Origin of the sequence: Mesorhizobium sp. WSM3862, from assembly GCF_002294985.1 — a bacterium.
Lineage (GTDB): Bacteria > Pseudomonadota > Alphaproteobacteria > Rhizobiales > Rhizobiaceae > Mesorhizobium.
In genome coordinates this window covers 333,252-563,937 of record NZ_NSGE01000004.1, presented here as the reverse complement: position 1 = coordinate 563,937, position 230,686 = coordinate 333,252, and the positions used below count along the sequence as shown (strand labels likewise).

The 230,686-nt window shown below is 64.4% G+C and carries 203 protein-coding genes, 1 tRNA gene and 1 pseudogene (2 of these 205 only partly in view); 109 read left to right on the top strand and 96 right to left on the bottom strand.

Features of this window, described 5'->3' with window-relative positions; all coding sequences use genetic code 11:
* The 10 genes in view from CK224_RS15070 to CK224_RS15025 are tightly spaced (at most 58 nt apart) and all read left to right on the top strand, a layout consistent with a single transcriptional unit that may run on beyond the window.
* On the top strand, positions 1-566 hold the 3' portion of the coding sequence (locus CK224_RS15070; protein WP_095782295.1) for an ABC transporter ATP-binding protein. 541 nt of this gene lie to the left of the window's left edge; the window shows 566 of its 1,107 coding nt (coding positions 542-1,107); its start codon lies beyond the left edge, outside the window; its stop codon occupies positions 564-566.
* Positions 559-1,572: an ABC transporter ATP-binding protein gene (locus CK224_RS15065; RefSeq protein ID WP_095782294.1), complete on the top strand. Its 1,014-nt coding sequence runs from the start codon at positions 559-561 to the stop codon at positions 1,570-1,572. The genes CK224_RS15070 and CK224_RS15065 overlap by 8 nt, the downstream gene beginning before the upstream one ends.
* 51 nt (positions 1,573-1,623) lie before the next feature.
* Positions 1,624-3,264 carry a dihydroxyacetone kinase subunit DhaK gene (locus tag CK224_RS15060; RefSeq protein ID WP_095782293.1) on the top strand — a complete coding sequence of 547 codons (1,641 nt, stop codon included), beginning with the start codon at positions 1,624-1,626 and terminating at the stop codon, positions 3,262-3,264.
* Between the two features lie 10 nt (positions 3,265-3,274).
* Positions 3,275-3,874: a dihydroxyacetone kinase subunit DhaL gene (gene dhaL, locus CK224_RS15055; RefSeq protein ID WP_095782292.1), complete on the top strand. Its 600-nt coding sequence runs from the start codon at positions 3,275-3,277 to the stop codon at positions 3,872-3,874.
* Positions 3,874-4,263 (top strand): dihydroxyacetone kinase phosphoryl donor subunit DhaM, encoded by a 390-nt coding sequence (gene dhaM / locus CK224_RS15050; RefSeq protein WP_067003489.1) that lies wholly within the window; start codon positions 3,874-3,876, stop codon positions 4,261-4,263. The genes dhaL and dhaM overlap by 1 nt, the downstream gene beginning before the upstream one ends.
* A 19-nt stretch (positions 4,264-4,282) precedes the next feature.
* The gene (locus CK224_RS15045; protein WP_067003487.1) at positions 4,283-4,585 is read left to right on the top strand and encodes an HPr family phosphocarrier protein; all 303 of its coding nucleotides are present in this window, start codon (positions 4,283-4,285) and stop codon (positions 4,583-4,585) included.
* 41 nt (positions 4,586-4,626) lie between these two features.
* On the top strand, positions 4,627-6,201 hold the full coding sequence (gene ptsP, locus CK224_RS15040) for a phosphoenolpyruvate--protein phosphotransferase (RefSeq protein WP_176477928.1): 1,575 nt from the start codon (positions 4,627-4,629) through the stop codon (positions 6,199-6,201).
* Positions 6,202-6,208: 7 nt separating this feature from the next.
* The gene (locus CK224_RS15035; RefSeq protein WP_095782290.1) at positions 6,209-6,640 is read left to right on the top strand and encodes a hypothetical protein; all 432 of its coding nucleotides are present in this window, start codon (positions 6,209-6,211) and stop codon (positions 6,638-6,640) included.
* A gap of 26 nt (positions 6,641-6,666) precedes the next feature.
* Positions 6,667-7,653, top strand: a complete 987-nt coding sequence (gene dhaK / locus CK224_RS15030) for a dihydroxyacetone kinase subunit DhaK (protein WP_095782289.1) — start codon at positions 6,667-6,669, stop codon at positions 7,651-7,653.
* 58 nt (positions 7,654-7,711) lie between these two features.
* Positions 7,712-8,737 (top strand): nucleotidyltransferase family protein, encoded by a 1,026-nt coding sequence (locus CK224_RS15025; protein ID WP_095782288.1) that lies wholly within the window; start codon positions 7,712-7,714, stop codon positions 8,735-8,737.
* Positions 8,738-8,753: 16 nt separating this feature from the next.
* On the opposite strand, the gene CK224_RS15020 is transcribed toward CK224_RS15025, so the two are convergent.
* Genes CK224_RS15020 through CK224_RS15010 form a run of 3 tightly spaced genes read right to left on the bottom strand, consistent with a single transcriptional unit; the run spans position 8,754 to position 10,458 of the window.
* Complete coding sequence (locus CK224_RS15020; protein WP_095782287.1) at positions 8,754-9,740, bottom strand: serine kinase; 987 nt, start codon at positions 9,738-9,740, stop codon at positions 8,754-8,756.
* Complete coding sequence (locus CK224_RS15015) at positions 9,737-10,171, bottom strand: lasso peptide biosynthesis B2 protein (protein ID WP_095777037.1); 435 nt, start codon at positions 10,169-10,171, stop codon at positions 9,737-9,739. Before CK224_RS15015 ends, CK224_RS15020 begins: the two co-directional genes overlap by 4 nt.
* Positions 10,171-10,458: a PqqD family protein gene (locus CK224_RS15010; RefSeq protein ID WP_067324253.1), complete on the bottom strand. Its 288-nt coding sequence runs from the start codon at positions 10,456-10,458 to the stop codon at positions 10,171-10,173. The genes CK224_RS15015 and CK224_RS15010 overlap by 1 nt, the downstream gene beginning before the upstream one ends.
* A gap of 583 nt (positions 10,459-11,041) precedes the next feature.
* Between CK224_RS15010 and CK224_RS15005 the strand changes: the two genes are divergently transcribed.
* The 3 genes from CK224_RS15005 to CK224_RS14995 all read left to right on the top strand — a co-directional run bounded on the left by CK224_RS15005 (position 11,042) and on the right by CK224_RS14995 (position 15,114).
* Complete coding sequence (locus CK224_RS15005; protein ID WP_067003469.1) at positions 11,042-12,949, top strand: propionyl-CoA synthetase; 1,908 nt, start codon at positions 11,042-11,044, stop codon at positions 12,947-12,949.
* A 122-nt stretch (positions 12,950-13,071) separates the two neighbouring features.
* Positions 13,072-14,151, top strand: a complete 1,080-nt coding sequence (locus tag CK224_RS15000; protein ID WP_095782286.1) for an acyltransferase — start codon at positions 13,072-13,074, stop codon at positions 14,149-14,151.
* 228 nt (positions 14,152-14,379) lie between these two features.
* On the top strand, positions 14,380-15,114 hold the full coding sequence (locus tag CK224_RS14995) for a metallophosphoesterase family protein (protein WP_348628389.1): 735 nt from the start codon (positions 14,380-14,382) through the stop codon (positions 15,112-15,114).
* 30 nt (positions 15,115-15,144) lie between these two features.
* Here the strand turns inward: CK224_RS14995 and CK224_RS14990 are convergent, their stop codons facing one another.
* From CK224_RS14990 to CK224_RS14965, 6 genes are all read right to left on the bottom strand, one after another.
* Entirely contained in the window at positions 15,145-17,526 is a 2,382-nt protein-coding gene (locus CK224_RS14990; RefSeq protein ID WP_095782285.1) for a polysaccharide biosynthesis tyrosine autokinase, read from the bottom strand.
* A 167-nt stretch (positions 17,527-17,693) separates the two neighbouring features.
* A complete protein-coding gene (gene galU / locus CK224_RS14985) occupies positions 17,694-18,590 on the bottom strand; it encodes a UTP--glucose-1-phosphate uridylyltransferase GalU (protein WP_067003460.1) in 897 nt (298 codons plus the stop codon).
* 72 nt (positions 18,591-18,662) lie between these two features.
* Complete coding sequence (locus tag CK224_RS14980) at positions 18,663-19,613, bottom strand: glycosyltransferase family 2 protein (protein WP_095782284.1); 951 nt, start codon at positions 19,611-19,613, stop codon at positions 18,663-18,665.
* A complete protein-coding gene (locus tag CK224_RS14975; RefSeq protein ID WP_095782283.1) occupies positions 19,603-20,547 on the bottom strand; it encodes a glycosyltransferase family 2 protein in 945 nt (314 codons plus the stop codon). The genes CK224_RS14980 and CK224_RS14975 overlap by 11 nt, the downstream gene beginning before the upstream one ends.
* A complete protein-coding gene (locus CK224_RS14970) occupies positions 20,547-21,536 on the bottom strand; it encodes a glycosyltransferase family 2 protein (protein ID WP_095782282.1) in 990 nt (329 codons plus the stop codon). Before CK224_RS14970 ends, CK224_RS14975 begins: the two co-directional genes overlap by 1 nt.
* A gap of 25 nt (positions 21,537-21,561) precedes the next feature.
* A complete protein-coding gene (locus CK224_RS14965; protein ID WP_095782281.1) occupies positions 21,562-22,734 on the bottom strand; it encodes a glycosyl transferase family 1 in 1,173 nt (390 codons plus the stop codon).
* 195 nt (positions 22,735-22,929) lie between these two features.
* On the opposite strand from CK224_RS14965, the gene CK224_RS14960 reads away from it, so the two are divergent.
* Together CK224_RS14960 and CK224_RS14955 are read left to right on the top strand one after the other, a co-directional pair.
* On the top strand, positions 22,930-24,426 hold the full coding sequence (locus CK224_RS14960; RefSeq protein ID WP_095782280.1) for a lipopolysaccharide biosynthesis protein: 1,497 nt from the start codon (positions 22,930-22,932) through the stop codon (positions 24,424-24,426).
* Between the two features lie 81 nt (positions 24,427-24,507).
* Positions 24,508-25,530 (top strand): phosphoribosyltransferase, encoded by a 1,023-nt coding sequence (locus CK224_RS14955; protein ID WP_095782279.1) that lies wholly within the window; start codon positions 24,508-24,510, stop codon positions 25,528-25,530.
* 121 nt (positions 25,531-25,651) lie between these two features.
* Here the strand turns inward: CK224_RS14955 and CK224_RS14950 are convergent, their stop codons facing one another.
* The 8 genes from CK224_RS14950 to CK224_RS14915 form a co-directional block, all read right to left on the bottom strand.
* Positions 25,652-26,731, bottom strand: a complete 1,080-nt coding sequence (locus CK224_RS14950; RefSeq protein WP_095777109.1) for a glycosyltransferase — start codon at positions 26,729-26,731, stop codon at positions 25,652-25,654.
* Between the two features lie 71 nt (positions 26,732-26,802).
* Positions 26,803-27,246 carry a hypothetical protein gene (locus CK224_RS14945; RefSeq protein WP_095777108.1) on the bottom strand — a complete coding sequence of 148 codons (444 nt, stop codon included), beginning with the start codon at positions 27,244-27,246 and terminating at the stop codon, positions 26,803-26,805.
* Positions 27,247-27,257: 11 nt separating this feature from the next.
* Positions 27,258-28,703 (bottom strand): GMC family oxidoreductase, encoded by a 1,446-nt coding sequence (locus CK224_RS14940; RefSeq protein WP_095782278.1) that lies wholly within the window; start codon positions 28,701-28,703, stop codon positions 27,258-27,260.
* Between the two features lie 105 nt (positions 28,704-28,808).
* A complete protein-coding gene (locus CK224_RS14935) occupies positions 28,809-30,140 on the bottom strand; it encodes a UDP-glucose/GDP-mannose dehydrogenase family protein (RefSeq protein WP_095782277.1) in 1,332 nt (443 codons plus the stop codon).
* Positions 30,141-30,274: 134 nt separating this feature from the next.
* Positions 30,275-31,147, bottom strand: coding sequence for a glycoside hydrolase family 16 protein (locus tag CK224_RS14930; RefSeq protein ID WP_095782276.1), 873 nt, complete (start codon positions 31,145-31,147; stop codon positions 30,275-30,277).
* 130 nt (positions 31,148-31,277) lie between these two features.
* The gene (locus tag CK224_RS14925; protein WP_067003728.1) at positions 31,278-31,670 is read right to left on the bottom strand and encodes a hypothetical protein; all 393 of its coding nucleotides are present in this window, start codon (positions 31,668-31,670) and stop codon (positions 31,278-31,280) included.
* 127 nt (positions 31,671-31,797) lie between these two features.
* Positions 31,798-32,814: a glycosyltransferase gene (locus CK224_RS14920; RefSeq protein WP_095782275.1), complete on the bottom strand. Its 1,017-nt coding sequence runs from the start codon at positions 32,812-32,814 to the stop codon at positions 31,798-31,800.
* Between the two features lie 56 nt (positions 32,815-32,870).
* Positions 32,871-34,028, bottom strand: coding sequence for a nucleotidyltransferase family protein (locus CK224_RS14915; RefSeq protein WP_095782274.1), 1,158 nt, complete (start codon positions 34,026-34,028; stop codon positions 32,871-32,873).
* Between the two features lie 501 nt (positions 34,029-34,529).
* Here CK224_RS14915 and CK224_RS14910 point away from each other — a divergent pair.
* The 6 genes from CK224_RS14910 (at position 34,530) to CK224_RS14885 (ending at position 40,357) form a co-directional block, all read left to right on the top strand.
* On the top strand, positions 34,530-34,682 hold the full coding sequence (locus CK224_RS14910; protein WP_082953851.1) for a lasso peptide: 153 nt from the start codon (positions 34,530-34,532) through the stop codon (positions 34,680-34,682).
* Positions 34,683-34,841: 159 nt separating this feature from the next.
* Positions 34,842-35,141 (top strand): PqqD family protein, encoded by a 300-nt coding sequence (locus tag CK224_RS14905; RefSeq protein ID WP_067003437.1) that lies wholly within the window; start codon positions 34,842-34,844, stop codon positions 35,139-35,141.
* The gene (locus CK224_RS14900; RefSeq protein WP_067003435.1) at positions 35,125-35,541 is read left to right on the top strand and encodes a lasso peptide biosynthesis B2 protein; all 417 of its coding nucleotides are present in this window, start codon (positions 35,125-35,127) and stop codon (positions 35,539-35,541) included. The genes CK224_RS14905 and CK224_RS14900 overlap by 17 nt, the downstream gene beginning before the upstream one ends.
* 3 nt (positions 35,542-35,544) lie before the next feature.
* Positions 35,545-37,464 carry a lasso peptide isopeptide bond-forming cyclase gene (locus CK224_RS14895; RefSeq protein ID WP_095782273.1) on the top strand — a complete coding sequence of 640 codons (1,920 nt, stop codon included), beginning with the start codon at positions 35,545-35,547 and terminating at the stop codon, positions 37,462-37,464.
* Positions 37,461-38,450, top strand: coding sequence for a serine kinase (locus CK224_RS14890; protein ID WP_095777022.1), 990 nt, complete (start codon positions 37,461-37,463; stop codon positions 38,448-38,450). The genes CK224_RS14895 and CK224_RS14890 overlap by 4 nt, the downstream gene beginning before the upstream one ends.
* 8 nt (positions 38,451-38,458) lie before the next feature.
* A complete protein-coding gene (locus CK224_RS14885; RefSeq protein ID WP_095782272.1) occupies positions 38,459-40,357 on the top strand; it encodes an ABC transporter ATP-binding protein in 1,899 nt (632 codons plus the stop codon).
* Here CK224_RS14885 and CK224_RS14880 read toward each other — a convergent pair.
* Positions 40,328-40,594 (bottom strand): exopolysaccharide production repressor exox, encoded by a 267-nt coding sequence (locus CK224_RS14880; RefSeq protein ID WP_095782386.1) that lies wholly within the window; start codon positions 40,592-40,594, stop codon positions 40,328-40,330. The two genes, CK224_RS14885 and CK224_RS14880, sit on opposite strands and share 30 nt — an antisense overlap.
* A gap of 606 nt (positions 40,595-41,200) precedes the next feature.
* Between CK224_RS14880 and CK224_RS14875 the strand changes: the two genes are divergently transcribed.
* From CK224_RS14875 to CK224_RS14865, 3 genes are all read left to right on the top strand, one after another.
* The gene (locus tag CK224_RS14875; protein ID WP_095782271.1) at positions 41,201-41,878 is read left to right on the top strand and encodes a sugar transferase; all 678 of its coding nucleotides are present in this window, start codon (positions 41,201-41,203) and stop codon (positions 41,876-41,878) included.
* A gap of 175 nt (positions 41,879-42,053) precedes the next feature.
* Positions 42,054-43,241 carry a polysaccharide biosynthesis/export family protein gene (locus tag CK224_RS14870; protein ID WP_095777021.1) on the top strand — a complete coding sequence of 396 codons (1,188 nt, stop codon included), beginning with the start codon at positions 42,054-42,056 and terminating at the stop codon, positions 43,239-43,241.
* Between the two features lie 106 nt (positions 43,242-43,347).
* Positions 43,348-44,442: an acyltransferase gene (locus tag CK224_RS14865; protein WP_095782270.1), complete on the top strand. Its 1,095-nt coding sequence runs from the start codon at positions 43,348-43,350 to the stop codon at positions 44,440-44,442.
* A gap of 112 nt (positions 44,443-44,554) precedes the next feature.
* Here CK224_RS14865 and CK224_RS14860 read toward each other — a convergent pair whose 3' ends face one another.
* The gene (locus tag CK224_RS14860; protein WP_095777019.1) at positions 44,555-45,838 is read right to left on the bottom strand and encodes an O-antigen ligase; all 1,284 of its coding nucleotides are present in this window, start codon (positions 45,836-45,838) and stop codon (positions 44,555-44,557) included.
* A 630-nt stretch (positions 45,839-46,468) separates the two neighbouring features.
* Between CK224_RS14860 and CK224_RS14855 the strand changes: the two genes are divergently transcribed.
* Genes CK224_RS14855 through CK224_RS14840 form a run of 4 tightly spaced genes read left to right on the top strand, consistent with a single transcriptional unit; the run spans position 46,469 to position 51,879 of the window.
* A complete protein-coding gene (locus tag CK224_RS14855; protein WP_067324214.1) occupies positions 46,469-47,398 on the top strand; it encodes a TIR domain-containing protein in 930 nt (309 codons plus the stop codon).
* Between the two features lie 5 nt (positions 47,399-47,403).
* Positions 47,404-48,150: a bifunctional DNA primase/polymerase gene (locus tag CK224_RS14850; protein WP_245425940.1), complete on the top strand. Its 747-nt coding sequence runs from the start codon at positions 47,404-47,406 to the stop codon at positions 48,148-48,150.
* Complete coding sequence (locus CK224_RS14845) at positions 48,147-50,306, top strand: glycosyltransferase (RefSeq protein WP_095782269.1); 2,160 nt, start codon at positions 48,147-48,149, stop codon at positions 50,304-50,306. Before CK224_RS14850 ends, CK224_RS14845 begins: the two co-directional genes overlap by 4 nt.
* 7 nt (positions 50,307-50,313) lie before the next feature.
* The gene (locus CK224_RS14840) at positions 50,314-51,879 is read left to right on the top strand and encodes a glycosyltransferase (RefSeq protein ID WP_095782268.1); all 1,566 of its coding nucleotides are present in this window, start codon (positions 50,314-50,316) and stop codon (positions 51,877-51,879) included.
* An 88-nt stretch (positions 51,880-51,967) separates the two neighbouring features.
* Here CK224_RS14840 and CK224_RS14835 read toward each other — a convergent pair whose 3' ends face one another.
* The 3 genes from CK224_RS14835 to CK224_RS14825 all read right to left on the bottom strand — a co-directional run bounded on the left by CK224_RS14835 (position 51,968) and on the right by CK224_RS14825 (position 54,687).
* The gene (locus tag CK224_RS14835; protein ID WP_095782267.1) at positions 51,968-52,549 is read right to left on the bottom strand and encodes a DUF1349 domain-containing protein; all 582 of its coding nucleotides are present in this window, start codon (positions 52,547-52,549) and stop codon (positions 51,968-51,970) included.
* Positions 52,550-52,561: 12 nt separating this feature from the next.
* Positions 52,562-54,001 carry an aldehyde dehydrogenase family protein gene (locus tag CK224_RS14830; protein WP_095782385.1) on the bottom strand — a complete coding sequence of 480 codons (1,440 nt, stop codon included), beginning with the start codon at positions 53,999-54,001 and terminating at the stop codon, positions 52,562-52,564.
* Between the two features lie 200 nt (positions 54,002-54,201).
* Positions 54,202-54,687, bottom strand: coding sequence for a hypothetical protein (locus CK224_RS14825; protein WP_095782266.1), 486 nt, complete (start codon positions 54,685-54,687; stop codon positions 54,202-54,204).
* A gap of 164 nt (positions 54,688-54,851) precedes the next feature.
* Between CK224_RS14825 and CK224_RS31285 the strand changes: the two genes are divergently transcribed.
* The gene (locus CK224_RS31285; protein WP_176477927.1) at positions 54,852-55,037 is read left to right on the top strand and encodes a hypothetical protein; all 186 of its coding nucleotides are present in this window, start codon (positions 54,852-54,854) and stop codon (positions 55,035-55,037) included.
* A 66-nt stretch (positions 55,038-55,103) separates the two neighbouring features.
* Here CK224_RS31285 and ugpC (CK224_RS14815) read toward each other — a convergent pair whose 3' ends face one another.
* From ugpC (CK224_RS14815) to CK224_RS14770, 10 genes are all read right to left on the bottom strand, one after another.
* Entirely contained in the window at positions 55,104-56,171 is a 1,068-nt protein-coding gene (gene ugpC / locus CK224_RS14815) for a sn-glycerol-3-phosphate ABC transporter ATP-binding protein UgpC (protein WP_095782265.1), read from the bottom strand.
* Positions 56,172-56,174: 3 nt separating this feature from the next.
* On the bottom strand, positions 56,175-57,023 hold the full coding sequence (locus CK224_RS14810; protein ID WP_095782264.1) for a carbohydrate ABC transporter permease: 849 nt from the start codon (positions 57,021-57,023) through the stop codon (positions 56,175-56,177).
* Entirely contained in the window at positions 57,023-57,946 is a 924-nt protein-coding gene (locus tag CK224_RS14805) for a sugar ABC transporter permease (protein WP_095782263.1), read from the bottom strand. Before CK224_RS14805 ends, CK224_RS14810 begins: the two co-directional genes overlap by 1 nt.
* 276 nt (positions 57,947-58,222) lie before the next feature.
* A complete protein-coding gene (locus CK224_RS14800) occupies positions 58,223-59,500 on the bottom strand; it encodes a sugar ABC transporter substrate-binding protein (protein ID WP_095782262.1) in 1,278 nt (425 codons plus the stop codon).
* Between the two features lie 25 nt (positions 59,501-59,525).
* Entirely contained in the window at positions 59,526-60,728 is a 1,203-nt protein-coding gene (locus CK224_RS14795; RefSeq protein WP_095782261.1) for a PLP-dependent transferase, read from the bottom strand.
* Positions 60,725-61,456: a FadR/GntR family transcriptional regulator gene (locus CK224_RS14790; protein WP_095782260.1), complete on the bottom strand. Its 732-nt coding sequence runs from the start codon at positions 61,454-61,456 to the stop codon at positions 60,725-60,727. Before CK224_RS14790 ends, CK224_RS14795 begins: the two co-directional genes overlap by 4 nt.
* A gap of 134 nt (positions 61,457-61,590) precedes the next feature.
* Complete coding sequence (locus tag CK224_RS14785; RefSeq protein WP_095782259.1) at positions 61,591-62,307, bottom strand: DUF2161 family putative PD-(D/E)XK-type phosphodiesterase; 717 nt, start codon at positions 62,305-62,307, stop codon at positions 61,591-61,593.
* Between the two features lie 62 nt (positions 62,308-62,369).
* Positions 62,370-62,720 (bottom strand): hypothetical protein, encoded by a 351-nt coding sequence (locus CK224_RS14780; RefSeq protein WP_245425938.1) that lies wholly within the window; start codon positions 62,718-62,720, stop codon positions 62,370-62,372.
* 129 nt (positions 62,721-62,849) lie between these two features.
* Positions 62,850-62,925: transfer RNA gene (locus tag CK224_RS14775), tRNA-Ala, on the bottom strand.
* Positions 62,926-63,101: 176 nt separating this feature from the next.
* Complete coding sequence (locus CK224_RS14770; protein ID WP_095782384.1) at positions 63,102-63,497, bottom strand: TIGR02300 family protein; 396 nt, start codon at positions 63,495-63,497, stop codon at positions 63,102-63,104.
* Positions 63,498-63,691: 194 nt separating this feature from the next.
* Here CK224_RS14770 and aroA point away from each other — a divergent pair, with 194 nt between their 5' ends.
* Positions 63,692-65,050 carry a 3-phosphoshikimate 1-carboxyvinyltransferase gene (gene aroA, locus CK224_RS14765; RefSeq protein WP_095782258.1) on the top strand — a complete coding sequence of 453 codons (1,359 nt, stop codon included), beginning with the start codon at positions 63,692-63,694 and terminating at the stop codon, positions 65,048-65,050.
* A gap of 254 nt (positions 65,051-65,304) precedes the next feature.
* Positions 65,305-65,955, top strand: coding sequence for a (d)CMP kinase (gene cmk / locus CK224_RS14760; RefSeq protein ID WP_095782257.1), 651 nt, complete (start codon positions 65,305-65,307; stop codon positions 65,953-65,955).
* A 9-nt stretch (positions 65,956-65,964) separates the two neighbouring features.
* On the opposite strand, the gene CK224_RS14755 is transcribed toward cmk, so the two are convergent.
* A complete protein-coding gene (locus CK224_RS14755; protein WP_245425936.1) occupies positions 65,965-66,960 on the bottom strand; it encodes a bile acid:sodium symporter family protein in 996 nt (331 codons plus the stop codon).
* Here CK224_RS14755 and CK224_RS32510 point away from each other — a divergent pair.
* A pseudogene (locus tag CK224_RS32510) lies at positions 66,952-67,053 on the top strand (cytidylate kinase); the annotation flags it as partial. The gene CK224_RS14755 and the pseudogene CK224_RS32510 sit on opposite strands and share 9 nt — an antisense overlap.
* Before the next feature lie 203 nt (positions 67,054-67,256).
* Positions 67,257-68,954: a 30S ribosomal protein S1 gene (rpsA, locus tag CK224_RS14750; protein WP_095782256.1), complete on the top strand. Its 1,698-nt coding sequence runs from the start codon at positions 67,257-67,259 to the stop codon at positions 68,952-68,954.
* A gap of 77 nt (positions 68,955-69,031) precedes the next feature.
* Here rpsA and CK224_RS14745 read toward each other — a convergent pair whose 3' ends face one another.
* The 4 genes from CK224_RS14745 to CK224_RS14730 form a co-directional block, all read right to left on the bottom strand.
* Positions 69,032-69,739 (bottom strand): SDR family NAD(P)-dependent oxidoreductase, encoded by a 708-nt coding sequence (locus tag CK224_RS14745; RefSeq protein WP_067003394.1) that lies wholly within the window; start codon positions 69,737-69,739, stop codon positions 69,032-69,034.
* Positions 69,740-69,923: 184 nt separating this feature from the next.
* Positions 69,924-71,504 carry a 5-guanidino-2-oxopentanoate decarboxylase gene (locus CK224_RS14740; RefSeq protein ID WP_095782255.1) on the bottom strand — a complete coding sequence of 527 codons (1,581 nt, stop codon included), beginning with the start codon at positions 71,502-71,504 and terminating at the stop codon, positions 69,924-69,926.
* Positions 71,505-71,705: 201 nt separating this feature from the next.
* Positions 71,706-72,377 (bottom strand): TetR family transcriptional regulator C-terminal domain-containing protein, encoded by a 672-nt coding sequence (locus tag CK224_RS14735; protein ID WP_095782254.1) that lies wholly within the window; start codon positions 72,375-72,377, stop codon positions 71,706-71,708.
* Complete coding sequence (locus CK224_RS14730; protein ID WP_095782383.1) at positions 72,347-73,219, bottom strand: dimethylarginine dimethylaminohydrolase family protein; 873 nt, start codon at positions 73,217-73,219, stop codon at positions 72,347-72,349. Before CK224_RS14730 ends, CK224_RS14735 begins: the two co-directional genes overlap by 31 nt.
* Positions 73,220-73,430: 211 nt before the next feature.
* Here CK224_RS14730 and CK224_RS14725 point away from each other — a divergent pair, with 211 nt between their 5' ends.
* From CK224_RS14725 to CK224_RS14695, 7 genes are all read left to right on the top strand, one after another.
* Complete coding sequence (locus CK224_RS14725; RefSeq protein ID WP_067003385.1) at positions 73,431-74,246, top strand: ABC transporter ATP-binding protein; 816 nt, start codon at positions 73,431-73,433, stop codon at positions 74,244-74,246.
* A 55-nt stretch (positions 74,247-74,301) separates the two neighbouring features.
* A complete protein-coding gene (locus tag CK224_RS14720) occupies positions 74,302-75,096 on the top strand; it encodes a transporter substrate-binding domain-containing protein (protein WP_067003384.1) in 795 nt (264 codons plus the stop codon).
* A 201-nt stretch (positions 75,097-75,297) separates the two neighbouring features.
* Complete coding sequence (locus CK224_RS14715) at positions 75,298-75,963, top strand: ABC transporter permease subunit (protein WP_141245817.1); 666 nt, start codon at positions 75,298-75,300, stop codon at positions 75,961-75,963.
* Positions 75,963-76,772, top strand: coding sequence for an ABC transporter permease (locus tag CK224_RS14710; protein WP_095782252.1), 810 nt, complete (start codon positions 75,963-75,965; stop codon positions 76,770-76,772). The genes CK224_RS14715 and CK224_RS14710 overlap by 1 nt, the downstream gene beginning before the upstream one ends.
* 116 nt (positions 76,773-76,888) lie before the next feature.
* Positions 76,889-77,890 (top strand): Ldh family oxidoreductase, encoded by a 1,002-nt coding sequence (locus tag CK224_RS14705; protein ID WP_095782251.1) that lies wholly within the window; start codon positions 76,889-76,891, stop codon positions 77,888-77,890.
* A gap of 379 nt (positions 77,891-78,269) precedes the next feature.
* Entirely contained in the window at positions 78,270-78,722 is a 453-nt protein-coding gene (locus CK224_RS14700) for a DoxX family protein (RefSeq protein ID WP_095782250.1), read from the top strand.
* Between the two features lie 158 nt (positions 78,723-78,880).
* Positions 78,881-79,864: a complex I NDUFA9 subunit family protein gene (locus CK224_RS14695; protein ID WP_095777001.1), complete on the top strand. Its 984-nt coding sequence runs from the start codon at positions 78,881-78,883 to the stop codon at positions 79,862-79,864.
* 26 nt (positions 79,865-79,890) lie between these two features.
* Here the strand turns inward: CK224_RS14695 and CK224_RS14690 are convergent, their stop codons facing one another.
* A complete protein-coding gene (locus CK224_RS14690; RefSeq protein WP_095782249.1) occupies positions 79,891-81,261 on the bottom strand; it encodes a cytochrome P450 in 1,371 nt (456 codons plus the stop codon).
* Positions 81,262-81,441: 180 nt separating this feature from the next.
* On the opposite strand from CK224_RS14690, the gene CK224_RS14685 reads away from it, so the two are divergent.
* The 3 genes from CK224_RS14685 to CK224_RS14675 all read left to right on the top strand — a co-directional run bounded on the left by CK224_RS14685 (position 81,442) and on the right by CK224_RS14675 (position 85,878).
* Complete coding sequence (locus CK224_RS14685) at positions 81,442-82,023, top strand: NADPH-dependent FMN reductase (protein ID WP_095777000.1); 582 nt, start codon at positions 81,442-81,444, stop codon at positions 82,021-82,023.
* Positions 82,024-82,270: 247 nt separating this feature from the next.
* On the top strand, positions 82,271-84,742 hold the full coding sequence (gene gyrB / locus CK224_RS14680) for a DNA topoisomerase (ATP-hydrolyzing) subunit B (RefSeq protein WP_095782248.1): 2,472 nt from the start codon (positions 82,271-82,273) through the stop codon (positions 84,740-84,742).
* A 218-nt stretch (positions 84,743-84,960) separates the two neighbouring features.
* Entirely contained in the window at positions 84,961-85,878 is a 918-nt protein-coding gene (locus CK224_RS14675) for a hypothetical protein (RefSeq protein ID WP_095782247.1), read from the top strand.
* 76 nt (positions 85,879-85,954) lie between these two features.
* On the opposite strand, the gene CK224_RS14670 is transcribed toward CK224_RS14675, so the two are convergent.
* From CK224_RS14670 to CK224_RS14625, 10 genes are all read right to left on the bottom strand, one after another.
* Positions 85,955-87,352 (bottom strand): NAD(P)(+) transhydrogenase (Re/Si-specific) subunit beta, encoded by a 1,398-nt coding sequence (locus CK224_RS14670; RefSeq protein WP_095782246.1) that lies wholly within the window; start codon positions 87,350-87,352, stop codon positions 85,955-85,957.
* A gap of 1 nt (position 87,353) precedes the next feature.
* Positions 87,354-87,776 carry a proton-translocating transhydrogenase family protein gene (locus CK224_RS14665; protein ID WP_067003367.1) on the bottom strand — a complete coding sequence of 141 codons (423 nt, stop codon included), beginning with the start codon at positions 87,774-87,776 and terminating at the stop codon, positions 87,354-87,356.
* Positions 87,776-89,044, bottom strand: coding sequence for a Re/Si-specific NAD(P)(+) transhydrogenase subunit alpha (locus CK224_RS14660; protein WP_095782245.1), 1,269 nt, complete (start codon positions 89,042-89,044; stop codon positions 87,776-87,778). The genes CK224_RS14665 and CK224_RS14660 overlap by 1 nt, the downstream gene beginning before the upstream one ends.
* Positions 89,045-89,130: 86 nt before the next feature.
* Positions 89,131-89,355 carry an aa3-type cytochrome c oxidase subunit IV gene (locus tag CK224_RS14655; RefSeq protein WP_067003362.1) on the bottom strand — a complete coding sequence of 75 codons (225 nt, stop codon included), beginning with the start codon at positions 89,353-89,355 and terminating at the stop codon, positions 89,131-89,133.
* A gap of 272 nt (positions 89,356-89,627) precedes the next feature.
* On the bottom strand, positions 89,628-89,777 hold the full coding sequence (locus CK224_RS14650) for a DUF3096 domain-containing protein (protein WP_067003359.1): 150 nt from the start codon (positions 89,775-89,777) through the stop codon (positions 89,628-89,630).
* Positions 89,778-89,926: 149 nt separating this feature from the next.
* Entirely contained in the window at positions 89,927-90,847 is a 921-nt protein-coding gene (locus CK224_RS14645; RefSeq protein WP_245425934.1) for a hypothetical protein, read from the bottom strand.
* 223 nt (positions 90,848-91,070) lie between these two features.
* Positions 91,071-93,386 (bottom strand): EAL domain-containing protein, encoded by a 2,316-nt coding sequence (locus tag CK224_RS14640; RefSeq protein WP_095782244.1) that lies wholly within the window; start codon positions 93,384-93,386, stop codon positions 91,071-91,073.
* 255 nt (positions 93,387-93,641) lie between these two features.
* Positions 93,642-97,145 carry an indolepyruvate ferredoxin oxidoreductase family protein gene (locus CK224_RS14635; protein ID WP_280952265.1) on the bottom strand — a complete coding sequence of 1,168 codons (3,504 nt, stop codon included), beginning with the start codon at positions 97,143-97,145 and terminating at the stop codon, positions 93,642-93,644.
* 175 nt (positions 97,146-97,320) lie between these two features.
* Positions 97,321-97,848, bottom strand: coding sequence for a hypothetical protein (locus tag CK224_RS14630; protein ID WP_067003352.1), 528 nt, complete (start codon positions 97,846-97,848; stop codon positions 97,321-97,323).
* On the bottom strand, positions 97,841-98,449 hold the full coding sequence (locus CK224_RS14625; protein WP_067003350.1) for a CGNR zinc finger domain-containing protein: 609 nt from the start codon (positions 98,447-98,449) through the stop codon (positions 97,841-97,843). Before CK224_RS14625 ends, CK224_RS14630 begins: the two co-directional genes overlap by 8 nt.
* Before the next feature lie 95 nt (positions 98,450-98,544).
* Between CK224_RS14625 and CK224_RS14620 the strand changes: the two genes are divergently transcribed.
* The 4 genes from CK224_RS14620 (at position 98,545) to CK224_RS14605 (ending at position 103,133) form a co-directional block, all read left to right on the top strand.
* Complete coding sequence (locus CK224_RS14620; RefSeq protein WP_095776991.1) at positions 98,545-99,450, top strand: branched-chain amino acid ABC transporter permease; 906 nt, start codon at positions 98,545-98,547, stop codon at positions 99,448-99,450.
* A gap of 243 nt (positions 99,451-99,693) precedes the next feature.
* Positions 99,694-100,299, top strand: coding sequence for a TRAP transporter small permease subunit (locus tag CK224_RS14615; protein WP_067003346.1), 606 nt, complete (start codon positions 99,694-99,696; stop codon positions 100,297-100,299).
* The gene (locus CK224_RS14610; protein ID WP_176477926.1) at positions 100,296-102,092 is read left to right on the top strand and encodes a TRAP transporter large permease subunit; all 1,797 of its coding nucleotides are present in this window, start codon (positions 100,296-100,298) and stop codon (positions 102,090-102,092) included. The genes CK224_RS14615 and CK224_RS14610 overlap by 4 nt, the downstream gene beginning before the upstream one ends.
* A 12-nt stretch (positions 102,093-102,104) precedes the next feature.
* The gene (locus CK224_RS14605) at positions 102,105-103,133 is read left to right on the top strand and encodes a zinc-dependent alcohol dehydrogenase family protein (protein WP_095782242.1); all 1,029 of its coding nucleotides are present in this window, start codon (positions 102,105-102,107) and stop codon (positions 103,131-103,133) included.
* Between the two features lie 83 nt (positions 103,134-103,216).
* On the opposite strand, the gene CK224_RS14600 is transcribed toward CK224_RS14605, so the two are convergent.
* Entirely contained in the window at positions 103,217-104,326 is a 1,110-nt protein-coding gene (locus tag CK224_RS14600) for a TRAP transporter substrate-binding protein (protein ID WP_095782241.1), read from the bottom strand.
* 245 nt (positions 104,327-104,571) lie between these two features.
* Between CK224_RS14600 and CK224_RS14595 the strand changes: the two genes are divergently transcribed.
* The gene (locus CK224_RS14595; protein WP_095782240.1) at positions 104,572-105,345 is read left to right on the top strand and encodes a gamma-glutamyl-gamma-aminobutyrate hydrolase family protein; all 774 of its coding nucleotides are present in this window, start codon (positions 104,572-104,574) and stop codon (positions 105,343-105,345) included.
* A gap of 6 nt (positions 105,346-105,351) precedes the next feature.
* Here CK224_RS14595 and CK224_RS14590 read toward each other — a convergent pair whose 3' ends face one another.
* The 5 genes from CK224_RS14590 to CK224_RS14570 all read right to left on the bottom strand — a co-directional run bounded on the left by CK224_RS14590 (position 105,352) and on the right by CK224_RS14570 (position 109,570).
* Positions 105,352-105,744 (bottom strand): hypothetical protein, encoded by a 393-nt coding sequence (locus tag CK224_RS14590; protein WP_067003333.1) that lies wholly within the window; start codon positions 105,742-105,744, stop codon positions 105,352-105,354.
* A gap of 131 nt (positions 105,745-105,875) precedes the next feature.
* A complete protein-coding gene (locus tag CK224_RS14585; RefSeq protein ID WP_067003331.1) occupies positions 105,876-106,859 on the bottom strand; it encodes a 2-hydroxyacid dehydrogenase in 984 nt (327 codons plus the stop codon).
* Positions 106,856-107,878, bottom strand: a complete 1,023-nt coding sequence (locus CK224_RS14580; RefSeq protein WP_067324144.1) for a LacI family DNA-binding transcriptional regulator — start codon at positions 107,876-107,878, stop codon at positions 106,856-106,858. The genes CK224_RS14585 and CK224_RS14580 overlap by 4 nt, the downstream gene beginning before the upstream one ends.
* Before the next feature lie 59 nt (positions 107,879-107,937).
* Entirely contained in the window at positions 107,938-108,822 is an 885-nt protein-coding gene (locus CK224_RS14575; protein ID WP_067003709.1) for a DMT family transporter, read from the bottom strand.
* 340 nt (positions 108,823-109,162) lie between these two features.
* Positions 109,163-109,570: a DUF2000 family protein gene (locus tag CK224_RS14570; RefSeq protein ID WP_067003707.1), complete on the bottom strand. Its 408-nt coding sequence runs from the start codon at positions 109,568-109,570 to the stop codon at positions 109,163-109,165.
* A gap of 33 nt (positions 109,571-109,603) precedes the next feature.
* On the opposite strand from CK224_RS14570, the gene CK224_RS14565 reads away from it, so the two are divergent.
* Entirely contained in the window at positions 109,604-110,455 is an 852-nt protein-coding gene (locus CK224_RS14565; RefSeq protein ID WP_095782238.1) for an AraC family transcriptional regulator, read from the top strand.
* 180 nt (positions 110,456-110,635) lie between these two features.
* Here the strand turns inward: CK224_RS14565 and CK224_RS14560 are convergent, their stop codons facing one another.
* Positions 110,636-111,106, bottom strand: coding sequence for a MarR family transcriptional regulator (locus tag CK224_RS14560; protein WP_067003705.1), 471 nt, complete (start codon positions 111,104-111,106; stop codon positions 110,636-110,638).
* A 358-nt stretch (positions 111,107-111,464) separates the two neighbouring features.
* Here CK224_RS14560 and CK224_RS14555 point away from each other — a divergent pair, with 358 nt between their 5' ends.
* From CK224_RS14555 to CK224_RS14530, 6 genes are all read left to right on the top strand, one after another.
* On the top strand, positions 111,465-112,526 hold the full coding sequence (locus CK224_RS14555) for a GTP-binding protein (protein WP_067003322.1): 1,062 nt from the start codon (positions 111,465-111,467) through the stop codon (positions 112,524-112,526).
* A 264-nt stretch (positions 112,527-112,790) separates the two neighbouring features.
* Complete coding sequence (locus CK224_RS14550) at positions 112,791-113,765, top strand: WD40 repeat domain-containing protein (RefSeq protein WP_095782237.1); 975 nt, start codon at positions 112,791-112,793, stop codon at positions 113,763-113,765.
* Positions 113,766-113,954: 189 nt separating this feature from the next.
* A complete protein-coding gene (locus tag CK224_RS14545; RefSeq protein ID WP_095782236.1) occupies positions 113,955-115,331 on the top strand; it encodes an aspartate aminotransferase family protein in 1,377 nt (458 codons plus the stop codon).
* 11 nt (positions 115,332-115,342) lie between these two features.
* Positions 115,343-116,749: a glutamine synthetase family protein gene (locus CK224_RS14540; RefSeq protein ID WP_095782235.1), complete on the top strand. Its 1,407-nt coding sequence runs from the start codon at positions 115,343-115,345 to the stop codon at positions 116,747-116,749.
* A gap of 89 nt (positions 116,750-116,838) precedes the next feature.
* A complete protein-coding gene (locus CK224_RS14535) occupies positions 116,839-118,074 on the top strand; it encodes a putative DNA modification/repair radical SAM protein (RefSeq protein WP_066995928.1) in 1,236 nt (411 codons plus the stop codon).
* Between the two features lie 2 nt (positions 118,075-118,076).
* Positions 118,077-119,543, top strand: a complete 1,467-nt coding sequence (locus CK224_RS14530; protein WP_095782234.1) for a UdgX family uracil-DNA binding protein — start codon at positions 118,077-118,079, stop codon at positions 119,541-119,543.
* Positions 119,544-119,834: 291 nt separating this feature from the next.
* Here CK224_RS14530 and CK224_RS14525 read toward each other — a convergent pair whose 3' ends face one another.
* The 4 genes from CK224_RS14525 to CK224_RS14510 form a co-directional block, all read right to left on the bottom strand.
* The gene (locus tag CK224_RS14525; RefSeq protein ID WP_095782233.1) at positions 119,835-121,094 is read right to left on the bottom strand and encodes a glycerate kinase; all 1,260 of its coding nucleotides are present in this window, start codon (positions 121,092-121,094) and stop codon (positions 119,835-119,837) included.
* On the bottom strand, positions 121,091-121,594 hold the full coding sequence (locus CK224_RS14520) for a heme-degrading domain-containing protein (protein WP_095782232.1): 504 nt from the start codon (positions 121,592-121,594) through the stop codon (positions 121,091-121,093). The genes CK224_RS14525 and CK224_RS14520 overlap by 4 nt, the downstream gene beginning before the upstream one ends.
* Before the next feature lie 75 nt (positions 121,595-121,669).
* Positions 121,670-122,983, bottom strand: a complete 1,314-nt coding sequence (gene guaD, locus CK224_RS14515) for a guanine deaminase (RefSeq protein ID WP_095782231.1) — start codon at positions 122,981-122,983, stop codon at positions 121,670-121,672.
* A 2-nt stretch (positions 122,984-122,985) separates the two neighbouring features.
* Positions 122,986-124,212: a urate hydroxylase PuuD gene (locus CK224_RS14510; RefSeq protein WP_066995941.1), complete on the bottom strand. Its 1,227-nt coding sequence runs from the start codon at positions 124,210-124,212 to the stop codon at positions 122,986-122,988.
* Positions 124,213-124,363: 151 nt separating this feature from the next.
* Here CK224_RS14510 and CK224_RS14505 point away from each other — a divergent pair, with 151 nt between their 5' ends.
* The gene (locus CK224_RS14505) at positions 124,364-125,284 is read left to right on the top strand and encodes a LysR family transcriptional regulator (protein WP_066995946.1); all 921 of its coding nucleotides are present in this window, start codon (positions 124,364-124,366) and stop codon (positions 125,282-125,284) included.
* Positions 125,285-125,320: 36 nt separating this feature from the next.
* On the opposite strand, the gene CK224_RS14500 is transcribed toward CK224_RS14505, so the two are convergent.
* Positions 125,321-126,157 carry a PhzF family phenazine biosynthesis protein gene (locus CK224_RS14500; protein ID WP_095782230.1) on the bottom strand — a complete coding sequence of 279 codons (837 nt, stop codon included), beginning with the start codon at positions 126,155-126,157 and terminating at the stop codon, positions 125,321-125,323.
* A gap of 247 nt (positions 126,158-126,404) precedes the next feature.
* On the opposite strand from CK224_RS14500, the gene dps reads away from it, so the two are divergent.
* Entirely contained in the window at positions 126,405-126,893 is a 489-nt protein-coding gene (dps, locus tag CK224_RS14495) for a DNA starvation/stationary phase protection protein Dps (RefSeq protein WP_066995949.1), read from the top strand.
* A gap of 31 nt (positions 126,894-126,924) precedes the next feature.
* On the opposite strand, the gene xdhC is transcribed toward dps, so the two are convergent.
* The 4 genes from xdhC to uraH form a co-directional block, all read right to left on the bottom strand.
* Entirely contained in the window at positions 126,925-127,923 is a 999-nt protein-coding gene (gene xdhC, locus CK224_RS14490; protein WP_095782229.1) for a xanthine dehydrogenase accessory protein XdhC, read from the bottom strand.
* Positions 127,924-127,985: 62 nt separating this feature from the next.
* Positions 127,986-130,349 (bottom strand): xanthine dehydrogenase molybdopterin binding subunit, encoded by a 2,364-nt coding sequence (gene xdhB / locus CK224_RS14485; protein WP_095782228.1) that lies wholly within the window; start codon positions 130,347-130,349, stop codon positions 127,986-127,988.
* On the bottom strand, positions 130,349-131,827 hold the full coding sequence (xdhA, locus tag CK224_RS14480; RefSeq protein WP_095782227.1) for a xanthine dehydrogenase small subunit: 1,479 nt from the start codon (positions 131,825-131,827) through the stop codon (positions 130,349-130,351). Before xdhA ends, xdhB begins: the two co-directional genes overlap by 1 nt.
* A gap of 3 nt (positions 131,828-131,830) precedes the next feature.
* Positions 131,831-132,205, bottom strand: a complete 375-nt coding sequence (uraH, locus tag CK224_RS14475) for a hydroxyisourate hydrolase (RefSeq protein WP_066995957.1) — start codon at positions 132,203-132,205, stop codon at positions 131,831-131,833.
* Positions 132,206-132,381: 176 nt separating this feature from the next.
* Here uraH and puuE point away from each other — a divergent pair, with 176 nt between their 5' ends.
* From puuE to CK224_RS14405, 14 genes are all read left to right on the top strand, one after another.
* Positions 132,382-133,806, top strand: a complete 1,425-nt coding sequence (puuE, locus tag CK224_RS14470; protein ID WP_095782226.1) for an allantoinase PuuE — start codon at positions 132,382-132,384, stop codon at positions 133,804-133,806.
* 10 nt (positions 133,807-133,816) lie between these two features.
* The gene (locus tag CK224_RS14465; protein WP_095782225.1) at positions 133,817-134,677 is read left to right on the top strand and encodes a bifunctional allantoicase/(S)-ureidoglycine aminohydrolase; all 861 of its coding nucleotides are present in this window, start codon (positions 133,817-133,819) and stop codon (positions 134,675-134,677) included.
* Entirely contained in the window at positions 134,674-135,165 is a 492-nt protein-coding gene (locus tag CK224_RS14460; protein ID WP_066995966.1) for an ureidoglycolate lyase, read from the top strand. Before CK224_RS14465 ends, CK224_RS14460 begins: the two co-directional genes overlap by 4 nt.
* 19 nt (positions 135,166-135,184) lie before the next feature.
* A complete protein-coding gene (locus CK224_RS14455) occupies positions 135,185-135,778 on the top strand; it encodes a nucleoside deaminase (protein WP_066995970.1) in 594 nt (197 codons plus the stop codon).
* Between the two features lie 83 nt (positions 135,779-135,861).
* Positions 135,862-137,847 (top strand): CocE/NonD family hydrolase, encoded by a 1,986-nt coding sequence (locus CK224_RS14450; RefSeq protein WP_095782224.1) that lies wholly within the window; start codon positions 135,862-135,864, stop codon positions 137,845-137,847.
* Positions 137,848-137,996: 149 nt separating this feature from the next.
* Positions 137,997-139,583, top strand: a complete 1,587-nt coding sequence (locus tag CK224_RS14445; RefSeq protein ID WP_095776969.1) for an ABC transporter substrate-binding protein — start codon at positions 137,997-137,999, stop codon at positions 139,581-139,583.
* Between the two features lie 17 nt (positions 139,584-139,600).
* Positions 139,601-140,560 carry an ABC transporter permease gene (locus CK224_RS14440; RefSeq protein ID WP_067324105.1) on the top strand — a complete coding sequence of 320 codons (960 nt, stop codon included), beginning with the start codon at positions 139,601-139,603 and terminating at the stop codon, positions 140,558-140,560.
* Positions 140,561-140,571: 11 nt separating this feature from the next.
* Positions 140,572-141,399 (top strand): ABC transporter permease, encoded by an 828-nt coding sequence (locus tag CK224_RS14435; protein WP_066995982.1) that lies wholly within the window; start codon positions 140,572-140,574, stop codon positions 141,397-141,399.
* Complete coding sequence (locus CK224_RS14430; protein ID WP_095782223.1) at positions 141,399-143,054, top strand: ABC transporter ATP-binding protein; 1,656 nt, start codon at positions 141,399-141,401, stop codon at positions 143,052-143,054. Before CK224_RS14435 ends, CK224_RS14430 begins: the two co-directional genes overlap by 1 nt.
* Before the next feature lie 92 nt (positions 143,055-143,146).
* Positions 143,147-143,986: an alkaline phosphatase family protein gene (locus tag CK224_RS14425; protein WP_095782381.1), complete on the top strand. Its 840-nt coding sequence runs from the start codon at positions 143,147-143,149 to the stop codon at positions 143,984-143,986.
* 270 nt (positions 143,987-144,256) lie between these two features.
* Entirely contained in the window at positions 144,257-144,823 is a 567-nt protein-coding gene (locus CK224_RS14420) for a sigma-70 family RNA polymerase sigma factor (protein ID WP_095782222.1), read from the top strand.
* The gene (locus CK224_RS14415) at positions 144,820-145,488 is read left to right on the top strand and encodes an anti-sigma factor (RefSeq protein ID WP_095782221.1); all 669 of its coding nucleotides are present in this window, start codon (positions 144,820-144,822) and stop codon (positions 145,486-145,488) included. Before CK224_RS14420 ends, CK224_RS14415 begins: the two co-directional genes overlap by 4 nt.
* Positions 145,478-146,917, top strand: coding sequence for a S8 family serine peptidase (locus CK224_RS14410; protein ID WP_095782220.1), 1,440 nt, complete (start codon positions 145,478-145,480; stop codon positions 146,915-146,917). Before CK224_RS14415 ends, CK224_RS14410 begins: the two co-directional genes overlap by 11 nt.
* Before the next feature lie 127 nt (positions 146,918-147,044).
* On the top strand, positions 147,045-147,584 hold the full coding sequence (locus CK224_RS14405) for a GNAT family protein (protein WP_066996000.1): 540 nt from the start codon (positions 147,045-147,047) through the stop codon (positions 147,582-147,584).
* Between the two features lie 42 nt (positions 147,585-147,626).
* Here the strand turns inward: CK224_RS14405 and CK224_RS14400 are convergent, their stop codons facing one another.
* Positions 147,627-148,649, bottom strand: coding sequence for a substrate-binding domain-containing protein (locus tag CK224_RS14400; protein ID WP_066996003.1), 1,023 nt, complete (start codon positions 148,647-148,649; stop codon positions 147,627-147,629).
* A gap of 358 nt (positions 148,650-149,007) precedes the next feature.
* Between CK224_RS14400 and CK224_RS14395 the strand changes: the two genes are divergently transcribed.
* The 5 genes from CK224_RS14395 (at position 149,008) to ugpC (CK224_RS14375) (ending at position 155,521) form a co-directional block, all read left to right on the top strand.
* The gene (locus CK224_RS14395) at positions 149,008-150,363 is read left to right on the top strand and encodes an ABC transporter substrate-binding protein (RefSeq protein ID WP_095782219.1); all 1,356 of its coding nucleotides are present in this window, start codon (positions 149,008-149,010) and stop codon (positions 150,361-150,363) included.
* Between the two features lie 173 nt (positions 150,364-150,536).
* Positions 150,537-151,550 carry a sugar ABC transporter permease gene (locus CK224_RS14390; RefSeq protein WP_066996012.1) on the top strand — a complete coding sequence of 338 codons (1,014 nt, stop codon included), beginning with the start codon at positions 150,537-150,539 and terminating at the stop codon, positions 151,548-151,550.
* Between the two features lies 1 nt (position 151,551).
* Entirely contained in the window at positions 151,552-152,706 is a 1,155-nt protein-coding gene (locus CK224_RS14385; protein ID WP_066996015.1) for a carbohydrate ABC transporter permease, read from the top strand.
* 4 nt (positions 152,707-152,710) lie between these two features.
* Positions 152,711-154,375 carry an alpha-glucosidase gene (locus tag CK224_RS14380; RefSeq protein WP_095782218.1) on the top strand — a complete coding sequence of 555 codons (1,665 nt, stop codon included), beginning with the start codon at positions 152,711-152,713 and terminating at the stop codon, positions 154,373-154,375.
* A gap of 33 nt (positions 154,376-154,408) precedes the next feature.
* Complete coding sequence (ugpC, locus tag CK224_RS14375; protein ID WP_095782217.1) at positions 154,409-155,521, top strand: sn-glycerol-3-phosphate ABC transporter ATP-binding protein UgpC; 1,113 nt, start codon at positions 154,409-154,411, stop codon at positions 155,519-155,521.
* Between the two features lie 105 nt (positions 155,522-155,626).
* On the opposite strand, the gene CK224_RS14370 is transcribed toward ugpC (CK224_RS14375), so the two are convergent.
* The 6 genes from CK224_RS14370 to CK224_RS14340 all read right to left on the bottom strand — a co-directional run bounded on the left by CK224_RS14370 (position 155,627) and on the right by CK224_RS14340 (position 161,377).
* Positions 155,627-155,857 carry a DUF680 domain-containing protein gene (locus CK224_RS14370; protein ID WP_066996024.1) on the bottom strand — a complete coding sequence of 77 codons (231 nt, stop codon included), beginning with the start codon at positions 155,855-155,857 and terminating at the stop codon, positions 155,627-155,629.
* Positions 155,858-156,004: 147 nt separating this feature from the next.
* Positions 156,005-156,211, bottom strand: coding sequence for a DUF680 domain-containing protein (locus tag CK224_RS14365; RefSeq protein ID WP_066996029.1), 207 nt, complete (start codon positions 156,209-156,211; stop codon positions 156,005-156,007).
* Positions 156,212-156,838: 627 nt separating this feature from the next.
* Positions 156,839-158,383, bottom strand: a complete 1,545-nt coding sequence (locus tag CK224_RS14355; RefSeq protein WP_066996035.1) for a DegQ family serine endoprotease — start codon at positions 158,381-158,383, stop codon at positions 156,839-156,841.
* A 191-nt stretch (positions 158,384-158,574) separates the two neighbouring features.
* A complete protein-coding gene (locus tag CK224_RS14350; RefSeq protein ID WP_170950293.1) occupies positions 158,575-159,321 on the bottom strand; it encodes an MBL fold metallo-hydrolase in 747 nt (248 codons plus the stop codon).
* A complete protein-coding gene (locus CK224_RS14345; protein ID WP_066996041.1) occupies positions 159,321-160,487 on the bottom strand; it encodes a diphosphate--fructose-6-phosphate 1-phosphotransferase in 1,167 nt (388 codons plus the stop codon). The genes CK224_RS14350 and CK224_RS14345 overlap by 1 nt, the downstream gene beginning before the upstream one ends.
* Before the next feature lie 122 nt (positions 160,488-160,609).
* Positions 160,610-161,377, bottom strand: a complete 768-nt coding sequence (locus tag CK224_RS14340) for a L,D-transpeptidase (protein WP_095776964.1) — start codon at positions 161,375-161,377, stop codon at positions 160,610-160,612.
* Positions 161,378-161,607: 230 nt separating this feature from the next.
* Between CK224_RS14340 and CK224_RS14335 the strand changes: the two genes are divergently transcribed.
* From CK224_RS14335 to xylB, 3 genes are all read left to right on the top strand, one after another.
* A complete protein-coding gene (locus tag CK224_RS14335; protein WP_066996047.1) occupies positions 161,608-162,231 on the top strand; it encodes a LysE family translocator in 624 nt (207 codons plus the stop codon).
* Positions 162,232-162,341: 110 nt separating this feature from the next.
* A complete protein-coding gene (locus CK224_RS14330; RefSeq protein ID WP_095782216.1) occupies positions 162,342-163,667 on the top strand; it encodes a tetratricopeptide repeat protein in 1,326 nt (441 codons plus the stop codon).
* Between the two features lie 82 nt (positions 163,668-163,749).
* A complete protein-coding gene (gene xylB / locus CK224_RS14325; protein WP_095782215.1) occupies positions 163,750-165,204 on the top strand; it encodes a xylulokinase in 1,455 nt (484 codons plus the stop codon).
* Positions 165,205-165,401: 197 nt separating this feature from the next.
* On the opposite strand, the gene CK224_RS14315 is transcribed toward xylB, so the two are convergent.
* The gene (locus CK224_RS14315; RefSeq protein WP_095782379.1) at positions 165,402-165,764 is read right to left on the bottom strand and encodes a nuclear transport factor 2 family protein; all 363 of its coding nucleotides are present in this window, start codon (positions 165,762-165,764) and stop codon (positions 165,402-165,404) included.
* A 111-nt stretch (positions 165,765-165,875) separates the two neighbouring features.
* Here CK224_RS14315 and xylA point away from each other — a divergent pair, with 111 nt between their 5' ends.
* From xylA to CK224_RS32505, 4 genes are all read left to right on the top strand, one after another.
* Positions 165,876-167,201 (top strand): xylose isomerase, encoded by a 1,326-nt coding sequence (gene xylA, locus CK224_RS14310; RefSeq protein ID WP_066996058.1) that lies wholly within the window; start codon positions 165,876-165,878, stop codon positions 167,199-167,201.
* A gap of 185 nt (positions 167,202-167,386) precedes the next feature.
* The gene (locus tag CK224_RS14305) at positions 167,387-167,590 is read left to right on the top strand and encodes a hypothetical protein (RefSeq protein ID WP_066996194.1); all 204 of its coding nucleotides are present in this window, start codon (positions 167,387-167,389) and stop codon (positions 167,588-167,590) included.
* A gap of 86 nt (positions 167,591-167,676) precedes the next feature.
* On the top strand, positions 167,677-168,252 hold the full coding sequence (locus tag CK224_RS14300; RefSeq protein WP_348628388.1) for a TIGR01458 family HAD-type hydrolase: 576 nt from the start codon (positions 167,677-167,679) through the stop codon (positions 168,250-168,252).
* Entirely contained in the window at positions 168,252-168,437 is a 186-nt protein-coding gene (locus CK224_RS32505) for an HAD hydrolase-like protein (RefSeq protein ID WP_348628387.1), read from the top strand. Before CK224_RS14300 ends, CK224_RS32505 begins: the two co-directional genes overlap by 1 nt.
* On the opposite strand, the gene CK224_RS14295 is transcribed toward CK224_RS32505, so the two are convergent.
* Entirely contained in the window at positions 168,418-169,398 is a 981-nt protein-coding gene (locus tag CK224_RS14295; RefSeq protein ID WP_095782214.1) for a GlxA family transcriptional regulator, read from the bottom strand. The genes CK224_RS32505 and CK224_RS14295 overlap by 20 nt on opposite strands.
* Positions 169,399-169,526: 128 nt before the next feature.
* On the opposite strand from CK224_RS14295, the gene CK224_RS14290 reads away from it, so the two are divergent.
* The 12 genes from CK224_RS14290 to CK224_RS14235 all read left to right on the top strand — a co-directional run bounded on the left by CK224_RS14290 (position 169,527) and on the right by CK224_RS14235 (position 187,187).
* Positions 169,527-170,444, top strand: a complete 918-nt coding sequence (locus tag CK224_RS14290; protein WP_066996067.1) for a 3-keto-5-aminohexanoate cleavage protein — start codon at positions 169,527-169,529, stop codon at positions 170,442-170,444.
* Between the two features lie 95 nt (positions 170,445-170,539).
* Positions 170,540-171,163, top strand: a complete 624-nt coding sequence (locus tag CK224_RS14285; RefSeq protein WP_095782213.1) for an HD domain-containing protein — start codon at positions 170,540-170,542, stop codon at positions 171,161-171,163.
* Positions 171,164-171,165: 2 nt separating this feature from the next.
* Positions 171,166-172,293: a carnitine 3-dehydrogenase gene (locus CK224_RS14280; protein ID WP_095782212.1), complete on the top strand. Its 1,128-nt coding sequence runs from the start codon at positions 171,166-171,168 to the stop codon at positions 172,291-172,293.
* 4 nt (positions 172,294-172,297) lie between these two features.
* Complete coding sequence (locus tag CK224_RS14275) at positions 172,298-173,461, top strand: acyl-CoA dehydrogenase (protein WP_095782211.1); 1,164 nt, start codon at positions 172,298-172,300, stop codon at positions 173,459-173,461.
* A 64-nt stretch (positions 173,462-173,525) separates the two neighbouring features.
* Positions 173,526-175,604: an acetate--CoA ligase family protein gene (locus tag CK224_RS14270; protein WP_066996197.1), complete on the top strand. Its 2,079-nt coding sequence runs from the start codon at positions 173,526-173,528 to the stop codon at positions 175,602-175,604.
* Positions 175,597-176,379: a carnitinyl-CoA dehydratase gene (locus tag CK224_RS14265; protein WP_095782210.1), complete on the top strand. Its 783-nt coding sequence runs from the start codon at positions 175,597-175,599 to the stop codon at positions 176,377-176,379. Before CK224_RS14270 ends, CK224_RS14265 begins: the two co-directional genes overlap by 8 nt.
* Before the next feature lie 124 nt (positions 176,380-176,503).
* Positions 176,504-177,445 (top strand): alpha/beta hydrolase, encoded by a 942-nt coding sequence (locus tag CK224_RS14260; RefSeq protein WP_095782209.1) that lies wholly within the window; start codon positions 176,504-176,506, stop codon positions 177,443-177,445.
* 278 nt (positions 177,446-177,723) lie between these two features.
* The gene (locus CK224_RS14255) at positions 177,724-179,994 is read left to right on the top strand and encodes a hypothetical protein (RefSeq protein ID WP_176477924.1); all 2,271 of its coding nucleotides are present in this window, start codon (positions 177,724-177,726) and stop codon (positions 179,992-179,994) included.
* The gene (locus tag CK224_RS14250; protein ID WP_095782207.1) at positions 179,991-183,716 is read left to right on the top strand and encodes a hypothetical protein; all 3,726 of its coding nucleotides are present in this window, start codon (positions 179,991-179,993) and stop codon (positions 183,714-183,716) included. Before CK224_RS14255 ends, CK224_RS14250 begins: the two co-directional genes overlap by 4 nt.
* 200 nt (positions 183,717-183,916) lie before the next feature.
* Positions 183,917-184,594 carry a ribulose-phosphate 3-epimerase gene (gene rpe / locus CK224_RS14245; protein WP_066996092.1) on the top strand — a complete coding sequence of 226 codons (678 nt, stop codon included), beginning with the start codon at positions 183,917-183,919 and terminating at the stop codon, positions 184,592-184,594.
* A gap of 261 nt (positions 184,595-184,855) precedes the next feature.
* The gene (locus tag CK224_RS14240; RefSeq protein ID WP_067324052.1) at positions 184,856-185,599 is read left to right on the top strand and encodes a GntR family transcriptional regulator; all 744 of its coding nucleotides are present in this window, start codon (positions 184,856-184,858) and stop codon (positions 185,597-185,599) included.
* Between the two features lie 61 nt (positions 185,600-185,660).
* Positions 185,661-187,187: a malonyl-CoA synthase gene (locus CK224_RS14235; protein WP_095782206.1), complete on the top strand. Its 1,527-nt coding sequence runs from the start codon at positions 185,661-185,663 to the stop codon at positions 187,185-187,187.
* 192 nt (positions 187,188-187,379) lie between these two features.
* On the opposite strand, the gene nagA is transcribed toward CK224_RS14235, so the two are convergent.
* From nagA to CK224_RS14215, 4 genes are all read right to left on the bottom strand, one after another.
* Entirely contained in the window at positions 187,380-188,540 is a 1,161-nt protein-coding gene (gene nagA / locus CK224_RS14230) for an N-acetylglucosamine-6-phosphate deacetylase (protein WP_095782205.1), read from the bottom strand.
* The gene (locus tag CK224_RS14225) at positions 188,537-189,568 is read right to left on the bottom strand and encodes an SIS domain-containing protein (RefSeq protein ID WP_095782204.1); all 1,032 of its coding nucleotides are present in this window, start codon (positions 189,566-189,568) and stop codon (positions 188,537-188,539) included. The genes nagA and CK224_RS14225 overlap by 4 nt, the downstream gene beginning before the upstream one ends.
* Positions 189,565-190,344 carry a GntR family transcriptional regulator gene (locus CK224_RS14220; protein WP_067324046.1) on the bottom strand — a complete coding sequence of 260 codons (780 nt, stop codon included), beginning with the start codon at positions 190,342-190,344 and terminating at the stop codon, positions 189,565-189,567. Before CK224_RS14220 ends, CK224_RS14225 begins: the two co-directional genes overlap by 4 nt.
* Positions 190,345-190,434: 90 nt before the next feature.
* Positions 190,435-191,316, bottom strand: a complete 882-nt coding sequence (locus tag CK224_RS14215) for an N-acetylglucosamine kinase (protein WP_095782203.1) — start codon at positions 191,314-191,316, stop codon at positions 190,435-190,437.
* A 200-nt stretch (positions 191,317-191,516) separates the two neighbouring features.
* Between CK224_RS14215 and CK224_RS14210 the strand changes: the two genes are divergently transcribed.
* The 6 genes from CK224_RS14210 to CK224_RS14185 all read left to right on the top strand — a co-directional run bounded on the left by CK224_RS14210 (position 191,517) and on the right by CK224_RS14185 (position 197,815).
* Positions 191,517-192,425, top strand: coding sequence for an N-acetylmuramic acid 6-phosphate etherase (locus tag CK224_RS14210; RefSeq protein WP_095782202.1), 909 nt, complete (start codon positions 191,517-191,519; stop codon positions 192,423-192,425).
* A 52-nt stretch (positions 192,426-192,477) separates the two neighbouring features.
* Positions 192,478-193,737: an ABC transporter substrate-binding protein gene (locus tag CK224_RS14205; RefSeq protein ID WP_095782201.1), complete on the top strand. Its 1,260-nt coding sequence runs from the start codon at positions 192,478-192,480 to the stop codon at positions 193,735-193,737.
* Between the two features lie 228 nt (positions 193,738-193,965).
* Positions 193,966-194,895, top strand: coding sequence for a sugar ABC transporter permease (locus CK224_RS14200; protein WP_066996121.1), 930 nt, complete (start codon positions 193,966-193,968; stop codon positions 194,893-194,895).
* Between the two features lie 8 nt (positions 194,896-194,903).
* Complete coding sequence (locus CK224_RS14195) at positions 194,904-195,743, top strand: carbohydrate ABC transporter permease (protein ID WP_095782200.1); 840 nt, start codon at positions 194,904-194,906, stop codon at positions 195,741-195,743.
* Positions 195,740-196,801, top strand: a complete 1,062-nt coding sequence (locus CK224_RS14190) for a Gfo/Idh/MocA family oxidoreductase (protein ID WP_095782199.1) — start codon at positions 195,740-195,742, stop codon at positions 196,799-196,801. The genes CK224_RS14195 and CK224_RS14190 overlap by 4 nt, the downstream gene beginning before the upstream one ends.
* A 15-nt stretch (positions 196,802-196,816) precedes the next feature.
* Positions 196,817-197,815 (top strand): ABC transporter ATP-binding protein, encoded by a 999-nt coding sequence (locus tag CK224_RS14185; RefSeq protein ID WP_066996130.1) that lies wholly within the window; start codon positions 196,817-196,819, stop codon positions 197,813-197,815.
* A 181-nt stretch (positions 197,816-197,996) separates the two neighbouring features.
* Here the strand turns inward: CK224_RS14185 and CK224_RS14180 are convergent, their stop codons facing one another.
* The 5 genes from CK224_RS14180 to CK224_RS14160 form a co-directional block, all read right to left on the bottom strand.
* Positions 197,997-198,842 carry a fumarylacetoacetate hydrolase family protein gene (locus tag CK224_RS14180; RefSeq protein WP_095782198.1) on the bottom strand — a complete coding sequence of 282 codons (846 nt, stop codon included), beginning with the start codon at positions 198,840-198,842 and terminating at the stop codon, positions 197,997-197,999.
* 239 nt (positions 198,843-199,081) lie between these two features.
* Positions 199,082-199,813: an SDR family oxidoreductase gene (locus CK224_RS14175; protein WP_095782197.1), complete on the bottom strand. Its 732-nt coding sequence runs from the start codon at positions 199,811-199,813 to the stop codon at positions 199,082-199,084.
* A gap of 187 nt (positions 199,814-200,000) precedes the next feature.
* Positions 200,001-202,376 (bottom strand): aldehyde dehydrogenase family protein, encoded by a 2,376-nt coding sequence (locus CK224_RS14170; RefSeq protein ID WP_095782196.1) that lies wholly within the window; start codon positions 202,374-202,376, stop codon positions 200,001-200,003.
* A 166-nt stretch (positions 202,377-202,542) separates the two neighbouring features.
* Positions 202,543-203,592, bottom strand: a complete 1,050-nt coding sequence (deoC, locus tag CK224_RS14165) for a deoxyribose-phosphate aldolase (protein ID WP_095782195.1) — start codon at positions 203,590-203,592, stop codon at positions 202,543-202,545.
* A 140-nt stretch (positions 203,593-203,732) separates the two neighbouring features.
* Complete coding sequence (locus tag CK224_RS14160; protein WP_095782194.1) at positions 203,733-204,560, bottom strand: ferredoxin--NADP reductase; 828 nt, start codon at positions 204,558-204,560, stop codon at positions 203,733-203,735.
* 220 nt (positions 204,561-204,780) lie between these two features.
* On the opposite strand from CK224_RS14160, the gene CK224_RS14155 reads away from it, so the two are divergent.
* Together CK224_RS14155 and CK224_RS14150 are read left to right on the top strand one after the other, a co-directional pair.
* Complete coding sequence (locus CK224_RS14155) at positions 204,781-206,853, top strand: hydantoinase/oxoprolinase family protein (RefSeq protein WP_095782193.1); 2,073 nt, start codon at positions 204,781-204,783, stop codon at positions 206,851-206,853.
* Between the two features lie 2 nt (positions 206,854-206,855).
* Positions 206,856-208,562: a hydantoinase B/oxoprolinase family protein gene (locus CK224_RS14150; protein WP_095782192.1), complete on the top strand. Its 1,707-nt coding sequence runs from the start codon at positions 206,856-206,858 to the stop codon at positions 208,560-208,562.
* Here the strand turns inward: CK224_RS14150 and CK224_RS14145 are convergent, their stop codons facing one another.
* The 6 genes from CK224_RS14145 to CK224_RS14120 are packed head-to-tail and all read right to left on the bottom strand — an operon-like array spanning position 208,563 to position 215,624.
* Positions 208,563-209,024, bottom strand: coding sequence for a MarR family transcriptional regulator (locus CK224_RS14145; protein ID WP_095782191.1), 462 nt, complete (start codon positions 209,022-209,024; stop codon positions 208,563-208,565).
* Complete coding sequence (locus tag CK224_RS14140; RefSeq protein ID WP_095782190.1) at positions 209,021-209,605, bottom strand: amino acid synthesis family protein; 585 nt, start codon at positions 209,603-209,605, stop codon at positions 209,021-209,023. Before CK224_RS14140 ends, CK224_RS14145 begins: the two co-directional genes overlap by 4 nt.
* Positions 209,598-210,479 (bottom strand): hypothetical protein, encoded by an 882-nt coding sequence (locus tag CK224_RS14135; protein ID WP_095782189.1) that lies wholly within the window; start codon positions 210,477-210,479, stop codon positions 209,598-209,600. Before CK224_RS14135 ends, CK224_RS14140 begins: the two co-directional genes overlap by 8 nt.
* A complete protein-coding gene (locus tag CK224_RS14130) occupies positions 210,479-212,020 on the bottom strand; it encodes a 6-hydroxynicotinate reductase (protein WP_095782188.1) in 1,542 nt (513 codons plus the stop codon). The genes CK224_RS14135 and CK224_RS14130 overlap by 1 nt, the downstream gene beginning before the upstream one ends.
* Positions 212,017-214,770 (bottom strand): molybdopterin-dependent oxidoreductase, encoded by a 2,754-nt coding sequence (locus CK224_RS14125; RefSeq protein ID WP_095782187.1) that lies wholly within the window; start codon positions 214,768-214,770, stop codon positions 212,017-212,019. Before CK224_RS14125 ends, CK224_RS14130 begins: the two co-directional genes overlap by 4 nt.
* On the bottom strand, positions 214,767-215,624 hold the full coding sequence (locus CK224_RS14120) for a xanthine dehydrogenase family protein subunit M (RefSeq protein WP_095782186.1): 858 nt from the start codon (positions 215,622-215,624) through the stop codon (positions 214,767-214,769). Before CK224_RS14120 ends, CK224_RS14125 begins: the two co-directional genes overlap by 4 nt.
* A gap of 224 nt (positions 215,625-215,848) precedes the next feature.
* Between CK224_RS14120 and pncA the strand changes: the two genes are divergently transcribed.
* On the top strand, positions 215,849-216,463 hold the full coding sequence (gene pncA, locus CK224_RS14115; RefSeq protein WP_095776932.1) for a bifunctional nicotinamidase/pyrazinamidase: 615 nt from the start codon (positions 215,849-215,851) through the stop codon (positions 216,461-216,463).
* 58 nt (positions 216,464-216,521) lie between these two features.
* Positions 216,522-217,922 (top strand): sodium:proton antiporter, encoded by a 1,401-nt coding sequence (locus CK224_RS14110; protein WP_095782185.1) that lies wholly within the window; start codon positions 216,522-216,524, stop codon positions 217,920-217,922.
* A 90-nt stretch (positions 217,923-218,012) separates the two neighbouring features.
* Here CK224_RS14110 and CK224_RS14105 read toward each other — a convergent pair whose 3' ends face one another.
* The 8 genes from CK224_RS14105 to gcvA form a co-directional block, all read right to left on the bottom strand.
* Entirely contained in the window at positions 218,013-218,741 is a 729-nt protein-coding gene (locus CK224_RS14105; RefSeq protein ID WP_095782184.1) for an ABC transporter ATP-binding protein, read from the bottom strand.
* On the bottom strand, positions 218,734-219,462 hold the full coding sequence (locus CK224_RS14100) for an ABC transporter ATP-binding protein (protein WP_095782378.1): 729 nt from the start codon (positions 219,460-219,462) through the stop codon (positions 218,734-218,736). Before CK224_RS14100 ends, CK224_RS14105 begins: the two co-directional genes overlap by 8 nt.
* Positions 219,459-220,421: a branched-chain amino acid ABC transporter permease gene (locus tag CK224_RS14095; RefSeq protein ID WP_095782183.1), complete on the bottom strand. Its 963-nt coding sequence runs from the start codon at positions 220,419-220,421 to the stop codon at positions 219,459-219,461. The genes CK224_RS14100 and CK224_RS14095 overlap by 4 nt, the downstream gene beginning before the upstream one ends.
* Positions 220,418-221,299: a branched-chain amino acid ABC transporter permease gene (locus CK224_RS14090; RefSeq protein WP_095782182.1), complete on the bottom strand. Its 882-nt coding sequence runs from the start codon at positions 221,297-221,299 to the stop codon at positions 220,418-220,420. Before CK224_RS14090 ends, CK224_RS14095 begins: the two co-directional genes overlap by 4 nt.
* Before the next feature lie 107 nt (positions 221,300-221,406).
* Positions 221,407-222,711 carry an ABC transporter substrate-binding protein gene (locus tag CK224_RS14085; protein ID WP_095782181.1) on the bottom strand — a complete coding sequence of 435 codons (1,305 nt, stop codon included), beginning with the start codon at positions 222,709-222,711 and terminating at the stop codon, positions 221,407-221,409.
* 258 nt (positions 222,712-222,969) lie between these two features.
* Positions 222,970-224,361, bottom strand: a complete 1,392-nt coding sequence (locus CK224_RS14080; protein ID WP_095782180.1) for a hypothetical protein — start codon at positions 224,359-224,361, stop codon at positions 222,970-222,972.
* A gap of 100 nt (positions 224,362-224,461) precedes the next feature.
* Positions 224,462-225,766 (bottom strand): nicotinate phosphoribosyltransferase, encoded by a 1,305-nt coding sequence (gene pncB / locus CK224_RS14075; RefSeq protein ID WP_095776925.1) that lies wholly within the window; start codon positions 225,764-225,766, stop codon positions 224,462-224,464.
* Between the two features lie 298 nt (positions 225,767-226,064).
* Positions 226,065-227,048 carry a transcriptional regulator GcvA gene (gene gcvA, locus CK224_RS14070; protein ID WP_095776924.1) on the bottom strand — a complete coding sequence of 328 codons (984 nt, stop codon included), beginning with the start codon at positions 227,046-227,048 and terminating at the stop codon, positions 226,065-226,067.
* 214 nt (positions 227,049-227,262) lie between these two features.
* Here gcvA and speB point away from each other — a divergent pair, with 214 nt between their 5' ends.
* From speB to CK224_RS14050, 4 genes are all read left to right on the top strand, one after another.
* Positions 227,263-228,318 carry an agmatinase gene (speB, locus tag CK224_RS14065; RefSeq protein ID WP_095782179.1) on the top strand — a complete coding sequence of 352 codons (1,056 nt, stop codon included), beginning with the start codon at positions 227,263-227,265 and terminating at the stop codon, positions 228,316-228,318.
* Positions 228,319-228,507: 189 nt separating this feature from the next.
* Positions 228,508-229,308 carry a transporter substrate-binding domain-containing protein gene (locus CK224_RS14060; RefSeq protein ID WP_095782178.1) on the top strand — a complete coding sequence of 267 codons (801 nt, stop codon included), beginning with the start codon at positions 228,508-228,510 and terminating at the stop codon, positions 229,306-229,308.
* An 88-nt stretch (positions 229,309-229,396) separates the two neighbouring features.
* Positions 229,397-230,065, top strand: coding sequence for an amino acid ABC transporter permease (locus CK224_RS14055; protein WP_066999196.1), 669 nt, complete (start codon positions 229,397-229,399; stop codon positions 230,063-230,065).
* Positions 230,062-230,686, top strand: the 5' portion of a protein-coding gene (locus CK224_RS14050) for an amino acid ABC transporter permease (RefSeq protein WP_095782177.1). 20 nt of this gene lie beyond the right edge of the window; the window shows 625 of its 645 coding nt (coding positions 1-625); the start codon lies at positions 230,062-230,064; its stop codon lies beyond the right edge, outside the window. Before CK224_RS14055 ends, CK224_RS14050 begins: the two co-directional genes overlap by 4 nt.

Sequence of the window (230,686 nt, the reverse complement as noted above, 5' to 3'; positions counted from 1 at the left end):
ACCGCATCCACGCCACCACCGTCTATGTCACGCACGACCAGATGGAAGCGATGTCCATGGCCGACAAGATAGCGGTGATGAACCACGGCGTCATCGAGCAGTTCGGCAGCCCGCGCGAAATCTACGACCGGCCGGCCACGATGTTCGTCGCCGATTTCATCGGCTCGCCGCCGATGAACTTCTTGCGCTTCGGCGGCGGGCTCGCGAGGGGTTCGAAGGAGATCGTCGTGCAGGGCGCCAGGGTGACGGTCCCGGAAGTGCGCGAGGATATTGCGCCGGCCGACATGGCGCTTGGCATCCGCCCCGAGCACATCCGCTTCGATGATGCTTCGAAGCTGCGCGGCGCGATCTACGGCACCGAATATCTCGGCACCACGCAGATCGTCGCGGTGGAGACGGCTGACGGCATCATCAAGGCCCGGGTGCCGGCCGGACTCCATCTGAATACGGGCGAACAGGTAGGGCTGGCATTGAGCAGCGCGCGGCTGTCGCTGTTCGAGAAAGGCACTGGACGCGCGGTGAAAACCGCCATGTACGATCAGGCAGTGGAGGCGCGCCATGGCTGACGTGCAGATTCAGGGTGTGACCAAGAGCTTCGGCGAGACAGTCGCGGTCAGCGATCTCGACCTGCAGATCAAGGACGGCGAGTTCGTCGTGCTGCTCGGCCCGACCGGCGCCGGCAAGACGACGACGCTCAGGCTGATCGCAGGGCTCGAGCGGCCGGACAGCGGCACGATCCAGATCGGCGGCCACGATGCGACGGGGCTGTCGCCGGCCGAGCGCGACACGGCCTTCGTCTTCCAGCAATATTCGCTCTACCCGCATCTTTCGGTCTTCGACAACCTCGCCTTCCCGCTGCGCTCGCCGGCGCGGCGTTTTCCGGAGCAAGCGATCCGCCGCCGCGTCGAGGAAGTCGCGCGGATGGTGCGCATCGACCACAAGCTCAACAGCCGCTCGACCAGGCTGTCGGGCGGCGAGATGCAGCGCGTCGCCATCGGCCGCGCCTTGGTGCGCAAGCCCTCGATCTATCTGATGGACGAGCCGCTGTCCTCGCTCGACGCCAAGCTGCGCGCCGATCTCAGGCTCGAGCTGAAGCGCATCCAGTCCGAGCTCGGCGCCACCATGCTCTACGTCACGCATGACCAGATCGAGGCGATGACCATGGCCGACCGCATCGGCATCCTCTCCGAGGGCGTGCTGGTGCAGATCGGCACGCCGCGCGCGATCTATTCCGAGCCGGCAAACCTTCATGTCGCGGCCCGCCTCGGGCAGCCGGCGATCAACCTTCTGCCGGCAGGGCTGCTGCCCGACGGCGCCGCGCCCACCGGCACGACGACGATCGGCGCGCGCACCGAACATCTCGTGATCGAAAAGGCGGCGAACGGCCATGCCGACGGCGTCGTCGACTGGGTCGAGCATCTCGGCGACCAGAACCATCTGCATGTCACGGTGGGCGCCAAGAAGCTGGTAACGCTGACCGATCCCGACACGTCGCTCGCAAAGGGGGACAGAGTGACGATCCGCTATCGCTCGCCGCTTTATTTTGGGTCGGACGGGCAAAGATTGATGTAGCCGGCGCACCCGCACTTTTTTGACGACCGCAGATACGACTGGACGAAATCCATGAAGCACTTTTTCAATCGCAAGGACTCGATCGTTACCGAAGCGCTGGACGGTTTTCTGGCCACTGCCGGCTCCGGCACGCTGGCGCGGCTCGACGGCTATCCCGAGATCAAGGTCGTGCTGCGCGCCGACTGGGACAAGGCGAAGGTGAGCGTCGTTTCCGGCGGTGGCGCGGGGCATGAGCCGTCGCATGCGGGCTTCGTCGGCGCCGGCATGCTGACGGCGGCAGTCTCCGGCGAGATCTTCGCTTCGCCGAGTGTCGAGGCGGTGCTGGCGGCGATCCGCGCGACGACCGGGCCGGCCGGCTGCCTGCTGATCGTCAAGAACTACACCGGCGACCGCCTCAATTTCGGCCTCGCCGCAGAAAGGGCCCGCGCCGAGGGCTTCGCGGTCGACATGGTGATTGTCGGCGACGACATCGCGCTGCCCGATATCGCGCAGCCGCGCGGCGTCGCCGGCACGCTGTTCGTGCACAAGATCGCCGGACATCTTGCCGAATCCGGCCATGACCTGGCCTCGGTCGCGGCGGCAGCGCGGGCGGCGGCGAAGGACATCGTTTCGCTCGGCATCTCGCTCTCCTCCTGCTCGATCCCCGGCCAGACCCACGAGGACCGCTTCGGCGCCGACGACTCCGAGCTCGGCCTCGGCATCCATGGCGAGCCGGGCGTGGAGCGCATAACCCTGCAGAGCGCCAGTGCGCTCGTCGCCATCATGGCCGACCGCCTCGCGGCCCGGCTCGATGCCGGCAGCCGCTATGCCTTGCTGATCAACAATCTCGGATCGGTACCGCCGCTCGAAATGTCGCTGATCGCCAATGCCGTGCTGGCCTCGCCGCTGGCAAAGGCGGTGAAGCTGACGATCGGTCCCGGACATCTGATGACCGCGCTCAACATGAACGGCTTTTCGCTGTCGCTGATCAGGCTCGAGGCGGAGCGCGAGGCGGCGCTGCTGGCGCCGGTCGGCCCGCATGCCTGGCTGCCGGCCAGCCCGGTGCGCCCGCCGGTCGTGGTGGCCACAGCCCAGCCGGCAGGTCGCGACATCGCCAAAGCGGCCAGCCGTGACGCCGGCGCCGAGCGGCTGATTGCTGCGGTCTGCGAGAAGCTGATCTCGCTCGAGGAGGCTCTGAATGACCTCGACGCCAAAGCCGGCGACGGCGACACGGGATCGACGGTGGCGACCGGCGCACGCAGCGTGCTCGACCGCGTCGACACGCTGCCGCTTGCGGACAAGGCCGCAACTCTCGCCACAATCGGCGATACATTGGGAACTTCCATGGGCGGTTCCAGCGGCGTGCTTTTGTCGATCTTCTTCACGGCTGCCGCGCAGTCGCTCAACGGCGGCGCGCCGCTCAGCAAGGCGCTGCTCGCCGGCCTTGACCGCATGACCTTCTACGGCGGCGCGAAGCTCGGCGACCGCACAATGGTCGACGCCCTGGAGCCGGCTCTGAAGGCGCTCGACACGAACGGGCTGGAGGCGGCTGCTTCGGCCGCGCGGAGCGGCGCGCAGGCGACGGCGGCGATGCAGAAGGCGAAGGCCGGTCGCTCGGCCTATATCGGCCGCCAGCTTGACATAGCGGATCCGGGCGCGTTTGCAGTTGCCGAGGCGTTCGCGGCCGTGGTGGCCATGTTCGCCCCGGCATGAAGGACAGGCGATGGCCGCACCCGATTTCTCACAATTGATCGCGGCGACTGCGGATACGATCGCGGCGCATGCCGACGAGCTGACCGCGCTCGACCAGGCGATCGGCGACGGCGACCATGGTCTGAACATGAAGCGCGGCTTCGATGCGGTGCGCGCCGAAAAGGCCGCAATCGCGGCAAAACCGCTGCCGGACGCGCTTAAGGCGATCGGCACCAAGTTGGTGATGACCGTCGGCGGAGCCTCCGGCCCCTTGTTCGGTACTCTGTTCATGGCGCTCGGCAAGGAACTGTCCGGCACGCCCGACCGCGCCGCGCTGACAGCGGCGCTGGGTAAGGCGATCGAGGCGGTTTCGGCGCGCGGCAAATCGCAGCCGGGGCAAAAAACGATGCTCGACGTGCTGCAGCCGGTGTATGAGGCACTGGCGCAGGGCAAGACGGCTGGCGCAATCGCAGACGCCGCCGACAGGGCGGCCGAGGCCACCGTGCAGATGAAGGCCTTGCGTGGGCGCGCCTCTTTCCTGGGGGAGCGCTCGATCGGGCATATGGACGCCGGGGCGCGGTCGACCGCGCTCTTGGTGCGCGCAGTCGCTGAAGCGATCGAGGGTTCTTGATGAGCAATGTCGGTATCGTCATCGTCTCGCATTCGCCGCTGGTCGCCGAAGGCACGGCCGACATGGTGCGCCAGATGGTGGGCGACGAAGTGCCGCTTGCATGGTGCGGCGGAAACGGCCATGGCGGGCTGGGCACCAGCGTCGAGGCGATCATGGGCGCGATCGAAAAGGCCTGGTCGGAAGCGGGCGTCGCCATCCTGGTCGATCTCGGCGGCGCCGAGACCAACAGCGAGATGGCGGTGGAAATGATCGGCGAGCCGCGCTCCCGCAGAATAGTCGTCTGCAACGCGCCGATCGTCGAGGGCGCGGTGATGGCGGCGACGGAATCTTCCGGGGGTGCCTCGCTCAAGGAAGTGGTGGCGACGGCGCATGAATTGTCGCCGTCGTGAGTGAACGGGAATCGACTGAATGTCCGCATCCGCCGAAGCCACGGTTCTGATCACCCACGAGGTGGGCCTGCACGCGCGCCCTTCGGTGAAGTTCACCAAGCTCGCCAAGTCGTTCGCGGCCGAGGTGGAGGTGGCAGTCGCCGCCAACGGCCCCTGGTTCGATGCCAAGAGCATCGTCAAGGTCATGGCGGCCAAGGCGCCGAAAGGAACCGTGCTGCACATAAGGGCGCGAGGCGACGGCGCAAGCAACGCGGTCGAAGCGCTGGTCGGCCTGGTGCAGCGCGATTTCGACGAGGATGCGGATCATGCCCGCTCCGCTTGAGCCGGGTCTGCCGCCCTCTCAATCCGCAAGGAATGCGGGCCATGCGGATTGAGGGCATCCCTGCCTCTCCCGGCTACGCCGAAGGGACGCTGTTCAACCTCGACCGTCCACCGGCTGCTTATGTGGCCAAGGCGAGCGAGGCGGAGGAGAAAGCAGCGCTGAAGGCGGCCATCGGCAAGGCGGTGAGCCGGCTGACCTCGCTTGTCGAGACGGCCGATGGCGATGCCCCCGGCATCCTCGAATTCCACATCGCCATGCTGGAGGACGTCGCGCTGAGCGCGCCCGCCTTCGCGGCGCTCGGCTCCGGAGAGCCGGCCGACGCTGCCTGGCGGCAAGCACTGGATGCCGAGATCGCCGGCTATGAGGCGTCCGACCAGGACTATTTCCGGGCACGCGCCGCGGACTTGCGCGACATCCGCGACCAGGTGCTGCGAGCGCTGAGCGAGGATAGCGAGACCGCGGCACCCCCGGGGTCCATCCTCTATGGCAGCGATATCGCGCCGACGCGTTTCCTCGAAACCGACTGGAGCAGAGGCGGCGGCATTGCGCTCGGGGCCGGCAGCACCGCCAGCCATGTCGCCATGCTGGCACGCTCGCGCGGCGTGCCGATGGTGGTGGGGCTTGGTGCCTTTGCGGACGAGCCCACCGGAAACGCGCTGCTCGACGCCGAGCATGGCGGCATCGTGCTCTCGCCCTCGCCGAAGGAGATCGAGGCGTTCCGGCAATCATCCTCCTCCTTCGCGGCGCGACAAGGCCAGGCGCAGACTTTTCTCGCCCAGCCGGCGGCGACCAAGGCCGGCACGTCGGTGCGGGTGCAGGTAAACATTGCCTACCCTTCCGATGTCGACGGCATCGACATTGCGACCTGTGATGGCGTCGGGCTCATGCGCACCGAATTCCTGTTCGGCAAGGCCCTGCCGGACGAGGAGACACAGTACCAAGCCTACCGCAAGGTGCTGGAATGGGCCGGAGAAAAACCGGTGACCATCCGCACCATCGATGCCGGCGGCGACAAACCGATCCCCGACTTCACCGTCGAGGAGACCAACCCGTTTCTCGGCCTGCGCGGTATCAGGCTGTCGCTGGCGCGGAGCGACATCTTCCGGGTGCAAATCCGGGCATTGCTGCGCGCCGCCGCCCACGGCAATCTGAAGGTGATGTTTCCGATGATCGCCAGGGCCGAAGAGCACAGGCAGGCCGCCGCGTTATTTGCGGAGGAGGAGGCCGCTCTCGCGTCGCGCGGTGTTGCGCACAAGCTGCCGCCGCTGGGCATCATGGTCGAGGTCCCTTCGGTGGCCATCGCGCCGGAGGCTTTTGCCGACGTTGCCTTCTTCTCGATCGGCTCCAACGACCTGACGCAATATGTGATGGCAGCCGCGCGTGACAACGCCGCCGTTGCACATCTCAACGCTGTCCGCCATCCGGCTGTGATGCGGCTGATCACTTCGGTCGCGGCCTTCGGGCGCGAGAAAGGAATTCCGGTCAGCCTCTGCGGCGATGCCGGCGGCGATCCGGCCGCCATTCCGGCGCTGATTGAGGCTGGCCTGCGCGACCTATCGGTGGCTCCGGCGCAACTCGCCATGGCCAAGGCGGCCATAGCGGACGTTCCGGTGTAAGCACAGCATGGCCAAGCCTGCCAAAATACAAGAAGCCGGCGCGGAAGACGCGATCCGCGCGTATAAGACCATCCTGTCGCAAGTCATCGACCAGCGGCCTTCCGGCATGCGCCAGCGACTTGCCGATGCGCTCGGCAAGCATCGCAGTTTCGTCACGCAAATCTCCAGCCCGGCCTATTCGATCCCCATCCCGTCGAAGCATTTGCCGGCTATCTTTTCCGTCTGCCATTTCAGCCCGGCCGAGCGCGACCAGTTCCTGGCCGCCTATCACCAGGCGCATCCGGGCAAGCTGCCGGCGGCTTCGGGTCAGCGCAAGACGCGCCACGTCTCGCTCATCGTGCCGGATTTCGGCGACGACAAGCAGAACGCAGCGCTCGACCGAGCGATCAACGAATTCATCCAGAAGATCACCAGCATCGCCGGCAGGGGCAGCGGCTGAGCGAGGACCTATTCGGGAGGACTGCCATGAAGAAGTTTCTGAATTCGGTGGACACGGTCCTCACCGAAAGCCTTGATGGCTTCGTCGCCGCGCATTCCGACATCCTCGCGTTCGGCGACGAGCACAAATTCGTTCGCCGCAAGACGCTGAAACCGGGCAAGGTGGCGCTGATCTCGGGTGGCGGCTCCGGCCACGAGCCGCTGCATGGCGGGCTGGTTGGCCACGGCATGCTCGACGCCGCCTGCCCCGGCCAGGTCTTCACCTCGCCGACGCCCGACCAGATGCTCGCGGCCGCGCAAGCCGTCGACACCGGCGCCGGCTGCCTGTTCATCGTCAAAAATTATGAAGGCGACGTGATGAATTTCGACATGGCCGCCGAAATGTCGGACGGCGTTCTGCAGGTGGTGACCAATGACGACGTCGCGGTCGAGAATTCGTCCTACACCACCGGTCGGCGCGGCGTGGCCGGCACGCTGGTGGTGGAGAAGATCGTCGGCGCCGCGGCCGAGCAAGGCATGCCACTGCCCGAGCTCAAGGCGCTGGGCGACCGCGTCAACGCCTCGACGCGCTCGATGGGCGTGGCGCTGACCAGTTGCACGGTGCCGGCTGCGGGCAGGCCGACCTTCGACATTGGCGACAACGAGATGGAATTCGGCGTCGGCATCCATGGCGAGCCCGGCCGGCGGCGCGATGAGCTGAAGAGTGCCGACGCCATCGCCGAGGAGATCTGCACGGCAATCCTCGGCGATCTTGGTGACCGCGCCTGGGGACCGGCGCTGCTTTTCGTCAACGGCTTCGGCGGCACGCCATCGATGGAGCTTTATCTGATGTACAACAGCGCGCGAAAAATCTTCGAGAAGAGAGGCGTGACGGTAACCCGCTCGCTGGTCGGCTCCTATGTCACCTCGCTCGACATGGCAGGCTGCTCGATCACGCTGACGATGCTCGAGGATGAGACGACGGCGCTTTGGGACGCTCCGGTGCACACGGCGGCGCTGCGCTGGGGGATGTAGCGTCGCGCGGGCTTTTCTGCGACCATGGTCGCCTGTTGTTCGCGATATTGCCCGGTTGATGCTGCTCCCGCTTTCACCTGCCGAAGAAAAGCTGCTGCTCAAATTTGCCGATCCGGAGGCGCCGTCCGAGCGGGGCGGGGCCCTCTCGGCAAGCAGCCTCATTGCGCTGCTCGCCAATGCCGAGTTCCACGGCGTGCTGCCGATCATGCTGCGCAAGCTTCGGGAAATCGGCGAGGCCGATCTGCCGAACGATGCCGCCCTGCGGCAAAAACTCTCCGGGCTTCGCGATCAGGCTACACTGGCGACCGGGCAGTCGATGCTGCTGCAATATCACGGCGACCGCATCATGAAGGCCTTGGCCGCGAAAGGCGTTGCGGCTCGCATCGTCAAGGGCCCGGTGTTCGCGCGCAAGCTTTATCGCCATGCTGCCGATCGGCCGTTCACCGACATCGACATCCTTGTCGATCCGGCCAGCATCGGCGAGGCCAACAACGTGATCGCCGAATGCGGCTTCACGCTTGCCAGCGGCGAGGCCGAATCGCATGAGTTGCAGGAGTTCAAGTGGCTGGAGAAGGAGAACTCCAGTCTGCTGATCGAGCTGCACGGCAATCTGGTGCATGACACCGGCATGCGGCGGCGCCTGTCGCTCGGCTTCCGCGAGTTGCAGATCATTGACGGCGGCGAGGCCGACACGCCGGCGTCGCTGCTCACCATCGCCATCGTTCATGCCGCTGGAGGCCACAAATTCCACCGGCTGCAGCTCTGTATCGACGTGCTGCAAGGTGTGCGCGCTCTGCAATCGCCGGAAGCCGAAGCGCGCCTTCTCGAAGCCGCGCGTATGACCGGCATCGAACTCGAGCTGGCGACCGTGCTCAATGTGACCGGGCGGCTGTTCGACGAGCCGCGCGCGATCGCCCTTGCCAACCGCATCAAGCCCGATCTGTCGATACGGCTCGCCAAATGGCTGATCACCGGCAACATGCTGCTCAGGGTCAATTCGCGGGACAAGATGCGCTCGCGCCTTAGCCGCGACGCCTTCCGCTGGGTCCAGCGGCTTGCCCGGCCAAGGCCCTATCCGGCCTGAAGGCCCGTTTGGAGATCTACTCCTCCACCGCGCCGCGGATCAGCCCCGCCGCATCGGCTGGGGTTGAGCCGACCTCCAGAGTGAAAGTGGGGACGGCCCTGACCAGTGCCGCGATCGACGCCATCCGCCGTTGCTGCATCGGCAACAGGCCGGTCAGGCCGGTCCTGACATTGTCGGTGGCAAGCGCGACCATCGCATCGGTCCTGGCCAAGCGCGTGAGCCGGGTGTGGCCGTCGGTCGAGCGCGCCAGATGCAGCAGCGCCGAGACCGGCCTGGGACGGACGTCCTCGATGCGAACGATCTCGGCGAGACGCTCCAGCGAGACGGCCTGCTCGCCCTCGGCGTCCCATCTGTCGCCAAGGCAGGGCGAGAGGAATGGCAGCATCGCCGCGGTGTTGCGATGGATTTTCACCTTACGCGGCATGCCCCAGGCCAGGGTGCCTTCAGATGTTGCGCCGAGGATCATCACATCGTCCGAGCATAGGCCGAAGCCCTGCGATGCCAGCGCCATTGAAGTCGTCGACTTGCCAGTGCCGCTTGGCGCATGGATCAGCACGAGCGTCCCACTATCGGGCAGCGTCAGACCGGCGGTATGGAGCATGTACTGCCCGCCGGAATCGAGCGCGGCATCCAGCACCATCATCAGCAGCGTCCATTTGACCTTGCTGTCGGGATGAACGCGGATTTCGGCCGAGCCCTCGTCGGCACGGATCGAGGCCGTCTGGAGGCCGGGAAAGACCAGATGGACGACGTCGCCGGCGTCGATGATGCGGCAATGGCCGTCCAGCGGCACTTCGCCGTCGAAGGCGAGCTTCCCCTCCGGGTTTTCGGGCAGCGCCGACGTTTCGAGGATATCGATGTGAAAGCCGGGTTCGACCGCTTCATTGACGCGCAATGTGCCGAGCACCAGATCGAAGCTCGGCCAGAGCTCGGCGCGCTCTGCCGATATGCCGATGACTTGGCCGTTGAGGTCATAGCAAACGGTGGCTGCGGCGCCGGTCAAGCGGCGCGCGCCTTCACGCTGCCGCCGGGGTGGCGATAGATTTCAACCATGTCGGGAAGGCTGTCGCTGACCACCGGCTTGCCGTCGAGGCAAACCCAGCAATGCGCCGAAAGGCGCGGCTCATGCATCGATTTGGCATCGACACCGAAATGGAGGTCGGGGTTGAAACCCGCCATCCGCAGGAAGCGGAAACCGAGCAGCCCTTCCCTCAGGCATCTGCGATCACGCATCACCCAGGGATGCCGAACCGTGCGGTTGACGCGGCTGACGACGTAGCTCCATGGCAGGCCACGATAGGGTGTGGGCAATTGCAGCGGCGCCAATTTCAGCACGCTTTCGAAATCGCGCCGGGCGACCAGTACCGGTATCAGCCGGGCGCTGAGCCACAGATGAGTGCGGAACAGGGCGCGCAGGAACGGTCCGCCGGCCATCACGCGCCCGGGTCGGCAAGGATGCCTTCGGCCACCAGCTCGGCGGCCAGCGCCGTCATATCGTCGCCGAGCGTCGCCTTGTCGACCTCGAATTCTTCCGACAGCAGATCGACGATGTGGTCGAGGCTGCGGGCGCCGTCGACCTTGTCGAGGAACGCTTCAGTGGTGCCGTTGCAGGTGTAAAGCTGGCCGCTGCGCGCCAGAAGCACCACGGCGCCGTCGCCGACATGCTGCACGGAGGCGTCGTCCGCCATCCGCAGAACCGTTTCAAAGGCGATTTCAGCCATACGCCCGCTCCCTATGCCGAACTGCAATTAGCGCGGCATGCCGTCGCTGTCCATTGCCAAGCGGGCAACGCTGCGTGTCAGACGGCCGGCCTATCGGGCCACTCGGGCCCGCAACGATGCTCGACAGCTTCCCGCGCCTGACCGGAACCGGTTTTTCGTAAGTTCTTTTCGTCAAAACTTCCCGGAAAGACTATCCAACTCGCGCGAGAATGATGGCGAGCTGGAACCACTATCTAGCTGCCGTTCGCGCCAGGGTTGCCATCTTTCCCATAAGTAAGCTAAGAGTCTGCCGGCTTTTTGGGAGTGGACAGTATGCGTTACAACTGGGATCGCGCTCCGACGGCATTCGAACGCCATCGGAAGGCATTGGCGGCCGCCATTCTAATAGCCGGCGGTGTCGGGCTGATGCTGGCAGCACTGCCGCTCTAAGCCGAATTCACTTGCTGACGTCATAGCGCGCTCCGATCCGGGAGCGGCTGGATCCGTTTGCCGGCAACGCCGACCAAAATGCGAGGAGACATGGCCGGCCAAAGCGGCTTAGGCTATTGCCATACGACGGAATGTTCCTGGGGAGGAAAAGTCGATGGCCTCACGCTACCACGAAGTCTATGAGGGCTGGAAACGCGACCCCATAGCGTTCTGGGCCGAAGCGGCCAAAGCGATCGACTGGTATTCGCCAGCCGAAAAAGTCTTCGATCCGGCGGCGGGCGTGTATGGCCGCTGGTTCACCGGCGCCACCTGCAACACCTGCTTCAATGCCATCGACCGCCACGTGGCGGGGGGGCGCGCCGACCAGCTGGCGCTGATCCATGACAGCGCGATCACCGGCACGATCCGGAAATTCACCTATGCCGAACTGAAGCGCGAGGTGGTCGCGCTCGCCTCTGTCCTCAAGAACCGTGACATCGGCAAGGGCGATCGCGTGATCATCTATATGCCGATGGTGGCGGAAGCGGCGATCGCCATGCTCGCCTCGGCCCGCATCGGCGCCGTGCATTCGGTGGTGTTCGGCGGCTTCGCCTCGCATGAGCTCGCGACCCGCATCGACGACGCCAGGCCGAAGCTGATCATCACCGCCTCCTGCGGCCTGGAGCCGGGACGCGTCGTCGCCTACAAGCCGCTGCTCGACAAGGCGATCGAGATGTCGAAGCACAAGCCCGATGCCTGCCTGATCCTGCAGCGCGAGCAATTGCACTGTGAGATGAAGGACAATTACGACATCGACTATGCCGATGCGGTCGCCCGCGAGCGCGCCGCCGGCGCCAATGTCGACTGCGTTCCGGTCTTGGCCACCGACCCGCTCTACATCATCTACACCTCCGGCACGACCGGGCAGCCGAAGGGCATCGTGCGCGACAATGGCGGTCACATGGTCGCGCTGAAATGGACGATGGACAACGAGTTCGGCGTCAACCCCGGCGAGGTGTTCTGGGCGGCCTCGGACGTCGGTTGGGTGGTCGGCCATTCCTACATCGTCTATGGGCCGCTTCTGCATGGCTGCACCAGCGTGCTCTTCGAAGGCAAGCCGATCGGCACGCCGGACGCCGGCACCTACTGGCGGGTGATCTCGGAACACGGTGTGGTGGCGCTGTTCACGGCGCCGACCGCCTTTCGCGCCATCAAGGGGCAGGATCCGCGCGGCGAGTTCGTGCCGAAATACGATCTGTCGAAATTCCGCACGCTGTTCCTCGCCGGCGAGCGCGCCGACCCCGAGACCATCAAATGGGCGGAGCAGAAGCTCAACCGTCCGGTGATCGACCATTGGTGGCAGACCGAGACCGGCTCGCCAATGACCATCAACCCGGCCGGGCTCGGGCTTTTGCCGGTGAAATACGGCTCGCCGGGCGTGCCGATGCCGGGCTACGATATTCGCATTCTCGACGATGCCGGCCACGAGGTGCCGCGCGGCACGCTCGGCAATGTCGTGGTCAAGCTGCCGCTGCCGGCGGGCTGCCTGCCGACGCTCTGGAACGCCGACGCCCGCTTCCGCCAAGCCTATCTCGAGGAGTTCCCCGGTTTCTACAAGACGGCCGACGCCGGCATGATGGACGAGGACGGCTATCTCTACGTCATGGCCCGCACCGACGACATCATCAACGTCGCCGGGCACCGCCTCTCGACGGGCGCGATGGAGGAGGTGCTGGCCGCGCATCCGGACGTCGCCGAATGCGCCGTGATCGGCGTCGCCGACGCGATGAAAGGCCAGGTGCCGCTCGGCTTCGTCGTGCTCAACGCCGGTGTGGCGCGCGACACCGGCGCCATCGAAAGCGAGGTGGTGGGCCTGGTGCGCGAGCGGATCGGACCGGTCGCAGCCTTCAAGACGGTGGTGACGATCAAGCGGCTGCCGAAGACGCGCTCCGGCAAGATCCTGCGCGGCACGATGCAGAAGATCGCCGACAAGGAGGAATGGACGATGCCGGCGACCATCGACGATCCCGCGATCCTCGACGAGATCACGGCGGCGCTCAAGGGGCGCGGCATCGGGATCTAGCCGTCTCGCGGGATCGCAACGCGAGGCAGCCTAGCGAATTCATCCTGCGCTGCAATCGACTGTTGTGCAATGCAGCAGCACCCCCTAGAAGTCTGCCCGGGGGGCCGTTCCGAAGGCACGGCATGGCTCAGCACAAGACCACATTCGGCGGCGTCGACATTTTGCGTTTCCTCGCCGCCGTCATGGTGATGTTCTATCACTACGGCTTCTGGGTATGGGCGTTTCCCGACGGCGTGTCGGCGCGCTCGACCGGCGGCATCGCTGCCCATCCCGAAATGGCGTTTGTCGGCTCCGGCTGGGTCGGCGTTCAGGTGTTCTTCGTCATCAGCGGCTTCGTCATCGCATTCAGCGCCGAGAATTCGACGCCGCTGAAGTTCTTCGAGGCCCGTGTCAGACGGCTGGCGCCGGCGGTCTGGGTCTGCGCGCCCATCTCCGCGATCGTGCTGCTGATGGTCGGTCTTTCCTGGCCGACCGATGCCGTGGTGCGACTTGCCCGCACGGCGCTGTTCGTGCCGTTCGAGCCATGGGTCGACAGTGTCTACTGGACGCTCGGCATCGAGATCGCCTTCTACAGCATCGTCTGGACCCTGCTGCGGTTCGGCCGATTCGACCTGATGGAAGCTGTCGCCGTCATCATCGGTCTGCTCAGCACGCTGTTCTGGTGTCTCTATTTCGCCTTCGGCTGGACCGATCTCGCGGAGGCGCGCTGGCTGCAGCTCACCCTGGTGCATCACGGCGCGTTCTTCGCGGTCGGCGTGCTCATCTGGCTGATGCGCTTCAAGGCGGTGACAGCGGCACGGCTCTGCTTCTCGGCGCTGTTTCTCGCCAGCGGAGCGCTGCAGATCGTAAGCTCGGTCGACGTGCACAGCATCAAGGTGGAAGCGGCGATGCCCTATGCGCCGCCGATCATCATCTTCCTGGCCGCGGTGGCGCTGATGGCTTGGTCGCTGCGCCTCAACCTTTCCTGGCGCGGCTGGCGCCGGATCGGGCTGATGACCTATCCGCTCTACCTCATCCACGATGTCGTCGGCGCGGCGCTGCTCGGCGTCCTGATCCGCGCCGGCGTGCCATACCTGGTTTCGATCCCGATCGTCGGCATGGCCATGATCGCGGCAAGCTGGCTGGTGGCGGCCGAGGCCGAGCCGCGCGTCCGCATGCTGCTCGACCGCACGCTTTTCCGCTATCGGCTCAAAGCGGCCTAAAGCGCATCGCGCTGAAACGGATTCAGGCGACGCTTTCGGGGTATTGATGCACGTCGTTTTGCCAAGACCGCTGCGCCTTTTTGGCGATGTGCATCGAGCAGCCCGGTGTGGAAATGCTTGCATTCGACATGATATCGAGGCTTGGTCCACGCTGCGTGGCATGACCCTAGCTTGAGTACCGAGCCTCAATCCGTGAGCCTGTTCCAACGATCGAGACGACCCCGGCCCTTGCCGCGCGAACGGCTGATGATGGACATGCGCGACACGGTGGTCTACGCGATCGGCGACGTGCATGGCTGCTACGACGAGTTGCGCACGCTGGAGCAGAAGATCGAGCTCGACGCGCTGCAGTTCCGCGGCCGCAAGATCATCATCATGCTCGGCGACTATGTCGACCGCGGGCCCAATTCGCGGCGCGTGGTCGAGCATCTGATGGCACCGCCGCCAGAAGGTTTCATGCGCGTGTGCCTTGCCGGGAACCACGAAGTGGCGATGCTCGCCTATCTCGACGGCCATCTGTCACTGGAGCCGTGGCTCCGCGTCGGCGGACGGGAAACGCTGTTCTCCTACGGTATCGATCCCGACCGCCTGGCCGATCTCTACGGATCGAGCGAAGAGGTAGACGAGCGTATCCGCGAGGCCATTCCGGCCACCCACGTCGCCTTCATGCGCACGCTGCCGGTGATGATCTGTTCGGAGCGGTTCCTTTTCGTCCATGCCGGCATCCGGCCCGGCATCGCGCTCGAAGCGCAGGACGAGGCCGACCTGCTCAACATACGATCCGAGTTCCTGGCGGCGGCTCACCGCCTCGATCGCTGGGTCGTGCACGGACATACGATCGTGGACGTTCCGACGCTCGACGGGCGGCGGCTCGGCATCGACACCGGCGCCTTCCAGAGCGGCCGGCTGACCGCCCTCAGGATCGTCGGCAAATATGGGCGGCTGCTGTCGACCGGAGAATAACCGCCGCGGCTTTTCGTCGGATAAACTGCTTTAGGCGGCCTGCTTGGCGCGCGATTCCGACTTCTCGAGGTAGTAACTCGAATAGCGGTCGAAGAACTTTTCCGAACCGCCGAGAGAGCCGTATTTCGCCAGCTTCTTCAGCTCGACCTTGTTGAGCACCGCGCCGGTGATCTTTTCGGCGATGTAGGGTTCGGACTCCAGCATCGAGCGCACCATGGCGCGTGGCGTGCGGCCCCACTCGGTGACGAGCACGAAGCCGTCGACCAACGGCGCGAAGGCCTTGGCGTCGACCACCGGGCCGAGCGGCGGTAGGTCGACGATGATGTATTCGAACGTCTCCTTGGCGTTCTCGATGAAACGCCGCATGCCGGCGGAGCCGAGAAGCTCGCTGGTGTGCGAGAACTGGCCGCGCACCACGGCCGGGATGATCGCCAGCTTGGTCTGGCGGTCGACCTTGCCGACCGACTGCCAGGTCTGTCCATTGACCACCGCCTCCATCAGCCCGTGCTCCGACTCCATGCCGAGGCTGCGGCTGAGGCCCGGATTGCGCAGGTCGCCATCGATCAGCAAAGTCTTGGCGCCGTTGGCGGCGAGCAGACCGGCGAGGTTCGCCGCAACCGTCGACTTGCCTTCGCCGGGCAGGACGGAGATGACGCCGATCACCCGGCTGCCCTTGTCTTCCATCACCACGTCGAAAGCGATCTTGGCGTTGCGGAGCGTCTCGGCGAACATCGAGGCCGGCGCATCGAGGCTCACCCGCATGCGCGCCCGTTTCTCGGCGGCCGACAGGCTGGTGACCTTGCCGTCAGCCGGCAAGTCGTCCGGCTTCGACTCCTTGGCCTTGCCGCCACCGATCGTCGGCAGATAGCCGAGGAACTTCAGGCCGACACGGTCGCGAATGTCCTCGCCTGTCCGGAAGAAGCGCTCGTTGAATTCGTTCAGGCCTCCGCAGCCGGCGCCGAGCATGAGGCCAAGCACCAGCGAGAGCGCCAGCACGCGCAAGGTGCGCGGAGCCGAGGCGGTGAGAGGCATCGACGCGTCAGAGATGATGCGGACCTTGCCGACCGGGAATGACTGCTGCTGCGACGCTTCCTCGTAACGGCTAAGGAAAGTCTGATAGAGCGTGGTCAGCGCCTGCGCCTGCTGATCGAGCTCCTTCAGCCTGACCTGCGACTGGTTGTCGATCGAGCTCTTGCCTGCCTGGGTGGCGATCTTCTCCCTAAGGGCGGTCTCGCGCGCCTGCGCCACCTGATAGTCGTTTCGATAGCTTTCGGTGATCTGTTTCAACTGTCCGAAGATCTGCGCCGAGACGTCTGCCTTCTCCTTGGCCAGCGCAACCGCCTGCGGGTGATCCTTGCCGAAGTTGTTCTCGACGTCCTGCAACCGTTTGGCGATCGCGAGATAGCGGGTTTTCAGCGCGATGATGACCGAGCTGCTCGGCTGATCGGCCGCTATCGCCGAATCGTTGAAGGCGCTTTCGGAGCCGCTGTCGACGATCGCCTTGTACTGCTGGTAGCGGGCGCTGGCGCGGGCTGTATCGGCCTGCGCGACGATGAGCTGGGCGTTCAGGTCGGCGAGTTGCTTGTCGCTGAGCAACTGGCCGTCGCTGTTTGCGGAAAGCCCGTGCTCGGCCCTGAACTTCTCGACCGCCAGCGCAGCTGCCTGCGAGCTTTCGCGCAGTTCGGTCAACCTGCCCTGCAGCCAAACGGCCGCGCGCTCGGTGGCGTCGAAGCTGGCGTTGAGCTGGTCGGCAAGGTAGGCGTCCGCATAGGCCTTGGTGATGGCCGTGGCCAAAGCCGGATTGGTCGACTGATAGCCGATGCTGATGACATTGCTGCGGCCGTTGCGATCCGCCATCAATCCGGTCTGCAGCACGAGAACCGCGTAGTCATGGGTCGCCGCCTTCATCATGGCTTCGCGCGTTGCGGCATCGACATTCTCGATCCCGGGGATTTCGTTGCCGCCGCCGCTGCGGAAATAGCCGACGATGCCGCGCAAGAATCCGATTCCCTTGGCCAGAGCCGATTGCGGCGGGTTCATGAATTCCTGGTTCTGGTCCAGCTTCAGCTTGTCGACCACCTCCGATGCCAGCCGCGCCGAGTTGAGTATCTCGATCTGGCTGAGGATCGTCGCGTCCGTCTGCTGCGTGGCACTGACAGCCGAAATGTCGTCCACGACCTTGTTCAGGCCGTCGTCGATCAGCACGCTCGCAAGGGAGGTGTATTGCTTGGGCGTCGTCTGGAGATAAATCACACCCAGGAACAGACCGATGACGGCGCAGACCGCCACCACCTTGGCCTGCCGGGCGGCCATGCCAAGCAGACGCTCGATGTCGATGAAGTCTTCACCCTTTTCCGGTTCGGTGCTGGGCAATGGCATCCTCTTGTCGAGAGGAAAGTTGGCATAATTCATCGTCGGTCCAATTCCAGGTTGCAGGCGCTACCGGCCTTCGAAGAGGGTCGTCGTTACCAGAAAAGGCCACGCAACATTCGTGCCACGGAGCGCCTGGCCTAGAAGGCCAAGCGCTTGCGCGGCTGTCGCGCCATCGCGATTTCGCATATGCACCCAAAATTTGGGCATTATGCGGCTACTTCCCGGCGCTCGTGCGACCGGACGAATTGCTGCAGCATTTCGAAGACAGGTCCTTTCATGTCGTCGCGCGCCAGAGCAAAGGCGATGGTGGCCTCGATGAAGCCCTCCTTGGAGCCGCAGTCGAACATGCGGCCGTTGAAGGGCTGGGCAAAGAAAGGCTGGCTTTCAGCCAGTCGAACCATGGCGTCGGTAAGTTGGATCTCGTTGCCGGCGCCGCGTTGCTGGGTGCCGAGCAGGGCGAAGATCTCCGGCTGCAGGATATAGCGGCCGTTGATGTAGAAGTTCGACGGCGCGTTGGCAGGGGCCGGCTTCTCGACCATGGCGGTTACTTCGAAGCCCGAGGCCACCTCGGCGCCGCGGCCGACGATGCCGTATTTGCTGGTTTCCGAAGGATCGCAGCGCTCGACGGCGATGACGTTGCCGCCGGTCCGCTGATAGAGGTCGACGGTTTCCGCCAGGCAGCCCGGCGCGCCGAAGGACACCATGTCGGGGAGCAGCAGCGCGAAGGGCTCGTTGCCGATCACGTCGCGTGCGCACCATACGGCATGGCCGAGACCGTGCGGCGACTGCTGGCGGATGAAGGAGGTGGCGCCGGCCACCGGCAGCAAGCTTTCCAGCGATTGGAGCTGCGCCTTCTTGCCGGTCTGCTCGAGCGTCCCGATCAGTTCAGGGTGCAGGTCGAAATAGTCTTCGATGACCGCCTTGTTCCGGCCGGTGACGAAGACGATGTGCTCGATGCCGGCCTCGAACGCCTCGTCCACGGCATATTGCACGACCGGCTTGTCCACGACGGGCAGCATTTCCTTCGGCATCGACTTGGTCGCCGGCAGGAACCGCGTTCCGAGCCCCGCCACCGGTATGACTGCCTTCCTGACTTTCTGCATCGCTTATTCCTTCTGAGGATATCGCTTTTTTTACCTATCGCTGGCTATGAAACCGCATTCCATGCGCCTGCTTCACCTCCCCGTGCCCACGGCAAACTGTGCCGCAACCCTTCTCAGCCGAACCGCGATCGGCATCGACATATGCCGGACCGCGGCCGGATCGCTGAGCGCCGTGCGTATCGCCTTCAGCGGCGCACGCGCCTTGATGTGGTGCACCAATGACAGGAACGAGGCCGCCTTGCGCAGGCTGCGGCCGCGTCTGGCGAAAGCCGCCTTGGCGCCGTCGTCCATGAAATGCTCGGCCGCGAAGGCGGCATCGGCCTCGGCCATCGCCTCGACATGATGCAACTCGAGCACGCGCGAGATCGAGCCGGTGCGGATATGGTAGACATAGCCGACGGTCGGCTCGACCACGCAGCGGCCGCCTTTGGCCAGCGCGCTCGCCAGAAGAATGTAGTCTTCGCCGATGCGCAGCTTCTCGTCGTAGCGGAGCTGATTTTCGTCCAGGAAACGGCGCTGGAAGATCGGCTTCAGATAGCCGAGGTTGAAGCGCGACTCGAAAACGATGTTGCCGGCGATATAGTCGGTCAGCGAGATTTCGCCGAGCCCTTCGAGATACCCGGTCGGGAACATCATGTCTTCGGGCGTGCCGTCTTCGCGCACGACCTGGACATTGTCGACCGCGATCTCGGCACCCGCCTTCTCCGCCCGCGCGATCATGGCCGCCAGTCTGCCGGGCAGGACGGCATCGTCGGAATCGAGCACGGCGACCCAGCGGCCGCGGGCCAGATCGAGCCCGGCATTCCTGGCGCCGCCAGGGCCGCGGTTGGCGGGAAGAGCGACCACCCTGACGATGTCCTGAGGATAAGCGCGCGCGACATCGAGCGTGCGGTCGTTCGACCGGTCGTCGACGACGATGACTTCGATCGCGACATCGCGCTGGGCCATCGCGCTGGCGATCGCCCGGTCGAGAGTTGCCTCGGCGTTGTAAGCGGCGATGACGAAGCTGACGTCAGGCTGCACGCTTTTCCCCTTCCTGCGGAGTGATGCCGTACTGGCGGATTTCGCGGACTCCGACCAAACCGCTGACGACGCCGAGATGCATAATGCCGCGCAGCATGCTGCGGTTCCGTCGCACCGGGCTGACTGCGGCCAAAAGCGCCATAGCGAAGCAGTAGCCCGCCTTCGCCGAGGCGAGACCGACCTGGCAGACGCGGCGCAGGCCGCCGGTGTTGCGCCCGATGAGATGGCCGTGCGTCTGCCCGAAGCGGAAGCGGCGGCGGCGCAGCCAGCCGAAGGCGGCCCTCGAGCTCGGCACCACCTCGTCGACAAAGGCCTGAGGAGCAAAGGCGATGCGCCCGCCGGACTTGACCACTGAATCGAAGAATTCGGTGTCCTCGCCGCCGGTCTGGCCACGCGCCAGGCTGAAGCGCCGGTTGCGCAGGCTTTGCTCGGTCATCCTGAGCAGGACATTGCAGGTGTAGCCGGTGCGGATCTCGCCGCGCACCCAGACGGGCAAGGTCGAGTGGAAATCGCCTTTGCGCATCCAGTCCGGTGCGTCCTGGCGATATGTCGCGCGGACCGGCCCGAGCACAGCCGTCGCGCCGGTCGCCTCCGCGGTCGACACGAGTTCGACGAGCCAGCCCGGCGAAGCCGTCTCGTCGTCGTCGATGAAGGCGACGAGGTCCGAGACGCTGGCATCGAGGCAGGCGTTGCGAGCGATCGAGATGTTGCGCGCCGGCGCGTGGCGATAGCGGATCGGCAGCTTCAGTTCCTGCGCCAGCGCCTTCACCAGCGGCTGCGCGCTCGGCTCGTCGTCATTGTCGGCAACGACGATGCCGATCTCGAAACCGGCGGGGTTCTCCAGCGCGGCGATGGAGCGCAGCGTGTCGGCAAGCTCCGGCCTGCGGAAAGTGCAGATGCAGATGTCGATGCTGCCGCTCTTCTTCGCAGCCATCACGCCGCCTCGCGAGACGGCTGCGGGCCGAGGAGCTGCAGCCAGAAGCCCATGGACCAGCCCAGATGCATGACCATCACCGACACGCCGGCCAACGCGATGGCGGGGTTGCGCTGGCTGATCGCGGTCCGGATGCCGTAACCGAGGCAGACACCCGCCCACACCAGAAACGGCACGGCCGCCAGCACAAAGATCGGAGACAAGAGCGCCATCAGGACCACCGGAAACACCAGCAGCGGGATCATTTGCCGCAACTTGGGCATCATGCGATGCTTGAGCACGTTCCTGGCGCGGCCGCGGCCATAGCCGAGATATTGGAAAAACAGGCTCTTCAAGGTAGAGCGCGGATAATAAACCATCTGCGTCTTGCCGCTCATCCAGATGCGGTAGCCGGCCAGACGGAGGCGGTGATCGAGCTCGGCGTCCTCGTTGTGGCTGAAGCTCTCGTCATAGCCGCCCACCGCGCGGAACGCGGCAATGCGCATCAGCGCATGGTGGCCGTGGTCGACCCATTCGCCGGCCGACATGTGGCGGTGCTTGGAGCCGCCGGTGCCGAGCCTGGAATTCTGCGCCGCCGCCACGGCCTTCTGTACCGCCCCCGTGCCGCTGGTCAGCATCGAGACGACGACCGAATCGGCACCCGTGGCATGCGCTTCCTCGACCAGCCTGTCGCAATAATCGGCCGGATACCCGCCATGCGCATCGATGCGGATAAGATAGTCGGCGTCGTCGCCGAAGGCCGCCACCGCAAGGTTGATGGCCGCGCTCTGGATGCGCTTCGGATTGGCGATCAGGATGACGCGCGGATCCTCGGCAGCGAGTTCTTCGACGATCCCCTGTGTGCCATCGGTGCTGCCGCCGTCGGCCACGACGATGCGCGCGCCGAGCCGCGCCGCGGCCGGCCGCAGCCGCTGGAGCAGCCCGCCGATATGAGCGGCCTCGTTGAGGCACGGGATGACGATCAGGCTCGATGCCGTCGTGCGCGTCATCGGGTTTTGTCCATTCTTAGCCATCCTATGCCAGCGCCTCGGTCGCAAAGCTCCCGCGACCGGCGGTCAGGCCGCGCAGCTTGTCTACGAAAGCCAGGCAATCGCTGCGGTCGTAGCTCCAGGTCCGCGGATTGCGTGCCAGCACCCGCGACTTCAGCTTGCCGTAGTGTTCCTGACCCATTCGGCCGAGCGCGGTGTCGAGTCCTTCGGACGTGGCCTCGGACAGAAGCACACCGATGTCCTGCTGCTTCAGGAACCGGCCGGTTTCGGTGCTCGCCATCGAGATCGGCACGGCGCCGAAGCGGCAGCCTTCGTAGAGCCGGTTGGGAAGCAGCCATTCGGAATTCTGGCCCTGCTCGAAGAAATCGATCGCCCAGGAGAAATGCACCTCGCGGTAGATCGCCGCCATGTCCTCCGGATTGCGGTAGGGACCGCGGAAGGAAAGCCAGGGCTCGGCTTCGACAAAGGCATGAAAATCCGGGAATTCGGAGAGCGCGGGACGCCCCCTGAGCACCACTTCGAAGCGTCCGTCTTGCCGGCGGGTGAACTCGGCCAGGAGTTCCAGCGAGCGCCGGCAGCGCAGCGCGCCGAACCAGCCGATGCGCCAAGGCGGCGCCGCCGGACTGTCGTCCTCGCGGCGATGATCCGCCGGCACGGGCATGGTGTCGAAATATTTGTTCTCGATCAGCTCGACCGGTGCCGCGATTTGCCCGAACGGCTTGAAATAATTGGCGACGAAGGCCGGAGAGCTGGTCACCAGAAGCTTCACGTCGCGGGCCAGATGGCGTTCGGCGCCGCGCAACGTCTTGCCGATCAGGTCGTTGCGCAACACCAGCCGATGGATGTCCAGGCACTCGTAGACGATCGGCACGCTGGCGCCGAAAGCGCGCCTGGCGCGGCTGGCAAGCGCCAGCATCTCGAGATTGCGCGCGATGATCAGGTCGGGTCGCGCCAGGCCCGCGAATTTGGCGCCGATCGACATGGCGGCCTTGGCAACTGCGCCGATGCGCTGGGCGAATCGGCCATCGCGCGTCGGTCCGAGGTCGACGGGCTTGATGCCTTCGATCTCGGCGATCGGATTGGAGGTGCGACGGAAGCCCGCCAGGGTTATCCCGGCGCCGCCTGCCCTGAGCATTTTTATCCTCCGGCGCACCGCCGGGTCGGATATGTCATGCACAAGGTACAAGACATGCAGCATGAAACTCGACCGCTTTTGGGCCCGCCACCCAAGAGGGGATGCTAGTACAGCTTTTGCTGCATCGCAACATTTTTGGTGCAGCGTAGCAATCGGCGCACATTTTTTGTTGCGCTGCAAAAACCTCTTGCGGTAGTTTGTGCATGGCGGCGGGCGCCGGTCGCGATGATGACTGGCGCAAAATCAGGAATCCAGAATTTGGAAACCAGTGCATTCGATCCGCCCGAGGGCTCCCTGCGCAGATCGGTCGGGCGCGGCGCCGTCGTCACCGCGATGGCGCAGGGCGTGCGGGTCGCCACCCAAATCGTGTCGGTCATCGTGCTGTCGCGGCTTTTGTCGCCGCAGGATTTCGGCGTCGTGGCGATGTGCGCGCCGGTGCTCGCCTTCATCGCGCTGTTCCAGGATTTCGGCCTGACCCAGGCGACGATCCAGAAAACCGGCATCCGGCACGAGGAGGTCAACTACCTCTTCTGGATCAACACGGCGGTGAGCGTGATCCTGGCCTGCGTGCTTGCTGCGGCGGCTCCCCTGGTCGCCACCTTCTACGGCGAGCCGCGCGTCACCGGGCTGGTTGCCGCCTTCGGCCTGCAGATCATGGCCTATGGTCTCGGCGCCCAGCATCTGGCGCTGCTGACGCGCCGCATGGAATTCAGCCGGCTCGCCGTCATCGACGTCGCCAGCGCCGTTACGGGCCTTGTGGTCTCGATCGCCTGGACCTTCATCGACCGCTCCTATTGGGCGCTTTTTGCCGGCACGCTGACCGGCGCCGTGTTGCCGACGCTTTGCTACTGGGTGTCATCGCGCTGGCGTCCGGGGCTGCCGCGCAAGGTCGAAGGCATCAGCCAGCTGATCAATTTCGGCGCCGGCATCACCGGCTTCAACTTCGCCAATTTCTTCGCCCGCAATCTCGACAATGTGCTGATCGGCAAATATTGGGGCGAGGCGCAGCTCGGCCTCTACGACCGCGCCTACAAGCTGCTGCTTTTCCCGCTCAGCCAGATCACCAACCCGCTGTCGAAGGTGATGGTGCCGGCACTTTCGCGGCTGAAGGACGAGCCGGACCGTTATCGCAGCGCCTATCTGCGCGTCATGCCGCTGATCCTCCTGGTGGCGTTGCCGGGCGTGGCCTTCGCCACCGCCATGTCGGATACGCTCATTCCTTTCGTGCTCGGCCCGCAATGGCGGGAGAGCGCCAACATTTTCCTCGCGCTGGGCTTCGCCGGCCTGCTGCAGCCGCTCAACAATCCGGCCGGATGGCTGTTCGTCAGCCAGGGCCGTTCGGGCGATTTCATGCGCTGGGGCATCATCACCGCCGTCACCTCGGTGCTGGCCTTCGCCATCGGCCTGCCTTATGGCGCGCTCGGCGTCGCGGTCGCCTATGCGGTCAGCGAATATCTGCGGACGCCTTTCCTCTGGCTCTATGTCGGCAAGGCCGGGCCGCTGCGGGCGAGCCATGTGCTGCACGCAGCCGCCCCCTTCGTGCTCGGCGCGCATCTGGCGCTGGCCCTGGTCTGGGTCGCCAAGCCGATGCTGCCGGCGCAGCCCATCATCGCTCTCGCAGGCGGCGCGGTGCTGTCCTATGTCGTCACCATCATCGTCGCGCTCGCCTTCGGCGCCGGCCGCGAGGCGCTTCGGGAGGCCCTGCGGCTGATCCCGGCGCGCGGGTTTTCCCCCGCGCCCAGCGAGGCGAAATGACCTTGCCGGCGCAAACCGCCAGGCATTCCGGCCGCGGCCGGGCAGCCCAAAACTGCTGATTTTTGAGGGTTAGGCAACAGCATGAATTACCGATCGATCTCAGACATGAACGACGCGATCGCGCGGAACCTGCACCGGCTGCCGCGCGACATCGACCTGGTGGTCGGCGTGCCGCGAAGCGGGATCCTCGCCGCGACGCTGGTCAGCCTGACGGCGAATATCCCGATGACCGATCTCGACAGCTTTCTCGCCGGCAAGATCTACACCTCGGGGATCACCAAGCGGCGTGCGGCGCTCGATCGGCAGCATTCCGAAATGCGCAAGATCCTGGTGATCGACGACAGCGTCAGCGGCGGCAACGCCATGCGCGATGCGCGCAGCAAAATCGCGGCTGCCGACATCCCGGGCGATTTCGTCTACGCGGCCGTGTTCGGCCTGCTTTCGCAGCACAAGGAAACCGATATCGTCTTCGAGGTCGTGCCGCATCCCAGGATGTTCCAGTGGAACTTCATGCATCACGTCTTCCTCGAGCAATGCTGCGTCGACATAGACGGCGTGCTTTGCCTCGATCCGACGGCGGACGAGAATGACGACGGCCCGGCCTACGAGAAATTCCTCACCGAGGCGCGGCCGCTTCTCGGGCCGACGCGCAAGATCGGCTGGCTGGTGACCAGCCGGCTGGAAAAGTACCGCAAGCTGACTGAAGCCTGGCTGGCCAAGCACGAGATCAAATATGACCATCTCGTCATGCTCGACTTGCCGAGCAAGGCCGAGCGGCAGCGGCTTGGCGCGCATGGCAGCTTCAAGGCCGAGTTCTATCGCAAGTCGGACGCCATCCTGTTCATCGAGAGCGAGCACGAGCAGGCGCTCAAGATCGCCAAGCTATCGGGCAAGCCCGTGCTGTGCGTCGAAACCAACATCGTGAGCTTTCCCGACGCGTTTTCCTTGCCGGCGCTGGAGCAGGCGGCCCGCAACCTGCCGGCACGGCTCAGGCAGATCAATTCGCCCGAAGGGCGCAAGAAGGTCATCAAGACCGCCGCGCGCGCCCTGCTTGGCGAACGCGTCTATGAACTGCTGAAGCGCCGGGTCAAAAGACCAGCGTAAGCAAAACCTTACGCGGATTTAAGGTGCCTCGCGCCGAATCGAATTCAGTCGACGCTCGTTTGAGTCGTTGTTTCGATGTCTGTCGCGCCCAGAACCGCTGCAGATTTCTGGGCGAAATGCATTAAGCAGCGCGCCGGGCGCGCTGCCGGGCAGCCCTGTCCAGCAAGGCGAAGAAGGTGGCGAACTGGCGCTCGGGATCGAGTTCCGGGCGCTGCGAGAACGTGAGCGCGGCTTCCGAGACCCGCTGATACTCCTCGCGATCATTCCACAGCCGCCTGAGCGCCGTGACCCAGTCCTCGAGCGGCGCGTCATAGTCCAGCACGACGCCGCCCGAGCCGATCGCTTCGGGCAGGCCGCCGCGCCGCGAGCCGACGACGGGAATGCCGCTGCAATGGGCCTCCGAGGCAACGCGACCCCACGCCTCTTCCCATTTGCTCGGCGCCAGCAGGATCCTGGTGCGGCCGTAGAGAGTTTTCATGTCGTCGGTGCGGTTTTCGAGCTTGATATTGGAGAACGGCGCGATCGTTTCCGCGATGCGGGCGCGGTGATCGTCATCCAGCTTCCAGCTCTCGACGAACAGGAAAGGGATCTCCCGGCAGGCGGCCGCGATCCGCACCGCCAGCTCGAAACCCTTTTCCTCGTAGGGATTGATAAAGGTGACGTACTCGCCCGTCGTCGGCGTGCTGTAGGAGGCCGGATTGATCGTCGGCGGGATCACCGTGGAATCGATGCCGAACTCGCGCTTGTAGGTGCGCGCCGTGAACTCGGAATTGGCGATGTAAGACGCCGAGTTCAGCTCGCGCAGATCGCCCCCGAGTTCATGGAATTCAACATTCCTGAGATAGACCACCAGCGGCACGCCCTCGGCCTCCAGCGCCTTGCCGAGCGGAACCGATTTGTGACACTGCACCACCGCTACGTCCGGCTGCAGCTTCTTTACGGCAAAGGCGACCGCTTCCCAGGGGAACCAGGCGCGCACCACCGGATAGCCGGGGAAATTGTCGACGACGGCGCGCTGACCGAGGAGCTTCATCTTGGCGCGCGCCTTGTATCCGAACATGCCCTGCCCGAACAAAGCCGCAAGCACCGATGCCTCATGACCGTGTTCGATCAACTGTTCCGCCAGATGATGGGTGCTCGACTGGACGCCGCCGCTGAATTGCGGCGGATAGCCGTTTCCGCCTGCGAAGAGAACTTTCATGGTTCGGCTCCTTGTCACATTTTTCTTGGCCAGTTTTCCTGGCTTGCCGGCAAACATGCCGGCGGGCAGTGTCAGGCAGTCTGCTGCTCGAGATTGGCGAACGGATTGGTGCATGGATGCCAGCCGGTGAAGCGGATCGGATCATGGGGCGAGCTGCGCCAGGCATAATCGGTCAGCATGTGGAACTCGGCGATGACCCAGCGCTCGAAATTGCCGACATCCTGCTGCTTGCGCCTGGGCAGCAATTCGCGCGCCCTGTCGAGCCTCACGGTCTCCAAAAGCGTCACCGCGTCCGCCAGCTTTTCGCTCGGGAATATCCACGGGTTGCGGTTGCGGAATTCGAGCACGAATTGCTGCAGGTGCTCGATGCGCATGTTGAGCGGGCCGAAGTATTTCTCGAGCGTGATGCGGACCAGATCTTCATCCGAGAAGGACGATACGGCCGCAGCGGCGATGCCGGTCGAAGCAATGCCGCCGGCAACAACGGCCAATGCGGTGCGTCGCGTGATCTTCATCGACCCCTCCTTCATGCCAGCCGGCTCGCCGCCCGCAGCGAAAGCGCCGCGGCGGTCAGGCTTGGGTTGGCGCAGGAACAGCTCGGATAGGTGCTGGTACCGACGACGACGAGGTTCCGGAGCTGGTGGTGGATCATGTCGCGGTCGACCACCGAGTCGGCCGGGCCGGTGCCCATCCGCAAGGTGCCCTGCACATGCGATTCGGTCGGCCTTATGCCGCGATCGAATATCTGCTCGACCGGAAGAGGCTTGAGCAGCGCCGGCAGCCTCTCGAGCGCCTTGGCCATGCCTTTGGTTGCATAGTCGGAGGCTCCCTTGAAGCTGACGAACGCGTTCTCGTTCTTGTCGAGGATCACCCGGTTTTCCGGGTCGAGCAGGTTTTCGGTGACAATGACCAGCGGCAGCGCCTGCCGCAGCCGCCCTTTCTCGGCTCGCATGCCGTGCTGCCAGCGGTTCTCGAAATAGACCAGCGCCGCCGCGTGCTCGGCGCGATGCGGGCCGTCATAGAGGCCGAAATTCAAACCGGTGGTGATGGTGCTGCCGTCGAAATTGTCGACGCCGTCGAGATAGACCTCGTAGTTCCAGCCATAGGATTCGTGCAGGCCGAGCCCGACGAATTCGCCGCCGAGCCCCGAGCGCAACATGATTGCAGGGCTCTGGATGGCGTTGGCGCCAAGGATGACGAGTTCGCCGCTGACCGAATACTCCTTGCCGTCGCGCAGGAAGGCAACCGAACGCACCGAGCCGGCTGAATGGTCGAGCCGCCGCACTTCGGCGCCCAGGCAGACCGATACATCCGCGTGCTGGAAGACGTGCATCAAACCATTGTTGGCGGTGAACTTGGCGTCGGCCGGGCACAGCCAGCATCTGAGGTTGGCGCAGCATGAGTTGCGCTGCGCCGTCGCGACGCGGGCGCGGGCGGTCGGCATGACGAAATGCTGCTCCGGCTGCGCCGCCTTCATCATGCGGTCCGGCGTCGACATGCGGTGCGGCGGCTGCGGAAACGGCCGCGAACGCGGCAGCATCCGGGCCATGTCGGGGTCGCCGGAGATCGACATGACCTCTTCGGCGTCGCAGTAAAACGGCTCCAGCGCGTCATAGCTGATCGGCCAGTCGTTGCCGACGCCGTATGTGCTCTTCAGCCTGAAGTCGTTGGGATGGAAACGCGGCGTCTGCGCGAACCAGCAGTTGGTGCCGCCGCCAAGGCCGATCGTGTAGTTCCACGGCTTGTCGGCATTGTCGGTCTTATAAGTGCTCTCGTCGTCTATGTCGGTGTTGGCGTTCTGGTCAAGCTGCCATTCATGCGTGTTGTGGCGGCCCCATTCCAGCACCAGGACCCGGGCTTTGCGCCGCTTCAGGAACTCATGCAGGAAAAAGGCTGAACCGAACCCGGAACCGATGACGACGAGGTCGAAATGCTCGTGGGCGATTTGTTCGGGCCGAACGTCCATCACCATCAGATCGAATCTCCCGAAACACGCACGATCATTCGGCCCCCCATCATTGTCGGTCCCTTTGTCGTTCGCCGGAGCCATCCGGCGGGAAGCTGGCGGCGGACACTGTCATGCCGCCATCCTGCCGATCGAGTGGTATTCGATGCCGTAGCGGGCGATGACCTTCGGGTCGTAGAGGTTGCGGCCGTCGAAGATGACCGGTGTCGACAGCGCGTCCTTGAGCGCGTCGAAGGAGGGAGCCCTGAAGCTCTTCCATTCGGTGCAGATGAGAAGCGCGTCGGCGCCGCGCAAGGCCGCTTCCTTGGTCCCGCACAAGAGAAGGTCCTCGCGCTGGCCGTAGATGGCCTGGCACTCCTGCATGGCCTCCGGATCGTAAGCCTGCACCTTGGCGCCGGCGGCCCACAGCGCCTCCATCAGCGTGCGCGACGGAGCCTCGCGCATGTCGTCGGTGTTCGGCTTGAAGGCCAGGCCCCACAGCGCAAACGTCTTGCCCTTGAGGGCGCCCTGGAAATAGCGGTTGACCTTGTCGAACAGCACCGATTTCTGCGCGTTGTTGCGATCTTCGACGGCGCGCAGCAGCTTGGCGTCGAACTTGACGCCCTCGGCGGTCTTGATCAGCGCGCGCACATCCTTGGGAAAGCAGGAGCCGCCATAGCCCAGGCCGGGATAGATGAAGTGGTAGCCGATGCGCGGATCGCTGCCGATGCCCTTGCGCACCTCCTCTATGTCGGCGCCCAATTGCTCGGCGAGGTTCGCCATCTCGTTCATGAAGCTGATCTTGGTCGCCAGCATGCAGTTGGCCGCATACTTTGTGAACTCGGCGCTGCGGACATCCATCACGATCATCTTCTCGTGGTTGCGGTTGAACGGCGCGTAAAGCTCGCGCATCACCGCCTCGGTGGCCTCGCTCGACGTCCCGACGATGATGCGGTCCGGCTTCATGCAGTCGGCGACTGCCGAGCCTTCCTTGAGGAATTCCGGATTCGAAGCGACGTCGAAAGTCAGGTCCTCGCGGCCGCGCGCCTTCAGCGTCTGGGCGACCCTTTCCTTGATCTTCTCGCAGGTGCCGACCGGCACGGTGGACTTGCCGACGACAATCTTGGGCGCGTCCATCTCGCGGCCGATGGCCTCGGCGACGGCAAGCACGTACTTCAGGTCGGCCGAGCCATCCTCGCCAGGGGGCGTGCCGACCGCGATCATCTGGATCTGGCCATGCTTGACCGCCGCGGCCGCGTCGGTCGTGAAGCGGATGCGGCCGGCGGCGTGGTTCTCCTTGACGAGAGCTTCCAGTCCTGGCTCGAAAATCGGGATGAAACCCTGGTTGAGCCGCTCCACCTTCGCTTCGTCGATGTCGACGCACACCACCTCGTGCCCGACTTCCGCAAGCACCGCGGCCTGGACGAGACCGACATAGCCAATTCCAAACACTGTCAAATTCATTTGGTTCTATTCCTGTTTAAGGCCGGGCCGCAAAGACGGCCCGGCCAGTTAAGATGTCCCCCAGGCCCTGTATGAGGCCTAGATATTCGGCATGATCCGCATCCCAAAACCAGTTCCTACTTTGGGGGACATGCCTAGTTGCTGTTGGTTATGGTGCATGCCAGCGACTCCGGAAACTGGCACGGCTGGCCGAGCGCTGTGAAAGCGATGCGCTTGACCTGCATGGTCACCTTGCGGCCGGGATCGGCGAAGGCGCCCATCCAGTTGGTCAGTTTGTCGCTGCCCCACAAGCTGAAGAATATTTTTTGCGGATTGGTCGGCAATTCGTCCGGGTTGGTCACCTCGTTGACCAGCTTGCCGTTGACATACCAGCGCAGCCGGTCCTTCTCCCAGACGAACCCATAGTCGTTGAAGCCCTTATCGGCGCCGCCTTCGACGTCGACCAGCTTGCCGTTCTTCGGCTTGCCTTGGATGTAGCTATTCACCTGGACTTTGGTCGGGTCCTTGGTGAGGACCTCGAAGTCGATCTCGTCCCAGGGCTTTTTGTCCTGCGGTCCGATATAGGTGAAAAAGGCGGCATTGAGGCCGGATCCGGTATCGGTCTTCATCCGGGCCTCATAGACGCCGTAGCCATAGCGCTGCTTGGTCTGGACCTCGGCGCAGGCGAACTCGCGATCCTTCAGCTTGCGCTTTTCGAAGCTCAGCGACAGCACGCCGTCCGAAAGCCGGACAAGGTCCTTCGACCATGTGCAGTTCTGATGATTGCCGTTGCTCCAGCCGTCGGAGACGAACCAGCGCGAACGGTCGAAATTCGAAAAATTGTCGACGAAGGACGGCGCGCTCTGCATCTCCTCGGCATGCGCCTTATGGGGCGGTGTCACAATAGCGGCCGCGGCCGCAAGCAATGCGCCGGCGAGCCGGAGCTTAAGCGTCTTCGACCTGTTCGAATTCGCGCGCGGCATGCTGCAAGCAGCCGCGGTGGAGGTGTCGTTCGGATATGCGTTCATGACAAACTTACCTTTGTGCTGTCCGCCCCAACCCAAAGTCATTCCTGGCCCGCCTCCAGAGAGCCGCTTCTGATCCTCCGCCTCTTACTCCTCTAATGTTTTGCAGCTATGACCGCGCCTGGACGTGCTGTCAGCCTCTGCCCGCAGACCTTGCCTGTGCGCCCTGCGAACCGGGTTGCCCGACACTTTCGTCGACAATCGCGTCGAGCGAATGACGCAGTTCCTTCATCAGACCTTTCTGGCGCGTGAGTTCGGCGATGCGCCGCTCGTAATTCAGGATCGCGCCGGTCATCGTGTTGACATCCGACGACTTGTCTGTCGACGCTGAGCCGTTCTCCATTGCCTCGACCAGGAAAGCGGCGTTGGTCGCCGTCGACCGATAGCGGTTCTCCAGACCGGTCTTTTCCGCTTCGATCTCGGCAGAAATCTGGTCGAACAGCTTCGCCAGACGGTCGAGCCGCTGGAGATCGGTCTGCCGGTCACGAGCCGGATCCCTGGATCTGAAGCCAAAAATCGAAGCCATTCGATCGGCCTTTCGAAATTGCTGCACCGCAGCATAGCTTGCCATTCTCGGGGCAAGTAGGCAACCTCGTAGTTTCGGAAAGCGGATTTTTTTGGGAACGGCGCCCGCGCTGACCGCCTTTGTCGGATCATTCCGTTGCGGCACTTGTTGCCGGCAACAGGAAGCGCATCGGCGGCACCTGCTGCTTCGCAGCAATGCCGGCGCGGCGGAGCAAGGCGTCCAGCTTGTCGGCCGCCACGCCGCGAACGATCGGGATCAGATTGGACTGGCTGGCCAGGGCATAGGCGGCAGCCGATGCCAGGCCGCGCTCCGCCTTCACGTCGAGGAAATTGCGCAGCCGGTATTTGTCGCGCACATGGCGCTCGTGGCGCCGCAACGCGGCCTTCGAGCCCTCCGGCAGGTTGCCCAGCGCCAGCAAGGCCAGATCGGCATCGGCAAGCCGCTTCAGATCCTGCGTCCTGTGGCGGCCGCTCAGCGAGTCGGCGCGAACGATCGCGCCATAGCCGCAGGACTTGATGATCTTGAAACGCGCGCCGCGGGCGACCGCGCGCGCATAGAGCTCGTAGTCCTCGCCGAGCCGCAGGTTTTCATCGTAGCTCAGCCCGTGACGATCGAGGAAGGCCCGGCTGATCACCGGCTTGAGGAAGCCCAGTTCGCCGCGCAGCACGCGGCGGCGAGAAATGTTGCCTTCGATGAAACGCTCGAAGTCGAGGAATTGCGGTTCTGGCGCGAAGGACGGAGCTGCGACCTTGGTGGGGTCGGTCGCGGCATCGTCCCTGATCAGCATGATGTTGTCCGCCGCGAAATCCCAGTCGGCGTTGGCAAACAGCCGGCGGAAACGCCCTTCGAGGAAGAAATCGTCGGCGTCGAGGATGCTGATGAAAGGCGAAACGGAAGCCTTGATCGCGGCGTTGCGCGCAAAGGACGGACCATGGTTGACGTCGAGACGCATCACCTTGAGCCGACCGCTGCCATCATCGGCGGCGCGCGCCACGTTCTGTGTGTCGTCGGTGGAGGCGTCGTCGACCACGACGACTTCCGCCACCTCCGGCTCGCGCAGAGCCGAAGCGATGGCGACCGGTATGGTCCGCGCCGCGTTGCGGGCGGCGATGATGACGCAGACCCTTGGGGTCGTCACGGCCATGATTCACCTTTCGATTGCATGAGTGACCGCCCACCTATGAATGCAAAACCGAATCTTCATGCGTTGCCCCGCACCGGCGCGGCCGCGGCCGGCCGCTCGAAGATCCGCCGGCTGAGATCGGCGGAAGCCGCCCAGCCGGCCTCCGCCAGATAGCGCACCGGCTCGCGACCGCAGAGCTCCCACAGCACCGTTCGCCGCTGCGGCCAGCGCAACGAGGACAGCCAGGGCGCGATCACCATGTGGAAGAGGTCGGCATTGTCGATGCGCGCCAGGATCCGGGTGGCGCGGTCCGAAAGCAGCGTGCCGGTACCGCCAAGCAGAACATCGGCCGCGCGCAAAGCAAGCAGCAGCGTGTCGGCGAGGCCCTGCTCAGCGGCATGGTCGAGCAGTTTCTGCTGCTCGGCTTCGTTCAGCCGGCCGGCCGCGGCTCTGACGTCGCAGACATAGCCGGCGCAGGGCTCGCGGTTGAAGAAGGCTTTGGCGACGCTGATGCAGGACAAGAGCAACGTGTCGGACGCCGATATCAGGGGCATGGAGGCGCCCGCAACCTTGACCTCGCGCTTGCGGCGCAGGAAGCCGTCGATGTCGCGCGGGCTCGGCGAGCCCGGCTGCTGCAGCCGATAATGGAGATCGACCGTTGCGGCCCGCACGCCATCGTCGCGGACCATGTGCTGCTCGCCGAGGAAACGCACCCACCAGACCGACCGGGACTTGCCGGCGACCTCGTAGCCGGCCGAGCGAAGGGCTTCGCGGGCGGCAGCGAAGCCGGACGGGCAAACCAGAATATCGACGTCGCCGGACGGCTTCATGAAATGGTCGCCGTAGAGCAGTTGCTGCTGGAGCGGTCCCTTCAGGAAGACGCAGTCGATCTGTCTGTCCTGCAACACCTGATGGATGGCGATCGAATCGCCGATGCAGGCGGCATTCATCGACATGGTACGCCGGCGATAACCATCGAGCCATGCGAGCAATTCGGGAGGCGTCGCGCCGGTGGCCCCATGCGAGAGGGCCTTGAGCAAAAAGACCGCGACCTTGTTCAACCTCGCAATATCGGCAACGTCGGCCACGCAGATTGCCGGAGCCGGCATACCGCCATGGTCGACCGCTCGCGCTGTCGGATTGAAGAACAGCCGCAGACAGGCCTGCACATAGGCGACTTCGTCGGCACTGCCGGTCGCACGCAGCCTGTCGTAAGAAGCGTCCTGCACGGTCATGCCCGTTGTCGTCTCTCCGCAAAACCGCCCGCGGCGGCGTTTATACCGCAACTGCGAAGAAAAGCATCGCCAAAAAATCAGGAGCCCCATCCAGGCCCTTCCCAAGCCGCCTCGCGCCTGCAACCTGAGCGTTCATATTCGCTCATGGCCGATCACTTTTGAAGACAAATCCGGTGGCGGCGAGGCGAGCCGGCATTCGCTATTTTCTGAAGTATTTTCTTCGCGATTCCCACATAGCCACTTAAGCTTACGGACTTATGCCAATCAAATCATACGCTTACTTAGACGGCAAAAAGGCGATGTTGAACGTTCGAGCGGTGTTCGCCCGAGATGCAAAAGCCGGCGGCGTCATCACTGACGCGGGCCTGCGCAACCAAGAATTGATTACTGCCTGGTAAATCAGGCTTGACTCATAAATGTTGCCGTGCAGCAATTGCGATGCAGCATAGCAATATGCTGGCGGCATTCCGACGCCGCTTCCAGTCTTAATTGGAGAATAGAATGGAACAGAATGTTGAAAAGCAAGAGTACGAGACCCCAAGCCTGACGGTTCACGGTTCGATCGAAACGATCACGCAGGGTGCCTCCGGGACGACGGCGCTTGACGCGGCATTTCCCGCGCACACACCGGTCGGTGAGCTCACCTTCTCCTGAGCTTGTAGCGCCCGGAGTTGTCACAGTTGGGGCTCCGGGCGTTCCCTTTCCTCGAACACTGAGCCGGGGCCTCCTGCCCGGGCTACCTGGACTCCCTAAGGATCGCAGGCAACCGATCCCGGTCGAGGTCACGCAAGCGTTCAACAATGAGGTTTTAGGATGCACTGGAACCCATCGAACCATGACCGCGTGGTCGCGAGCGGCGATGCCGTGGCTTGTGAATTCGGCAACGGACTGGCGCTGCTCCATCTTAAATCCAACATCTACTACAGCCTGAACGGCGTCGGCGCCTACATTTGGGAGCTGATCCAGGAGCCACGACCGATCCCCGACATAACAAGCGCGGTGCTCGCCCGCTATGATGTCGATACAGAACGCTGCAAGGCCGATGTCGAGGGCTTGCTCAAGGGACTGATCGAAGCCGGGCTTGCGAGGTTCCACCATGAGGAACTGGCCTAGGGTCCTCTCGCTTAGCGGGCCGGAGGCGCTGTTTCTGGCGCGCTGCCTGGCAGTGGTCAGCCTCGTGCGGTTGGGGCTTACGCTTTCGTCCTATAATCGCATGCGCGCTCTGGTGACTCGACTGGAAGCGAGGAATGACGCTGCCATCGCCGATCTGCGGCGCGTCGCATGGGGCGTTGCCGCTGCTGCGCGATACGTGCCGGGCGCCAGCTGCCTTACCCAGGCGCTCGCCGGACAGTATCTGCTTGCCCGCCAGGGCAAGGCCTCCACGATCAGCATCGGCATCGCGCGCGACCCCGGCGCCGATCTCAAGGCGCATGCCTGGCTGATCAGCGGCGACCACATCGTGCTTGGCGGCTCCATCAACGGCTTTGCCCATCTTGTCGATCACGGACACTAGGCGATGAGCGGCGTCGCCGGAATTCTGCTGAGACAGGATGGCAGCCCAGCGGCGGCGGCCGACATCCAGCAGATGCTGGCGCGCATGCGCCACCGGGCGCGCGACGGCAGCTCATGGTGGACGGACAAACACGCAGCACTAGGCCATGCCTGGCTCAACACGACCGGCGAGCAGGGCTCAGGCCCGCTGACAATGGCCGGCGGCAAGCTCGCCATTACGGCCGATTGCCGGCTGGACAACCGCGAGGAGCTTCTGGCACGGCTCGGTGTGCGCGACCGATCGGCCGCCGACGCCATGCTGCTGATGCACGCCTATCTCAAATGGGGCGAGGCCTGTCCGACCTACCTGCAAGGCGATTTCGCCTTCGCGATCTGGGACGCCGAGCGCCGGGCGCTTTTTTGCGCGCGTGACCATTTCGGCGTCAAACCTTTCTACTACCACTGCGCCGACAGGCGCTTTGCCTTCGCATCGGAGATCGGCCCACTTCTGGCGCTGGACGGTGTCGGCAGGGCGCTCAGCGAGCATCAGATTTCCGGCTTCCTCGCCGGCCTGCCGGACGATCCGCAATCCACGCTCTATGCGGAGATCTTTCGCTTGCCCGCTCGGCACAGCATGACGGTGACCAACAATCAGGTCGTGCTGAGCCGCTACTGGGAGATTGAGCCGTCACAAAGGCCGCTGCGTTCGGATGCAGCGGACGAGTTCCTGCATCTTTTCGCGCGATCGGTTGAAAACCGGATGCGGGGCAATCCGTCCGTCGGTGCCATGCTGAGTGGTGGGCTCGATTCGTCCTCGATCGCCTGCATGGCCGGACTTCAAGCTGCGGCGACGCAGAAGCCGAAGCTCAAAACTTTCTCGCTGGTCTTCGAGAGGGGGTCTTCGATGGACGAGCGGCCCTTCATCGATGCAGTGCTGGAGCAATATGGGCTCGACGGCACGCTGATCGCGGTCGGCAACTATGCGCCCTTCGCCGAGTTTGATCGCATTCTGGAGGAACAGGAAGGGACCTTCCTGGCGCCCGGTCTGTCCTTGACCCGCAGCGTCTATCGCACCGCGAGCGCTAAGGGCGTCACAGTGCTTCTCGACGGCCACGGCGGTGACGAGGTCGTATCGCAAGGTCATGGGTATCTGCATGAGCTCGCCCATCGCGGCAGGTGGCTGGAGCTGTGGCGCGAGCTGCACAGTGCCGCCAACACCTATGGCGACGGGATGCTGCCTCTGTACTTCAAGTTCCTCGCCGCCTACGGGCCGGCCTGGCGGATTGCCAGGATGAGGGCGAAGGCCAGGCGCCTTCTCGGAAAACTGCGGCGCAGACCCTCCCATGCACCGCGCGCGGCGTGGGCACGACTGGTCAATCCGGAGCTTGCCAGGCGTACCGATCTCGCCGAACGTTTCCATTGCGCGGCCTATATGCCCGCCAATGTCAGCACCAGCGAAGCGCTCACCCATCGCTGGCTTTTGTCCACCGGGCTGGTGCCCCATGCTTTCGAGGTTCTCGACAAGGCCGCCGCCAATTTCGGCGTCGAACCGCGCTATCCGTTCTGGGACAAGCCGCTGGTCGAATTCTGCTTGGCATTGCCGGGCGAGGAAAAGCTGCGCAACGGCTTCGGCCGCCATGTGCTGCGCCGGGCGATGGAAGGCGTGCTGCCGCCGGCGGTGCAGTGGCGGCGCGACAAGATCGATTTCACCGCCAGCCTGGTCAAAGGCATGATCGTCAACCATCGCGATCTGCTGGACCGGCTGCTGGTGTCGGACAACGACTTGATCGCCCCCTATGTCAATCTGCCCGAGGTGAACGCGGTCTATGCGCGCATGCTGCAGCGGCCCGAGCAGGCGACGCTGCCCGACGTCCAGCATATCTGGCGTTCGGCCTCACTGTCGCTATGGCTGCGGCAGGTCCAACAGCATGGAAGCCCTGCATGAACTCTCCAGCCGCTTCTCTTGCCGCGAGGCCCGGCTCCGCCATCGAAGCGGCCCCTCGAAACGGGCGTGCCCGTCGGTTCTACAAGGCGTACGGCCTGACGATCGGGTCGGAGGTGGCTTTGCCGGAACTGGAACCGACCGCGCCGGCAACACCGGACATCGAGATCGCTGTTGGGCCGATCGATTTTCCGGAGGCTGCATTGGCTAACGCCGCGGCCTTTCGCTTCGAGCCGACACGCCAGTACCTGTCCTGGCAAGCCGTCGGCACTTTCCTGATCAGCGATGCCTCCCGGATCGATGTCGATCCGGCGCCGGGCGTCGATGATCCGCTGCTTGCCTTCCCACTTTTGGGTCCGGTGCTGGCGCTCACGCTGCATCAGCGCGGTCTGCTCGTCCTGCACGCCAGCGCGATCGCCGTTGGCGGGCAAAGCGTGATCTTCATGGGCGACAAGGGTGCCGGCAAGTCGACCACGGCGGGCGCGATGATCCGCGCCGGTCACCTTCTGCTTACCGACGATGTCGTGGCGCTGGACCTGTCCGATCCTTCACGGCCGATGATCCTGCCCGGCTTTCCGCAGCTCAAGCTTGCAGCGGATGCCGCGAAGGCCATCAGGATCGGCCGAGCGGAAGTGCGGCCGCAGGTGCATCCGCAGATCGAGAAGGCGCAGCATCGCCTGCGAGACGGATTCTCCGGCGAGGCCGTGCCGGCGGCCCGGATCTATGTGCTGGAGCGCGACGGGCAGGCGGCGATCACACCGCTAAAGGGCGCCGCCGCCCTGCCGGCGATCATCAAATTTTCCTATGTCACGCGGTTCGGCCGGCAGGCGCTGGTCGGCGATTTCGCGTCCACGCATCTCGGTCAATGCGCGCAGCTGGCCGGCCGGATCGGCGCCAGCCGGCTCGAAGTGCCGGCAGGTCTGGAGCGGATCGACGAGGCCGTCACCCTGATCGAGCGCGATCTGGCCGCCGGTTCTCGGGCAAGGTGAGCAGCGGCATGGCCTGGTCCTCGAAACTTCGCCTGACACTTTTGCGGGATGTGGCCGGCTTCGGTGGTGTCATGGCGCATATCGGCGGGCAGCGCACGCTGACGGCGCTTGCCTTCCTGGTCCTCGGCAGTCTGACCGAGGGCCTCTCGATCCTGCTTTTGATCCCGCTCTTGCATCTGATCGGCAGTGCCGACCAGGATTTCGCCGTGCGCGTACCGGGCGCCTTGCGCTGGCTGGTGCCGGGCGGCACGCTCTCGCTGGCGACGGTGCTCTGCCTGCTCGTCGCGCTGGTGGCGCTGCAGGCGATGTTCAACCGCTTCAAGTCGCTCTACATGGCGCGGCTGCTCTACGACTTCGTCAACCGGGTGCGCATGAACCTGTTCGAGAGCATCGGCAAGGCGCGCTGGGGCGTCTTCACCCGCATGCGCAGCTCCGATCTCGACCACGCCATGACCGGCGACATCGACCGCGTTCAGGCCGCAGCCTTCTCGCTGCTGATGCTCGCCCAGACGGCGCTGCTGCTTGCCGGCTATCTCGTGGTGTCGCTGTTCATCTCTCCGGTGATGACGTGCTTCGCCATCCTGATCGGCGTGCTCTTGTTCATCGCGCTGCAGCCCTTCCGTGCGCGCGCCACCGCCTACGGTCGCGTGCTGACCGGCAGCCGCCAGGACCAATACCGCACGGTGTCGGAGTTCCTCGGCGGCATCAAGGTGGCCAAGAGCCTGAATGTCGAGGCGAGCTATTTCGCGCAACTCCGCGCGACGCTGGACAAGATGAAGGCGGACAATGTCGCCTATGTCCGCAACAGCACCATCGGCACCGCGCTTTTCCAGGTCGCGAGCGTAATGGGGCTCAGCCTGTTCATCTACATCGCGCTGGTCCGCTTCCATCTCTCCCTTGCGGAAATCGTCGTGTTGCTCCTGGTCTTCATGCGGGTCGCGCCCCGCTTCATGGACATGCAGGTGCAGGCGCAGCAGATGCTGATCAACCTGCCGGCCTACACCGCCATGCAGGCCCTGCAGGCGCGCTTCGATGCCGAGCGCGAGATGGAGCCCGGCGATGCCGCGCAGAACGCAAGGCTGTCGCTCGACGGGGGCCTCGATATCCGCGACGTCTCGTTCGCCTATGGCGCCGGCGATGGAAGGCCGGTGGTGAGCGGCATTAGCTTCGGCCTTCCCGCCGGCGAGGTGACGGCGCTGATCGGCCCGTCCGGTTCGGGCAAGAGCACGATGGCCGACATGCTGCTTGGGCTGCTCGAGCCGAGCCAGGGCAGTATCCTGGCGGACGGTGTCGAGATCACCGCGCAAAACCGCAGGGCCTGGCGCGGCCAGGTGGCCTATGTGCCGCAGGACGTATTTCTGCTGCACGACACCATCGGCGCCAATCTGCGCCTGGCGGCGCCGCAGGCCAGCGACGAGGAGCTGTGGGCGGCGCTGCGCAAGGCTCATGCGGCCGACTTCGTCGAGCGGCTCGACCGGAGGCTCGAAACGGTGGTGGGCGATCGCGGCGTCAGGCTTTCCGGCGGCGAACGTCAGCGCATCGCGCTGGCACGGGCGCTGCTGCGCGAACCCTCGCTGCTCATCCTCGACGAGGCGACGAGCGCGCTCGACTGGCAGAATCAGTCGCTGATCGCTCAATCGATCGAGGAACTGCGCGGCAAGATGACTATCCTCACCATCGCGCATCGGCCGTCGATGATCGCCTTTGCCGACTGGGTCGTGGCCATCGAGGGCGGCCGCATCGTCGAGGTCGGGCAATATCAGCGGCTGAAAGCAAAGTCGGGCAGCCGGCTGGCCAGGATGCTCTCCGGCGAACGGGCCGAACGGGAAACCGCAACATTGGCCGACAATACGCCGCCCCCGGCGCCGGCTGAAAGATCAGCGGAGGCTGCCGCGCCGGGCGGTTAGCTTTTCGCCATCGGGCACCTTGATGCCGCGGTCGGCCTGCCGCGCCTTGTCGGCGGGTATCGGCCCGCTCCTTGCGATCGTGGCGAACACCAGAACGAAGTACCCCACCTGAATGACGACAGCGCAAATCACGGCGCGCATGATGATGGTGCCAAGCGATTCGCCGTCGAGCCAGGACCAGCCGACTACAACAGCGAGCGTGAATATCATCCCGACGATGAACTTTGGCAAAGACATGCTCGTCGGCCCGTCAACCGGCACGCGCATGCAAAGGCTGTGGCTTACCCACCCGCGTAACTCCCCGTTTCGCCAGAGAGCTATTTCTGGCTGCCCAATCAGGCCGGTTGCTTCCGACCTTTCCGACCCATCCAGACTATGACAGCAACAGTTTGCCACTCTATTAAGGCGAGACCTTTGCGGCAAGGCCAAATGCACATGAAGCCAAGGGTTTCGCGGCATCGACTCTGCCATGCTGCGGCGCACACCCCTGCATCGCCACCTATTCACTATAGCGAAATCCTCGACAGTAGAATCCGAAACATTAACCAGTATTTAATGCGATGAACTTACCTGAACGAGTGATTCTTACGACCTGCAACCGCCGTTCGTCTGCAGCAAAGAATGCATCGCCCAAAATCAGCCCGAAAGCTGTACTACATTTCCCAAAAAACCTCTCACCTTGTCATAAACATGCCACAAAGGCCAAAATTTGGGCACGGCAGGTTTATTATTTGGTCAATTCATGACGCGAACATTTCACGCGAATGGGAAATTGTGTGTTGCGCTGCAGCATTTTTTTGGTATCGTGCCATAAACCATCCGTTCAACGTATGGAGCTTTTGCATGAGGGACGTCGCCAAGCCGGCTAATGCGGGTTTTTCGCAGGCTGGCATTGATTTTCCACCCCCCATCGGCGGTCTGCTCAAACGCAGTTTCGATATCGTCGGTTCCCTGGCGGGTCTGGTCCTGCTCAGCCCGCTCTTCCTGATGGTCGCCCTGCTGGTCAAGCTTTCCGACCGCGGCCCGATCTTCTACGGCCACAAGCGGATCGGTCGCGGCGGAAGGATTTTTGCCTGCCTCAAATTCCGCACCATGGTGCAGGATGGCGAGAAGGTGCTCGCCGCGCACCTGGCCGCGAGTCCGGATGCCGCCGCCGAATGGGCGGCGACGCGCAAGCTGAAGGACGATCCGCGCGTGACGCGTGTCGGCGCGGTGCTGCGGAAGCTCAGCCTCGACGAGCTGCCGCAAATCATCAACATCCTGCAGGGCGACATGAGCCTGGTCGGGCCCCGCCCTGTCGTACGCGACGAGCTCGAGATCTACGGCAGCGCCGCAGTCTATTATCTGAAGTCGCGCCCGGGCCTCACCGGGCTGTGGCAGGTGAGCGGGCGCAACGACGTGTCCTACGACACGCGCGTCGCCTTCGATCGCCACTATGTCGAGAACTGGTCGATGGTCGAGGACATTCGCATCATCGTCAAAACCGTGCCTGCCGTGTGGATGGCGCGCGGCAGCTATTGACCGCCAGGCCTGTCCCGCCAATCTCGGGACAGGCGTCCGGCAGTAATCTCATCGGGCGGATGGGGCTAACGCGGATCGGAAACGTTCATTGAAAAACCACCCCCTCGGATTCCTTTCCAAGGCGCCCAGCCGATTTGCGGCCGTGGCGCTTGCCCTGTCTCTTGCGATTCCCACCATGGCGGTGGCTGGAGACTATCGTCTCGGGCCGCAGGACAAGCTCAACATCCGCATTGCCGAGTGGCAGACGGTCGACGGCACGTTCCGCGACTGGTCATCCATCAACGGCGACTATTCGGTCGGCCCCGCCGGCACGCTCTCGGTACCGTTCGTGGGCGAGATGCAGGCGGCCGGCAAGACGACCTCGGAGATCGCTGCCGCGATCGGTCTCGCGCTGCAGCGCAAGCTGGCACTGCCCGACAAGCCTGAAGCCTCGGTCGAGATGGCGCAGTTCCGGCCATTCTACATTTCGGGCGAAGTGCAGAACCCTGGCCAGTTCCCCTACGTGCCGGACCTTACGGTACTGAAGGCGGTGAGCATCGCCGGCGGCATCCGGCGCAACGCCGATTACGGCCCTCAGCTCGGCAAGGACCTGGTCACCGCCAAGGGCAGTTTCGATATCTATGACGACCAGCGGCTGCGGCTGATCATAAAGCGTGCCCGCATCGACGCAGACCTTGCCGGCAAGACGAGCTTCGAGATTCCGAAGGAGGCTGCGGACGACCCGAGAACGCAGGCCATCGTTGCCGACGAGATGCAGATCCTCACGGCCGACCAGAAGGCGCTGAAGCTGAAGCTGGACGCGCTCGATGACCTGAAAGGCGTGCTCGAAGGCGAGATTGAATCGCTGCAGAAGAAAATCGCCAATCAGCAGCAGCAAGTGGATCTGGCGCAGCAGCAGCTCACCAGCATCGGTCCGCTGGCCCAGAAGGGCCTTGTCGCCAATGCGCGACTGCTCGATTCGAAACAGTCGGTGGCGGACCTGCAGGGCAAGATCCTGGATTATGAGACGGCCATCCTCACCGCCAAGCAGTCGATCAGCAAAGCTGATCAGGACGCCATCGATGCCCGCAACACGCTCAATTCCAACCTGGCCGCGAGCCGGCAGCAGGCCGAGGCCGACCTGAACGAGGCGACGCTGAGGACTGCCATGCAGAAGGGCCTGATCGCCGCGGCCTCGGATCCCGCAATGGCGGCTGCCATAACAGGCGGCCAGGAACCGGCCCTGCTGTATTCGCTGGTGCGTGTTGCCGACGGCAAGACCAGCGAGATCGACGCCAAGGAAGACACGCCGGTGCTGCCGGGCGACGTCATCAAGGTGAAGCTGGCGCCGAGTGCCGGCGGCCCACCCATGGCCAGCCAGTAGCCGGGCGCCCGGGCCTCGCTCAGCGCGGTCCGCGGGAGGAACAAGTCAGGCTCGTTCGCGCCAAGGTGCGGGCGAGCAATCTGTTTGGACCGCTTGAAGGCATAGAATGCAGCCTGCCGCTCCGCGTCACGTCTACCTCAACCTCGACGCCATCCGCGGCGTGGCGGCGATCAGCGTGATGCTCTATCACTTCTCGCCCTTTCTGGCCGACGGCAAAGTGCTGCCGTCGAGCTATCTTGCGGTAGACCTGTTCTTCCTGCTCAGCGGCTTCGTCATCGCCCACGCTTACGACCGCAAGATCGAGAACGGCATGGGCTTCGGCACCTTCCTGGCCATCCGCTTGATACGCCTCTACCCGCTCTACCTCGCCGGCACGTTGCTCGGCTGCTTCTATCTGCTGGTCAAGAACAGGCTGATTGCGACGGAATACATGCCGTTGTCGGAGATCGGCACGCAGCTCACGACAGGCATGCTCTTCATTCCGCTGGTCGGCGATGCCTACCATACGATCTTTCCGCTCAATCCCGCTTCGTGGTCGCTGTTCTTCGAGCTGATCGTCAACATCGCCTATGCCGCCGTCTTCTTCCTGCTGTCGAAACGTGTGCTGACGGTGCTGGTAGCCGTCAGCCTGGTGCTGCTGATCGTCGCCTCGGCACTTGCCGGCACGCTCGATTTCGGCATGACCGGCAAGACCATCATTAGCGGGCTCCCGCGCGTGTCGTTCTCCTTCTTCCTCGGCGTGCTGCTCTGCCGGTCGATGGCGCGCTACCAGGACAGCCTCGGCTTTCTGCGGCGCGGCTGGTGGGTCGAGGCCGCGATCCTGCTTACGCTGATCGTCTTCGCCATCGCGCCTGCGGGTGCTGCCGGGCGTGTCGCCTACGACCTCGCCTCTATCGCCGTCGTGTTCCCGCTGATGGTGGTGACCGGCGCGGTGGCACCGACGGCGCCGCGACTGGCTAGCTTCTATGGCTGGCTGGGGCGGGTCTCCTACCCGATCTACATCATCCATACGCCGATGCTGATGATCATCGCGGGGGCCGGCAAGGCCGCGTCGGTCGATCCGTTCGCGCATCATCCCTGGTTCGGAATCGTGATGGCCGCTGCGGTCATCGTCATTGCCGACATTGCCACCCGCATCTATGACGAGCCGGTGCGCCGCTTCCTGCAACGGCAAATGCAGCGCTCGCGAGCCGTGGCCTAAAGCGCGTCGCAATCCTTCAGATTTGCTCCGTGCTCTTTTAGGCTTTTGGTCTTACGCATGTCCTTGACCCGAAACCGGTTCTCGCTTTCGGGGGACTAGGCGAAAACCGCGATCAGACCGGCGCCGGCATGTGGCCGTTGGCCGGCTTTTCATCCTGGACAGGAATGGCAACCCGCCGTCGCCGGGCAACCGGCAGCGGGTTCAGCTTGAACAGGCCATAATAGACGATGAAGGAGGCCATGAAATAAGGGCCGAGGATCTCGACCTCGAAGAAGGAGCGGATCAGCATCAGCCCGACGGCGCCGGCGAGCACCACCGAATCGGCGCTCCAGACCCCGAACACCACCTTCGAGATATGGCCGTAGAAGGCGCGCAGGATGATCAGCGCCAGCATGGTGACGCCGACGAAGCCGATCTCGACCAGGGTCTCGATATAGGTGTTGTGGAAATGGAAGCCGGTGCGGGTCGTGATGTAGAACTCCGCCCACAACCGTTCCGGATCTGCGAACCCTTGCACCCAGTAGGCGGCATAGCCGTAGCCGAGCAGCGGGTGCAGCTGCGCCGCCTCCCAGCCCTGCTGCCAGAGATAGGTGCGGCCGGTCAGCGTCGAATCCTTGCCGAAGATGCCGAGCACGACGTCCAGCAGGCCGAGGTTCAGCGCGGCCACCACGCCGGCTACCAACGCGCCGCCGCCGACCACGAACAGCACGCGGCGGTAGCGCCGCGACAGCACCCTGCTCATGGTGAGCAAGATGACGATGCCAAGCACCGCCGGCAGCGAGGCGACGGATGTCGCCGAGTGGGAGATCGCCAGCATGTATGCCGACATCAGGATGATCGGCGCGGTCCAAAAGAAGCTCAGCCAGTTGCGCCGGTAAAACATCAGGAAGACGAAAGACAAAAAGATGCCGAACGACGAGAAGAACCCGACCTGGTTCTTGGAGGCGAAGGCGCCGACGAAATTGAAGGTGCCGTCCATTATGTCCAGCGCGTAAGCGTTGACTTTCAGCGAGTAGAGCAGGACGACGAATATACCGATCAGCGATCCCAGCACCAGCGTCCGCACGCTGATGGTGCGGGCCGCGATATAGGCACAGACGATATGCGAGGAATATTGCACCGCCGCACGCGCGCTGATGCCGGCGGCCTGCGACCAGAAGACCGACAGGCAGACATAGGTCGCAAAGAGTATCGGCAGCCAAGCGTTCGAGAGCTTCCAGGTGAAACGCCGGTAGTCGACGAAGAACAGCGGCAGCCAGACCGCGTAATAGGCGAGGATCAGGACCTGACCGAAATTGCTGGAATAGGCAAAGGCAAGAACGGAAACCGCGACGGCAAAGGCGCCATAGGCCTTGTTTGCCTCCGGATCGAGCAGAATGGATTTTGGAATCTTCATGCCGGATTTTTCGTCCGTTCAGCCTTGGAGCAATTCCAGGAAAAGTGTGTGACTGTCTTTCGTCGGGAATTGCGTAAACAACAGTTAGCGCGGTTCAGTGTCTGGTCGCCGGCACGAGCCGATGTTCGGCCCTACCGGGTTCATTGTGCACTGCAGCATAATCTATCGCCCTATCGCCGGTCGCTCAACCGGAAATGTTGCCACGGGCAAAGAGGCGTTATCACAGGCATATTGCACAGCGAAAAGGCCGGAATGGGGCGGCCTGTTGCTCGTTGGCGGATGATCCTTCCCGAAAATCGATTTCGATTATCGGCTCATGCGAGAACAGGTCCCCGAGCAATCTGCCCAGGCGTCCGCCGCGTTCTTCCGAGCGGAGGAGCGTTGGCCTTTGTTCTTCGGCGTCGTCGCCGACTTTGCAATCTTGAAGTGTTGTCTTGATCATGGTGCAGTCGATGACGACCGGGAGGTGGCGAAAGCTCGACATCACCACCGAGCGCGAGCTGTTCCTGCAGTTCTTCCAGCACCGCGCCGGAGGTGTGGCGGCAGCCGTGCCATGGTAACGCGGTCGTTGCAATGAGATAGGACAACCGCCTACGCTGTGAGGACTCTTATTGCGCTGGAGAGAAACGAATGGCCAAGCCGCGAATCTTCCTGGGCTCGTCAGGAAAACAGAAGAAACTGCTGCAGGCGCTGCAGCGTGGCCTTGAAGATATTGCCAATGTCGAACCCTGGACGACATCCTTCAATCCCGGGACGACAACACTGGGGCGTCTCCTCGAGCTGACGCGCGAGGTCGACTTCGCCGCTTTCGTGTTCGCCCAGGACGACTGGACGAGCGCGAGCCAGCCGGAATCGACCACCACTGTTCCCGCCCAGGCTTCCCCGCGAGACAATGTGGTTTTCGAGGCCGGCCTGTTCGGCGGGGTTCTCGGCATGCGCCGGACGTTCATCCTGCATGCGAATGGTGCCAAGCTTCCCAGCGATCTGCTCGGCCTGACGTCGGTACGCTACGGCGAGGCAGCGACCGCCGCGGAGACCAGAGCGATCAATCAAAAACTGCGAAATGCCATCGAAAATGAGGGGCGAGTCGCCCGCATAGAGGGGTTTTGGTGGCAGTTCTCCCTGTCAGAGCGCACAGCAAGGGAGCCTTCCGCGGTCAGTCTGCTCAGGATCTCGCGGGACCGCAACGGCGCGCTGGAACTGAACGGCCGCTCATGGCAGGAGAATGGCAGCCTGTCAGCCAGATACTGGAGCGAGGCGTCGAAGGAGAAAGGAGAGTCTTCGGGCATCTTCTACTACTGGAACGGGGAACGGCCGTTGGACGCCAACGCGCCGCAGCTGCACGGGACAGGCGAAATCCGGCTGGAATCCGCCGAGCGCGCGTCCGGATATTTTACGACACGTTCGGACACGAATCCGGAGGTGAATGCACGAACGTCCGGCGTCTATCTGCGCGCCGATCCGCAGGACTTAACCATCCTGGACGGGAACGACAATCAGCGGCGCGTGGAGTTGATCGCAGAACGGCTAAGTCACTGGAAGTCGATCAAGAATGTCTGACGACAGTGCGGGCGGTCGCGGCGAAGGCGCCGGCGCTTGACGAACGGACCGTTCGGCCCAACAGATTGTCGGGAACGTCTCGATCCCGGAACATTTGGCGGATGCAGGCTGGGGCACTGACCGACTATGCCATAAGGCTGTTCGAGCGCGGCTATATCTGCCTGCCGCTTCGTGCCGGCGGCAAGCATCTCGACCTCGCGGCCATGGAGTATGATCCGTTGCATCTGCGGACGTTGCGCAAGGACTTGAAGGAACTGGCGTTCACCTCCATCACCTTCCAACTGGCGCAGAAGCCGCCGGGCCGCAGCGACGTCGCACGCTGGTTTGGCGACTTTGCCGGCAATGTCGGCATATTGGGGGGATTTGCGAACCTGATGATCCTCGATTTCGATGACGACGCCGGCTATCGTGCCTGGCGGTCCAGTCACAAGGCAATTGCGAACGGCACACCAATAGCAAAATCGCCGAGCGGATTTCATGTCTATCTAAGAACGCGGGAACCGGTGGTCTCTTCCAGCCTCCATTTCGGCTTGCGCCGGGTGGGTCACGCGAAGGCGCTGGGCGGTTATGTCGTGGGCTGCCCGTCGGAGCTGAAGGACGGCTCCTCCTACAGCTGGATCGAAGGCCAGTCGCCATTCGACATGGAACCTCAGGTGGTGGGCAATCTTGACAGTCTTTCGCTGCGCCCGGTGTCGATGCTCAAGCATTGCTATGACCGGCTGCTCAAGCGTGGCTTCTTCGAACAGCAATGAGCGGCTCACCTGTGGCGGCTGACATCACCGTCGTTATCCCGGCAAGAAACGCGGCTGCAAGCATCGAAGCGGCACTCGGCAGTCTGGCTTCCGACAGAGCGGTCATCCGCGAGATTCTCGTGATCGACGACGGGTCGAACGACCAGACAGCTGCGATGGCGAGGCAAAGCGCGCACCGTCACGGCTTGCCGCTGGACGTGGTGGGCGTTCGACTGGGCAAAGCGGGCGCCGCGCGCAATGTCGGACTCGAGCGGGCAAGCGGCACATCCATATTCTTTCTCGATGCCGACGACGAGGTGATGCCCGGCAGCCTGTCGCGGCTGAGCGCGGCGCTGGCAGGCCGGCCTTGCGCCGGCCTTGCCGTCGGGGCCAGCATACGGCGGACAAAAGGCCGGCCGGACAAGCTCAAGGCACCGCAAGGCTACGGCCCGGACCGGCGAGAGAATGTGCGGCGCTACCTTCGCAACGAAGTGTGGCCAATCGCGATGGGAAGCGCCCTGGTCGCCGGCTGGGCGACCGCAAACCTCCGCTTTCCGGAAACGATCGGCCTCGATGAGGACACCTGCTACTGGACCGCCGTGCTGGCCCGTGCCGACGTGGTTACCGTCGAGACCTCGGTGCTGCTCTACCACCATGACGAGGAACGTATGGCGCGCCGCTTCATCACGGCACCGCGCAGTACCTTCCTTGCCATAGCGCTGGAACTGAACGGGCTGGCTGCCGCCGGGGTCGAACGGGAAGCGTTGCAGTGGCGCAAGGCCTGGATAGCTCAGCGGATCGCCCGACAGCTGATCAGGCACCGCAAGTTCGCCGATGCTGGCGGCATGATGCGCGCGGTCCGAGCGCATAAGGAGCTGGGCCGCAGTTGGAAGGCGATGCGATATCTGGCCAGGATCCGAATCGGGCGACTGACCGAGACCGAGGCTGGGATGTCGCCAATGCCCAATTCAGCGACGTCGCGCCGCACGCTGATCATATGCCACGACCCGCCGTTTCCGCCGAGGTCCGGCGCCGATCTCCGGAATTTCGGCAACGCGACGGCGGCAGCCGCGTTCGGCCCGGTTTGCCTGGCCTCGCTCCTGCCGCCAAGCAGCGACGTCCAACCTGCCGGGCTGGACATTCGCGTGACTGAGCTCATGAACAAGTCCGAACCGCGAGCGCCTTCGCTCGCCCGCTGGAGGGCCAAGGGCGAGAGCCGGATACCGCTCCCGGCGCTGGCGCGGCTCAAGGCGCTCGTAGCGGATTTTCGCCCGGATACTATTGTCGTCGAAGGCGTTGGTCTGTTCAGATTTCTCGCTCCGTTGCGGCCGATGGTCGGGCAACTCGTTCTGGACATGCACAATGTCGAATCGGATCTCGCCGGTCAGTTGCCGCGCAAGAAGCGTTGGCGGCCGTTTTCCTCAGACCTCAGGGCGCTCGAGAGAAAGGCGGCAGCCATCGTCGACCGGATCTGGGTGTGCTCGCAACGGGACCGCCAGCGGCTGGAGGCGTTTGTCCGGCCGCAAGTCTCCGTCCACATCGTGCCAAACGGCATCCCGCGAGCGGACGAGCTGCCGCGGCTACTGCCGCTGCAGCGAGCCGTCTCGGATGCGTTTCCCCTTATCCTCTATGTTGGGCATCTGGGCTATCAGCCGAACGTCGACGCCGCCGAGCGGCTGGGGCACACCATCTTGCCCCGCATTCGCCAGACGCTGCCGACCGCGAAGCTCGTTCTTGCCGGCCGTTCGCCCGAGTCGCGCGTTCGCGCCCTGGCCAGACTGGATGGGGTCAGTCTGGTCGAAGATCCGGACGATATCAGACCTCTGTTGTCCGTTGCCCATCTCGGCATCGTCCCGCTTGCCATGGGCGGCGGCACGCGGATCAAGATCCTCGAAGCAATGGCCTGGGGGGTTCCGGTCATTGCAACGCCGCTGGCAGCCGAGGGTCTCGACCTGATTGAGGGCGACGAGGTGCTTCTGTCGGACACCGACGAGGGATTGGCCGACATGGCGGTCAGACTTTGTTCCGACGATGCGCGCATGGCCAGCCTGCGCGCCCGGGCCCATGACGCCGCATGGTCGCGGTTCGGGCCGCAAGCGATCCGCGAGGCCGTCGGTCAGGGCCTGGCCTGGATGGCACCCGCGTCGCCGCCGACTGTGACCAAGTTCAAGCCGTGAGCCGCGGATGATCCCGAGAATCCTGCACCAGACGTGGAAGACCGACATCGTCCCACCCCGTTTCCAAGGCTATGTCGACAGCTGGAAGCGGCATCATCCGGACTGGACGATGATGTTCTGGAACGATCGGACTTTGCTCGAGTTCGTGGCCGCACACTATCCCAGCTTCCTGCCGACCTTTTGCAGCTACGAGTATGGTATCCTGCGCGCCGACGCGGGTCGCTATCTGCTTCTCCACCATTTCGGCGGCGTCTATGCCGATATCGACTGCGAATGCGTGGCGCCGTTCGATCCGCTCCTGTGCGAGGATCGGATCGTGTTCTGCACGGAGCCGGACGCCCACGCACGCGTGCAGGCGGACTTTCGCGGATTGCCTTACCTTCTGTTCAACGGGACTATGGCCAGCCCGCCGGGACACCCGTTCTGGCTTCATTTGCTGTCGTTCCTGCCCGGGCTCGTCCGCGCAAAACAGGCGATCGACGCCACCGGGCCGTGCGTGCTTACCTCCGCGCAACTCGGCTATCCTGACCAGTCGGCGTTTGCGATCCATCCGGCCGAATTGTACTCGCCTCTCGATTCGTCGGGAAAGCGGGCGGGCAGCGGCGGCATGACGTTGTCGATCCACCACTGGGCGGGCACATGGTGGACGCCGGAGAGGCCCACCCGGTTGCGGCATAGGCTGCGCAAGTTGATCTACCAGGCCCGGAACCGCCTGACGCGCGGGACTGTTTCCGATGAGCAAGCCGCCCGGCAAAGCGTCAGCCAAGCGGCCATCGCGGCGCCGCCGCCATTAGGATCCAACCTCGCCGTGCTGGTGCCGCTGCGCGATGCGGCCCAACACATAGAGCCATTCCTCGCCGCGTTGCGGCAGCTCGACTTCCCAAAGGACAAGATGAAGCTCGTCTTTTGCGAAGGCGACAGTTCAGATGGCAGCTGGGAGCGGTTGCAAGGCGCCACTGCGGCCCTGGGCAAGGACTATCGCGAAGTCGTGCTGCTGCGGAAAAAACTCGGCACCGAGCTTGACCGCGACAAGCGAGCGAACCGGCAGCTGCAACGCGTCAGGCGCAGCGGCATCGCCAAGGTGCGTAACCATCTGATCGATCATGGGCTGAGAGACGAGGACGACTGGGCGCTGTGGATCGACATCGATGTCTGGCGTTTTCCAGCGGACGTCGTGACCCGGCTGATTGCAAGGGGGCACCGCATCGTCGCGCCGCACTGCGTGAAAGTCCCAGGCGGCGACAGCTTCGACCTCAACAGTTTCGTCACTGTGCGGCACAACAGAGATCATAACTACTTCCGCCATGTTCACGACGGTCTCTATCAGCCTCCGCGGCACACACATGCAAGGCTGCATATGAGCGACGTCCGCCACCTCGACAGCATCGGCCTGGATGGTGTCGGCGGCACCATGCTCTTGGTCGATGCCGCCTTGCATCGCGGCGGCCTTCGCTTTCCGGAGATCCCCTATCGCGACCTGATCGAGACCGAGGGTTTCGGCGCCCTGGCGAACGATCTCGGCATCAGGCCGATCGGACTGCCGCGGCTGGAGATACAGCACGTCCCCTGGTGAGGCCCCGCCTTTCCCAGTTTCCCTCCAGAAACAGCCGGCCGCGAAGGGCAGCGTCGCAGGTGCGCGCGGGCAGCGCCGCGCGCCACCATCAATCGTGCAACTCTCTCGCGATTGGCGGGCCAACGCTGAAGCCCGAGAACATCACCTCGAAGCCTTCGCGCTGCGGCGAGCAGCACATCATGCCGACGTCGACGCTCCGCGAGACCGGGAAATGGGCCAGCCGCACCGGTTTCCAGCGGCCGTCCGCGGCTTCGAGGTACTGAACGCGAATGGCTTCGGCGTGGCGGGTCAGACGGATCCGTACGCCGTCGGGGTCTGTCGGAATGCTGACCAGCGACCAGTCGGAGGTGTCGTTGGTGACGACAACGGAAAAACAGGCGAGGCCGTCCGTGTATTCGATGCCGGCCTTGATCCAGTGCGTTTCGCTGAGCCGCAGCATCAGCCCGGCCTGATCGTAGAGTACCTCGTAATTGCCCTTGACGCTGACCTCGGCGCTGAAGTCGCCCGCGACGGGACGATAGAGGAAATGACCGTTGTCGCGGCGGAAGCCGTAGAAAGTCTCGCGCCAGAAGTCGGTCTCCTTGCCGGTGCGGACATGCAGCGTCCCGTCGCCGAACACATGGTGCGGCGGCGGGTTGAGCCAGGCCATTCCGGCAAAGTCAGAGGTCATGACGCCTGCCCGTCAGCCGGCGAACGTATAGGCAGTCTTGACGGTAGTGTAGAACTCCATGGCGTAGCGGCCCTGCTCGCGCGGGCCGTAGCTCGAGCCCTTGCGGCCGCCGAACGGCACATGGAAGTCGACGCCCGCCGTCGGCAGGTTGACCATTACCATGCCGGCTTCGGAGTTGCGCTTGAAATGCGTCGCGTGCTTCAGGCTTGTCGTGCAGATGCCGGAGGTCAGGCCGAACGGCGTGTCGTTGGCCACAGTCAGCGCCTCATCATAATCCTTGACGCGGATGACATTGGCGACCGGGCCGAAGATTTCTTCGCGCGAGATGCGCATGGCATTGGTGGCGCCGGTAAACAGCGCCGGCCTGAGATAGAAGCCGGGAGTCTCGCGCTCCAGCCGCTCGCCGCCGAAGGCGAGCTCGGCGCCTTCCTGGCGGCCGATGGCGATATAGTCCTCATCCTGCTTGAGCTGGGTCTGGTCGACGACCGGGCCGATCTGGGTCTTGGCGTCCAGCGCGTCGCCGATGACCAGCTTGTCCAGGCGCTCCTTCATGGCGTCGATGAAGCGGTCGTGGATGCCTTCGGTGACGATGAGGCGCGAGGACGCCGTGCAACGCTGGCCGGTCGAGAAATAGGCGCCGTTGACGGCGCAATCGACCGCGACCGCAAGGTCCGCATCGTCGAGCACGACGAGCGGGTTCTTGCCGCCCATCTCGAGCTGGAACTTGCGCATATGCTCCACACTCGCCGCGGCGACACGCTTGCCTGTGCCGACCGAGCCGGTGAAGGAGATGGCGTTGACGTCCGGGCTGTCGAGCATGGCCTGGCCGACGACAGAGCCCTTGCCCATGACGAGGTTGAGCACGCCCTTGGGCAGCCCGGCACGATGCAGGATGTCGACGATGGTCCAGGCGCTTTCGGGAACCAGTTCCGCCGGCTTGAAGACGATGGTGTTGCCATAGGCCAGCGCCGGCGCAATCTTCCAGGCGGGAATGGCGATCGGGAAGTTCCACGGCGTGATGATGCCGACGACGCCCACGCCTTCGCGGGTCATCTCGACGCCGACGCCGGGCCTGACGCTTGGCACCATCTCGCCCGACAGTCGCAGCGTCTCGCCGGCGAAGAAGTCGAAGATCTGCGCGGCGCGGATCGTTTCGCCGACGCCTTCGGCCAGGGTCTTGCCTTCTTCACGGGCGAGAGACCGGCCGATCTCGTCCTTGCGCGCCATGATCTCGTCGGAAGTCTTCTTCAGCACGGCATGGCGTGCCAGCGGGCCGGAGCGCGACCAGCCCGGGAAGGCCGCCTTGGCGGCCGCGATGGCCTGCTTGGCCTCCTCCGGCCCGGCCGAGGCGTATTCGCCAACCACATCGTTGGTGTTCGACGGGTTGATGTTGCGCGAGCCGGCCTCGCCCAGCCACTCGCCGTCGATCAGGTTCTTTCGGAGCACGGTCATCTTCATTCCTTCGAGATTGGCTTGCTTCTTCGAGATTGGCTGGCGTGGCAAAGCGCCGGTCATTTGTCAGACAAATGATATAGCCATGGTCGGCGCAAACGTCTACCCGAGAAGCTTTCGATAAAGGTAGGCGCGCGGCGGTGGAAGTCCACCGGCTTCGTCCGCGCCCCCCTGTCACGACAAAGCCCTGACGGCCTCCTTCAGACGGAAAACGACCAGAACAGGCAGGCGAGCGTTGCCGCGGCGAAGATGACGAAGAACAGGCTTCTGAGCAGGATGTTGCGGCGAAGCTCATTCATGGCGAGATGCGCGCCGACGATCGCCGGGACGAACAGGAAGCGCCAGTTGAGAATTGTCCAAGGCACCTCGCGCTGGCCGAGCGCCCATCGGGCGAGAAGCGAACCGACAATGGCGGCGAACAGCACGATCGTCGCCCAGAAGATCGCGTCGGCGGCATGCGTAAGCACAACCCCGGCGGCGCGGATGGGCAGGATCATCATCAACAGCGCGCTGAAGAAATAAATGGCGGCGATGGCAAGGAACGAACCCGCGTCGGCAATGCCGTCGAGACGCTTAACGCCGAAGGCGCCCTGGGGGTAGCCGTGCCTGGCGACCGCCAGCGACAGCGCCATCAGCAAGGCGCTCAGAACCGTGACCAATGCGAATGTGCCGAGAGCCTTGCTCATGCCGTTCCCTGTCGAGACGAATCACGGGAGTCTAGCAGAGCGCGGCCGCAGAAAACCGCAATTCACCTCGCGGCAGTATCGAAGCGTCAGGGCTTCTGCGAGGCCGAGACGAGTTCGGCCTTGCGCCGGGCCGTCTCCCGGCCGACGTCGATGAAGAGGCGCGGATGGCGGGCCAATTCCATGTTGTCGGTCCACAATTGCGCCAGATCGCCGTCTTCCTCAAGAGGTTCTCGCCGACGATCTCGGAGAGAAGGATTCGCGTCGATCACGACAGCGCAGGCGAGGTCGGTGCAGGCGTGGCGACGAGGCTGGTCTTGTCCGGGATATTGGCCGACTATCAGGCGACCTGACCGGACTGTTCCAAGAGCCTGGCGCGTGGCCCGATTACACTCTGGACGCCTTCCGCCGGCGCTGACCTATCCGATGCGAGCGCCGCTTGCCGGATCGAACAGATGCAGCGCCGCTGGGTCGGCGGCGAGCCGGATCGCGTCGCCCGGTTTGACATTGCTGCGGCCCATGACGAAGACGCAGATCTGCTGGTTGGCCAGCCTGACATAGAATTGCGTCGACAGGCCGAGCGGCTCGACGACCTCGACCTGGCCTTTCAGCGGGCCGTCGTCGGCCAGCCGGATGTGTTCCGGCCGCAGCCCGACGGTCAGCGCATCGCCATCCTTCAGCGGCAATCCGTCCGGCAGCCTCAGCTTCTGGCCGTCGCCCAGCACGGCATCGACCTTGCCGCCCTTGGCGACCTTTGCCGGCAAAACATTCATGCCGGGCGAGCCGATGAACCCGGCGACGAAAGTGTTGGCGGGACGATCGTAGAGCTCCAGCGGATGGCCGACCTGCTGCACATAGCCGTCATGCATGACGACGATGCGGTCGGCCATGGTCATCGCCTCGACCTGGTCGTGCGTGACATAGACCGAGGTTGTCTTCAGCTGCTGGTGCAGCGCCTTGATCTCGGCGCGCATGTGGACGCGCAGCTTGGCGTCGAGGTTCGACAGCGGCTCGTCGAACAGGAAGACTTTGGGATCGCGCACGATGGCGCGGCCCATGGCGACGCGCTGGCGCTGACCGCCGGAAAGCTGGCGCGGCAGGCGGCCGAGAAACGTCTCCAGACCGAGGCGCTTGGCGGCGGCGCCCACCCTGCCGTCGATCGTCGTCTTCTCGGCCTTCTTCAGCATCAGGCTGAAGCCCATGTTCGAGGAGACGTCCATATGCGGGTAGAGCGCATAGGACTGAAACACCATAGCGATGTCGCGGTCCTTCGGCGCCACATCGTTGACCAGCCGCTCGCCGATGCGGATCTCGCCGCCGGTGACCTCCTCCAGGCCGGCGATCATGCGCAGCAGCGTTGACTTGCCACAGCCGGACGGGCCGACCAGCACGACGAACTCGCCGTCGGCGATCTCGAGATCGACGCCGTGCAGGATGCGCAGCGCTCCATAGTCCTTCTCGACATGTTGCAGGGTGACGGAAGCCATCGATTATCCTTTGACAGCGCCGGCGGTAAGGCCGGTGACGAGATAGCGTTGCAGGAAGGCGAAGAAGATGCAGACCGGGATCAGCGCCAGGATGGAGGCCGCCATCATCTGCCCCCAGTCGACGGCGAACTTGCCGATGAAGGTGAGCAGGCCGACGGCAAAGGTCTTCTGCTCGTCGCTGGAGATCAGCATCAGCGCGAACAGCAATTCGCTCCAAGCGGCGGTGAAGACGAAGCCGAGCGTCGCCCCCATGCCGGGCAAGGTGAGCGGCACGATCACCCGGCGCATCGCCTGGGCGCGCGTGCAGCCGTCGATCATCGCCGCCTCCTCCAGATCCTTCGGAATGCTGTCGAAGAAGGACTGCATGAGGAAGGTGGCGAAGGCGGTGTTGAAGGCGGTGTAGATGATGATCAGCCCGGTCAGGCTGTTGGTCAGGCCGAGATCGCCCATGATGCGGTAGATCGGCGGGATGACCATGACCAGCGGGAAAGTCTGGGTCAGCAAGAGCAGGATCGCTAAAGTCGCCTTGCCGCGGAAGGTAAAGCGCGACATCGCATAGCCGGCAAGCGTGGCGATGACCGTGACCAGTGCCGCCGTCGACACCGAGACGATGACGCTGTTCAAGAAGTAGCGCGGGAAGTCGGAAGCCTCCAGCACGGTGTCGAAGTTCTTGAGCGTCATTTCCGATGGCCAGAGGGTTATGCCTTCGGAATAGAGCAGCCGCTCCGGCGTCACAGAGATCTTCAGCGTCCAGAAGATCGGGAACAGCGCGAAGATGACATAGGCGGCGATCGCGGCGTAGAGGCCGATGCCGCCAGCGATGCGCGAGGAGGTGGAGCGGCCGGCAATCATCAGACATGCCTCACAAGCGTGCGGCGGATGGCTATCAGGCCAACCGCATAGGCAATGAGCAGCACCAGCAGCAGCACCGCGACTGCGGACGCATAGCCTTTGTCCAGCGACTTGAAGGCGCTGACATAGATGTAGACCGGCACCGTGCTGGTCGAGCCTGCCGGTCCGCCCTCGGTCATGACGAAGATCAAGTCGGCGAAGGTCGCGATCCAGATGGTGCGCAGCATGACGGTGATGACGATGGTCGGCGCCAGGAACGGCAGCGTCACCTTGGTGAAGCGCTGCCAGGGCGAGGCGCCGTCGATGGCTGCCGCCTCATGCAGTTCCGACGGGATCGACTTCAACGCCGCAAGCAGCGTGATGGCGAAGAAGGGAATGCCGAACCAAATGTTGGCGACGATCGGCCCCCACATGGCTGTGGCCGGATCGGAAAGCACGTTGGTCGGCTCGGCCTTCAGCCCGAGCGCGAAAAGCCAGTGCGGCAGCGGGCCGATGATCGGGTTGAACAGCCAGGCCCAGGTAAGGCCGGAAAGAAAGGACGGCACCGCCCAGGGCAGGAACACAACGGCCTGCACGACCTTGCGGCCATAAAACGGCTTGTCGAGCAGCAGCGCCAGACCAAGCCCGAGGAAGAACTGGAAGAACAGGCTGGCGGCAGTCCACCAAAGCGTGTTGACCAGCGCCTGGCCGAGCACCGCGTCGGACAGCATCGCCTGGTACTGGCCGAGCCCGACATATTCCGATTTGAAGGCGGAGAATTTGCGGAAGGAATAGCTGATGCCGATGATCAGCGGCACCAGGAGCACGACGACTAGCAGGACGATAGCCGGCGAAAGATAGAGCCATGGCTCGATCGCGGCCTTGCTCAGCCGCTTCTTGCGCGGCAGGCCGGTGGATCGGACTTCGGACACTGCGTAGGTCATCGATTTGGCTCTACGGGTGATGGTGAGGCCAGCGTGGCGACAGCGTCCTTCTCCCCATTCTACGGAGAGAAGACGCCGGTTCACCCTCCGTAGCTGCAGCGCAGCTGCTGCGGAGGAGGGCAGGCAGATGAGGAGCGGAGCCGACTTTCAGGATTCGGCGCTGCCCCTCATCCGTCACTTGTCCCTGAATGTCGTTCTCCCAAAACCGCTTCGCACTTTTGGGCGACATTCATCGGGTGACACCTTCTCCCTGCAAGCGGGGAGAAGGAAGAAAGGTCACTTCTTGTTCTTGGCCAGCCAGGCCTGCTGCTCCTTGGTCAGGAACGCCGCCCACTCGTCGGCCACCTGCTTGGCCGGCTTCTGGCCAAGCAGCACTTCCTGGAAGTTCTTGATCGCCACCTGGTCGACGAAGTTGCCGAGGTTTTCCAGATGCGTCGGCGGCGTCACCATTTCATATTTCGAGCTGTCGTTGAGCTCGGTGAACCAGCCCTTGAACTGCTCGGTCTTGAAGTGGGCGTCCTGATCGGCGCCGTTGTGGATCGGGACGACGCCGACTTCCTTGGCCCATTCCAGATTGTCCTTGGGCGACAGCAGCGTCGCCATCAGCTTCCAGGCTTCGTCCTTGTGCTGCGAATTGGCGAACATCGACCAGCCGGCATAGCCCAGCGTCGGATAGGATTTGCCGCTCGGGCCGACCGGCAGCGGCGCGACCGCAAAGTCGTCGGCGCTCATCTTGTCGGCGATGCCGAGCAGCGCGTCCGGATCCTGGTTGAGCATGGCGCAGGTGCCGGAATAGAAGCCGGTCACCGTCTCGTTGAAGCCCCAGCTCACGGAATCCTTCGGCGCCAGGCCGTTCTTGTACATGTCGGCCAGCATCTGCAGCCCCTTGACCGAGCCCTCGTCATTGATGGTCGAGGTGCCGTCCTCGGTGAAGTAGCCCCCCTTGCCGGCGGCGATGTTCATGAACATGTGCATGCCGTTGAAGGCGCCGGGCCCGCCGCGCAGGCAGTAGCCATATTTGCCGGGGATGGCGGAGATCTTCTTGGAGAACTCGACGAACTCGTCGAGGTTTTCCGGCGGACGGTCAAGACCCGCTTCCTTGAACAGCTTCTTGTTCCAGAACAGCGCGTTCACATAGTAGCCGTAAGGGATCATGAACTGCGTGTTGTTGACTGTCGAGCCGAACTGCTTGGCGCGGTCGCCGAGCGTCTTGGCGTCGTCCCATTTGGCCATGTAGGGGCCGAGATCCTCGAGCTGCCCGTTGTTGGCATAGAGGCCCATCCAGCGCTCCGGCATCTCGACCACGTCGGGCGTGTCGCCGGCCTGAACCATGGTGAGAAACTTCTCGAACGCCTGACCCCAAGGCAGCGAGACGAGCTCGACCTTGATGCCGGGATTGGCCTGCTCGAATTCGGCGATCTGCTTCTTCAGGAATTCGGTGCGCGGCGGGCTGGTGATGACCTCGACCATCTTGATGGTGGTGTCGGCCAGCGCGGCCCCGGCGGAAATCGCGAGGCCGGCAGCGGCGGCAAGCAGGATTGTCAGTCTTTTCATGTTCGGAACTCCCATTTTGAACACCTTATTTTTTTGCCTTGTCGAAGGCCTGGGCGATGTCGGCCCAAAGATCCTCGACATTCTCCAATCCGACATTGAAGCGGATGGTTCGGGGGCTGACGCCGAAGCGCGCCATCGAATTGAGACCCGGCGTCTGCTCGAGCGAGGCCTTGGCGGGCACGACCAGGCTTTCATGGCCGCCCCAGCTGACGCCGATGCGGAACAGCTTCAGCGCGTCGATGAAAGCCGGAATGTCGACATCCTCCGCGACCTCGAAAGAGAACAGCCCGGCATAGCCGGCAAGCGTCTTCTTGCCGGGATGATTGGAGTAGGCGGGATGGTTGACCCGCTCGACCTTGCCATGCGCCTTCAGCCGCTCGGCGAGCGTGAGACCGCTCTTCATATGATGCGGCAACCGCAGCGGCAGCGTGCGCAGGCCGCGCAACAGAAGCCAGCCCTCGAAAGGCGACAGCTTGCCGCCAAGCGATGAATAGGTCTGCTCGTTAATGTGCTTGATATGCGCGGCCGAGCCCGCCACCACCCCGGCGACGGTGTCGCTGTGGCCGCCGAGATATTTCGAAGCCGAGTGCAGCACCAGATCGACACCATGCGAAATCGGCTTCTGGAAGACGGGCGTCGCCCAGGAATTGTCGATGGTGGTGACGATGCCCTCACTCTTCGCCAGCCGCGTCAGGTGCTCAATGTCCTGCAGCTCGAACATCATCGAGGTCGGGCTTTCGAGGTAGAGCAGCTTGGCGCCCGGAAGCGCCGCCGCCACCGCATCGGGGTCCGAGCCGTCGACATAGTCGACCTTGATTTGCAAGCGCGGGAACAGGCGCTCGAACAGGCGGTAAGCGTCGCCATAGCAATTGCGTACGGCAACGATCCGTTCGCCGGCGCCGACGAAGGCGAGCACGGTGGCGCTGATCGCCGCCATGCCGCTGGAAAAGCCCCGCGCGGCTTCCGCACCTTCCAAGGCCGCGACGCGCGCCTCGAATTCCATCACCGTCGGGTTGTCGCCGCGCGAATAGATCGGCTGCCTTCTCCTGCCGGCAAAGGTGTCGGCCATTTCGGCGTAATTGTCGAAGGTGAAGAGCGATGTCTGGTAGATCGGCGGCACCACAGCGCCGCCGGGAAACGGATCGTCATGCGCGAGAAGCGTCGCCGCCTCGCCGAGATAGTCGCTGGCCAAAGAAGCCGGGTCGAACCCTGTGGGATGCTCGTTCATTTGCGGTCCAAAAGCTTGAGGTTGGCGGCGCCGCGCTTCAAGTCGTTTTCGACAGTAGCGATGAGCTTCAGCGCTTCGGCCCGGGCTCCCTCCGGGTCGTGCGCGGCGATGCGGTCGAAGATGGTGCGGTGATAGGGAAAGCTGGCATGGCCGAAATCGCGCACGCCGAGCGGATGCTCCCAGAAGCGGTGGAACAGCTCGTGCATGGCGCTGATGATCTGCTCGAACAGCGGATTGCCGGAGGCGCGGTAGACCGACTGGTGGAACTCCCAGTCTTCCTCCGACGACATGCCGGCGCGGCTGTGGAAGGCTTCTTCCATGATGTCGAGCTTGCGCTCGATCTCGGCGACCTCAGCCTTGCCGGCGCGGACGGCGCAAAGAGCGGCGGCCTCGGCCTCCAGCGCGCGGCGGATCTCCAGGGTGCGCATCAGGCCGGCAAAGTCGTTGCCGCCGGCGAGGGTCAGCGGCATGTGCAGCATGTCGGGCGAAACCGCCGCCTTGAGGTAAGTGCCGCTGCCCTGGCGCCGCTCTACGAGGCCCAGCCCCTCCCAGCGGGTGAGTGCCTCGCGAACCGTGTTGCGGCTGACCTTAAGGCGCTCGGCCAGGATGCGCTCGGTCGGCAGTTTTTCACCGGGAACCAGCGCCTCCTGCCGCACGAAGCCGGCCAACGCCTTCAGGACCGCATCATCGCGGGCCGTCGTCTGGATCGGCGGGAGAGGGTCGGTCACGCTGGTGAATCAATCCGAAAGTGGTTCAATGGTCCAACCAATTTCTGCATGAACGAAGAGGTGAGTCAACCAGGCCGTAGTGGATTCGGCGATTTCGATCGATTGCCGACGGGTGCGTGGGCGGCGTCAGCCGGTCACGCGCCGAGCTTCGCTCCAAGCTGCTCGACTTGAAACGGAGCGACCTGCAGCGGTCCTTCGAGGCCCCCTTGCGACAGCAAGGCAGCCTGCCCGAGTTCGGTCAGAGCGTAGATGCCGTGCTCGGCCCTGGCGAACCAGCCATAATAGTTGTGCAGCAGGATGCTGGCCGCGCGGGGCGCGACGAGTTTCAAATCGCGCGGCCGCTTCGGGCCGTCGGCCATGGCGGCGGCGCAGGCAATTGCTTCCTGGCGGTATGCGGTCATGATCGGCTTTTGCCGCGTGCTGCCGCCGATGGAGGGATCGCCCTTGCGGCGGTGATGCTCCTCGACCAGCCGCGAGCGCCGCCTCGGGTCGCGCCGCGGCGGCACGGCGGCCGGGCTGAGCAGCAACTCGACCTTGCCTTTCCCGTCGACCGCGAGCAGGCCGAAGCCGAGCCGGCGGCAGAGCGCGCGAAAACGTCGATCGTGCTCGCGGCCCTTGCCGCGCGCCGACATCCGCGCGGCGAGCCAGACCTCGTCGCAGGCCGCCGCCCGATCGACGCCTTGCAGAACGAGCTCGAGATTGAACTGCAGCTTCAGCTCGCAGATGACGACCACGGGCGGCTCGCCTTCGCGCAACCCGACGATGTCGCAGCCGCCGACCTCGCCTTTGACGGTGAAGTCGAGGCTCTCGAGGAACCGCTTCACCGGTGCATAGAGGGACGTTTCCTGCATGGGAGAGGCATAGCCGATTCGAGCCCGGCCGACACGGCAGAAGGCGACGCGACCGCCCGCCGCTATTGCTTGGCGAACTGGCCCTTATAGGTCTGGCCGGCAAGCGTGTAGGTGCCGGCAAGCGTTCCGTCAGGCTGCATCGTAAACGTGATGTCTGCGCCGTTCGGCAGGCGTCCAAGCTTTAATGTGTTCCCGGCGATCCTGCCGGCGCCGTCGGCGATCCCCGGCTTGTTGTCGGCCATATCGCCCCACGCGTAGCTGACCGTCACCTGCCCGGCCGGTGAAACGGTCAGCACGGCCAGCTTGCCTTCAAAGGTGCCATCCAGCCGTCCCGCCCAAATGCCTGAAAACGCCGCATATCGGGCGGGGACACTCTTGCCCGGAGGCGTGATCGCCACGGTTTGGTCGAGCACCGCAGTGTCCGGGACAGCGGGAGCCGCGACAGCAGCCGGGGCAGGTTGAGGAGGAGGCGGGGCCTCGGATACCGATTCACAAGCGACAAGCGCCAATGCCGCGAAACCGAGCATCACAGAAAGACTGTTTGGTGGAGCCAATCGGAATCGAACCGACGACCTCTTGAATGCCATTCAAGCGCTCTCCCAACTGAGCTATGGCCCCACTCCCGGCAGTCAGCCGGCGCCGTTTCCGGCGAAGAGATCCGGCGCGGTTGGGCACCGCGCCGTCGTTTAGTGCTGGCGGCTTCTAGCGCCGCCTTCGGTCAAGATCAAGCCTTGAAAAGCCGCTTTTTCGTCACAGGTCAAGATGGCCGGCAAACAATCGCGCCGGGGCCGAAATCAGACCTCGTCCTCGTCGTCGCCGACGCCGATCATATCGGAAACGTCGTCGTCCTCTTCCTCCTCGTCGGCAAGGAAGGTGTCATCGTCATCGTCACCGAGATCGACATCATCCTCGTCGTCACCGAGATCGGGCAAATCGTCGCCGCCGCCCTTGGTCTCTTCGTCCGCATCTTCGAGCGAGACGATTTCGGCGCCTTCTTCCTCCTCGGAATCGACTTCCTTCTCGGCGACGTCCTCATCGTCCTCGATCGCGGAAATCTTGCCTTCCTCGAAATAGGAGCGCGGATAGCTCTTGCCGGTGTAGGGCGAGACGATCGGGTCCTTGTTCAGATCGTAGAATTTCCGCCCCGTTTCGGGGTCGACACGTTTTGTGCCAAGTTCAGGTTTTGCCACAGCAAGCCTCGTCAAAAAAAGAATGGTCCCCTTAACCGCAGTTTTCCGCGCTGTCAAAGCCAAAAGCCGGCATCGCAAAACCTTGCATTCGAAGGCCCGCGTGAGGGGATGACCATTGCGGCGCGCCGTGATACGAGACCGCCGCAACACGACGAATTGAGCCGGCCCGCCGGCGCCCGCATTTGGAACAGACAATGTCTCACGCTGCCGCCCCGAAGCCGGCTACGGCCCGCAAATCCCCTGCCCTTGCCGGCACGGCGCGGGTGCCGGGCGACAAGTCGATCTCGCACCGCTCCTTCATGTTCGGCGGCCTGGCTTCCGGCGAGACGCGCATCACCGGCCTGCTGGAAGGCGAAGACGTGATGCGCACGGGCGCCGCCATGAAGGCGATGGGCGCGCATATCGAAAAGACGGGCGCCGAATGGGTGATCCGCGGCACCGGCAACGGCGCGCTGCTGGAGCCGGAAGGCCCGCTCGATTTCGGCAATGCGGGCACCGGCTCGCGGCTCACCATGGGTCTGGTTGGCACCTATGACATGGAGACGACCTTTATCGGCGACGCCTCGCTCTCCGGCCGGCCGATGGGCCGGGTGCTGGAGCCGCTGCGCCAGATGGGCGTGCAGGTGCTGAAAGCCTCGCCTGGCGACCGCATGCCGATCACGCTACGCGGCCCCAAGCATGCCGCGCCGATAACCTATCGCGTGCCGATGGCCTCGGCACAGGTGAAGTCGGCGGTGCTGCTTGCCGGCCTCAACACGCCGGGCATCACCACCGTGATCGAGCCGGTGATGACGCGCGATCACACCGAAAAGATGCTGAAAGGCTTCGGCGCCAACCTGACCGTCGAGACCGACGAGCGCGGCGTGCGCCACATCTTCATCGAAGGCCAGGGCAAGCTCACGGGGCAGACCATCGCCGTGCCCGGCGACCCCTCCTCCGCCGGCTTCCCGCTGGTGGCGGCGCTCATCGTGCCGGGCTCGGATATCGTGATCGAGAACGTGCTGATGAACCCGACCCGCACCGGGTTGCTCCTGACATTGCAGGAGATGGGCGGCCGCATCGACATCCTCAACCCGCGCAATGCCGGCGGCGAGGACGTGGCGGACCTGCGCGTGCGCTCCTCCGACCTCAAAGGTGTCGTCGTGCCGCCGGAGCGGGCGCCGTCGATGATCGACGAATATCCGGTGCTGGCGGTTGCCGCTGTTTTCGCCGAAGGCGAGACGCTGATGCAGGGTCTGGAGGAATTGCGCGTCAAGGAATCCGACCGGTTGTCGGCGGTGGCCAACGGGCTGAAGCTCAACGGCGTCGACTGCAGCGAGGGCGAAGCCTCGCTCGCCGTGCGCGGCAAGCCCGGCGGCAAGGGCCTGGGCGCTCATCCCAACGGGCCGGACACGGCGGTGAAGACGCATCTCGACCATCGCCTCGCCATGAGTTTCCTGGTGATGGGGCTGGCGACGGAAAAGCCGGTGACCATCGACGACGCCAACATGATCGCGACGAGCTTTCCGGAATTCATGGGGCTGATGAAGGGGCTCGGCGCCGAGATCGAGTGACGGGCGATGGGTTGGAGCCGAACCGAGATGCAGGCGGAACAGCACCCTGCTTTGTCCTGCCGGACATCTCCCCCGCAAGGGGGGAGATTGGCGGCTCCGGCGCTCCGCTCAATCCTGCAACTTAGACAATTGGCGCAAGCCGCGATGACGGCTGATCTCCCCCCAAGCGGGGGAGATGTCCGGCAGGACAGAGGGGCGCGCGAAGGATCGCGGCGCTCATCTTGCTCATTGCGCCTATCGTTCGAGGCGAGCCAATGAGCACCCCCTTTACCATCGCAATCGACGGCCCCGCGGGCGCCGGCAAGGGCACACTCGCTCGCCGGCTCGCCGATCATTACCGGCTGAACCTGCTCGATACCGGCCTCACCTATCGCGCCGTCGCCCATAAGCTGCTCGAGCTCGGTCTGCCGCTCGACAATGTCTCGGCGGCGGAAACCGCGGCTCGCCAAGTCGATCTTTCGAACCTCGACCGCACGGTGCTTTCGGCGCATGCGGTGGGCGAGGCCGCCTCAAAGGTCGCCGTCATTCCGTCGGTCCGGCGCATCCTGGTCGATAAGCAGCGCGAGTTCGCCAAGGCGCCGCCAGGCGCGGTGCTCGACGGACGCGACATCGGCACGGTCGTGTGTCCCGACGCCGATATCAAGCTCTATGTCACAGCGAGCGCGGAAGTGCGGGCAAGGCGCCGGCTGGCCGAGATCGAGAGCATGGGCGGCAGCGCCGATTTTGCCACGATCCTCGCCGACATCGAGCGCCGCGACGAGCGCGATATGGGCCGTACCGACTCGCCGCTCAAGCCGGCGGCGGACGCGCACTTGCTCGACACCAGCGACATGGCAATCGAGGCCGCGTTTCTGGCGGCCATGGCAATCGTTGACCGCGCCATGGCCGCGAAAGACCTCGCCTGAGCTTGGCTGTCACGACCGGATCGTGCCTTCGATCGCATGTCTGCCTGACCTGCTCAGGACGGCTACGAAAACCGCCGCGGTGACATAGGCAATCAAGGCATAAAGCGCTGGCGGGATCGCCATTTCGGCGTTGTTGAGGAGATATTCGCTAAGCGCCAGGGCTATGACGAACGCGGCGTTGTGGATGGCCGTTGCCATGGTGATGGCGACCGCCTGCCGCCTTTCCAGGCGCAGCAGCGACGGAACGGCGTAGCCGAGCGCCATGCTCACCACGTTGAAGGCAAAGGCGGCAAAGCCGACAATGGGCCCCCAGGTCACGATAACCTGCCGCTGATCGACGACGGCAAAAATAACGACCGCCGCAAGAAAAAGCGTCGCCAGTAGCTTGACGGGCCCCTCCAGGCGCTCGGCCAGGGCCGTGTAGCGGTGCCGGACGGCAACTCCGATCGAAACCGGGACAAGCACAACGGCAAAGAACTGCAGGAATTTCTCGATCGGCAGCGGGATGACGTGCCCGGCGCCATAGAAATGCAGCAGCGAAAAATTGGTGATCAATGGCACCGACACCAGCGCCACCATTGAGCTGATCGCCGTCAGCGTCAGGCTGAGCGCCGTATCGCCCTTGGCAAGGTGAGTGAAGAGGACCGCGGACGGGGCGCCGGGACTGGCCGCGAGCAGCATCATGCCGACCGCCATGGCAGGCGGCAAAGCCGAAACCGACACGATGCCGAAGCAAAGGACGGGAAGAACCAGTATCTGCACGATAAGAGCCACCAGGAGGGCCTTCGGTCGCAGCACCACCTGCAAGAAGTCCTGGAGCTTGAGCGACAGGCCAAGCCCCAGCATGATAATGACGAGGGCAACCGGCAGGAAGATGTTGAAAGTGGCGCTTGACTGCATGGTGATGCTCCCCGTGACAATCCATGTCGGCAAAAAAGAACTGCAACCGCGAACGCGTAATCGCAAAAACATTCGGGCGAGCACGCGCACCGCCGCGACGCGCACTTGCCTGACACCGGCGAAGTGTCTATAGAGACCGCGTTTCTGGCGGCCATGGCTAACCATCAAAGACTGCTGGCCAAGAGAAACAAGGCCTGATGCGGGTTTTCCTCGTGTTTTCCGTTGCCGGAGGCGATGAAAATACCCATATCGGGCACGAACCAGCCTGCCAGCATTCTCTATGCGCCGGACTTGCCGCTTAAGCGGCCGAGGGCTCTTCAGCCCGGAACGCCGGCAGGCTCACGCAACGCTAACCCACGGCGCCCGCTTCGCTTGTTGTGCGAAGCATTCCAGGAGAAACAATGTCAGCTGCAAATCCCACTCGCGATGATTTCGCGAGCATGCTCGAAGAATCATTCACCGCCGGCCATTCCGGCGAGGGCCAGGTTGTCCGGGGCACGATCACCGCGATCGAAAAGGACATGGCCATCATCGATGTCGGCCTCAAGGTCGAAGGCCGCGTGCCGCTGAAGGAATTCGGCGCCAAGGGCAAGGATTCCGCCCTCAAGGTCGGCGACACCGTCGAGGTCTATGTCGAGCGCATCGAGAACGCGCTTGGCGAGGCCATGCTGTCGCGCGAGAAGGCCCGCCGCGAGGAGAGCTGGGTGCGCCTCGAAGAGAAGTTCACCAAGGGTGAGCGCGTCGAAGGCGTCATCTTCAACCAGGTCAAGGGCGGCTTCACCGTCGATCTCGACGGCGCCGTGGCGTTCCTGCCGCGCAGCCAGGTCGACATCCGTCCGATCCGCGACGTCTCGCCGCTGATGCACAACCCGCAGCCCTTCGAGATCCTCAAGATGGATCGCCGCCGCGGCAACATCGTGGTGTCGCGCCGCACCGTGCTCGAGGAGAGCCGCGCCGAACAGCGTTCGGAAATCGTGCAGAACCTCGAGGAGGGCCAGGTTGTCGAGGGCGTGGTCAAGAACATCACCGACTACGGTGCGTTCGTCGACCTCGGCGGCATCGACGGCCTGCTGCATGTCACCGACATGGCATGGCGCCGCGTCAACCATCCGACCGAGATCCTCAACATCGGCCAGACGGTCAAGGTGCAGATCATCCGCATCAACCAGGAAACCCATCGCATCTCGCTCGGCATGAAGCAGCTCGAGAGCGATCCGTGGTCGGATATCGGCACCAAGTTCCCGATCGGCAAGAAGATCAAGGGCACAGTCACCAACATCACCGACTACGGCGCGTTCGTCGAGCTGGAGCCGGGCATCGAGGGCCTCATCCACGTTTCGGAAATGTCGTGGACGAAGAAGAACGTGCATCCCGGCAAGATCCTGTCGACGACGCAGGAAGTCGACGTGGTGGTGCTCGAGGTCGATCCGGCCAAGCGCCGCATCTCGCTCGGTCTCAAGCAGACGCTGGAGAACCCGTGGGAAGCCTTCGCGCGCAACCATCCGGTCGGCAGCCAGGTCGAGGGCGAGGTCAAGAACAAGACCGAGTTCGGCCTGTTCATCGGCTTGGAAGGCGACGTGGACGGCATGGTGCACCTCTCCGACCTCGACTGGACCCGTCCGGGCGAGCAGGTGATCGAAGAGTACAATCGCGGCGACATGGTCAAGGCGCAGGTGCTCGACGTCGACATCGAGAAGGAGCGCATCTCGCTCGGCATCAAGCAGTTGGCCCGCGACACGGTCGGCGAGGCGGCGAGCAGCGGCGAGCTGCGCAAGAACGCCGTCGTTACCTGCGAGGTCACCGCGGTGAAGGATGGCGGTCTGGAAGTACGGCTGGTCGACAGCGGCCTCGATACCTTCATCAAGCGTTCGGACCTTTCCCGTGACCGCGACGAGCAGCGCCCCGAGCGCTTCACCGTCGGCCAGAAGGTCGACGCCCGCGTCATCGCCTTCGACAAGAAGACCCGCAAGCTGCAGGTCTCGATCAAGGCGCTGGAAATCGCCGAGGAGAAGGAAGCGGTCGCCCAGTACGGCTCGACCGACTCCGGCGCCTCGCTGGGAGACATCCTGGGCGCGGCGCTGAAGAAGCAGGGCAACTAAGCTCCTTTCTTTACCGAAAGCAAAAACCCCGCCGGAGCGATCCGGCGGGGTTTTTCATTGCACTTTGATCTATGAGGTCAGGCTCGCCCGTAGAGCGGCACCAGCGTGCCGCTCATCGCCTGATTGGCGGGCGAGGCGAGATAGGCGATCGCCTCGGCGGCGGCCTCTAGGCTGACCCATTTGGTGAAATCGGCGTCGGGCATGTCGGCGCGGGTGGCGGGCGTGTCGAGCGTCGAGGGCGCGACCGCATTGACCAGGATGCCCTTGTGCTTCAGCTCCTCGGCCATCGCCTGGGTCATCGCGGCGACCGCCGCCTTGCTCGCGGCATAGGCGACCATTCCGGCGCCGCGCCTGGGATCAAGCCCGGCACGCGCGCTGACGTTGACAATGCGCCCCGCGGTGCCTGACGTCAGCATCGAACGCACCGCGGCGCGGCTGCAAAGGAAGGTGGTCCGGGCATTGGTGTCCATCATCTCGGCAAAGGATGCCGTCTCGATCTTTTCGACCGGCGCCATGGTGAAACCGCCGGCAAGATGGATCGAAGCCCAAAGCTCCGGAACCTGATGGTAGAAGGCCTCGACCTTGGCGGAGTCCGACAGATCGACATTGTGCGCCAGATGGACGCTGGCGTGAGCCGCGTAGGGAAAATGCGGCGGAGCCGCGGCATGCGCATTGGGCACGTGGCAAATCGCGCCCTGCTCCAGCAACCTGCCGACAACCGCGCCGCCGAGCGCCCCGGTGCCGCCCGTCACCACGACATGCCTGCCGTTAAGCGTTTCCGTCATATTTCGACCTGCTCCTGTCGTATTCTTATGGTTATGCCGCCCCAGCCTCGAACGTCGCGCCTTTCGCGTTGTCACTCAATTGAAATATCGACATGGCAGGCGTCCCGTCTTTGCATGCGTCGACACGCAGCCGCGTAACGTGACGCGGCTGCGTCTCGGCCGGATGGGACGGTCGCCAGGACCTTCAATCGACGGTGATTTCTATAACCCGCGGCTTGCCGGCAGTTCGCGCGCGCTTCAGCGCACCGGCCAGGTCACCGACCCCTGTCAGCCGCTCGGCTTCGATGCCGTAGGCCTCGGCGAGCTTGCAGAAATCCGGCGGCGCCGGCGACACGCCGACCGGCTCGACGCCGACATCAAGCATCGAGGCCTCGATCTCGCGATAGCCGCGATTGTTCCAGACGACGAAGATCACCGGCGCCTCGGCGTCGAGCGCCGCGCCGAGCTCCGGCAAGGTGAACTGGAAGCCGCCGTCGCCGGTGAGGCACACGACCGGCGCTTCGGGCACGGCAAGGGCGGCACCGATCGCCGCCGGCGGACCGTAGCCCAGCGCGCCGAAACCGGTCGCGGCATTGAACCAGCCGCCCGGACGGTCGTGGTCGTAATAGAGATTGGCGGCGTAGATCGGCTGCGTCGAGTCGCCGACGATGATGGCGCCGGGCAGCGCGTCGCGGATCGTCTCCACCGCGCGCAGTTGCGCCAGATAGTCTGGCCGCAGCTCCGCCAGCGCGGCCTCTCGCCCTGCGGCAGCGCGGGCTTCGCCGTCTTTCGCGGCGACATGAGCGGCGCCGGGTGCAGCCAGCAGGGCAGAAAGCGCCTCGGCACAATCGGCGTGGATGCCAACCGTCACCGGACGGCGCGCGAGCTGGTCGGCGCCGATATCGATGCGGATGAGGCTCGGCGGCAGCACGAAGCCGCCATCGCCGTAGCCGTCATAGTCGGTGGGGCCGAATTCGGTGCCGGCGGCGATCACCAGATCGGCATCCGCCATCAGCGCGCGCACCGCCTTGAGGCTGGGGCTTGCCGGCACCAAGAGCGGGTGCCGATGCAGCAGGCCGCGCGCATTGGCGGTCTCGACCACCGGCGCGCCGAGCGCTTCGCCGAAGCGTGTCAGCGCCGCGTCGGCTTTCTTGGCACCGCCACCGGCAAGAATCAGCGGACGGCGAGCCGCCTTGATCAACCTCGCAGCCTCGGCAACAGCCGCCGCGTCCGGAGCGGGCGGCGCGGCGTTGCCGAGCACCGGCGCGAGCCCCTCGGCGGGCTTCACCATGACGTTTGTCGGGATCTCGATGTGAACCGGACCCGGCCGCGACGAGGAGAAGACGGCGAAGGCGCGGGCGAGCGCACCCGGCAGTTCCTCGGCCTCGGTGACACGCTCGGAAGACAGCGCCACCTTCTCCATCATGCCGCGCTGGTCCGGCAGTTCGTGCAGGAAGCCCAAACCCTTGCCGAGCGTATCGGTGGCATTGACACCGGAGATCACCAGCATCGGCACCGAATCGGCGCGCGCCTGGCCCATCGCGGTGATGGTGTTGGTGAGGCCCGGTCCGGTGATGACGAAAGCCACGCCCGGCCGGCCGCCGGCGCGGGCGTAGCCGTCGGCCATGAAGCCGGCGCCCTGCTCGTGGCGCGGCGTGATGTGGCGGATCTTCGAACGCGCCAGGCCGCGATAAAGCTCGACCGTATGCACGCCCGGAATGCCGAAGACGGTGTCGACGCCATGCGCCTCGAGCAAGGTGATGAGCGCTTCGCCGAGCGTGGTCATTGGTTTTCTCCCTTTGGAGCGGATCACCGTTTAACGGAAACAGTGATCCTCCGCTCTATCTCTTTAGTTTGTTACGCAATCCCGGACGGGAAACCGCTTCTCACCTTTTCCTGGAATTGCTCTGGACCGTGATGGCGTTTCGTTGAATTGCCATCCCGATCTAACCTTTGTTGAGCATGATCTTTCTCCGAAAACCGGGTCCTACTTTTCGGGATCCTGCTTCAGCGGCGCGAGGCCGAGTTCGGCCTCGACAGCCTTGATGCCAATCGCCGCCAACTCGCCGGGCGAGAACATCTCACCGGCCAGGCAGCCTTCGATCCAAAGCCCGTCGATGATCGCATTGATGGCGATGGCATGACGGCGCAGCTGACTTGCGTCCGGTTCGCGCTGTTCGGCGGCGAGCACCTCGGCGACGACCGCTTCCACCTCGTTACGAAAGCCAAGATAGCCTTCGCGGTGAGCACGGGCGAGCGTCGGATCCGCACCGGCACGGCCGATGAAGGTCGCCCAGAGCGAAAACACCCGCTGGTCGATGATCGGCGCGCTGAGATTGGCGGTGACGAAAGCTGCAAGGCGTTGGCGAGGCGAAGCCTCTTCCATGACCAATGCTGCTTTCGCCTGCTCGGTCATGCGGCCGACCAGCGCCGTATAGGCCCCCTGAAGCAATTCTTCCTTGCCGGGGAAATAGTGCCGGATCAGGCCGGCGGTGACGCCGGCACGCAATGCGATGGTGCGCAAAGTGGCGCCCTGCAGGCCATATTCCGCCACGCAGTCCAGAGTCGCTTCGATCAGATCCTGCCGCCGCCGCTCCTCGCCCTCGCGACGGAACTTGCGGCGCGCCGTCATCGGCGCAGGATCGGCCGCGTCAGGCATGTCGGCCCGCCTTCGCAGGCGATACAAAGCGCATCCGCCTCGAAAATCTCAACCGTGCAGCCGGCGGCCTCCATCGCGGCTTTGGTCTTGGGAAAGCCCGCAACGGCAATTACCTTGTGCGGGCTGGTCGGCAGCACGTTCAGGCTGAGGCCGTTGGAAGCGGCGAATTCTCCGGCGTCGCCTTCGACCAGCCTGATGCCGCGCGCCTTCAGCATCTGATAGAACGGGGCCGGCAGAAGCGGCGAATAGACCAGCGCGAGATCGTCGGCCAGCGGGCTGATCACCGACATCAGATGCAGGCACGCCTCTTCCCCCTGCCACAGCGGCAGATCAAAACCGTAGACGGAAATTCCCAGCGGCGTCAGCAGGTTCGAAACCTGCTGGATGCCTTCCTGGTTGGAGCGGACCCCGCGCCCGATCGCCAGCGTACGGGCATCCACCCATACGCAATCACCGCCTTCGACCTGGCCAGGAGCCTCGACGCGGCCAATGATCGGAATGCCCAGCCCTCTGTAGGTTTCCTCATGCAGGGAGGGCTCCCTGGCGCGCAATGGCTTGCCCATGGACAGGATCAGCGCACCGCGGTCGGTCATCAGCGATGGGTCGTGCGTGAACACCGAATCCGAAAGGCCGTCGGCCTTGTCCTCGATCCATTCGATTTCGGCGCCGGAAGCGGCTACCAGTTCAGCAAGGGCCGCGTGCTGCGACGCTGCCTTCGCCGGGTTGAACCCGGGGCCATAGTGCCATTGAGTTCTGTCGGCGTCGCGCATGGCGTTCGCCGCCGACCGCATGAGCACGCGCCGAAGCGGCGCCGCCATGGATTGTGATCCGAAAGCGCTCATCAATGCCCTTTTAAGATGAAAAAAACCGAAAAAATTTCATGAAAGGCTATTTATACACTTGCGCAACAAGGCCGCAAGTGCCGTAATGAACGGGATTGACGGGCTCGCGCTGCCGGGTCCATGCTGAAGTGAGGAGCGGGACAGTACAGCGTATGTTGATGAGCCGGATGGACGTTCGACGAACTGCCGTCGCCCCTATAGAGGTTACCCGGTGAGCGCGGTGGAAGCCGCCGCAGTCCCAGCCGGCCAAGCGCAGAGCGGCGCCGCCGAAGCCATCCATGTCGAGAACCTGCACAAGAAGTTCGGCCAGTTGCATGTGCTGAAGGGCGTTTCGCTGTCGGCGCGCGACGGCGAGGTGATCGCCATCATCGGCGGCTCGGGCTCCGGCAAGTCGACGCTGCTGCGCTGCATCAACTGCCTGGAAAACCCGACCAGCGGCATCATCCGCGTCAATGGCGAGGAGATCAAGCTGAAGGCCGACAGCCACGGCCATACGGTTCCTGCCGACCGCAAGCAGATCGAGCGCATCCGCTCGAGACTCGGCATGGTGTTCCAAAACTTCAACCTGTGGAGCCACATGACGCTGATCGAGAACGTCATCGAGGTTCCGGTGCACGTGCTCGGCGTCAAGCGCGACGAGGCGATCGCCCAGGCCGAGAAGCTGCTCGCCCGGGTCGGGCTGGCGGAGAAGCGCGACGTCTACCCGGCATTCCTGTCGGGCGGCCAGCAGCAGCGCGCCGCGATCGCCAGGGCACTGGCGATCAATCCGCGCGTCATGCTGTTCGACGAGCCGACCTCCGCGCTCGATCCGGAGCTGGTCGGCGAGGTGCTGAAGGTGATCGGCGACCTGGCGCGCGAGGGGCGCACAATGGTGCTGGTGACGCATGAAATGAAATTCGCCCGCGAGGTCGCGACCCATGTCGTCTACCTCTACAACGGGCTAGTCGAGGAAGAAGGCCCGCCGGAACAGCTGTTCGGCGCGCCGAAATCCGAAAGGCTCAAGCAATTCCTCCGCAATGTCGGCTAGGGCCGGCGTCAAGCGGAGCGAAAACCGGGAACGACAACAAACTGGGAGTCCTGAAATGAAGACTGTTCTCAAGACCTTCGCCGCGGCGCTGCTGTTCGGCGTCGCCGCGATGGGCGTGGCCAAGGCCGATCAGGTCAAGATCGGCGTCGCCGCCGAGCCCTATCCGCCATTCACCTCGCCGGACGCGACGGGCAAGTGGGTCGGCTGGGAGATCGATTTCATCGACGCCGTCTGCGCCGAGGAGAAGCTCGACTGCGTCATCACGCCCGTTGCCTGGGACGGCATCATTCCGGCGCTCACCACCAAGAAGATCGACCTCATCGTCTCCTCGATGTCGATCACCGAAGAGCGCAAGAAGACGATCGACTTCTCGGATAAGTATTACAACACGCCGACAGCAATCATCGGACCGAAGGATCAGAAGTTCGGCGCCACGCCGGACGATCTTAAAGGCAAGGTGATCGGCGTTCAGGTGTCGACCGTACATGCCGTCTACGCCAAGAAGCACTTCACCGGCGCGCAAGAGATCAAGGAATACCAGACGCAGGACGAGGCCAACAACGATCTCGCCGCCGGGCGCCTCGATGCGGTGCAGGCCGACTCCATCGCGCTCGGCGAATTCCTCAAGACGGACCAGGGCAAGGCCTGCTGCGATCTTAAGGGTATGGTCGCGCCGGACGACGAGGTGCTGGGACCGGGCGTCGGCGCCGGCGTGCGCAAGGAAGACACCGCGCTCAAGGAAAAGATCAACGCCGGCATCAAGGCGATCCGCGCCAACGGCAAGTACGACGAGATCTCCAAGAAATACTTCGACTTCGACATCTATGGCGGCGCCACGCAGTCGAACTGACGCCTCCATTTGATATTTGGGGGCATGGCCAGCGCCATGCCCCTTGGCCCAAACCTTGCCACGCAAGCCCGCCGCTGAACGCTGCGGTCGGCGGCTGCCAGCAATTCGGGGGCGAAGCTGATCAATGCCTTTCTTCCGGCCTCGGCGGCCGGCATCATCGAACTCCTGTCGCCCGTGCCGCCCGGCTGGGGCGGCACCCTGCTGGTCGGATTGCTGCATTCGATCGAGATCGCCATCGGCGCCACCTGCCTTGGCCTTTTGATCGGCACCGGCGGCGCCTGGGGCAAGCTTTACGGCGGACCGGTGACGCGCGATCTGCTCGCCGTCTACACCACGGTGGTGCGCGCCGTGCCGGAACTGGTGCTGATCCTGCTGCTCTATTACGCCGGCACCGATCTCATCAATCAGCTGCTGACCGCGATGGGTTACCAGCGCGTCGACATCAGCGGGCTGGCCGCCGGCATCTTTGTCCTTGGCGTCGTGCAGGGCGCCTATTCGACGGAAGTCATCCGCGGCGCCATCCTATCCATCCCACAAGGCCAGATCGAGGCCGCCCGCGCCTATGGCATGCCGCCCGGCCTGATGTTGAGGCGCATAACATTGCCGGCAATGCTGCCTTTCGCCATTCCCGGCCTTGCCAATCTCTGGCTGATCGCCACCAAGGACACCGCGTTGCTTGCCGTCGTCGGCTTCTTCGAACTGACGCTCGCGACGCGTCAGGCGGCCGGCGTCACCAAGGCCTATCTGGTCTTCTATCTTGCTGCCGGCGCGCTTTATCTGGCGCTGACGCTGTTTTCCAACGTGATCATCGGCCGCGTCGAGGCCTGGTCGCGGCGCGGCATGCCTTCCATCAAAGAGGCGCGCTGATGTCGGCCGAAGCGACCGCGATCAACATGGCGGCGCGTGCCTCGCTCTGGCTCAGGCCGCACCGCATCGTGCTGATCCTAATCGCGCTGGGACTGGTCCTCTGCGCGGCCTTCTTCATGCGCTGGGACTGGCTGCCGCAATATTGGCAGATGGGGCTGCTCGGCATCTGGCGGTCGCTGTGGATCCTCGTCGTGACCTGCGCGCTGGGCTTTATGCTGGCCGTGCCGCTTGGGCTGGCGCAGGCCGGTGGGCCGTTCTGGCTCGCCGTGCCGGCCAAGATCTTCTGCACCATCATCCGCGGCACGCCGCTGCTGCTGCAACTGTGGTTGCTCTACTACGGGCTTGGATCGCTTTTTCCGCAATATCCATGGATTCGCGAGTCCTGGATGTGGCCCTATCTCAGGCAAGCCTGGCCCTACGGCGTGTTGGCGCTGACCTTGTCATTCGCCGGCTATGAAGGCGAGGTGATGCGCGGCGCGTTCGCCGGCGTGCCGAAAGGGCAGTTGGAAGCCGCGCGCGCCTTCGGCATGAGCCGCTTCAAGATCTTCCACCGCATCTGGCTGCCGCAGGCCTTCTTCCGCGCGCTGCCGACACTGACCGGCGAAACCGTGCTGCAGCTCAAGTCGACGCCGCTGGTGGCGACGATCAGCGTCATCGATATCTTCGCCGTCTCGTCCAAGGTGCGGCAGGACACTTATCTCACTTATGAGCCCTTGCTGCTGCTGGCGCTGATCTACATGACCATCACCGGCATCCTCGTTCTCATCTTCAGCCGCATCGAGGCCCGGATTCCGGTCAAGATCGGCTAGAGGGGAGTAGGGGAGTGTTCAGCCACGATCCGCATTCACATTTCCGTCCCCATTCGCTATTTGCTCCACAATTTCCCCCTACTCCCTTATTCCCTTACTCCCTCAGGACGGCTCCGATGCAACTCACTCTCGACCAGGCAACAGGGCTCTGCCGCATGGCGGCGCTCGGCGCCGGCGCCAATGAAGAAGCGACGCAGTCGCTGGTTGCCTCGATCATCGCGGCGGAAGCAGAAGGCCTGTCGGCGGTCGGCCTGTCGCATTTCATCGACTATCTGGAGGCGATCGAGGACGGCCGCATCGACGGCAATGCCGATCCGGTCGTCACCCGGCCGGCGCTGGCCGTCTACCTCTCCGACGCGCGCGGCGGGCTTGCCCATACCGGCTTCGATCGGACTATCGATGACCTCGTCAAGGCAGCAAGGCTGTTCGGCGTCGCCATCTTCTCGCAGAGGAACGCCTATACCTGCGGCGCGCTCGGCTATTTCACCGGACGGCTGGCAGCGCAGGGGCTGGTCTCGTTCGCCGCCACCAACGGGCCGGCAGTGCTTGCAGGCTCGGGCTCGGTCAAGCCGGTCTACTGCACCAACCCGATGTCCTTTGCCGCGCCCGCCGCGGACGGGCCGCCTTTGGTGATCGACCAATCGTCGAGCGCCACCGCCTTCGTCAACATCCGCAAGGCGGCGGAAGACGGCAGGAAGATCCCCGAGGGCTGGGCACTCGATGCCAGCGGCAACCCGACCACCGATCCGGCGGCGGCGATGAAGGGCGCGATGCTCGCCTTCGGCGGCCAGCGCGGCGCCAACATCGCGCTTATGGTCGAGGTGCTGGCGGCGGGGATTTCCGGCGCCAACTGGTCGCTCGACGCACCCTGGTTCTCCGGCGGGCCGGACAGCCCCGGAACCGGGCTCTTCGTGCTCGCTATCGAGCCCAAATTGGTCGATCCGGATTTTGAGCAGCGCATGAAGGACCAGCTCGACCGGCTGCGGCGGCGCTACGGCGTGCACATCCCTGGCCGTGCCCGGGCAGAGGCCGCTGAAAAGGCGACGGCGCGCGGTGTCGATATCCCGAAGGCGGTCGTGCAGCGCATTTCCGAATTCGCCGAACGCTACTCGGCCTGATCGAGGCATCGCCCGGCAACAAGGCGCGCATTTGCTTCGCGCCGCTTTGACCTTTCTTAGCCCGGCAGCGACCCATCAGCGGCACCCCACATCGCAAGCCGCAAAAGGGTGGCTTGGGTCGCGGCTTGCGATTGGCGGCCGTCGCGCCGGGCGTCCAGGGCCGGGGCGGGCGTGCTTGCTTCACGCCGCCTTGATACCGTCTCAGGTCAGGCCGCCTCGTTGGACCCTGTTTCGGTGCGCTCACTGCCCGGAAAACCCCGCCTCGGCGGGGTTTTCTGTTTCTCACTGCGGCAATAAAACATGCGAAAGTTCGTCAGGTTTATCCTATTTGACGGAGTGGACGCCTTTGCGTCCGTCAAATCAGCAAAAAGGAGACCGCATGTTCGCCAGCACCGACACGTCCCGAACAAGGCTTATCGTTCCGGCCCTAGGCGGACTCTATGCGACGCTGAACAATGCGGCCGAAACGCTGCTGCGCGCCGTCGCCGGGGCCTTCCTCGCCATTCATGGCTCGCAGAAGATCGTCAATCCGTTTGGCGCCACGGAAATGGTCGAAGGTCTGGGCTTCTATCCTGGCGTCTTCTGGTCGCCGCTGCTCGCCTGCACCGAATTCTTCGGCGGCATTTTGATTGCCATCGGCCTCGTCACCCGCCCGGCCGCTTTCGCCGGCCTGATCGTGCTTCTGGTCACGGTATGGTTCCACTGGGTCACCATGGGCCAGGGCTTTTCGGGCGCAGAAAAATCGCTGCTTTGGGCGGCAATCCTCGCCTTCTTCGTCATCCGCGGCGGCAACCGGCATTCGGTCGACAAGCGTATCGGCAAGGCGTTCTGAGCGGCTTTTACCCTGACGCAATTCGGCAAGGAAAACCGCTCCACACTTTCCTGGAATTGCTCAAAAACAAGGCGGCGGCGACCTCCGGTCGCTCTTTGCCTTTGACGCGAAACGGATTAAGAAGCGGCTCAGCCAAGCTTTTGCGCGCGGAGCCAGCCATGACAGAAATCCTGCAGACCCCCAAGCTCGTCGTCGTGTTCGGCGGCTCGGGATTCGTCGGCCGTCATGTCGTTCGCGCGCTCGCCAAGCGCGGCTATCGCATCCGGGTCGCCTGCCGGCGGCCCGACCTTGCCGGCCATGTGCAGCCGCTCGGCAATGTCGGCCAGATCCAGCCGGTGCAGGCCAATGTGCGCGTGCGCTGGTCGGTCGACCGCGCCGTTCAGGGCGCCGACCACGTCGTCAACCTCGTCGCCATACTGCATGAGAGCGGCCGGCAGAAATTCGGCTCCGTGCACGAGTTCGGCGCGCGCGCCGTCGCCGAGGCCGCGCGATCGGTCGGCGCCGGCCTCACCCATATATCGGCGCTCGGCGCCGACCTCAACTCGCCGTCGGGATATGCGCGCACCAAGGCTCTCGGCGAGAAAGCGGTGTTCGAGACGGTGCCCGACGCCGTCGTCTTGCGGCCCTCGATCAATTTCGGACCCGAGGACGCCTTCTTCAACCGCTTCGCCAACATGGCGCGCTTCTCGCCCGTGCTCCCGCTGATCGGCGGCGGGGAGACGAAATTCCAGCCGATCTATGTCGGCGACGTCGCCGAGGCGGTGGCACGCTCGGTCGACGGCAAGGTCGAGCGTGGCCAGACCTATGAGCTCGGCGGCCCGCAGGTGCTGACCTTCAAGGAATGCATGCAGGAGCTGCTCGCCGTCATCGACCGCAGACGCCTCCTGGTGCCGGTGCCGTGGTGGGTGGCCAATATCCAGGCCTCGATCCTGCAGCTGTTGCCCAATCCGCTGCTGACCAAGGACCAGGTGCTGCAGCTGCGCGAGCACAACGTCGTCTCGGAAGCCGCCGCCAAGGCGAACAGAACGATCAACGGCCTCGGCATCCAGCCGCAGGCGATCGCCGCGATCCTGCCGAGCTATCTCTGGCGCTTCCGCGCCGCCGGTCAGTTCCAGCAGCGCCGGCCGATCGCCGACCGGTAGACTGTTCCCGATCGGACGCGTGCCGATCAGGCGCGGCGGGAAACCTGCATCGGCAGGCCGCCCTGCGGCTGCGTGGTCAGCTTCTGCACCGGCCATGGCCGGGTTTGCGACGTTACGTCGAAGCGGAAGCGCGACAACAGGATAACCAAAGCAATGATCGCCTCCTGCATGGCGAAGCTGGCGCCGATGCAGACGCGCGGCCCGGCGCCGAAAGGCAGATACTGGAAGCGGTCGATCCGTTCGCGGTTCTCCGGATGGAAGCGCTCCGGCATGAAGGCGTCCGGCCTGTCCCATAGCTTGCGATGGCGATGCACCACCCAGGGCATCACCAGCACGGCGGCGTATCTCGGTATATAAAGGCCGTTCCAGGTCTCCGGCTCGATCGGCTCGCGATTGATCGAGGGCGCCGGCGGATAAAGCCTCAGCGCTTCCTCGAAGGCGGCGCGCGTGAGCGGCATGGCGTCCAGCCATCTTGTCGGATCGGGCTCGCGCGCCAGCACCGCATCGATCTCCTGCTCGACCTTGTCGCGCTCCCAGGGCGCTTCGGCGAGACAGTAGATCGTCCAGCCGAGCGCGCGCGCCGTGGTCTCGTGCCCGGCGCCGATGAAGGTGATGATGTTGTCCTCGACTTCGGCGCGGGTCAGGCCATCCGGCCCTTCGGCTTTCAGGAGTAGCGTCAGGAAATCCTGCGGCACGCCGTCGGGATCGCGCTTCAGCCGCTGCTCGCGCATTTTCACCGTGTTGGCAACGATGTTGCGGAAATAGGCCATGGTCTTGCGGCCGCGGATGCGGGTCAGCCGCGGCAGCCATTCCGGGGCGCGCAACAGGTCGAGCGGATCGACCCGGCCCATGGTCTCGAACAGGCGGTCGATCTCCTTGGCGAAGCTGCCGGGCTCGCCGGCGATCTCGCCGGAAAACAGCGTCTCGGCCAGGATATCATAGGTGAGCATCGTCATGTCGCGGGCGACGTCGGTCGTACCGCCGGCCTCGTAGCGGGTGGCGAATTCCAGCGTGCGCTTCAGCATCGGCTCGGCGAAACCGAAGATGTGGCGCGGCGTGAACACCGGCGCCATCGCCTTGCGCGAGCGCTTCCACACCTCGCCCTCGGCGGTGAGCAAGCCGTCGCGCAGGATCGGGCGCAGGATCAGCTGGCGCACCGTCGCCATCTTGTAGTTCCTGGCGTTGTCGACCAGCACGTGGCGGATGAGGCCGGGATCGTTGGCGATGACCAGCGGCCCGCCGATACCGGTCACCGAGATCCAGGGCTCGTTGTAGGTATGCTCGCCCCACAGCTCGAGCGGGTTGCGGTAGACGATGCGCATCATCTCCAGCGTCGAGGGCGGCTGGGTGCGCGGCTTCGGCGCAGGCGGCACGAAGGGGGCGGGCTTTGTGTCCATCGGATGCTCCGCTACGACGGCAAATGTAATGCGCGGCAAAGCGGGCGTCCATGTGACCGAACGGAAAGCCCATGGAGAGACCGCCTCGCCTGAATGTGAACGGCGCCCTTCGATGGCTGCTTGTTGACGGTGACCGGTTCCTTTAGTCGCCAACGGATACCGTCAATCGAGGAGCCACCCGTGAAGCACCAGTTGAGCATCATCATCGGCAGCACGCGACCGGGACGGGCCGGACCGATCTTCGCCGAGTGGCTGGAGGGGTTCGCGCGCGAGCACGGCAAGTTCGAGCCGGCGCTCGCCGACATTGCCGCCTTCAAGCTGCCGCTGCTCGACGAGCCGCATCATCCGCGCCTGCGCAAATACGAGAACGACCACACCAAGGCCTGGTCGACGGCGATCGACGCCGCCGACGCCTTCGTCTTCGTGGCGCCGGAATACAATTACTTCGCCGCTCCGGCGATTGTTAACGCCGTCGACTATCTGCTCAAGGAGTGGCGCTACAAGCCCGCCGCCATCTTCAGCTATGGCGGGGTGTCCGGCGGCCTGCGCGCGGCACAGGCGCTGAAGCCGCTGCTGACCTCCGTCGGCGTCATGCCGATCCCGGAAGGCGTGGCGCTGCCTTCCTACAGGACCTTGCTCGACAAGGAGGGCGCGTATCATCCGAGCGAGCAGGTGCTGGGCGGCGCCAAGGCCATGCTGGACGAGTTGTTCCGCTGGAGCGAGGCGCTGAAGGCGCTGCGCGCCGGCCTCCGGGCGGAATAGCAGACGCCCCGATGTGACTGTTGCAAGGCCGCGCTCGGGCGCGGCTTTCACGCCGGCATAGCCCGCTGCCCGCACCGCGCTTCCCGGTATATCGCGCCCGGCCTGCCAACGGCCGCTCGCCAAGCCGGCAAAACGCCTGCAAACCTTGGAAAAACGGCCATTTGCGCCTATATCTAGGACATCAAAACGGCGCGATTCGGGACCATTTTTCCGCGCCGGATCAGCGACATCAATCAGACAGGTATTTATGAGCGATCAGACCGAAAGCGCCATTGGCGCGGAAGCCGAGTATGGCGCCGATTCTATCAAGGTTTTGAAGGGGTTGGATGCCGTCCGCAAGCGGCCGGGCATGTATATCGGCGACACCGACGACGGCTCGGGCCTGCATCACATGGTCTATGAGGTGGTGGACAACGCCATCGACGAGGCGCTGGCCGGGCATGCCGACCTCGTCTCGGTGACGCTCAACCCCGACGGCTCGGTGACCGTCATCGACAATGGCCGCGGGATTCCGACCGATATCCATCCCAGCGAGGGCGTCTCGGCGGCCGAAGTGATCATGACCCAGCTGCATGCCGGCGGCAAATTCGACCAGAACTCCTACAAGGTTTCGGGCGGCCTGCACGGCGTCGGCGTCTCGGTGGTCAACGCTCTTTCGGCATGGCTCAAGCTCAAGATCCGTCGCAACGGCGAAATCTTCGAGATGAGCTTCACGCACGGCAATGCCGACGCTCCGCTGAAGGTGACCGGCACCTACGAGCAGGACAAGCGACCGGGGACCTATGAAGGCCGCAGCGGCAGCGAGATCACCTTCTTCCCGTCGGCCGAAACCTTCACCATGGTCGAATTCGACTACAACACGCTCGAGCACCGGCTGCGCGAGCTCGCCTTCCTCAATTCCGGCGTGCGCATCGTGCTGACCGACGCGCGCCATGCCGACCTCGTGCGCCACGAATTGCATTATGACGGCGGCCTAGAGGAATTCGTGAAATATCTCGACCGGGTGAAGAAGCCGCTGATCGAGAAGCCGATCGCCATTCGCGCCGAGCGCGACGGCATCACCGTCGAGGTGGCGATGTGGTGGAACGACAGCTACCACGAGAATGTGCTGGCCTTCACCAACAACATCCCGCAGCGCGACGGCGGCACGCATTTGGCCGGATTCCGCGCCGCGCTGACCAGGCAGATCACCGGCTATGGCGAGTCCTCCGGCCAGACCAAGAAGGAAAAGGTTTCGCTGACCGGCGACGACTGCCGCGAAGGCCTGACGGCCGTTCTGTCGGTCAAGGTTCCGGATCCGAAATTCTCCTCGCAGACCAAGGACAAGCTGGTCTCCTCGGAAGTCCGGCCGGTGGTGGAAAGCCTGGTCAACGAGGCGCTGGGCACCTGGCTGGAAGAGCATCCAACCGAAGGCAAGGTGGTGGTGGAGAAGGTGATCCAGGCGGCCGCCGCGCGCGAAGCCGCGCGCAAGGCGCGCGACATAACCCGCAAGAGCACGCTCGGCGTCACCTCGCTGCCCGGCAAGCTTGCCGACTGCCAAGAGCGCGATCCCGCGAAATCGGAAATCTTCATCGTCGAGGGCGATTCGGCCGGCGGCTCGGCCAAGGGCGGGCGCTCGCGCCAGAACCAGGCGATCCTGCCGCTGCGGGGCAAGATCCTGAATGTCGAGCGGGCGCGCTTCGACCGCATGCTCAGCTCCGACATGATCGGCACGCTGATCACGGCGCTCGGCACCTCGATCGGCAAGGACGAGTTCAACGCCGACAAGCTGCGCTACCACAAGATCATCCTGATGACGGACGCCGACGTCGACGGCGCCCATATCCGCACGCTGCTGCTCACCTTCTTCTTCCGGCAGATGCCGGAGCTGATCGAGCGCGGCCATCTCTACATCGCCCAGCCGCCGCTCTACAAAGTGACGCGAGGCAAGAGCTCGCAATATCTCAAGGACGAAAGCGCCTACGAGGAATATCTGATCGAGTCCGGGCTGGAAGAGGCTTCACTGACGCTCGCCTCCGGCGAGGTGCGGACCGGACAGGACCTGCGCGGCGCGGTCGACGACGCGTTGGCGGTGCGGCACCTGATCAACGGGCTGCACACGCGCTACAACCGCAGTGTCGTCGAGCAGGCGGCGATCGCCGGCGCGCTCAACGCCGACGTGCTCGCCGATCTCGGCCGCGCCACCGCCATGGCCGAACACGTCGCCAGGCGGCTCGACATGATCGCCGAGGAGACCGAGCGCGGCTGGAGCGGACGGCTGTCGACCTCCAATGACGGGTCGGGCGGCTATGTCTTCGAACGCACCGTGCGCGGCGTCAAGGACGCGGTCCAGCTCGATGCCGGGCTGATCAATTCGGCCGATGCGCGCCAGCTGGACCGCTATGCAGCGCGTCTGGCGGAAGTCTATGGCGAGCAGCCGACGCTGCGCCGCAAGGAGGCTTCCGAGCTCCTTTCCGGACCGCTGGCGCTGCTCAACGCGGTGTTCGCGGCGGGCCGCAAGGGACTGACCATGCAGCGCTACAAGGGTCTTGGCGAGATGAACGCCGAACAGCTCTGGGAAACCACGCTGGATCCGAATGTGCGCTCGCTGCTTCAGGTCAAGGTGGCCGACGCGACCGACGCCGACAGCTTGTTCTCACGGCTGATGGGCGACGAGGTGGAGCCGCGGCGCGAGTTCATCCAGGACAATGCGCTGTCGGTGGCCAATCTGGATATTTGAGGACCGTGCCAATCGGCCCTCTCAGCCTGCCGTCGGTCCGCCGTCCGTGGCGGATGGGGTGATCCGACCGGAACAGAAGGTCTCCTGAAACATTGTGACAGATCGATCACAACTTGTTTCAGGAGGTTTCGATGGGCCGCGGTATCTTGCTCTGGTTGCTCGGGGTTCCGATTCCGATCATCATTCTCATTATGCTTTTTGCCCGCTAGGAGGCTTCGATGCAGCCCACCCTATCGGCAACCGATGCTCCCGGTACGCTAGAATCCTCCGCCACCGCCGTCAGTTGGGGGCCGATCATCGCTGGCGCTTTCGCAGCCTCGGCTTTGACTCTCATCCTCACCTTGCTCGGCTCAGGACTCGGGCTGACGATGGTTTCGCCCTGGTCCGCGTCGAATCCTTCGGTCACCACCTTCGCGGCTACCACCGGCGCCTGGTTGATCGTCGTGCAATGGCTGTCGGCGGGCCTAGGCGGTTATCTTGCCGGGCGGTTGCGGACCAAATGGGTTGGCGTCCACACTGACGAGGTCTATTTCCGCGACACCACCCACGGCTTCCTTGCCTGGGCGCTGGCCACGTTGCTTGTCGCCGGTGTTCTCGGCTCGGTCCTGTCGGCTGCAGTGGGGACGGGCGTGCAGGCGGCATCCACTGTCGCGTCGGGCGCCGCGATGGGTGCCTCGGCAGGCGCGTCGGCAAACGCAAACGGCGCCTCGGTTGACAATGCGACATCCTATTTCGTCGACACGCTGTTCCGTCCGGCGGATGCGAGCAAGCTTGCAGCCGCCAATCCGCAAAACGACGCGGCGACCACGGCGCAAGCGTCTCGCATCCTGTTCGCAAGTGCCGCCGCCGGTGAGGTGTCGGCCGACGACAAGACCTACCTGGCGCAGCTTGTGACTGCCCGCACAGGCCTTCCGGAAGCTGACGCAAAGGCCCGTGTCGATGCGGTGCTTGCAAAGGTGGAGGAGGCTAAGACCAAGGCCAAGCAGGCGGCAGACACGGCCAGGAAGGCAACGGCCTCATTTGCCCTGATCGGCGCCTTGGCGTTGGTCATCGGCGCATTCATCGCCAGCGCTGCCGCAGCTCTCGGCGGCAAGCAGCGCGACGAAGACGAGGCGCTTTTCCTGTCCAAAGGCTAGACTGAACCATCCGGTAATTGAAAGACAAAGCCCGGCTCACGGCCGGGCTTTTCGGTCTTTGAGATGGCGAGCCGGATCAGTGATCAAAAGCCTTGACGATCTCCTCGGTCATCTTCTTGGCGTCGCCGAGCAGCATCATGGTGCCGTCCTTGTAGAACAGCGTGTTGTCGATGCCGGCATAGCCCGAACCCAGCGAGCGCTTGACGAAGAGACAGGTGCGGGCCTTGTCGACGTCGAGGATCGGCATGCCGTAGATCGGGCTGCTCTTGTCATCTCGCGCGGACGGGTTGGTGACGTCGTTGGCGCCGATGACATAGGCGACATCGGCCTGCGCGAATTCGGAGTTGATATCCTCCAACTCGAACACCTCGTCATAGGGCACATTGGCCTCGGCGAGCAGCACGTTCATGTGACCGGGCATGCGGCCGGCGACCGGATGGATGGCGTATTTTACCTCGACGCCATTGGCCTTGAGCTTGTCGGCCATCTCGCGCAGCGCGTGCTGGGCCTGGGCCACCGCCATGCCATAGCCCGGCACGATGATGACCTTCTGCGCGTTCATCATCAGATAGGCGGCGTCGTCGGCCGAGCCCTGCTTGACGGTGCGCTCGATCCCGTCGTCGGCAGCCGCAGCCGTCTCGCCGCCGAAGCCGCCGAGGATGACGGAGACGAAGGAGCGGTTCATGCCCTTGCACATGATGTAGGACAGGATCGCACCGGAAGAGCCGACCAGCGCACCGGTGATGATCAGCGCTAGATTGCCGAGCGTGAAGCCGAGCGCCGCCGCCGCCCAACCGGAATAGGAATTCAGCATCGACACCACGACCGGCATGTCGGCGCCGCCGATCGGGATGATCAGAAGCACGCCGAGCACCAGCGAGGCGGCGACGATCAGCCAGAAGATGAGCTTGGATTCGGTGGTGACGAGCAGCACGATCAGCACCACGAGGGCTACGCCAAGCGCGATGTTGATCAGGTGGCGGCCGCCGATCATGATCGGCTTGCCGGACATGCGGCCGTCGAGCTTGAGGAAGGCGATGACCGAGCCAGTGAAGGTGATGGCGCCGATGGCGACGCCGAGGCTCATCTCGATGAGCGCCTGGGCATGGATGTCGCCGGCCGTGCCGATGCCAAAGCTTTCCGGCGCGTAGATGGCGGCCGCCGCCACCATGACGGCAGCGAAACCGACGAGCGAGTGGAAGGCGGCGACCAGCTGCGGCATCGAGGTCATGGCGATGCGGCGCGCCACATAGGCGCCGACGCCGCCGCCGATGGCAAGCCCCAGCACGATCAGGCCGAAGCGGCCGGCCGAGGGCAGCGCCAGTGCCAGCGTGGTGGCGATGGCAATGCCCATGCCGATCATGCCGTAGAGATTGCCCTGTCGGCTGGTGGTCGGATGCGACAGGCCGCGCAGCGCCAGGATGAACAGGATGCCGGAGACCAGATAGAGGAAGGAAGCGAGATTGACGGTCACGTCACTTTTCCTTCTTCTTGTACATGGCGAGCATGCGCTGAGTGACGAGGAAGCCGCCGAAGATGTTGACCGACACCAGCACCAGGGCGATGAAGCCGAAGCCCGCGGCAAGGCCGGAGGCCGCGATGCCGACGGCGAGCAGCGCGCCGACGACGATGACCGAGGAGATGGCGTTGGTGACGGCCATCAGCGGCGTGTGCAGCGCCGGCGTCACCGACCAGACGACATAATAGCCGACGAAGATCGCCAGCACGAAGATGGCGAAGCGGAAGACAAAGGGATCGATGGCGCCGCCCGAGAGCGCGTGCGCCGCGTTGCCGGCAGCCTCGGCGCCGGCGGGCGCATTGGCGAGATCCTGCACCGCGAGGCGTACGGCAGCCGTCGCCTGATCGAGCTGGTCGAGGGCTTTCTGCAGCTGTTCCATCACGCGGTCCCTTCTGGCTTAGGCGAGGGTGACTTGGCTGCGGCCCTCTTCCTGGGCACCGGTTTCTTGTCGGCGGTATCCGCGACCAGGACGGTGGCCGGGATCGCAGCCGGCTCGGTGCGCGGCGTCTCGGCGGCCTTGGCGAAACTGGGGTGCACGATTTGGCCGGCATCGGTCAGCATCGTCGCCTTGACCAACTCGTCATCGCGCTTGATGGCAAGGCCCTTCGTCGCCTTGTCGACCATCGTCTCGAGGAAGGCGTAGAGGTTCTTGGCGTAGAGCAGCGAAGCGGATGCCGCGACACGACCGGGCACATTGAGATGGCCGACGATCTTGACGCCGTTTTCCGTCGTCACGACCCTGCCGGGCACCGCGCCTTCGACATTGCCGCCGCGCTCGACGGCGAGGTCGACGATCACCGAACCCGGCTTCATCGAAGCGACCATGGCGGCCGACACCAGCTTCGGCGCCGGACGTCCGGGGATCAGCGCCGTGGTGATGACGATATCCTGCTTGGCGATGTGCTCTGCGGTCAGTGCCGCTTGCTTGGCCTGATATTCCTTCGACATTTCCTTGGCGTAGCCGCCGGCCGTCTCCGCCGCCTTGAACTCCTCGTCCTCGACCGCCAGGAACTTTGCGCCGAGCGACTGCACCTGCTCCTTCACCGCCGGACGGACGTCGGTGGCGGTGACGACGGCGCCGAGACGGCGCGCGGTGGCGATCGCCTGCAGACCGGCGACGCCGACGCCCATGATGAAGGTTTTTGCTGCCGGCACCGTGCCCGCCGCCGTCATCATCATCGGCAGCGCGCGGTCATATTCGGCCGCCGCATCGACCACCGCCTGGTAGCCGGCAAGATTGGCCTGCGAGGAGAGCACGTCCATCACCTGCGCGCGAGTGATGCGCGGCATGAACTCCATCGAGAAGGCGGTGATGCCGGCCTTGGCCATCGCGGCAAGCGCCGGATCGTTGCCGTAAGGATCCATGATGGCGATGACGGCCGCGCCCGATTTGTAGCCCTTGAGCTCGGCATCGGTCGGCCGGCGCACCTTCAGCACCACATCGGCGTTCTTGGCGTCCCCGGAAGTTCCAATCGTGCCGCCGGCGGTGGCAAATTCCTGATCGGTGATGCGCGAGCCCAGGCCGGCGCCCTTCTCGACGATCACCTCGAAGCCCAGGCCCGCCAGCCTTTTCACCGTCTCGGGCGAGGCCGCGACCCGCGGCTCGTTCGCGTCAAGCTCACGAGGGATGAATACCGTCTGCCCCACCGCATGATCCTTTCGGCTGGAACCTTGCTGCGCAAGGCGTCGGCCGGGACCTCCGGCGAAACGTCGAACGCAATGGCTTGGAAAGTCTACCGCAGAATGAAATAGCCGACGGCCATGATCACGATGAACAGGATGGTCGCCGAGAAGAAGCCGCCCGCGAAGAAGCCGAAGGCCATGGCCAGCAGAATGGCAGCGCAGACGAGCGAGCCGTATTTGGCGAGCGTGAGAAATGCGTTGTAGGTGCGATCATGCTCGGCATAGTCCATCTGCGCGCCCAGTTCGACAGGACCGGTCGGCGTGTGATCAGCCATAGGAATACCCCTTCGAAAATGCCTTCGAGGCACATAGCGAAAAGCCCGAGCAAGAGCAATGGCGCTATTGCCGCACGGCCGGCGACAACAGCCTCAAACGAAAGTTGAAATGGGCGGAAGCTAAAATTGCGATGGGAGGCCCTCGCCGTGGCGAGGGGCGTCGTAGGCCTTTAAAGCGCGTCGCGCTGAATCGGATTCAGGCGAGACGCTTCAAAGCTCTTTTTGATGGGTGCCGTTGCCCAGAACCGCTGCACGGTTCCGGGCGAGATGCATTAGGCGGCGAGGTGCGGAAACAGGCCGAGCAGGCCGACCACGATCAGATAGAGCGCGACGATGTAATTGAGCAGGCGCGGCATCACCAGGATCAATATGCCGGCGATCAGCGAGATCAGGGGCGTGAGCGCAAGCGAGTGGATGGTCATAATAATCGTACTCCTTCCCGTGAAAAACCCGATTTGAGCCGGCGACAAGCCTGGGGGGCAAGAATGCGGCGCCGCCGATGATCAGTGACGCCGGTACTCGTAACGCGGGAGCGGCGGGGAAGGTTCACGAGGCACGGAAGGACGCCCGTTCAGGCGGCATCGCGATAGTATTTGGCCGTCGGTACGATCGACAGCGGGGTGAGCCGGTTGATGGCCGGATTGGCGAACATCATCCGCTGCTCCACCGGCGTCGACTTGAAGAAAGGGAAGCGGTCGAGCGTCTGGCGCAAGTTTTCACCACAGGGGATCTCGAACAAGGCGATCGGCGCAAGGACACCCGGAAACACCTTGCCTTCTGTCCGCTGCACGGCATGGAAGATGCGGGCGTAGTAAGCGGAATGTTCGACCTTGACCGGCGTCAGCACGGCCGTCTGGCCAAAATAGCTGGAAGCCACCATGCCGAGCCTCAGCGTCAGGAAAGGCAGGACTCCGGGCGCGGGCGCGCTATCCGCGTCGGTTGCGAACCGGGTTCCGTCTATGAAGGTTTCTCCGCGGGCAAGCCGCTCGGCCAAGATTTCCGGATAGGCGTCGACAGAGGGCGAATAGGGGTGCTCGCGGGAAATGTAATGGAGCCGCAGCGTGCTGACCAAGTGGCCATCGAAATAGACGCCGAACCGGTAGGAATTCGGCAGGTTGTCCCAGCGATCCTCGAACATCCCGCTGGCGATCGGGCCGCACATGCCTGAGCGCAGGTAGGACTGATAGCGAAGACGGTAGATCGCCTCCAGATCCTCGCCCCCCGTGATCAGACGATAATCGACATGCTCCAGCAATTGCATGATCGAACGATTCAGCGCCGAGCCAGCATTTGCGCCGGCGCCAGCCTGCGCATCGTTTCTTGCAGCATCCATTCTCAAGTCCTCGTATCCGCCTGTAAACAGGCTATTCGAGTCAAAATGAGACACAAGCCGAAAATTCGATACTGCTGGTTTACCTTCCGTTAACCTTAACAATGCGCCGGAAAGGGTTGCATGGAAAAGTCGACCGGGCGCCCGGACCTTGGCTCGCATCCGATATCAAAGAGTACACAGCTGCCAGAACTGATAGGACTGGGCCGCCGCAGCTGACAGCAATATAGGACATCTGGCCAACATACTCGGCTGTATTGAATTGCTTAGAGAAAACAATTGCGAGCTTTTGAACCTGAAAACTCGGGTGAAAACCTTCCGATTTGGCGAAAATGGCTGCGTAGCCAAAGCAACGCGCATTCTCAATCCTGCTTGATGAAATTCCCTATCTGGCCGACCGTCTGGGGGCGAGGCGCAGGTCCGCGGCGAACGGCCAGGTGACGTTCGACATCGTCTCGATGCCGGACGCGCTGAGCGCGGCGCCGAACAGGAAGCCTTGCACGAGGTCCGGCTTGACCGAACGCACCAATATCTTCAGCTGCTCGAAAGTCTCCACCCCTTCGATCGTGACGACCAGGCCCAGCGTCCGGGTCAAGCCGACGATACCCTTCAGAAGATCGAGCGACTGGGGGCTCTGGGTCACGTCGATGAGGAAGGAGCGGTCGATCTTGATCTTGTCGAGCGGCAGCTTGTGCAGGTAGCTGAGGCTGGAATAGCCGGTGCCGAAGTCGTCGAGCGCGATGCGGACGCCCAGCGCTTTCAGCTCTTCGATCAGCTCGCGGGTCAGCGATTTGTCGTCGAGCAGGGCAGTCTCCGTCACCTCGATCTCGAGCCGGTGCGGCGCAAGGCCCGACGCCGCCAGGGCATCACGCACCTTCTGCACGACGTCGCGGTTGCGGAAGTCCTTGGCCGACAGGTTGATCGAAACGCTGGTCTGGGCCGGCCATTTGGCGCATTCGGCGCAGGCCGCCTGCAGCACGAAAGAGCTGATCTCGGAGATGATGCCCATCTCCTCGGCCAGCGGAATGAAGACGCCCGGCGAAATCGGGCCGAGATCGGGATGATCCCAGCGGCAGAGCGCCTCGCAGCTGGCGATGCGCATGGTGCTCATCGACACGATCGGCTGGTAGACGACGCGCAACTCCTTGGCTTGCACGGCGCTGCGCAGATCGGCCTTCATCAGCTGGCGATTGCGGAAGGCGGCGTCCATCGATGCCTCGAACAGCCGCCAGCTGTTCTTGCCGAGCTCCTTGGCTTTGTAGAGCGCGAGGTCCGCCTTGACGATGATGCCGTCAACGTCGGTGTCCTTGACCACGGACAACACCGCGCCGCCGCTGGTCTGGATGCGCAGGCCATGACCGGCGACGTCGACTTCGCCCTGCAGGCCGGCGAAGATCTCGTCGAGCAGGCTGCTGAGATGGCTCTCATCCTCGATGCGGTCGAAATAGATCATGAATTCGTCGCCGCCGAAGCGGCTGACATTGATGCCCGGCCCGGCGACCGCTGCCAGCCGCTCGGCTACGGCGTAGATCAAACCGTCGCCGACCGGGTGGCCGAGCGTGTCATTGACGCTCTTGAAATCATCAAGGTCGAGCACCGCCAGGCCGCAGAGCCGGTCGCGGTCGCCGGACGCCATGGCCTCGCCGACCAGCTCGTGAAAATAGGCACGGTTCGGCAGGCCGGTGAGGTTGTCGTAGCGCGCCATGAAACGGATCTTTTCCTCCGCCTCGACGCGGGCCGTGACGTCCTCGAAGGTGATGACGCCGAGTTCCTGGCTGCCTTCGCGCGCGGAGAACTCGTAGTGCTGGCCATTGGCGAGCGACACGAGCACCTTGCGGTCCCGGCCCTCGCGCAAGGCGCGCGTCAGCTGCGCCTCGATGTAGCGGCAATCCTTCGGTGCCAGCATGCCGCCGGCGACGCCGCGCATCAGAAGGCCGTGGATCGAGCGCCCGAGCAGCGCGTCGGCCGATTTCAGCGACATCAGATGGGCGGCCTCGGCATTGGCGACGGCGACGCGCCCGTCGGGGCCGAGCATGACCAGGCCGTGCGACATCGTGTTGAGCGCGCGGTCGAACCTGCGCGTCAGGTTTCTCGCCTGCTTGTGGCCGATGACCGCCGAGAACAGCACGTTGCGGACATGATCGGCGCCGGTGATGGTGATGAACGTCATCGGGATGATCATCAGGCCGAGGACGACGGAGGGCGCATCCATGCGCAGCAGGAGCGCGAGAGCCGCCGGACCGATGAAGGTCACGGAAAAGATCCGCACCATGCGCGGCGACCCATAGTTGCGGGCGACAACGGTGACCAGGGTCGCCAGCGTCAGCGACATTGCCGCCAGCTCGGCGAACGGTTCGGGATATATGTAGATCGACACGAAACACAGCGCGCCCAATCCGAGACCCTGAAGGCAGCCCTTCAGGATGTAGCTGCGCTCCAACCGCTGCGCGTGTTCGACATCGGCAATCGCGCCGCCTGTCCTCAGGAAGCCGCGAATGCCGAAGTAACGGATAAGGCTGACGGAAAGCAGGGCAAAAGAAAACGCCAGGAACAGGGGATTGTGGGTGCGCAGATAGATCATGAATCCGAGGATCCAGTAGCACGCGCCACCGATCAACAACATGTGCGCGTTGTCGAACAACGACCGCACAAATTGGATATAAACATCCGCGGGGATGCTTTCGGTCTTTGTTTTGCCCATAGGGTCGGCCCAACGCTAAGCCTTGTCATGACACAACCGCCTTAAGAAAGGCTTAGAACAGAACCGTCTTGAGCAGCGGCTTCGGTCTGCCCGCCAAGGGCGCAAAGGACCTAACGCATGTCACCCACAAGTGCGCAGCGGTTTTTGGGAGAACGACCTGCATCGAACAAAGGCCTAAAGCGCCTCGCCTGGATCCATTTCGACGCGAGGCACTTTAGGCCGACCGACGAAAACTTCGGGATTGGTCTGGCGCAATCACTCGGCAGCGCTGAGAACGGGCACCGGAGCGGCCTCGGTCAGCCGCTGCAGCAGCCTGGAGCGCTCTTCGGACGCCTTGGCGGCGCTGGCCTGCCGGACATGGCCATAGCCGCGGATGAGCGCCGGAACGGAGGCCAGAGCGGCGGCGGCCTCGACCTTGCCCGGCGCAAGCGCTGCGGCGATCAGATCGAGATCGGCCTCGTATTGCGCAAGCAGTTGCCGCTCGGCGCGCCGTTCGGCGGTATGGCCGAACAGGTCGAACGCGGTGCCGCGCAGGCCTCTCATGACAGCAAGCAGGCGAAATGCCTTCATCATCCACGGGCCGAAACTCGATTTCCTCGGCTTGCCGTCATTGCCGCGCCGCCCGAGGATCGGCGGCGCGAGGTGAAATTCCAGCTTTTCGTAGCTTTGGAACTGCCTTGCGAGATCGGCGGCGAAGCTGTCGTCGGTGTAAAGCCGGGCCACCTCGTACTCGTCCTTGATCGCCATCAGCTTGAAGAGGTTTTTCGCGGCCGCCTCGGTGACGGCCGTTGAGCCGGGAACCGCTCTCGCCTCGGCTGCGCGCAGCGCCGCGATCCTGTTGGCATAGCGCTTGCCATAGGCGGCGTTCTGGTAGGCGGTGAGGAAAGCCACCCGCCGGGCGACAATGTCGTCGAGCGTTTCGGGTGCCGACGCCGGCTTGCCGGTACGACCGACCAGGCCGCGCACGAAATCCGGCTGGTGCGCGGCGCGACGGCCCCAGCGGAAGGCGGCGATGTTCATCACCACCGCTTCGCCGTTCAATTCTATCGCTTTTTCAACGGCTTCGGCCGAGAGCGGCAGCCCGCCATGCTGGAAGGCGAAGCCGAGCATGAACATGTTGGCGCCGAGCGAATTGCCGAACAGCGCGGTCGCCGTGCGGGTGGCATCGAAGAAGTGGGCCTTGTCGTCGCCGGCGGCGGCACGGATCGCCTTCTTCAGCCGCTCGACCGGCAGCGAAAAATCGGCGGAACGGGTGAATTCGCCGGGCATGATCTCGGCGGTGTTGGCGAGGAACATGGTATGGCCCTCTCGCACCGCGGCGAGCACCTTTTTGGCGCCGGAGACGACGAGGTCGCAGCCAAGCACAAGATCGGCCTTGCCAGCGGAAACGCGGATGGCGTGGATGTCCTCGGGCGTCGGGGCGATGCGGACATGGGTGAAGACCGAGCCGCCCTTCTGGGCAAGGCCCGCCATGTCGATCATGCCGCAGCCCTTGCCCTCAATATGGGCAGCCATGCCCAGCACCGCGCCGATGGTGACGACGCCGGTGCCGCCGACGCCGTCGATGATCGCCGCCCAGCCCTGAGATCCGAGTGGAAATTCGCCGGGTGACGGCACGCCTTCGAGCGGATCGCTCTTGCCGGCAATCCCCTCGGCCTTCCTGATCTTGCCGCCATGCACCGTCACGAAAGAGGGGCAGAAGCCGTTGAGGCAGGAAAAATCCTTGTTGCAACTCGACTGGTCGATCCGGCGCTTGCGGCCGAATTCGGTCTCGACCGGCTGGATCGAGACGCAGTTCGACTGCACGCCGCAATCGCCGCAGCCTTCGCAGACCAGTTCGTTGATGAAGACGCGCTTGTCGGGATCGGGGAAGGTGCCGCGCTTGCGGCGCCGGCGCTTTTCCGCGGCGCAGGTCTGGTCATAGAGAAGCACCGACACGCCCTTGACCTCGCGCAGCTCGCGCTGGACGAGGTCGAGGTCGTCGCGGTGATGGATCGTGGCGCCGGGCGGGAAATCGGCCTTGCCGGCATATTTAGCCGGCTCGTCGGTGACGACGGCGATGCGCTCGACGCCCTCGGCGCGCACCTGTCTGGCGATCATATCGACGGTGAGGCCACCTTCGTGCGGCTGGCCGCCGGTCATGGCGACTGCGTCATTGTAGAGGATCTTGTAGGTGATGTTGGCGCCTGAGGAGAGCGCAAAGCGGATCGCCAGCGCGCCGGAGTGGTTGTAGGTGCCGTCGCCGAGATTCTGGAAGATATGGCCGCGCTTGGAGAACGGCGCCTGGCCGACCCATTGCGCGCCCTCGCCGCCCATGGCGGTGAAGCCGACCGTGTTCCGGTCCATCCACAGCGCCATGAAGTGGCAGCCGATGCCGGCGGCGGCAAGCGAGCCCTCCGGCACCTTGGTCGAGGAATTGTGCGGGCAGCCCGAGCAGAAAAACGGCGTGCGCGAACCGATGTCGACGGTATCGGCGAGCATCGCCTGGAACTGGCGCAGCTTCGCCACGCGCGCCGCGATCTCCTCCAAGGGGCCGATGGTGCGCAAGATACGCTCGCCGAGCGCGATCGCGATCTCGTTCGGGTCGAGCGCGCCCTTGGCCGGAAACAGCCAGTCCCCGCGCTCGTCCTTCTTGCCGACGATGGCAGGCTGAATAGCGGAACCGTAGAGGTTCTCGCGCAACTGGACCTCGATCAACGAGCGCTTCTCCTCGACGACGACGATGGTGTCGAGGCCGCGGGCGAAGTCGGCGATATGCTGATAATCGAGCGGCCAGGGGCAGCCGACCTTGAACAGGCGGATGCCTATGCGATTGGCCGCATTTTCGTCGATGCCGATATCCTCCAGCGCCTGGCGGACGTCGAGATAGCTCTTGCCTATGGTGATGATGCCGAGCTTCGGGTTGCTGCCGCCCGAATAGACGGTCCGATTGAGCCCGTTGGCCTGGATGAAGGCGGAAGCGGCGGCGCGCTTGTGCTCATGCAGGCGCTCCTCCTGGCCGAGCATGTCGATCTCGTGGCGGATGTTGAGGCCGCCCGGCGGCATGTCGAAATCAGGAATGACGATGTTCAGCCGCTCGATCGAGGCGTCGACCGAAGCGGTCGATTCGATATTGTCCTTGACGCATTTGATCGCCGCCCAGGTGCCGGCGAAACGCGACATGGCGAAGCCAAAGAGACCGTAGTCGATGATCTCCTGGACGCCGGCGGGGTTGAGGATCGGCACCATGGTGTCGACGAACAGGAATTCGGTGGCATGTGCGTTCGTCGAGGATTCGGCCATGTGGTCGTCGCCCATCAGGGCGAGAACGCCGCCATTTCTCGACGAGCCGGCGAGATTGGCGTGGCGGAAAACGTCGCCGGAGCGGTCGACGCCCGGCCCCTTGCCGTACCAGACGGCAAAGACGCCGTCATGGATGCCTTCGCCGAGCAACTCGGTCTGCTGCGAGCCCCAGCACGCGGTGGCGGCGAGCTCTTCGTTGAGGCCCGGCTGAAAGACGATGTCGGCCTGCGCAAGCTGCCGCTTCGCCTTCCACAGCTGCATGTCGAGGCCGCCCAGCGGCGAGCCGCGATAGCCGGAGACGAAGCCTGCGGTGTTGAGGCCGGCGCGGCGGTCGCGCTCGCGCTGCATCAAAAGCATGCGCACGACGGCTTGCGCCCCGGACAGGAAAACGCGCTCCTTGCCAAGGTCGAACTTGTCGTCGAGCGCGACGTCATGCAGCGTCATCAGGCATGTCCTCTGCGGAGGCGCGCCGTGGATCGGCGGCCAACGTCGGAGTGAGAGGCCGCAGTCTTTCTTCCCTTGCGGGACAGGTCAAACGAAATCGCAGCGACCAGACCGCACGCAACAAACGGTCCCGCTGGAAGCGGTCGCCGCATTCAATCGCACGCTAAACGCTTCGCAGCGCACGAAAATTTCGACCGGTCAACGGGCCTCACGCCGCCTTCGAGCAATCCGGCTTGGGCGCATCCGGCAGCTTGCCGTCGGGATGGCCGGCAAGGTCCGGGTTGAGCTCGTATTTCGGCCCGATCACCAGCGGCCGGTCCGGCAGCATGGTCTGGTCCGCCGAGGAGGTCATCGTCGTCTCGAGCCTTTGAAGCAACGTGCCGCTCGAATCCTCGATGCGGATCGTCACGGAATAGGGCTTGTCCTTGACCACGCAGGTGAGCGGCGGGCTGGTCAAGGTGATATGCGGGAGCTTCGGCCAGATCTTCTGGTTGACGATGAGCGGGTCGCCGCCGGCCGGATTCTGGAAATTCACCACCGCAATCTGTCCCTCGCCCATCGGCCGCAGCGGTCTCAGCGTGATGACATAGGTGGCGATGCCAAGCCGGTAGTTGAACTCGAACAGCTTGCCGGAAATGGCGAAGAGCTGCTCCTTGCCGGTGTCGCGGCAGGCGCCGAGCGCCGTCGCGGCGATCAGGGCCGCGCCGAGAGCGATCGAACGGAATTTTCTAAGCATTGGTGGCCTCCCTGGCCGCCGTGCGGCGGCGATAATAGCGGTTCGCTTTCTGGCGGTTGCCGCAGACGGCCATGTCGCACCAGAGGCGGCTTGAGTTGCGGCTGCGGTCCAGAAAGAGCCAGCTGCAGTTCGGACAGATCCTGAGCCTGGCAACGGTGTCGTCGCGCAGCAGCGAAAGCGCCGAGACGGCCAAAGCCGCCTCGAAAGCGATCGGCGTCGCCGGATCGCCAAAGGGCCTGCCCGGCGCGCCGATCTCGGTGCTGCTGCCGGAGAGGCCGTTGGCGCAGGCGGTCAGGAAATCCGGCAGATGGCCGGCGGCGATCGCGCCTTTCGCTACGGCATGGCGGAACAGGCGGTCCGTCGCCTCGCGGATCGACAGCACGACCGCGGCGATGCCGCCCGGTTCAGGCGCCTCCAGCCGCCGGCCGCCAAGCTCGGCGGCGCGAAAGCCGCTCGCCGCCTCGGCGAAGCGGGCGATCTCGGCCGGATCAGCGAAACGGTCGAAGGTCTTTTCCGGATCGTTGCGCAGGACGACCGTGTTCGCCGTGTCGAGCGCGAGGATGCCGCCGGTGAAGCGGTGCGGGGTCCAGGATACCGTCATGCCGCAAATCTAACCGATAAAACGTATTTGACAAGTTAGATTTCGGATGCAACGCTCGAAACGGGGGCCAGTTCGCGCGGCCCTAGGGATGCTCCATGCTCTATTTCTATCAGCAGGTGCTGAACGGGCTGCATTCGGGCGCGCTCTATGCGCTGCTCGCCTTCGGCTACGTGCTGACCAACGGCATCCTGCACCGCACCAACCTTGCCTATGGCGCGCTGTTTGCCTTTTGCGGCCACACCATGATCCTGACCGCCGCCTTCGGCTATCAGGCGCTGTGGCTGACGCTGTTTGCCTCGGTCGCGCTAGGTATCGTTGCTGCCCTGCTCTATTCGGTGCTGATCAGCCAGGTGCTGTCGCGCAGCGTGTTCGAGAGGCTGGCGGACCGGTCGCCTAATGCGATCGTGGTGACGACGCTCGGCATCTTGCTGTTCCTGTCGGAAGCAAGCCGCATCGCCGCCGACACGCATGATCTCTGGCTGCCGCCGATGCTCGCCCAACCCGTCGTCTTCGCGCAGGGTGCCGGCTTCAAGGTGACGCTCACCGTTATCCAGCTCTTGGATTGCGCGGCGGTGATGGCGATGGTGGCAGTGGCCGCCTGGCTGTTTTCGCATTCGCGCTTCGGACGGGCCTGGCGGGCCGTGTCCGACGACCCGAAGGCGGCCGCGATGTGCGGCATCGACGTCACCGCGGTGTTCCGCCGCGCGGTGCTCTATGGCGGCTTCTGCGCGGCTTTTGCCGGCATGCTCGCCGGCATCTACTACGGCAACATCAGCTTCGGCACGGGCCTCGTCTACGGCCTCAAGATCCTGTTCGTGACGGCGGTCGGCGGCTACATGTCGCCGCTCAAGGCTGCTCTCGGTGCCGCGGCCTTCGGCATGGCCGAATCGCTGTGGGCCGGTTATTTCCCGCTCGAATGGCGCGACGGCTGGATATACCTCTTTCTCGTCGCCATGCTGGTGCTGATCGGCGCCGGCCGCGACCAGGCCAAGGTCGCCTGAAACCCATCAGACTTTGGTTGCATGACGCGCCGTGAGGTGACCGGTTTTTACCGTTACTCGTCGCCTGGGTCGCCGGCACGTGCTTTGCCATGTTGACCATCCGGGCCACGCACTGCATACCGTTGGGCCAAGCGGCGCGACACCGGAGGGGGACTCGGGCGCGGCGCCAGCACTTTGAGTTAGGCATCGTGCTTTCCGAAATCGAACGCGATTCTCGGGGCCGGTGCGCGAGGGAGGAAATGCATGGCAGGGCTGCTCGCTCTATCCACGACGATCGACCGCATCAACGAGTTCATCGGCCGCTGGGTCTCGTGGCTGATCCTGCTTGCGATCCTGGTGAGCGCCGGCAACGCGGTCATCCGCAAGGTGTTCGACATCTCCTCCAACGCCTGGCTCGAACTGCAGTGGTATCTGTTCGGCGCCGCCTTCATGCTGGCCGCCGCCTATACGCTGAAACAGAACGACCATATCCGCATCGACATCGTCTACGGCATGTTCCCCCGCCGCGTGCAGCACTGGATCGACCTCCTCGGCCATCTCCTCTTCCTGATGCCGTTCGTGGTGCTGATGGTGATCTACTTCGTGCCTTACGTGTCGCTGTCCTTCCGCAGCGGCGAGATGTCGACCAATGCCGGCGGGCTGATCGTCTGGCCGGCCAAGGCCATCCTGCTCGTCGGCTTCTTCCTGCTGGCCATCCAGGGCGTCTCCGAGATCATCAAGAAGATCGCCATCATGCGCGGCGACATGGAGGATCCCACTCCCTATGTGTCGGCCCACGACCAGGCCAAGCTCGAGGCCGAAGCGCTTGCCGAAGAAGCCAAGGCGCTGTCCGGCGAGGTGCGCTCATGATCGAGTTCATCGCGCAGAACATGGCGCCGATCATGTTCGCCTCGCTGATCATCTTCCTTTTGATCGGCTACCCCGTCGCCTTCTCGCTCGCTGCGAACGGCCTGTTGTTCTTCTTCATCGGCGTGCTCTTGTCGCCCTATTCCGGCGGCTCGATCAACCTCGCCTGGCCGCTGCTGCATGCGCTGCCGGATAATTTCTACGGCACCAGGGTGATGTCGAACGACACGCTGCTGGCCATTCCATTCTTCACTTTCATGGGGATCGTGCTGGAGCGATCCGGCATGGCCGAGGACCTGCTCGACACGGTCGGGCAGTTGTTCGGCCCGATCCGCGGCGGGCTTGCCTATGCGGTGATCTTCGTCGGCGCACTGCTTGCCGCAACGACCGGCGTGGTGGCGGCCTCCGTCATCGCCATGGGGCTGATCTCGCTGCCGATCATGCTGCGCTACGGCTACGACCGGCGCCTCGCCTCGGGCGTGATCGCGGCTTCCGGCACACTGGCCCAGATCATCCCCCCCTCGCTGGTGCTGATTGTGCTGGCCGACCAGCTTGGACGCTCGGTGGGCGACATGTATGCGGGCGCGCTGATCCCCGGCCTCGTGCTGACCGGCATCTACATGCTCTACATCCTGATCATGTCGATCGTCCGGCCGAACGCGATGCCGGCATTGCCGCTCGAGGCCCGCACGCTCGGCCACGGCGTGATTTCGCTGATCGTGGCGCTGCTGGTGACCGGCGCGATTTCCTATGCGGCCTATCGTTACCTCGCGCCGACGCATGGCGACAATGCGGACATCCTTGGCGCCACCGTCGGCGTGATCGTCATCTACATCGTGGCGATCGCCGACCAGCGCCTCCACATCAACATGATGTCCAAGCTGGCACAGCAGGTGGTGATCGTGCTGATCCCGCCGCTGGCGCTGATCTTCCTGGTGTTGGGCACCATCTTCCTCGGCATCGCCACCCCAACCGAGGGCGGCGCCATGGGCGCCGTCGGCGCGCTGATCATGGCGGGCTTCAAGGGGCGACTGACGATGGATGTCATCAAGCAGGCGCTGGCCTCGACGACGCGGCTCTCCGCCTTCGTGCTGTTCATCCTGATCGGCGCGCGCGTCTTCTCGCTCACCTTCTACGGCGTCAACGGCCATATCTGGGTCGAGCATCTCTTGACCTCGCTGCCGGGCGGCGAGACCGGCTTCCTGATCGGCGTCAACGTGCTGGTTTTCGTGCTCGCCTTCTTCCTCGACTTCTTCGAGCTCGCCTTCATCATCGTGCCGTTGCTGGCGCCCGCCGCCGACAAGCTCGGCATCGACCTGATCTGGTTCGGCGTGCTGCTTGGCGTGAACATGCAGACCAGCTTCATGCATCCGCCGTTCGGCTTCGCGCTGTTCTACCTGCGTTCGGTCGCGGCGCGCGTGCCCTATCTCGACCGCATCACCGGCAAGCAGATCGCGCCGGTCACCACCGGCCAGATCTACTGGGGCGCGGTGCCGTTCGTCTGTATCCAGGTGATCATGATCGGGCTTACCATCGCCTTCCCGCAAATGGTAATGCGCTACAAGGGCACCGCGGTCGAGCCGAGCACGATCGACCTCAAGCTGCCGGACATGCCGGGACTTGCGCCGCTCGGCACGCCGCCGGCCGACAATGGCGCGGCGCCCGCCAGTGGCGGCTCGGCGCCCGCCGCGCCTGGCACCCCGGACTTGTCACAGCCGCCGAATTTCGGCGATACGGCCCCCGCCAAGCCGGCGGCGCCGGCGCCCGATCTTTCCAAGCCGCCGAGTTTCAACTGAGGTGACCAAGTCATGAGAGCCGTACGGCTGGAAGCAATCGGCGGCATCGCCCTTCGTGAGGTCGACAAACCTGCGCCGGGGCCGGAGGATGTTCTGGTGCGGATCGAAGCCTGCGGCGTCTGCGGCACGGACCGCCACCTGTTCCATGGCGAATTCCCCTGCACGCCGCCGGTCACGCTCGGCCACGAATTCTGCGGCATCGTCGAGGCGGTCGGCGACGCGGTGTTCGGCATCGCCGTCGGCGATCGGGTCACGGGCGACCCCAACATCGCCTGCGGGCGCTGCAGCCAGTGCCAGGCCGGCCGCGTCAATTTGTGCAGCAATCTCAGGGCCATCGGCATCCACCGCGACGGCGGTTTCGCCGATTATGTCGTGATGCCGCAAGGCCAGGCCTTCCTCCTGCCCGGCAACCTCCAGCCGACGCATGGTGCCTTCTGCGAGCCGCTGGCCTGCTGCCTGCACGGCATCGACCTCGCCGGAATCAGGCCCGGCGACTCGGTGGTGGTGCTCGGCGGCGGCGTCATCGGCCTGCTCACCGTGCAATTGGCGAAGCTTGCCGGTGCCGCGACCATCATCCTATCGACCAGGCAGGCCTCGCGCCGCGCGCTGGCCGAAGAACTCGGCGCGACCGCTACGGTCGATCCCAGCGCCGTCGATCCCATCGAGGCCATCGCCGGAAAAGCCGGGCTTGTGCCGGGCGGCGTCGACGTGGTGCTGGAATGCGCCGGGGTTCGCGACACGGTCGAGCAGTCGATGCGAATTGCCAAGGCCGGAGGCACGGTGGTGATCGTCGGCGTGATGCCGCAGGGGCAGAAGGTGGCTTTCGAGCCTTTCGACGTGCTGTTCCGGGAGTTGAAGGTCCTCGGGTCCTTCATCAATCCCTTCACGCATCGACGCGCCGCGGACCTCATCGCGTCCGGCGCGATCGAGATCGACAAGCTGATTTCCAGGCAGGTGCCACTCGAAGAGGCGCCGCAGGTGATCTCGAACCCAGCCGCCCCCGGCGAGGTCAAGGTGCTGGTCGTGCCGGGCCGGACCTGAAGTCCTGCAACGTTGGCGATTGGCGAAACCGGCGGTGACAGCGCCCTCTCCCCGTCACCATAGGGGAGAGGGCTAATCCCCGGCTACAGCTTGGCGTTACGCTGCTGCACCATCATGAAGGTGTCGTAGTTGTATTCGGCGACCTGAGCCCAGAGATAGTGCTCCTTGCGGAAGCCTTTGATGGATTCCCAGATCTTCTTGAATGGCGCGTTGTTGGCCTCCATTTCGGCATAGACTTCGTTGGCCTTTTCGAAGCAGGCGGCCATGATTTCCTGGCTGAAAGGAGCCAGCTTGGCGCCGCTGGCGACTAGCCGCTTCACCGCCGCCGGATTGAGGTAGTCGTATTTCTGCAGCATGTTGGCGTCGGCGGCTTGCGCGGCCGTGTGCACCAGCGACTTGTAGGCGGGCGACAATTCCTCGTATTTTGCCTTGTTGAACATCAGATGCACGGTCGGGCCGCCTTCCCACCAGCCGGGATAGTAGTAGTAGGGCGCGACCTTGTAGAAGCCGAGCTTCTCGTCGTCATAAGGGCCGACCCATTCGGCGGCGTCGATCGTCCCCTTTTCGAGGGCCGGGTAGATGTCGCCGCCGGCGATCTGCTGCGGCACGACGCCGAGCTTCTGCACCACCTTGCCGGCAAAGCCGCCGATGCGCATCTTGAGGCCGGAAAGATCGGCGACCGTGTTGATCTGCTTGCGGAACCAGCCGCCCATCTGCACGCCGGTGTTGCCGCCCGGCAGGCCGAACAGGCCTTGCGTTGCAAGGAATTCGTTGAAGAGGTCAATGCCGCCGCCATGATAGTGCCAAGCGTTCATGCCGCGCGCGTTAAGCGAGAACGGCACTGCGGCACCCAGCGCCCAGGTTGGGTCCTTGCCCCAATAGTAATATGCCACCGTGTGGCATGCCTCGACGGTGCCTGCGGCGGTGGCGTCGGCCGCCTGCAGGCCGGGAACGAGCTCGCCCGAGGCGAAGACCTGAACCTGAAAATTGCCGTCGGTCGCTTCCGACAGCATTTTTGAGAACACTTCCGCACCGCCATAGATCGTGTCGAGCGATTTCGGGAAGGACGATGCCAGCCGCCAGGTCACTTTCGGATTGGACTGGGCTATCGCCGGCGTGGCAAGCGCGGCGGCCGCTGCCGCGACACCAACACCGGATGCACCGGCCTTACGGATGAACGAACGACGATCCATGCATTTTCCTCCCGTTTAGAACCAACAGACCGATATTCGGACATCCTCGGCGCCCTGATCGGCTGCGCGAAACAATACACGGGCAAGATGTCGAGTCCAGCACCGCGGGCAGCGTGCAACTATAGTCTAACGTCGACCGTCCTGGCCCATTCGGAGAGCCGAAACTTGCCATGGCAAAGTGCCGGCTGATCGCCTATTTTGTAGGCAGAATAATTCGTTAGCCCTCGATGGAACCCGTATCCAAAATGCAGCAGCCGCTCGTTGCCGTCTCAACCGATGTCCGCCAGTTCGACAACTACACATGGCATGCCGCGCCCCAGCAATATATCGAGGCGGCGATCGCCGGCGCCGACGTGTTCCCGCTCTTGGTGCCGTCCTTCGGCGACCGGCTCGATTTCGACGAGCTGCTGTCCTCGGTCGACGGCGTGATGGTGACGGGTTCGAAATCCAATGTGCATCCCTCGCTCTATGGCGGTGATCCCAGCGAGGCCAACGGCCCCTACGACCCGGCGCGCGACTCCACCACGCTGCCGCTGATCCGCAAGGCGATCGAGCGCGGCGTGCCGCTGCTCGCCATCTGCCGCGGCATCCAGGAGCTCAACGTGGCGCTGGGCGGGACGCTCGGCACCGAGATCCAGGAGCGTGAAGGCTCGCTCGATCACCGCGCGCCGGTGAGCGAGAATCAGGACGAGCGCTTCGGCATCCACCAGACGATTTCGATCAAGCCCGGAACCTGTCTCGCCGGCGTGTTCGGCGCCGGCGACATCAAGGTCAACTCGCTGCATCGCCAAGCGATCGACCGGCTCGGATCGAAACTGCAGGTCGAGGCTTTGGCGACCGACGGCACGATCGAGGCCGTCTCGGTCAAGGAGGCCCGCGCCTTCGCCGTCGGCGTCCAGTGGCATCCCGAATATTGGGTGAAGTCGGACAGCAACTCGGCAAAGATCTTCCGCGCCTTCGGCGATGCCGTGCGCCTGCATGCGGCGGCGAAGGCCGGTGCACGCGCGGCGGCGGAATAGCCGAACTCAGTCGCTGGTCGTCGCGTTCAGTGCCAAAAGCGGGGCGGCCGGCGCATAGGATTCGTAGCCGTCGCCATCAGCAACACCGAAGGTGACGATCGGATCGATGCCGTTCTCGCTGAACGCGACCGAGCCGTCGGCCTGCTCGCGCCAGAATTTCACACGCTCGATGCCGGGCATCAGCTTGCTGCAGTTCGGAGCAATTGTCAGCAGCGACAGGCCGTCCGAGACCTCGGCGCCGCGCTTGATTGCGCAGGCCGCTTCGTCGCCATTGGCCGTCAGCCGATAGCTGTTGGAGAGGCCGGCTTGCTCGACCGCGCTTTGGCCGTTGCCGTCGTGCAGGGACTGAACGCCCCCGTATAAGGCGACCGACGCAATCAACCCGGCTAACAGCTTCACTCCGCCTCTCCACATCCTGGCTTGCCGTGCCATGCCGGTCTCCAAACCACGCGCCGATTTGGACAACATGCATAACGAAGTATGCAGAATGATGGTTAAGCAGGCGTTAATAAATGTGGCCGGCCTTCCGCTCAGGCGCGTGGCTTGACGTTGATCGTCTCCGGCACCGGGGTCAGCGGCCGGCGCTCGCCGAACCAGGAGATGAGATTGTCGACGCACAGATCCGCCATGGCCCGGCGGGTGTGGTCGGACGCAGATCCGACATGCGGCAGAAGGGAAGTGTTGGGCGCATCGAGCAGCGCTTTGGGCACATTCGGTTCGTCGGCAAAGACATCGAGCCCGGCGGCAGCGATGGTGCCATTGGAGAGCGCTGCAGCCAGAGCCGCCTCATCAACCGTGCTGCCGCGGCCGATATTGACGAAGACGCCGTTCGGGCCGAGCGCCGCCAGGACCGCCGCGTCGATGGCTTTCTCCGTCGCGGCCCCGCCCGGCGCAATGCAAATCAGAGTGTCGACCGCTTCGGCCAGACCCTTCAGCGTCGCATGGTACTCGTAGGACAGGCCATCGACCTGGCGGCGGTTGTGATAGGCGATCGGCAGGCCGAAAGCCTCGAGGCGACGGGCGACGGCGAGGCCGATGCGGCCCATGCCGAAGATGCCGACGCGGCGGCCGCGCAAGGTGAGCCGGCTCAGGCGATAGTCACCCTTCCTCACCCAGTCGCCGTCGCGCAGCCATTTCTCGGCGGCGTACATTTCGCGCACAGTGTTGATCAACAGGCCGATGGTGGTGTCGGCAACCTCTTCGGTCAGCACGTCGGGCGTGTTGGTGACCATGACGCCGCGGGCGGCCGCGTGACGAGCGTCGACGGAGTCATAGCCGACGCCGAAATTGGCGATGATCTCGAGATTGGGCAGCGCGTCGATCATGGCCGCGCTGATGCCGCCGAAGGAGGCGATGCCGCGCACGCTCTCGCGCATCTCGCCGGTGACGAGCGACGGATCGGCGCGCTCGATCCGCACGCGCTTGAACGCCTTGTCGATCCGGCCGATGGCATGGTCGTTGAAACGGCCCGGCACCAGGATGGCGACCGGCGACTTCGCTTCTGTCTGTGTCATTGACGCTCCACCGGCTTGCCGGTGGACTGGCGCACGTGCAGCTCCGGCTTGATCAATTCCTGCGACGGCCGCACGGCCTGCCCGTTCAGCTTGTCGAGCAGCGCGCTGGCGGCGCGGCGGCCGACCTCGCGCTGGCCATTCCAGACCGTGGTCAAGGCCGGCGTTGCTATCGCAGCCTCCTCCAGGTCGTCGTAACCAGTGACGGAAATATCGACGCCCGGCACCAGGCCGGCGCGCGCGATGCCGTTCATCAGCCCGATCGCAACCAGATCATTCCAGCAGCAGGCGGCGGTCGGCTTGTCCTTCAGCGCCAAGAACTGTCCTGCAGCCTCGAAACCAGCCTGCTTGGTGCGCGGTCCAGGAATGCGCCAGGACGGCTTCACCTCCAGCCCGGCCGCCTCCATGGCGTTGACATAGCCCTGGTAGCGGTCGCGGCCGGTCGAGGTCTGGTCGGTGCCGCCGATCATGGCGATGCGTTTGTGGCCGAGCGAGATGAGATGGTTGGTCGCGAGTGCCGTGCCATAGGCATCGTCGCCGCGGAAGACCGGCACGTCGGCGCCGGTGACGGTGCGCGCGATCAGCACCGCCGGGAGGCCGTTTTCCTCGGCCATGATGATGTCCTCGGCCGGCGTGCCTATGGCCGGCGACATGATGACGCCGTCGGCGCCGAGCTGCAGCAGCGTGTCGATGAAGGTGCGCTGCTTTTCCAGCTGGTCATAATGGTTGGACAGGATGAAGGTCTGGCGGCTGCGGTCGAGCTCGCTTTCTATCGAGCGCAGAATCTCGGCGAAGAACGGGTTCATGATGTCGTGCACGACGACGCCGACAATGCCGGAGCGCGAGGTGCGGAGCGACGCGGCCCGTCGGTTGTAGATATAGCCGATGGCGCGCGCGTGCTCCTTGATGCGCTCGCGCGTCGAGCCGGCGACCAGCGGGCTGTCGCGCAGCGCCAGCGACACCGTTGCCGTGGACACGCCAAGCGCATCCGCGATCGTCGAAAGCTTGATCTTCTGTGCCAGCCTTGGTCCCCGGCCTTTAAACTGTTTAAATGGGGCTTATGCCATCGATCGAGGGCAAATCAAAGTTTTTTTGCCAAGCTCTCGGCTTCCGTGTCCAAGGAAGCGGAATTGCGCAGGCGAAGCCTGTGCTCGCGGTGGATGATGTAGAGGCCGCTGGCGACGATGATGGCAGCGCCGAGCAGGGTCCAGCGGTCGGGAAACTGGTGGAAGATCAGCCAGCCGGAGATGATCATCCAAACCATCTGCGAATAAGGGTAAGGCGCGAGCGCCGTCGTCGTCGCCAGGCGATAGGCCTGGACCAGGAGCCAATGGCCGCCGGCGCCGAAGACGCCGAGCATCAAAAGGATCACCCAGCGCCAGCCGTCCTGCGGCAGGGACAATGAGAAGGGCAGCATGGGCAGGAGCAGCACCGCCGGCGCCAGCGCCGAGAACAGGATCAGGCTCTCGGATGTCTCCGTCGACGACATGCGCCGGGTCATGATGACGTAAAAAGAATTCGACAGCATTGAGCCCAGCGCGAAGAGATGGCCCATGCCGAACACGCCGACGCCGGGCCGGGTGATGATGAGGACGCCGACGAAGCCGGTGAGGATCGCCAGCCAGCGCCGCCAGCCCGCCCACTCGCCGAGCAGCGGGCCGGCCAATGCGGTGATCACCATCGGGCCGAAGAAATAGATCGAGGTGGTCTCGGCGAGTTGCAGCGTCCTGAGCGCCAGGATGTTGAACATGGTCGAGCCGAAAAGCAGGCATCCGCGCAGGATGTGCGCCGGCAGGTTGTTGGCGCGGAAGCGCGACGGCTCGCGCCAACCGCGAAGGAAAACGCCGACAAGCAGGACATGCACGATGAATCGAGCCCAGGCGACGATCAGCGCCGAGACGCCGGCGAGCACCAGATATTTGCTTGAGGTGTCGAGAAAGGTGAAGCAGACATAGACGCAGAGCATCAACAGCATCGCCGCGGGCGGCGTCGCGCTGTCGTCGTGATTTTTGGGAACGCTCAAAATCGGGCCGGAGGAGAGGTAGACGCCATTCTTTTGCGGCAATCGCCGCCGACCGGCAAGCCAAAAGCGACTGGCCCAACAAGACGTGCCGACAGGCTTAGAGCGCAGTGCCTTGGCGATCAGCAGAACGTTCCTGGTTCGTCATCCCGTGCGGAGCAAGGAGCGACGCGACGCTCGCAGACCCCAGGCTGGCGAAGCAGGGAGGTCGCGGCCAATCTCGAACGTGCGCGACGTCGTCCGGACGAATGGTCAATCAGTCACCAAGAGCATCCTTCCCGGAGAATCAAGCATGCATGCGGGCGCCCTTGGTAATCTTGTCGACGAGCTTCTTTTCGGCGCGCAGCGCGATGCCGACGATCTTGGCGTCGTCCGGCGCGAATTCGGCGAAGACGGCGCGGTTGGCCAGGTCATGGCCGGTGGAGAACATCTCCTCGACATAGGCCGATGTCGTCACGCCGCGCTCCAGGGCCCGGCGGTGGATCGCGGCAAGCGTCGACCCGTCTGCCGACAGCACGATAACGGGCTGGATCGAGAGCGGATTGAAGAAATTGCCGGCGCGGTCGCGATAGGCCTCGCCGATGATTTCAGGACATTGCGCGACGATGCCGCTGGTCAGGAAAGCGGTAACGTTGAGCTTCTGCCAGACGGCGAGATCTTCCTTGAGCACGATTGCAAATTTCGTGTCGAACACCAAAATGTCTCTCCGAGATGTGGATCAGGGACCATGGCGCACGATCTAGGCAATGAGGCGCTGGGAGGTCTTGAACGTTCGTGCGCTGAGGACGACCGGATCGTTTCGGCGCCCGGCGCCACGGGCCTCGAGCGCATCGAGGCGCGATTCCACGGCAATGCTTTCGACCTGCACCGCCACGACACCTACGCCATCGGCGTGACGCTCGACGGCGTGCAGCGCTTCCACTATCGCGGCGCGCTTCGGCACAGCCTCCCCGGCCAGGCAATCGTTCTGCATCCCGACGAACTGCATGACGGCGGCGCCGGCACCGAGCACGGCTTACGATACAGGATTCTCTATCTCGAGCCGTCGCTGCTGCTCGATTGCCTCCACGGTTCGCCGCTCCCTTTCGTTAAGGATGCTGTGGTGAGCGACCCTCAGTTGCGCGGCACGCTGCTGTCGGCGCTAACACCGCTCACCGAGGAGCTCGACGACCTGTTCGTGGCCGATTTCATCGCGCAGCTGGCGCAGCAATTGAAACGCCATGCCGGACAGCCGGCAAAATCAACCGGAAAGATCGCGTGGCGGGCTGCCGCGCTGGCCCGCGACTATCTCGAAGAAAATGCTGAACGGCCGGTGCGTTCCGACGAGCTGGAGGCGGTTACCGGCCTCGACCGTTACGCGCTGTCGCGCCATTTCCGCGCGACCTATTCGACAAGCCCGCATCGCTTCCTGTTGATGCGTCGGCTGCAGCGAGCACGGCGCATGATCGAAGCGGGAGAGCCGCTTGCCGAAACCGCTGTTGCGGCCGGCTTCAGCGATCAGAGCCATTTCAACCGGCATTTCAAGAAGGCGTTCGGGCTGACGCCGGGACGCTGGGCGACGCTGGTGCGCGACGCGTAGCGTCGTCGCCCTTTCCGATAAGCTGCCGATGCTTGGGTGGTGGCTGAAGCGACGACGCTGTGCATCGCGCTTGCGTCGCTCGAGACGACGCTTACGCGTCGCTCGTGGCCACCAACGCCCAGCGGCTAAGCGACGATGCTGCGCTCACGCGTCGCTCGAGACGACGCTGCGCGTCGCTCGTTAATCATCCAGCTCGGCGTCGTCGTCGATGAGGATCAGGTCCTCGTTCGACAGGTTGGCCTCGATGCGGGCGAGCAGCTTGAACAGCGCCTTCTGGTCTTTCTTGTCGAGACCCCTCAGCGCCTGCTTCTCGGTCTTCTTGACCGATTTCTCGATGGCGCGGATGGTTTCGCGGCCGGAGCCGGTGAGGAAAATATGGGCCTGGCGGGCATCGGCGTTGGAGGCGCGCTTTTCGAGAAAACCCTGCGCCTGCAGCCTGTTGATGGTTTTTGTGATCGTCGGCGGACGTACGCCGAGCTTGTCGGCGAGATTGCCGGGTGTCTGGCCGTCTTCGCGGTCGAGCGCCAGCATGATCTGGTCCTGGCCGGCGTAGAAGCCATGTGCCAGAAGCCGCGCAGCAAGCGCCGTGCGCGCCAGCCGCGCTGCCGAATGCAGCCGGCTCATAGTCGCTGTTCTGTCCGCCTTGGCCATGGTCATTCCCTCTTCGGCCGAACCGGCGCGGGCAGCATAGAGGCTGTCCGGCGGCTGGCAAATGACGATTTAACGAGTCCGGCCTGCAAACACTTTGCCGGCAAGCATTGCGGTGCCCGCGCAGGTGATGCCAGATGTTTATTTCAGTTAGATGACAAACGACTTTTGGCCCGCCGGCATTCACAGCGGAACATCCCGGAGGGGCTCTGATGCCGTGCGGCTGCCCTGTTCCTTTAACCCACTGCGGCTGCCCCGATCGGGACCGGCTGGCCCATCGGTTTGGCGCGTGCAAAAGCGCGGCTCGCATCCTATATGAGGCCGACAAATCCTTCGAGGCACAGATTTTTCGAGGCAGGCCATGAGCGATGCACAGACGCAGATCCCCGTAACCGTTCTCACCGGCTATCTCGGCGCGGGCAAGACGACGCTGCTCAACCGCATCCTGTCGGAGAACCACGGCAAGCGTTACGCGGTCATAGTCAACGAGTTCGGCGAGATCGGCATCGACAACGATCTGATCGTCGAATCCGACGAGGAAATCTATGAGATGAACAATGGCTGCGTGTGCTGCACGGTGCGCGGCGACCTGATCCGCGTCGTAGAGGGCCTGATGCGGCGGCCCGGCCGTTTCGATGCCATCGTGGTCGAGACCACTGGCTTGGCCGACCCGGTGCCGGTGGCGCAGACCTTCTTCATGGACGACGATGTGCGCTCCAAAACCAAGCTCGACGCGGTGGTGGCGCTGGTTGACGCCAAGCACCTGCCGCTGCGCCTGAAGGACTCGAAGGAGGCCGAGGACCAGATCGCCTTCGCCGATGTGGTGGTGCTGAACAAGACCGATCTCGTCACCCCGGAAGAGCTCGAAAAGGTCGAGGCGACGATCCGCGCCATCAACCCGGCGGCCAGGATCCATCGCACCCAGCGCGCCGGGGTGGCGCTCGGCGAAGTGCTCGACCGCGGCGCCTTCGACCTCTCACGCGCGCTGGAGAACGATCCGCATTTCCTCGAGGCGCACGACCACGATCACGACCATGAATGCGGTCCGGATTGCGATCACGACCACCACCATCATCACGACGGGCACGATCACCATCACCACGGCCATCCTTCCGACATCCACGATGTCACGGTGAAGTCGGTCTCGCTGCGCGGCGGCGAGATGGATCCGAAGAAGTTCTTCCCCTGGATCGAGAAGGTGACCCAGATGGAAGGGCCGAACATCCTCAGGCTTAAGGGCATCATCGCGCTGAAGGGCGACGAGGACCGCTATGTGCTGCAAGGCGTGCACATGATCCTCGAAGGCGACCACCAGCGCGCCTGGAAGGACGGCGAGAAGCATGAAAGCCGGCTGGTCTTCATCGGCCGCGATCTCGACGCCGAGCGCCTCAGGAAGAGTTTTGAAGCCTGCCAGGCGGCTTGATTTGGCCGCCCTGACCTTCTCCCCTTGTGGGAGAAGGTGGATCGGCGCGCAGCGCCGAGACGGTTGAGGGGTGTTGGACGGATCGCCGTCTTTGCCAAGCTGGAACACCCTCATCCGACCGAGCTTCGCTCGGCCACCGTCTCCCACAGGGGGAGAAGGGAGAGCCGCAACGCTCGCGCCATTCCTCGTTTGCGATCCGAAGCGGGTTGAGACCCGTAGCTCAACCCCTTAAGGGGAAGGGCAGAAATCGAATGGACCATCCCCATGCCGACAGTCGCCCCGCTTGATCTCGAAGGCCATTGCGTCGCCGCCGTCTTCCTCGGCGACGTGCCGCATTTCGCTTTGGCCGACGGCGCGATCCATCGGCTCGACAATGGGCACAAGACCGTACAGGCGAATGACGGGCTGCTCGCCGCCTTCCACGATGCGGCGAACGACCGCCTGATCACCGGCGGCGAGGACGGCAAGGTGTTTGCGGTCAAGGCCGGCGGCGAGGCGAGCGAACTTGCCAGCGCCGGCAGAAAATGGATCACCAGCGTTGCGGCGGGCCCTCAGGGCGCAGTCGCCTATGCCTCTGGCAAGACGGCGTTCGTCCGTTTCGCCGACGGCAAGATCAAGGAATTCGCGCATCCGCGCTCGGTGGAAGGGCTCGCCTTCTCGCCCAAGGGCATGCGCTTCGGCGTTGCCCGCTACAATGGCGCGACGCTGCATTTCCCGGCGGCGGAGGGCAAGCCGGTCGAGCTCGAATGGGCCGGCGCCCATACCGGGATCAGCTTTTCGCCGGACAGCGCTTTCCTGATCACGACCATGCAGGAAAACGCGTTGCATGGCTGGAAGCTGGCGGACGGCAAGCACATGCGCATGAGCGGCTATCCGGGCAAGGTCAAAAGCCTGTCCTGGAGCGTGAAGGGCAAATGGCTGGCGAGCTCCGGCGCGCCGGCGGCGATCGTGTGGCCTTTCGCCAGCAAGGACGGGCCGATGGGCAAGGCGCCACTGGAGCTCGGCACGCGCGGCAATACCATGGTGACGTGCGTTGCCTGCCATCCCAGCCAGGAGGTCACCGCGATCGGCTATGAGGACGGCATGGTGATCGCGGCCCGCTTCGCCGACGCCAAGGAAGTGCTGCTGCGTCGTCCCGGCAAAGGCGCCATCACCTCGATGATGTGGGACAAGGAAGAGCGCCGCATCGTCTTCGGCAGCGCGGCCGGCGATTGCGGCGTGATCGACATCACTGCGTAAGGGATTAGGGGAATAGGGCGGCAAGGGAATAGGGAAGGAGAGCCTTCCTCCGCTGTCTTCCCAATGCCCTACTCCCCTACTTCCTTAATCCCTTAATCCCTACTGCCTGAGCCAACGCCCGCCACCTGCGCGGCCAATTGCGGTTTTGCCGACCGGTTGGCAGAGTGGCGCGCGAGAAAGAGGGGCTTCATGCATTCAATCGACCGGACTTCCATCGGCGGCATCGCCGCCGCCCGCATCGCGGAACTGCGCGAAACGGAGGCGGCCGCCTTCCGCAAGGCGCGGCCAAAGTCCGAGGCCAAGGTTGGCAACGGCATGGCCGGCTTCCTCGGCGGCGTGCCGATGCATTGGATGGCCGACTGGCCGACGCCTTTCCCGATCCTGGTCGACAGCGCCAAGAGCGCCAAGATTATCGATGTCGACGGCAACAAGCTCGACGATTTCTGCCTCGGCGACACCGGCTCGATGCTCGGCCATTCGCCGCCGCCGGTCGCCCGCGCCATCCGCCGGCAGGCAGCACGCGGCTTGACCTATATGCTGCCCAGCGAGGATGCGCTGGCGATCGGTCCGCTCTTGCAGCAGCGCTTCGGCCTGCCTTATTGGCAGGTCGCCACCACCGCCACCGATGCCAACCGCTTCGCCTTGCGGGTCGCCCGCGCGGTGACGGGGCGCGAAAAGATCCTTGTCTTCAACGGCTGCTATCACGGCTCGGTCGACGAGACGATGGTGCGACTGATCGACGGCAGGCCGGTCAACCGGCCTGGGCTGGCAGGCGAGTTCCGCGATCTTACACGGGCAACCAAGGTTATCGAATTCAACGATATTGCAGCATTGGAAGCGGCACTTGGCGACCGTGATGTGGCCTGCGTGATCACCGAACCGGTGCTGACCAATTCCTGCATGGTGCTGCCGGAGCCCGGCTTCCACGACGCGCTGCGGCGCCTCACCCGGGCCGCCGGCACGCTGCTTTTGATCGACGAGACGCACACCATTTCAACCGGGCCCGGCGGTTACACGCGACGGCACGGGCTGGAGCCGGACCTGTTCGTGCTCGGCAAGCCGGTGGCCGGAGGCGTGCCGGCCAGCATCTGGGGCATGAGCGAGGAGGTCGCGACGCGCTACGGCACCTACAATCGCAGCAAGGAGCCCGGCTATTCCGGCATGGGCACCACGCTGTCGGCCAACCCGCTGCAATTCGCGGCGATGCGGGCGACGCTCGAAGAGGTAATGACCGAGGAAGCCTATGCGCATATGGACCGGCTGGCGCGCCGCCTCGACGCGGGGCTCTCCGACGTCATCGAGCGAAACAAGCTGCCTTGGCATGTCGCGCGCGTCGGCGCCCGCGTCGAGTTCATCTGCGCGCCCGGGCCGCTCAAGAACGGCGGCGAGGCGGAGACGGCACATGCGCCGGAACTCGAAGCCGCCGTCCATGTCGCGCTGGTCAATCGCGGCGTGCTGATCGCGCCGTTCCACAATATGATGCTGATCTCGCCGGCGACGACCGCGGCGCAGGTAAGCCGCCTGATCGCGGCTTTCGCCGCGGTTGCCGCCAGGCTTACGGCATGAGACAAGCGGCTATGGACAATCCGAGCACAGTTGTGACCTCCCCTTCGGGCTCGACGCCGGCCGAGGCGAAAGCGTTTCTCGCCGCCCATCCCGACATCGAGGCCTTCGACATCGTGCTCACCGACGCCAACGGCATCGGCCGCGGCAAGATCGTGCGCCGGCACGAGCTAATGAGCATTTTCGAGGGCGGAAGGCATATGCCGATCTCGATCCTCGGCCTCGACATCACCGGTGAGGATGTCCACGAGACCGGGCTGATCTGGGACACCGGCGACGGCGACCTCAGGGCATGGCCGGTCCCAGGCACGCTGGTGCCGCTGCACGGCACCAAGCCGCCGCGCGGCCAGTTGCTGATGGCGATGTATCGTCTCGACGGCCAGCCGATGACCTCCGATCCGCGGCTGGTGCTGGCAAGGCAAGTCGAGCTCCTGGCGGCGCGCGGCCTGCATCCGGCCGGCGCCTTCGAGCTGGAATTTTTTCTGCTCGCCAATGAGCGCGACGCCGACGGCAAGGTGCAGGCGGCGCGCGCGGTGCTCGACGGCCGCCGCTCGGGCAAAACGGAAGTCTATTCGGTCGACCACCTGCACGGCATGGAGCCGCTGTTTTCCGACATCTACGCCGCCGCCAGGGCGCAAGGCATTCCGGCCGAGACGGTGATTTCCGAATATGCGCCCGGACAGTACGAGCTGACGCTCAACTACCGCAAGGACGTGATGCGGGCGGCCGACGACCTGGTCATGCTGAAGCGGCTGGTGAGGGCGCAGGCGCGCCGGCACGGCGTCACCGCCTGCTTCATGGCCAAGCCGATCGAGGCCTATGCCGGTTCGGGCATGCATTTCCACGTCTCGCTGCAGGACGATGCCGGCCGCAACGTCTTCACCGAATCTGCCGGCGAGAAATGGTCGCCCAGCCTGCTCAACGCGCTTGGCGGCCTGATCCACACCATGGCGGAATCGATGCTGGTGTTTGCGCCGCATGCCAATTCATGGCGGCGTTTCGTGGCGCAATCCTATGCGCCGGTGGCGCCGACCTGGGGCGTCAACAACCGCTCCGTGGCGTTGCGCGTGCCGGCGGGCGATGCGATGAACCGGCGTATCGAGCACCGGCCGTCCGGCGTCGACGCAAACCCTTATCTTGTGGCGGCGACGGTGCTGGCGGGCATCGTCAAGGGCCTCGACGAGGCCCTTGACCCCGGACCGGAAACGACCGGCAACGGTTACGAGCAGCCAACGGAAGCCTCCACCATGCCGACCGATTGGCGCGCCGCGATCGAGGCCGCACGTGGCTCCGAATTCCTGAAATCGGCGCTCGGTCCCGACCTGCACCGGACCTTCGTGGCGATCAAGCAGGCGGAATATCTGCGCGTCGCACGCACCGTCAGCGAACTCGACTACCACCTCTACCTCCACGAGGTCTGAGGACTTGGCCTCGCAGACGGAGTGATCACGTTTCGCCGCGACACTCAAAAGTTATAGCCAGGCGACTTTCTGGAACATATCATGAACGCATGGCTGTGCTTTCCGTCCGCGAGAAACTGGCGATCCTGTCCGACGCCGCTAAATACGACGCCTCCTGCGCATCGTCCGGTTCGGCGAAACGCGATTCGCTGAAATCGGGCGGCATCGGTTCGACCGAGGGCTCGGGCATCTGCCATTCCTACGCGCCGGACGGGCGCTGCATTTCGCTGCTGAAGATCCTGCTCACCAATTTCTGCATTTACGACTGCAGCTATTGCATCAACCGCTCCTCCTCCAATGTGCGGCGAGCCCGCTTCAGCGTCGACGAGGTGGTGCGGCTCACCATGGATTTTTATCGCCGCAACTACATCGAGGGTCTGTTCCTGTCTTCCGGCGTCATCCGCTCGCCGGACGAGACGATGGGCGAGATGGTCGAGGTGGCGCGAAGGCTCAGGATCGAGGAGAAATTCGGCGGCTATATTCACCTCAAGACCATTCCCGAAGCGTCAGCCGAACTGATCGAAAAAGCAGGCCGTTATGCCGATCGCCTGTCGATCAATGTCGAGCTGCCGACCGACGAAGGGGTGAAGAAGTTGGCCCCGGAAAAGAAGCCGGAAACGATCCGGCTTTCCATGGCCAAGCTGCGCCGCAAGATCGAAGAGAAGGCCGAACCAACGTTGCAGAGCCGCAAACGCGAGCGCTTTGCGCCGGGCGGCCAGTCGACGCAGATGATTGTCGGCGCCGACAAAACGTCCGACGACGGCATCCTGCGCGCCAGCGCCCGGCTTTATGGCAGCTACCATCTGCGCCGCGTCTATTATTCCGCCTTCAGTCCGATCCCGGATTCGTCTGCGGCGCTGCCGTTGCAGAAGCCGCCCTTGATGCGCGAGCACCGGCTTTACCAGGCGGACTGGCTGATGCGCTTCTACGGCTTCTCGCAGCCTGAAATCCTGGCCGGCAGCAATGACGGCATGCTCGACCTTGCCATCGATCCCAAACTTGCCTGGGCGCTGCGCAACCGCGGCCGGTTCCCGGTCGACGTCAACCGCGCCGATCGGGAGGCGCTGCTGCGTGTCCCGGGGTTGGGCACGAAGGTCGTCGACAGGATTCTGCAGACGCGCCGCCATCGCCGGCTGCGTCTCGAAGATGTCGGACGGCTCTGCCATTCGGTCGCCAAGGTACGCCCCTTCATCACTGCGGAAGGCTGGTCGCCGGGCGCGCTCACCGACAAGTCGGGCCTGCGCCAGATCATCAGCCGCTCTTGCGAGCAGCTTTCGCTGTTTTGACCATGGCACGGACCCAGCTCAGCCTCGCATCTCATCTCGTCCGGCTTGAAGGCGAGACCGATTTCGCCGGTTGGCGCGATGCGGCGCGCCGGCTGGCCACGAATGATATTCCGCCGGAAGACGTGGCTTGGCAGGTTGGCCACGACGATGATGATCGCGCCAACGATTTGCCGGCTTGCCGACAAGATGCGCGGCTTGTCGTGCCGCGCGACTTCATCGAACGCGCAGAGACGGTCATCTGTCATTCGGACCCCGAGCGTTTCAACTTCCTCTATCGGCTGCTCTGGCGGTTGCGCGTCGAACCGAAGCTGCTGTCGATCGCTTCCGACCCGGATATCCGCAGGCTCGAGTTCATGGAAAAGGCGGTTCGGCGCGACATTCACAAGATGCGCGCCTTCGTGCGCTTCCGGAAGATCGGCGACGGCGCGGAGGAACGTTATGTCGCCTGGTTCGAGCCCGACCATTTCATCGTCGAGCGCAATGCCGATTTCTTCGTGCGCCGCTTCGCCGGCATGCGCTGGACGATTCTAACGCCGCACGCCTCGGCCGACTGGGACGGCGAGCGGCTGTCGATCGGCCCAGGCGCCGGCAAGCGCGACGCGCCGGCAGAAGACGACGCCGAGACGCTGTGGCGGACCTATTTCGAGAATATCTTCAACCCGGCCCGCCTCAAGGTGAAGGCGATGCAGAAGGAGATGCCGAAGAAATATTGGCGGAACCTTCCCGAGGCCTCGCTCATTCCAGACCTGATAGCAGGAGCGGACAGAGCCGCGACAGCCATGATCGCCCGGATGCCAACCTCCCCAGCGCCGCACCACGCCAAAGTGAAGGCAAAACACTGGCCTTCGCCGGAGCCGGCGGATGTGGTGGCGCCCGAAAGTACGGATATTCCGGCATTGCGCGAAGAGGCGAGCGGTTGCCGGCGTTGCCCGCTCTGGCGCGATGCTACGCAAACCGTGTTCGGCGAGGGACCGGAGAATGCCGACGTGGTGTTTGTTGGAGAGCAGCCCGGCGACCAAGAGGACCTTGCCGGCAAGCCGTTCGTCGGGCCCGCGGGCAAGGTGTTCGACAGCATTTTGGACCAGGCCGAGATCGACCGCCGCAAGGTCTATGTGACCAATGCGGTGAAGCATTTCAAGTTCGAGCCGCGCGGCAAGAGGCGGATCCATTCAAAGCCCAATGCCGGCGAAATTCGTGCCTGCCGCTGGTGGCTCGACAAGGAACTTGACATCATCAAGCCAAATCTTGCGGTGGCGCTCGGCGCGACAGCAGCGCAGTCGCTGCTCGGCAAGGCGGTGCCGATCACCAGGATGCGCGGCGATGTCATCCAGCGCGAGGACGGCTTGCGCGTCTTTGTCACCATCCATCCCTCCTTCATCCTGCGCATCCGCGAGCACGAGGACAAGGAGGCCGAGAGGGAGCGGTTTCTCACCGATATGAAGAAGGTGAAGCAGTTGATGGCTGCTTGACCGATCTGCGCGCCTGAACGGGACTTGCGCGGACGGATGCTGTTGTACGAGTCGTGCGACTGGGGAGAATTGGGCGAGATGCCCGTCGCCTCGTCATCCACGGGCGAAGCAAGGAGCGGAGCGACGCGCGCGCAGACCCGAGGATCATTCCGTTGCCTGCAGGCGTCGCAACGATGCACAATTCTGCTCCGCTGCATTCCATGCCCGAGGTCACGGAATGGATTCCAGGGTCTCCGCGACGGAGGTTCGCTCCTGCTTCGCCCTGGAATGACGACTTCAGCGTTTATTGCGCTACCGGACGAGTATCGCCCTTAGATCATTGACGTTGGTCCCGGTCGGACCGGGCACGAACAGATCGCCGACCGCGTTGAAGGCGGTCCAGGCATTGTTGCCGGCAAGCATAGCCTTGGCATCGACGCCTGCGGCACGCATGCGCGCCACGGTCGTGCCGTCGGCGAAGGCGCCGGCATTGTCCTCGGAGCCGTCGATGCCGTCGGTGTCCGCGGCTAAAGCATGAATGCCGCTGAGCCCATCGATGCCGATGGCGAAGGCAAGCAGGAATTCGGAATTGCGGCCGCCCTTGCCTTTCGCCCGCAGCGTCACCGTCGTCTCACCGCCGGAGAGGATCAGCATCGGCTTCTCGAAAGGCCGGTTGCGGGTCGCCACCTCGCGGGCAATCGCGGCATGCACGCCGCCGACCTCGCGCGCCTCGCCCTCGATCGAATCCGACAGGATGACGGCCTTGAGGCCTTGCCGCTTCGCTTCGGCGGCCGCGGCTTCCAGCGAGACGCCGGCCGAGGCGATGAGATGCACTTCATTGCCGGCAAAGACTGGATCGTTGGAGCGTGGCGCATCGGCTGAGGCAGACTGAATATGCGCCATGACCGCATCCGGCAGGCTCATGCCGTAGGCGGCGATCGACGCCAGCGCATCCGCGCGGCTGCCGGTGTCGGGGACGGTCGGCCCCGAGGCCACCAGCGCCGGATTGTCGCCGGGAATGTCGGAGACGACCAGCGATACGACGCGGGCCGGATGTGCGGCGCCGGCCAGCCGTCCGCCCTTTATGGTCGAGACGTGCTTGCGGATGGTGTTCATCGCCGCGATCGGCGCGCCGGAAGCGAGCAGCGCCTCGTTGACGGCGATCTCGTCGGCAAGAGTCAGGCCGGGAGCGGGCGACGGCAGCAGCGCCGAGCCGCCGCCCGAAATCAGCGCCACGACCAGATCGTCCGCGGTCAATCCCCGCACCTTCTCGAGCAGCCGACGCGAGGCTTCGAGGCCGGCGGCGTCCGGCACCGGATGCGCCGCCTCGATGATCTCGATGCGCTCGCATTTTGCGCCATAGCCGTAGCGGGTCACGACCAGCCCATCGATCGGACCATTCCAGACCTTCTCGAAGGCCGCCGCCATCTGCGCCGAGCCCTTGCCGGCGCCGATAACGATGGTGCGGCCCTTCGGCTTTGCCGGCAAATGATTGCGGATCGTCTTTTCCGGATCGGCGGCGGCGACGGCGGCGTTGAAGATCGACGTAAGGAAAGTTTTTGGATCGGTCATTGCTCTTCCGGCGGCAACTTGAGCTTGCTCGCATCGACTCCGAGATGGGCGCAGAGCGCATCGACAACGACACCGTGGTCTTCTCGTTCGGGCAGACCGGAGACGGCGATGACGCCGATCACGCCTGCGCCCTTCACCGCGACGGGAAAGCCGCCGCCGGCCAGCACATAGTCGGCAATGTCGAGCGCTTCGCCGACCTTGAAGGTGCGGTCGGGTCGCCGCTGCTCCAGCACCATGCGATAGGTGCTTGTGAGATAGCGCTTGACGACATTGATCTTGCGCCGCGCCCAGTCGGGGTTGGAGGCGTTGGAGCCCGGCATGGCGGCGTAGAATAGCGGACGGTCGAAGGTCCTGATATCGACGATGATCGGCAAGTTTTCGTTGAGCGCCCGCTCCCTGATCGCCGCGCCTATCTGGAAGGCCACGGCCTCGTCGAAGGCCGGAAAGACCAGCGTGGCTTCCTGTTTCTTGATCAGAGCAATGTCGTCGGCGGCAGCCATGGCGTTTCCCCTGTCAATGTCGACGCACGCTTTGGCCGATGGCTGACGCGGGGTCAAGCGACGAGCACATTTAATCTATGCGACAATCGCGCTCTTGGCCGGCCGACCCGCCACATAGACCTCGCTCACGGCGCGGTCGTCGCCCAGCGTCTGCAGCAGGAAGAGCTCCTCCGCCAGGGTCTCCACCGTCTCCATCCTCAGCCGCATCGCCGGCGTGGCGTTGGCATCGAGCACGACGATGTCGGCATCCGTGCCTTCTTCCAGCGTGCCGACTTTTTCGGCGACAGACAGCGCTTCGGCATTGCCGCGCGTCAGCTGCCAGAAGGACTGGAAGGGGTTCAGCTTCTCGCCATTCAGCGCGATGACTTTGTAGCCCTCGTCCATGGTCCGCAGCATCGAATAATTGGTGCCGCCGCCGACATCGCTGGCGGCAGCGATCCTAAGCGGCTTTTCGCGGCGGCGGTAGCGCTGGTAGTCGAACAGGCCGGAACCGAGGAAGAGGTTGGAGGTCGGGCAGAACCCCGCAACCGAACCCGATTGCGACAGCGCATCGGCTTCGCGCTCGGAAAGATAAATGCAGTGGCCGAACAGGCTCTTTTTGCCCAGCAGGCCGTAATGCTCATAGACGTCGGTGTAGTCGCGCGACCAGGGGTAGAGCTCCTGGGTGAAGGCGATCTCGGCGTGGTTTTCCGACAGATGCGTCTGCATGTGGAGATCGGGATGCTCACGGCAGAGCGCGCCGGCCATCTCCATCTGCTCGGGCGAGGAGGTGATGGCGAAGCGCGGGGTGATGGCATAGAGCTGGCGGCCCTTGCCGTGCCATTCGGCAATCAGCGCCTTGCTGTCGTCATAGCCGGTCTGGGGCGTGTCGAGCACGCCCTCCGGCGCATTGCGGTCCATCATCACCTTGCCGGCGATGTTAAGCATATTGCGGTCGTGCGACTCGGCGAAGAAGGCTTCGGCCGAAGATTTGTGCACCGAGCAATAGGCGACGACCGTCGTCGTGCCCTGGCGCAGCATCTCGTCGAGGAAGAGCCTGGCGATGCGGCGGCCATGCTGCGCGTTCGCGAATTTCGACTCCTCCGGAAAGGTGTATTTGTTCAGCCAGTCGAGCAGCTCGGCGCCGTAGGACGCGATGATCTGCATCTGCGGCACATGCACATGTGCGTCGATGAAGCCCGGCAGGATGAGATGCGGGCGATGGTCGATCGTCTCGACGCCGGCGCCGGCACGCTTGGCGATCTCGGCATGCGGACCGGCGGCAATGATCTTGCCGTCGTTGATCAGCAGCCCGCCATCCTCCTCGTAGCGCCAGGCGGAATGGTCGTCGATTGCTTCGGGCCAGCGCAGGAAGGAGAGCGTGCGGCCGCGCAGGAGTTTCGAGGTCATGCTTACTTTCCGGCGCCTTCGAACCAGGCCACCAAAAGGGCCCGTTCCTGGTCGGTTATCTGAGTGACGTTGGCGGGCGGCATGGCATGCGCGCGGCCGGCCTGGAGGTAGATCTCCCGGGCATGCTCGGCGATGCGCGCGTCGGTGTCGAGCAACACGCCCTTCGGCGCATGGTAGATGCCTTCATAGGCCGGCTCTTCGGTATGGCACATCGAACAACGGCCGAGCACGGTGTCGCGCACGGCCGGGAAATGCGCCGAGGCGATGTAGACCTGGGCAGCAGCGGATGCGGCGGAGGTCTTGGGCTCCGCTGTCAGCACCTTGGGCACGGTCGACAGCCAGATGACGATCATGAACAGCACGGCGGCACCCAGCCAGGTCCAGGTCGGGTTGCCCTTCCTCGCGTGCACGGTGTTGAAATAGTGCCGGATCAGCACGCCGATGATGAAGACCAGCGACGCGATGACCCAGTTGAACTGCGTGCCGAAGGCCAGCGGGTAGTGGTTCGACAGCATCAGAAACAGCACCGGCAAGGTCAGGTAGTTGTTGTGCAGCGAGCGCTGCTTGGCAATCTTGCCGTATTTCGGGTCCGGCTTGCGGCCGGCGATCAGGTCGGCGACGACGATCTTCTGGTTGGGGATGATGACCATGAAGACATTGGCCGACATGATCGTGGCGGTGATGGCGCCGAGATGCAGGAAGGCAGCGCGGCCGGTGAAGAGGTGGGTCAGCCCCCAGGCGATGAAGACCAGCACGCAGTAGAGCACCAGCATCAGGCCGGTATCGCTTTTGCCGAGCGGCGAGCGGCAGAGCAGGTCGTAGACGATCCAGCCGACGCCGATCGTGGCGAGCGACAAGAGGATGCCGACGGGCACCGAGATGTTGAGCACGTTGGGGTCGATCAGGAAGAGGTCGGCGCCGGCATAGTAGACCACGCAAAGCATGGCGAAGCCCGACAGCCAGGTGGCGTAGGATTCCCATTTGAACCAGGTCAGGTGCTCCGGCATTTCGGCCGGCGCCACCAGATATTTCTGGATGTGGTAGAAGCCGCCGCCATGCACCTGCCACTCCTCGCCGAAGGCGCCGGCGGGCAGGCCGGGACGCTGGCGCAGCCCGAGATCGAGGGCGACGAAATAGAAGGACGAGCCGATCCAGGCGATGCCGGTGATGACATGCAGCCAGCGGACGGCGAAGCTCAGCCAGTCCCAGAAAATCGCAAAATCCATCATCGAGTCGCCCCTGGGAAATCGTCCCTGCCGATCAGGCGACTTTACGGTCTGGAGCGCAAACGAAAAGAGGCGGGGCGCGCGATGACTTTCAAAAAAAAATGGAAAATACTAGGGTCGTCCCACGCAGCCATTTGAGAGCCACGACCGTCGCATGGCCTATCTCGACAATATCGCCGTCTTCGTCCGCGTCGTCGAGCTCGGCAATCTGTCGGCGGCCGGGCGCGACATGCGCATCTCGCCGGCGGTCGCCTCCAACCGCATCAAGGAGTTGGAGAAGCACCTCGGCGTGCGGCTGTTCAACCGCACCACGAGGCAGCTGATGCCGACCGAGCACGGCACGGTGTTCTACACCGGAGCCAAGCAAGTGCTGGACGCGATCACCGAGGCGGAGGCCGCGGTCGCAGCACTTTCCGGCCAGCCGCGCGGCACGATCAAGGTGACGGCGCCGCTCGGCCTCGGCCGGCGGCTGATCGCCTCGGGCATTCCGGATTTCCACGACAAATACCCCGATATCGAGGTGCGGCTGAGACTCTCCGACCACAATGTCGACATCATGAAGGAAGGCATCGACGTCGCCTTCCGGCTTGGCATCATCGAGGATTCCAGCCTTCGGATGCGCGGCATCATGGAATGCGAGCGCGTGCTGGTCGCGGCGCCGAAATACCTCGAGGCGCGCGGCGAGCCGGTCGAGCCGCAGGAACTGATCGGCAAGAAACATGATTGCCTGATGCTGCGCTATTCCGGCACGCGCGAATATGTCTGGACGCTGCAGACGCCGAACGGTCCGCAGAAATTCGAGGTGCATGGACCCTACGATACGGACGATGGCGATGTGCTGACAGGCTGGGCGCTGTCGGGGCGCGGCATCATCAACAAGCCGCGCTTCGAGGTCGAGCCGTTCATCCGCGACCAGCGGCTGAGAGTGATCCTGGCAAAGACGCCGCCGACGCCGGTCCAGTTCGCCGCCGTCTATCCGCACAAGAAGCTGCAGGATCCGAAGGTCCGCCTGCTGCTCGACTTCATGGCCGATCGCTGCCAGCGGCTGATCAAGGACATTCTTGCCGGCAAGTAGGCTGGCGGGCACGCGCCTTCGCGTGGGTGACCACACTCAGTCTTCGTCCATCAGGCGGGCTGTGCCGGATACCCGGATCGAGCTGCCCGGGGCCGGCGGAATATCGGCATGCAGCCGCGAGCGCATGCCCATATCCTCGCCCTGAACGATGTCGACCGCGCCGCCATGCGCCCAGCCAATGTCGCGCAGATAGCCGGCAAAGGCGGCGGTGGCAGCGCCGGTCGCCGGATCCTCATAGACGCCGCCGGAAGCGAAGGGATTGCGCGTGTGGAAGAGACGCGGCGTTTCGGCATAGGCGAGCAGGATCGTTACCAGTCCCTCGCGCCGCATCAGGGCCCGGCCCTGTTTCAGGTCATAGGCCATGGCGGCGAGCGCCTTGCGCGACTTCAAGGCCAGCACCAGATGGTCGGCGCCGCCATGAACCAGCGCGGGCGGAATGGCGGGATCGAGATCGCCCTCCTGGTAACCGAACATCGCCAGGGTTTCGCCGGCCAGCTCCGACGGGGCCGCCCGGCTGCGCGTCGGCGGCGACTGCAGGGCGGCGGCAAAATTGGCGCCGTCGCGAAACCCTTCGACGGTGATGGCGGCCTGGTTCAGGAGCAGCTTGAAAATTCCGTCGCCGAACCTTCTGACCAACGCCGCGCCCAGCGCGATGGTGGCGTGGCCGCAGAACGGCACTTCCGATTCGGGCGAAAAGTAGCGGACACGCCAGCCTTCCCCTTCACGTGCGGCAAAGGCGGTCTCGGAAAAGCCGACCTCTGCAGCGACGCGCTGCATGTCTGCGGCGTCGGGCAGAACCTCGCCAATCACCACGCCGGCCGGGTTGCCGCCGCTGTTGCCGTCCGAAAACGCCGCTATGCGCAAAACATCCATGTCGCTCGTCCCGTGTTCGTCATTCGTGTTCGTCAGGCGTGCAGAAAACACGGTTCAATCCGGTTTGGGAAACGAAGAAAGCGACGAGCAGCTGTGAGCATCAGTCATACCTTCGCCAGTGTGCGCCCCTCGATCCGATGCGGAACGAAACCCGCTCCGTCCCCGTTCTGGCGATTGGCGGCTGCACGGCCGCCCTTCGAGACCAGTCCCCAGCTTTCGCAGCGACCCAGCGCCACAGGAGCCGACCATGGACGCCATTGTCACCAAGAACGACCTCAAATCCGACGCCAAGAAGGAATCGATCGATCTTCTCAATGCCAGGCTTGCCGATGCCATCGACCTGGCGCTGGTCACCAAGCAGGCGCACTGGAACGTCAAGGGACCGCAGTTCATCGCCATCCATGAGATGCTCGACGAATTCCGCGAGGAGATCGACGGCCATGTCGACATCATCGCAGAACGCGCCGTGCAGCTCGGCGGCACCGCGCACGGCACCTCGCAGGACGTGTCGAGGGCAACGAAGCTCCAGCCCTATCCAACCGACATCCACAAGACCAAGGATCATCTGGCGGCGCTGATCGACCGTTATGCCACGGCTGCCAGGCTGGCGCGTGAGGCGATCGACGAGGCGGACGACGCCGGCGATGCCGACACCGCCGACATCTTTACCGCCTACTCGCGTTCGCTCGACAAATTGCTGTGGTTCCTCGAAGCGCATACGCAGGAAAAGGAATAGCCGGCTGGGCTTCCTCCCATGGCCGGCTGAATCAGCCAGCCATCGCCTTTTCGGGAACGGCCGAAGCCTGGGCCGCATGCGACACCAGTGCCGTCATGATCTCGGCGGCGGCGAGCGCGGCGATCACCGGCGGGCGCTTATCCTTCACGGCATTGCTGCCGATCGGCGAGACGAGGCGGTTGAACTGCGCCTCGTTGCCCTCGTCGGACTTCAGGAACCAGTTCTTGAACGTCGCCTTCTTGGTCTTCGAGCCGATCATGCCGACATAGGCGGCGTCGTCGCGCTTCAGCGCCTCGGCGACGATCAGGAAATCGAGCGCATGGTCATGGGTGAGGATGGCGAAGGCCGATCCCGCCGGGGCTTCGCGCACCACCGCTTCGGGCATCGGCGTCAGCCGCGTCTCAACCGTTTCCGGCATGCCTTCCAGCGCATCGGCCCGCGTCTCGACGACCTCCACATGAATGGGCAGCAGCACCAACGACGCGGCCAGCGCCTGGCCGACATGGCCGCCGCCAAAGACATAGACATGCGGCAGATGCGCCTCCTCGGCCTCGGCTTTGGCGATCAGTTCCTGTTCGATCCTAGCGTCAACCAAGCGGATCAGCACCTCGACGCGGCCGCCGCAGCATTGGCCGATTTCAGGGCCCAGTGGAACATCCAGGGTCGCGCAGGTTTCGTCGACCTCAATGCGGGCTTCCCTTCCCCTCGAGGGGAGGATGGCGGCCAAGCCGTCGGGTGGGGTCGCCGGCGCAGTGCTCGGCGCTGTCGTGGTGCCTTCTGAGCGCACCCCCTCTGGCCGCTTCGCGGCCATCGCGCCCTCAAGGGAGGAGAAAAGCATCTGTCGCGCCTTGTCGATCGCCATGAATTCAAGCTGGCCGCCGCCGATGGTGCCGAAAATCGCCGATGGTGAGACGAGCATGAAGGCGCCGGCTTCGCGCGGGGTCGAGCCCTTGGTGGCCGCGACCTCGACGAGCGCGGCCCGGCCTGCCTGGCCGAGAAACGCCTTCAGGCTTTGCACTTTCGAGTTCATCGTCTGCATTTCCACCCAGGAAATATAGCGTTTTGTGCCTCGATTTGCACGTTTTGGCCGGTTCAGGCCGGCGTTGCGGCTTCCCGCTTCAGCCTTTCGATCGCCATCAGCACCCGTTCCGGCGTCGCCGGGGCGTCGAGGCGCGGGCAGATCCTGTGATCGGCGACACTCGCCACCGCGTCGGAGAGTGCATGCAGCACCGACATGCCGTGTGGCAGCGGCGGCTCGCCGACCGCCTTGGAGCGATGGATGGTCGGCTCGTAGGCCGATGACCAGTCGGTCAACTTGACGTTGAAGATTTTTGGCCGGTCGGAAGCGAGCGGGATCTTGTAGGTCGACGGCGCATGCGTGCGCAGCCGGCCGCTGTTGTCCCACCAAAGCTCTTCCGTCGTCAGCCAGCCCATGCCCTGGATGAAGCCGCCCTCGACCTGGCCGAGGTCGATCGCGCGGTTCAGCGAGCGGCCGGCATCGTGCAGGATGTCGGTGCGCTCGACGACATATTCGCCCGTCAGCGTATCGACCGAGACTTCCGAGCAGGCCGCGCCATAGGCGTAGTAGTAGAAGGCATGGCCGCGGCCCTTGCTGCGGTCCCAATGGATCTTCGGCGTTTTGTAGAAGCCAGCCGCCGAGAGCTGGACGCGGTACATGTAGGCTTGCTTGACCAGATCGTTGAAGGCGATTTCCTGGTTGCCGATGCGCACCCGGTTGGGCAGGAACACGACTTGGTCGAGGGGCACCTGGTATTTTTCGGCCGCGAAATCGGTCAGCCGCTTGCGGATCTGCCGAGCGGCATCCTGCGCCGCCATGCCGTTGAGGTCGGCGCCGGAAGATGCCGCCGTCGGCGAGGTGTTCGGCACCTTGGCTGTGGTGGTGGCGGTGATCTTGACCCGGTCGAGATCGATCTGGAATTCCTCGGCGACGACCTGCGCCACCTTGAGATGCAGGCCCTGGCCCATTTCGGTGCCGCCATGGTTCATATGCACCGAGCCGTCGGCATAGACATGCACCAGGGCGCCGGCCTGGTTGGCCTCGGTCTTTGTGAAGGAAATGCCGAACTTGACCGGCGTCAGCGCCAGGCCGCGCTTGATAAAGCGGCTGTTGTTGTTGAAGGCGCTGATCTCGCGCCGCCGCCGCGCGTAATTGGCGCTTTCCTCCAGCTCAGCGACGATGCGGTGGATGATGTTGTCCTCGACCTTCTGGTGATAGGGCGTGAGGCAGCGTTCGCCGATCGCATCCATCGGGTCATAGAAATTGAGCTTGCGGATTTCGAGCGGATCCTTGCCGACCGCGAAGGCCACTTCGTCGACGACGCGCTCCGCGCCGACCATGCCTTGCGGGCCGCCAAAGCCGCGGAAGGCGGTGTTCGAGACCGTATTGGTGAAAAGCGGCGCCGATTTCGCGTGCACCGCCGGATAGAAATAGGCGTTGTCGCAATGGAAGAGCGCCCGGTCGCCGACCGGACCGGACAGGTCGGCGGAGAAGCCGCAGCGCAGGGCATAGGTGAAATCGACGCCGAGGATATTGCCTTCGTCGTCGAAGCCGACCTCGTAGTCGATGGCGAAATCATGCCGCTTGCCCGTGGCGGTCATGTCCTCGTCGCGGTCGAGCCTGATCTTCACCGCGCGCCCCAGCTTCTTGGCCGCGATGGCGGCTATGGCCGCGCATTGGTTGGCCTGCGTCTCCTTGCCGCCGAAGCCGCCGCCCATGCGGCGCACTTCCACCGTCACCGCATGGCTCGGCACGCCGAGCGCATGCGCAACCAGATGCTGCGTCTCGCTCGGCCCCTGCGTCGAGCAATAGACGATCACCTCGTCGTCCTCACCGGGGATCGCCAGCGAGACCTGGCCCTCGAGGTAGAAATGGTCCTGGCCGCCAAGCCACATGCGGTTCTTGATGCGGCGGGGTGCCGCCGCAATCGCCGCGGCCGCATCGCCGCGCTTCAGGATCAGCGGCGTGGTGACCTGCTTGTCCTTGACCGGGTCGAGGTCCCAGATGTCGATCACAGCCGGAAGCTCGTCATATTCGATCCTAGCCAGGCGTGCCGCGCGGCGCGCCGCCTCGCGTGTCTCGGCTACCACGGCGAAGATCGGCTGGCCGTAGAATAGCACCTTGTGCTCGGCGAGCACCGGATCGTCATGCATGTTGCTTGGCGAGACGTCGTTCTCGCCGGGCACGTCGGCACAGGTCAGCACATCGACGACGCCGGGAACCGATCGCACCGCCGACAAATCGATGCTCTTCAGCGTGCCGTGCGCGACCTTGGCGAGGCCAAGGCCGACATGCAGCGTGCCGGCAGGCTCAGGCATATCGTCGATATAGACGGCGGCGCCGCTGACATGCTTGTGCGCGGAATCGTGCCGCTGCTCGGTGGCGACGCCGCCGACGATTTTTTCGGCCTTGAGGTTGGGAGTGGCGTGCTTGTTCATCAGGCCGCCTCGTTGCGGGTCACTTGGAACGGCGCCCTGGTGCCGGTGGTTTCGACATAAAAGCGCAGCAAAAGATTCTTCGCCGCCAGCCCCCGATACTCGGCGGTTGCACGCATATCGGTAATTGGCGTGAAGTCGCTGGCATATTCGGCCATCGCGGCCTCGACAGTCGCTTCGCTCCAGACTTTGCCGATAAGGGCGGTTTCAACCGCAGTCGCCCGCTTCGGCGTCGGCGCCATGCCGCCATAGGCGATACGGATATCCGCCACGGTGCCGTCCTTGGCTTCGGTCAGATAGAAGGCGCCGAGGGTAGCAGTAATGTCCTCGTCGCGGCGCTTGGTGACCTTGTAGACGGCAAATTTCGTGCCCTCTGCCGGCACGGGCACATGGACGGCCTCGACGAATTCGCCGGGCTGCCGATCCTGCTTGCCATAGGCAATGAAGAAGGTTTCGAGCGGGATCGTGCGTCGGGCATTGCCCTTGCGGAGCGTTAGCCGCGCGCCGAGCGCGATCAGCGGCGGCGGCGTGTCGCCGATCGGCGAGCCATTGGCGATGTTGCCGCCGATGGTGCCCATGTTGCGCACCTGCTCGCCGCCGATGCGGTCGACCAGCGGTCCCAAGGCCGGGATGCGCCTGGAAAGCGTTGCGAAGGCTTCGCTGTAAGTCACGCCGGCGCCGACCGTAATCACGCCATCGGCCTCCGAGATCGTGCGCAAGCCGTCGAGGCCACCGATGAAGATAGCCGGCGAAATGTCGCGCATATGCTTGGTGACCCACAGCCCGACATCGGTCGAGCCGGCAACGATGGTGGCGCCAGGCTCCTTCTCGAGCGCCCTGGCGAAATCGTCGACGTCAGCCGGCACGATCAGCCGCTCCTTACCCGACCCGACCTCGACCCTGGCGCCGTCGCGCAGCGCTCCCAGCCGTGCAGTGATATCCTTGCGCTCCACTGCCAGCGGGTCCTTCGCCGCCTTGCCGTAGCTTGATATGGCGCGCGCGGCGCGCATGATCGCCTCGTAGCCGGTACAGCGGCAGAGATTGCCCTGCAGCGCCTTTTCGATCGCCGCGTCGGACGGGTTGGACGTCTTCATCCAGAGCGCATAGAGCGACATGACGAAGCCAGGCGTGCAGAAGCCGCATTGGGAGCCATGGAAATCGACCATCGCCTGCTGCACGGGGTGAAGCCGTTCCCCATTGCCGCGCAGATGCTCGACGGTGACGACATGGGTGCCGTCGAGCGAGCCCATGAAGCGGATGCAGGCATTGACGCTTTCATAGACCAGGCCCTCGACCGACAGCTTGCCGACCAGCACCGTGCAGGCGCCGCAATCGCCCTCGGCGCAGCCTTCCTTGGTGCCGCGCAGCGAGCGGTTCAACCGCAGCCAGTCGAGCAGGGTCGCGTCGGGAGCGATGTCGGTCAGCGCGACATCGGCGCCGTTCAGGATGAAGCGTATCTGGTTACGGGTCTTGTCGGCCATGTCTCAGCTCCCGCGATAGGTCGAGTAGCCGTACGGCGAGATCAAGAGCGGCACATGATAATGCCGCTCCTCCGCCATGCCGAAGCGGATCGGCACGGTGTCGAGGAAAGCCGGCTCCGGCAGGCTGGCGCCCTGCCCGCGCAGATAATCGCCGGCAGCGAAGACCAGCTCGTACTCGCCGGTGCGGAAGTCGGCGCCGGCAAGCAACGGCGCGTCGCAGCGGCCGTCATCATTGGTGGTGACGGTCTTCAAATGCGTGCGGGCCTGGCCTTCGAGGCGGAAAAGCCCGATCGAAAGGCCCTTTGCCGGCCTGCCGGTCGCGGTATCGAGGACATGGGTCGTCAGACGCCCGCCATCGGCTTTCGACGTTTCTGCCACTGGCCGCCTCCCATCCCAAGTAGTCGAACGTTTTCAGGTCAATTGTGCGCCAATTAAAGGCGATGCATAAGCCCCGGTCGAGCGGAGTGCGGCAAAAAGCACTTTCAAAAATTTTCGGGGGAATGCACGAGCACTCCTTTCGATATCTTCATCTCAACATTCGGGCAGGAGCGATCATGCGTTACGAACGGGACATGCGCGGTTACGGAGCCAATCCGCCGGACCCGAAATGGCCCGGCGGCGCCTATGTCGCGGTGCAGTTCGTCGTCAATTACGAGGAAGGCGGCGAGAACTGCGTGCTGCACGGCGACAAGGCTTCCGAAGCCTTCCTGTCCGAGATTGTCGGCGCCGCCCCCTGGCTCGGCCAGCGCCATTGGAACATGGAATCGATCTATGAATACGGCGCCCGCGCCGGCTTCTGGCGGCTCTACCGGCTGTTCACGCAAGCTGAGGTGCCGGTGACCTGCTACGGCGTCGCCACGGCGCTGGCACGCTCCCCCGATCAGGTCGCGGCGATGCAGGAGGCCGGCTGGGAGATCGCCTCGCACGGGCTGAAATGGATCGACTACCGCGACCATAGCGCGGAGGACGAGCGACGCGACCTCGAAGAGACGATCCGTCTGCATTACGAAGTGACCGGCGCGCGGCCGACCGGCTGGTACACCGGCCGCACTTCCGTCAACACGGTGCGACTCGTCGCCGAGGAAGGCGGCTTCGATTACGTCTCCGACACCTATGACGACGAATTGCCCTACTGGTTCGACCGGGATGGTTTGGAGAAGCCGCAGCTCATCATCCCCTATACGCTCGACGCCAACGACATGCGCTTTGCCACGCCGCAGGGCTTCAATTCGGGCGACCAGTTCTTCGCCTATCTGAAGGACAGTTTCGACACGCTCTATGCGGAGGGCAAGGCGGGGCGGCCGCGCATGATGAACATCGGCCTGCATTGCCGGCTGGTCGGCCGTCCGGGCCGCGTGGCGGCGCTGACGCGCTTCGTCGATTATGTGAAGTCGCATGACAGGGTGTGGCTGACCCGGCGCATCGATATCGCAAAACACTGGCGCGAGACGCACCCCTACCAGGCGCCGGCGCTGCGCCCGTCTCGGATGGAATTCGAGGAATTCGTGCATGCCTTCGGCGGGGTGTTCGAGCATTCGCCGTGGATCGCCGAGCGGGCCTACGAACTGGAGCTCGGCCCGGCCCATGACAGCGCCGGCGGCCTGCACAACGCGCTCTGCCGCGTCTTCCGCGCGGCGACCGAGGCCGAGCGGCTTTCCGTGCTCAACGCCCATCCCGACCTTGCCGGCAAGCTGGCGGCGGCCAAGCGGCTGACGCCGGAATCAGCCAAAGAACAGGCCTCCGCCGGGCTCGACGCGCTGACCGACAAGGAGCGCGAGCTGTTTTCGAAACTCAACGCCGCCTATGTCACGACCTTCGGATTTCCCTTCATCATCGCGGTCAAGGGCAAGACGAAGGACCAGATCCTGGCGGAGTTCGAGGCTCGCATCGGCAACAGCCGCAGCAATGAATTCGACACCGCGTGCAAACAAGTCGAGCGCATCGCGCTGCTTCGGCTGAAAGACATGCTTCCAAAATAGGCTTCAACACATGGACAGGATGAACATGGCCGAGCGAACCTATTACGCGCCGCATGGCGGCCATCCCGGTCAGCACGAGCTGTTGACCGGCCGAGCCGTCTTCACCGAAGCCTATGCGGTGATCCCCAAGGGCGTGATGCAGGACATCGTCACCAGCCCGCTGCCGTTCTGGAACAAGACAAGGGCCTGGATCATCGCAAGACCGCTTTCGGGCTTCGCCGAGACCTTTTCGCAGTACATCGTCGAGGTCCTGCCCGGCGGCGGCAGCGACCGGCCTGAGCTCGACCCCGAAGCCGAGGGCGTGCTGTTCGTGGTCGAGGGCGAGCTTGCGGTCTCGCTTGCCGGCAAGAACCATGTGCTTCGGCCGGGCGGCTTCGCCTTCCTGCCGCCCGCCAGCGGCTGGACGGTGCGCAATGAGAGCAGCGGTGCGGTCCGCTTCCACTGGGTCCGCAAGGCCTATGAGGCGGTCGACGGCCTCGACGTTCCGGAAGCCTTCTTCAGCAGCGACAAGGAGGTCGAGCCGAGCCCGATGCCCGGCACGGGAGGCCACTGGGCGACGACGCGCTTCGTCGACCCGGCCGACATGCGCCACGATATGCATGTCACCATCGTCACGCTCAAACCCGGCGCGGTCATCCCCTTCGCCGAGACCCATGTCATGGAGCATGGGCTCTATGTGCTCGAAGGCAAGGCAGTCTATCGCCTCAATCAGGACTGGGTCGAGGTCGAGGCCGGCGACTTCATGTGGCTGCGCGCCTTTTGCCCGCAGGCCTGCTACGCCGGCGGTCCCGGGAATTTCCGCTACCTGCTCTACAAGGACGTCAACCGGCACGCCAAGCTTGGCGGCGCCCTTGGGGCTCGCGCGCGGTGACCCAAATCGTGGCCCAGCCGCTGACACGCGAAAACTTCGCGCCGTTTGGCGACGTGATCGATATGGGCGGCGAGAACCGCTACCCGATCAATGGCGGCAAGGCGATGCGCTACCACGATCTCGCCACCGCCGAGGCCACCGGGCCGAATGCCAAGGTGCTGATCTCGATGGTGCGCGGCACCCCCTACGAGATGCCGCTGAAACTGACCATGGTCGAGCGCCATCCGCTCGGCAGCCAGGCTTTCATTCCGCTGTCGCCGCGGCCCTTTCTGGTTGTCGTCTGCCATGACACTCCGGACGGCCCAGGCGAGCCGCACGCCTTCATCACCGCGCCCGGGCAGGGCATCAACTACCGGCGCAACCTCTGGCACGGCGTGCTGACGCCGATCGGCGAGGAACAAGACTTCCTCATCGTCGACCGCGGCGGCGACGGCGCCAACCTCGAAGAGTGCCATTTCTCGCACCCTTACGAGATCCATCTTCCCTGAAAGCTGCCAGTTTTTCCCGATGACAGACATTTCGCTGATCGACCGCCTGCTCGACGTTATCGAGCACGATATCGTGCCGAAGACCGCTGAAGGCGTTGCCCATGGCAACAAACTCTTCGGCGCCGCCATCCTGCGGAAAGACGACCGCTCGCTGGTGCTCGCCGAAACCAACAACGAAATCGAAAATCCGCTCTGGCATGGCGAGATGCACTGCCTGAAGCGATTTTACGAAATGCCCAGGGCCCAGCGCGTCGACACCAGGGATGCGCTGTTCCTGGCCACGCACGAGCCCTGCTCGCTGTGCCTGTCGGCGATCACCTGGACCGGCTTCGACAATTTCTACTACCTCTTCAGCCACGAGGACTCGCGCGACAGCTTCGCCATCCCGCATGACCTGAAGATCCTGAAGGAGGTCTTCACACTCGATCCCGGCGGCTACAACGCCGAGAACGCCTATTGGAAGAGCTTTTCCATACGCCGGCTGGTGCGCGCTTTGCCCGAGGCGGAACGCAGGCGGCTGGAGGCGCGCATTGCCAAGATCTCCGCACGCTATGACGCGCTGTCCGGTACATACCAGGCGAGCAAGGCCGACAACGACATTCCGCTGAACTGACGCTTTGAACTGACGCTTATTGACCAGCCGATTTCGCCGGCTGGCCCACGACGCCTCGGCGACGGTTCCATCATGTGCCTTGCATGAAAACCGTCACAGAATTCCCTCGCAAGGTCGTCGAATTTCCCGATATGGGCATCGTCATGCCGGATGGCTGCCGGCTGTCGGCGCGTATATGGATGCCTGAGGATGCCGGCGACAACCCGGTGCCGGCGGTCCTCGAGCATTTGCCCTACCGCAAGCGCGACGGCACCATCTTCCGCGATCAGCTGACGCATCCCTATTTCGCCGGACACGGCTATGCCTCGATCCGCGTCGACATGCGCGGCAACGGCGATTCCGAAGGGCTGATGGACGACGAATATTCCGAGCAGGAATTGCAGGACGCCTGCGACGTCATCGCCTGGGCGGCCGCGCAGCCCTGGTGCAACGGCAATGTCGGCATGATGGGCATATCCTGGGGCGGCTTCAACTGCCTGCAGGTCGCGGCAAAGCAGCCGCCGGCGCTGAAGGCGGTGATCAGCCTGTGCTCGACCGTCGACCGCTATGCCGACGACATTCACTACAAGGGCGGCTGCCTGCTGCTCGAGAATTTCGGCTGGGCCTCGACGATGCTCTCCTACTCGTCGCGGCCGCCGGATCCGGAAATCGCCGGCGGCAACCGCTGGCGCGATCTGTGGCTGAGCCGGCTGGAGAACCAGCCCTTTCTCGCGCCGCTGTGGCTCAGCCACCAGCATCGCGATGCTTACTGGAAACGCGGCTCGATCTGCGAGGACTTTTCAGCCGTTACGGCGGCAGTGCTGTCGATCGGCGGTTGGCATGACGGCTACCGCAACACGATCTCCAATCTGGTCACCAACATCCAGGCGCCGGTGAAGGGCATCGTCGGCCCCTGGATCCACAAATATCCGCATTACGCGGCACCCAATCCGGCCATCGGCTTCCTGCAGGAGGCGCTGCGCTGGTGGGACCGCTGGCTGAAGGGCGCGGCGACCGGCGTCGAGGCCGACCCGGACTACCGCGCCTATGTGATGGACAGCGTGCGTCCGGCCCGCTGGCATCCCGAACGGCCAGGCCGCTGGGTTGCGGAACAGCAATGGCCCTCGCCCGACATCAAGGTCAAGGCAACCGAGCTCATTGCCGAAGGCGCCGGACCGGCAATCGTCGCCTCGCCGCAAAGTTGCGGGCTTGCGGGCGGCGAGTATTTTCCCTTCACCTTCGGTCCGGAACTGCCGGGCGACCAGCGCCCCGACGACGCGCTTTCGGTATGCTTCGACCAGGTCGAACTCGAGGAGGCGATCGACATCGTCGGCGCGCCGGAAGTCGAAGTACGGGTTGCCTCGGACCGCCGCCAGGCCAACATCGCGGTGCGTCTCTGTGACGTGCATCCGGACGGCGCCTCGGAGCTGATCTCCTATGGCGTGCTCAACCTCACCCACCGCAACTCGCACGAGTTCCCGGAAGCGCTGGTGCCAGGCGAGACGGTCTCGGCACGCGTCGTGCTCGATCAGTGCGCCTACCGGGTGCCGGCCGGGCACCGCCTGCGGGTCGCCGTCTCGACCGCCTACTGGCCGATGATCTGGCCGTCGCCGGAGCCGGCGACGCTCGAACTGTCGGCCGCGACGCTCAAGCTGCCGCTGCGCCCGCCGGCGACGGCCGACGAGGTGTCGTTCCTCGAACCGGAAGGGGCTACGCCCTGGGCGACCGAGACGATCAGGCCGACCAATTCCGAACGGCATATCCACCGCAACGAAAAGACCGGCGTCGTCACGCTTGCCGTAACGGACGATTTCGGCGAGGTGCGCGACCTGGAGCACGGGCTGGTCCACGGCAGCATGGTCAGGGAGACATGGGCGATCCAACCCGACGATCCCCTGTCGGCGACGGGCAGCACGCATTGGACGCAGACATTGTCGCGAAATGAATGGTCGGTGCGGACCGAGACCTTCGCCGAGATGCGCTCGGACGCGCAAGACTTCATCCTCAGCGCCAGAATCGAGGCCTATGAGGGCGAAAAGCTGGTGTTCGAGCGCGATTTCAAACAGACGATTCCCCGCGCTCTCGTGTGAGCGCTGACAAGATTGGTCCAAATGCGACGCGCCATTTACGCCACGGCATGTCGCATTCGGTCTTGCTTACAGCTTTCCGTTGCGCTCATTATCCCTCACAAGAACAAGAACCGACCACATGGTCGTACCATCAGAGTGAGGAACCCGTAATGACAAACGAACTCGACTATCTCAGCCGGCGCGTCGCTGCCGGAAAGCTCAGCCGTCGCGACTTCCTTGGCCGCGCCGCCGCGCTCGGCGTCACCGCGCCCTTCGCCAATTCGCTGCTTTCGAGCGCTGCCCGGGCTGCCGGCCCCGTCAAGGGCGGCACGTTGAAGGCCGGCCTGGTCGGCGGTGAATCCACCAACAGCCTCGACCCGGCGCTGATGATGACCCAGGTGCCCTTCGCCTTCGGCAAGTGCTGGGGCGAAATGATCGTCGAGCTGTCGCCCGACGGCAAGCTCGAGAACCGCATCGCCGAGGAAATCGGCTCTTCCGACGACGCCAAGGTCTGGACGCTGAAGATCCGCGACGGCATCGAATTCCACAACGGCAAGACGGTGACCGCCCAGGACGTGGCAGCCACGCTCGAGCGCCATTCGGACGAGAAGTCGAAGTCCGGCGCGCTCGGCTACATGAAGGGCATCGAGACCATCAAGGCCAACGGCAAGGAAGTGGTGCTGACCCTGAAGGAAGCCAACGCCGACCTTCCCTATCTGCTCAGCGACTATCACCTGATCGTCCAGCCGAATGGCGGCAAGGACAAACCCGATGCCGGCATCAGCGCCGGCCCTTACAAGGTCAAGGTCAACGAGCCCGGCGTGCGCCATGTCGGCGAACGCTTCGCCAACTACTGGCAGGGCGACAAGATGGGCCATGCCGACCAGGTCGAAGTCGTCGTCATCAACGACGCGACGGCGCGCACGGCGGCCCTGCAGGGCGGTCAGGTCAACATGATCAACCGCGTCGAGCCGAAGATCGTCGACCTGATCAAGCGCGTGCGGGGCGTCACCATCCGCAACCACTCCGGTCCCGGCCACTACGTGTTCATCATGCATTGCAACACGGCGCCGTTCGACAACAACGACCTCAGGATGGCGCTGAAGCTGGCGATCAACCGCGAAGAGATGCTGAACAAGGTGCTGCGCGGCTACGGCTCGCTCGGCAACGACTTCCCGATCAACGCCTCCTACCCGCTGTTCACAGAGATCGAGCAGCGCAAATACGATCCCGACAAGGCCAAGTTCCACTACAAGAAGTCGGGTCACGACGGCGCAGTGCTGCTCAGGACGTCGGACGTCGCCTTCCCCGGCGCGGTCGATGCCGCGCAGCTCTATCAGCAGAGCGCGGCCAAGGCCGGCATCAAGCTGGAAATCAAGCGCGAGCCCGGCGACGGCTACTGGAACGAAGTCTGGAACAAGCAGCCCTTCTGCGCTTCCTATTGGGGCGGCCGCTCGACGCAGGACCAAATGTACTCGACCGCCTACCTGTCGAGCGCCGACTGGAACGACACGCGGTTCAAGCGGCCGGACTTCGACAAGATGGTGCTGGCGGCGCGCGCCGAGCTCGACGAGGCCAAGCGCAAGCAGATGTACCATGACATGGCTGTGATGGTGCGTGACGAGGGCGGCTTGATCCTGCCGATGTTCAACCAGTTCATCGACGCAACTGGTCCCAAGGTCGGTGGCTGGGTGGACGATCCGCATCAGGAGCTGATGAACGGCTACGCCTTGGCGAAGTGCTGGATGGAAGCCTAAGGTCCGGCCTTGCGGAGATGTCCTCACCCGTCGTGAAACTGGTGGCCCAGCGCGTTGCGCTGGGCATCCTCCTTCTGCTGGCCGTTTCGGTCCTGATCTTCGCCGGCACGCAGATCCTGCCCGGCGACGTCGCCCAAGCCATCCTCGGACAATCGGCGACGCCGGAGTCGCTCGCCAATCTGCGCGAACAGCTCGGGCTCAATCAGCCTGCCTATATCCGCTACTTCCACTGGCTGGGCGGCGTGCTCACCGGCGATCTCGGCACGGCGATGTCGAGCGGCCAGGACATAGCGACATCGATCAAGGAACGGCTGTGGAACACCTTGTTCCTGGCCTTCTGGGCGGCAATCGTGGCCATTCCGCTGGCGATCACGCTTGGCCTGATCGCGGTGCGCTACCGCAATGGCTGGGTCGACAAGATGATCTCCGGGGTGGCGCTCGCCTCGACCTCGTTCCCGGAATTCTTCATCGGCTACCTGCTGGTCTTCTACTTCGCGGTCGAGCATCAATGGTTCCCCGCCATCTCCACCGTCTATGACGGAATGTCGTTAGGCGAGCGCTTGCAGGCGATCGCGCTGCCGGCGGCGGCGCTGACGCTGGTGGTGCTGGCCCACATGATGCGCATGACGCGAGCGGCGATCCTCAACGTCATGCAATCGGCCTATGTCGAGACGGCGGAGCTCAAGGGGCTCTCTGCTTTCGCGGTCATCCGCAAGCATGCCTTCCCGAACGCGATCGCGCCGATCATCAATGTCGTCATGCTGAACCTCGCCTATCTCGTGGTCGGCGTCGTCGTGGTCGAGGTGATTTTCGTCTATCCGGGCATGGGGCAATATCTCGTCGACCACGTCACCAAGCGTGACGTTCCCGTCGTCCAGGCGGTCGGCCTGATCTTTGCGGCCGTCTATATCGCCCTCAACATCATCGCGGACATTGCGGCGATCGTCGCCAATCCGCGGCTCAGGCATCCGAAGTAGGGGGCGCCGGTATGCTCGATATCAGACGCACTCCTGTCGCGGCGCTGATCGGCATTGTGCTGACGACGCTGTTCGTGCTGGCGGCGGTCTTGGCGCCATGGATCGCCCCGCACGGCAATGCCGAGATCGTCAGCGACGTCCCTTGGGAACCGATGTCATCGGTGCACCTGTTGGGCACCGACAATCTCGGCCGCGATCTCTTGTCCCGCATGATCTATGGCGCCCGCATCACGCTGTTCATCGCCGTGCTGGCCACCGCGCTGTCCTTTTCGCTCGGCGCCATTCTGGGCTTCTCGGCGGCGGTGTTCGGCGGCTGGTTCGACACGATGCTGTCGCGCCTCGTGGACCTGCTGATGTCGATCCCGACGCTGATCATGGGCCTGGTCGTCCTGTCGGTGCTGCCGTCCAACCTGGTGACGCTGATCCTGGTGATGGGCATCCTCGATTCGACCCGCGTCTACCGCTTGTCGCGCGCGGTGGCGGTCGACATCAACGTCATGGACTATGTCGAGGCCGCGAAACTGCGCGGCGAAGGCAGCGGCTGGATCATTTTCCGCGAGATTCTGCCGAACGCGCTGTCGCCGCTGGTCTCGGAACTCGGCCTGCGCTTCATCTATGCGGTGCTTTTCCTGTCGACACTCTCCTTCCTCGGCCTCGGAGTGCAACCGCCGGACGCCGACTGGGGCGGCATGGTGAAGGAGAACAAGGACGGCATCGTCTTCGGCATCCCGGCGGCGCTCATCCCGGCGGCGGCCATCGCGGCGCTGGCGATCTCGGTCAATCTTGTCGCCGACTGGGTGCTCAACCGCACGACCAGCCTGAAGGGAGGGCGCGGGTGATGGCTGACAGCAAAGCAAATGCCGGCCGACTCCTCGACATCCGCAATCTGCGCATCGAGGCGACCGTCTACCCGCCCGGCGAGGCGCCGAAGACCATCACCCTTGTCCATGATGTCTCGCTGACGCTGGAGAAGGGCAAGGTGCTCGGCTTGATCGGCGAATCCGGCGCCGGCAAGTCGACGATCGGCCTGTCCTCCATGGGCTATGGCCGAGGTGGCGTGCGCATTACCGGCGGCGAGGTGATCCTCAACGGCCGCGACATACTGAAGGGCGGCAAGGAGGGCTTGCGCAAGCTGCGCGGCCGCGAAGTGTGCTATGTCGCCCAGTCGGCGGCGGCGGCCTTCAATCCGGCGCACCGGCTGATGGACCAGGTGGTGGAGGCGACGCTTCTGCACGGCACGGCAACCCGGGCCGAGGCCGAGAAGCGAGCCGTCGCGCTGTTCAAGAAGCTCAGCCTGCCCAATCCGGAAACGATCGGTGAGCGCTTCCCGCACCAAGTCTCCGGCGGCCAGTTGCAGCGCGTCATGACGGCGATGGCGCTTTGCTCCGAGCCCGACCTGATCGTCTTCGACGAGCCGACCACGGCGCTCGACGTGACGACGCAGATCGATGTGCTGGCGGCGATCAAGGACGCAATCCGCGATACCCATGTGGCGGCTTTATACATCACCCACGACCTCGCCGTGGTGGCGCAGGTCGCGGACGAGATCATGGTGCTGCGCCATGGTCGGCTGGTCGAATGGGGCGGTACCCGCCAGATCATCAAGGAGCCGCGCCAGGAATACACCAACGCGCTGGTCTCGGTGCATGAGATCGAGCACAACGAACAGCAGCCCGGCACCACACCGATGCTGTCGGTGAAGAACGTGACGGCCGCCTATGGCGGCGGTCTCGTCAAGGTGCTGAAGAACGTCTCGGTCGACATCTACCCGGGCCAGACGCTGGCCGTCGTCGGCGAGAGCGGTTCCGGCAAATCGACGCTGGCGCGCGCCATCACCGGCCTCCTGCCGCCCGAGCAGGGCAGCGTCTTCTTCGACGGCCGCACGCTTGGCAACAGGCTCGCCGACCGGCCGAAGGAGGATCTGCGCCAGCTGCAGATGATCTACCAGATGGCCGATGTCGCGATGAACCCGCGCCAGACCGTGGGAACGATCATCGGCCGGCCGCTCGAGTTCTATTTCGGCATAAGAGGCCGCGAGCGCGACAAGCGCGTCGCCGAGCTGCTCGACCAGATCGAGATGGGCAAGGGCTTCATTGACCGCTATCCGGCCGAGCTTTCCGGCGGCCAGAAGCAGCGCGTCTGCATCGCCCGTTCGCTCGCCGCCAAGCCGAAGCTGATCATCTGCGACGAGGTGACCTCGGCGCTCGATCCGCTGGTCGCCCACGGCATCCTCAAGCTGCTGCTCAACCTGCAGCAGATCGAGAAAGTGGCCTATCTCTTCATCACCCACGATCTCGCGACAGTGAAGTCGATCGCCGATTCGATCGCGGTCATGTATCGCGGCGAGGTCGTTCGCTACGGCTCCAAGAGCAAGGTGCTGGCGCCGCCCTTCGATGCCTATACCGACCTTCTATTGTCCTCCGTCCCCGAAATGGAGATCGGCTGGCTGGAGAAGGCGATCGCGGGCCGGCGCATGGAAAGCGCCGGCAATTAAGCTGGCTTGCTCTTCTCTGCGCTTCTCGGGCTTGGCCGGGTCGGTCAAGCCTTCGATGCTGATCCCTCCCGCAAGACCGCATGGAATTCCCCGTGGCGCTTAAATCCAAATTGCTGCTCATCATCCTTGACGGCGTGCCCTACCGGAACTGGCGCCGGCTCATGGGCAATCTCGAAGGCTGGGTACAATCGGGTGAGGCGCAAGTGTGGAGAATGCGCTCCGTGCTGCCGTCAACATCGGCCTGCTGCTACGCCTCGATCCATACCGGGGTCACGCCGCAGGTTCATGGCATCCTCTCCAACGAGAACCGGTTCCGGGTCAGGCAGCCCGATATCTTCTCGGAGGTCAGCAAGGCCGGCGGCAGGACCGGGGCGGTGACGCATTCCTACTGGTCGGAATTCTTCCGCTCCTATCCATTCGATCTCGTCGAGGATATGGAATTCGACGAGCCTGGCGGGCCGATCACGCATGGCCGCTTCCACACCATGACCGGCTACAATCTCAAGAACCAGATGACGCCGAGCGATGTCGACCTTTTCGCGACATTGACCATGCTCACCCGCCGCCACGGCATCGACTACGGCATCCTGCACAGCTGCACGCTGGACTCCATGGGCCATCGCTTCGGCCACAACTGCCACGAGATGGATCATGCCTGCTACGCGATGGACGGTATGCTCGCCGCCTTCCTGCCCGATTGGCGCGAAGCCGGCTATGAAGCCATCGTCACCGCCGATCACGGCCAGACCGACCGCGGCCATCACGGCGGGCATGACGACGAGATGCAGGATTTCGCCCTCTACTATTTCGGGCCGGCGAAGGGTCCAGAAGCCGACGCGCTGCTCGACCAGCTGCAGCTCGCGCCGACGGTGCTGAGCCGGCTCGGCGTGGAGGTGCCGGCGACAATGAAGGGGAAGGTGTTTTTGATTTAGCTCCCCCTTCTCCCCTTGTGGGAGAAAGGTGTCCCCAAAGGCGACGGATGAGGGGTGTTCCAGTGAACGCCAACGCCTCACTCCGCTGGAACACCCCTCAACTGTCTCGGCGCTCCGCGCCGATCTACCTTCTCCCACAAGGAGAAGGGGGCGCCACCTCTGGCAACGCTCATCTTCTTCGGCTAGCTTCCGAAAATTCCTTGGCGGAGGATGAACCTTTTTGGACCGACCAGCGACAGAGCCACGAGGAGCCAGGCGGCTCGACCGGCCATGAACGCGGCGACCGAAACCGATCGCGCGCTTGTAGACCGGGTCGCGAAGGGCGACCGGGCCGCCGTGCGGCTCCTGTTCATGCGTCACCACGCGCGGATCTACCGTTTCGTGGCGCGCCAGACGGGATCGGAAATGATGGCCGACGATATCACCAACGAGGTCTTTCTCGAATTGTGGCGCCAGGCGCCGAGCTTCGAAGGCCGCTCCGAAGTCTCGACCTGGCTGCTCGGCATCGCCCGCTTCAAGGCACTGTCCTTGCTGCGCAAGAAGAAGGAAGACTGGATCGACGACGATGCCGCGGCGCAGGTTCCCGACAGCGCCGACACGCCGGAAGTGGTCACCATGAAGGAAGACAAGGCCGCCGCCTTGCGCCGCTTTGTCGATGCCTTGCCGGACGAACACCGCACGGTGGTCGATCTTGCCTATTACCATGGCCAGTCGGTGACCGAGATCGGCGAGGTGCTCAACATCCCGGTCGCCACCGTCAAGACCAGGATGTTCTACGCCCGCAAGAAACTCGGCGAAGCCCTCAAGGCGGCCGGTTACGACAGGGGGTGGCCATGAGCGCCGCTGAAAAGATGTCGCGCCGCGACGAGATGGAGACGCTGCTGCCGTTCTACCTCAACGGTTCGCTGGAAGGCGCAGAACTCGAAGCCGTCGAGGAATGGCTGGCCTCCGATCCTGCGGCGATGGCCGCGCTCGGCGAGGCGGAAGCCGAATTCTCCGGCACCGCCGCCGCCAACGAAGCGATCCGACCGCCGGCCGACGCGCTCTCCCGCTTTGCAAGGGCGCTCGACGCCGAGGCCGGTCCGGCGCGCGCGCCCGCCGGCCAGTCATGGCTGGCGAAGATCTTCGGCCGGGTCACGGCGATCCCCTCGGGCGTCGCCTGGACGGCGGCCGCGGCGCTGCTTGCGCTGGTCGTCGCGCAGTCTTTCGAGCGGCTGGGCGGCAAGGGCAACGACTTTGAAATCGCCGGCGCTCAGGATGATCTGGCAAATCTGCCCTTCGCCCTGATCAAGTTCAAGCCGGATGCCAAGATGTCGGACATCGCCGCCTTCCTTGGGCAGAACGGGCTGAAGATCGCCGGCGGGCCGACCGCCGACGATGTGTTTCACGTGACGATCCCGGCCAGCACGGCGGCCGACTACGACAAGCTGGTCGGCCTTATTGCCGCCCAGCCTTTCGCGGAAGCTGTGGCGCAGGGAAGGAAACCGGTCGATGGCGGCTAAGGCGGTCGTTCTTCATGCGGCAATCCTCGCGGCGACATTTGTAGGCGCTCCCGCCGTTGCGCAGACCAACGATCCGAACCTCTCGCAAAAGCAGATCGACTGCCTCAACCGCACGACGGCGGCCGGCGCTGACTGCGAGGACGGCGCCAAGAATGGCGGCGGGAAATCCGGCGCGGGCAATGCCGCCGGCGGCGCTGTGTTCCTGCCGGCGCTGATCGTCGACCTGTTCCCGAATCCGCCTGCACGGCCGACGCCTGCGCCAACGCAGCCGGCGCCTCCAAAGAGTCCAACAAGCACAGCGGCGCCCGCTCCGCCGCCAAGCGGCCCCGTCACACCGCCTACCGGGCTCAATCTCGCCGCGCCGCCGCGTGCGGTCAGTGGCGAGTTCGTGCCCGACGAGGTGCTGGTGACGGTCGCCGGCGATGCCGGCGCGGTGCAGCAGATCGCCACCACCTTGGGCCTGCAGGTGCGCTCGCAGCGCCAGTCGCGGCTGCTCGGCACAACGCTGGTGCGCTACGGCATTCCGGACGGACGGCCGGTCGGCGTCGTGCTGGCGCAGCTTGCCGCCGACGGGCGTACGCAGCGGCGTGAGCCCAACCACATCTATTCGCTGCAGCAGGCCGCCGGCATCGTGAACTATGCCTTCGAGCGCATCGCGCTCGATTCGAAACAGGCGAGCGGCGAGAACGTGCGCATTGCCGTCATCGACACCGGCATCGACGATACCAACCCAGCACTGAAAGGCGTGATCGCCGGCCAATTCGACGCCATGCCGAACGTGCCGATCAAGAAGCGCGACCACGGCACCTCCGTCGACGGGCTGATCGCCGGCGTCGGCGCGCTGGAAGGCATCGCGCCGGGCGCCAAGATCTATCACGCACGGGCCTTCGAGGGCGGCAAGTCGAGTATGGACGTCATCCTGTCGGCGCTCGACTGGGCGGCGGAACAGGACGTGCGCATCATCAATATGAGCTTCGTCGGGCCGAAGAACGACCTCCTCGGCACCGCCTGCCGCAATGCGCGCGCGCTCGGCATGGTGCTGGTCGCAGCGGCCGGCAACAACGGGCCGAAGGCGCCTTACGGCTATCCGGCAGCCTTCGACGGGGTCATCGCGGTCACCGCGACCGACGCCAAGGACGGGCTTATGCCCCAAGCCAATCGCGGCGCCTATGTCTTCCTCTCGGCGCCGGGCGTTGAGATGGTTGCGCCGAGCGGCACCGGCTCGGACGTGGTGACCGGCACCTCCTTCGCCGCCGCGATCGTCTCAGGCGCGATCGCCAACCTGATCCATGCCGCCCCCGACCGCTCGGCCGATGAGATCGAGAAGGCGCTGGCGGCCACGGCCAAGGATCTCGGCCCGAAGGGGCGGGACAATGACTTCGGCTATGGGCTGTTGGATATCAAGGCGGCCGCAGCGGCGAAGGAGTGAGTCTCGTGTTTGAGGCTCATGCCCCGATGCTCTTCTGTTGCAACTCAATCAATTGGCTATCGCAAATGACCGCGATGAGCGGAGTCGGCCGTTCGACAAATAGGCACGAACATCTTAGCTTCTACAAATGATAGCCGATCTTCCCGAACTTCGGGGCGCTCGCCTCATCCTTCGCAGACCAATTCCCCAAGATGTGGACACGCGGCTAGCGCTTGGTCGGCATCGCGAGATCGTTGAAGCCTATGGTCGGAGATTCGGCCCAAACACAACCTTTACCCGAGGAGAAGCCGAGGCTGCCATTCGCTTCATCGAGCAACAGAACTGTGCCTGGGTCATTGATGCCGGTTCCTTCGTCGGCCATGTCCGCCTGCACAGCATAGATTGGCAGGACAAGAGGGCAGCCTTGGCCATCGGCATCGACGACCAAGCATATCTAGGCAAGGGGTATGGTACCGAAGCGATCAGGCTTGTGCTCGAATATGCGTTCGGTCGTGGCCTGCATCGAGTTTCGCTAAGGGTCTTATCGAGCAATTTCCGCGCGATCGCCTGCTATCGCAAGTGCGGATTTGTGGAGGAGGGGCGCGAGCGCGAAGCCGCATTCGTCGGCGGGGCTTGGCAGGATGACATCATTATGGGGCTGCTGGACAGAGAATTCAGTCCGTTCTGAAGGTCGACCCCCCCGGTCGCTTCAGAAGAATTGAGGTTTGACCTACACCGGCGCGCCGGCCACCGATCCCCGCACCACCAGATCGACCGGCCAGACCTCGCCGCGCGCGCCCTCTTCCAGCCCTGATATGCGCGCCGCCAGCCGCTCGGCCACGCGCGCGCCGGCAAGGCGGATCGAGGAGCGGGTGGTCGAGAGCGGCACCGGGAAATTCTCCGGCCGCAGCCAGGGGAAGACGTCGTCATGGGCGACCAGCGACAGATCGCCCGGAATGGTCAGGCCGAGATCGCGTACGGCGCGGACGACACCGAGCGCCATGATGAGACTGGAGCAGACGATCGCCGTCGGGGCTCCGCTTTCTTCGAGCAGGCGGCGGGCGGCGCGATAGCCATTTTCCTCGGTCATGGTCGTGGAACAGATGTGGCGCTCGCCCAGTGTCAGTCCGCTGGCGGCAAGCGCCCGGCGCACGCCGCGCTCGCGATGGATGGCGAAGGTCTCGCGGTCGTCGCCGTTGATCAGCGCCAGCCGCTTGTGGCCGAGCTGGACGAGAAGCCTGGCCGCTTCGTGGAAGGCGCCCTCGTTGTCGATATCGAGATAGGGATAGTCGAACTCAAAACCCTCGCTGCGGCCATGGACGATGAAGGGGATGCCCAGCGTGTTGACCAGCGCCAGCCGCCGATCGGCGGGGCGTGGCGAGGAAATGTAGACGGCGTCGACCTGCCGGTTGGCGACGATACGCCGATAGGTCGTCTCCTGGTCGTCGGCGTCGGCCGGCGAGAGCACCAGATCGAGCTCGTGCGAGCGGGCATAGTCGCCGAGACCCGAAAGAAACTCGACGAAATGCGGATCGATGTCGACGGCGTTGCCGGTCGGCAGCACATAGCCGATCATTCCCGATTTGCCGGTGGCCAGCCGCCGCGCGCTGGGGTTCGGCCGGTAGCCGTGGCGCTTAGCGGCATCAATCACGCGACGCCGCGTCTCCTCGCTGACCTCCGGGTAGCCGTTCAGCGCCCGGCTTACCGTGGTTTGCGAAAGCGACAGCATGTGCGAGAGTTGCTTGAGGTTCATCGAGGCCTCCAGCCTCAAAGCGCTTTCAATTTGAATCGATCCGAGGATCGCTGGCGCCATGGCCCAGCGTTATGACCTTAGGGGCGGCCACAGGCAGTTTGAAGCCGAAATTGCTGCTGCAGCGCCAAAAAAGCTTGCTGCATTGCACTTTTTCCTTTCTCGCAAGCGGATTTAAATCGATTAGCACGGCGGCCCTCTTGACTTCCGCCCAATTCAATGGCGAGATCAGAGTAGCCAAAGCGCTTTGGAAGACTCTTCGAAAGGTTGCGGTTGCCTTCTCGCTGAGTCACAGTTCCGTGGGCGTCGGCGGACGAGATGGAGGTTTCGTCCGAACTGTCTCAACACTGGGAGGACTGCCATGAAGAAAATGCTTCTCTTGGGTGCTGCGTTCGCTGCGCTCACCCTTGGCCTGCCGGCACATGCCGAACTGAAATTCAAGCCGGGCGAGGATTCGAAGTTTCATTGGGCGAATTACGACGATCTCAAGAAGGTCGACCTCAAGGGCGAAACGCTGACCATCTTCGGTCCGTGGCGCGGCGAGGACGAGACGCTCGTGCGTTCGGTGCTCGACTATTTCTCCGAGGCGACGGGAGCAGAGGTCAAATACTCCTCGTCGGAGAATTATGAGCAGCAGATCGTTATCGACACACAGGCCGGCAGCCCGCCCAACATCGCCATCCTGCCACAGCCGGGACTGATCCAGGATCTCGCTTCCAAGGGTGTGCTGACCCCGCTGGGCGACGACGTCGCCGCCTGGATCAAGGAAAATTATGCCGCCGGCGACTCCTGGGCCAAGCTCGGCACCTATACGGGCAAGGACGGCAAGCCGGGCTTCTATGCCTTTCCCTACAAGATCGACGTGAAAGGTCTGGTCTGGTACTCGCCAGATAATTTCGAGGAGGCCCGCTACAAAGTTCCGAAGACCCAGGAGGAACTGGCCGATCTCGAAAAGAAGATCATTGCCGACGGCGGCAAGCCCTGGTGCATCGGGCTGGGTTCGGGCGGCGCCACCGGTTGGCCGGCGACCGACTGGGTCGAGGACATCATGCTGCGCACCCAGCCGCCGGAAGTCTACGACAAATGGGTGAAGAACGAGATTCCCTTCACCGATCCGGCCGTGGTCAACGCCCTCGATATCTTCGGCAAGATCGCAACCGACGACAAGATGGTCGACGGCGGTGCCAAGGCAGTCGCGGCAACCGACTTCCGCGACAGCCCAAAGGGCCTCTTTACGGTGCCGCCGAAGTGCTACATGCACCATCAGGCATCGTTCATTCCTTCCTTCTTCCCGGAGAATGTGAAGCTCGGCCAGGATGCGGACTTCTTCCCCTACCCGCCCTACGCCTCGAAGCCGGAACTGGGCACGCCGCTGGAAGTGGCCGGAACGCTGGTGATGATCACAAAGGATTCCAAGGCTTCGCGTGAGTTCATCAAGTTCCTCGAGATGCCGCTCGCGCATGAATTGTGGATGGCGCAGAAGAGCTTCGTCACGCCCTTCAAGGGAGCCAACAAGGACGCCTATGGCAGCGACGCGCTGAAGAAGCAGGGCGAGATCCTGGTCGGGGCCACCACGGTGCGTTTCGACGGCTCGGACCTGATGCCCGGCAAGGTCGGCGCAGGCTCCTTCTGGACCGGCATGATCGACCTAGTCGGCGGCAAGTCCGCCCAGGACGTCGCCGCCGATATCCAGAAGAGCTGGGATGCCATCAAGTAGGCCGCCGCGCGCGACCCGAGACTTCCTCATCCTCCTACCGGATCCGGGCTACGGCCCGGGTCCGACCGGCAGCCCACGCCGGAAGCCTTCGCGTCTCGACTGTTCCGAATAACTGAAAGTCGGTGCATGCGGCCGAGCCTTGGCCGGCCGGTCATGCCCAGGGAGAGGGACCCATGGCGGCTCAGATTTTCTCGGCCATATTCGTCATCATCATCGGCGTCGGCGGCTGTGTCGCGTATTTCTGGGGCGCCAACAAGCTGCTCGATCTGATCTTTCCGTCGCGCGGCGTCTCCGGCAGCGCCGCCGTCGACAATCTGCGCCGGCAAGGGCTGGTGCGGCCATGGCTGTTCGTCGGGCCGGCGATGATCATCCTGACCATCTATCTGATCTATCCGGTGATCGAGACGCTGCGGCTCTCTTTTCTCGACCGCGGCGGCGAGCACTTCGTCGGCCTCGCCAACTACCAATGGGCGTTCAGCGACCAGGATTTCCGCAACTCGATCTTCAACAACATCTTATGGCTGGCGGTGGTGCCGGCGGCCTGCACCTTCCTCGGCCTGATCATCGCCGTGCTCACCGACAAGATCTGGTGGGGAACGATCGCCAAGAGCCTTATCTTCCTGCCGCTGGCGATTTCTTTCGTCGGCGCCAGCGTGATCTGGAAATTCATTTACGAGTATCGCGGCGAGGGCCAGGTGCAGATCGGCCTGCTCAACGCCATCATCCAGTATTTCGGCGGCCAGCCGCAGGTCTGGATATCGCTGCCGTTCTGGAACAATTTCTTCCTGATGGTGATCCTGATCTGGATCCAGACAGGGTTCGCCATGGTGATCCTGTCGTCGGCCTTGCGCGGCATTCCGGAAGAGACGCTGGAGGCGGCCGTCATCGACGGCGCCAACCCGTTCCAGATCTTCTGGAAGATCATGGTGCCGCAGATCTGGGGGACGATCGCAGTTGTCTGGACCACCATCACCATCCTGGTGCTGAAAGTGTTCGACATCGTGCTGACCATGACCAACGGCCAATGGAACAGCCAGGTGCTCGCCAATCTGATGTTCGACTGGATGTTCCGCGGCGGCGGCGATTTCGGCCGCGGCGCCACGATCGCCATCATCATCATGATCGCGGTCATCCCGATCATGGTCTGGAACATTCGCCAGGCCAACAAAGAGACGGGAGGACACTGAGATGGCTGCGACCCGCGGAAAGTCCTTCGTCGGCCGATTCGGCGTTCATCTCGCCGTGCTGGTCTTCGTCGTCATCTGGACCATCCCGACACTCGGCATCCTCGTGTCGTCGCTGCGCGACAAGGACCAGATCATCGCGTCGGGTTGGTGGAACTCCTTCTCAAGCTCCAGCCAGACCGAGGCTGGGCGTCTGCCGGCTGCGTCCGCACAAACCCAGAAGGACGGCAAATACGTCATCGAAGGCAACGTCTTCGGCGATGGCGCCAAGCGTGCGATCAGCGCCTTCGGCACCAAGGCGGCGGCGCCGACACAATACAAGGCCGGCACGGCCGCCGATCTCGGCGATGGGGTGTCGCTGCAGGTCAACGCCGACGGCACGTTCGTGCTGTCTTCGCCGAAGGCCTTCGAAGGCGATCGCGGCCAGCGTGTCTATTATGCCTCCTCGGCGCCGCCGAAATTCACCACGGAAAACTACGAGAACGTGCTTCTGTCGCAAGGTATCGGCCGCTCCTTCATGAACTCGCTGACCGTGACCATTCCGGCGACGGTGATCCCGATCCTGATTGCGGCCTTCGCCGCCTATGCGTTGGCCTGGATGCGCTTTCCCGGAAGGGCGCTGCTGATTGCGGTGATCATCGGTCTGCTCGTGGTGCCGCTGCAGATGTCGCTGATCCCGCTGCTCAAGCTCTACAACGGCGTCGGGACCTTCTTCGGTGTGCCGTCGAAAACCTATCTCGGCATCTGGCTGGCGCATACCGGCTTCGGCCTGCCCTTCGCCATCTACCTGCTCAGAAGCTATATCGCCGGCCTGCCGCGCGAGATCATGGAATCGGCACGGATCGACGGCGCCAGCGATTTCGAGATCTTCGTCAAGATCGTGCTGCCGCTGTCCTTCCCGGTGCTTGCCTCCTTCGCCATCTTTCAATTCCTGTGGGTGTGGAACGATCTGTTGGTGGCGATGGTTTTCCTCGGCACGGCGCCCGACCAGATCGTGCTGACGGCGCAACTCAACGCGCTGCTCGGCTCGAGAGGCGGCAATTGGGAAATCCTTACGACATCGGCCTTCATCACCATCATCGTGCCGCTGATCGTGTTCTTCTCACTGCAGCGCTATTTCGTCCGCGGGCTGCTTGCCGGCTCGGTGAAAGGAGGTTGAGACAATGCAATCGGCTTTGAAGACGAGTTCGAGACCGGACCCCGCCGTCGACCGCGACTGGTGGCGGGGCGCGGTGATCTACCAGATCTATCCGCGCTCTTATCAGGACTCGAACGGCGACGGCATCGGCGACCTGCAAGGCATTGTCCGGCGGCTGCCCTACATCGCCTCGCTCGGCGTCGACGCCATCTGGATCTCGCCCTTCTTCAAATCGCCGATGAAGGATTTCGGCTACGATGTGTCGGACTATTGCGACGTCGATCCGATGTTCGGCACGCTGGCCGACTTCGACGCGCTGGTGGCGGAAGCCCATCGGTTGGGCCTCAAGGTGATGATCGACGAGGTGCTGTCGCACACCGCCGACATCCACCCCTGGTTCAAGGAAAGCCGCTCCAGCCGGACCAATCCGAAAGCCGACTGGTATGTGTGGGCGGACGCCAAGCCCGACGGCACGCCGCCCAACAACTGGCTGTCGATCTTCGGCGGCTCGGCCTGGCAATGGGATACAAGCCGCCAGCAATATTACATGCATAATTTCCTGGCCGAGCAGCCCGATCTCAACTTCCACAACGCCGAGGTCCAGGACGCGCTGCTCAACATCACCCGCTTCTGGCTGGAGCGCGGCGTCGACGGCTTTCGCCTCGACACCATCAATTTCTACTTCCACAGCCTGGGGCTGGAGGACAACCCGCCGCTGCCGCCGGAAGAGCGCAACGACCAGACGGCGCCGGCCGTGAACCCCTACAATTACCAGGACCATATCTACGACAAGAGCCGGCCGGAGAATCTCGGTTTCCTTGAGCGCTTCCGCGCGCTGCTCGACGAATATCCGGCGCAAGCCGCCGTCGGCGAGGTCGGCGATTCGCAGCGCGGGCTGGAAGTGGTGGCCGCCTACACCGCCGACGGCAAGCGCGTTCACATGTGCTATTCCTTCGACTTCCTGGCACCGGAAAAGATCAGCGCCGCCAAGGTGCGGGCGGTACTGGAGTCTTTCGGTCGGGTCGCCAGCGACGGCTGGTCGTGCTGGGCCTTCTCCAATCATGACGTGATGCGCGTGGCCTCGCGCTGGGCCGCCAACGAAGCGGACCCGAGCGCTTATCTCAAGGTAATCTCGGCGCTGTTGATGTCGCTGCGCGGCTCGGTCTGCATCTATCAGGGCGAAGAGCTCGGCCTCGGCGAGGCGGAACTCAAATTCGAGGACCTGCAAGACCCCTACGGCATCCGTTTCTGGCCGGAATTCAAGGGCCGCGACGGCTGCCGCACGCCGATGGTGTGGGATGCGGCGGCCAAGAATGGCGGCTTCTCGACCGCCAAGCCATGGCTGCCGGTGCCGGGCAAGCATCTGGCGCAAGCCGTGAATGTGCAGCAGGGCGATCCGGGCTCGCTGCTCGAGCACTACCGGCGCTTTCTCGCCTTCCGGCGTCAGCATCCGGCGCTGGGCAAGGGCGCCATCGACTTCATCGAAAGCGATGGCGACACCGTCGCCTTCACGCGCCGCGAAGGCAACGAGCGCATCGCCTGCGTCTTCAACCTCGGCAGCAAGCCGGCCGAAGTCGATCTCGGCAAGGGCTCGCTGCAGACCTTGCCGGGACATGGCTTTTCGGGACAAGGTGGCACCGGGCCCATCCGCCTTGGCGGCTATGGCGCCTGGTTCGGGCGGATCGACTGAGTTGAGAACAGACAATCACTGGGAGAGGAAACCATGGCCGATGTCACGCTGAACCAGGTGAAGAAATCATACGGCAACCTCAACATTCTCCACGGCATCGACCTCGACATCAAATCGGGCGAGTTCATCGTGTTCGTCGGGCCGTCGGGCTGCGGCAAGTCGACATTGCTGAGGTCGATTGCCGGTCTCGAGGAAATCACCTCCGGCGTGCTCCAGATCGACGGCGAAGTTGTGAACGACGTGCCGCCTTCGAAGCGGGGCATCGCCATGGTGTTCCAGTCCTATGCGCTCTATCCGCATATGACCGTGTACGACAACATGGCCTTCTCGATGAAGATCGGCAAGGAAAGCAAGGCCGAGATCGACAAGCGCGTGCGCCAGGCGGCCGAGATCCTGCAGCTCACCAAGTATCTCGACCGCCTGCCCAAGGCGATGTCGGGCGGCCAGCGCCAGCGCGTCGCCATCGGCCGTGCCATCGTGCGCAATCCGAAGGTGTTCCTGTTCGACGAGCCGCTGTCGAATCTCGATGCGGCACTGCGCGTCGCCACCCGCATCGAGATCGCCAAACTGAAAGAATCGATGCCGAACACGACGATGATCTACGTCACGCACGACCAGGTCGAGGCGATGACGCTGGCGGACCGCATCGTGGTGCTGAAGGAAGGCGTCGTCGAGCAGGTCGGCACGCCGATGGAGCTCTACAAGCGGCCGGGCAATCTCTTCGTCGCCCAGTTCATCGGATCGCCGGCCATGAACATATTGCCGGCGAAGATCGAGAAGGCCGGCAATCCGACCGTGGTCAGCCATGTCGGCGACCGCAAGGCGACGGTGCCGATCACAACGCCCGCTTCGGCGAACGGCGCGGCGGTGAGCTTCGGCGTGCGGCCCGAGGATCTCGCGATCGCGACGGGGACGGATTACCTGTTCGAAGGCAAGGTCGATTATATCGAGCAGCTCGGCGAGGTTCAGCTCGTCTATGTCGACATCGGCCGCGCCGATCTGCCGCTGGTGGCCAAACTGCCGGGAAATGTCGAGGTCAAGCGCGGCGAGACGCTGCGGCTCAGTGCCGGCGCCGGGGATCTGCACATCTTCGACGCGGAGGGGCATTCCTTCACGCTGCATCGCGACGAGGCGAAGGCGGCCTGACGCTCGGTGCTGCCGTTTCGGCCATGAGGCACGAGGCGGTCCGGATAAAGAAAGAGCGGCGAGGTTTGGCCTCGCCGCTCCTTTTTCGTCAACTGCTTGCGGCTGTTAGCGGCCGAACAGATTGCGGTCGCTGCCCTGCGGGGCCGACTTGTGCACGTCATTCGACGAGTTCAGCAGCTTGTAGACCGGCGAGTCGGTGCCCACCGACGAAGTGCGGGTCGTGTCGACGGCAGGGGCCTGCTGGCTGGCGCCAGCCGAGCCGTAATTGTCGCTGCCTGCGAAAGCTGCGCCGGAGAGGGCCAGAACGGCCGTTGCGGCAAGAACGATCTTCTTCATTTCAATACTCCTGAATTCTTAACCTGATGTCGTTTTCCAAAACTGCGGTACACTTTTGGGCGACATGCCTGGGGACGCGGCGGGTGAACCCACCGCCTGTCTCCTGTCGGCCATGGCCCCTCATGGATCATGGCCAGGTTCGGCAGTTTAATTGTTGCCGAAGAGGTTGTGGTCCGCGCCCTGGGTGACGGGCTTCTGAGCGGCCGCTTCCGACCTGTGGGTCGAGGCCGTGCGAGAAGTGTCGACCGCGGCGGCCGGCTGATTGGCGGCGTTGGAACCGTAGTTGTCGCTACCAGCGAAGGCGCTGCCGGAAATGGCCAGAAGGGCGGCGGCAGTGAGAACAATCTTTTTCATTTTTGGTACTCCAGTATGTTTTTTCGTCCGTCTAGCGGCGTGTCTTGGGAGTGAAAATCGCGTCGTTCGGACAAGGCCCGATGTGGGTGAGCCGGCTGCCGGATTCCAATCACGAAGTTGTTTCGGCTGGACCATGAATCCCCATCTTGAAATTGTACCAATCGCCCGCCACGATCGGTTTTTACACTGTTGAATCAGTTAGTTATCGCACTTATCCATTTGGCTCACCAAGTGTACACGCGCGCCGATGTTCACCCCGCCCTGCACGCACCGTCAACAGAAACGAACTGTTCGGTTCGATTTTAGAATCTCCTAATAGTCACTTTCCGATACCGCTTAACCATTTTGGACCTACCGGCTTGATTCGGGAGCGTTGCCGCCCACGGGTCAAAGGCGTCGGCAACTCTGGGCGCAGCCTCGTCTGAGCGTCCTTCTCTCCGATCTGGAAGGATCGCGCCGGCCGGGCGCCGAGCCTGCTCGCGCGTCAGCGTCAGCACCAGATCGAAGCCGTCGCGACGATCGTCCAGTTCAATCAACTCGTCGCGGAAGTCGACCTCGTTTGCGGGCAACCGAAATCTTGTCGGCGGAGCCTGCCGAAGAGGCCGGCAGGCTCCTTGGAAACCTTTCTCAGCCGGCGGCGAAAGGCACGGCGACGAATATCTGCGCGTCGCCGCGATCGACCAGCAGCAGCACCGACTTCCTGCCGGACTTGCCGGCCTCGGCGATCGCCTGGTTCGCTTGCCTTGCGTTTTTCACCGGCGTGCGGTCGACGGCGACGATGACATCGCCGGGTTCAATGCCGGCCGCGGAGGCCGCCTTGTCCGGGTTGACGCGCTCGACCACGGCGCCGCGCTGATTGTCGGCCAGGTTGAGCTGCTCCCGGATGTCCGGCGTGAGGTCCGTAAGGCCAAGGCCGAGCGAGGGCACGCGCAGGCCCTGTTCGGCAGATGGCTTGCCGCCCTCGTCATTCGAGGCGGTCTTCTGGTCTTCGGCATTGCGGCCGACATCGGCCGAGATCTGCATCGCCTTGCCGTTGCGCCAGACACTCAGCGTTTCCTTGCTGCCGGGGGAGACGTCGGCGACGGCGCGCGACAGATCCTTGGGGTCCTTGATCTCCTGGCCGGCGAAGCCGGTGATGACGTCGCCGGTCTCGATGCCGGCCTTGGCCGCCGGCGAACCGTCGGTGACCGCCGCGACCAGCGCGCCGCCCGGATGGTCGAGGCCGATGGCGCTAGCGACGTCCTGCGTGACCGGCTGGATCTGCACGCCAAGATAGCCGTATTCGATGTCACCGCCCTTCATAAGCTTGTCGACCACTTTTTGTGCCTGGTCCGAAGGAATGGCGAAGCCGACGCCGACGCTGCCGCCATTGGGCGAATAGATCGCCGTGTTGATGCCGACCACATTGCCCTTCACGTCGACAAGCGGGCCGCCGGAATTGCCGTGGTTGATCGGCGCGTCGATCTGGATGAAATCGTCGAACGGCCCGCTGTGCAGGTCGCGGCCGCGCGCCGAGACGATGCCGGCGGTGACCGTGGTGCCGATGCCGAACGGATTGCCGATCGCCAGCACCTGGTCGCCGGTCATCAGCTTGTCGGAATCGCCCCATTTGACGGTCGGCAGCGGCTTGCTCGCCTTGACCTTGAGCACCGCCAGATCGTTCTTTGCGTCGTGGCCGACGAGCTTGGCGGGAAGCTCGGTGCCGTCGTCGAGCGTCACCTTGATCGAGGTCGCGCCGTCGATGACGTGGTTGTTGGTGACGATGGTGCCATCGGACCCGACGATGAAGCCGGAGCCCAAAGCCTCCTGCCGCGGCGCCTGCTGCGGCGGCGTCTTGGGCATCGGGATGCCCTGGTCGCCGAAGAACTGCTGGAAATACTGGTCGAAGGGCGAATTGCCGTCGAAAGGCGAGCCGTCGTCCGTCGCGCCGGGCTGGGCTTTCATCACGGTCGTCACGGTCACGACTGCCGGCTTGGTGGTGGCGACAACCGGCGCGAACGAGCCGTTCGGGGCGGTAATGCCGGCGACCGGCGTCTGTGTCGTCGCGACCACGTTGCTCAGGCCGGCATTGCCGGGATTTTGCGCAAAGGAAACAACGACGGGGGAGATGATCAGCGCAGCGCCCAGCAGGGCCGCGACGCGATGTCTGCGAAGAATGCTAAATGGTGACATGGTCGTTTCTGTCCGGGCGAGAGTTGATCCGGCGCCGCGGACGGCTCTCTCCAAGGACGCGCCCGTCGGCGTGTCGACGGCCGGGATTGCCCGTCTCGCCATGCTTGGCAGCCGGCCGGATCGACAGCCACGCATTTAGGGCGTGGAATGGTCCGAATTAGGGTTTTGGCGCGACCTTACAAAGATTTAATTCAGAGAGCGCTCACGAAGCGCTCTCGGCGGCGTAGGTAGGAAGACGCGATCTCTCCCATCCTCGCGCGGCCGAAACTCGGGCCATGGCCGCCATGGCCGAGGCGTATCGGCAGGTCGAGCAGCCGCTGCATGGTGCGGCAATAGGCGGCGCGGTCCGAATCCGGCAGGTCGTCGATCAGCATGCCGTCATAGATGGCGTCGCCGGCGAAGAACAGGCCGTCGGCCTCATCGAACAGCGCGATCGAATCCGGCGAATGTCCGGGCAGATGCAGCACGCGGAATTTCCGATCGCCGAGGTCGACGATGTCGCCCTCGTCGAGCATTCGCGTCAACGGTGCGGAAGGGATGCGATAGTCAGCCGCCTTCCAGCCGGGCGCCGGCAATTTGGACACCGCATCATCGAGATTGTGGAACATGTTGGCGTAGGTGACGGCATCATCCATGCCATCGAACTCCGCCGCACTGACCTTCGGCCCCATCCTGAGCGGGAATTCGTGCAGCGAGCCGACATGGTCGAGATGAATGTGGGTGGCGACGACGATCAGCGGCTTGCCGGCCGGGCTGTCGATCTCGGGCGCCAGCGGGCAGATGCCCATGCCGGTGTCGACCAGCAGGTCGGCGTCCCGGCCCTTGAAATGCCAAATATTGGCGCGCACGAAATCGTGCACGAATGGCTCGGTCAGCATCGTCGTTCTGGCATCGACAATGGATTTGCCGAACCAGTCGCCCACCACAAGGTCGCCCATCAGACGAACGGCTTTCCGACCTTGTATTTTTCCGGCACCAACCGCTTCAGATAGGCCATGCCGGCCTCGGACAACTGGTTGACGTCCGGCTTCATGAAATTGTCCGGCATGTGGCGGGTCTTGCCGGCCACAGCCTCGAGCGGCACCTTCTTCAGCACGGTCTTGGTGCCGTCATATTGCAGCGCCACCGAGCCGCCACCCTCCCCGGCAACGGCGACCGCGAACGCGCCGGCTTCGAAGGCTTCCTTGGCGTCCACGGGGCTGATCGCCCCGACATAGCCGCGCGGCATATAGCCCAGGGCATCGACGCGCGCCCGCTTGCCTGGCAGGCCTTCCGCCAAAGCGCGTTCGAGCGCCGCCGGCAGATCGCTGCCCGACAATTTGACGTTGCCGTGCTGGTCGCGCTCGAGCTTTTCCGGCGGCACCAGGCTCTCGACCAACGCCTTGCCGTCGGCGGTGCTGACGCCTTCCGAGACGGCGACGATGCAGCGCTTGTGGCGGTCGAGCGTCCTGCGGACATCATCGATGAAACGTTCGGCGGAGAAGGCGCGCTCCGGTACATAGACCAGATGCGGACCGCTATCCGGATCGAGCTGCCAGGCGGCGGCCGCGGCAGTCAGGAAGCCGGCGTGCCGGCCCATGACGATGCCGACATAAATGCCGGGCAACGCGCGGAAATCCAAATCGACCGACAGGAAAGCGCCGGCGACGAATTCGGCCGCCGAGATGAAGCCCGGTGTATGGTCGTTCTCCTCGAGATCGTTGTCGATGGTTTTCGGCGCATGCACGAAGGCGATCGCGCCGCCGGCGGCGTCGGTCAGGATCTGCTGGGTGCCCGAAGTGTCGTTGCCGCCGATATAGATGAAGGCATCGGCGCCGGCCTTCTTGAGGCCGTTGAGGATGACCTCGCAATAGGCCGCGTCGGGCTTGTCGCGGGTCGAGCCAAGGGCGGCGCTCGGGGTGCCGGCGATCAGCCGCAGCCGATCTTCGGGGATGGCTGAGAGGTCGACATAGTTGCCGTCGCGGATGCCGCGCACGCCATGGATCGAGCCGAGCACCTTGGCGCCGGGATGCCGCTTGCGGATCTCCAGCGTGGCGCCGACGACCGTCTGATTGATGACGGCAGTCGGGCCGCCGCCCTGCGCGATGACAAAGGTTCCGGCCATGATCGTTCTCTCCCGAGGCGAAGCTTTTCAGAGCACCTTCGCCTGTCTTGCGGCATCACGCAACGGGAGAAAGGAGGAGCATGATCCCGAAAAAATAGCGGCCGTGCTGACCGCCGAAAAAATCAGACGACGACGACTGGGTTCTTCTTCGATACCCTGTTGTAGAGGTCGATGATGTCTTGGTTGATCAGCCGCACGCAGCCCGACGACATCGCCTGGCCGATGGTCCACCATTCGGGCGAGCCGTGGATGCGGTAACCGGTGTCCTTGCCGTTCTGGTAGATGTAAAGCGCGCGGGCGCCCAGCGGATTGGTCAGGCCGCCGGGCTGGCCGCCCTGCCATTTCACCAGTTCCGGCTTGCGCTTGACCATCTCTGGCGGCGGCGTCCAGACCGGCCATTCCTTGCCGTACTGGATGTTGGCGCGGCCCGACCAGCGGAAGCCGTCCTTACCGATGCCGACGCCGTAGCGGATGGCGTCGCCGCCGGGCTGGACGAGATAGAGCATGCGCTCCTGCAAATGCACGACGATGGTGCCGGGCGCTTCGCCGGTCTTGTCGACGACGATCTGGCGGCGGAACTCCGGCTTGACCTTCTGGTAGGGCACCGCCGGGACCTGGAAGCCGTTGTCGGTCAAGGCAGCATACATCACGTCGGGACCAGTGATGTTCTTGTCGACGCTGATCGCCGGTCGGATCGGCACCGATCCGGTGGTGGTGTCGTCGATCTGCAATTGCGGCAGGTCGAGCGTGTCGGTGGTGCTGCAGCCGGCCATGCCGAGCAGCGCCATGGCGCCCATGCCTGAAAGCATGGCGCGGCGGGAAAGCGGAACTTCGGTTTCGACAGTTTCGCCGCTCGAAGGCGGCGTCAGACTTTGCGGCAACTCGCGCATACACCAAACCCTACGCTGTCGGCGGGAAGCACGGTCCGGCCGAATGGCTGCAATTTTCGTCAGTCATGGTTGAAAAAGGGTGAAAGAACTTTGCCCGCACTTAACCCTGACAAGGCGTTGTCCGGGCCAGGCGCCAGGGCAGGCCGGCGCCGAAGATTTTCTCCAACGCCTCTTTACAATCTCGCATACCCCAGGATTTATCCTGTTCTTTGCGCTCAAGGAGTAGGGAAATGTCCTTCGAAAACTGGGCTGCCTTTGCCGCCGCCTCCGCCATCCTCCTCGTCATCCCGGGCCCGACGATCCTCTTGGTCGTCTCCTATGCGCTCGGCCAGGGCTGGCGTACGGCGCTGCCGATGGCAGTCGGCGTCGCGCTCGGCGATTTCACCGCCATGACGCTTTCGATGCTCGGCATCGGCGCGCTGCTTGCGGCTTCGGCCACTGTGTTCACCGTGCTCAAGGTGATCGGCGCCGGCTACCTCATCTATCTCGGCATAAAACTGTTCCGCGCCGGCGGCGCGCTGAAGGCCGAACCGCGCACCGACGCCGTGTCGGCGGCAAGGATGATGGCGCATGCCTGGCTGGTCACGGCGCTCAACCCGAAGAGCATCACGTTCTTCGTCGCCTTCCTGCCGCAGTTTCTCGACCGGCATGCCGATTTCTGGACGCAGATGCTGATCTTCGAAGCGACCTTCCTGGCGCTCGCATTCAGCAATGCCTTCGGCTATGCGCTGATTGCTTCACGAGCGCGCGCCATCGTGCGCAACCCAAGGGCGATCCGTATCTTCAACCGCACCGGCGGGACATTGCTTGTCGGCGCCGGCATCGCCACGGTGGCGATGCGTTCGGGGAATTGAGGAGAAGTCCGGTTCGACACAGTCGAAGCCCTCGCCGGTTGGCGGGCCGACGGTCGATGTTCTAGGATCGCATCGGTCCGACCGGACGAATAGGCATCAAAGGACGCGGCATGGCGCTGAAGGACGCATTCGGCCTGACGCACTCGGGCGCGACCGAAGCCGGGCTTTCGTCCTACGCCAGAGCCGTCCGTGAGCTGCAGTGCTTCATCGGCGACCCGGTCGGCTCCATCGATAGCGCGATCGCCGATGAGCCCAGCTTCGTGATGGCGCATGTGTTCAAGGGCTATCTGTTCGGCCTCGCCACCGAGCGGGAGGCGACGGCGATTGCGCAAACCTGCCATGCGGCGGCGCTGCCGCTCGCCGGCACCGCGCGCGAACGGGCGCATGTCGCGGCGCTCGGCCATCTTGCCAGCGGCCGCTGGCATGACGCCGCCCGCATCCTCGAGGACATCGCCATCGACAATCCGCTCGATGCGGTGGCGCTGCAGGTTGGCCACCAGATCGACTTCTTCATCGGCAATGCGCGCATGCTGCGCGACCGCATCGGTCGGGCGTTGCCGGCTTGGGAGAAGGACATGCCGGGCTACCACGCCGTTCTCGGCATGCAGGCCTTCGGGCTGGAGGAAATGGGCGACTATGCGCGCGCCGAAGCCTTCGGCCGGCAGGCCATCGAGATCGAGCCGCGCGACGGCTGGGCGCAGCACGCGGTCGCGCATGTCATGGAAATGCAAAGCCGGCAAAGGGAGGGCATCGCCTGGATGCGCGCCAATCCGGAGGCGTGGACGAAGGACAGCTTCCTCAAGATCCATAATTGGTGGCATCTGGCGCTGTTCCACTACGATCTCGGCGAGACAAACGAGGTGCTCCAGCTCTATGACGGGCCGATCTACGGCGACCGCTCGACGCTGGCGCTCAACATGGTCGACGCCTCGGCGATCCTGTGGCGGCTTTATCTCCGTGGCGTCGATGTCGGCGACCGCTGGGCGGCGCTTGCGGCGAACTGGGCGCCAAAGGCGGCCGCCGGCAATTACGCCTTCAACGATGCGCATGCGATGATGGCTTTTGTCGGCGCCGGGCTGCACGCGCCGGCGCAGACCCTGCTCGAAGCGCAGCGCGAAGCAATGCGCGGCGATGACGACAACGCCGCATTCACGCGCGACGTTGGCCACCCTCTGACCTTGGCGATCAAAGCATTCGGCGAGGGCAACTACGGAGAAGTCGTGCGCCTGATCCGGCCAATCCGCTGGATCGCGCACCGCTTCGGCGGCAGCCATGCACAACGCGACGTGATCGACCTGATGCTGATCGAGGCGGCGCTGCGTGCCGGTGACAGCGCGCTGGCACGGGCGTTGACCGCCGAGCGTCAGCTGGCGCGGCCGGACAGCCCGCTGTCGGCGCTGTTCTCGCGCCGCGCGGCCGATTTGTCAGAGAATTGACCGGAGGCGGATCTTGGCTTAAGAACTGGCCAAGCCAGATTTTTTCGAGACCCGAAAAAATTAACGGCATCGGGAGGAAATCATGTATCTCGGCCTCGACCTGGGCACCTCGGGCGTCAAGGCGCTCCTGATCGATGATCGCCAGACGGTCGTCGGGTCCGGCCACGGCTCGCTGGACGTCTCGCGGCCGCATGCCGGCTGGTCCGAACAGAATCCGGCGCACTGGATCGAAGCCTGCCAGACAGCGATTGCCGAGCTCAAGACTTGCCATCCCAAGGAGCTTGCAGCGGTCAAGGGTATCGGCCTCTCCGGCCAGATGCATGGCGCGACCCTGCTCGACGCCTCGGACAAGGTGCTGCGTCCCTGCATCCTTTGGAACGACACCCGCAGCCATGTCGAGGCAGCGGCGCTCGACGCCGACCCGCGTTTCCGCAAGCTCACCGGAAACATCGTCTTCCCGGGCTTCACGGCGCCGAAGCTGGTGTGGGTGAAGGACAACGAGCCCAGTGTTTTTGCCGCTGTCGCCAAGGTGCTCCTGCCCAAGGACTATCTGCGGCTCTGGCTGACCGGCGAGCATATTTCGGAGATGTCGGATTCGGCTGGCACGTCCTGGCTCGACGTCGGCAAGCGGCGGTGGTCCTCCGAACTGCTTGCCGCGACAACGCTCGACGAGAAGCATATGCCGTCGCTGGTCGAAGGCACGGCAAAGGCCGGCGGCTTGCGCGGCGAGCTTGCCTCGAAATGGGGCATTGCTTCAGGCATTCCCGTCGCCGGCGGTGCCGGTGACAATGCGGCGTCGGCCTGCGGCATGGGCACCGTGGGCGCCGGCCACGCCTTCGTGTCGCTCGGCACGTCGGGGGTGCTGTTTGCCGCCAACGCCTCCTATCTGCCCAATCCGGAAAGCGCGGTGCACACCTTCTGCCATGCGCTGCCCAACACCTGGCACCAGATGGGGGTCATCCTGTCGGCCACCGATTCGCTCAACTGGCTGTCGGAGATCACCGGCAAAGGCGCCGGCGACCTGACCGGCGAGCTCGGCGACAAGCTCAAGGCGCCGACAGGCGTGGCTTTCCTGCCCTATCTCTCCGGCGAGCGCACGCCGCATAATGATGCGGCCATTCGTGGTTCCTTCACCGGCCTCGCGCATCAATCGAGCCGCGCCGTGCTGACCCAGGCCGTGCTCGAAGGCGTGGCGTTTGCCTTCCGCGACAGCATCGAGGCGCTGAAAACGGCCGGCACGACCCTGACCAGGGTGACGGCGATCGGCGGCGGCTCTCGCTCGCGCTACTGGCTGAAGGCGATCGCCACCGCGTTGCAGCTGCCGGTCGACATCCCGGCCGACGGCGATTTCGGCGCCGCCTTTGGCGCGGCGCGTCTCGGGCTGATCGCCGCGACCGGCGCCGATCCGCTTGCCGTTTGCACCGCGCCGGCGACCGATGCGACGATCGAACCGGATGCCGGGCTTGGTGGGGCGTATGCAGATGCTTATCAACGCTATCGTGCGCTCTATCCGGCGATCAGGGCGGTAACCGCGTGAGTATGCGCGAGGCACCCCCCTCTGCCCTGCCGGGCATCTCCCCCTCAAGGGGGGAGATTGGCAGCTTGGGCGCCTCGCTCCCTTTTGCAGCGTTGGAGATTGGCGAAATCCTAGATGAAAGCCGATCTTCCCGCTTGCGGGGGAGATGGCCGGCAGGCCACAGGGGGGTGCCTCGCGCCTCCCTTACCCAGTTAGCCTCACTGCGCCGGCACCTTGTCGAGGAAGCCGGTGACGCTCTTCAGGCGGCCGTTCTCGATGACGCAAATATCGGTGCCTTCGATGACGGATTCTGCGCCTTCGGGGCCCAGATTCCACGAAAAACGGATGCGGTCGGCAAAACCGTCCGGCTCACCCTTCAGCGAGAAGCGGAAGCCGGCGAATTGCTGCTGCACGCCGTCGATCAGCGCGGCGATGCCGTCGTGGCCGTCGCCTTGCATGATCGGGTCGCGATAGCTGACGTCGCTGGTGAAGGCGGCCTCGAGCAGGGTCTTGCGGCGCGCCGCATCGCTCTCGTTCCAGGCGGTGATGTAGTTGCGGGCGATCGTGTTGAGGTCGGTCATGGTCTTCATCCTTCATTGGATCGTTTCGACATGACCCTTTTGGACCCACGGAAGCGCCAAACCAATTACGCCTGAGGTAATCGGCGAAAGCAGTTGGAGAGGAAGGAAACCATGAGCAGCGGATTTTTCGGCAACATCAAGACCATCAAGTATGAAGGGCCGGATTCGACCAATCCACTGGCCTACCGATATTACAACCCGGACGAAGTGGTGGGTGGCAAGCGGCTGGAGGACCATCTGCGCTTCGCCGTCGCCTATTGGCATTCCTTCGCCTGGCAGGGCGGCGACCCGTTCGGCGGCCAAACCTTCGACCGCCCCTGGTTCGCCAGGCCCGGCGGCATCGACACGATGGAACTGGCGAAACTGAAGGCCGACGTCGCCTTCGAGCTGTTCTCGCTGCTCGGCGTCCCCTATTTCTGCTTCCACGACGCCGACGTTCGCCCGGAAGGCAAGGATTTCTCCGAAAGCGCGGCGCGCCTCGACGAGATCGCCGATTATTTTTCGGCCAAAATGAACCAGACCGGCGTCAAGCTGCTCTGGGGCACGGCGAACCTTTTTTCGCATCGCCGCTTCATGGCGGGTGCCGCCACCAATCCCGATCCGGACGTGTTCGCCTACGCGGCGGCGACGGTGAAGAAATGCATCGACGTGACCAAGAAGCTGAAGGGCGAGAACTATGTGCTGTGGGGCGGGCGCGAAGGCTATGAGACGCTGCTCAACACCGACCTCGCGCGAGAGCAGGAGCAGGCCGGCCGCTTCCTCAATCTCGTCGTGGACTACAAACACAAAATAGGTTTCGAGGGCACGATCCTGATCGAGCCGAAACCGCAGGAGCCGACCAAGCACCAGTACGACTACGATGTCGCCACCGTCTACGGCTTCCTGAAGCGCTTCGGGCTGGAGAAGGAGGTGAAGGTCAACATCGAGCAGGGCCATGCGATCCTTGCCGGCCACTCCTTCGAGCATGAGCTGGCCTTGGCCAACGCGCTCGGCATCTTCGGTTCGATCGACATGAACCGCAACGACTATCAGTCCGGCTGGGACACCGACCAGTTCCCCAACAATGTGCCGGAGATGGCTTTGGCCTATTACCAGATCCTGCTGGGCGGCGGCTTCAAGACCGGCGGCACCAATTTCGACGCCAAGCTGCGCCGCCAGTCGCTCGACCCGGAGGATCTGCTGATCGGCCATATCGGCGGCATGGACGCCTGCGCGCGCGGGCTCAAGGCGGCGGCCAGGATGATCGGAGACAAGGCGCTGTCGGGTCCGCTTAACGAACGCTATGCCGGCTGGAACACGGCCGAAGGCAAGGCGATGCTTTCCGGCAAGCGTACGCTGGAGGAGATCGCCGAACGCGTGGTGACGGAGAAGATCGAGCCGCAGCCGCGCTCCGGCCGGCAGGAGCTCCTTGAAAACATCGTCAACCGCTACGTCTGAGGCTTTCCTGCGGCGCCCGAATCGAGCGCCGCAGAGCTGAAATTGCATTCCATGCGGGGTGAACCTACACGACAAGGTTTTGCCCCGCGCTGCCTCTCAATCGCCGCGCTCTTGCCTTCAAACAGCCGTCACGAATCGCGTATAGTGTCGACATGCGGCGGGAAGGAAAGAAGGAGGCGAAACGTATGCAGCACGAACGCGAAATCGACGCCCTGCTCTCTTCCGGCGAGGCTGGTTCGATCATCGATCGGCTGATGGCGCTGCCGCATCCGAAGGATGGCGCCGGCGAAGCAAATGAATGGGATCGCGCGGTCGCCGCGCGGTTGGAAACGGCGCTGGCCAAGAGCATGCGCTCGCGCATTGTGCGCGAAGGCCGCGACGCCGCCTGATTCTTCGGCCCCGATGTCCGTGGGCCTATTTTCGGCAGTTTGACGAACGGAGACTGTTTCTCCATCCTGCACCGATGATACGCGCGGTGCTGCTCGATCTCGCGGGTGTCGTCTATGATGGCGACACCCCGATCGCAGGCGCTGTGGCTGCGGTCGAGCGTTTGCGCAAGGCCGGACTGCCGCTCCGGTTCGTCAGCAACACGACACGTTCGCCGCGCCACAGAATCATCGCGCAGCTCGCCGCGCTGGGCGTCGAAGTCAGGGATGAAGAATTGCTGACGCCGGCGCGCGCCGCGCTCGAATGGCTGCGAAGGCATGGCCGCCAACCTCACCTGCTCGTCCATCCCAACCTCGAAGCCGAGTTTACCGGCCTGGACGGCGGCAAGAGCCGCGCTGTCGTCGTCGGCGACGCCGGCGAGGCCTTCGACTATGCCGGCCTAAACCGAGCGTTCCGCGAACTCGTTGCCGGCGCCGATTTTCTGGCTTTGGCCACCAACCGCAGCTTCAAGGACGCAGACGGCCAGCTCAGCCTCGACGCCGGCGCCTTCGTGGCAGCGCTCGAATTCGCCTGCGGGCGAAGCCCTGTCGTGCTCGGCAAGCCGTCGCCCGATTTCTTCCTCTCGGCGCTTGCCGGCTTGAATGCCCGCAGACCGACGCGGTGATGGTCGGCGACGACGCGGAAAGCGATGTCGCCGGCGCGCTCAGCGCCGGGCTCGGCGCGGGGCTGCTCGTACGCACCGGCAAGTATCGCCCCGGTGACGAGACACGCTTCGACCCGGCGCCCACGGCGCTGGTCGACGACCTCAGCGCGGCGGTGGACTGGATCCTCAGCCGCGCCGCAGCCTGACCGGCGCTTCGCCGAACGCGCGGGAAAACGCCCTGGAAAACGCCGCGGCTGATGAAAAACCCGTACGCCCGGCAATGTCGGCCATGGCGATGCGCGTGTCGACCACCAGACGTCGGGCGGCGGCGAGCCGCAGCCGCAGATAATAGGCGCCCGGCGTCTCGCCGATGGACTTGCGGAAGATGCTCTCGAGTGTTCGCGCCGTGACGCCGGCGCGCTTGGCCACGGCATCGATGGTCAGCGGCTCATCGACATGCGCTTCCATCAGCCGGATCGCCTGCGCCAGGCGCGGATCGTAGCCGTCGAGCCGGCCGAGCGAGACCAGCGGCTGAGCGTCGGTCGCCGCGCGCGTCTGATCGTAGATGAAGACGCTCGCCACATCGAGCGCGGCCACCATGCCGAGCCGGGTGCGGACCAGATGCAGCATCAGGTCGAAGGTGGGCGAGGCACCGCCCGAGGTGAAGACCGGCCCGTCGATGACATAGCGGTCGGGGCGCACATCGACGCCCGGAAAGGCGGCGGAGAAATCCTCCATGTCTTCCCAATGCGTGGTGGCGCTGCGGCCTTCGAGCAGGCCGGCGCGCGCCACCAGCCAGGTGCCGGCCTCGACGCCGCCGCAGGCGCGGGCTGCACGCGCCGCGCGGCGCAACCCGGCCAGCAACGCCGACGTCGCATAGTTCTGCGTTCCGAAGCCGGCGACGACGACCAGCATGTCGGTCGCTTCGGCGGCATCGAAGCGGCCGCTGACGGCGACCGGCAAGCCGCAGGTCGTCACCGGCGCCTCTCCGGTGAGCGAGACCAGCTTGAAGTCGAACAAAGTCTCGCCAGAGATGCGGTTGGCGGCGCGCAGCGGGTCGACCGCCGAGGCCACGCACATGATCGACGAGCCCGAGAACACCAGAAACGTCACCTTGAGGGTTTCCCGCTCGGCGCGAAAGATCGTCGGTTTTTCGCTTTTAGTCATGGCGCCTTCGTAAAATGCAAAACAGTTTCCGGCAAGTCGGTCATGCTTGGCCAGCTTCGGCGCAGGTCGTCATAGCAAAGCCGGTTTCCGGCTTCATCAATGGCTGATCGAATTTGGGAGGAAAGACGATGCCGCTCGCGATGAACCGTGAGGTTTTCATCACCTGTGCCGTGACCGGTTCGGGCGGGACGCAGGACCGCAGCCCGAACGTGCCGCGCTCGCCCAAGCAGATCGCCGATTCGGCGATCGAGGCCGCCAAGGCGGGTGCTGCGATCGTCCATTGCCATGTGCGCGACCCCGAAACCGGCAAGCCCAGGCGTGACGTCCATCTCTACCGTGAGGTCACCGAGCGCATCCGCGAGGCGAACGTGGACGTGGTGCTGAACCTCACCGCCGGCATGGGCGGCGACATGGTGTTCGGCTCGCCGGAAGCGCCGCTGCCGCTCAACGAGAAGGGCACCGACATGGGCGGCGCCACCAACCGCATGGAGCATGTGCGCCAGTGCCTGCCGGAGATCTGCACGCTTGATTGCGGCACGATGAATTTCGCCGAAGCCGATTATGTGATGACCAACACGCCCGGCATGCTGCGCGCCATGGGCGGCATGATGACGGCGCTCGGCGTGAAGCCCGAGATCGAGGCTTTCGATACCGGGCATCTGTGGTTCGCCAAGCAGCTGGTCGAGGAACAGGTGCTGAAGCCGGATGCGCTGGTGCAGCTGTGCATGGGTGTGCCTTGGGGCGCGCCGGACGACCTCAACACCTTCATGGCGATGGTCAACAACGTGCCGTCGACCTGGAACTGGTCGGCCTTCTCGATCGGCCGCAACCAGATGGCCTATGTCGCGGCGGCGGTGCTGGCCGGCGGCAATGTCCGTGTCGGCCTGGAAGACAATCTGTGGCTGGACAAGGGCGTGCTGGCGACCAATGCGCAGCTCGTCGAGCGCGCGGTGAGCATCGTCTCCAATCTCGGTGCGCGCGTGCTCGGACCGGAGGAAGTGCGCAAGAAGCTCAACCTCACCAAGCGGGCGCCGATCGCGGCATGAGCATGATCCCGCAAAGTGGGAACCGGTTTTTGCTTCGCTGACCTGCGGTTCGGAAAAGATCATGCTCAATCAACATTGAAAAGCGGGAGGTCGAGATGGCTACCGTCAAATTCACCGCGATGAAGGACGGCGACAAGGAAGACTATGAATTCCTGACCGCCCACGAGATCGACTATGCCGCCAGGACAGGGGATCGGCTGCTTTCCGCCCTGGTGCAGCTCGACGAAGGTTTGTCCGGCTACAAGATCACCCGGCTAGGCCATTCGCTGCAGGCGGCGACGCGCGCCTGGCGCGACGGCGCCGACACTGACTGGATCGTCTCCGCGCTTCTGCACGACATCGGCGACATCTACGCGCCCTACAATCATGACGAATATGCCGCCACGATCCTGAAGCCGTTCGTGCGCGAGCAATGCACCTGGGTTGTCGAAAAGCACGGCGACTTCCAGCGCCTCTATTACGCGCATCATTTGGGCGGCAACCAGCATGCCCGCGACCGCTTCGCCGGCCATCTCTATTTCGACGATTGCGACCGGTTCTGCGAGCGCTGGGACCAGTCGAGCTTCGATCCCGACTACGAGACGCTGCCGATCGAGTTCTTCCGGCCCCTCGTGCTCGAAGTCTTCGCGCGCAAAGCTTACGACCCGGCCGTGATCCGCGCCGGCGAGCGCGCGCCGCTTTCCGATCCCGAAACAGCCAAGACCAGAACCGGAGCCTGACCATGAGCATCATCAACAAGGCGGCCGCCATCGGCGGCGGCGTCATCGGCGCCGGCTGGGTGGCGCGCCTGCTCTTGAACGGCATCGATGTTTCGATCTTCGATCCCGATCCCGAGGCGTCGCGCAAAGTCGGCGAGGTGATGAAGGGCGCACGCCGCGCCTACAAGCAGATGCTGCCCGACGGCCTGCCCAAGGAAGGCAAGCTCACTTTCGCCAAGACGATCGGCGACGCAGTGGCGGATGCCGATTTCATCCAGGAGAGCGTGCCGGAGCGGCTCGACCTCAAGCACAAAGTGCTGGCCGAGATCGACGCCCATGCGCCGGCCAACGCCATAATCGGCTCCTCGACCTCCGGCATCAAGCCGACCGACATGCAGGTGGCGATGAAGAAGCACCCGGAGCGGCTGGTCGTCGGGCACCCGTTCAACCCGGTCTATCTTCTGCCGCTGGTCGAGATCGTCGGCGGCCAACAGACTTTTCCCGAGGCGATCGAGGTCGCCAAGGAGATCTACGCCTCGATCGGCATGAAGCCGGTGGTGGTGCGCAAGGAAATCGAGGCCTTCGTCGGCGATCGCCTCCTGGAGGCCGCGTGGCGCGAGGCGCTGTGGCTGGTCAAGGACGGCATCTGCACCGTCGAGGAACTCGACGATATCATGCGCTATTCCTTCGGCCTGCGCTGGGCTCAAATGGGCATGTTCCAGGTCTACCGCGTCGCCGGCGGCGAAGCCGGCATGCGCCACTTCATGGCGCAGTTCGGACCTTGCCTGAAATGGCCGTGGACCAAGCTGATGGACGTGCCGGAGTTCAACGACGAGCTGGTCGACTTGATCGCCACGCAGTCGGACGAGCAGGCAAACGGCCTCTCGATCCGCGAGCTTGAAAAGATCCGCGACGACAATCTGGTCGCCATCATGGATGCGCTGTCGAAGCAGAACAAGGGCAAGGGCTGGGGCGCCGGCGCGCTTCACAAGGACTATACCAGGCAGCTCGCCAAGCTGGCGGCGAAACCGGCCGCCAAGGCAGGCGACAAAGCAAAAGCCGCCAAGCCGGCGAAGAAGGTGGCGAAGCCCGCAAAGGCCGAGAAGCCCGCAAAGGCCGACAAGGCGAAAACAAGCAAGAAGAAGGGCTGAGGCGATGCATTTCGGTCTTTCGGAAGAACAAAAACTGATCGTCGAGACGACGCGTGCATTCGTCGAGAACGAGCTTTACCCGCATGAGCGCGAGGTGGAACGCACCGGCGAACTGCGCCGCGAGCTGATCGACGGATTGAAGGCAAAGGCGATCGCGGCCGGGCTCTACGCCGCCAACATGCCGGCCGATGTCGGCGGCGCGGGCCTCGATACGGTGAGCTGGCTGCTCTACGAGAAGGAACTTGGCCGCGCCAATTACGCGCTGCACTGGACCTGCGTGGCGCGTCCCTCGAACATCCTGCTCGCCGGAACGCCGGAGCAGCGTGACAAATATCTCTTCCCTTGCATCCGCGGCGAGAAGTGGGACTGCCTGGCGATGACCGAGCCCGGCGCCGGCTCCGACCTGCGCGGCATGAAGGCGACCGCGGTTCAGGACGGCTCGGACTGGGTGCTCAACGGCACCAAGCACTTCATCAGCCACGCCGACATCGCCGACTTTGCCATCGTATTCATGGCTTCGGGCGAAGAGGATTCGCCGCGCGGCAAGCGCAAGAAGATCACCGCCTTCTTCGTCGACAAGGGCACCAAAGGGTTCACGGTGCGCGACGGCTACCGCAACGTCTCGCATCGCGGCTACACCAACTCGATCCTCGAATTCGACGACTGCCGGCTGCCGGCTTCCCAGGTGCTCGGCGAAGTGCATAAGGGCTTCGAGGTGGCGAATTCGTGGCTCGGCGCCACGCGCCTGCAGGTCGGCGCCACCTGCCTCGGCCGCGCAGAGCGCGCGCTTTCGCATGCCATCGAATATGCCGCGCAGCGCCAGCAGTTCGGCCAGCAGATCGGCAAGTTCCAGGGTGTGTCGTTCAAGCTCGCCGATATGGCGACGGAGTTGAAGGCCGCTGACCTGATGGTGTTCGAAGCCGGCTGGAAGTACGATCAGGGCACCGTCACCGATCAGGACATGGCGATGGCCAAGCTGAAGGCTACCGAGATGCTGGCTTTCGTCGCCGACGAGGCGATCCAGATCCATGGCGGCATGGGGCTGATGGACGATCTGCCGCTGGAGCGCATCTGGCGCGACGCGCGCGTCGAGCGCATCTGGGAAGGCACTTCGGAGATTCAGCGACATATTATTTCGCGGGCGTTGCTGCGCCCGTTCGGGGCTTAGAGCATGATCCGCCAAAACCGGGATCCGGTTTCGGCAACGATCGTGCTCAAATGAAAAGATGACCATGCATAAACTCGAACGTCTCCTGCGCCCGAAATCGATCGCCGTGTTCGGCGGGGCGCAGGCCGCCGCCGTCGTCGCGCAATCAATCAAGATGGGCTTTGCCGGCGAAATCTGGCCGGTGCACCCGACCAAGGACGAGGTCGCAGGCCGCAAGGCCTACCGTTCCGTCGCCGACTTGCCCGGCGCACCGGACGCCGCCTTTGTCGGGGTCAACCGGCATCTCACCATCGAAGTGGTCAAGGCATTGGCCGAGCGCGGCGCCGGTGGCGCCGTCTGCTTTGCCGCCGGCTTCCTCGAGACCGAGGCCTATGACGAGGACGGCGAGCGGCTGCAGGCCGAGCTGGTCGCCGCCGCGGGTGAGATGCCGATCATCGGCCCGAACTGCTATGGCCTGATCAACTATGCGGACGGCGCGCTTTTGTGGCCCGATCAGCATGGCGGGATCAGACTGGCCGAGGGCGGCAAGGGCGTCGCCATCATCACTCAGTCGTCCAACATCGCCATCAACATGACGATGCAGAAGCGCGGTCTGCCGATCGCGTTCCTGATGACGGCCGGCAACCAGGCGCAGACCGGCCTTTCCGAAATGGCGCTCGGTCTGATCGAGGACGAGCGCGTCACGTCGCTTGGCCTGCATATCGAGGCCTTCGATTCCGTGGCCGGCTTCGAGCGATTGGCGGCGAGAGCCCGCGAGCTGAAGAAGCCGATCATCGCCATGAAGGTCGGCCGCTCGGAACAGGCGCGGCAGGCGACGGTTTCCCATACCGCGTCGCTTGCCGGTTCGGATGCCGCCTCGGGCGCGTTCCTGAAGCGGCTGGGCATCGCGCGCGTCGATTCCATACCGGCCTTCATCGAGGCGTTGAAGCTCTTGCACATCACCGGGCCGCTGCCCGGCTACAGACTGTCGTCGATGAGCTGCTCGGGCGGCGAAGCCTCCGTGATGGCCGACAGCGCGGAAGGACGCTGGGTGCATTTCCCGACGCTAAGCGCCGAGCATCGCGCGCATGTCAAATCGACGCTCGGGCCGCTGGTCGCGGTCGCCAATCCGCTCGACTACCACACCTTCATCTGGAACAACGAGCCGGCGATGACGGCCACCTTCACTGCCATGGTGTCGGGCGGCTTCGACCTCAACATGCTGGTGCTCGACTTCCCGCGCCCCGACCGCTGCTCGGACACCGACTGGTGGGCGACGCTGCGTGCCTTCGAGGCGGCGCTGAAGACCAACAGGGCGCAGGGCGCGATCGTCTCCTCGCTGCCGGAAAACCTGCCGGAGGAATATACCGCCGGGCTGATGGCGCGCGGCATGGTGCCCTTGTTCGGCATTTCGGAAGCGATGGACGCCGCCCAGGCCGCCGCCTTCATCGGCTGGGCCTGGCGCGAGCCGCAGGCGCAGCCGGTCGACACCACGGCGGCGGGCGCTTCCGACGGCGACCACGTCACGCCGGACGAAGCCGAGGCCAAAGCGCGTCTGATCGAGGCCGGGCTGCCGGTGCCGAAGGGCGAGCGAGCCTCGAACGCGGTCGAGGCGGTGATTGCGTCCATGGCGCTTGGTTTCCCGGTGGCGCTGAAGACGCTCGGCGTGACGCACAAGTCGGAGGTCGGCGCCGTGCGGCTGAACCTCAAGGACGCCGAATCCGTCAGCAATGCCGCGCATGACCTGTTGCCGCTCGGCACCGGGCTCTATGCCGAGCGCATGGTGCGCGACGGCGTCGCCGAACTGATCGTCGGCTTCACCCGCGACCCGATGTTCGGCGCGGTGATGACGCTCGGCACCGGCGGCGTGCTGGTCGAGCTGCTGCGCGACAGCGTGACCCTGATGCTGCCGGCGACGCGCGACGACATCGAGGCGGCGCTGCGCGGCCTGAAGCTCTATCCGCTGCTGGAGGGCTATCGCGGCCGGCCCAAGGCCGACGTCCAGGCCGCCATCGACGCCATCGCCGGCATTGCCGACTTCGTGCAGAAGAATGAAGGCGAAATCGAAGAGCTCGACATCAACCCGCTGATCGTCTGCGCCGAAGGCAAGGGCGCCTGGATCGCCGACGCACTGCTGGTGCTTGGAGAAAAGAAGAATGGCTGACGTCATCACCACTCGCCGCGAAGGCACGATCCTGGAAGTCACGCTCGACCGGCCCAAGGCCAATGCCATCGACCTCAAGACCTCACGGCTGATGGGCGAGACGTTCAAGGCGTTCCGCGACGATCCCGGCTTGCGCGTCGCCATCGTCAAGACGGCCGGAGACAAGTTCTTCTGCGCCGGCTGGGACCTGAAGGCGGCTGCGGCCGGCGACGCGGTCGACGGCGACTACGGCGTCGGCGGCTTTGCCGGGCTGCAGGAACTGCGCGACTTGAACAAGCCGGTGATAGCTTGCGTCAACGGCATGGCGGTGGGCGGCGGCTTCGAGCTGGCGCTGTCCTGCGACCTGATCTACGCCTCTGACCATTCTTCCTTCGCGCTGCCCGAGATTCGCGCCGGCACGCTGGCCGACGCCGCGACGATCAAGCTGCCGAAACGCATTCCCTACCATATCGCCATGGACCTTCTCCTCACCGGCCGTTGGATGGACGTGGCGGAAGCGCATCGCTGGGGCCTGGTCAACGAGGTGCTGCCCAAGGAGAAGCTGGAGGACCGCGTCTGGGAAATCGCGCGGCTTTTGGCCAGCGGCCCGCCGCTGGTCTTCGCCGCGATCAAGGAGACGGCGCGCGTGGCCGAGGCGCTGACCTTCCAGGAGGCCATGAACAAGGTGACGCGCAGGCAACTGCCGACGGTCGATATCCTCTACGGCTCGGAGGACAATATGGAAGGCTTCCGCGCCTTTGCGGAGAAGCGCGATCCGGTGTGGAAGGGGAAGTAATCCCGCTTACCCTCCCCTCGATGGGGAGGGTCGGACCGAAGGTCCGGGGTGGGGTGAAGCGCCGCCACCCCCACCCGCCGCTTCGCGGCGACCTCCCTCATCGAGGGGAGGCAAGGGAGTGCTCATGACCGACTACAAGACCCTCATCGACGCCGAGACCTGGGCTTTCATCGAGAAGACCAATTCCTATTACCCGCCCGACACGATCGACTACACGATCGCAGAGCAGCGGGCGATCTACGACCGGATGTGCCGCGAGTTCTTCGCCGGCTATCCGCAAGGCGTGACGGTCGAAACGACCGCCATCGCCACGCCGACCGCCAGCATCCCGATCCGCATCTATAGCAACGCGGAAACGAACAGCGCCGCAATGGTGCTCTATGTTCATGGCGGCGGATTCATCCTCGGCGGGCTGGACAGCCATGACGATGTCTGCGCCGAGCTGTGCGCCCGCACCGGCTACGAGGTGGTCTCGGTCGTTTACCGGCTGGCGCCGGAACATCTGCATCCGGCCGCCTTCGACGACGTGCTAAGCGCCTTTGAATGGGCCGCCAAGACCTATGTTTGCCCTGTCCTGCTTTGCGGCGACAGCGCCGGCGGAAACCTCTGCGCCGCCGTTGCCCACGCAACGCGCGGTCACGTCAAGAAGCCGGCCGGCCAGGTGCTGATCTATCCCAGCCTCGGGGGCGACCACTCGCGCGGCTCCTATGTGGCGCATGCTGACGCGCCGATGCTGACCCTGCGCGATATCGAATTCTACCTGAACATTCGCACCGGCGGCGTGGACCGGACCGGCGACCTCACGCTGTCGCCGCTCGCCGACGCCAATTTCGCCTATCTCCCGCCGACAGTGCTGATCACAGCCCAATGCGACCCGCTGTCCTCAGACGGCGAGGCCTATCGCGACCGCGTCGTCGCGGCCGGCGGGTATGCCTACTGGTTCGAAGAACAGGGGCTGGTGCACAGCTATTTGAGAGCCCGGCATACGGTCGGTCGTGCTCGCGCGAGCTTCACCCGCATCGTCGAGGCGGTCTCCGTGCTCGGCAGAGGCGAGTGGATCTGGTGATTTTGCCAAGGCGCGTCGCGTCGAGAATTCAAGCGCCGCGCTTCGGGGCTGATGCCAAAATCGCTGCTCTCTTTTCGGCGACTTGCATGAGACGGGCAAAGACAGCTCTACCAGCCGGGCGCCTGGAGCATTTCACCGTTTCACGGAAACGACGAAATGCTCGGGCTTGTTTGTTCTGACGCAATTCCGGACGGAAAACCGCTCACACTTTTTCTCGAATTGCTCTAGACCGCATTGAACCTTTCCGCCTCAGCCTGCGACTGACGGCCAGGCGCCGCATGGCGCGGGCCGGAAAGGGAGCCCGTATGATCAGAAATCCAGAGCCGCGGTGGTCCGAGAAAGCAACAGGAGCTCGGCGCGATCATCGGCTTCGGGATGGAGACGACGCGCTCGGCTTTCGGCTGATTCCGTTGACCCTGCCAGGCACCCGGCGTATCGTGAACAGGCGGAAAACAGACAATTCTATCAGGGACGAACGAGCCGGAACGCTGCGACTTACCTTGTTTTGCGCGGCGAAATCGGAGGGTTCTTCCGAAGACTTCGGGGGGAGCTCAATGTCTCGCGACCGCGGCTCGTTCGTGTCTTTTCGCGGCGGCGGTTTGCGCCGTGCGATCGTGACCACCAGCGGAATGCTTGCCCTGGCACTGGCTGCCGGCTTTTGCCTCGGCGGTGCGGCAAAGGCTCAGGAAACCCAGATCATCTATCCGGGCTCGATGGCGGTGACCGGCTTCCCCGGCACGATCATCCCGGATTTCGGCTCTCCCGATTCCGAAAAGGGCGGCCTGCCGCCCGGCGTCGACCCGGTCGACGAAACCTTCATCGACACTTCGCAGGCCTCGTTGCGCATTTTCAACGTCTCGCAACTCGGCGGCCCAGCTTCGGGCCAGCTCGTCTACACGCCGCCGCCCTTCGAGGTGACAGCCGGCCAGATCGGCGAGGTGTTCAGCCTCACCTATGACGACGGCGTGCGCGATGGGGTGCCGTCGGGCATTCCGAACCTCTATGCGGCGGCGACCTCGCTGCACGGCATCGAGATCGTCACGCCCGACACCGACGAGGACGGGCGGCCTGAGCGACAGCGCCGCGGCGCCGCCGGCGCCGTCTTCATGAACGGCCAGTTCGGCACCGAAAATGGCGGCGGACCGGGCACCATCTGGAAGATCGACGGTATCTCGGGCGCCGTCTCGAAATTCGCCGACATCGATACCAACAGCGGGCCCGGCATCGGCAACCTCGCCTTCGATCCGACCCATCGTGAGTTCTTCGCTTCGGATCTCGATACCGGGCTCATCCACCGCATCGATATCGAGGGCAATCTGATCGACAGCTTCGACCATGGCGTTGCCGGGCGTCCCGCGCATGGGCTGGCCCCGGTCGCCGACGACGGCGCCGTGATGGACATCCACGACACTGCCTTCGATTCGGAAGACCCCCGAACCTGGGGCTATACGCAGGATGCGCGCCGCGTCTGGGCCGTCGCCTACCATGGCGGGCGGCTCTACTATTCCGTAGGCGAGAAAGCCGAAATCTGGTCGGTCGGCATTGCAAGCGACGGGGGTTTTGGCCGCGATCCGCGCTGGGAACTGACGGTCAAGGCCGACCAAGATTATGCCGTCACCGATATCGCCTTCGACAATCAGGGTTTCATGTATCTCGCCCAGCGCGGCCCGGTCGAGAACCGCTACGATTACAGCCGCTTCGCCGAGACGGGCAAAGGCGCGGTGATCCGCTACCAGCGCGAGGATCCGGACGATCCGGCAACGGAATCGGTCTGGGCCGAGGTGCCGCAGGAATATGCGGTCGGCTTCCCGCAGGGCAACCGTCAGTCGGCAGGCGGCGTCGACCTACAATACCGCTACGACCCCGAAGGCAATCTTGACACCTCGGTCTGCACTGACACGGTCGTGAACACCGGCGACAAATTGCGCGACAATCCGGAGCTTGCCGAGCGCCTCGCCGCCGGCGGGCCGCTTGCCGTGCATGGCGTGCAGCTCACGCCAAACAAGCTGGTCAAGCCGGCAAACGTGCCGCCCTTCGGCTCCTGGTTCGTCGACTTCGACGGCTATTTCGAGAACCCCGACGTCCAGGGTCATGTCGGCGACGTGAGGGTCTGGCGCCCCTGCGAGCGCCGCGCCGGCTATTATGAGGAAATCCCTGGCGGCTTCCTGCCTCCCGTCTATCCGCCGGACTTCCCACCGCCCGGCAACCTGCCCCCATGCGTCGATGTCGAGGACGTGCAGTATTTCTGCACACCCCGCGGCCTCCAGGCCGACCTCTATCTCCATGACCACGCCGGCTTTGGCGGCGATTCGATCAAGGCTTTGTCCAAGACACCGGGCGTCGGAGTAACCTCACCCATGTCGCATGCGCCGGGCAAGCCCTACACGATCGGCATAACCGGCCATAATCCGGGCGACACCGTCAATGTCGGGCTCTGCTTCTACCGGAAGTCCGACCGGGACAAGGGCGGCTACTATCCTTGCTGCAAGTTGACGCTGCCACTGAGGACGCCGGCCGTCGAGTGCGAAGCGCCGAGGAGGGACAGATGAGCGGTCTCGTCCTTTCCCGCCCTGCCTCGCGCAAAATCGTCATGGGCACGATCATGAAACCCCTGTCATACGCGAGGCGCGGCGCGCGCTGGCTGATGGCGGCCGGTGTCGCGATCGCCATGATGCCGGCAGTGCCGGCGCTTGCGCAGGACAAGGCACCGGCCGGCCAGATCGCCAATCCGGAAATCACGGCTGGATCGCGCGGCATCAATCCGGAGCTCGGACGGATCATACCCTTCTTCACCAAGAAGGGTGCCCTAAGAGGCTGCGATAGCGTCGAATACGTCTTGAGCTTCGGCATCCATGGCGACCCGCAGGACTTCGACCGGCCAAGCGTGGCGGCCCTTCTGAAGGCGACAAGGCTCGACTTCAAGGACCAGCTGCCGCACGGCTTGCAGATCGTCAGCGTCGACGTCGTCGGCGACGGCACGGGCGCTTCCGGCGGACAGCTGCCCGCTGCTTCGATCAGCACATCGGCCGGTCCAAACGATACGGCAAGCGTTTCCAATTTCCGGATCAGCGCTTCGAACCTCGACGGCGTCGGCCCTGCCGACGAACGCGTGATCACTTTCCGGATCACGGCCAAGATAGACCATGCCGCCTTCGCCGCGCCGGCAACGGTCGATAACCAGGGTGAGATGAAGGTGGCCTTCAGGGGCGGCCCGGCAACCACGATCCCCTCGCAGGATCCGGACAAGCCCGACGACGCCGATTTCCTCACCGGCGTGAAAACCTCGATCACGATCGACCTGAGCAAGTGCAACCCGCCGCCTCCGCCTCCCAGCAAGGAATGCTTCAAGGTCGAACGCGGCACGGTCGACTGCGTGCCCGGCGGCGCCTTCATCTATCGCATGCCGGTCGGTCCGGAGATGGCCGGCAAATGGGTGCAGCTGTCGACGACGACACCCGGCATCACCATCGCCACCGACACCCAGCAGGTACCTGCCGGCGGCGGCGTGTTGAACTGGAAGATCAGCGGCGCCTCGCCGGGCGAGGCCATCCATCTCGTCGTCACCGGCATCGACACCTATGCCGGGCCGAAGGAAGGCTGGGGACTTTGCTGCACGCAGGAGATCGACATTGACATTCCGCGTGATCTCAGGTGCCCGCCCGAAAAGCAGCCCGACCTCAAGGTGGAGAAGTGGGCAGAGGTGCCGCGCTGCACGATGTCCGGCGGCTGCGACTTCACCATCACGGTCACCAATGTCGGCGATGCGCCCTATAACGGCAAGATCGTGCTCGACGAGGTGTCATTGCCGGCCGGGTCGGTGCTGTCGTCGGGACCGAACCCACCCTGGGTCTGCGCGCCCGGGACGACGCCGATGACCTGCACCCATCCGGCAACCACGCTCAACCCGGGCGCCTCCGCCGTCCTCAAGCTCGGCTTCAAGCCGGCCGGCGGCTGGCAGGGCAGCGTGCTGCGCAATTGCGCCGCCTATGACTACCAGGCGAGCGGCAAGCCGCTGTTCGGCAGCCAGCAGAACGATCGCGGCTGCGCCTCGATCCCGGTCTGCCGCCGTGGCGATCGCGATCCCCAGTGCCAGCCTGCGGCCGAGAAGAAGGTCGACCTGATGCTGAAGAAGCGCGCCCGCATGCCGGTCTGCACGCCGGACGGCATCTGCAGCTTCGTGATCGATATCATCAACAACGGCACCAGCACCTACCACGGGCCGCTGACCGTGATCGACACCTATCCGGGCGGCGCGCCGACCTCCTCGGCCTTCGGGCCCAGCCCGCCATGGACCTGCGGGCCGAACGGCCCCGGCCAGTTCCGCTGCGACAATGCCGGCATCTCGCTGCCGCCGGGTGCCTCGACGCCGATCGTCGTCAAAACGGTCATGCCGGCAACCTACCGGCCGGACACGGTCGAGAACTGCGCCGAGGTGAAGGCCATTGCCGGCGAGGTCGACCTCGCGAACAACAAGGCCTGCGCGACCGAGCGCATCCGCCGTCCGAATGGCGCCAAGCCCGGCCTGCGCATCACCAAGGCGTGCGAGAGCTCGCTGGCCGGGGCGTCCTCGGTGTCCTGCCGCATCACCGTGACCAATGCCGGCACTGCTGCCCTCACCGGTCCGGTGCGGGTCAACGATGCCGCCACGCTGGTGTCGGGCGGCGCGCCGGTCGCTATCCGGACCGTGACCCCGGACGGCGCCGACTGGAACTGCGGGCCAGTGCCCGCCAACATGCTGTCTTGCCAGATTGCCGGCGCCGTCATGACGCCCGGAACCAGCCGGCACTTCGACGTGACGGTCGGCGGCAATGACGCGTTCGAGAACTGCGCGCGCGGCTCTTTTGGGCCGGCGCCCCGCGACGACATCGTCTATCCGATCGGCCAGGCTTGCGCGAAAGGCGGTGGGGCCTCCACGATCCGCGTCGAGAAGACCGGCGACAGCGAATGCCAGCCAGGTGCGCCCTGCTCGTTCGAGATCACCATCACGAATGAGGGGCCAAATGCCTTCTCCGGTCCGGTCCGCATCGGCGATGCGGTCGGCATCGACGGTCTCGGCAGGCTGGAGGGTGTCAAGATCACCGCGATCGACCCGCCTTTCGGCTGCTCGCCGGAGCCGGCGACGCTGCCGGCGTCCTGCATCGCCAATCTGACGCTGGGCGCCGGCGAAAGCCATACGCATCATGTCACAGTGGTCCTTCCCGACGACGCGCGCCTTGCCACTCTGCGGGGTACGGTCAGCGGACAGAACTGCGTCGGGGTACTCTCGCCAAACACGCCGGTGCAGGGCGGCGGCGATCTGCTGTCGCGCGCCCCAGCCAACGCGCAAGGCGACCGCGGCAGGGCCTATGCATGCCACCCCTTCACAAGCAAGCGTGAGGTCAAGAACCAGTGTTCGGGCGGCATGGTGCTCAACTCGGCCGGCCGCTGCGCCTGCCCGGACGGCACCACATTCCGCAACGGTCAGTGCTCGTCCGGCGGCACCAAGCTTCTGCCGCTGCCAGTGCCGCAGCGCTGCGTCCTACTCAAGGGCCAGATCCGGACCGAGGACGGACGCTGCGTCTGCCCGCGCGGCGCCGAGCTGGAAAACGGCAGATGCGTTCAGAGCGAGCAGCCGCAGGAGCCGCAGTGCACGCTGCGTCCCGGCCAGTACCGCGACCAGGACGGCAATTGCGTATGCCGGCGCGGCGAGCTGGTGAACGGCGTCTGCCGGGTCGCTCCGCCGAAATGCACGATCCGCGGCGCCGTGCCGACACCGGATGGCTGCGCCTGCCCCAAGGACACGCATGTCGACCGCGCCGCCAAGGCTTGCGTGCCCGACAGGCAGCAGCCGCCCAGCCAGTGCCGCATTCGTGGCCAGGTGCGCAATGCCGATGGCGATTGCGTCTGCCCGAGGGGGACGGCGTTGAAGGGCAAAGCCTGCGTGCCGGTCAGGAAGCCGCAAGCATGCTCCATCCGCGGCCAGTTCCTCAACAAACGCGGCGTCTGCGTGTGTCCACGCGGCACCGAAGTGATCGAAGGTAGATGCGGCAGGTTCGAAGACGCTGTATGCGCGCCGGGCTCGGAGATGATCGATGGCATGTGCCAGCCGATCATCAGGCGGCGCTGCCCGGTCGGAACGGCCGGCCGGTATCCGGATTGCTTCCCGATCCGCAGGCGGCCAGGCTTGGAGATCGATCCGGACCTGCTCCTCAATCCGAATATCCTGCAGCAGTTGGTGCCAAGAAGCCAACCAAGGCTGCAGCGGAACCCGGCGACCGACAACCTTCAGTAAGGCAGCCCATCACTACCGCGCCCGCGAACCCGCCGGAGAAATCCAGCGGGTTCTCTCTTTCCCGCATCGCAGCTCGCGTTTTGCGCGCCCGTCGAGCGAAGCGGAAAACACGCTTCCCCTTGGCCGGACGATGGTCTAGGCAGACCCGCGTGCCAGCGCGCAGCACAGCGCGCCGATGAGGATGCCGGGAGAAGCCTTTCATGAGCAAGAAGACCCTGATCGCACCATCGGTGCTGGCGTCGGACTTTTCGAAGCTCGGCGACGAGGTCGAAGCGGTCGCGGCGGCCGGAGCCGATTGGATCCATCTCGACGTGATGGACGGCCATTTCGTGCCCAACATCACTTTCGGCCCACCGGTGATCAAGGCGATCCGCAACCGGACAAAAACCTTCTTCGACTGCCATCTCATGATCGCGCCTGCCGACCCCTACCTGGCGGCCTTTGCCGAGGCCGGCTGCGACGGCATAACGGTCCATGCCGAGGCCGGCCCGCATCTCGACCGTTCGCTGCAAACCATCAAAGGTCTCGGCAAGAAGGCCGGTGTCTCGCTCAACCCGGCGACGCCGGAAACGGCGATCGAATATGTGCTCGACCGGCTCGACCTCATCCTGATCATGACCGTCAATCCCGGCTTCGGCGGCCAGGCTTTCATCCCGGCGATCGTCGACAAGGTGCGAAAGGTCAAGGCGCTGATCGGCGAGCGCCCGATCCGCATCGAGATCGACGGCGGCATCTCGCCGGAAACGGCGCCGCTGGTGACGGCCGCCGGCGCCGGCGTGCTGGTGGCCGGCGCGGCCATTTTCAAAGGCGGCACAGTGGAAACCTATCGGGCAAATATCGAAGCGATCCGCTCAGCCGCCGACAAGGCCGCCCGTTAAAGACGTCGACAGTGCGTTCCTAGCAAAGCCGCCTCGCTAACTAAGGGCTGTTCAGTATACCGAGTTATGTCAAGTCTCCCACTGACGTCAGCCTTTTTTCAAGTGGATTTTACTTTATTCGATAATTGACCCCGCCTTGTCTTAAAGTACGAATATCGCCATCATACGTTTTTAGGCGGCAGTGCTCGGCTGCAAGATACATCGTATGAAATTGCTTGGCCGAGGGACCCTGCAAAACAGGGGCCGGCAACAGGAGTCAAATTGCCATACGGGAACGCCGATACGGGCGAAGGCAAGGGTGCCAAGAGCACGCTGGCCAGTTCGGTCTACCATCAGCTCCGCGAGGATTTGCTGCGGGGAGCTTTGGAAGCCGAGGGCAAGCTGCGCGTCGAATGGGTCGTTTCCCGGTATGGCGCCGGCGCCTCGCCGGTGCGCGAGGCGCTGAACCGTCTGGCCGCCGAGGGATTGCTCGGCCGCCACGACCAGCGCGGCTTCTTCGTGATGCCGGTCAACGCGGCCGAGCTGGAGGAGCTCACCCGCACGCGGTGCTGGCTGGAAGAACGCGCATTACGCGAATCCATTGCGCACCGAACGGCGGAATGGGAAGAACAGCTGGTGCTCGCCCTGCACCGCCTGGCGCGCGCCGAACGCCGCCGGCCCGACGACCCGGCAACCAACAATCCGGAATGGGAGAAGCTGCACCGCGCCTTTCATCGCGCGCTGATCTGCGCCTGCCGCTCGCATTGGCTGATCGGCTTTTGCGACCAGCTCTCCGACCAGGCTTCCCGCTACCGGCTGATCTCGCAGCGCGGCCCCGGCTCCGAACGCGACGACTTCGGCGAGCACCGCACGATTGCCGAGCGGACCATGGACGGCGACGCCGACGGCGCGGTCGAGGCCTTGCTCAGTCACTACCGGCTGACGGCGGAGATGTGCATGGCGCAGCTCAGCCCAGGCGACGGTCCGCGGGCTCGCGCAGGCAAGGCCGCGCGCGGCCGCAAATAGCTGCCCATCGCTGACAAATCTGATATTCGCTCTGGCCGAGCTTTCGACGCCGGGGGACGACATGACCAATCACCTGTTCGACGCGTTTCGCGCCAGCATGCCGGCGCCTGGCCGAGTGCTGATGGAGACGGATGACGGGCGTTCGATTTCCTATGCCGACATGCTGGCGCGGTCCGCGCAGTTTGCGCACGCGCTGGTCGCCGCTGGTGTGTTGCCCGGCGATCGCGTCGCCGTGCAGGCGGAGAAGATCCCTGAAGCCTTGCTCCTCTATCTCGCCTGTCTGCGCGCGGGCGCCGTCTTCCTGCCGCTCAACACCGCCTATACGCTGCCGGAGCTCGACTATTTCTTCCGCGACGCGGAGCCGCGGCTGGTCGTGTGCGATCCGGAAAAGGTGAAGGATGTGCAACCGCTTGCCGCATCGGTGGCGGCGGCGACGCTGACGCTAGGCCGCGACGGACAGGGCACGCTTGCGGACCGTGCGGCGCTACAGCCAGCGGATTTTGCGGATCTGGAGCGCGGCCCCGACGATCTTGCCGCCATCCTTTACACGTCGGGCACGACGGGCCGCTCCAAGGGCGCCATGCTCAGCCACGAGAACCTCGCCTCCAACGCGCGCGTGCTGGTGGATTACTGGCGCTTCAGCAGCGATGATGTGCTCATCCACGCGCTGCCGATCTTCCACACGCACGGCCTGTTCGTCGCGACCAACGTCATCCTGATGGCCGGCGCAAAGATGCTGTTCGAGCAGAAGTTCGACCCGGCCCGTGTGATTTCGCTTCTGCCGCGCGCGACCGCGCTGATGGGCGTGCCGACCTTCTATGTGCGGCTCCTGCAGCAGCAGGGCCTGACGAAGGATGCGGCCAGCCGCATGCGGCTGTTCATCTCCGGTTCGGCGCCGTTGCTTAGCGAGACGCATAATGCCTGGCGCGAGCGCACCGGCCACGCCATCCTCGAACGCTACGGCATGACCGAAACCAACATGAACACCTCCAATCCCTATGACGGCGAACGGCGCGCTGGCACGGTCGGCTTTCCGCTGCCGGGTGTCACGCTGCGCGTCGCCGGCCCCGAAAGCGGCAAGCCGCTAGCCCAGGGCGAGATCGGCATGATCGAGGTGAAGGGCCCGAACGTCTTTGCCGGCTATTGGCGGATGCCAGAGAAAACCAAGGCCGAATTCCGCGAAGACGGCTTCTTCATCACCGGCGACCTCGGCCTGATCGATACCGGCGGCTATGTCCACATCGTCGGCCGCGGCAAGGACCTGATCATCTCGGGCGGCTACAACGTCTATCCCAAGGAGATCGAGAGCGAGATCGACGCGCTTGCCGGCGTTGCCGAAAGCGCGGTGATCGGGGTTGCGCATCCCGACTTCGGCGAAGGCGTCACGGCCGTCGTGGTGCGCAAGCCGGGCTCGGCAATCAGCGCAGCCGATATCGCCGACGCCATCGCCGGGCGGCTGGCCAAATACAAGCATCCAAAGCAGGTGATCTTCGTCGACGAATTGCCGCGCAACACGATGGGCAAGGTGCTGAAGAACGTTTTGCGCGAGGCGTTTAAGGATATCTACCAGTCCAGGCCGCAGAGCTAGGACCAGTGCAAACGCCCGGTAGCATCGTCATTTTGGGGCGGAGCAAGGAGCGAAGCGACGCGGGAAGACCCTGGAAGCCATGCCTTAACGCCAAACGTTGCAACGATTACAGAATTCTGCACCGTTGCGCCCCACCGCAGAGGTCACGGCATGGATCCTCGGGTCAAGCCCGAGGATGACGAAGGAAGAGGCCTACGCCGCAAAAACCTTCTCGCCGCCGATCCAGACATTCTTGACGTCCAGGTCTTCCGACAGCCCGACAATGTCCGCTGCGGTGCCGTTGGCGAAGCGGCCGAGGCGATGCGCCTGGCCGATCGCTTCGGCGGGATAGAGCGAGGCCATGCGGAGCGCCTCGTCGAGATCGAGCCCGACCACGCGATGGACAAAGCGCACGGCGGAAATCATGTCGAGATCGGCGCCGGCCAGCGTGCCGTCGGCAAGCCTGAGACTCCCGTCCTTGCGGTAGATGGTACGGCCGTTGAGGGTGAAGGATGTCATGTCGGTGCCGATCGTCGCCATGGCGTCGGTGACCAAAAGGATCCTGCCCGGGCCTTTCTTGGCATTGAGTGCAAGCGTCATGGTGCCGGGATGGACATGGATACCGTCCGCGATGAGGCCGGCGTAGAAGCTGCCGGTGTCGATCGCCGCTCCGGCCAGTCCCGGCTCGCGATTGCCGATCTGGCTCATGGCGTTGAAGAGGTGGGTGACGACCGTGGCGCCGGCCTCGGCGAAGGCCGTTGCCGTGGCATAGCCGGTGTCGGAGTGGCCGAGGCTGACAACGATGCCGGCCGCGGCCAGCGCCGTGACCCGGGCCGGCTCGACCGATTCCGGTGCGACCGTGGTGAGCAGCACCGGCAAGCCCTGACGCGCCGCGACCAGCGCAGCCTGGTCGGCGTCCGTCATTGGCCGGATAAGAGCCGGATCATGCGCACCCTTGCGCGCGACGGACAGATGCGGGCCTTCGAGATGCAGCCCAAGAAAACCCGGCACCTTCTTCCGGGCGGCCTCGGCGCCGGCGGCGACCGCGGCGGCGGTGATCGCCGGCGTGTCGGTGATCAGCGTCGGCAAGAGCGCCGTGGTGCCGAAGGGCGCGTGCGCCCGGCAGATGGTCTCGATCGAGGCGACATCGGGATGGTCGTTGAGCATGACGCCGCCACCGCCATTGACCTGGATGTCGACGAAGCCGGGAACCAAGAGGCCGCCACCGGTCTCGGCACGGGAGACGCCTGACGGCACGGCGCCGGTGGGCAGAATGGCCTCGACCATGCCCTCCTTGATGACAAGGGCCGCATCGTCGTGCCAGTCGGCCCCGTCGAAGATACGGGCGCCGGTGAGGGCGAAACGGTCGCTCATACGGTTTCCGTCACCTTGCGCAGATTGCGTGGCGCATCCGGATCGAGGCCGCGATGGCGAGCGAAGGCCTCGACGAAGCCATAGAAGGACACGATCAGCGGCAGCGGATCGGTTAACGGATGGCCGGTTGCGACATACGGCAGCAGCCTGGCTGCCTTCGCCTTGTCGGAGGTGACGAAAGCGGCCGCGCCTTTGGCCGTCAAGCTATCGGCCGCCTCGGCCACCGAAGGCTCCGACGCGTCGCGGGCAGCAAGCGCCAGGACCGGGAAGCCCGGCCCGACCAGCGCCAGCGGCCCGTGCATGACCTCGGCGGCGCTATAAGCCTCGGCATGCATGGCGCAGGTTTCCTTGAATTTCAGCGCCGCCTCGCTGGCGATCGCGAAGGATGGGCCGCGGCCGAGGATGAACAGCGAGCGCGGCGTTTCGAGCGCCGCGGCGAGCGCCATCCAGTCGCAGGCGATCGCCTTCTCGAAATGCTCCGGCAGGCGGGCGAGCGCAGCAAGCAGCGCCTCATCGCCAGTGCTGTGCGCCATCAGCGCCAGGGCGGCGACGGCCGAATTGACGAAGGTCTTGGTGGCCGCGACGCTGCGCTCCGGGCCGGCGAGAATGTCGATGGCGTAATCCGAGGCGCGCGCCAGCGGCGAGTCGGCGGTGTTGGTGATGGCGACGGTGAGCGCGCCGCCGGCTCTCGCGGTTTCGGCCATGGCGACGATGTCGGGACTCTTGCCCGACTGCGAGATCGCCAGGCAAGCCGAGCCGCGTAGCCTCAGCTTCGCGCCATAGATGGAAGCGATCGACGGGCCGACGGACGCGACGGCGAGGCCGGCCGTCAGCTCCACGGCATATTTCATGAAGGTGGCGGCATGGTCGGACGAGCCACGCGCCACGGTGACGACGAAATGCGGATCGCGCTCGCGAAGGCCGCGGCCGGCCTCGGCCAGCACCTTGGCCGAGCCGTCGAGCAGGCGGGCGGTGGCCTGCGGGATCTCCTCGATCTCGCGCCGCATGTGGGTGGCGTTTGCGATCATGGCCGGCTCTCCTCTCCCGGCCCGGTCAGCCGGAGTTCCGCGACGAAGTCATAGGCGTCGCCCCTGTAGATCGAGCGCGTGAACTCGATCACCTTGCCGCTCGCCAGATAGGAAATACGCTCGATGTGCAGGCCGGCAACCCCCGGCGGCACTTCGAGAAGGCGCGCGTCGCCGTCGCCGAGATTGGCGGCCGAAATGCGCTGCACGGCCCGCACCGGGCGGTTGCCGGTCAGTTCCAGCGCCGCGTAGAGCGAGGAGCCGATCGCTTCGGGGTCGGGAAGCACGCTCGCCGAAATCGCGGCGCGCTCGATCGCCAGCGGCGTGTCGTTGGCGATGCGCAGGCGCGCCACGCGCGCCACCAGCTCGCTCGACGACAGGCCGAGCACCATCATCTCGTCCGGCGAGGGCGCATAGAGGCCGCGGTCGAGCCAGGCCGAGCGCACGACCATGCCGCGGCGCGCCATATCCTCGGTAAAGGAGGTGAGCCGCGACAGCGACTGCTCGACACGTTCCATGCGCGGGGCGACAAAGGTGCCGGAGCCATGGCGCTGGACGAGGATGCCGCCCTTGACGAGATCCTGCACGGCCTTGCGCACAGTGACGCGCGAAATGTCGGCCTTGCTGGCTATATCGCGCTCTGAAGGCAGCGCGTCACCCGGCCCGATCAGGCCGCGATTGACCGCTTCCTCGATGCTTTTTCTCAGCTGCAGGTAAAGCGGCGCTCCGCTCTGCGAGGATTCTTTCAGCATAGCGAAGATCTGGTCGGCGGCGCTCATCGCGGCGCCTCCGGCAGCATAGCGAAGATCTGGTCGGCGGCGCTCATCGCGGCGCCTCCGGCAGCATAGCGAAAATCCGGTCGGCGGCGCTCATCGGGCGCCTCCGGATTTGCCCGCGAAGATGCGCGCGGCCATCTGCACCGCGCCGCCGAGCGCATCGTCAAGCGGAGCCTTCAGCAGCGCCTGATAGCGCGCCGACAGCCGCGGCGCGTAGAGCGGCGCCAGGCCACCGAGCAGGCATAGCGGCGCATCGTCGGCGAGTTCGAGGGCGCCCAGCGAAGCCTCGACATCGGCAACCGCCTTATCGAGGATCCAATTGGCGACGAGATCGCCCTTGTCGGCATGCTCGAAGACCTTTGGCGCGAAACCGCCGAAGTCGCCGGGCTTGGCGTTGGTGGTGAACTCGACCACGTCCTCGGGATTGTTGCGGAAGACGGCAAGCATGGCATCCGTCAGCGGCGAGCCGGGTCGGATGCCGTCATAGGCAAGGAGCGTCTGCTCGAGCAGGTCGCGGCCGATACGGGCGCCGCTGCCCTGGTCGCCGACCTGGAAACCCCAACCGCCGATTGCGCGCGACTTGCCCGCTTTGCGCGCCATATAGGCGGTGCCGGTGCCGAGGATCGCCATGGCGCCGTCGCCGGAGCCGACGGCGCCTTCGAGCGCGATCTCGGCATCGGTCTCGACGCGGCTTTTGCTGAACGGCAGGATCGCTTCCAGCTGCTGCCTGTAGGTGCCGACATTGGCTCCGGCGAGGCCGAGAATGGCAGGCGTCTCAGGGATCATCTGCGGATCTTCACCGGCGGCCACGAAAGCCTGCCTTGCCGCCTCGACGATGTTGGCGCGCGCACCGGTAAGGTCGGTGCGGATATTGGCCGCGCCGCTCTTGGCGCGGCCAACGACAGCGCCGTCGGCGGTCGCAAGGGCCGCCCTGCAGCTTGTGCCGCCGCCATCGATGCCAAGCACGAATTTCACACGATTTTCTCCTCGTCGCGGATAATACCAATAAAATACCAATAGCCAAGCGTTAATTTCGGTTCAAAAAAGATTAAGGCGTATTTGATTGAAAGGACATGGAAATTTGACCCCGGTGCGCTCCGGAGCATGAAAACGCGATGAGAGATGTGGACAAGTGGTATTTTTTTGGTATTGTTCGATCAGTTGGAGGAAAGCGGATGGTCGAGACGCGCACGGAAGCGCTTCATCAGAACGCCGCGGGGCTGGATGTCCAGACCCCGGCTGCCATCCTTTCGTTCCTCGCCAATGCGCAGATCGAGGCCGCCCGGGCCGTGCACGGCGCCATTCCGGCTATTGCCGAGGCCGCCGAACTTGTCGCCAGACAATTGAAGGGTGGAGGCAGGCTCGCCTACGCGGCAGCCGGCAGTTCCGGCCTGATGGCTGTCGCCGATGCGCTGGAACTTCCCGGCACATTCGGTATCGCGCGTGACCGCATCGCCATCCTGATCGCCGGCGGCGACGAGGCGTTCCACACGCTTGCCGGCGGACCGGAAGACGATACCGAGCAAGCCGCGGCAGCCGTGGCGAATGCCAATATCGGCAAGGGCGACTGCCTGATCGCCATCTCGGCCAGTGGCTCGACGCCCTATGCCGTCCAGGCGATCGGCGATGCGCGGCGCCGGGGCGCGGCGACGATCGCGATCGCCAACAACAAGGGCGCGACGCTGTTCGGCGAGGCCGACGTCGCCATTCTGCTCGAGACGCCGCCGGAGCTGATCGCCGGCTCGACGCGCATGGGCGCGGGTACAGCCCAGAAGATCGCGCTCAACATGCTGTCGACGCTCGCTGCCGTCCATCTCGGCCATGTGCATGACGGCTACATGGTCAACCTCGCCGCCGACAACATCAAGCTGCGCGACCGCGCGGTGCGCATGGTGGCCGCCATCAGCGGACGCAGCCGCGAAGATGCGGCGCGCCTGCTCGAAGAGAGCGGCGGCCGCGTCAAGACTGCCATTCTGCTCGCCGCGGGTGCTGCCAATGCCGATGCGGCCGAGAAGATACTGGAAAAAACCGGCCAGAAGCTCAGGCCGGCGCTTTCCGCGATCGAGGGGAGCAAGGCGCGCTAGCCGCTGTTCTCATCAAAACCGAACCTGAAAAAGGTCAACAGGGAGACTGGACATGACGACCAAACTACTGACGGCACTTCTCATCGGCACGAGCATCCTCGGCTCCGCCGGGGTGGCCTATGCCGAAGACGTCACGCTCAACATCGAGAGCTGGCGCGGCGACGACCTGACCATCTGGAAGGACAAGCTGATCCCGGCCTTCGAAGCCAAGAACCCCGGCATCAAGGTGGTGTTCGCGCCCTCGGCGCCGACCGAGTATGACGCGGCACTCGGCGCCAAGCTCTCTGCCGGCTCGGCGGGCGACCTGATCACCTGCCGCCCCTTCGACAAGTCGCTTGAGCTGTTCAAGAAGGGCAACCTCGCCGACCTCTCGTCGCTGCCCGGCATGGACAACTTCTCTCCGGTCGCCAAGGCCGCCTGGCAGACCGACGACGGAAAGTCGAGCTTCTGCGTGCCGATGGCTTCGGTCATCCACGGCTTCATCTACAACAAGGACGCCTTCGACAAGCTCGGCCTCAAGGTGCCGACGACGAATGAAGAGTTCTACGCCGTGCTCGACAAGATCAAGGCGGACGGCACCTATATCCCGATGGCGATGGGCACGAAGGACCTCTGGGAAGCCGCGACCATGGGCTACCAGAACATCGGCCCGAACTACTGGAAGGGCGAGGAAGGCCGTCAGGCGCTGATCAAGGGCGAGCAGAAGCTGACCGACCCGCAGTGGGTTGAACCCTACAAGGAACTGGCCAAGTGGAAGCCCTATCTCGGCGACGGCTTCGAGGCGCAGACCTATCCGGACAGCCAGAACCTGTTCACGCTCGGCCGCGCCGCCATCTACCCGGCTGGCTCCTGGGAGATCGGCCTGTTCAACACCCAGGCGCAGTTCAAGATGGGCGCCTTCCCGCCGCCCGTGCAGAAGGCCGGCGACACCTGCTACATCTCCGACCATACCGATATCGGCATGGGGCTGAACGCCGCCTCGAAGCACCCGGAAGAAGCCAAGAAGTTCCTGTCCTGGGTCGCTTCGCCGGACTTCGCCAACATCTACGCCAATGCCTTGCCGGGCTTCTTCAGCCTGAACAACACCCCGGTGAAGATGGAGGACCCGCTGGCGCAGGAATTCGTCTCCTGGCGCGGCAAGTGCAAGTCGACGATCCGCTCGACCTACCAGATCCTGTCGCGCGGCACGCCGAACCTCGAGAACGAGACCTGGGTCGAATCGGCCAACGTGATCAACGGCACCGACACGCCGGAAGCCGCGGCCAAGAAGCTGCAGGACGGCCTCGACAGCTGGTACAAGCCGGCGAAGTAAGGCTTTAGCCATTCGAACCGGCCGGGCGCTGCCCGGCCGGCCTTCGGACAGATCTAGATAGCGATTGTCGGCGCCGCCTCTCGGTCTTACCCTCACCCTTGCGGGAAGACGAAGCCGCACTGTCGCTGGCCTTGTCCCTCGCATCATGGGGACAGTCAGGCCGCCGTGCATCGAGGCATCAGCCAAGCACCATCGACCTGGAACCGAGAGACGGCGGGGACCGAACTCATGGCCGCACAAACACGACCCAAGAAACCGATCCGCTGGCATATCGGCGTCTTCCTGGCGCCGGCGGTGCTCGTCTACACGGCAGTCATGATCCTGCCGCTGTTCGGGACCCTGCAGCTTTCCCTGTTCCGCAACATCAACCAGGCGCAAGTGTTCGTCGGGTTCGACAATTTCCACACGCTGTTCGGCGATCCCAACTGGTCGGTGAATTTCTGGAACGCGCTGCGGAACAATGTCTGGTTCTTCATCATCCACATGCTGGTGCAGAATCCGATCGGCATCCTCTTGGCGGCGCTGCTGTCCAGCCCGAGACTGCGGTTTGCCGCCTTCTATCGCACCGCGATCTTCGTGCCGACGATCCTGTCCTTCGTCATCGTCGGCTTTGCCTGGAAGCTGATCCTTTCGCCGATCTGGGGCGTGGCGCCGCATCTGCTCGACTTTGTCGGGCTGAAGAGCCTGTTCACGCCGTGGCTCGGCAAAGAGCAATATGCGCTCACCGCGCTCAGCCTCGTCTCGGTCTGGCAGTTCGTCGGCATCCCGATGATGCTGATCTATGCAGCACTTCTGTCGATCCCCGACGAGGTGATCGAGGCCGCCGAATGCGACGGCGTCACCGGGATGGCGCAGTTCTGGAAGATCAAGCTGCCGCTGATCCTGCCTTCGATCGGCATCATCTCGATCCTGACCTTCGTGGGCAATTTCAACGCCTTCGACCTGATCTACACCGCGCAAGGGGCGCTAGCCGGTCCGAATTATTCGACCGACATCCTCGGCACCTTCCTCTACCGCGCCTTCTTCGGTTTCCAGCTGCAGGTCGGCGATCCCAACATGGGTGCCGCGATCGCCACGATCATGTTCCTGATCATCCTCGCCGGCGTCTGCGTCTACCTGTTTCTCGTCCAGACGCGCCTGCGTCGCTACCAGTTCTGAGGCGCGCCATGAGCACCGCAACACATTCGCTTCCCCGCGCCATCGGCGCCCATGCGGTCCTTTTGACCTACACGGTGATCGCGCTGTTCCCCGTGATCCTGGTCATCATGAACTCGTTCAAGTCGCGCGCCGGTATTTTTGGCGCGCCGCTGACGCCGCCGACGCCGAAAACTTTCGACCTGATCGGCTACACCACCGTGTTCGGCCAGGGCGACTTTCTGCATTATTTCCAGAACAGCCTCGTCGTCACGGTCGCCTCGCTGTTCTTCGTGCTTCTGTTCGGCGCCATGGCCGCTTTCGCACTGTCGGAATACCGCTTCCGCGGCAACACGATGATGGGGCTCTATCTCGCGCTCGGCATCATGATCCCGATCCGCCTCGGCACCGTCGCCATCCTGCAGCTGATGGTGGCGAGCGGGCTGGTCAACACGCTGACCGCGCTGATCCTGGTCTACACGGCGCAAGGCCTGCCGCTCGCCATCTTCATTCTGTCGGAGTTCATGAAGCAGGTGTCCGACGACCTGAAGAACGCCGGCAGGATCGACGGGCTGTCGGAGTACACGATCTTCTTCCGGCTGGTGCTGCCGCTGGTGCGCCCGTCGATGGCGACGGTCGCCGTCTTCACCATGATCCCGATCTGGAACGACCTGTGGTTCCCGCTGATCCTGGCCCCGTCGGAAGAGACCAAGACGGTGACGCTCGGCGCGCAGCTCTTCCTCGGCCAGTTCGTCACCAACTGGAACGCGATCCTGGCGGCGCTCTCGCTGGCGATCCTGCCGGTGCTGATCCTCTACGTCATCTTCTCGCGGCAGCTGATCCGCGGCATCACGTCAGGAGCCGTCAAGTGAGTGCAGAACAGCCTCTTCGCGTCGTCGTCGCCGGCCTTGGCAATATGGGCCGCAGCCATGCGCTGGCCTATCACACCAATCCGGGCTTCGAGATCGCCGCGCTCGTGAACCGTTCCGAGGTGCCGCTGCCGGATGGGCTCGCGGGCTATCGCATCAGGCGCTCCTTCGAGGACGTGCTGCGCGACGAGAAACCGGACGTCGCCGCCATCGCTACTTATTCCGACAGCCACGCCGACTATGCGGTGCGGGCGTTCGAGGCCGGCTGCCATGTCTTCGTCGAGAAGCCGCTGGCGACCACGGTGGCGGACGCCAGGCGCGTCGTCGATGCCGCCAAAGCCAACGGCAGGAAGCTGGTGATCGGCTATATCCTGCGCCACCATCCGTCCTGGATGCGGCTGATCGCCGAGGCGCGCAAGCTCGGCGGGCCATACGTATTCCGCATGAACCTCAACCAGCAGTCCTCCGGCCACAGCTGGGAAACGCACAAGCAGTTGATGCAGACCACCTCGCCGATCGTCGATTGCGGCGTGCATTATCTCGACGTGATGCTGCAGATCACCGACGCCAGACCGGTCGAGGTGCGCGGCATGGGCGTGCGGCTCAGCGATGAAGTGGCGCCCTCGATGTATAATTACGGCCACCTGCAGGTGCTGTTCGAAGACGGCTCGGTCGGCTGGTACGAGGCCGGCTGGGGACCGATGGTTTCGGAGACCGCCTTCTTCGTGAAGGACGTGATGTCGCCCAGAGGCTGCGTGTCGATCGTCATGAAGGAGGGCGTTAAGTCCGACGACATCGACACACACACCAAGACGTCGACCATCCGCCTGCACAGCGCCGCGACCGGGCCGGACGGAAAGTTCATCAAAGAGGACGAACTGCTGTCGATGGAAGGCGAGCCGGGGCACCAGGAACTCTGCGATCTTGAACAAGCCTTCCTGCTCAAGGCCATCCGCGAGGACATCGACCTGACCCGCCACATGGAGGACGCGGTGAAGTCGCTCGCCGTCTGCCTCGCCGCCGACCAGAGCGTGCGCACCGGCGCGCCAATCAAACTCTAGAACAAGGACGAAGCCGTGGGCTCGCTGAACATCGAGAACGTGAAGAAGGCATTCGGGCCGGTCGAGGTGCTGAAGGGCATCGACCTCGAGGTCAATGACGGCGAATTCGTCGTCTTCGTCGGCCCCTCCGGCTGCGGAAAGTCGACGCTGCTGCGCGTGATCGCAGGGCTAGAGGATTCGACCTCCGGGCGCGTGGTGATCGACGGCGACGACGTCTCCGTCACGCCGCCCGCAAAACGCGGCATCGCCATGGTGTTCCAGACCTACGCGCTCTATCCGCATCTGACGGTGAAGAACAATATGGGGCTCGGCCTGAAACAGGCCGGCACGCCTTCGGCCGAGATCGAGCGCCGCATCAAGATCGCTTCCGCGATGCTGTCGCTCGAGCCCTATCTCGAGCGGCGGCCGGCGGAGCTGTCGGGCGGGCAGCGCCAGCGCGTCGCGATCGGCCGCGCCGTGGTGCGCGAACCGAAACTGTTTCTGTTCGACGAGCCGCTGTCCAATCTCGACGCGGCGCTTCGCGTCAACACCAGGCTGGAGATCGCGCAGTTGCACCGGCGGCTAAAGGCAACGATGATCTACGTCACGCACGACCAGGTCGAAGCGATGACGCTGGCCGACAAGATCGTCGTGCTCAATGCCGGCCGCATCGAGCAGATTGGCAGCCCGATGGAGCTCTACAATGCGCCGGCCAATGAATTCGTCGCCGGCTTCATCGGCTCGCCGAAGATGAATTTCATCGACGGCGCCAAGCTTGGCGAGACGGCGAAGACCGTCGGCGTGCGCCCGGAACATCTGACCGTCGATGCAAAATCCGGCGCCTGGAAAGGCACGGTGGTGCATGCCGAGCATCTCGGCGCCGACACCAATCTCTATCTCGACTGCGAGAAGGCCGGGCTGCTCACCGTGCGGATCTTCGGCGTCTACAATGCCGAACCGGGCGCGACGCTCTATGCAACGCCGGATCCGGCGAAGACGTATCGGTTCGGGGCAGATGGAAGGGTGTTGAAGTAGCGCCGGCCTCCCCTTCTCCCCTTGCGGGAGAAGGTGGATCGGGGCGCAGCGCCGAGACGGATGAGGGGTGCTCCACCGGAGTGCGACGCTTACTTCTGCAACGCAGAGATCGTTCCAACACCCCTCATCCGGCCGCTTCGCCGCCACCTTCTCCCACAAGGGGAGAAGGTGAGGTCTGCGCTTACTCGTCCGCCTTGAAGGTCTGCTTCTGCTGGCCCATGCCCTCGATGCCGAGCTCGACGACGTCGCCGGCCTTCAGGAACACCGGCGGCTTCATGCCCAGCCCGACGCCGGGCGGCGTTCCGGTGGAGATGATGTCGCCGGGATGCAGCGACATGAACTGGCTGAGATAGGAAACCAGATATTTCACGCCGTAGACCATCGTCTTGGTCGAGCCGTTCTGCATGGTCTTGCCGTTGACCGTCAGCCACATTTTGAGGTTCTGCGGGTCGGCGATCTCGTCGGCGGTCACCAGCCAGGGGCCGATCGGGCCAAACGTGTCGCAGGACTTGCCCTTGGTCCACTGGCCTTGGCGCTCGGCCTGGAAGGCTCGCTCGGAAACGTCGTGCGCAACGCAATAGCCGGCAACATAATCCAGCGCGTCGTCCTCGCTGACATACTTCGCCGTCTTGCCGATGACGACGCCGAGTTCGACTTCCCAGTCGGTGTTGACCGAGCCGCGCGGGATCAGCACGTCGTCATCCGGCCCGACGATAGCCGAACTCGCCTTCATGAAGATGATCGGCTCCGGCGGCACTGTGGCGCCGGTCTCGGCAGCGTGGTCGGAATAGTTGAGGCCGATGCAGATGAATTTCCCCGTGCCGGCGACGCAGGCGCCGATGCGTGGGCTACCGGAAACAGCCGGCAGCGATTTCGGATCGAGCTTCGACAGCATCTCCAGCGAAGCCGGATGCAGCGCCGTGCCGGCGATGTCGGCGACATAGGCCGAAAGGTCGTGGATCGTGCCATCCTGATCGAGCAGGCCGGGACGCTCGCTTCCCACCTCGCCATAGCGCAGCAACTTCATCTTTTCTCTCCACCTTGCGGCCAAAGACCGATTCGCAAAACTTTCCGCCACGACCTCATGCGAAAATCGGGCGGACCCTAGCCATCAGCCTGGTACCCCGCAAGCGCGGACTCCGCGCAGTCGGTCGGCAGGCTGGATTTTTCAGACTTTTCGATGCTTCCGATGAACGCGTAGACCCGATCCGATCTTCCTGTTCGCCCACTACCACTGCGAACCGCCCCCAATTTTCGAAACGGGCGTCAGATCGACCAGCCGCCATCAATATTGTAGGCCTGCCCCGAAGTGTAGGTGGCGCCCGCCAGATAGACGGCGAGATCGGCGATTTCTTCCGGCGTGCCCAGCCTTCCCATCGGCTGGCGGGCGATGAAGGCGGCGCGCGCCGCCTCATAATCGCCCTGCGCATGCATGCGGTCCTGCAGCGACGGGCTTTCGACCGTGCCCGGACAGATGGCGTTGCAGCGGATGCCCTCAGCCACATAGTCGGCGGCCACCGCCTTGGTGAGGCCGACGACCGCCGCCTTGGTCAGGCCGTAGACGAAACGGTTCGGCACGCCCTTCTGCGAACTTGCCAGCGATGCCATGTTGATGATCGAGCCGTCGCCGCGCTCCAGCATGCCGGGCAGCACGGCGCGGATGGTGCGGATCATAGAGCGGACATTGAGATTCAGGGCGAAGTCGAGATCGGCATCCGTCATTTCGAGGATCGACCCCGAATGGACGAAGCCGGCGCAATTGAACAGAACATCGACCGTGCCGATCTCGGCGAAGGCCGATGTGACGGCCGCGTCATCGAGCACGTCGAGCTTGCGGGTTTTTATGCCGGAAGTCTTGCCGAGTTCGGCCAAAAGCTGCTCGTTGATGTCGGTGGCATGAACGGTGGCGCCGGCCTTGGCGAAAGCCAGCGCGCTCGCCCGCCCAATGCCTTGCGCCGCCGCGGTGATGACGACCACTTTGCCTGCCAGATCCGCCATGCTTCCCTCCGGTGTCGCAAGCTTTCTTTGGATGCAATGTGCCAGGCGAGCCTGACCGCTATTCCGCAGGCCAATTGTTTTTTCTGGTTAAAGAACACATGCCGATGCGTCAAGCCTCGAAGCCTGCGGCAAACGCGCCGAATTTGCGGCGCGAGTGTCGTCAAACCAGACCCGGTCTGGAACGCGCTTAGTCGCCGTAAGGCACCCAGACGTTCTTGACCTCGATGGCGCGGCGCAGGACGGCCTCGCCAGCCGCCTCGCTCGATGTCCAGTCGAGGCTGCGGCCATTGCCGGTCCAGACGCGCTTGAGGTTGCCGATGGAATCGACCTCCGCCTTGGCGCAGGTGTCGGCATCGGCAAACACCCAGAGCCCATCGACGTCGTCGTGCTTGGCCAGAACGCCGCAGAGCTCGGCGCTGCGGCCGGTGACGATATTGATGGCGCCGGCCGGAATGTCGGAATATTCGATGATCTGGTAGAGATCCGTGGCTAAAAGCGGGTGACGCTCGGACGGCACGGCCACCACGGCGTTGCCCATGGCGAGCGCCGGCGCCACCAGCGAGACGAAGTTGAGGAGCGGCTGATTGTCCGGCGCAACGATGCCGACGACGCCGACAGGCTCGTGCAGCGCAAGCGTCACGGCGCGGGCCGGCGGCTGGTGGACGCGGCCCTCGAACTTGTCGGTGAGGCCGGCATAGAGGAACAGCCGCTCGATGGACTGCTCTACCTCCTCGCGCGCTGCCTTCGCCGTCACGCCGGTGAGTTGGACAAGGCGTGCAGCGAACTCATCAGCACGGCCCGAAAGGTTTTCCGCGAAGTAGTAGAGCACCTGGCTGCGGTTGAAGGCCGTCGCGTCCGGCCAGGCCTTGCAGGCGCGCGCGGCGGCGACCGCGTCGCGGATATCCTTGCGGTTGCCAAGACCGACTTCGCCGGCAAGCTTGCCCTTGGCGGTGGCGACGGCCAGCGCGTAGTTGCCGTCCGGACGCACCTGCTTGCCGCCGATGAACAGCTTTGCCGTGCGGTCGATGGCCATACCGTCAGCCTGCTCGACGACCTGCGCTGAGCCGACTGCGGCCGGCTTGATGGCGGGGCCGACCGGCAGCTTGGCGGCAAGATATTCGAACATGCCTTCGCGTCCGCCTTCGCGACCGAAGCCGCTTTCGCGATAGCCGCCGAAGCCGCAGGCCGCATCGAACATGTTGGTGCCGTTGACCCAGACGACGCCCGCCTTCAATTGCGGCGCGACATGCAAAGCGAGATTGACGTTCTCGCTCCACACCGAAGCGGCGAGACCGTAACGCGTGTTGTTGGCCAGCTCGACCGCCTCCTCGGTGTTGCGGAAGCTCATTGTCGCCAGCACCGGCCCGAACACCTCCTCCTGCGCCAGGATATTAGCCGGCGAAACAGAGGTGGCGAGCGTCGGCAAGTGATAGTAGCCCGTCGTCGGCAAGGCAGCGTCCGGCTGCCAGCAAGTGGCGCCCTGCCTGGCGCCCTCGGCGATCAGGCCCTTGACGCGGTCGAGCTGCGTGCGGTCGACCAGCGGCCCGATGTCGGTGTTCTTGTCGAGCGGGCTGCCGACCCGCAGGCGGCTCATCCTGACCTTGACCTTGGCGATGAAGGCCTCCGCGATGCCTTCCTGCACCAGGAGCCGCGAGCCGGCGCAGCAGACCTGGCCCTGGTTGAACCAAATGCCGTCGACCAGTCCCTCGACGGCGCTGTCGAGGTCGGCATCCTCGAAAACGACGAAGGCCGATTTGCCGCCGAGCTCCAGCGACAGCTTCTTGCCCGATCCGGCGGTTGCCTTGCGGATGATCTTGCCGACCTCGGAGGAACCGGTGAAGGCGATCTTCTGCACGCCCGGATGGTTGACGATGGCGGCACCCGCCTCCGGTCCGCCCTGAACGATGTTGACGACGCCTTTCGGCACGCCGGCGCGCTCGCAGATCTCGGCGAACAGTATGGCGGTGAGCGGCGTGAATTCGGCCGGCTTCAGCACCACCGTACAGCCGGCCGCGAGCGCGGGCGCGATCTTCCAGGCCAGCATCAGCAGCGGGAAGTTCCACGGAATGACCTGGCCGACGACGCCGACCGGCTTGTGGCCGGGAAAATCCTTCTCGAGCGTCTGCGCCCAGCCGGCATGATGGATGAAGTGGCGGATGGCCAGCGGCACGTCGATGTCGCGGCTCTCGCGGATCGGCTTACCGTTGTCGACCGATTCCAACACTGCGAACAGGCGCTGATGGCGCTGCATGGCGCGGCCGATGGCATAGAGCGCTTTCGCTCTGGCGTAGCCCGATGATGCCGACCATTTCGGCAGCGCCTTTGTGGCCGCCGCAACCGCGGCGTCGATGTCGCCGGCGCCGGCATCCGAGATCTTCGCCAGCAGGTTGCCGGAGGACGGCTCGCTGGTATCGAAAGTCTTGCCGCTTGCCGCCGCCTTCCAGGCGCCGTCGATGAACAGCGCCCTGGAGAAATCGCGGCCGGCGAGCCAGGCGTCGGCCTCGTTGCGGGCTTCCGGCGCCGGGCCGTACTCCATGGCGCGATAGCGTTCGAGGATGTTCATGGGGTCGCTCCTTTACCCTTCCCCTTGTGGGGAGGGCCGATCGGCGAAGCCGATCGCGGTGGGGGTGAATGGCTGATGGTCTGGTGCATGGATCAGGCAGATTTGTTTTTCGACCCCCACCCCGCCGCTTCGCGGCGACCCTCCCCGCAAGGGGGAGGGGGGTGGCTCACGCCATCGCGTGGCGATGGTTGGCCGAATAGTGGCCGGTCAAATGATGTTCGAGCTGGCGCTCGATGTCGGTGAGCAGGCTGGAGGCGCCGAAGCGGAACAGCTGCGGCTCGAGCCAGGGCCGGCCAAGCTCTTCCTTCATCAGCACCAGCCAGTCGAGCGAGACCTTCGCGGTGGAAATGCCGCCCGCCGGCTTGAAGCCGATCAGATAGCCGGTCTCCTCGAAATAGGCGCGGATGGCGCGCACCATCGCAAGCCCGACGGGAAGCGTGGCGTTGACGCTTTCCTTGCCGGTCGAGGTTTTTATGAAATCGGCGCCCGCCATCATCGCCACCATCGAGGCCAGCATGACGTTGCGCAGGGTGGCGAGATCGCCCGTGCCTAGGATGACCTTGAGATGGGCTTCGCCGCAGGCGGCGCGCATGGCGACGATCTCGTTGAACAGTTCGCGCCATTTGGCGCCGTAAACCAGCCCGCGCGGGATGACGACGTCGATCTCGTCGGCCCCGTCCTTCACCGAGGCCTCGATCTCCTGCAGGCGGGTCGAGAGCGGCGCAAGGCCGTGCGGGAACGCTGTGGAGACGGCCGCGACATGGATGCCTGTGCCACGCACCGCATCCACGGCCGTGGCCACGAAGGGATGGTAAACACAAACCGCCGCGGGGCGGATCGTTTCGTCGGCGATGCCGAGGCCCTCGACGATATCCCGGCGCAGCGGATTGATCGCTTTGGCGCAGAGCCGGCGCACACGCTCGTCGGTGTCGTTGGAATTCAGCGTGGTCAGGTCCATGCAGGCGATCGCGCGCAGCAGCCAAGCGGCCTGGTTGTCGGCCTTGATCGAGCGCCGCTTGGTGAGGGTGGCGACGCGGCGCTCCAGCGCCGAGCGGTTGACGCTGCGCACGGATTCGAGGAAGCCGAGGTCCAGCTTCATGCCAGGATTGCGGGCAATGCCGTGCTCCAGCGGCATCGGCGTGTTGGCGGCGGCACGCGCCGGCAGCGGCATGATCTTGGACGCGCCTGCGCCGGCCTCGCGGATGGTGCTGCTCATCTCCTGCCCTTTCATTCAGCGACGTGCACCGAAGATAGCCCGCGAAGTTGTCCTTCACGAGTCCTTCAGTGGCTCATAGCGGAAAAAGGCGGCAAAAGCAGTAGATTTTTGACCGCATGGTCAAAACACTGGGAGATGCCTCAGCCGACGAAGGCGCGCTCGACGACGAAGCTGGCGGGATGGCTGAGCGAGCCCTCCTCGAAGCCGAGGCTTTCGGCGAGCTCCTTGACGTCCTTCAGCATGTGCATCGAGCCGCAGATCATGATGCGGTCGGTCTCGGGATTGAGCTTGTCGATGCCGAGGTCGGAGTAAAACTTGCCCGAGCCGATCAGGGCCGTGATCCGGCCCATGCGCGCCGACTCCTCGCGGGTCGTCGAATTGTAGAGCGTGACACGCCCGCCGGTCAGCTCGCCGATCAGCGGATCGGTCTCGAGCGCAGCCACCAGTTCCTGGCCGTAGGTGAGCTCGGCGTTGTCGCGGCAGGTGTGGGTGAGGATCACCTGATCGAACTTCTCATAGGTGTCGGGGTCGCGCAGCAGGCTGGCGAAAGGCGCGATGCCGGTGCCGGTCGAGATCATGAACACGCGCTTTGCAGGCGTCAGCGCGTCGAGCACCAGCGTGCCGGTCGACTTCTGGCGCATGATGACGGTGTCGCCGACCTCAATCTTCTGCAACTCGGAGGTCAGAGGACCGTCCGGGACCTTGATCGAGAAGAATTCGAGCTCGTCGTCCCAGGCGGGGCTGGCAACGGAATAGGCGCGGAAGATCGGCTTCTCGGCATTGGGCAGCCCGATCATGACGAACTCGCCGGAGCGGAAGCGCAGCGACTGCGGGCGGGTGATGCGAAACGAGAACAGGCGGTCGGTGTAGTGCTTCACCGACACCACGGTCTCGGCATAGACATTGGCCGGGATCGGGAACTGCAGCGGCTTTGCGCCGGCGAGGTTCAACGCGGATGTCGTGTTCATCAAACCCAACTTTCCGGCGCGGACGCGAGGCGCTGGCGCCAAACTTTCTCATGCGCGCCCGAACGGTCAGGTTCCGACGTGCTCTCTGCACACTGCCAAGCGGTAAGCTCTTGTGTCCGGAATTTATTAGTATACAAATGATCTTCAGGTCAAGATGGCAGCGTAAAACGGCTTTCCAAACCGAGGCATATCCGTAGTCCTGGCATTTCGGGTTTCGGCAATGAATGAGAAATTTTCGGCGTCGGCGGGAAGCGTGGTTGCCGGCATCGATGTCGGGGGAACCTTCACCGATCTGCTCCTGATCGACGGCAAGGCCGGCGGCAAGGTGCACATCGCCAAGACCCCGACGACTGTAGAAAATCAGGCCTTTGGCGTGGTCGCCGCACTTGGCGCGACCGGCTTTCCGGTCGAGGGCATCGACCTCATCGTGCACGGCACGACGACCACCACAAACGCCGTGCTGGAGCGCCGGCTGGCCAGGACCGGCATGATCACGACGCGCGGCTTCCGCGACGTGATCGAGCTTGGACGGCGCACGCGGCCGCAAGCCTATGGCATGACGGGCACCTTCGTGCCGGTCATTCCGCGCGATCTGCGGCTTGAAGTTTCGGAGCGCGTCGAGGCCTCCGGCGCGGTTCGCCTGCCGCTCGACGCGGCCGAAATACGCGATGCCGTGAAAAAGCTGCTCGACGCCGGCTGCGAGTCGCTCGTCATCCATTTCCTGCATTCCTACGCCAACCCCTCGCACGAGCGGCGCGCGGCCGAGATCGCGGCGGAGCTCTGGCCGAACGGCCACATCACGACCGGCCATGCGCTGCTTTCGGAGGCGCGCGAATTCGAACGCGGCGTGACGGCGGCGGTCAACGCCTCGGTGCAGCCGATCCTGGAGCGCTATGTCGAGCGGCTGCGCAAGGAGCTCGCGGCGAAAGGTTATGCGCGCGACTTCCTGATCATGAACGGCAATGGCGGCATGATCTCGGCCCGCTTCGTCACGCAGGAATCGGCAAAGACCGTCATGTCCGGTCCGGCTTCCGGCGTCATCGCCGCCGCCTATACGGGAAAACGCGCCGGCTTCGCCAACCTGGTGACCTACGATATGGGCGGCACCTCGACCGACGTGGCGCTGATCCGCAATGCCGAGCCCGCGGTCTCGAACGAGATCGAGATCGAATATGCGATGCCGATCCATGTGCCGATGGTGGCGGTGCACACCGTCGGCGCCGGCGGCGGCTCGATCGCGCGAGTCGACGCCGCCGGCCTGATCCAGATCGGCCCGGAAAGCGCCGGTGCCAATCCCGGCCCGATCTGCTACGGGCGCGGCGGCACGGAACCCACCATCACGGATGCCAATCTGGTGCTCGGGCGGCTGGCGCCGAAGAAGCTGCTTGCGGTCGACAATCCGGTCACTGTCGAGCGCGTCACCGCAATCTTCGAGGACAGAATCGGCAGGCACACGGGCCTTTCCGGCGTCGAGGCGGCCGGTGCCATCTTGAGGCTCGGCAACATGAAGATGGCGGGCGCCATCCGCATGGTTTCGGTGTCGCGCGGCCACGACCCGCGCGATTTCGCGCTGTTCGCCTTTGGCGGCGCCGGGCCGCTGCACGCGACGGCGCTGGCCCGCGAACTCGGCCTGCCGAAAGTGGTGGTGCCGGCACGCCCGGGTATCACCAACGCGCTCGGCTGCGTCGTCGCCGACCTCAGGCACGACTTCGTCAATACGGTCAACCAGCCGGTAGCGAGCCTCGACGAAGCAAAGCTTCGCGAGTTGTTGGAACGGCACCGAAACGAAGGCGAGGCGCTGATCGGCAAGGAAGCGGTGAAGCCCGATGCAATCCGCGTCACCCACTCCGCCGACATGCAATTCGTCGGCCAGACGCACATCATCAACGTGCCGCTGCCGTCATCCTCGGTTTCACGGACGACGCTGCAGCAGCTGTTCGAAAAAGCCTATTTCGCGCGTTTCAAGGTCGAACTGCCGGAGATCCGCGCCAATCTCGTCAACCTCAACACCTCGGTGACGGGTGTGCGGCCGCAGATCGACCTGTCTCAGCTGATCGACCCGGCAGGACGCGCGGCGGCGCTCGAGGAGGCGCGGCGCGAGATCCGGCCGGTCTGGTACAGCGGGCGCTGGCACGACACGCCGGTCTATGCGCGCGAGAGGCTGCCGCTCGACGCAACAATCGAGGGACCGGCGATCCTCGAGCAGATGGACGCCACCACCGTGCTTGAGCCCGGCGATCATGCGCGTTCGGACGCCGACGGCAACATCATCATCGACATCGGCGAGGCCTGACAATGGCAGTCGAAGGGGCAAAGCTCGACACGATCACGCTTTCGGTGCTGCAGGCCGCCCTGCAGCAAGTTTGCGACGAGATGGATTTGACGTTTTCCCGCGCCGCCTTCTCGCCGGTCATCGCCGAGGCCAATGACCGCTCCGACGGCATCTATTCCGCCGTCGACGGCTCGCTCATCGCGCAAGGCAGCCAGGGCCTGCCGGTATTCGTCGGCGTCATGCAGTATTCGACCAAGACGGTGATCGAGATGATCGCCGACGGGCGCTGCCTGACCCCCGAGCCCGGCGACATCTACATCGTCAACGACCCCTATCTCGGCGGCACGCATCTGATGGACGTGCGCTTCGTCATGCCGGTCTACCGCGACGGCAAAATCTTCTGCTGGCTGTCCAACACCGGCCATTGGCCGGATATCGGCGGCTCGGTGCCTGGCGGCTTCTCGGCCTCGGCCACCGCCGTCGAACAGGAAGGTCTGCGGCTACCGCCGGTGAAGCTGTTCAAGAAGGGCCTGCTCGATCCCGAGATCTACGCCATCATCTGCTCCAACATCCGCGTCGCCGACCAGCGCATCGGCGATATCCGCGCGCAGGCTGCGGCGCTGCTGATCGGCCAGGACAGGCTCAATGAAATCCTCGATCGTTACGGCGACGAAACCGTGGTCGACGCGGTCGCCGAACTGCGCCGCCGCGCCGCCGACCAGATGCGCGCCTCGATCGCCGTCATCCCGGACGGCGTCTACCGCTCACAGGCTTTTGTCGATTCTGACGGCGTGGTGAACGAGCCGCTGACCATCAATCTGGCCGTCGAGAAGCAGGGCGACAGCCTGACCTTCGATTTCGCCGGCTCGTCAAAGCCCTGCGCAGGCCCGATGAACAGCGTGCTGGCGACGACGCTGTCGTCGGTCTATCTCGCCATGCGCCATATCTTCCCCGAAGTGCCGATCAGCGCCGGCGCGTTCGAGCCGCTCAATGTCAAGCGGCCCGAAGGTACCTTCCTCGACGCCAAATATCCGCGCCCGGTCTCGGGCTGCGCGGCGGAAGTTTCGCAGCGCATCGCCGAGGCCGTGTTCGCGGCCATGGTGCAGGCCTTGCCGGAGAAGGTCACGGCGGCGCCCGCCGGTTCCAGCGGCAATTTCGCGCTCGGCGGCAACGACCCGGCGCGCGGCCGCGACTATGTCATGTACCAGATTTCAGGCGGCGGCTATGGCGGCAACGCGGGCCATGACGGCTTGAGCAATGGATGCTCGACCATCGGCATTTCGAAATCGCCGCCGGTCGAAATCATGGAGCAGGCGTTCCCGGTACTCTACCGCCATTACGCGCTGCGCGAAGGCTCCGGCGGCGCCGGCAAACATCGCGGCGGCTTCGGGCTCGCCTACGAGGTCGAGATCCTGCGCGGTGAAGCCCGCGCGTCCTTCGTCATGGACCATGGCCGTTTCGGGCCGCAGGGCGCGCTTGGCGGCAGGGACGGCGCGCCGAACACAGTGACCGTGTTCCGGGGCGGCGAATCGCATGTGCCGCCGCATCTGTCGAAAGAGCAGGATATCGCGCTCAAGGCCGGCGACCGCGTGCGCGTCGGCACGCCCGGCGGCGGCGGCTATGGCGATCCGCGCGAGCGTGATCCGAAGCAGATCGCCGAGGATGTCCGGCTCGGCTATTATACGCCTGAGCAGGCGCGAGAGATGTTCGGGGTCGATCCGGAGGTTTGATCAGGCCAGCTTCGCCAGCAGCCGCAGGAAGGTCGCGGCCTCCTTGGCCGTGAGCGGCGCCAGCGTTTCCTCGGTGATGGTGCGCGCAAGCGGAATCAGCCGCTCGATCGCGTCGCGGCCTTCAGCCGTCAGATTGACCAGCAGCCGCCTCTTGTCGACCTCGTGCTTGAAAAGCTCGACCAGCCCGCGCGCCTTCAGCCGGTCGATGACACCCTTTACGGTCGCGGCATCCATGGCGATCAGCGTGCCGAGCTGGTTCTGCGAGGTCTCGCCGATGTCGTAGAGCTTGGCGAGAGCGGCGAATTGCGGCGGCGTCAGATCGCCGATGTGCGAGGCGAAGATCGCCACATGGCGCTGATGCGCCTTGCGCAGGATGAAGCCGACCTGGTCCTGCAGATGGTAGTTGTTCTTGTCCAGCTCTTCGGCTTCGACCAGCCGCAGCAGATTGTCCTCGCCGCTCATCTCAAGCCGTCCCAAGCCTTGATGTCCGCGGCCGCAAGACCGCCCATGCGGTTGTGGACTCGCGGGCCGCAGGTCATGGCGAGGCAGAACAGGATCTCATCGGGACGCGGGCCGTCGCTGATGCCGACTTCCATCGCGTCGAAATGGCTGCGCACATAGGCGGCGTTGATGTGGCCGAGCGGGACATCGAGCCGTGCGCCGAAGGCGCCGACCTTCTTCGCCGATGGCACGATCGCCTTGGCGTCGCCGAGCCGCTCGCGCATGGCGTAGCCGCCGGGCACGTGCCAGAGCGCGCCGTGCTCCAGTTCGCCGGCACTGCCGACGATGGCGCCCTTGCCGTAACCGTCGATCTTTTTCACATCGCCGCCAAGGGCTGCGATCAGCCTGTCTGAAAGCAAGAGCCCGAGCGGCTTCAGGTCTTCCATTGCGCCCTGCAGGTCCTCGACATAGCGACCGGCAAACGGGTTCTTGACCACGGCGAGAGCCGCGGCGCGCAGGCGCGGCTCCTTCGCCACGGCGCCGCCATCGTGGAAGATCTCCTCGGTCAGCACCGCGACCTTGCGGATCGTGAATTCAGGCATGGGCAGTTTCCTTCGCTCTATGCTTGTTGGGCGCGGCGAGCGCCACGGAGCCACTGATGCGGGTTTGGCCGGCAAGGAACAGCGCCGACGCGGCGATCAGGCCGCGCCTGCGAAAATCTTCGGCGACGGCAAGGCCGTTGTCCAGCGCCCGGGCCACCTCGCCGGGCGCTAGCCCGCCGACGCCCTGCGTCACCAGCCGTTCGGCGAGATCGCTGTCGGGTGAAAGGTCCCGCGCGGGCACGCGATGAACCGCCGGGTGCCCAGGCAGGTCGACCGCGTTGGCAATCAGCGTCGCCGCGGCATCCGCCTCGGCGCCGGTCCGCGCCAGCACGGTGACCGCGTCGGCGATGCCCAGCGAAAAGGAGCGGCCGCGCCAGCCACTGGTGGCGACGCCGCGCACGCCGTCTTCGGCGCGGATCGTGATGCGGTCGGCCATGCCGTGCCCGGTGCCGGCGATCGCCAGCGTTATTGTCTCGCCCTTACCGAGATGAATGGCACTGTCGCCGCCATTGTTGACGTAGGCGCGCTCGAGCCGGCGTCCGGCGAGAAGCGCGGCCAGAACTTCGTCGGCTACCGAACCCGCAACGGCGGCCATTGGCGTGATGAAGCTGTCCGCGAGCGGTGCGACCGCGGCCTCCATGCGCCGCGCGGTCGGACCTGCAAAGCCGCGCGGCGTCAAAGACGCCGGACGGCGCAATTCGGGAAGCTCGTCGACCAGTTCGGTCAGGATCGTCTGGAAGCGCGCGACGGCCTGCACGCAGCCGGCGCGGCGTTCAGCTGCATCGCCAAAGGCCTCGACGATGAGGTCGATCGGCCCGTGGTTGAGATGAAGCCGCCTGCCGTCGGCGAGCCAATGCGCCTGCGGACCGTTCATCAGTCGGCCCCATTGGCCGGGGTGCGGCGCAATTGCGCCAACGGCGGCCAGGGATTGCCGGCCGGCGCGCCGGCATTGCTGCGCGGATTAAGGTACTCGCCGCCCTTGGCAAGAATATCCTCGACGCTGCGGATCTCGTCCTCGTAACCGCCGAGCCGGACGTAGTCGTCGCGGCGCATGGTGAATTCGATCGGCGCGACCAGCGCCGGCGTCGGCACATAGCCGAATGCGCCTTCCGGCACGCGGGTGACATCGACCATCAGGGTGATGCCGCCGCCCGGCCAGACATAGACCGGCGCGCCGCCGACCGTGACATAGGTCTTCAGGCCCTGAACCGAGCGGGTGAGATTGACCGGGTTTTCGGTGACGCCGGCGCGCAGCGAGCCGCCGGCGCCGCCGATGAAGAGCACAGTGCACAGGGCCGGCTCGCAATTGTCCTCGATCAGGCCGACGGATTTCTGCAGCCGCTCCGGGAACGGTTTTTCGACCGGTTTCAACTGATCGTCCAGTTCGTAGTAAGCGAACTGTTCGCCCGTGGTCGAGACCATCAGCAGCGACAAGCCGGGGCGAGCACCCTTCTTGGCGTTCCAATCGCCCAGGATCGACAGCGGATCGGAGATCGTCGTGCCGCCCCAGCCGAGACCGGGCTCCGAAACCTTGAAGTAGCGGCCGGGCGTCGAGCGGCGGCCGATGATCTTTATCCCGGTATCCTCCCAGCCCAATACCTTGCCGGCCTGATGTTCCGACACGACGCCGGTGATATGGTCGTCAACCACCACAACCTCGTCGACGAGCCCGCGCCATTGCGTGGCGAACATGCCGATGGTGGCCGAACCGCAGCCGACGCGCATGCGATGCTCGATCTTGCCGTCGATGACCGGCGCCTTGCCAGCCTCGACAATGACCGTCGCACCGCCGTCGATGGTGAGCTCGACCGGCTTCCTGTTGCAGAGGTTGAGAAGCGCGTCGCAAGTCGCGCGGCCTTCAGCCTTGGAGCCGCCGGTCAAGTGATGCACGCCGCCAAGCGACAGCATCTGCGAGCCATACTCGCCAGTGGTGACGTGGCCGATCGCCTCGCCTTCCGAGCGCACGGTCGCCGTCTCGTCGCCGATGTGGCGGTCGGTATCGATCTTCACCTTGACGCCGCAATAAGAGAAGATGCCCTCGGTGACGACGGTGACGAGATCGACGCCCTCGACCTCCTGGCTGACGATGAAAGGTGCGGGCTTGTAATCCGGGTAGGTGGTGCCGGCGCCGATAGCGGTGACGAAGCGGCGGCCGGTGTTGACCAGCTCGCCACCCCACTCCTCGCCCTCGGCGACGAATGGCACGACCGCGCCGCCGGTCTCGGCCGCGTGGTCGAGGACGGTGAGAGGGTCCATGCGCACGATGCGCCCGCCGACATTGCCGTAGCGGTCGCAGGCCCCGGTGCGGCCGTCGGCGATGTAGCACATCACCGGACAGGCATCGCATCGAATCTTCTCCGCCACCTGCTTCTCACCGGGATCGTGGGTTTCGAAACGTTCGGCAAGCTCGCTCATCGGCGCGCCTCCTTCTCGCGGATCGCCGCCAGGATGCGGCTCGGCGTCGCCGGCACTTTGGTGACCAGCACGCCGGTGGCATGTCGGATGGCGTTGAGGATCGCCGGCGCGGTCGGGATCAGCACATGCTCCCCCAAACCCTTGGCGCCGAAAGGTCCTTCCGGGTCCGGAACTTCCACCAATATGTGCTCGACTGGCGGCACGTCGCCGATGGTCGGGATGAGGTAGTCGTGCAGGTTCTCGGTGCGGCCGGGGATATATTCCTCCATCAGTGCCATGCCGATGCCTTGCGCGATACCGCCCTCGATCTGCCCCTCGACCAGTACCGGGTTGATGGCCTTGCCGACATCATGCGCGGCGGTGATCTTGAGCAGCTTCACCGTGCCCAGCTTGAGATCGACCTCGAGCTCGGCGATCTGAGCGCCATAGCCATAGACGGCGTAGGGCTTGCCCTGGCCCTTGGCGTCGAGCGGCAGCGTGGGCGGATCGTAGGTCTCTTCGGCGACGAACACCAAGCCATCGGCATCGACCTTCAGTGTTGACAGATCGATGCGCCGCGTCGCGTCCCCCTCGCGGATTGAGATGCTTGCGCCGTCGAGCGCGATCGTCGCCTTCTCGGAAACATTGGCGAAACGCAGGATCTTTTCGCGCAGCGCTCGGCCTGCCTTTTCGGCCGCCTTGCCGGTCACAAAAGTCTGGCGCGAGGCGGATGTTTTGCCGGCGTCCGGCGTGATGGCGGTGTCGGCGCTCTTCAGCCGGAATTTCGCCAACGGCAAGCCGAGCGCATCGGCACAGATCTGGGTGATGACCGTGTTCGAGCCTTGGCCGATGTCGACGGCGCCCTGGTGCAGCACGACATCTCCGGAGGCCGAGACGCCGGCCTTGATCGTCGAAGGATTGGGCAGCGACGTGTTGCCGCAGCCATACCAGCAGGAGGCGACGCCGACGCCGCGCTTGCTTGCCGTGTTGACGGCGTTGAAGGCTTCCGCCTCGCCAAGCGAGCGCGCCCAATGCGGTTGAAGCAACTCCAGGCATTCACCGATGCCCACGCCCGATTCCAGGCGCTGGCCTGTGACCGTTTCGCACCCGTTCCGAAGGCAGTTCTTCAGGCGGAAATCGAGCCGATCCATGCCAAGCTTGCCGGCGAGCTCGTCGTAGAGGGTTTCCTGCATGATGGTCGCTTGCGGCACGCCGAAGCCGCGGAAGGCGCCGGCGATCGGGCCGTTGGTATGGATGGCCCTCCCCGTCGCCCGATAGTTCGGCGTCTGATAGGGGCCGGAGGCATGCACCGGCACGCGGTTGGCAACCGTCGGGCCCCAGCTTGCATAGGCGCCGGTGTTGAAATCGCCCTCAAAGATCATTCCGGTGACGCGGCCCTCGGAATCGGCACCGATGGTCGCGTCCATTTCGGCCGGATGGCGCTTGGTGGTCGACATCATGGATTCGTTGCGTGTGTAGGCGAGTGCCGCCGGCCTGCCGGTCTTCATCGCCACAAGGCCGATCAGAGGCTGAAGCGAGACATCAAGCTTCGAGCCGAAGCCGCCGCCGGTGGCGGTCGGCACGATGCGCACCTTTTCGACCGGGAGGCCGAGCACCTTGGCCGTGTCGTCGCGATCCATGTAGGGCGCCTGCGTGCAGGCAACGACAACGAGCGTGTCGCCATCCATGTAAGCGAAGCCCGCTTCCGGCTCGATATAGGCATGCTCGACGAAGGAAGTCCCGAAGGCGCCGGAGACGATGACAGCAGCGGCGGCAAGGGCGCCGTCGGGATCGCCACGCTCGACATAGCCGGAGGTGAGCAGGTTCGCCGGGCGGTGCCGGTGGATCAGCGCCGCGCCGTCGGCTTTCGCCTCGCGGGGCTGCAGCACATGCGGCAGCTCCGTCCAGGCGATCGGAAAATCCGTCAGGTCGAGGTCGAGGATGGCTTCGCGCTCGCCCGCCACCAGAGCCACCGCCTCGCCGCGCAGGCGCGCGAAACCTTCGGCGAGAGCCGGCTGATCAGCAAAGGGGCCGATGACCCCGAAGCAGTTCCTGCCCGGAATGTCGGCGGCGGTGAAGACGCCGGCAATGCCGGGATGTGCCTTGGCCCAGGCGTCGAGATCCCCGAAGCTGAAACCGGCGTGATAATAGGGCGAGCGGACGACCAGCACCGACAGCGCATCGTGCGGAAAAGAATCGCCGCCGAATTTTTCGTCGCCGGTAACTTTCGGCACGCCGTCGAGCCGGATCGGCGAGGCGCCGACGGCGCGGCCGACCTCCGGCAGGCGACGGTCGAAACCGTCCATATGCTGCGAGGCATGCATCACCGCCGCGACGATTTTCCGGTACCCCGTGCAGCGGCAGAGCACGCCGCCCAGCGCATCCTGCGTCTCGGCCTCACTCGGCGTTGGGTTGCGCTCCAGCAGCGCGGTAGCCGCCACCAGCAGCCCCGGCGTGCAGATGCCGCATTGCGCGGCGCCGTGTTCGAGGAAGGAGGCCTGCAAGGCCGACAACCTGCCGTTGGCGAGGCCCTCGACCGTGATGACGGACGCGCCCGAGACCGAGGCCGCCGGCACAAGGCAGGCGCAGACGGGATTGCCGTCGACCAGCACGGTGCAGGCGCCGCAATCGCCGGCGTCGCAGCCGACCTTGGTGCCGGTCAGCCGCAACTCGTCGCGGAGAACCTGCGAGAGCCGCCGCACCGGCGGCACCGACACGCTGACAGCCGCGTCGTTGACCTCGAAGGCAATATCGGTGCGCTCCATTGTCATGCGGCCACCTTGCCTTCGCCAAGGCTGGTCGCAGCGCACACCGCGCGGACAACGATCTCGCGCGCCGCATGCTCCCGGTATTCGGCGCTGCCGCGCACATCGGCGATTGGCGACAGTTCGTCGATCGGCGCGGACAGCACCGCATCGGCGAGCGCGGCGGTAACCGGCTGGCCGCGCAGGGCCGCCTCGACGCCGGCAAGACGACGGGCGACGGCGGAGCAGGCGCCGACAGCGATAGCAGCATCGGCGACCACGCCATCTTCGATCACGAGACGCGCCGCCGCCATGGCGATCGAGATCACGAGATAACGCCGCGCGCCAAGCTTGACGAAGGCGGACGAGCCGACAGCCGAACGTTTCGGCACACGAATGGCGGTAACCATCTCGTCCGGCTGCAGCGCCGTGCGGCGATTGCCGAGAATGAACCCGCCAAGCGGCAGGTAGCGCGTGGCTTTCGCCGACCGCAATTCGACTTCGGCATCGACCACCTGCAGCGCCGGCACGCCGTCGGCGGCGGGCGAAGCGTTGCAGAGATTACCGGCGACCGACGCGACGTTCTGGATCTGGACCGAGCCGACTTCGCACGCGGCCGCCTTCAGCGCATCGAACGCCCTGGGCAGCTTGTGGCGCACGACGTCGGTCCAGGTGGTGCGGGCGCCGATCCGCCAATAGTCGTCCGTCTCGGCGATGTCGCGCAGTCCGGCGAGACCATTGATGTCGAGAATGTTGTCGCGGAAAGGTTTCGCGCCCTGCGCCGGATAGAAATCGGTGCCGCCGGCCAGAATGCGCCAGCGGTCCTCGCCAAGCAGAGCGAGCGCCTCGTCGACCGTGGTGGGTTTCGCGTAACGGATCACGCTTTGCCTTCCCAGAAAGGGGCCTTTCCGAGGGAATCTGCCGCCGTCCAGCCGGGCAAATTCATTCGTATGCAAATGATATCAACTTCGCCGCGATTGTCAAAGCGAAGTGGTCGGCCACGGCTTTGTTATACCGGTGGAGGTTGACGCAGCCGGCCATCTGGTCAAGGTTCCGTGTCCGGTCGCGTCAACTGGGGCCCAAGCCGAGAAAGAAGGGAGGCCGCATGGCCGACGAAGCGCTCATCGTCATCGACCTGCAGAACGACTTTTGCCCCGGCGGCGCGTTGGCCGTGGCCGGCGGCGACGAGATCGTGCCGCTGGTCAACGACCTGATCCGGCGGACCGATCACGTGATCCTGACGCAGGACTGGCATCCGGCCGGCCATTCGAGCTTCGCTTCCAGCCATCCAGGTAAGCAGCCCTTCGAAGCGATCGAGATGCCCTACGGGCCGCAGACGCTTTGGCCGGATCACTGCATCCAGGGCAGCCTTGGGTCCGATTTCCATTCCGGGCTCGCCTGGACCAAAGCGGAACTGGTCATCCGCAAGGGTTTCCGCACCGCGATCGACTCGTATTCGGCTTTCTTCGAGAACGACCACACGACCCCAACCGGCCTTGCCGGCTATCTCAAGGAGCGCGGCATCGACACCATCACCTTGGTCGGCCTGGCCACCGATTTCTGCGTCGCCTTCTCGGCACTCGATGCCGCCAAGCAAGGTTTCAAGACGACGGTGCGGCTGGATGCCTGCCGCGGCATCGATCTCAACGGCTCGGTCGGCACGATGCTGAAACGGATGCGCGAGGCCGGGGTGGTGCTCGAAGATCACCTTTCGGACTGACCGCGCCGTGAGGCATCGAGGGGGCTTTGCGACATTGGCGAAGGTGTTGGCGGCAACCATGACGGCCGCACTCCTTCTCGCCTTCCCACAACCGGTTTTCGCAGCCGAGGCGCATGAGCTGCCCGGGGCGGCGATGTCGCTCTGGTGGGCGCTGCCCTTTGCCGGCCTGTTGCTGTCGATCGCGACCGGGCCGCTCCTGTTCCATCATGTCTGGGAGCATCATTACGGCAAGATCGCCGCCGCGTGGGCGGCACTTGCCGTGGTTCCGCTGGCGATCGCTTTCGGCATGCCGTCGGCAAGCGAGGCGGTGCTGCACACGCTGCTCACCGAATATCTGTCCTTCATCATCCTTTTGTTCGCGCTGTTCACCATTTCCGGCGGCATCCTGGTCGCCGGCAACATCCACGGCACGCCGCTGGTCAATTCCGGCCTGCTGCTGATCGGCGCGATCCTCGCCTCGGTCATCGGCACGACGGGCGCCTCGATGATCCTGATCCGGCCGATGCTGCGCGCCAACGACAACCGCCCGTTCAACGCGCATGTGGTGATCTTCTTCATCTTCCTGGTTTCGAACATCGGCGGCTCGCTGACCCCGCTCGGCGACCCGCCGCTCTTCGTCGGCTTCCTGCGCGGGGTCGACTTCTTCTGGACGACCGCGAACCTCTGGCGCGAGACGCTGTTCACCGGCGGGCTGGTGCTGATCATCTTCCTGGCGCTCGACATCGTGCTGCATCGCCGCGAGGGCGGCTTGCCGAAGATCAAGGACCCGACACCGGACACGAAGGTGCGCCTGCGCGGCCTCGCCAACCTGCCGCTGCTGGCCGGCGTGATCGGTGCGATCCTGCTTTCCGCCAGCTGGAAGCCGGGCATCAGCATCCCGATCCTCGGCATCGGCCTGGAACTGCAGAACCTGGTCCGCGACGCGATCATCCTGGCGCTGGCCTTTCTGTCGCTCAAAGTCTCGTACAAAAACCACAGGGAAGCGAACGGCTTCAGTTGGGGGCCCATCGCCGAGGTGGCGAAACTGTTTGCCGGCATCTTCATCTGCATCGTGCCGGTTATCGCCATCCTGAGAGCCGGGCACGATGGCGCGCTGGCGCCGCTGGTTTCGCTGGTCACCTCGGCGGACGGCCAGCCCGACGATCTCGCCTATTTCTGGCTGACCGGAGCGCTGTCGTCCTTCCTCGACAACGCGCCGACCTATCTGGTGTTCTTCGAGCTTGCCGGCGGCGACGCTAGGCACCTGATGACGGAGGCGGCCTCCACGCTCGCCGCGATCTCGGCCGGCGCCGTGTTCATGGGTGCCAACACTTATATCGGCAATGCGCCGAACTTCATGGTCTTTGCTATCGCCAGACATCGCGGCTTCAAGGTGCCGGGCTTCTTCGGCTACATGGCGTGGTCCGGCCTGGTGCTGATCCCGACGTTTTTGATCGCGGGGTTTTTGTTTTTTAGGTGAAGCGGTGCAGAGCTTTACCTCCCCTTGTGGGGAGGTCGGGCCAGGTCCGGGTGGGGGTCGGCGCCAGCTCCCGCTGCTTCGCAGTGACCTTCAGCCCACGCCTACATAGCGCCGAACCGCGGAGGGGTCGGCGCGCAGTTCCTCGACATCGACCGTCTCGCGGTTGCGGCCGTTCTCGATGAATGAGATGCGGTCGGCGACCGACAGCACGGCGTCGACGCGCTGCTCGACCAGGATCGTCGAGACGCCCAGATCGCGCAGCTTCGCCACCGTCTCGCGGATCTTGGCGATCATCGACGGCATCAGCCCTTCGGTGGGCTCGTCGAGAAGAAGCACCTGCGGCTCGAGGCAGAGCGCACGCGCCATGGCAAGCATTTGCTGCTCGCCTCCGGAAAGCGTGCCGGAGCGTTGCTTCAAGCGCTCTCGCAGCAGCGGGAAAAGGTCGAGGACGCGTTCCCGCGTCGCCTTGCCCTTGCCGCGGGCCATCAGGCCGATCTCGACGTTTTCCGCCACCGTCATGTCGGCGAATAATCGCCGGCCCTGCGGCACATAAGCGACGCCCGTCTTCGGCACGTCATGCGCGGCAAGCCCGGTCAGCTCCTTGCCGGCCAGTCTGATCGAACCGGCAGCGGCCGGAACCAGCCCCATGATCGCCTTCAGCGTCGTCGTCTTGCCGGCGCCGTTGCGGCCGAACAGGCAAAGCACTTCGCCCTTGTTGAGGACAAGGTCGAGCCCGTAGAGCACCTGCACCTCGCCGTAAAAACAGTCGAGGCCGGAAATAGCGAGCAGCCCGCTCTCGGTGCCGGGGAGATCAGCCATGGGTCGCTCCGAGATAAGCATCCTGCACCTCGGCATTGGCGCGGATCTGCTCGGGCGTGCCCTCAGCGAGAATCTTTCCCGAATTGAAGACGGTGATGCGGTCGGCAAGCTGCATGACCACCGGCATGTTGTGCTCGATGAGGAGCACGGTGGCATGCTTGGCGATCTCGCGCACCAGTAGGACGAAATTGTCGATCTCGCTGTCGGCCAGCCCTTGCGTCGGCTCGTCGAGGATCAGCAGGCGCGGCCTCAGCGCCAGGCCCATTGCCACCTCCAGCAGGCGCTGGTGGCCGTAGGAAAGCTGGCCGGCCGGCGTGCCGGCGCGGTCGGCGAGGCCGGTGCGTTCCAGCGCCGCCATGACGCCGCTCCTCACCTGCCCCTTCGAGCGGCCGTCGGTCAGCGTGCGCTGCACCGGCAGCGCGACATTGTCGTAGGCCGTGAGGTTGGCGAAGACGCTGGTGATCTGGAAAGTGTAGGCAACGCCGAGGCGAACCCTTTTGTAAGCCGGCATGGTCGTGATGTCGGCGCCGTCGAAGACGATCATGCCGGAGGACGGCCGGATGCGGCCGCTGAGCAGGCTGACGAAAGTTGTCTTGCCGGCGCCGTTGGGGCCGATGATGGCGCGGATTTCGCCCGGCATCAGCGCGAAATCGACGCCGTCGACGGCGCGCAAGCCCCCGAAACGGCGCGAAAGACCCTTGGTGGTGAGCAGCGGCATCACGGCAACCATCCGAGCCAGCGCTGGCGGACGCTGCCCAGAACGCCCTTCGGAAAGAAGAGCACCAGCAGGATCAGCGCCACGCCGACGATCAAAAGATAGGCGGAGGTGAAGCCGCTGGTGATGTCGGTGACATAATACATGAACAGCGTGCCGATGAGCGGCCCGAGAATGGTCGCGGCGCCGCCGAGCAGCACCCAGAGCAGTGGCAGGATCGAATACTGCACCGACGCGAAGCTCGATCCAATATAGCCGAACAGCAGCGCGTAAGCCGCACCGGACGCGGCGCAGATGGCGCCCGAGGCAACGACGGCGACGAGCTTGTTGGCGACGGTGTCGTAGCCCAGCATCTTCGTGCGCTCCTCATTCTCGCGAATGGCGACCAGCACGCGGCCGAAGCGGGAGCGAACGAGGACAAGCGTGATGAGCAGCACGACCGAGAACAGCGCCAGAGCGCTCATGTAGCGCACAGTCGGATTGGTCAGGTCGAGCGATGCGCCGCCGATCGCGATTATTCTCGACGGCTGCTGGATGACCAGGCCCTGATCGCCGCCGGTCCAGGCGGCGAAATAAAGGATGAGCAGATAGAAGACCTGCGCGAACATCATGGTGACGATCATGAAGGCCACACCCGATGTGCGCAGCGCGAGCAGGCCGATGACCAAGGCAAGCAGGGCGCCGCAGGCAACCCCGGCAACGAAGGCTTCCGGCACGCCCCAGCCCAATTGATAGACAGCCAGCCCGGCACCATAGAGGCCGGCCGAGAAGAACATGGCGTGACCGAGGCTGAGCAGGCCGACATAGCCGAAGAGCAGATTGTAACCCATGGCGAAGACCGCAAGCGCCATGATGCGCGCGAACAGGCCCTGATGATAATCGGGCAGGACGAAATTCAGCGCGAACAGGAGCGCGATGACGCCGATATGCAGCGCGTAGATCTTCGCCGGCGAAGCATCCTTCATCGCGCCGCCGTCCCGAACAGGCCTTGCGGCCGGAACACCAGCACCATGGCGACCACCAGCGTGGCGATGATCTTGGCCAAGGTCGGCGAGAAGAACACCGAGACAATGCCGTCGGAGAGGCCGATCAGGATGGCAGCGACCACCGTGCCGCGCAGCGAGCCGAGCCCGCCGATGATGACGACGATGAAGGACAGCAGCAGGGGGTCCTGCCCCATCAGGTAATGCGCCTGGCTGATCGGCACGATCAGCACCGCCGCGATTGCCGCCAGCATGGCGCCGATGGCGAACACGCCGGCATAGACACGCTCGACCGGGATGCCGAAGGCCTGCGCCGTCTCGCGGTCATACTGGGTGGCGCGCATGATCAGGCCGATTTTCGTCCGTGTCAGCACCAGCCAGGTGATCACCAGCAGAACCGCGGAGGCGGCAATGACCGAGAGCTTGTAGCCTGAATAGCCGAACCACGGCAGCAGGATGCGGTAGTTCAAGGGCGGCTCGACCGGGCGCGCTTCCGGCCCGTAGAAGGTCAGCGCCAGCTGCTGGATGATATAGAGCATGCCGATGGTGGCGACGATGGTGCCTTCGGGATTGTAGTTCAGCCGGCGCAGCACCAGCCATTCGGCAAGAAACGCGACCAGCCCGACCAGCAAGGGCGCAATCACCAGCGCGGCGACGAAGCCGACCGCGGGATGGCCGGAAATCGCCGTCGAGATCGCCCAGGCAAGCACGGCGCCCAACATGAAGAACTCGCCATGCGCGACATTGACGATGCGCATGACGCCGAACACCAGCGACAGGCCAAGCGCCGTCAGCGCCAGCACGGCGGACGTGACGAGGCCTTCCAGGGCGGCGAGCAGGAGGTGGGGTCCGAAGTGCATGGGCTAGATACCGGCGGATGCGCGAGGCACCCCCCACTGCCCTGCCGGGCTGTCCGGCAGGACAGAGGGGGGTGGCTTGGCGCTCACGCTCGGTGAAACGTCGACGCTCACAGCGCTTGCGTCGTGTAATCCCCTTCCGGCTCGTAGAGGCCGTCCTCGATCTTGGTCTTGTGGACGACCTTCAGCTTGCCGCCTTCGACCTTGGAGATGTTCTGGATGCCGAAGCATTGGTGGATCTTGCCGTTAAAGGTTTTCGGACCCTGCGGATGCTCCGGCCCTTCGGCGAATTCCTTCAGCGCTTCGGTTGCCTCGACCAGCTTGGCGCGGTCTTCCGGCCCCTTGTAGCCGGCATCCTCCATCGCCTTCTTGACGACATAGAGCGTCTCCCAGCAGCCGAACATGTGGGCGGCGGTGGAGACGTCCTTGGGGTCGCCGACGGCGGCGCCATTGTCGTCGATGCCGACGGCGGCGCGATAGGCCTTCTGCGCGGCGGAGTCATCGGGCTGCGCGTAGCGCGGCGAGCCTTCCCAGAAATGGCTGCCGTCGAGGAATTCGAGGCCGGGGCTGTTGATGTCGACGGCTTCGAGGGAGTCGATGAAGCCGAAGAGCTGCGGCCTTTGCGAGCCGTAGAACTCGCCGAGTTCCTTGACGAAGGTGAGCACGGCCGGACCGACCATGACGTGGTAGATCACCTCGGTCTCGGCCGGGATCTGCGGGAAATATTTGGTGAAGGACGACTCCGTCGGCGGGATGGCGATCTGCGCGATCACGTCGGCGCCTTGCGCCTTCAACGCCGGCGGCAGGTAGTCGCGATGGTCGTAGCCGAAGGCGAAGTCGGGGAAGATCTGCGTCACCTTCTTGCCGGCATTCGCCGCGATCCACGGCGCCATCGACTGGATCTGGCTCTTCACGTCGGTGATGCCGGGCTGGAAGACGTAGCGGTTGAGCTTCGTCGAGGCGACGTGGTGGCCTTCGCTGACCACGAAATAGGGGATCTTGTTTTCGCCGGCGGCGGGCGCCGAGCCGATCACCACATGCGAGAACAGCGTGCCGAAGACGATGTCGGTCTTATGCTGCGTGGCGAACTTGCCGACCACCTCGGCGCCGCGGGCAGGATCGGTGCCATCATCTTCGATCACCAGCTCGACCTTGCGGCCGCTGATACCGCCGGCATCGTTGATCGCCTTGACGGCGGCAGCGCTCGTCTTCTCGTACCAGCGGCCGTAGGCGGCGCCGATGCCGGTGCGGTGCGACTGGAAGCCGATCTTGATCGGCGCCGAACTCTGCGCCTGGCTGTAGCGAACGAAGCCGGGCGCGAGCGCCAGGCCGGCGCCGGCGACGATGCCTTTCAGCGCTGTGCGGCGGGAAAGCGTGCTTTTGGAGAGGTCGAAAAATCCGTTCTTGTCAGCCATGTCCGTTCCCCTGTTTTCAGTTTTTTGACCAGCGATAAGGCGGCTCGATCCTCCGCGCTCGGAGGACGCGAAAATTGCATGTGTACAAACTAAATCACCAAAGCCGTGACGTGGCAAGCGAGCTTCCACTCCAGCGCCGCCGCGCGTCCTCTAGGGGACGCGCAAAGGACGCTGGCGCACTTTCATGTTCCGCATGATCCTTTCCGAAAATCGAACCCGATTTTCGGGGTCATGCGCGCGTCATGACGGGCCCTTGTCTCATCCCGCCGTCGGCGTAGCAAGCAGCCATAGGCCGAATATGGTGTAGGCGATCATCAGAAGCGTCAGCGGCAGCTGGCTGAGCGCCGCGCGCGACGGCTGCGGGTGGAGTCGCCAGGCTAGGCCGTGTGCGATCAGGACCGCCAGCACATGGCCGGCGATGATGACGCCGGCCTGCAGATTCCACAGCCACCAGGCCGACTCGGCGCCGGCGACAACGCCCGCCTCGACCATCCTGTCGGCGGTGCCGAACAGGTTCCAGCCGAGCGCGAACGGGTCGGACAAAGCGACCAGCGCGTATTGGCCGTCGACGAGCAGCGCCGTGAGGTAGTGGGCGATGTGGTAGGCGAGCGCGATCGGCACGATCGACCAAACCAGGAGGCCGGCGGCTTTCTCGAACGGTTGCCCGTCGCCGGCAAGGCGCTGGCCGAGTGAAACGGCAAGCGCGAACACGGCCGCCAACAAGATGAATGTCAGCACCAAGCCAAAGCTGCCGATGCCGATCAACGCGGTGCGGCCGGGAAATTCCAGCGGATTGACGCCGAACAGGCCGAGCCAGAAGAAGGTTTTGGAAAGACCGTCGAAGGATACGGACGAGAGCGCCAGCAGCAGGAACGCCGTGCCGCTTGCCGGCAGCGACGAGGCGGAAAGCAGCTTCGCACCGGGCCAGCCGAGGTGGAGCCGGCCTTTCTCGCGCTGCAAAGGCGCGAAGCGGGCGACCATGGAGAAGAAGACGGTCAGGAATTCGCCGCGCCGACTCCAGTCTTCGTAGCCGAAGACGCATATGGCGGCGAAGCTGAGCAGCCAGTAGATGCCGGCGGCGAAGGCCAGGCGCGACGGATCGTCGGGCGCGGGATCGATGAGCTCGAACCAGGCGAAGCCGAAGAACAGGACGAACGCCGGCCAGTAGCCGAGCCATTTGGGAAGGAGCGATGGCTCGGCTTCGTCAGTGCGAAGGCTGAAGACGCGAGATGCAACGCGCCAGGGGCCGTACCACGGGTTGAGCCAGGACCAGAGATCGCCAAGTACCCCCTGCAGCAGCGTGAAACCGGCCCAGAGCAGCGTCCAGATCACCAGAGGCAAGGGGTTGGAGAGTGGATCACGGCTGCCGAACAGGCCGGTGGCGATGAGAAGCACGAAGCCGGCAAGGGAAAACAGGCTGAGGACGGTGCGCGGGTGGTCGCTGACAGTTAACAAAGAGAGGCGTCGGCGCCAGAAGCGGTCAAGAGCGGCGGGCGGCAGCAGCGCCAGCGTCAGAAAGCTGAAAGCCACCGCAAGCGCGCCACCAGCGATGTAGTAGCCCGTGGGAAGAAGCAGGACGTGGCCGCGGTCAGAGGCGTGGGCGAAGGCGGGGGTGGGGAGGAGGGCAAAGGCGGTGGTTAAGCAAGCCAACCCCGAAGGCCTACACCCTACGGCGAAGGAACCCGGCCGATCGAGGCTCGCTGTCTCGAGTGACAAAGCCGGATCAGCACTGGTCACTGATGGCGACCCCTCACACCTTGACCAGCTGCTCCACCCGCCCCTTCTCGCCGAAGATGCGCAAATACCGCTTGATCTCCTTCTCATCGCCGGTCGACTTGGCGGGGTTGTCGGAGAGCTTGACCGCCGGCCGGCCATTGGCTTCGCTGACCTTGCAGACCAGCGAGATGGCGTCGAGGCTGCTGGTCTCGGTCGGCGCGCAGCCTTCGAAATCATTGGTGAGGTTGGTGCCCCAGCCGAAGGACATGCGCACCTTGCCGCGGAAATGCTTGTAGGTCTCCTCGATAGTCTCGACCTCGAGCCCGTCGGAGAAGATGAGCAGCTTCTGTTTCGGATCCTTGCCCTTCTCGCGCCACCAGGAGAGGATCTTCTCGCCGCCTTCGATCGGCGGCGCGCTGTCGGGGCGGAAGCCGGTCCAGTCGGCGATCCAGTCCGGCGCGTCGCGCAGGAAAGCGGCCGTGCCGAACGTGTCGGGCAGCACGATCAGCAGATTGCCGCCATAATAGCGCTGCCAGTCCTGCAGCACCTTGTAGGGCGCCTGCCTCAGCTCCTCAACGGAATTGGCAAGTGCCGCAAACACCATAGGCAGCTCGTGCGCATTCGTGCCCAGCGCCTCGAGGTCGTTGTCCATGGCCAGAAGCACGTTCGACGTGCCGGTGAAAGCCTCGCCGATGCCTTCCTTCAGCGCCTCGACGCACCAGCGCTGCCACAGGAAGGAGTGGCGGCGGCGGGTGCCGAAATCGGAGATGCGGATGCCGGGCAGTGCCTTCAGCCGCTCGGTCTTGGCCCACATCTTGGCCTTGGCGCGGGCGTAGAGCACGTCGAGCGCAAACTGGCCGAAGGAGCGCATGGCGGCGCGCGAGCGCAGCTCGTTGATGATGGCGAGCGCCGGTATCTCCCACAGCGTGGTGTACATCCAGGGACCGGGGAAGGACAGTTCGTACTGGCCGTCGCGCTTGGTGAGTTCATAGTCGGGAAGGCGGAAATCCTCCAGCCAGGCGAGGAATTCCGGCTCGAAGATCTGCTTGCGGCCATAGAAGGTGTTGCCGCCGAGCCAGATCATCTCCTTCTTGGAGAAGCGCAAGGTGCGAGCGTGGTCGAGCTGCTCGCGCAGTTCGCCTTCGTCGATCTCGTCGGCGAGCCGCACCGAGGTCGTGCGGTTGATCAGCGTGAAAGTGGCGTCGACCTTGGGGTACATGCCCCAGATCATCTGCAGCATCAGAAGCTTGTAGAAATCGGTGTCCAGCAGGCTGCGGACGATGGGGTCCAGCTTCCAGGTGTGGTTGTAGACGCGCCGCGCTATATCGGTTCGTGCCATATCTGCTCACCCAAAAAACGCGTCGCGCTTGCGTGATTCCAAGCGCGGCGCCTCAAGTCCCTGTTATGAAGCACTCCGGACGGAAAACCGCCGCGCAGCTCCCGGAATTGTTAACCAGCTGCGGTCTTAGCATTGTATTTTTGAAAGCGCTTCCTGCTTTGCAAGCTGGCCCGACAAAAACCAGCTATGCAAGTCCAGCGATCATGACACTGCGCCAGAGCATTCCAGCGTTGCACGGAAACCGCGAAATGCTCTTGGCTTTCTTGTTGTTGACGCGCATCTCCGGACGGAAGACCGCTCACACTTTTCCTGGAATCGCTCTAGCCCCGATCACCTTGAGCGCCGGGCGCTTCCGGCGGCTCGGCACACGGCCGGCGACCGGCGCATCGGCGCGGCCCTCGTCCTGCTCCTTTTCGGCAAAGAGCCAGTCGATGAAAAGCTGGACGATCGGCGCCGAGCGCATCTCGTTGCGGCAGACGACATAGAAGTCATCGACCGCCGGCACCGACAAAGCGAAGGGCGCGACGAGCATGCCCCTGGCGAGCAGGGCGCGCGCGGTCACGGAATCGCCGAGCGCCACGCCGTGGCCGTGGACGGCGGCCTCCACCGCTATGCGCGCGTCGCCGAGGTGATGGCGGCGGCCGCGCTCCAGATCGAGCGCGTCGGCGGCGGCCAGCCAGGTGTGCCACTCGCGGCCGTCGTCGCCATGCAGGAAAACGTGGTCGGCAAGGTCGCGCACGCTGCGGATCGGGCGGTTGTTGATTAGCGTCGGGCTGACCACCGGAAACAGCTCGAGACCCGACCATTTGCGTATCCAGCAGTCGCTCCAGCTGCCATCGCCATAATGCACGCAGACGTCGATGTGCGGCGCGCGGATGTCCCTGGCGTCGTTGGAGGGGATCAGCGTCAGCTGGATGTCGGGATATTGCGCGGTGAAGGAGCCGAGCCGCGGCGTCATCCACAACAAGAGCAGCGCCGGCACGCAGGACACCGACAGCACACCGGTGCTTGCGGGGCGTGTCATGCGCTGCGTGGCGGCGGCGATGCCGTCGAAGGCCGCCGAAACCGCCGGCAGGAACTCAGCGCCGTGCGGCGTCAGCTTCACGCGCTGACCCGCGCGCTGGAAAAGCTTTACGCCGAGCGATTGCTCGAGCGCCTTGATCTGATGGCTGACCGCGCCATGCGTGACGTTGAGCTCGCCCGCCGCCTTGGTCAGCGAGGCATGTCGCGCCGTCGCCTCGAAAGCGCGCAGCGGGTTCAACGGCGGCAAGCGCTTGGCCAAGGACAGCTCCCGACTTTGTGAGATTTTCTCACAGCAAAGACCCTAACAATATCAATTGATTTTTCAATACAGTTGCCCGACACTTTTGCCCGGAACAGCTCAACAGACGTAGATTTCGCAGGCGCCGGCGGGCAACGATCAGCCGGATGACTGCTGGCTTGGCAGCCGTCGGTGCAGCCGCCGCGCTGCAAGCAGTCACGGAGGAGTACCGGACATGGGTTACGATCGCGGCAAGCTCGAAGCGTTGCGCCGCAAATATGGCGAGAGCCATGGCGGCGAGATGTTCGACCCGAAATTCCGCAAGGTCGCCGACAAGATCTTCAGCAAAAGCGGCACCCGGCTAGCGCCCTATTCCGGCATCCCGACCTTCCTTGCCGCGCCGTACCGGCAGGTGGCGGCCGACAATCCGGATTTCGGCGACTTGCAAGTGGCGATGATTGGCGTGCCGATGGACCTTGGCGTCACCAACCGGCCGGGCTCACGCTTCGGGCCGCGGGCGCTGCGCGCCATCGAGCGCATCGGCCCCTACAATCACGTGCTGGAATGCGCGCCGACGCATGAGCTGCGCGTCGCCGACATCGGCGACACGCCGTTCCGCAGCCGTTACCGGCTGGAGATCAGCCATGAGGACATCGAAAAGCGCACCAACCAGATCGTCGACGCCGGCGTGCTGCCGCTTTCGGTCGGCGGCGACCACTCGATCAGCCATCCGATCCTGAAAGCGGTCGGTAAGCAGGCTCCCGTCGGCATGATCCACATCGACGCCCATTGCGACACCAGTGGGCTGTTCGACATGACCAAGTTCCACCACGGCGGACCGTTCCGCAACGCGGTCCTGGACGGCGTGCTCGATCCCACCCGCACGATCCAGATCGGCATTCGCGGCTCGGCCGAGTATCTGTGGGAGTTCACCTACGAATCCGGCATGACGGTGGTCCATGCCGAGGAGGTGACCGGCCTCGGCATCCCCGCCATCATCGAGAAGGCGCGGAAGATCGTCGGCGACGGCCCGACCTACATCTCCTTCGACGTCGACAGCATCGATCCGGCCTTCGCGCCGGGCACCGGCACGCCTGAGGTCGGCGGGCTGACGACGCGCGAGGTGCTCGAGCTGCTGCGCGGCCTGAAGGGCCTCAACATCGTCGGCGGCGACGTCGTCGAGGTGGCGCCGCAATATGACGCGACCACCAACACCGCCCATGTCGGCGCGCAAGTCCTGTTCGAGATCCTGAGCCTGATGGTGTTCAGCCCGGCAATCAAGAAGGGCTGACGCGAGAGCGTTTCACCGCTTCATGGAAACGGGGAACCGCTTTGTTTTTACGCAATTCCGGACGGAAGCTATGGCGAAGTCGCCAAGCGTAGACCGCTTCCCGCTTTTCCTGGAATTGCTAACCAGTACGGCCGTCGCGCTGGAGCCGGCGGCCGGTTTCAACAACAAGCTTCCAGCAGGGGAACTAAAATGACTCTTCACAGCACACTGAAATCCGCACTTGCGGCACTCATCATGCTCGGCGCCGCCGGTCTTGCCTCGCAGGCCAAGGCCGACGCCATCGACGACATCACCAAGGCCGGCGCCATCAATGTCGGCATCTTCTCCGACTTCCCGCCTTTTTCCTCGGCCAGCGCCGACATGAGCATCAAGGGCTATGACATCGACGTCGCGCAGGCGATCGCCGATTCCTTGAAGGTGAAGCTGAACCTCGTCAGCGTCACCGGCCAAAATCGCATCCCGTATCTCACCGACAAGCGCGTCGATATCCTGATGAGCGTCGGCTATTCGAAGGAGCGCGAGCAGGTGATCGATTTCGCCGCCGCCTACGCGCCCTATTACATCGCCGTAATCGGCCCGGCCGAGCTTGCCGTCAAAGGCAAGGACGACCTTGCCGACAAGTCGATCGCCGTCAATCGCGGCACGCTGGAGGATACCTCGCTCACCCAGGCGGCGCCCGCCTCGGCCGACATCCGCCGTTTCGACAACTACAATTCCGTCATCCAGGCCTTCATCTCCGGACAGACGCAGCTGATGGTGGTCGGCAACGATGTCGGCGCGCAGGTGCTGGCCAAGCAGGTTGCATTGAAGCCCGAGCAGAAGTTCCAGCTGCTGACCTCGCCCTCGCATATCGGCCTCAACAAGAACGAGGACAGGCTGAAGAAGGCGGTGAACGATGCGGTCGCCAAGATGCTGGCGGACGGCAAGCTGGACGAGAGCTCGAAGGCCTGGCTGAAGACGCCGCTCAATCCCGACAACCTCAAGGATTGATCCCCGGAGCGGTTCAGCGCGCCTGAAGCGCTGAACCGCTCCCGTACTTGCTTCTTGCGCTACACGCTTTCCAACAGGGCCAATCGCGATGGGCTACAGCCTCGACTTCGGCTGGCTTGCGGGTGCAGCGGGCGCGATCGCGCGCGGCGCGGCGATGACGCTGCTTCTGATCGTCGTCACCACGCTCGCCGGCACTTTCCTCAGCATCCTGGGCGCCGCCGGCCGCCGGAACGGCCCGAGGCCGCTCAAGCTGGCGATCGGCTGGTATGTCGAGGTGATGCGCAACACGCCGTTCCTGGTGCAGCTGTTCTTCATCTTCTTCGGCCTGCCCAGCCTCGGCATCCGACTCGATCCGATCCTGGCCGCCATGCTGGCGATGACGCTCAACATGGCGGCCTACACGATCGAGATCGTCGGCGCGGGTCTGGACGCAGTGCCGCGCGGGCAGACGGAGGCAGCGCTTGCGCTCGGGCTCAGGCCCAGACAGGTGTTCATAAAGATCGTGCTGCCGCAGGCGCTGAAAGTGATCTATCCGGCGCTGACCAGCCAGATCGTCATCATGATGCTGGAATCGGCCGTGGTGTCGCAGATCGCGGTGCGTGAACTGACCTACGAGGCCGACATGCTGCAGGCGCGCACCTTCCGCGCCTTCGAAACCTATCTGGTGGTGACCATGGTCTATCTCGGCCTGTCGATGGGGCTGCGCCGGCTGCTGGTCAGCGGCGGACGCCGCGCGCTCGGAGCCGGCGTGTCATGATCGAATTCACCCTCTGGGACATATTGCGCAACCTTCTGCTCGCCGCGCGCTGGACGGTGCTGTTGTCGCTTTCGGCCTTCGTCGGCGGCGCGCTGGTCGGGCTGGTCGTGCTGTTCTTCCGCATAGCCAAGAACAAATGGATCAAGCGGATCGCTTCCGGCTATATCGCGCTGTTCCAGGGCACGCCGCTCCTCATGCAGCTTTTCCTGATGTTCTTCGGCCTGCCGATGTTGGGGCTGCGCATCGAGCCATGGACCGCCGCGGCGCTCGGCCTCACCTTCTTTGCCAGCGCCTATCTCGCCGAGATCTGGCGCAGCGGTGTCGATGCGCTGCCGCGCGGCCAGTGGGACGCCGGCGCCAGTCTCGGACTGCATTATCTGCAGGAACTCAGGCTGATCATCCTGCCGCAGGCCTTCGCCATCACGCGCGCCCCGACCGTCGGCTTCCTGGTGCAGCTGATTAAATCGACGGCGCTGACCTCGATCATCGGTTTCGAGGAGTTGGTCAGGACCTCCAACGCCATCAACAACGCGACCTTCGAGCCCTTCACCGTCTATGGGCTGGTGGCGCTGATCTTCTTCGTCATGTGCTTCCCGCTGACGCAATATGCGCGACGGCTCG

Bases quoted from the DNA above. Each gene is read 5' to 3' on its own strand.
- CK224_RS14875 (WP_095782271.1), top strand. From the start codon at position 41,201: ATGAGGGACGTCGCCAAGCCGGCTAATGCGGGTTTTTCGCAGGCTGGC.
- CK224_RS14560 (WP_067003705.1), bottom strand. From the start codon at position 111,106: ATGGCCAAGGCGGACAGAACAGCGACTATGAGCCGGCTGCATTCGGCA.
- CK224_RS14740 (WP_095782255.1), bottom strand. From the start codon at position 71,504: ATGACCACGCTCGGCGAAGCGCTCATCACCTTGCTCGAGGCGCATGGC.
- CK224_RS14455 (WP_066995970.1), top strand. From the start codon at position 135,185: ATGACAGACATTTCGCTGATCGACCGCCTGCTCGACGTTATCGAGCAC.
- CK224_RS14440 (WP_067324105.1), top strand. From the start codon at position 139,601: ATGTCCTCACCCGTCGTGAAACTGGTGGCCCAGCGCGTTGCGCTGGGC.
- CK224_RS14830 (WP_095782385.1), bottom strand. From the start codon at position 54,001: ATGACCGTGCTCCGAAAGAACCTGATCGACGGCGAGTGGCTGGGCGAG.
- CK224_RS14785 (WP_095782259.1), bottom strand. From the start codon at position 62,307: ATGCAGGAAACGTCCCTCTATGCACCGGTGAAGCGGTTCCTCGAGAGC.
- CK224_RS14395 (WP_095782219.1), top strand. From the start codon at position 149,008: ATGAAGAAAATGCTTCTCTTGGGTGCTGCGTTCGCTGCGCTCACCCTT.
- CK224_RS14150 (WP_095782192.1), top strand. From the start codon at position 206,856: ATGGCAGTCGAAGGGGCAAAGCTCGACACGATCACGCTTTCGGTGCTG.
- CK224_RS14530 (WP_095782234.1), top strand. From the start codon at position 118,077: ATGGCACGGACCCAGCTCAGCCTCGCATCTCATCTCGTCCGGCTTGAA.
- CK224_RS14055 (WP_066999196.1), top strand. From the start codon at position 229,397: ATGGGCTACAGCCTCGACTTCGGCTGGCTTGCGGGTGCAGCGGGCGCG.
- CK224_RS15035 (WP_095782290.1), top strand. From the start codon at position 6,209: ATGGCCAAGCCTGCCAAAATACAAGAAGCCGGCGCGGAAGACGCGATC.
- CK224_RS14990 (WP_095782285.1), bottom strand. From the start codon at position 17,526: ATGAATTATGCCAACTTTCCTCTCGACAAGAGGATGCCATTGCCCAGC.
- CK224_RS14365 (WP_066996029.1), bottom strand. From the start codon at position 156,211: ATGAAAAAGATTGTTCTCACTGCCGCCGCCCTTCTGGCCATTTCCGGC.
- CK224_RS14280 (WP_095782212.1), top strand. From the start codon at position 171,166: ATGAGCATCATCAACAAGGCGGCCGCCATCGGCGGCGGCGTCATCGGC.
- CK224_RS14745 (WP_067003394.1), bottom strand. From the start codon at position 69,739: ATGACGGAAACGCTTAACGGCAGGCATGTCGTGGTGACGGGCGGCACC.
- CK224_RS14370 (WP_066996024.1), bottom strand. From the start codon at position 155,857: ATGAAGAAGATCGTTCTTGCCGCAACGGCCGTTCTGGCCCTCTCCGGC.
- CK224_RS14675 (WP_095782247.1), top strand. From the start codon at position 84,961: ATGCAGCCCACCCTATCGGCAACCGATGCTCCCGGTACGCTAGAATCC.
- CK224_RS15060 (WP_095782293.1), top strand. From the start codon at position 1,624: ATGAAGCACTTTTTCAATCGCAAGGACTCGATCGTTACCGAAGCGCTG.
- CK224_RS32505 (WP_348628387.1), top strand. From the start codon at position 168,252: ATGGTCGGCGACGACGCGGAAAGCGATGTCGCCGGCGCGCTCAGCGCC.
- CK224_RS14845 (WP_095782269.1), top strand. From the start codon at position 48,147: ATGAGCGGCTCACCTGTGGCGGCTGACATCACCGTCGTTATCCCGGCA.
- CK224_RS14540 (WP_095782235.1), top strand. From the start codon at position 115,343: ATGGACAATCCGAGCACAGTTGTGACCTCCCCTTCGGGCTCGACGCCG.
- CK224_RS14275 (WP_095782211.1), top strand. From the start codon at position 172,298: ATGCATTTCGGTCTTTCGGAAGAACAAAAACTGATCGTCGAGACGACG.
- CK224_RS14705 (WP_095782251.1), top strand. From the start codon at position 76,889: ATGCAACTCACTCTCGACCAGGCAACAGGGCTCTGCCGCATGGCGGCG.
- CK224_RS14585 (WP_067003331.1), bottom strand. From the start codon at position 106,859: ATGACACAGACAGAAGCGAAGTCGCCGGTCGCCATCCTGGTGCCGGGC.
- ugpC (WP_095782265.1), bottom strand. From the start codon at position 56,171: ATGGCTTCCGTCACCCTGCAACATGTCGAGAAGGACTATGGAGCGCTG.
- CK224_RS14110 (WP_095782185.1), top strand. From the start codon at position 216,522: ATGACGGCCGCACTCCTTCTCGCCTTCCCACAACCGGTTTTCGCAGCC.
- xylA (WP_066996058.1), top strand. From the start codon at position 165,876: ATGAGCAGCGGATTTTTCGGCAACATCAAGACCATCAAGTATGAAGGG.
- CK224_RS14465 (WP_095782225.1), top strand. From the start codon at position 133,817: ATGGACAGGATGAACATGGCCGAGCGAACCTATTACGCGCCGCATGGC.
- rpsA (WP_095782256.1), top strand. From the start codon at position 67,257: ATGTCAGCTGCAAATCCCACTCGCGATGATTTCGCGAGCATGCTCGAA.
- CK224_RS14810 (WP_095782264.1), bottom strand. From the start codon at position 57,023: ATGATTGCCGGCCGCTCCACCTCCTCGCGCATCGCTGGCGGCATCGGC.
- xylB (WP_095782215.1), top strand. From the start codon at position 163,750: ATGTATCTCGGCCTCGACCTGGGCACCTCGGGCGTCAAGGCGCTCCTG.
- xdhB (WP_095782228.1), bottom strand. From the start codon at position 130,349: ATGAACAAGCACGCCACTCCCAACCTCAAGGCCGAAAAAATCGTCGGC.
- CK224_RS14285 (WP_095782213.1), top strand. From the start codon at position 170,540: ATGGCTACCGTCAAATTCACCGCGATGAAGGACGGCGACAAGGAAGAC.
- CK224_RS15005 (WP_067003469.1), top strand. From the start codon at position 11,042: ATGGCCTCACGCTACCACGAAGTCTATGAGGGCTGGAAACGCGACCCC.
- CK224_RS14500 (WP_095782230.1), bottom strand. From the start codon at position 126,157: ATGGATGTTTTGCGCATAGCGGCGTTTTCGGACGGCAACAGCGGCGGC.
- CK224_RS14085 (WP_095782181.1), bottom strand. From the start codon at position 222,711: ATGGCTGACAAGAACGGATTTTTCGACCTCTCCAAAAGCACGCTTTCC.
- CK224_RS14210 (WP_095782202.1), top strand. From the start codon at position 191,517: ATGGTCGAGACGCGCACGGAAGCGCTTCATCAGAACGCCGCGGGGCTG.
- CK224_RS14155 (WP_095782193.1), top strand. From the start codon at position 204,781: ATGAATGAGAAATTTTCGGCGTCGGCGGGAAGCGTGGTTGCCGGCATC.
- CK224_RS14935 (WP_095782277.1), bottom strand. From the start codon at position 30,140: ATGAATTTGACAGTGTTTGGAATTGGCTATGTCGGTCTCGTCCAGGCC.
- CK224_RS14900 (WP_067003435.1), top strand. From the start codon at position 35,125: ATGAGGAACTGGCCTAGGGTCCTCTCGCTTAGCGGGCCGGAGGCGCTG.
- CK224_RS14125 (WP_095782187.1), bottom strand. From the start codon at position 214,770: ATGACAATGGAGCGCACCGATATTGCCTTCGAGGTCAACGACGCGGCT.
- ptsP (WP_176477928.1), top strand. From the start codon at position 4,627: ATGCGGATTGAGGGCATCCCTGCCTCTCCCGGCTACGCCGAAGGGACG.
- CK224_RS14550 (WP_095782237.1), top strand. From the start codon at position 112,791: ATGCCGACAGTCGCCCCGCTTGATCTCGAAGGCCATTGCGTCGCCGCC.
- CK224_RS14970 (WP_095782282.1), bottom strand. From the start codon at position 21,536: ATGACGCGCACGACGGCATCGAGCCTGATCGTCATCCCGTGCCTCAAC.
- dps (WP_066995949.1), top strand. From the start codon at position 126,405: ATGGACGCCATTGTCACCAAGAACGACCTCAAATCCGACGCCAAGAAG.
- CK224_RS14945 (WP_095777108.1), bottom strand. From the start codon at position 27,246: ATGAAGATCACGCGACGCACCGCATTGGCCGTTGTTGCCGGCGGCATT.
- CK224_RS14415 (WP_095782221.1), top strand. From the start codon at position 144,820: ATGAGCGCCGCTGAAAAGATGTCGCGCCGCGACGAGATGGAGACGCTG.
- CK224_RS14095 (WP_095782183.1), bottom strand. From the start codon at position 220,421: ATGAAGGATGCTTCGCCGGCGAAGATCTACGCGCTGCATATCGGCGTC.
- CK224_RS14605 (WP_095782242.1), top strand. From the start codon at position 102,105: ATGAGAGCCGTACGGCTGGAAGCAATCGGCGGCATCGCCCTTCGTGAG.
- CK224_RS14630 (WP_067003352.1), bottom strand. From the start codon at position 97,848: ATGCTTAGAAAATTCCGTTCGATCGCTCTCGGCGCGGCCCTGATCGCC.
- CK224_RS14295 (WP_095782214.1), bottom strand. From the start codon at position 169,398: ATGACTAAAAGCGAAAAACCGACGATCTTTCGCGCCGAGCGGGAAACC.
- CK224_RS14955 (WP_095782279.1), top strand. From the start codon at position 24,508: ATGAATTACCGATCGATCTCAGACATGAACGACGCGATCGCGCGGAAC.
- aroA (WP_095782258.1), top strand. From the start codon at position 63,692: ATGTCTCACGCTGCCGCCCCGAAGCCGGCTACGGCCCGCAAATCCCCT.
- CK224_RS14625 (WP_067003350.1), bottom strand. From the start codon at position 98,449: ATGACGGTATCCTGGACCCCGCACCGCTTCACCGGCGGCATCCTCGCG.
- CK224_RS14410 (WP_095782220.1), top strand. From the start codon at position 145,478: ATGGCGGCTAAGGCGGTCGTTCTTCATGCGGCAATCCTCGCGGCGACA.
- CK224_RS14860 (WP_095777019.1), bottom strand. From the start codon at position 45,838: ATGAAGATTCCAAAATCCATTCTGCTCGATCCGGAGGCAAACAAGGCC.
- CK224_RS14695 (WP_095777001.1), top strand. From the start codon at position 78,881: ATGACAGAAATCCTGCAGACCCCCAAGCTCGTCGTCGTGTTCGGCGGC.
- CK224_RS14350 (WP_170950293.1), bottom strand. From the start codon at position 159,321: ATGGGCGACCTTGTGGTGGGCGACTGGTTCGGCAAATCCATTGTCGAT.
- guaD (WP_095782231.1), bottom strand. From the start codon at position 122,983: ATGACCTCGAAACTCCTGCGCGGCCGCACGCTCTCCTTCCTGCGCTGG.
- CK224_RS14160 (WP_095782194.1), bottom strand. From the start codon at position 204,560: ATGAACACGACATCCGCGTTGAACCTCGCCGGCGCAAAGCCGCTGCAG.
- CK224_RS14195 (WP_095782200.1), top strand. From the start codon at position 194,904: ATGAGCACCGCAACACATTCGCTTCCCCGCGCCATCGGCGCCCATGCG.
- CK224_RS31285 (WP_176477927.1), top strand. From the start codon at position 54,852: ATGGCGGGCCAATTCCATGTTGTCGGTCCACAATTGCGCCAGATCGCC.
- CK224_RS14800 (WP_095782262.1), bottom strand. From the start codon at position 59,500: ATGAAAAGACTGACAATCCTGCTTGCCGCCGCTGCCGGCCTCGCGATT.
- CK224_RS14545 (WP_095782236.1), top strand. From the start codon at position 113,955: ATGCATTCAATCGACCGGACTTCCATCGGCGGCATCGCCGCCGCCCGC.
- CK224_RS14060 (WP_095782178.1), top strand. From the start codon at position 228,508: ATGACTCTTCACAGCACACTGAAATCCGCACTTGCGGCACTCATCATG.
- CK224_RS14910 (WP_082953851.1), top strand. From the start codon at position 34,530: ATGGAACAGAATGTTGAAAAGCAAGAGTACGAGACCCCAAGCCTGACG.
- CK224_RS14330 (WP_095782216.1), top strand. From the start codon at position 162,342: ATGGCGCTGAAGGACGCATTCGGCCTGACGCACTCGGGCGCGACCGAA.
- CK224_RS14340 (WP_095776964.1), bottom strand. From the start codon at position 161,377: ATGCGCGAGTTGCCGCAAAGTCTGACGCCGCCTTCGAGCGGCGAAACT.
- cmk (WP_095782257.1), top strand. From the start codon at position 65,305: ATGAGCACCCCCTTTACCATCGCAATCGACGGCCCCGCGGGCGCCGGC.
- CK224_RS14615 (WP_067003346.1), top strand. From the start codon at position 99,694: ATGGCAGGGCTGCTCGCTCTATCCACGACGATCGACCGCATCAACGAG.
- CK224_RS14905 (WP_067003437.1), top strand. From the start codon at position 34,842: ATGCACTGGAACCCATCGAACCATGACCGCGTGGTCGCGAGCGGCGAT.
- dhaK (WP_095782289.1), top strand. From the start codon at position 6,667: ATGAAGAAGTTTCTGAATTCGGTGGACACGGTCCTCACCGAAAGCCTT.
- CK224_RS14305 (WP_066996194.1), top strand. From the start codon at position 167,387: ATGCAGCACGAACGCGAAATCGACGCCCTGCTCTCTTCCGGCGAGGCT.
- pncA (WP_095776932.1), top strand. From the start codon at position 215,849: ATGGCCGACGAAGCGCTCATCGTCATCGACCTGCAGAACGACTTTTGC.
- gyrB (WP_095782248.1), top strand. From the start codon at position 82,271: ATGAGCGATCAGACCGAAAGCGCCATTGGCGCGGAAGCCGAGTATGGC.
- CK224_RS14885 (WP_095782272.1), top strand. From the start codon at position 38,459: ATGGCCTGGTCCTCGAAACTTCGCCTGACACTTTTGCGGGATGTGGCC.
- CK224_RS14825 (WP_095782266.1), bottom strand. From the start codon at position 54,687: ATGAGCAAGGCTCTCGGCACATTCGCATTGGTCACGGTTCTGAGCGCC.
- CK224_RS14665 (WP_067003367.1), bottom strand. From the start codon at position 87,776: ATGGAACAGCTGCAGAAAGCCCTCGACCAGCTCGATCAGGCGACGGCT.
- CK224_RS14940 (WP_095782278.1), bottom strand. From the start codon at position 28,703: ATGGTGATGGACGTTCGGCCCGAACAAATCGCCCACGAGCATTTCGAC.
- CK224_RS14430 (WP_095782223.1), top strand. From the start codon at position 141,399: ATGGCTGACAGCAAAGCAAATGCCGGCCGACTCCTCGACATCCGCAAT.
- CK224_RS14400 (WP_066996003.1), bottom strand. From the start codon at position 148,649: ATGAACCTCAAGCAACTCTCGCACATGCTGTCGCTTTCGCAAACCACG.
- CK224_RS14315 (WP_095782379.1), bottom strand. From the start codon at position 165,764: ATGACCGACCTCAACACGATCGCCCGCAACTACATCACCGCCTGGAAC.
- CK224_RS14250 (WP_095782207.1), top strand. From the start codon at position 179,991: ATGAGCGGTCTCGTCCTTTCCCGCCCTGCCTCGCGCAAAATCGTCATG.
- CK224_RS14200 (WP_066996121.1), top strand. From the start codon at position 193,966: ATGGCCGCACAAACACGACCCAAGAAACCGATCCGCTGGCATATCGGC.
- dhaM (WP_067003489.1), top strand. From the start codon at position 3,874: ATGAGCAATGTCGGTATCGTCATCGTCTCGCATTCGCCGCTGGTCGCC.
- CK224_RS14620 (WP_095776991.1), top strand. From the start codon at position 98,545: ATGCTCTATTTCTATCAGCAGGTGCTGAACGGGCTGCATTCGGGCGCG.
- CK224_RS14535 (WP_066995928.1), top strand. From the start codon at position 116,839: ATGGCTGTGCTTTCCGTCCGCGAGAAACTGGCGATCCTGTCCGACGCC.
- CK224_RS14390 (WP_066996012.1), top strand. From the start codon at position 150,537: ATGGCGGCTCAGATTTTCTCGGCCATATTCGTCATCATCATCGGCGTC.
- CK224_RS14435 (WP_066995982.1), top strand. From the start codon at position 140,572: ATGCTCGATATCAGACGCACTCCTGTCGCGGCGCTGATCGGCATTGTG.
- CK224_RS15045 (WP_067003487.1), top strand. From the start codon at position 4,283: ATGTCCGCATCCGCCGAAGCCACGGTTCTGATCACCCACGAGGTGGGC.
- CK224_RS14105 (WP_095782184.1), bottom strand. From the start codon at position 218,741: ATGGCTGATCTCCCCGGCACCGAGAGCGGGCTGCTCGCTATTTCCGGC.
- CK224_RS14170 (WP_095782196.1), bottom strand. From the start codon at position 202,376: ATGAACATCCTCGAACGCTATCGCGCCATGGAGTACGGCCCGGCGCCG.
- CK224_RS14865 (WP_095782270.1), top strand. From the start codon at position 43,348: ATGCAGCCTGCCGCTCCGCGTCACGTCTACCTCAACCTCGACGCCATC.
- CK224_RS14380 (WP_095782218.1), top strand. From the start codon at position 152,711: ATGCAATCGGCTTTGAAGACGAGTTCGAGACCGGACCCCGCCGTCGAC.
- CK224_RS15010 (WP_067324253.1), bottom strand. From the start codon at position 10,458: ATGGCTGAAATCGCCTTTGAAACGGTTCTGCGGATGGCGGACGACGCC.
- CK224_RS15065 (WP_095782294.1), top strand. From the start codon at position 559: ATGGCTGACGTGCAGATTCAGGGTGTGACCAAGAGCTTCGGCGAGACA.
- CK224_RS14220 (WP_067324046.1), bottom strand. From the start codon at position 190,344: ATGAGCGCCGCCGACCAGATCTTCGCTATGCTGAAAGAATCCTCGCAG.
- pncB (WP_095776925.1), bottom strand. From the start codon at position 225,766: ATGGCACGAACCGATATAGCGCGGCGCGTCTACAACCACACCTGGAAG.
- CK224_RS14975 (WP_095782283.1), bottom strand. From the start codon at position 20,547: ATGGCTGCGAAGAAGAGCGGCAGCATCGACATCTGCATCTGCACTTTC.
- CK224_RS14575 (WP_067003709.1), bottom strand. From the start codon at position 108,822: ATGCTCTGCGTCTATGTCTGCTTCACCTTTCTCGACACCTCAAGCAAA.
- CK224_RS14600 (WP_095782241.1), bottom strand. From the start codon at position 104,326: ATGGATCGTCGTTCGTTCATCCGTAAGGCCGGTGCATCCGGTGTTGGT.
- CK224_RS14730 (WP_095782383.1), bottom strand. From the start codon at position 73,219: ATGAGCGCTTTCGGATCACAATCCATGGCGGCGCCGCTTCGGCGCGTG.
- CK224_RS14710 (WP_095782252.1), top strand. From the start codon at position 75,963: ATGTCGGCCGAAGCGACCGCGATCAACATGGCGGCGCGTGCCTCGCTC.
- CK224_RS14525 (WP_095782233.1), bottom strand. From the start codon at position 121,094: ATGACCGATCCAAAAACTTTCCTTACGTCGATCTTCAACGCCGCCGTC.
- CK224_RS14270 (WP_066996197.1), top strand. From the start codon at position 173,526: ATGCATAAACTCGAACGTCTCCTGCGCCCGAAATCGATCGCCGTGTTC.
- CK224_RS14265 (WP_095782210.1), top strand. From the start codon at position 175,597: ATGGCTGACGTCATCACCACTCGCCGCGAAGGCACGATCCTGGAAGTC.
- CK224_RS14650 (WP_067003359.1), bottom strand. From the start codon at position 89,777: ATGACCATCCACTCGCTTGCGCTCACGCCCCTGATCTCGCTGATCGCC.
- CK224_RS14925 (WP_067003728.1), bottom strand. From the start codon at position 31,670: ATGGCTTCGATTTTTGGCTTCAGATCCAGGGATCCGGCTCGTGACCGG.
- CK224_RS14135 (WP_095782189.1), bottom strand. From the start codon at position 210,479: ATGAACGGTCCGCAGGCGCATTGGCTCGCCGACGGCAGGCGGCTTCAT.
- CK224_RS14835 (WP_095782267.1), bottom strand. From the start codon at position 52,549: ATGACCTCTGACTTTGCCGGAATGGCCTGGCTCAACCCGCCGCCGCAC.
- CK224_RS14915 (WP_095782274.1), bottom strand. From the start codon at position 34,028: ATGACCGTGCAGGACGCTTCTTACGACAGGCTGCGTGCGACCGGCAGT.
- CK224_RS14870 (WP_095777021.1), top strand. From the start codon at position 42,054: ATGGCGGTGGCTGGAGACTATCGTCTCGGGCCGCAGGACAAGCTCAAC.
- CK224_RS14555 (WP_067003322.1), top strand. From the start codon at position 111,465: ATGAGCGATGCACAGACGCAGATCCCCGTAACCGTTCTCACCGGCTAT.
- CK224_RS14565 (WP_095782238.1), top strand. From the start codon at position 109,604: ATGGCGCACGATCTAGGCAATGAGGCGCTGGGAGGTCTTGAACGTTCG.
- galU (WP_067003460.1), bottom strand. From the start codon at position 18,590: ATGCAGAAAGTCAGGAAGGCAGTCATACCGGTGGCGGGGCTCGGAACG.
- deoC (WP_095782195.1), bottom strand. From the start codon at position 203,592: ATGAGCAGCACCATCCGCGAGGCCGGCGCAGGCGCGTCCAAGATCATG.
- rpe (WP_066996092.1), top strand. From the start codon at position 183,917: ATGAGCAAGAAGACCCTGATCGCACCATCGGTGCTGGCGTCGGACTTT.
- CK224_RS14225 (WP_095782204.1), bottom strand. From the start codon at position 189,568: ATGATCGCAAACGCCACCCACATGCGGCGCGAGATCGAGGAGATCCCG.
- CK224_RS14720 (WP_067003384.1), top strand. From the start codon at position 74,302: ATGAAGACTGTTCTCAAGACCTTCGCCGCGGCGCTGCTGTTCGGCGTC.
- puuE (WP_095782226.1), top strand. From the start codon at position 132,382: ATGCGTTACGAACGGGACATGCGCGGTTACGGAGCCAATCCGCCGGAC.
- CK224_RS14405 (WP_066996000.1), top strand. From the start codon at position 147,045: ATGATAGCCGATCTTCCCGAACTTCGGGGCGCTCGCCTCATCCTTCGC.
- xdhC (WP_095782229.1), bottom strand. From the start codon at position 127,923: ATGAACTCGAAAGTGCAAAGCCTGAAGGCGTTTCTCGGCCAGGCAGGC.
- dhaL (WP_095782292.1), top strand. From the start codon at position 3,275: ATGGCCGCACCCGATTTCTCACAATTGATCGCGGCGACTGCGGATACG.
- CK224_RS14965 (WP_095782281.1), bottom strand. From the start codon at position 22,734: ATGCTGCATGTCTTGTACCTTGTGCATGACATATCCGACCCGGCGGTG.
- CK224_RS14385 (WP_066996015.1), top strand. From the start codon at position 151,552: ATGGCTGCGACCCGCGGAAAGTCCTTCGTCGGCCGATTCGGCGTTCAT.
- CK224_RS14260 (WP_095782209.1), top strand. From the start codon at position 176,504: ATGACCGACTACAAGACCCTCATCGACGCCGAGACCTGGGCTTTCATC.
- CK224_RS14700 (WP_095782250.1), top strand. From the start codon at position 78,270: ATGTTCGCCAGCACCGACACGTCCCGAACAAGGCTTATCGTTCCGGCC.
- xdhA (WP_095782227.1), bottom strand. From the start codon at position 131,827: ATGGCCGACAAGACCCGTAACCAGATACGCTTCATCCTGAACGGCGCC.
- CK224_RS14610 (WP_176477926.1), top strand. From the start codon at position 100,296: ATGATCGAGTTCATCGCGCAGAACATGGCGCCGATCATGTTCGCCTCG.
- CK224_RS14235 (WP_095782206.1), top strand. From the start codon at position 185,661: ATGACCAATCACCTGTTCGACGCGTTTCGCGCCAGCATGCCGGCGCCT.
- CK224_RS14950 (WP_095777109.1), bottom strand. From the start codon at position 26,731: ATGAAAGTTCTCTTCGCAGGCGGAAACGGCTATCCGCCGCAATTCAGC.
- CK224_RS14855 (WP_067324214.1), top strand. From the start codon at position 46,469: ATGGCCAAGCCGCGAATCTTCCTGGGCTCGTCAGGAAAACAGAAGAAA.
- CK224_RS14355 (WP_066996035.1), bottom strand. From the start codon at position 158,383: ATGTCACCATTTAGCATTCTTCGCAGACATCGCGTCGCGGCCCTGCTG.
- CK224_RS14450 (WP_095782224.1), top strand. From the start codon at position 135,862: ATGAAAACCGTCACAGAATTCCCTCGCAAGGTCGTCGAATTTCCCGAT.
- CK224_RS14505 (WP_066995946.1), top strand. From the start codon at position 124,364: ATGGCCTATCTCGACAATATCGCCGTCTTCGTCCGCGTCGTCGAGCTC.
- CK224_RS14175 (WP_095782197.1), bottom strand. From the start codon at position 199,813: ATGGCGGATCTGGCAGGCAAAGTGGTCGTCATCACCGCGGCGGCGCAA.
- CK224_RS14795 (WP_095782261.1), bottom strand. From the start codon at position 60,728: ATGAACGAGCATCCCACAGGGTTCGACCCGGCTTCTTTGGCCAGCGAC.
- CK224_RS14145 (WP_095782191.1), bottom strand. From the start codon at position 209,024: ATGAGCGGCGAGGACAATCTGCTGCGGCTGGTCGAAGCCGAAGAGCTG.
- CK224_RS14840 (WP_095782268.1), top strand. From the start codon at position 50,314: ATGATCCCGAGAATCCTGCACCAGACGTGGAAGACCGACATCGTCCCA.
- CK224_RS15000 (WP_095782286.1), top strand. From the start codon at position 13,072: ATGGCTCAGCACAAGACCACATTCGGCGGCGTCGACATTTTGCGTTTC.
- CK224_RS14345 (WP_066996041.1), bottom strand. From the start codon at position 160,487: ATGGCCGGAACCTTTGTCATCGCGCAGGGCGGCGGCCCGACTGCCGTC.
- CK224_RS14930 (WP_095782276.1), bottom strand. From the start codon at position 31,147: ATGAACGCATATCCGAACGACACCTCCACCGCGGCTGCTTGCAGCATG.
- CK224_RS15025 (WP_095782288.1), top strand. From the start codon at position 7,712: ATGCTGCTCCCGCTTTCACCTGCCGAAGAAAAGCTGCTGCTCAAATTT.
- CK224_RS14130 (WP_095782188.1), bottom strand. From the start codon at position 212,020: ATGAGCGAGCTTGCCGAACGTTTCGAAACCCACGATCCCGGTGAGAAG.
- ugpC (WP_095782217.1), top strand. From the start codon at position 154,409: ATGGCCGATGTCACGCTGAACCAGGTGAAGAAATCATACGGCAACCTC.
- CK224_RS14205 (WP_095782201.1), top strand. From the start codon at position 192,478: ATGACGACCAAACTACTGACGGCACTTCTCATCGGCACGAGCATCCTC.
- CK224_RS14920 (WP_095782275.1), bottom strand. From the start codon at position 32,814: ATGGCCGTGACGACCCCAAGGGTCTGCGTCATCATCGCCGCCCGCAAC.
- CK224_RS14880 (WP_095782386.1), bottom strand. From the start codon at position 40,594: ATGTCTTTGCCAAAGTTCATCGTCGGGATGATATTCACGCTCGCTGTT.
- CK224_RS14655 (WP_067003362.1), bottom strand. From the start codon at position 89,355: ATGGCTGATCACACGCCGACCGGTCCTGTCGAACTGGGCGCGCAGATG.
- CK224_RS14140 (WP_095782190.1), bottom strand. From the start codon at position 209,605: ATGCCTGAATTCACGATCCGCAAGGTCGCGGTGCTGACCGAGGAGATC.
- CK224_RS14805 (WP_095782263.1), bottom strand. From the start codon at position 57,946: ATGACCTACGCAGTGTCCGAAGTCCGATCCACCGGCCTGCCGCGCAAG.
- CK224_RS15015 (WP_095777037.1), bottom strand. From the start codon at position 10,171: ATGGCCGGCGGACCGTTCCTGCGCGCCCTGTTCCGCACTCATCTGTGG.
- CK224_RS14510 (WP_066995941.1), bottom strand. From the start codon at position 124,212: ATGATGGATTTTGCGATTTTCTGGGACTGGCTGAGCTTCGCCGTCCGC.
- CK224_RS14735 (WP_095782254.1), bottom strand. From the start codon at position 72,377: ATGCCTGACGCGGCCGATCCTGCGCCGATGACGGCGCGCCGCAAGTTC.
- CK224_RS14445 (WP_095776969.1), top strand. From the start codon at position 137,997: ATGACAAACGAACTCGACTATCTCAGCCGGCGCGTCGCTGCCGGAAAG.
- CK224_RS14420 (WP_095782222.1), top strand. From the start codon at position 144,257: ATGAACGCGGCGACCGAAACCGATCGCGCGCTTGTAGACCGGGTCGCG.
- CK224_RS14090 (WP_095782182.1), bottom strand. From the start codon at position 221,299: ATGCACTTCGGACCCCACCTCCTGCTCGCCGCCCTGGAAGGCCTCGTC.
- CK224_RS14690 (WP_095782249.1), bottom strand. From the start codon at position 81,261: ATGGACACAAAGCCCGCCCCCTTCGTGCCGCCTGCGCCGAAGCCGCGC.
- CK224_RS14640 (WP_095782244.1), bottom strand. From the start codon at position 93,386: ATGGGCAAAACAAAGACCGAAAGCATCCCCGCGGATGTTTATATCCAA.
- CK224_RS14890 (WP_095777022.1), top strand. From the start codon at position 37,461: ATGAACTCTCCAGCCGCTTCTCTTGCCGCGAGGCCCGGCTCCGCCATC.
- nagA (WP_095782205.1), bottom strand. From the start codon at position 188,540: ATGAGCGACCGTTTCGCCCTCACCGGCGCCCGTATCTTCGACGGGGCC.
- CK224_RS14895 (WP_095782273.1), top strand. From the start codon at position 35,545: ATGAGCGGCGTCGCCGGAATTCTGCTGAGACAGGATGGCAGCCCAGCG.
- CK224_RS14520 (WP_095782232.1), bottom strand. From the start codon at position 121,594: ATGGCTGCCGCCGACGACATTGCTCTGATCAAGAAACAGGAAGCCACG.
- CK224_RS14255 (WP_176477924.1), top strand. From the start codon at position 177,724: ATGGCGCGGGCCGGAAAGGGAGCCCGTATGATCAGAAATCCAGAGCCG.
- CK224_RS14290 (WP_066996067.1), top strand. From the start codon at position 169,527: ATGCCGCTCGCGATGAACCGTGAGGTTTTCATCACCTGTGCCGTGACC.
- CK224_RS14595 (WP_095782240.1), top strand. From the start codon at position 104,572: ATGCAGCAGCCGCTCGTTGCCGTCTCAACCGATGTCCGCCAGTTCGAC.
- CK224_RS14645 (WP_245425934.1), bottom strand. From the start codon at position 90,847: ATGCGAGCCAAGGTCCGGGCGCCCGGTCGACTTTTCCATGCAACCCTT.
- CK224_RS14180 (WP_095782198.1), bottom strand. From the start codon at position 198,842: ATGAAGTTGCTGCGCTATGGCGAGGTGGGAAGCGAGCGTCCCGGCCTG.
- CK224_RS14335 (WP_066996047.1), top strand. From the start codon at position 161,608: ATGTCCTTCGAAAACTGGGCTGCCTTTGCCGCCGCCTCCGCCATCCTC.
- speB (WP_095782179.1), top strand. From the start codon at position 227,263: ATGGGTTACGATCGCGGCAAGCTCGAAGCGTTGCGCCGCAAATATGGC.